The sequence below is a fragment of the Pseudomonas sp. T1.Ur genome, from assembly GCF_023516725.1.
GTDB lineage: Bacteria > Pseudomonadota > Gammaproteobacteria > Pseudomonadales > Pseudomonadaceae > Aquipseudomonas > Aquipseudomonas alvandae.
Genome location: NZ_JAMGSN010000001.1, coordinates 5425423 through 5653126, shown reverse-complemented (window position 1 = coordinate 5653126; position 227704 = coordinate 5425423). Strand labels below are relative to the sequence as shown.

General features: G+C 59.5%; 206 protein-coding genes, 3 tRNA genes, 4 rRNA genes and 1 pseudogene (2 of these 214 running past the window's edge). 114 read left to right on the top strand and 100 right to left on the bottom strand.

All coding sequences use genetic code 11. The annotated features are described in order from the left end of the window. The 18 genes from M8Q45_RS24965 to rpmH all read right to left on the bottom strand — a co-directional run. Positions 1 to 391 carry the 5' portion of a F0F1 ATP synthase subunit epsilon gene (locus tag M8Q45_RS24965; protein ID WP_030139035.1) on the bottom strand. 35 nt of this gene lie to the left of the window's left edge, so 391 of the gene's 426 nt are visible here — the first part of the coding sequence; the start codon lies at positions 389 to 391; its stop codon lies beyond the left edge, outside the window. A 45-nt stretch (positions 392 to 436) separates the two neighbouring features. Continuing rightward, positions 437 to 1813 (bottom strand): F0F1 ATP synthase subunit beta, encoded by a 1377-nt coding sequence (atpD, locus tag M8Q45_RS24960; protein ID WP_003187186.1) that lies wholly within the window; start codon positions 1811 to 1813, stop codon positions 437 to 439. Positions 1814 to 1840: 27 nt separating this feature from the next. Then, on the bottom strand, positions 1841 to 2701 hold the full coding sequence (gene atpG, locus M8Q45_RS24955; protein WP_030139034.1) for a F0F1 ATP synthase subunit gamma: 861 nt from the start codon (positions 2699 to 2701) through the stop codon (positions 1841 to 1843). A gap of 50 nt (positions 2702 to 2751) precedes the next feature. After that, on the bottom strand, positions 2752 to 4296 hold the full coding sequence (gene atpA, locus M8Q45_RS24950; RefSeq protein WP_024777788.1) for a F0F1 ATP synthase subunit alpha: 1545 nt from the start codon (positions 4294 to 4296) through the stop codon (positions 2752 to 2754). 21 nt (positions 4297 to 4317) lie between these two features. Continuing rightward, the gene (locus tag M8Q45_RS24945; RefSeq protein ID WP_003187192.1) at positions 4318 to 4854 is read right to left on the bottom strand and encodes a F0F1 ATP synthase subunit delta; all 537 of its coding nucleotides are present in this window, start codon (positions 4852 to 4854) and stop codon (positions 4318 to 4320) included. A 12-nt stretch (positions 4855 to 4866) separates the two neighbouring features. Next, positions 4867 to 5337, bottom strand: a complete 471-nt coding sequence (locus M8Q45_RS24940) for a F0F1 ATP synthase subunit B (protein WP_030139033.1) — start codon at positions 5335 to 5337, stop codon at positions 4867 to 4869. A gap of 58 nt (positions 5338 to 5395) precedes the next feature. After that, positions 5396 to 5653, bottom strand: a complete 258-nt coding sequence (gene atpE, locus M8Q45_RS24935) for a F0F1 ATP synthase subunit C (RefSeq protein ID WP_003097235.1) — start codon at positions 5651 to 5653, stop codon at positions 5396 to 5398. 133 nt (positions 5654 to 5786) lie between these two features. Continuing rightward, a complete protein-coding gene (atpB, locus tag M8Q45_RS24930; protein ID WP_030139032.1) occupies positions 5787 to 6656 on the bottom strand; it encodes a F0F1 ATP synthase subunit A in 870 nt (289 codons plus the stop codon). A 16-nt stretch (positions 6657 to 6672) separates the two neighbouring features. Beyond that, complete coding sequence (locus M8Q45_RS24925; RefSeq protein ID WP_030139031.1) at positions 6673 to 7080, bottom strand: F0F1 ATP synthase subunit I; 408 nt, start codon at positions 7078 to 7080, stop codon at positions 6673 to 6675. Between the two features lie 148 nt (positions 7081 to 7228). Then, positions 7229 to 8101 carry a ParB/RepB/Spo0J family partition protein gene (locus M8Q45_RS24920; RefSeq protein ID WP_249876798.1) on the bottom strand — a complete coding sequence of 291 codons (873 nt, stop codon included), beginning with the start codon at positions 8099 to 8101 and terminating at the stop codon, positions 7229 to 7231. A 9-nt stretch (positions 8102 to 8110) separates the two neighbouring features. After that, positions 8111 to 8908 carry a ParA family protein gene (locus M8Q45_RS24915; protein WP_030139029.1) on the bottom strand — a complete coding sequence of 266 codons (798 nt, stop codon included), beginning with the start codon at positions 8906 to 8908 and terminating at the stop codon, positions 8111 to 8113. Positions 8909 to 8926: 18 nt separating this feature from the next. Further along, positions 8927 to 9562, bottom strand: a complete 636-nt coding sequence (gene rsmG, locus M8Q45_RS24910) for a 16S rRNA (guanine(527)-N(7))-methyltransferase RsmG (protein WP_249877389.1) — start codon at positions 9560 to 9562, stop codon at positions 8927 to 8929. A gap of 5 nt (positions 9563 to 9567) precedes the next feature. After that, the gene (gene mnmG / locus M8Q45_RS24905; protein WP_249876797.1) at positions 9568 to 11466 is read right to left on the bottom strand and encodes a tRNA uridine-5-carboxymethylaminomethyl(34) synthesis enzyme MnmG; all 1899 of its coding nucleotides are present in this window, start codon (positions 11464 to 11466) and stop codon (positions 9568 to 9570) included. 692 nt (positions 11467 to 12158) lie between these two features. Further along, positions 12159 to 13529, bottom strand: coding sequence for a tRNA uridine-5-carboxymethylaminomethyl(34) synthesis GTPase MnmE (mnmE, locus tag M8Q45_RS24900; protein WP_249876796.1), 1371 nt, complete (start codon positions 13527 to 13529; stop codon positions 12159 to 12161). A 79-nt stretch (positions 13530 to 13608) separates the two neighbouring features. Then, positions 13609 to 15291: a membrane protein insertase YidC gene (gene yidC / locus M8Q45_RS24895; protein ID WP_249876795.1), complete on the bottom strand. Its 1683-nt coding sequence runs from the start codon at positions 15289 to 15291 to the stop codon at positions 13609 to 13611. Between the two features lie 2 nt (positions 15292 to 15293). Next, complete coding sequence (yidD, locus tag M8Q45_RS24890) at positions 15294 to 15539, bottom strand: membrane protein insertion efficiency factor YidD (protein WP_010465488.1); 246 nt, start codon at positions 15537 to 15539, stop codon at positions 15294 to 15296. Next, the gene (gene rnpA / locus M8Q45_RS24885) at positions 15532 to 15933 is read right to left on the bottom strand and encodes a ribonuclease P protein component (protein ID WP_030139024.1); all 402 of its coding nucleotides are present in this window, start codon (positions 15931 to 15933) and stop codon (positions 15532 to 15534) included. The genes yidD and rnpA overlap by 8 nt, the downstream gene beginning before the upstream one ends. A 16-nt stretch (positions 15934 to 15949) precedes the next feature. Then, a complete protein-coding gene (gene rpmH, locus M8Q45_RS24880; RefSeq protein ID WP_003213577.1) occupies positions 15950 to 16084 on the bottom strand; it encodes a 50S ribosomal protein L34 in 135 nt (44 codons plus the stop codon). A gap of 567 nt (positions 16085 to 16651) precedes the next feature. Here rpmH and dnaA point away from each other — a divergent pair. From dnaA to gabP, 5 genes are all read left to right on the top strand, one after another. After that, positions 16652 to 18178, top strand: a complete 1527-nt coding sequence (dnaA, locus tag M8Q45_RS24875) for a chromosomal replication initiator protein DnaA (protein ID WP_249876794.1) — start codon at positions 16652 to 16654, stop codon at positions 18176 to 18178. A 39-nt stretch (positions 18179 to 18217) separates the two neighbouring features. Then, positions 18218 to 19321, top strand: a complete 1104-nt coding sequence (dnaN, locus tag M8Q45_RS24870; protein ID WP_003196145.1) for a DNA polymerase III subunit beta — start codon at positions 18218 to 18220, stop codon at positions 19319 to 19321. Positions 19322 to 19329: 8 nt separating this feature from the next. After that, complete coding sequence (gene recF / locus M8Q45_RS24865; RefSeq protein WP_249876793.1) at positions 19330 to 20433, top strand: DNA replication/repair protein RecF; 1104 nt, start codon at positions 19330 to 19332, stop codon at positions 20431 to 20433. A 5-nt stretch (positions 20434 to 20438) separates the two neighbouring features. After that, a complete protein-coding gene (gene gyrB / locus M8Q45_RS24860; RefSeq protein ID WP_030139021.1) occupies positions 20439 to 22856 on the top strand; it encodes a DNA topoisomerase (ATP-hydrolyzing) subunit B in 2418 nt (805 codons plus the stop codon). 302 nt (positions 22857 to 23158) lie between these two features. Next, positions 23159 to 24553 carry a GABA permease gene (gene gabP, locus M8Q45_RS24855; RefSeq protein WP_249876792.1) on the top strand — a complete coding sequence of 465 codons (1395 nt, stop codon included), beginning with the start codon at positions 23159 to 23161 and terminating at the stop codon, positions 24551 to 24553. Between the two features lie 354 nt (positions 24554 to 24907). Here gabP and M8Q45_RS24850 read toward each other — a convergent pair whose 3' ends face one another. After that, positions 24908 to 25642: a response regulator transcription factor gene (locus M8Q45_RS24850; protein ID WP_249876791.1), complete on the bottom strand. Its 735-nt coding sequence runs from the start codon at positions 25640 to 25642 to the stop codon at positions 24908 to 24910. 237 nt (positions 25643 to 25879) lie between these two features. Between M8Q45_RS24850 and M8Q45_RS24845 the strand changes: the two genes are divergently transcribed. Further along, positions 25880 to 27394: a PAS domain-containing sensor histidine kinase gene (locus tag M8Q45_RS24845; protein ID WP_249876790.1), complete on the top strand. Its 1515-nt coding sequence runs from the start codon at positions 25880 to 25882 to the stop codon at positions 27392 to 27394. A 170-nt stretch (positions 27395 to 27564) separates the two neighbouring features. Here M8Q45_RS24845 and M8Q45_RS24840 read toward each other — a convergent pair whose 3' ends face one another. The 4 genes from M8Q45_RS24840 to glyQ all read right to left on the bottom strand — a co-directional run bounded on the left by M8Q45_RS24840 (position 27565) and on the right by glyQ (position 31966). After that, a complete protein-coding gene (locus M8Q45_RS24840) occupies positions 27565 to 28344 on the bottom strand; it encodes a lysophospholipid acyltransferase family protein (RefSeq protein ID WP_249877388.1) in 780 nt (259 codons plus the stop codon). A gap of 80 nt (positions 28345 to 28424) precedes the next feature. Beyond that, positions 28425 to 28958 (bottom strand): D-glycero-beta-D-manno-heptose 1,7-bisphosphate 7-phosphatase, encoded by a 534-nt coding sequence (gene gmhB / locus M8Q45_RS24835; RefSeq protein WP_249876789.1) that lies wholly within the window; start codon positions 28956 to 28958, stop codon positions 28425 to 28427. Between the two features lie 3 nt (positions 28959 to 28961). Then, a complete protein-coding gene (gene glyS, locus M8Q45_RS24830) occupies positions 28962 to 31016 on the bottom strand; it encodes a glycine--tRNA ligase subunit beta (RefSeq protein ID WP_249876788.1) in 2055 nt (684 codons plus the stop codon). Then, positions 31013 to 31966 carry a glycine--tRNA ligase subunit alpha gene (gene glyQ, locus M8Q45_RS24825; RefSeq protein WP_022641565.1) on the bottom strand — a complete coding sequence of 318 codons (954 nt, stop codon included), beginning with the start codon at positions 31964 to 31966 and terminating at the stop codon, positions 31013 to 31015. Before glyQ ends, glyS begins: the two co-directional genes overlap by 4 nt. A gap of 81 nt (positions 31967 to 32047) precedes the next feature. Here glyQ and M8Q45_RS24820 point away from each other — a divergent pair, with 81 nt between their 5' ends. From M8Q45_RS24820 to M8Q45_RS24810, 3 genes are all read left to right on the top strand, one after another. Beyond that, positions 32048 to 32605: a DNA-3-methyladenine glycosylase I gene (locus M8Q45_RS24820; protein ID WP_249876787.1), complete on the top strand. Its 558-nt coding sequence runs from the start codon at positions 32048 to 32050 to the stop codon at positions 32603 to 32605. Between the two features lie 43 nt (positions 32606 to 32648). Beyond that, the gene (locus M8Q45_RS24815) at positions 32649 to 33536 is read left to right on the top strand and encodes a lysophospholipid acyltransferase (protein ID WP_198796133.1); all 888 of its coding nucleotides are present in this window, start codon (positions 32649 to 32651) and stop codon (positions 33534 to 33536) included. Positions 33537 to 33931: 395 nt separating this feature from the next. After that, on the top strand, positions 33932 to 34720 hold the full coding sequence (locus M8Q45_RS24810; protein WP_030139011.1) for an SDR family NAD(P)-dependent oxidoreductase: 789 nt from the start codon (positions 33932 to 33934) through the stop codon (positions 34718 to 34720). 115 nt (positions 34721 to 34835) lie between these two features. Here the strand turns inward: M8Q45_RS24810 and M8Q45_RS24805 are convergent, their stop codons facing one another. Both M8Q45_RS24805 and M8Q45_RS24800 read right to left on the bottom strand, forming a co-directional pair. Next, on the bottom strand, positions 34836 to 35126 hold the full coding sequence (locus M8Q45_RS24805; RefSeq protein WP_249876786.1) for a hypothetical protein: 291 nt from the start codon (positions 35124 to 35126) through the stop codon (positions 34836 to 34838). A gap of 33 nt (positions 35127 to 35159) precedes the next feature. Then, positions 35160 to 35579, bottom strand: a complete 420-nt coding sequence (locus tag M8Q45_RS24800; protein ID WP_030139009.1) for an organic hydroperoxide resistance protein — start codon at positions 35577 to 35579, stop codon at positions 35160 to 35162. Between the two features lie 400 nt (positions 35580 to 35979). Between M8Q45_RS24800 and M8Q45_RS24795 the strand changes: the two genes are divergently transcribed. After that, entirely contained in the window at positions 35980 to 36345 is a 366-nt protein-coding gene (locus M8Q45_RS24795) for an NIPSNAP family protein (protein ID WP_249876785.1), read from the top strand. A 58-nt stretch (positions 36346 to 36403) separates the two neighbouring features. Here M8Q45_RS24795 and M8Q45_RS24790 read toward each other — a convergent pair whose 3' ends face one another. Together M8Q45_RS24790 and M8Q45_RS24785 are read right to left on the bottom strand one after the other, a co-directional pair. Continuing rightward, positions 36404 to 37528 carry a GGDEF domain-containing protein gene (locus M8Q45_RS24790; RefSeq protein ID WP_249876784.1) on the bottom strand — a complete coding sequence of 375 codons (1125 nt, stop codon included), beginning with the start codon at positions 37526 to 37528 and terminating at the stop codon, positions 36404 to 36406. Between the two features lie 381 nt (positions 37529 to 37909). Further along, entirely contained in the window at positions 37910 to 38284 is a 375-nt protein-coding gene (locus M8Q45_RS24785) for a lysozyme inhibitor LprI family protein (RefSeq protein WP_122567698.1), read from the bottom strand. Between the two features lie 685 nt (positions 38285 to 38969). Here M8Q45_RS24785 and M8Q45_RS24780 point away from each other — a divergent pair. Together M8Q45_RS24780 and M8Q45_RS24775 are read left to right on the top strand one after the other, a co-directional pair. Next, on the top strand, positions 38970 to 39329 hold the full coding sequence (locus tag M8Q45_RS24780) for a DUF6124 family protein (protein WP_249876783.1): 360 nt from the start codon (positions 38970 to 38972) through the stop codon (positions 39327 to 39329). A 267-nt stretch (positions 39330 to 39596) separates the two neighbouring features. Continuing rightward, positions 39597 to 40817, top strand: a complete 1221-nt coding sequence (locus M8Q45_RS24775) for a Fic family protein (RefSeq protein WP_249876782.1) — start codon at positions 39597 to 39599, stop codon at positions 40815 to 40817. A gap of 275 nt (positions 40818 to 41092) precedes the next feature. Here the strand turns inward: M8Q45_RS24775 and M8Q45_RS24770 are convergent, their stop codons facing one another. The 3 genes from M8Q45_RS24770 to M8Q45_RS24760 all read right to left on the bottom strand — a co-directional run bounded on the left by M8Q45_RS24770 (position 41093) and on the right by M8Q45_RS24760 (position 43625). Beyond that, complete coding sequence (locus M8Q45_RS24770; protein WP_249876781.1) at positions 41093 to 41866, bottom strand: MetQ/NlpA family ABC transporter substrate-binding protein; 774 nt, start codon at positions 41864 to 41866, stop codon at positions 41093 to 41095. Positions 41867 to 41955: 89 nt separating this feature from the next. Further along, positions 41956 to 42618, bottom strand: coding sequence for a methionine ABC transporter permease (locus tag M8Q45_RS24765; RefSeq protein WP_003177129.1), 663 nt, complete (start codon positions 42616 to 42618; stop codon positions 41956 to 41958). After that, positions 42618 to 43625, bottom strand: coding sequence for a methionine ABC transporter ATP-binding protein (locus tag M8Q45_RS24760; protein WP_249876780.1), 1008 nt, complete (start codon positions 43623 to 43625; stop codon positions 42618 to 42620). The genes M8Q45_RS24765 and M8Q45_RS24760 overlap by 1 nt, the downstream gene beginning before the upstream one ends. Positions 43626 to 43891: 266 nt before the next feature. Here M8Q45_RS24760 and katE point away from each other — a divergent pair, with 266 nt between their 5' ends. Next, the gene (katE, locus tag M8Q45_RS24755; protein ID WP_249876779.1) at positions 43892 to 46027 is read left to right on the top strand and encodes a catalase HPII; all 2136 of its coding nucleotides are present in this window, start codon (positions 43892 to 43894) and stop codon (positions 46025 to 46027) included. Between the two features lie 118 nt (positions 46028 to 46145). On the opposite strand, the gene M8Q45_RS24750 is transcribed toward katE, so the two are convergent. The 4 genes from M8Q45_RS24750 to zur are packed head-to-tail and all read right to left on the bottom strand — an operon-like array spanning position 46146 to position 48942. Continuing rightward, the gene (locus M8Q45_RS24750) at positions 46146 to 46859 is read right to left on the bottom strand and encodes a PA5502 family lipoprotein (protein ID WP_249876778.1); all 714 of its coding nucleotides are present in this window, start codon (positions 46857 to 46859) and stop codon (positions 46146 to 46148) included. A 37-nt stretch (positions 46860 to 46896) separates the two neighbouring features. Continuing rightward, positions 46897 to 47685 (bottom strand): zinc ABC transporter permease subunit ZnuB, encoded by a 789-nt coding sequence (znuB, locus tag M8Q45_RS24745; protein ID WP_249876777.1) that lies wholly within the window; start codon positions 47683 to 47685, stop codon positions 46897 to 46899. Beyond that, on the bottom strand, positions 47678 to 48460 hold the full coding sequence (znuC, locus tag M8Q45_RS24740) for a zinc ABC transporter ATP-binding protein ZnuC (protein ID WP_249876776.1): 783 nt from the start codon (positions 48458 to 48460) through the stop codon (positions 47678 to 47680). The genes znuB and znuC overlap by 8 nt, the downstream gene beginning before the upstream one ends. Beyond that, a complete protein-coding gene (gene zur / locus M8Q45_RS24735; RefSeq protein ID WP_198796126.1) occupies positions 48460 to 48942 on the bottom strand; it encodes a zinc uptake transcriptional repressor Zur in 483 nt (160 codons plus the stop codon). The genes znuC and zur overlap by 1 nt, the downstream gene beginning before the upstream one ends. A 66-nt stretch (positions 48943 to 49008) precedes the next feature. Between zur and M8Q45_RS24730 the strand changes: the two genes are divergently transcribed. Then, the gene (locus M8Q45_RS24730) at positions 49009 to 49938 is read left to right on the top strand and encodes a zinc ABC transporter substrate-binding protein (protein ID WP_249876775.1); all 930 of its coding nucleotides are present in this window, start codon (positions 49009 to 49011) and stop codon (positions 49936 to 49938) included. Positions 49939 to 50002: 64 nt separating this feature from the next. Here the strand turns inward: M8Q45_RS24730 and M8Q45_RS24725 are convergent, their stop codons facing one another. Further along, complete coding sequence (locus M8Q45_RS24725; protein WP_249876774.1) at positions 50003 to 50953, bottom strand: homoserine kinase; 951 nt, start codon at positions 50951 to 50953, stop codon at positions 50003 to 50005. 59 nt (positions 50954 to 51012) lie between these two features. Next, positions 51013 to 51300, bottom strand: a complete 288-nt coding sequence (locus tag M8Q45_RS24720) for a DUF2782 domain-containing protein (RefSeq protein ID WP_030138994.1) — start codon at positions 51298 to 51300, stop codon at positions 51013 to 51015. Positions 51301 to 51374: 74 nt separating this feature from the next. Here M8Q45_RS24720 and polA point away from each other — a divergent pair, with 74 nt between their 5' ends. Further along, positions 51375 to 54143 (top strand): DNA polymerase I, encoded by a 2769-nt coding sequence (polA, locus tag M8Q45_RS24715; RefSeq protein ID WP_249876773.1) that lies wholly within the window; start codon positions 51375 to 51377, stop codon positions 54141 to 54143. 444 nt (positions 54144 to 54587) lie between these two features. On the opposite strand, the gene yihA is transcribed toward polA, so the two are convergent. Then, the gene (gene yihA, locus M8Q45_RS24710; protein WP_030138992.1) at positions 54588 to 55229 is read right to left on the bottom strand and encodes a ribosome biogenesis GTP-binding protein YihA/YsxC; all 642 of its coding nucleotides are present in this window, start codon (positions 55227 to 55229) and stop codon (positions 54588 to 54590) included. A gap of 191 nt (positions 55230 to 55420) precedes the next feature. Here yihA and M8Q45_RS24705 point away from each other — a divergent pair, with 191 nt between their 5' ends. The 7 genes from M8Q45_RS24705 to M8Q45_RS24675 all read left to right on the top strand — a co-directional run bounded on the left by M8Q45_RS24705 (position 55421) and on the right by M8Q45_RS24675 (position 62687). Further along, a complete protein-coding gene (locus M8Q45_RS24705; RefSeq protein WP_030138991.1) occupies positions 55421 to 55711 on the top strand; it encodes a c-type cytochrome in 291 nt (96 codons plus the stop codon). 46 nt (positions 55712 to 55757) lie between these two features. Next, the gene (locus tag M8Q45_RS24700) at positions 55758 to 56369 is read left to right on the top strand and encodes a c-type cytochrome (RefSeq protein ID WP_030138990.1); all 612 of its coding nucleotides are present in this window, start codon (positions 55758 to 55760) and stop codon (positions 56367 to 56369) included. Positions 56370 to 56566: 197 nt separating this feature from the next. Continuing rightward, the gene (locus tag M8Q45_RS24695) at positions 56567 to 57211 is read left to right on the top strand and encodes a thiol:disulfide interchange protein DsbA/DsbL (protein WP_217860749.1); all 645 of its coding nucleotides are present in this window, start codon (positions 56567 to 56569) and stop codon (positions 57209 to 57211) included. Between the two features lie 14 nt (positions 57212 to 57225). Next, a complete protein-coding gene (locus tag M8Q45_RS24690; RefSeq protein ID WP_249876772.1) occupies positions 57226 to 58104 on the top strand; it encodes an endonuclease/exonuclease/phosphatase family protein in 879 nt (292 codons plus the stop codon). Continuing rightward, positions 58101 to 60116: a diguanylate cyclase gene (locus tag M8Q45_RS24685; protein WP_249876771.1), complete on the top strand. Its 2016-nt coding sequence runs from the start codon at positions 58101 to 58103 to the stop codon at positions 60114 to 60116. The genes M8Q45_RS24690 and M8Q45_RS24685 overlap by 4 nt, the downstream gene beginning before the upstream one ends. 102 nt (positions 60117 to 60218) lie before the next feature. Further along, positions 60219 to 60998: an N-acetylmuramoyl-L-alanine amidase gene (locus M8Q45_RS24680; protein WP_249876770.1), complete on the top strand. Its 780-nt coding sequence runs from the start codon at positions 60219 to 60221 to the stop codon at positions 60996 to 60998. Positions 60999 to 61073: 75 nt separating this feature from the next. After that, on the top strand, positions 61074 to 62687 hold the full coding sequence (locus M8Q45_RS24675) for an EAL domain-containing protein (protein ID WP_249876769.1): 1614 nt from the start codon (positions 61074 to 61076) through the stop codon (positions 62685 to 62687). Between the two features lie 7 nt (positions 62688 to 62694). On the opposite strand, the gene M8Q45_RS24670 is transcribed toward M8Q45_RS24675, so the two are convergent. Further along, on the bottom strand, positions 62695 to 64485 hold the full coding sequence (locus tag M8Q45_RS24670) for a KinB sensor domain-containing domain (protein ID WP_249876768.1): 1791 nt from the start codon (positions 64483 to 64485) through the stop codon (positions 62695 to 62697). Positions 64486 to 64495: 10 nt separating this feature from the next. Continuing rightward, on the bottom strand, positions 64496 to 65842 hold the full coding sequence (algB, locus tag M8Q45_RS24665; RefSeq protein WP_249876767.1) for a sigma-54-dependent response regulator transcription factor AlgB: 1347 nt from the start codon (positions 65840 to 65842) through the stop codon (positions 64496 to 64498). A 438-nt stretch (positions 65843 to 66280) separates the two neighbouring features. Here algB and M8Q45_RS24660 point away from each other — a divergent pair, with 438 nt between their 5' ends. The 6 genes from M8Q45_RS24660 to M8Q45_RS24635 all read left to right on the top strand — a co-directional run bounded on the left by M8Q45_RS24660 (position 66281) and on the right by M8Q45_RS24635 (position 70798). Next, on the top strand, positions 66281 to 66568 hold the full coding sequence (locus M8Q45_RS24660; RefSeq protein ID WP_249876766.1) for a hypothetical protein: 288 nt from the start codon (positions 66281 to 66283) through the stop codon (positions 66566 to 66568). A gap of 81 nt (positions 66569 to 66649) precedes the next feature. Further along, positions 66650 to 66814 (top strand): DUF1328 domain-containing protein, encoded by a 165-nt coding sequence (locus tag M8Q45_RS24655; protein ID WP_003177151.1) that lies wholly within the window; start codon positions 66650 to 66652, stop codon positions 66812 to 66814. A 2-nt stretch (positions 66815 to 66816) separates the two neighbouring features. Further along, positions 66817 to 67281, top strand: coding sequence for an inhibitor of vertebrate lysozyme family protein (locus M8Q45_RS24650; RefSeq protein ID WP_249876765.1), 465 nt, complete (start codon positions 66817 to 66819; stop codon positions 67279 to 67281). A gap of 205 nt (positions 67282 to 67486) precedes the next feature. Then, entirely contained in the window at positions 67487 to 67714 is a 228-nt protein-coding gene (locus tag M8Q45_RS24645; protein WP_249876764.1) for a hypothetical protein, read from the top strand. Between the two features lie 271 nt (positions 67715 to 67985). Beyond that, positions 67986 to 69317 carry a glutamate/aspartate:proton symporter GltP gene (gene gltP, locus M8Q45_RS24640; RefSeq protein WP_249876763.1) on the top strand — a complete coding sequence of 444 codons (1332 nt, stop codon included), beginning with the start codon at positions 67986 to 67988 and terminating at the stop codon, positions 69315 to 69317. Positions 69318 to 69568: 251 nt separating this feature from the next. Beyond that, complete coding sequence (locus M8Q45_RS24635; RefSeq protein ID WP_249876762.1) at positions 69569 to 70798, top strand: spore maturation protein; 1230 nt, start codon at positions 69569 to 69571, stop codon at positions 70796 to 70798. A gap of 103 nt (positions 70799 to 70901) precedes the next feature. Here the strand turns inward: M8Q45_RS24635 and M8Q45_RS24630 are convergent, their stop codons facing one another. The 6 genes from M8Q45_RS24630 to M8Q45_RS24605 all read right to left on the bottom strand — a co-directional run bounded on the left by M8Q45_RS24630 (position 70902) and on the right by M8Q45_RS24605 (position 78672). Continuing rightward, the gene (locus M8Q45_RS24630) at positions 70902 to 71921 is read right to left on the bottom strand and encodes a DUF5924 family protein (RefSeq protein ID WP_249876761.1); all 1020 of its coding nucleotides are present in this window, start codon (positions 71919 to 71921) and stop codon (positions 70902 to 70904) included. Between the two features lie 288 nt (positions 71922 to 72209). Then, on the bottom strand, positions 72210 to 73598 hold the full coding sequence (locus tag M8Q45_RS24625; RefSeq protein ID WP_249876760.1) for a M16 family metallopeptidase: 1389 nt from the start codon (positions 73596 to 73598) through the stop codon (positions 72210 to 72212). Positions 73599 to 73767: 169 nt separating this feature from the next. After that, a complete protein-coding gene (locus M8Q45_RS24620) occupies positions 73768 to 75426 on the bottom strand; it encodes a Na/Pi cotransporter family protein (protein ID WP_249876759.1) in 1659 nt (552 codons plus the stop codon). Between the two features lie 340 nt (positions 75427 to 75766). Next, positions 75767 to 76534: a TerC family protein gene (locus M8Q45_RS24615; RefSeq protein ID WP_003177162.1), complete on the bottom strand. Its 768-nt coding sequence runs from the start codon at positions 76532 to 76534 to the stop codon at positions 75767 to 75769. 77 nt (positions 76535 to 76611) lie between these two features. Next, the gene (locus M8Q45_RS24610) at positions 76612 to 77919 is read right to left on the bottom strand and encodes a CitMHS family transporter (protein ID WP_249876758.1); all 1308 of its coding nucleotides are present in this window, start codon (positions 77917 to 77919) and stop codon (positions 76612 to 76614) included. Between the two features lie 423 nt (positions 77920 to 78342). Further along, complete coding sequence (locus M8Q45_RS24605) at positions 78343 to 78672, bottom strand: DOPA 4,5-dioxygenase family protein (RefSeq protein ID WP_249876757.1); 330 nt, start codon at positions 78670 to 78672, stop codon at positions 78343 to 78345. An 85-nt stretch (positions 78673 to 78757) separates the two neighbouring features. Between M8Q45_RS24605 and M8Q45_RS24600 the strand changes: the two genes are divergently transcribed. Further along, a complete protein-coding gene (locus tag M8Q45_RS24600; RefSeq protein WP_249876756.1) occupies positions 78758 to 79417 on the top strand; it encodes an NAD(P)-dependent oxidoreductase in 660 nt (219 codons plus the stop codon). Between the two features lie 38 nt (positions 79418 to 79455). On the opposite strand, the gene M8Q45_RS24595 is transcribed toward M8Q45_RS24600, so the two are convergent. Continuing rightward, a complete protein-coding gene (locus tag M8Q45_RS24595; RefSeq protein WP_249876755.1) occupies positions 79456 to 80406 on the bottom strand; it encodes a choline sulfate utilization transcriptional regulator in 951 nt (316 codons plus the stop codon). Between the two features lie 114 nt (positions 80407 to 80520). Between M8Q45_RS24595 and betC the strand changes: the two genes are divergently transcribed. The 3 genes from betC (at position 80521) to M8Q45_RS24580 (ending at position 84825) form a co-directional block, all read left to right on the top strand. Beyond that, positions 80521 to 82029 (top strand): choline-sulfatase, encoded by a 1509-nt coding sequence (betC, locus tag M8Q45_RS24590; protein WP_249876754.1) that lies wholly within the window; start codon positions 80521 to 80523, stop codon positions 82027 to 82029. A 23-nt stretch (positions 82030 to 82052) separates the two neighbouring features. Then, positions 82053 to 82973 (top strand): choline ABC transporter substrate-binding protein, encoded by a 921-nt coding sequence (gene choX, locus M8Q45_RS24585; protein ID WP_249876753.1) that lies wholly within the window; start codon positions 82053 to 82055, stop codon positions 82971 to 82973. Positions 82974 to 83256: 283 nt separating this feature from the next. Further along, complete coding sequence (locus M8Q45_RS24580) at positions 83257 to 84825, top strand: SulP family inorganic anion transporter (protein WP_249876752.1); 1569 nt, start codon at positions 83257 to 83259, stop codon at positions 84823 to 84825. Positions 84826 to 84945: 120 nt separating this feature from the next. Here the strand turns inward: M8Q45_RS24580 and aroE are convergent, their stop codons facing one another. Further along, entirely contained in the window at positions 84946 to 85767 is an 822-nt protein-coding gene (aroE, locus tag M8Q45_RS24575) for a shikimate dehydrogenase (protein ID WP_249876751.1), read from the bottom strand. A 15-nt stretch (positions 85768 to 85782) separates the two neighbouring features. Beyond that, the gene (gene hemF / locus M8Q45_RS24570) at positions 85783 to 86697 is read right to left on the bottom strand and encodes an oxygen-dependent coproporphyrinogen oxidase (protein ID WP_249876750.1); all 915 of its coding nucleotides are present in this window, start codon (positions 86695 to 86697) and stop codon (positions 85783 to 85785) included. Between the two features lie 163 nt (positions 86698 to 86860). On the opposite strand from hemF, the gene M8Q45_RS24565 reads away from it, so the two are divergent. After that, positions 86861 to 87838, top strand: coding sequence for an NADPH:quinone reductase (locus M8Q45_RS24565; protein ID WP_249876749.1), 978 nt, complete (start codon positions 86861 to 86863; stop codon positions 87836 to 87838). Between the two features lie 279 nt (positions 87839 to 88117). Here the strand turns inward: M8Q45_RS24565 and tsaC are convergent, their stop codons facing one another. The 3 genes from tsaC to M8Q45_RS24550 form a co-directional block, all read right to left on the bottom strand. Next, on the bottom strand, positions 88118 to 88675 hold the full coding sequence (gene tsaC / locus M8Q45_RS24560) for an L-threonylcarbamoyladenylate synthase type 1 TsaC (protein WP_249876748.1): 558 nt from the start codon (positions 88673 to 88675) through the stop codon (positions 88118 to 88120). Positions 88676 to 88735: 60 nt separating this feature from the next. Further along, positions 88736 to 89830: a DNA-processing protein DprA gene (dprA, locus tag M8Q45_RS24555; RefSeq protein WP_249876747.1), complete on the bottom strand. Its 1095-nt coding sequence runs from the start codon at positions 89828 to 89830 to the stop codon at positions 88736 to 88738. Between the two features lie 80 nt (positions 89831 to 89910). Beyond that, complete coding sequence (locus M8Q45_RS24550) at positions 89911 to 90936, bottom strand: LysM peptidoglycan-binding domain-containing protein (RefSeq protein ID WP_249876746.1); 1026 nt, start codon at positions 90934 to 90936, stop codon at positions 89911 to 89913. A 155-nt stretch (positions 90937 to 91091) separates the two neighbouring features. Here M8Q45_RS24550 and def point away from each other — a divergent pair, with 155 nt between their 5' ends. From def to M8Q45_RS24520, 6 genes are all read left to right on the top strand, one after another. Next, positions 91092 to 91598, top strand: a complete 507-nt coding sequence (def, locus tag M8Q45_RS24545; protein WP_053126951.1) for a peptide deformylase — start codon at positions 91092 to 91094, stop codon at positions 91596 to 91598. Positions 91599 to 91669: 71 nt separating this feature from the next. Next, positions 91670 to 92629 carry a methionyl-tRNA formyltransferase gene (gene fmt / locus M8Q45_RS24540; RefSeq protein ID WP_249876745.1) on the top strand — a complete coding sequence of 320 codons (960 nt, stop codon included), beginning with the start codon at positions 91670 to 91672 and terminating at the stop codon, positions 92627 to 92629. Beyond that, positions 92626 to 93936, top strand: a complete 1311-nt coding sequence (gene rsmB, locus M8Q45_RS24535) for a 16S rRNA (cytosine(967)-C(5))-methyltransferase RsmB (RefSeq protein WP_249876744.1) — start codon at positions 92626 to 92628, stop codon at positions 93934 to 93936. Before fmt ends, rsmB begins: the two co-directional genes overlap by 4 nt. Positions 93937 to 93959: 23 nt before the next feature. Then, positions 93960 to 95333, top strand: coding sequence for a Trk system potassium transporter TrkA (gene trkA / locus M8Q45_RS24530; RefSeq protein ID WP_030138958.1), 1374 nt, complete (start codon positions 93960 to 93962; stop codon positions 95331 to 95333). A 175-nt stretch (positions 95334 to 95508) separates the two neighbouring features. Next, on the top strand, positions 95509 to 95820 hold the full coding sequence (locus M8Q45_RS24525; protein WP_249876743.1) for a tetratricopeptide repeat protein: 312 nt from the start codon (positions 95509 to 95511) through the stop codon (positions 95818 to 95820). Positions 95821 to 96013: 193 nt separating this feature from the next. Continuing rightward, positions 96014 to 97177, top strand: a complete 1164-nt coding sequence (locus M8Q45_RS24520; protein WP_249876742.1) for an ATP-binding protein — start codon at positions 96014 to 96016, stop codon at positions 97175 to 97177. Positions 97178 to 97293: 116 nt separating this feature from the next. Here the strand turns inward: M8Q45_RS24520 and M8Q45_RS24515 are convergent, their stop codons facing one another. Then, positions 97294 to 97989 (bottom strand): DUF1963 domain-containing protein, encoded by a 696-nt coding sequence (locus tag M8Q45_RS24515; protein ID WP_249876741.1) that lies wholly within the window; start codon positions 97987 to 97989, stop codon positions 97294 to 97296. A gap of 556 nt (positions 97990 to 98545) precedes the next feature. Here M8Q45_RS24515 and hxsA2 point away from each other — a divergent pair. The 5 genes from hxsA2 to M8Q45_RS24490 all read left to right on the top strand — a co-directional run bounded on the left by hxsA2 (position 98546) and on the right by M8Q45_RS24490 (position 103866). Then, the gene (hxsA2, locus tag M8Q45_RS24510; protein ID WP_249876740.1) at positions 98546 to 98851 is read left to right on the top strand and encodes a His-Xaa-Ser repeat protein HxsA2; all 306 of its coding nucleotides are present in this window, start codon (positions 98546 to 98548) and stop codon (positions 98849 to 98851) included. After that, a complete protein-coding gene (gene hxsD, locus M8Q45_RS24505) occupies positions 98851 to 99156 on the top strand; it encodes a His-Xaa-Ser system protein HxsD (protein WP_249876739.1) in 306 nt (101 codons plus the stop codon). Before hxsA2 ends, hxsD begins: the two co-directional genes overlap by 1 nt. Next, a complete protein-coding gene (gene hxsB / locus M8Q45_RS24500; RefSeq protein WP_249876738.1) occupies positions 99149 to 100606 on the top strand; it encodes a His-Xaa-Ser system radical SAM maturase HxsB in 1458 nt (485 codons plus the stop codon). The genes hxsD and hxsB overlap by 8 nt, the downstream gene beginning before the upstream one ends. Next, on the top strand, positions 100600 to 101763 hold the full coding sequence (gene hxsC, locus M8Q45_RS24495) for a His-Xaa-Ser system radical SAM maturase HxsC (RefSeq protein WP_249876737.1): 1164 nt from the start codon (positions 100600 to 100602) through the stop codon (positions 101761 to 101763). The genes hxsB and hxsC overlap by 7 nt, the downstream gene beginning before the upstream one ends. Positions 101764 to 102390: 627 nt before the next feature. Beyond that, positions 102391 to 103866, top strand: coding sequence for a PIN domain-containing protein (locus M8Q45_RS24490; RefSeq protein ID WP_249876736.1), 1476 nt, complete (start codon positions 102391 to 102393; stop codon positions 103864 to 103866). A 358-nt stretch (positions 103867 to 104224) separates the two neighbouring features. On the opposite strand, the gene M8Q45_RS24485 is transcribed toward M8Q45_RS24490, so the two are convergent. The 3 genes from M8Q45_RS24485 to M8Q45_RS24475 form a co-directional block, all read right to left on the bottom strand. Further along, complete coding sequence (locus M8Q45_RS24485) at positions 104225 to 105010, bottom strand: Abi-alpha family protein (RefSeq protein WP_249876735.1); 786 nt, start codon at positions 105008 to 105010, stop codon at positions 104225 to 104227. Between the two features lie 387 nt (positions 105011 to 105397). Continuing rightward, the gene (locus M8Q45_RS24480) at positions 105398 to 105760 is read right to left on the bottom strand and encodes a DUF6124 family protein (RefSeq protein WP_249876734.1); all 363 of its coding nucleotides are present in this window, start codon (positions 105758 to 105760) and stop codon (positions 105398 to 105400) included. A 665-nt stretch (positions 105761 to 106425) separates the two neighbouring features. Next, the gene (locus tag M8Q45_RS24475) at positions 106426 to 106692 is read right to left on the bottom strand and encodes a DUF2790 domain-containing protein (RefSeq protein ID WP_249876733.1); all 267 of its coding nucleotides are present in this window, start codon (positions 106690 to 106692) and stop codon (positions 106426 to 106428) included. Positions 106693 to 106936: 244 nt separating this feature from the next. On the opposite strand from M8Q45_RS24475, the gene M8Q45_RS24470 reads away from it, so the two are divergent. The 5 genes from M8Q45_RS24470 (at position 106937) to M8Q45_RS24450 (ending at position 113633) form a co-directional block, all read left to right on the top strand. Then, positions 106937 to 107677, top strand: coding sequence for a response regulator (locus tag M8Q45_RS24470; RefSeq protein ID WP_030138951.1), 741 nt, complete (start codon positions 106937 to 106939; stop codon positions 107675 to 107677). Further along, positions 107674 to 108987 (top strand): ATP-binding protein, encoded by a 1314-nt coding sequence (locus M8Q45_RS24465; RefSeq protein WP_249876732.1) that lies wholly within the window; start codon positions 107674 to 107676, stop codon positions 108985 to 108987. The genes M8Q45_RS24470 and M8Q45_RS24465 overlap by 4 nt, the downstream gene beginning before the upstream one ends. 185 nt (positions 108988 to 109172) lie before the next feature. Beyond that, the gene (locus M8Q45_RS24460; protein WP_249876731.1) at positions 109173 to 110033 is read left to right on the top strand and encodes an alpha/beta fold hydrolase; all 861 of its coding nucleotides are present in this window, start codon (positions 109173 to 109175) and stop codon (positions 110031 to 110033) included. A 31-nt stretch (positions 110034 to 110064) separates the two neighbouring features. After that, the gene (locus M8Q45_RS24455; RefSeq protein WP_249876730.1) at positions 110065 to 110877 is read left to right on the top strand and encodes an alpha/beta fold hydrolase; all 813 of its coding nucleotides are present in this window, start codon (positions 110065 to 110067) and stop codon (positions 110875 to 110877) included. Positions 110878 to 111440: 563 nt separating this feature from the next. Then, entirely contained in the window at positions 111441 to 113633 is a 2193-nt protein-coding gene (locus M8Q45_RS24450) for a TonB-dependent receptor (protein WP_249876729.1), read from the top strand. A gap of 197 nt (positions 113634 to 113830) precedes the next feature. On the opposite strand, the gene M8Q45_RS24445 is transcribed toward M8Q45_RS24450, so the two are convergent. Continuing rightward, positions 113831 to 114220 carry a MerR family transcriptional regulator gene (locus tag M8Q45_RS24445; RefSeq protein WP_249876728.1) on the bottom strand — a complete coding sequence of 130 codons (390 nt, stop codon included), beginning with the start codon at positions 114218 to 114220 and terminating at the stop codon, positions 113831 to 113833. 74 nt (positions 114221 to 114294) lie between these two features. On the opposite strand from M8Q45_RS24445, the gene M8Q45_RS24440 reads away from it, so the two are divergent. The 3 genes and pseudogenes from M8Q45_RS24440 (at position 114295) to M8Q45_RS24430 (ending at position 116776) form a co-directional block, all read left to right on the top strand. Further along, positions 114295 to 115374 (top strand): SDR family oxidoreductase, encoded by a 1080-nt coding sequence (locus tag M8Q45_RS24440; protein ID WP_249876727.1) that lies wholly within the window; start codon positions 114295 to 114297, stop codon positions 115372 to 115374. 205 nt (positions 115375 to 115579) lie between these two features. Continuing rightward, positions 115580 to 115966 (top strand): annotated as a pseudogene (locus tag M8Q45_RS24435) (EamA family transporter); the annotation flags it as partial. A 129-nt stretch (positions 115967 to 116095) separates the two neighbouring features. Further along, entirely contained in the window at positions 116096 to 116776 is a 681-nt protein-coding gene (locus M8Q45_RS24430; protein WP_249876726.1) for an EcsC family protein, read from the top strand. 694 nt (positions 116777 to 117470) lie between these two features. On the opposite strand, the gene M8Q45_RS24425 is transcribed toward M8Q45_RS24430, so the two are convergent. Genes M8Q45_RS24425 through M8Q45_RS24405 form a run of 5 tightly spaced genes read right to left on the bottom strand, consistent with a single transcriptional unit; the run spans position 117471 to position 121376 of the window. Beyond that, a complete protein-coding gene (locus M8Q45_RS24425) occupies positions 117471 to 118106 on the bottom strand; it encodes an SCO family protein (protein ID WP_198796087.1) in 636 nt (211 codons plus the stop codon). Further along, positions 118103 to 119002, bottom strand: a complete 900-nt coding sequence (gene cyoE, locus M8Q45_RS24420) for a heme o synthase (protein ID WP_030139141.1) — start codon at positions 119000 to 119002, stop codon at positions 118103 to 118105. The genes M8Q45_RS24425 and cyoE overlap by 4 nt, the downstream gene beginning before the upstream one ends. Continuing rightward, positions 118990 to 120069 (bottom strand): COX15/CtaA family protein, encoded by a 1080-nt coding sequence (locus M8Q45_RS24415; RefSeq protein WP_249876725.1) that lies wholly within the window; start codon positions 120067 to 120069, stop codon positions 118990 to 118992. The genes cyoE and M8Q45_RS24415 overlap by 13 nt, the downstream gene beginning before the upstream one ends. A gap of 10 nt (positions 120070 to 120079) precedes the next feature. Continuing rightward, the gene (locus M8Q45_RS24410; RefSeq protein WP_249876724.1) at positions 120080 to 120673 is read right to left on the bottom strand and encodes a PA_0111/PP_0108 family redox-active disulfide protein; all 594 of its coding nucleotides are present in this window, start codon (positions 120671 to 120673) and stop codon (positions 120080 to 120082) included. Beyond that, positions 120639 to 121376: an SURF1 family protein gene (locus M8Q45_RS24405; protein WP_249876723.1), complete on the bottom strand. Its 738-nt coding sequence runs from the start codon at positions 121374 to 121376 to the stop codon at positions 120639 to 120641. Before M8Q45_RS24405 ends, M8Q45_RS24410 begins: the two co-directional genes overlap by 35 nt. 70 nt (positions 121377 to 121446) lie before the next feature. Between M8Q45_RS24405 and M8Q45_RS24400 the strand changes: the two genes are divergently transcribed. Further along, complete coding sequence (locus tag M8Q45_RS24400; RefSeq protein ID WP_249876722.1) at positions 121447 to 121650, top strand: twin transmembrane helix small protein; 204 nt, start codon at positions 121447 to 121449, stop codon at positions 121648 to 121650. A gap of 8 nt (positions 121651 to 121658) precedes the next feature. On the opposite strand, the gene M8Q45_RS24395 is transcribed toward M8Q45_RS24400, so the two are convergent. The 4 genes from M8Q45_RS24395 to coxB form a co-directional block, all read right to left on the bottom strand. After that, positions 121659 to 122546 (bottom strand): cytochrome c oxidase subunit 3, encoded by an 888-nt coding sequence (locus M8Q45_RS24395; protein ID WP_249876721.1) that lies wholly within the window; start codon positions 122544 to 122546, stop codon positions 121659 to 121661. 24 nt (positions 122547 to 122570) lie between these two features. Then, positions 122571 to 123122: a cytochrome c oxidase assembly protein gene (locus M8Q45_RS24390; RefSeq protein WP_249876720.1), complete on the bottom strand. Its 552-nt coding sequence runs from the start codon at positions 123120 to 123122 to the stop codon at positions 122571 to 122573. 121 nt (positions 123123 to 123243) lie between these two features. Next, positions 123244 to 124836, bottom strand: coding sequence for a cytochrome c oxidase subunit I (ctaD, locus tag M8Q45_RS24385; protein ID WP_030139148.1), 1593 nt, complete (start codon positions 124834 to 124836; stop codon positions 123244 to 123246). A gap of 82 nt (positions 124837 to 124918) precedes the next feature. Beyond that, positions 124919 to 126046 carry a cytochrome c oxidase subunit II gene (gene coxB, locus M8Q45_RS24380; protein WP_249876719.1) on the bottom strand — a complete coding sequence of 376 codons (1128 nt, stop codon included), beginning with the start codon at positions 126044 to 126046 and terminating at the stop codon, positions 124919 to 124921. Positions 126047 to 126419: 373 nt separating this feature from the next. Between coxB and M8Q45_RS24375 the strand changes: the two genes are divergently transcribed. Then, the gene (locus M8Q45_RS24375; protein WP_249876718.1) at positions 126420 to 127070 is read left to right on the top strand and encodes a hypothetical protein; all 651 of its coding nucleotides are present in this window, start codon (positions 126420 to 126422) and stop codon (positions 127068 to 127070) included. 123 nt (positions 127071 to 127193) lie between these two features. On the opposite strand, the gene M8Q45_RS24370 is transcribed toward M8Q45_RS24375, so the two are convergent. From M8Q45_RS24370 to M8Q45_RS24360, 3 genes are all read right to left on the bottom strand, one after another. Continuing rightward, positions 127194 to 128723, bottom strand: coding sequence for a SulP family inorganic anion transporter (locus M8Q45_RS24370; RefSeq protein ID WP_249876717.1), 1530 nt, complete (start codon positions 128721 to 128723; stop codon positions 127194 to 127196). A 233-nt stretch (positions 128724 to 128956) separates the two neighbouring features. Further along, positions 128957 to 129688 (bottom strand): carbonic anhydrase, encoded by a 732-nt coding sequence (locus tag M8Q45_RS24365; RefSeq protein WP_249876716.1) that lies wholly within the window; start codon positions 129686 to 129688, stop codon positions 128957 to 128959. A gap of 209 nt (positions 129689 to 129897) precedes the next feature. Then, positions 129898 to 130956 (bottom strand): PA0069 family radical SAM protein, encoded by a 1059-nt coding sequence (locus M8Q45_RS24360; protein WP_249876715.1) that lies wholly within the window; start codon positions 130954 to 130956, stop codon positions 129898 to 129900. Positions 130957 to 131137: 181 nt separating this feature from the next. Here M8Q45_RS24360 and M8Q45_RS24355 point away from each other — a divergent pair, with 181 nt between their 5' ends. Continuing rightward, positions 131138 to 131815, top strand: a complete 678-nt coding sequence (locus M8Q45_RS24355; protein ID WP_249876714.1) for a phosphatase domain-containing protein — start codon at positions 131138 to 131140, stop codon at positions 131813 to 131815. On the opposite strand, the gene M8Q45_RS24350 is transcribed toward M8Q45_RS24355, so the two are convergent. The 3 genes from M8Q45_RS24350 to prlC all read right to left on the bottom strand — a co-directional run bounded on the left by M8Q45_RS24350 (position 131794) and on the right by prlC (position 136276). Beyond that, a complete protein-coding gene (locus M8Q45_RS24350; protein ID WP_249877387.1) occupies positions 131794 to 133626 on the bottom strand; it encodes a M3 family metallopeptidase in 1833 nt (610 codons plus the stop codon). The genes M8Q45_RS24355 and M8Q45_RS24350 overlap by 22 nt on opposite strands. Positions 133627 to 133922: 296 nt before the next feature. Next, positions 133923 to 134201, bottom strand: a complete 279-nt coding sequence (locus tag M8Q45_RS24345; protein WP_018600854.1) for a YheV family putative zinc ribbon protein — start codon at positions 134199 to 134201, stop codon at positions 133923 to 133925. Then, the gene (prlC, locus tag M8Q45_RS24340) at positions 134198 to 136276 is read right to left on the bottom strand and encodes an oligopeptidase A (RefSeq protein WP_187293309.1); all 2079 of its coding nucleotides are present in this window, start codon (positions 136274 to 136276) and stop codon (positions 134198 to 134200) included. Before prlC ends, M8Q45_RS24345 begins: the two co-directional genes overlap by 4 nt. A gap of 214 nt (positions 136277 to 136490) precedes the next feature. Between prlC and M8Q45_RS24335 the strand changes: the two genes are divergently transcribed. From M8Q45_RS24335 to M8Q45_RS24325, 3 genes are all read left to right on the top strand, one after another. Continuing rightward, complete coding sequence (locus M8Q45_RS24335; protein ID WP_249876713.1) at positions 136491 to 137036, top strand: gamma carbonic anhydrase family protein; 546 nt, start codon at positions 136491 to 136493, stop codon at positions 137034 to 137036. Between the two features lie 272 nt (positions 137037 to 137308). Then, positions 137309 to 137959: an HAD family hydrolase gene (locus M8Q45_RS24330; RefSeq protein WP_249876712.1), complete on the top strand. Its 651-nt coding sequence runs from the start codon at positions 137309 to 137311 to the stop codon at positions 137957 to 137959. Between the two features lie 188 nt (positions 137960 to 138147). After that, a complete protein-coding gene (locus M8Q45_RS24325; RefSeq protein WP_249877257.1) occupies positions 138148 to 139188 on the top strand; it encodes an IS110 family RNA-guided transposase in 1041 nt (346 codons plus the stop codon). Positions 139189 to 139603: 415 nt separating this feature from the next. On the opposite strand, the gene M8Q45_RS24320 is transcribed toward M8Q45_RS24325, so the two are convergent. Then, entirely contained in the window at positions 139604 to 139966 is a 363-nt protein-coding gene (locus M8Q45_RS24320; RefSeq protein ID WP_249876711.1) for a DUF6124 family protein, read from the bottom strand. A gap of 659 nt (positions 139967 to 140625) precedes the next feature. On the opposite strand from M8Q45_RS24320, the gene tssA reads away from it, so the two are divergent. From tssA to M8Q45_RS24240, 16 genes are read left to right on the top strand one after another with little or no spacing between them, the layout of a single operon-like run. Continuing rightward, positions 140626 to 142203 (top strand): type VI secretion system protein TssA, encoded by a 1578-nt coding sequence (tssA, locus tag M8Q45_RS24315; RefSeq protein WP_249876710.1) that lies wholly within the window; start codon positions 140626 to 140628, stop codon positions 142201 to 142203. A 12-nt stretch (positions 142204 to 142215) separates the two neighbouring features. Beyond that, a complete protein-coding gene (tssB, locus tag M8Q45_RS24310) occupies positions 142216 to 142719 on the top strand; it encodes a type VI secretion system contractile sheath small subunit (protein WP_249876709.1) in 504 nt (167 codons plus the stop codon). Between the two features lie 24 nt (positions 142720 to 142743). Beyond that, on the top strand, positions 142744 to 144219 hold the full coding sequence (tssC, locus tag M8Q45_RS24305; RefSeq protein WP_249876708.1) for a type VI secretion system contractile sheath large subunit: 1476 nt from the start codon (positions 142744 to 142746) through the stop codon (positions 144217 to 144219). Between the two features lie 14 nt (positions 144220 to 144233). Continuing rightward, entirely contained in the window at positions 144234 to 144647 is a 414-nt protein-coding gene (gene tssE, locus M8Q45_RS24300) for a type VI secretion system baseplate subunit TssE (protein WP_249876707.1), read from the top strand. Positions 144648 to 144650: 3 nt separating this feature from the next. Beyond that, the gene (gene tssF, locus M8Q45_RS24295; RefSeq protein ID WP_249876706.1) at positions 144651 to 146438 is read left to right on the top strand and encodes a type VI secretion system baseplate subunit TssF; all 1788 of its coding nucleotides are present in this window, start codon (positions 144651 to 144653) and stop codon (positions 146436 to 146438) included. Continuing rightward, a complete protein-coding gene (gene tssG, locus M8Q45_RS24290; protein ID WP_249876705.1) occupies positions 146402 to 147415 on the top strand; it encodes a type VI secretion system baseplate subunit TssG in 1014 nt (337 codons plus the stop codon). The genes tssF and tssG overlap by 37 nt, the downstream gene beginning before the upstream one ends. Then, positions 147412 to 149997: a type VI secretion system ATPase TssH gene (gene tssH / locus M8Q45_RS24285; protein WP_249876704.1), complete on the top strand. Its 2586-nt coding sequence runs from the start codon at positions 147412 to 147414 to the stop codon at positions 149995 to 149997. The genes tssG and tssH overlap by 4 nt, the downstream gene beginning before the upstream one ends. 8 nt (positions 149998 to 150005) lie before the next feature. Continuing rightward, on the top strand, positions 150006 to 151520 hold the full coding sequence (locus M8Q45_RS24280) for a sigma-54-dependent Fis family transcriptional regulator (RefSeq protein ID WP_249877386.1): 1515 nt from the start codon (positions 150006 to 150008) through the stop codon (positions 151518 to 151520). Positions 151521 to 151569: 49 nt separating this feature from the next. After that, a complete protein-coding gene (locus M8Q45_RS24275; protein WP_249876703.1) occupies positions 151570 to 151710 on the top strand; it encodes a type VI secretion protein in 141 nt (46 codons plus the stop codon). Between the two features lie 18 nt (positions 151711 to 151728). Beyond that, the gene (gene tagH / locus M8Q45_RS24270; RefSeq protein ID WP_249876702.1) at positions 151729 to 152907 is read left to right on the top strand and encodes a type VI secretion system-associated FHA domain protein TagH; all 1179 of its coding nucleotides are present in this window, start codon (positions 151729 to 151731) and stop codon (positions 152905 to 152907) included. A gap of 5 nt (positions 152908 to 152912) precedes the next feature. After that, complete coding sequence (tssJ, locus tag M8Q45_RS24265; RefSeq protein WP_249876701.1) at positions 152913 to 153413, top strand: type VI secretion system lipoprotein TssJ; 501 nt, start codon at positions 152913 to 152915, stop codon at positions 153411 to 153413. Next, positions 153410 to 154741 carry a type VI secretion system baseplate subunit TssK gene (gene tssK / locus M8Q45_RS24260; protein ID WP_249876700.1) on the top strand — a complete coding sequence of 444 codons (1332 nt, stop codon included), beginning with the start codon at positions 153410 to 153412 and terminating at the stop codon, positions 154739 to 154741. The genes tssJ and tssK overlap by 4 nt, the downstream gene beginning before the upstream one ends. Before the next feature lie 5 nt (positions 154742 to 154746). Beyond that, positions 154747 to 155610: a type IVB secretion system protein IcmH/DotU gene (gene icmH, locus M8Q45_RS24255; protein WP_249876699.1), complete on the top strand. Its 864-nt coding sequence runs from the start codon at positions 154747 to 154749 to the stop codon at positions 155608 to 155610. Between the two features lie 13 nt (positions 155611 to 155623). Next, entirely contained in the window at positions 155624 to 159082 is a 3459-nt protein-coding gene (tssM, locus tag M8Q45_RS24250) for a type VI secretion system membrane subunit TssM (protein WP_249876698.1), read from the top strand. After that, on the top strand, positions 159082 to 159810 hold the full coding sequence (locus M8Q45_RS24245) for a PP2C family protein-serine/threonine phosphatase (RefSeq protein ID WP_249876697.1): 729 nt from the start codon (positions 159082 to 159084) through the stop codon (positions 159808 to 159810). Before tssM ends, M8Q45_RS24245 begins: the two co-directional genes overlap by 1 nt. Before the next feature lie 26 nt (positions 159811 to 159836). Continuing rightward, positions 159837 to 160766 carry a serine/threonine-protein kinase gene (locus M8Q45_RS24240; RefSeq protein ID WP_502940581.1) on the top strand — a complete coding sequence of 310 codons (930 nt, stop codon included), beginning with the start codon at positions 159837 to 159839 and terminating at the stop codon, positions 160764 to 160766. Positions 160767 to 160899: 133 nt separating this feature from the next. Here M8Q45_RS24240 and M8Q45_RS24235 read toward each other — a convergent pair whose 3' ends face one another. Next, positions 160900 to 161991, bottom strand: a complete 1092-nt coding sequence (locus M8Q45_RS24235; RefSeq protein ID WP_249876696.1) for an aminopeptidase — start codon at positions 161989 to 161991, stop codon at positions 160900 to 160902. Between the two features lie 58 nt (positions 161992 to 162049). On the opposite strand from M8Q45_RS24235, the gene M8Q45_RS24230 reads away from it, so the two are divergent. After that, complete coding sequence (locus M8Q45_RS24230) at positions 162050 to 162463, top strand: PA0061/PA0062 family lipoprotein (RefSeq protein ID WP_030139177.1); 414 nt, start codon at positions 162050 to 162052, stop codon at positions 162461 to 162463. A 39-nt stretch (positions 162464 to 162502) separates the two neighbouring features. Beyond that, the gene (locus M8Q45_RS24225) at positions 162503 to 162931 is read left to right on the top strand and encodes a PA0061/PA0062 family lipoprotein (RefSeq protein ID WP_249876695.1); all 429 of its coding nucleotides are present in this window, start codon (positions 162503 to 162505) and stop codon (positions 162929 to 162931) included. A 6-nt stretch (positions 162932 to 162937) separates the two neighbouring features. Here the strand turns inward: M8Q45_RS24225 and M8Q45_RS24220 are convergent, their stop codons facing one another. Then, positions 162938 to 163171: a DUF1161 domain-containing protein gene (locus M8Q45_RS24220; protein WP_249876694.1), complete on the bottom strand. Its 234-nt coding sequence runs from the start codon at positions 163169 to 163171 to the stop codon at positions 162938 to 162940. 139 nt (positions 163172 to 163310) lie between these two features. Then, positions 163311 to 163742, bottom strand: a complete 432-nt coding sequence (locus M8Q45_RS24215) for an OsmC family protein (RefSeq protein ID WP_030139180.1) — start codon at positions 163740 to 163742, stop codon at positions 163311 to 163313. A gap of 235 nt (positions 163743 to 163977) precedes the next feature. Between M8Q45_RS24215 and M8Q45_RS24210 the strand changes: the two genes are divergently transcribed. Continuing rightward, on the top strand, positions 163978 to 164979 hold the full coding sequence (locus M8Q45_RS24210; protein ID WP_249876693.1) for an LLM class flavin-dependent oxidoreductase: 1002 nt from the start codon (positions 163978 to 163980) through the stop codon (positions 164977 to 164979). Positions 164980 to 165030: 51 nt separating this feature from the next. On the opposite strand, the gene M8Q45_RS24205 is transcribed toward M8Q45_RS24210, so the two are convergent. Together M8Q45_RS24205 and M8Q45_RS24200 are read right to left on the bottom strand one after the other, a co-directional pair. Further along, positions 165031 to 165252: a DUF1161 domain-containing protein gene (locus M8Q45_RS24205; RefSeq protein ID WP_030139181.1), complete on the bottom strand. Its 222-nt coding sequence runs from the start codon at positions 165250 to 165252 to the stop codon at positions 165031 to 165033. Positions 165253 to 165365: 113 nt separating this feature from the next. Continuing rightward, on the bottom strand, positions 165366 to 165581 hold the full coding sequence (locus M8Q45_RS24200) for a dodecin (RefSeq protein WP_003177209.1): 216 nt from the start codon (positions 165579 to 165581) through the stop codon (positions 165366 to 165368). 156 nt (positions 165582 to 165737) lie between these two features. On the opposite strand from M8Q45_RS24200, the gene M8Q45_RS24195 reads away from it, so the two are divergent. Continuing rightward, the gene (locus M8Q45_RS24195) at positions 165738 to 166064 is read left to right on the top strand and encodes an ElaB/YgaM/YqjD family protein (RefSeq protein ID WP_030139182.1); all 327 of its coding nucleotides are present in this window, start codon (positions 165738 to 165740) and stop codon (positions 166062 to 166064) included. Between the two features lie 3 nt (positions 166065 to 166067). Here the strand turns inward: M8Q45_RS24195 and M8Q45_RS24190 are convergent, their stop codons facing one another. After that, positions 166068 to 166961, bottom strand: a complete 894-nt coding sequence (locus M8Q45_RS24190; protein ID WP_249876692.1) for a LysR family transcriptional regulator — start codon at positions 166959 to 166961, stop codon at positions 166068 to 166070. 112 nt (positions 166962 to 167073) lie between these two features. Between M8Q45_RS24190 and trpB the strand changes: the two genes are divergently transcribed. Both trpB and trpA read left to right on the top strand, forming a co-directional pair. After that, positions 167074 to 168306, top strand: coding sequence for a tryptophan synthase subunit beta (trpB, locus tag M8Q45_RS24185; RefSeq protein ID WP_249876691.1), 1233 nt, complete (start codon positions 167074 to 167076; stop codon positions 168304 to 168306). Further along, complete coding sequence (gene trpA, locus M8Q45_RS24180; RefSeq protein WP_249876690.1) at positions 168306 to 169118, top strand: tryptophan synthase subunit alpha; 813 nt, start codon at positions 168306 to 168308, stop codon at positions 169116 to 169118. Before trpB ends, trpA begins: the two co-directional genes overlap by 1 nt. A gap of 174 nt (positions 169119 to 169292) precedes the next feature. Here trpA and M8Q45_RS24175 read toward each other — a convergent pair whose 3' ends face one another. The 10 genes from M8Q45_RS24175 to M8Q45_RS24130 all read right to left on the bottom strand — a co-directional run bounded on the left by M8Q45_RS24175 (position 169293) and on the right by M8Q45_RS24130 (position 179100). Next, complete coding sequence (locus tag M8Q45_RS24175) at positions 169293 to 171254, bottom strand: DUF7844 domain-containing protein (RefSeq protein WP_249876689.1); 1962 nt, start codon at positions 171252 to 171254, stop codon at positions 169293 to 169295. Next, positions 171251 to 171571: a DUF2388 domain-containing protein gene (locus tag M8Q45_RS24170; RefSeq protein WP_003187020.1), complete on the bottom strand. Its 321-nt coding sequence runs from the start codon at positions 171569 to 171571 to the stop codon at positions 171251 to 171253. The genes M8Q45_RS24175 and M8Q45_RS24170 overlap by 4 nt, the downstream gene beginning before the upstream one ends. 26 nt (positions 171572 to 171597) lie before the next feature. Further along, positions 171598 to 171903, bottom strand: coding sequence for a DUF2388 domain-containing protein (locus M8Q45_RS24165; RefSeq protein WP_249876688.1), 306 nt, complete (start codon positions 171901 to 171903; stop codon positions 171598 to 171600). A 105-nt stretch (positions 171904 to 172008) separates the two neighbouring features. Next, positions 172009 to 172326 carry a DUF2388 domain-containing protein gene (locus M8Q45_RS24160; protein WP_198798161.1) on the bottom strand — a complete coding sequence of 106 codons (318 nt, stop codon included), beginning with the start codon at positions 172324 to 172326 and terminating at the stop codon, positions 172009 to 172011. Between the two features lie 320 nt (positions 172327 to 172646). Further along, entirely contained in the window at positions 172647 to 172862 is a 216-nt protein-coding gene (locus M8Q45_RS24155; protein WP_003187014.1) for a DUF1127 domain-containing protein, read from the bottom strand. 319 nt (positions 172863 to 173181) lie between these two features. After that, positions 173182 to 174675: a succinyl-CoA:acetate CoA-transferase ScpC gene (gene scpC, locus M8Q45_RS24150; RefSeq protein WP_249876687.1), complete on the bottom strand. Its 1494-nt coding sequence runs from the start codon at positions 174673 to 174675 to the stop codon at positions 173182 to 173184. Between the two features lie 197 nt (positions 174676 to 174872). Further along, on the bottom strand, positions 174873 to 176309 hold the full coding sequence (locus tag M8Q45_RS24145) for an NAD(P)(+) transhydrogenase (Re/Si-specific) subunit beta (RefSeq protein ID WP_249876686.1): 1437 nt from the start codon (positions 176307 to 176309) through the stop codon (positions 174873 to 174875). Then, positions 176309 to 176632: an NAD(P) transhydrogenase subunit alpha part 2 gene (locus M8Q45_RS24140; protein WP_181288346.1), complete on the bottom strand. Its 324-nt coding sequence runs from the start codon at positions 176630 to 176632 to the stop codon at positions 176309 to 176311. The genes M8Q45_RS24145 and M8Q45_RS24140 overlap by 1 nt, the downstream gene beginning before the upstream one ends. 15 nt (positions 176633 to 176647) lie before the next feature. Then, positions 176648 to 177769 carry a Re/Si-specific NAD(P)(+) transhydrogenase subunit alpha gene (locus M8Q45_RS24135; protein ID WP_249876685.1) on the bottom strand — a complete coding sequence of 374 codons (1122 nt, stop codon included), beginning with the start codon at positions 177767 to 177769 and terminating at the stop codon, positions 176648 to 176650. 434 nt (positions 177770 to 178203) lie between these two features. Next, the gene (locus M8Q45_RS24130) at positions 178204 to 179100 is read right to left on the bottom strand and encodes a LysR family transcriptional regulator (protein WP_249876684.1); all 897 of its coding nucleotides are present in this window, start codon (positions 179098 to 179100) and stop codon (positions 178204 to 178206) included. Positions 179101 to 179257: 157 nt separating this feature from the next. Here M8Q45_RS24130 and M8Q45_RS24125 point away from each other — a divergent pair, with 157 nt between their 5' ends. From M8Q45_RS24125 to pgaD, 14 genes are all read left to right on the top strand, one after another. Then, positions 179258 to 180439 (top strand): acyl-CoA dehydrogenase, encoded by a 1182-nt coding sequence (locus M8Q45_RS24125; protein ID WP_249876683.1) that lies wholly within the window; start codon positions 179258 to 179260, stop codon positions 180437 to 180439. Positions 180440 to 180452: 13 nt separating this feature from the next. Then, a complete protein-coding gene (locus M8Q45_RS24120; protein WP_249876682.1) occupies positions 180453 to 181673 on the top strand; it encodes a CaiB/BaiF CoA transferase family protein in 1221 nt (406 codons plus the stop codon). Between the two features lie 640 nt (positions 181674 to 182313). Next, positions 182314 to 183850: ribosomal RNA gene (locus M8Q45_RS24115) — 16S ribosomal RNA — on the top strand. A 123-nt stretch (positions 183851 to 183973) separates the two neighbouring features. Further along, a tRNA-Ile gene (locus M8Q45_RS24110) sits at positions 183974 to 184050 on the top strand. A 10-nt stretch (positions 184051 to 184060) separates the two neighbouring features. Beyond that, positions 184061 to 184136 (top strand) — tRNA-Ala (locus tag M8Q45_RS24105). Between the two features lie 242 nt (positions 184137 to 184378). Continuing rightward, positions 184379 to 187270, top strand: a 23S ribosomal RNA gene (locus M8Q45_RS24100). A 149-nt stretch (positions 187271 to 187419) separates the two neighbouring features. Next, positions 187420 to 187535: ribosomal RNA gene (gene rrf / locus M8Q45_RS24095) — 5S ribosomal RNA — on the top strand. A 107-nt stretch (positions 187536 to 187642) separates the two neighbouring features. Then, positions 187643 to 187758: ribosomal RNA gene (gene rrf / locus M8Q45_RS24090) — 5S ribosomal RNA — on the top strand. Together the 16S, 23S and 5S rRNA genes with 2 tRNA genes alongside form the textbook arrangement of a ribosomal RNA operon. Positions 187759 to 187939: 181 nt before the next feature. Then, a complete protein-coding gene (locus M8Q45_RS24085) occupies positions 187940 to 188575 on the top strand; it encodes an NADH:ubiquinone oxidoreductase subunit N (RefSeq protein WP_249876681.1) in 636 nt (211 codons plus the stop codon). Between the two features lie 159 nt (positions 188576 to 188734). Next, positions 188735 to 190240 carry a YdgA family protein gene (locus tag M8Q45_RS24080; RefSeq protein WP_249876680.1) on the top strand — a complete coding sequence of 502 codons (1506 nt, stop codon included), beginning with the start codon at positions 188735 to 188737 and terminating at the stop codon, positions 190238 to 190240. 243 nt (positions 190241 to 190483) lie between these two features. After that, on the top strand, positions 190484 to 192967 hold the full coding sequence (gene pgaA, locus M8Q45_RS24075) for a poly-beta-1,6 N-acetyl-D-glucosamine export porin PgaA (RefSeq protein ID WP_249876679.1): 2484 nt from the start codon (positions 190484 to 190486) through the stop codon (positions 192965 to 192967). 12 nt (positions 192968 to 192979) lie between these two features. After that, positions 192980 to 194977 carry a poly-beta-1,6-N-acetyl-D-glucosamine N-deacetylase PgaB gene (gene pgaB, locus M8Q45_RS24070; protein ID WP_249876678.1) on the top strand — a complete coding sequence of 666 codons (1998 nt, stop codon included), beginning with the start codon at positions 192980 to 192982 and terminating at the stop codon, positions 194975 to 194977. 1 nt (position 194978) lies between these two features. Beyond that, on the top strand, positions 194979 to 196334 hold the full coding sequence (gene pgaC / locus M8Q45_RS24065; protein WP_198798007.1) for a poly-beta-1,6-N-acetyl-D-glucosamine synthase: 1356 nt from the start codon (positions 194979 to 194981) through the stop codon (positions 196332 to 196334). Beyond that, positions 196331 to 196834: a poly-beta-1,6-N-acetyl-D-glucosamine biosynthesis protein PgaD gene (gene pgaD, locus M8Q45_RS24060; protein ID WP_249876677.1), complete on the top strand. Its 504-nt coding sequence runs from the start codon at positions 196331 to 196333 to the stop codon at positions 196832 to 196834. The genes pgaC and pgaD overlap by 4 nt, the downstream gene beginning before the upstream one ends. A gap of 3 nt (positions 196835 to 196837) precedes the next feature. On the opposite strand, the gene M8Q45_RS24055 is transcribed toward pgaD, so the two are convergent. Beyond that, entirely contained in the window at positions 196838 to 198370 is a 1533-nt protein-coding gene (locus M8Q45_RS24055) for an FAD-dependent oxidoreductase (RefSeq protein ID WP_249876676.1), read from the bottom strand. A 140-nt stretch (positions 198371 to 198510) separates the two neighbouring features. Between M8Q45_RS24055 and M8Q45_RS24050 the strand changes: the two genes are divergently transcribed. From M8Q45_RS24050 to M8Q45_RS24040, 3 genes are all read left to right on the top strand, one after another. Further along, positions 198511 to 199068, top strand: coding sequence for a YbhB/YbcL family Raf kinase inhibitor-like protein (locus M8Q45_RS24050; RefSeq protein ID WP_249876675.1), 558 nt, complete (start codon positions 198511 to 198513; stop codon positions 199066 to 199068). A 133-nt stretch (positions 199069 to 199201) separates the two neighbouring features. Continuing rightward, positions 199202 to 199375 carry a hypothetical protein gene (locus M8Q45_RS24045; RefSeq protein ID WP_249876674.1) on the top strand — a complete coding sequence of 58 codons (174 nt, stop codon included), beginning with the start codon at positions 199202 to 199204 and terminating at the stop codon, positions 199373 to 199375. 37 nt (positions 199376 to 199412) lie between these two features. After that, positions 199413 to 200726 (top strand): MFS transporter, encoded by a 1314-nt coding sequence (locus tag M8Q45_RS24040; RefSeq protein ID WP_249876673.1) that lies wholly within the window; start codon positions 199413 to 199415, stop codon positions 200724 to 200726. A gap of 20 nt (positions 200727 to 200746) precedes the next feature. On the opposite strand, the gene M8Q45_RS24035 is transcribed toward M8Q45_RS24040, so the two are convergent. Next, positions 200747 to 201625 (bottom strand): LysR family transcriptional regulator, encoded by an 879-nt coding sequence (locus M8Q45_RS24035; RefSeq protein ID WP_249876672.1) that lies wholly within the window; start codon positions 201623 to 201625, stop codon positions 200747 to 200749. 106 nt (positions 201626 to 201731) lie between these two features. Here M8Q45_RS24035 and M8Q45_RS24030 point away from each other — a divergent pair, with 106 nt between their 5' ends. Next, positions 201732 to 202733: a zinc-dependent alcohol dehydrogenase family protein gene (locus M8Q45_RS24030; protein ID WP_249876671.1), complete on the top strand. Its 1002-nt coding sequence runs from the start codon at positions 201732 to 201734 to the stop codon at positions 202731 to 202733. Positions 202734 to 202793: 60 nt separating this feature from the next. Here M8Q45_RS24030 and M8Q45_RS24025 read toward each other — a convergent pair whose 3' ends face one another. Together M8Q45_RS24025 and M8Q45_RS24020 are read right to left on the bottom strand one after the other, a co-directional pair. Continuing rightward, positions 202794 to 203378 carry a hypothetical protein gene (locus tag M8Q45_RS24025; RefSeq protein ID WP_249876670.1) on the bottom strand — a complete coding sequence of 195 codons (585 nt, stop codon included), beginning with the start codon at positions 203376 to 203378 and terminating at the stop codon, positions 202794 to 202796. Between the two features lie 19 nt (positions 203379 to 203397). Beyond that, positions 203398 to 203961 carry a hypothetical protein gene (locus M8Q45_RS24020; protein ID WP_283939247.1) on the bottom strand — a complete coding sequence of 188 codons (564 nt, stop codon included), beginning with the start codon at positions 203959 to 203961 and terminating at the stop codon, positions 203398 to 203400. Positions 203962 to 204217: 256 nt separating this feature from the next. Here M8Q45_RS24020 and M8Q45_RS24015 point away from each other — a divergent pair, with 256 nt between their 5' ends. The 5 genes from M8Q45_RS24015 (at position 204218) to M8Q45_RS23995 (ending at position 208173) form a co-directional block, all read left to right on the top strand. Continuing rightward, positions 204218 to 205888, top strand: coding sequence for a vWA domain-containing protein (locus M8Q45_RS24015; RefSeq protein WP_249876668.1), 1671 nt, complete (start codon positions 204218 to 204220; stop codon positions 205886 to 205888). A gap of 25 nt (positions 205889 to 205913) precedes the next feature. Further along, a complete protein-coding gene (locus M8Q45_RS24010; protein ID WP_249876667.1) occupies positions 205914 to 206486 on the top strand; it encodes an RNA polymerase sigma factor in 573 nt (190 codons plus the stop codon). Beyond that, positions 206483 to 207100: a hypothetical protein gene (locus M8Q45_RS24005; protein ID WP_249876666.1), complete on the top strand. Its 618-nt coding sequence runs from the start codon at positions 206483 to 206485 to the stop codon at positions 207098 to 207100. Before M8Q45_RS24010 ends, M8Q45_RS24005 begins: the two co-directional genes overlap by 4 nt. 400 nt (positions 207101 to 207500) lie before the next feature. Continuing rightward, the gene (locus M8Q45_RS24000; RefSeq protein WP_063323512.1) at positions 207501 to 207773 is read left to right on the top strand and encodes a hypothetical protein; all 273 of its coding nucleotides are present in this window, start codon (positions 207501 to 207503) and stop codon (positions 207771 to 207773) included. Between the two features lie 145 nt (positions 207774 to 207918). After that, a complete protein-coding gene (locus tag M8Q45_RS23995) occupies positions 207919 to 208173 on the top strand; it encodes a hypothetical protein (RefSeq protein ID WP_249876665.1) in 255 nt (84 codons plus the stop codon). 416 nt (positions 208174 to 208589) lie between these two features. On the opposite strand, the gene M8Q45_RS28440 is transcribed toward M8Q45_RS23995, so the two are convergent. From M8Q45_RS28440 to M8Q45_RS23985, 3 genes are all read right to left on the bottom strand, one after another. Beyond that, positions 208590 to 209033, bottom strand: a complete 444-nt coding sequence (locus M8Q45_RS28440; protein ID WP_349654634.1) for an Abi family protein — start codon at positions 209031 to 209033, stop codon at positions 208590 to 208592. Further along, a complete protein-coding gene (locus M8Q45_RS28435; protein WP_283939246.1) occupies positions 208933 to 209319 on the bottom strand; it encodes an Abi family protein in 387 nt (128 codons plus the stop codon). The genes M8Q45_RS28440 and M8Q45_RS28435 overlap by 101 nt, the downstream gene beginning before the upstream one ends. 211 nt (positions 209320 to 209530) lie before the next feature. After that, positions 209531 to 209607, bottom strand: a tRNA-Arg gene (locus M8Q45_RS23985). Positions 209608 to 209957: 350 nt separating this feature from the next. On the opposite strand from M8Q45_RS23985, the gene gabD reads away from it, so the two are divergent. From gabD to M8Q45_RS23970, 3 genes are all read left to right on the top strand, one after another. Further along, the gene (gene gabD / locus M8Q45_RS23980; protein WP_249876664.1) at positions 209958 to 211400 is read left to right on the top strand and encodes an NADP-dependent succinate-semialdehyde dehydrogenase; all 1443 of its coding nucleotides are present in this window, start codon (positions 209958 to 209960) and stop codon (positions 211398 to 211400) included. 172 nt (positions 211401 to 211572) lie between these two features. Beyond that, a complete protein-coding gene (gene gabT / locus M8Q45_RS23975; protein WP_249876663.1) occupies positions 211573 to 212850 on the top strand; it encodes a 4-aminobutyrate--2-oxoglutarate transaminase in 1278 nt (425 codons plus the stop codon). Between the two features lie 148 nt (positions 212851 to 212998). Further along, complete coding sequence (locus M8Q45_RS23970) at positions 212999 to 214213, top strand: HDOD domain-containing protein (protein WP_249876662.1); 1215 nt, start codon at positions 212999 to 213001, stop codon at positions 214211 to 214213. A gap of 201 nt (positions 214214 to 214414) precedes the next feature. On the opposite strand, the gene M8Q45_RS23965 is transcribed toward M8Q45_RS23970, so the two are convergent. Beyond that, positions 214415 to 215404, bottom strand: a complete 990-nt coding sequence (locus M8Q45_RS23965; protein ID WP_030142191.1) for a GGDEF domain-containing protein — start codon at positions 215402 to 215404, stop codon at positions 214415 to 214417. A 325-nt stretch (positions 215405 to 215729) separates the two neighbouring features. After that, on the bottom strand, positions 215730 to 216914 hold the full coding sequence (gene desA, locus M8Q45_RS23960) for a delta-9 fatty acid desaturase DesA (protein ID WP_249876661.1): 1185 nt from the start codon (positions 216912 to 216914) through the stop codon (positions 215730 to 215732). A 145-nt stretch (positions 216915 to 217059) separates the two neighbouring features. Between desA and dibA the strand changes: the two genes are divergently transcribed. After that, positions 217060 to 218967, top strand: coding sequence for a phosphodiesterase DibA (dibA, locus tag M8Q45_RS23955; protein ID WP_249876660.1), 1908 nt, complete (start codon positions 217060 to 217062; stop codon positions 218965 to 218967). A 153-nt stretch (positions 218968 to 219120) separates the two neighbouring features. Here dibA and M8Q45_RS23950 read toward each other — a convergent pair whose 3' ends face one another. Further along, positions 219121 to 219504 (bottom strand): DUF6124 family protein, encoded by a 384-nt coding sequence (locus M8Q45_RS23950; RefSeq protein WP_249876659.1) that lies wholly within the window; start codon positions 219502 to 219504, stop codon positions 219121 to 219123. 489 nt (positions 219505 to 219993) lie between these two features. On the opposite strand from M8Q45_RS23950, the gene oscA reads away from it, so the two are divergent. From oscA to M8Q45_RS23925, 5 genes are all read left to right on the top strand, one after another. Beyond that, entirely contained in the window at positions 219994 to 220176 is a 183-nt protein-coding gene (gene oscA, locus M8Q45_RS23945) for a sulfur starvation response protein OscA (RefSeq protein WP_003186967.1), read from the top strand. A 133-nt stretch (positions 220177 to 220309) separates the two neighbouring features. After that, the gene (locus M8Q45_RS23940) at positions 220310 to 221323 is read left to right on the top strand and encodes a sulfate ABC transporter substrate-binding protein (protein ID WP_249876658.1); all 1014 of its coding nucleotides are present in this window, start codon (positions 220310 to 220312) and stop codon (positions 221321 to 221323) included. Between the two features lie 148 nt (positions 221324 to 221471). Then, entirely contained in the window at positions 221472 to 222290 is an 819-nt protein-coding gene (cysT, locus tag M8Q45_RS23935) for a sulfate ABC transporter permease subunit CysT (RefSeq protein WP_249876657.1), read from the top strand. A 13-nt stretch (positions 222291 to 222303) separates the two neighbouring features. Next, positions 222304 to 223173, top strand: a complete 870-nt coding sequence (gene cysW, locus M8Q45_RS23930) for a sulfate ABC transporter permease subunit CysW (protein ID WP_024618577.1) — start codon at positions 222304 to 222306, stop codon at positions 223171 to 223173. Positions 223174 to 223176: 3 nt separating this feature from the next. After that, positions 223177 to 224166, top strand: coding sequence for a sulfate/molybdate ABC transporter ATP-binding protein (locus M8Q45_RS23925; protein ID WP_249876656.1), 990 nt, complete (start codon positions 223177 to 223179; stop codon positions 224164 to 224166). Between the two features lie 212 nt (positions 224167 to 224378). On the opposite strand, the gene M8Q45_RS23920 is transcribed toward M8Q45_RS23925, so the two are convergent. After that, the gene (locus tag M8Q45_RS23920; RefSeq protein WP_249876655.1) at positions 224379 to 224903 is read right to left on the bottom strand and encodes an Mpo1 family 2-hydroxy fatty acid dioxygenase; all 525 of its coding nucleotides are present in this window, start codon (positions 224901 to 224903) and stop codon (positions 224379 to 224381) included. An 87-nt stretch (positions 224904 to 224990) separates the two neighbouring features. On the opposite strand from M8Q45_RS23920, the gene M8Q45_RS23915 reads away from it, so the two are divergent. Beyond that, the gene (locus tag M8Q45_RS23915; RefSeq protein WP_249876654.1) at positions 224991 to 225677 is read left to right on the top strand and encodes a Crp/Fnr family transcriptional regulator; all 687 of its coding nucleotides are present in this window, start codon (positions 224991 to 224993) and stop codon (positions 225675 to 225677) included. A 180-nt stretch (positions 225678 to 225857) separates the two neighbouring features. On the opposite strand, the gene M8Q45_RS23910 is transcribed toward M8Q45_RS23915, so the two are convergent. Continuing rightward, complete coding sequence (locus tag M8Q45_RS23910; protein WP_249876653.1) at positions 225858 to 226862, bottom strand: AraC family transcriptional regulator; 1005 nt, start codon at positions 226860 to 226862, stop codon at positions 225858 to 225860. Between the two features lie 99 nt (positions 226863 to 226961). Between M8Q45_RS23910 and M8Q45_RS23905 the strand changes: the two genes are divergently transcribed. Further along, positions 226962 to 227704, top strand: partial view of a fatty acid desaturase gene (locus tag M8Q45_RS23905; RefSeq protein WP_249876652.1) — the 5' portion only. 331 nt of this gene lie beyond the right edge of the window; the window shows 743 of its 1074 coding nt (coding positions 1-743); it begins with the start codon at positions 226962 to 226964; the stop codon falls past the right edge of the window.

Here is a 227704-nt window from a genome sequence, read left to right as displayed (position 1 = left end):
TACGCAGCTGGGCTGCGGCCTCGGCCAGACGTGCGGCAGCAGAACCGTAATCGAAGTCCGCGCCTTTTTCATGCAGAGCCTTCTCGGCGGCCTTGACGGCCTCCTGAGCAGAGGCTTCGTCCAGGTCGGCAGCACGTTGCACGGTGTCGGCAAGAACCTTGACCATGTTCGGCTGAACCTCGAGGAAACCACCGGAGATGTAGAACACCTCCCTGTCCCCGCCCTGCTTGGTCAGAGTAATCGGACCTGGCTTCAAGCTGGTGATCAGCGGTGCGTGACCCAGGGCGATACCAAGATCACCCAGCTCACCGTGCGCAACCACAAACTCGACCAGACCGGAGAAGATTTCCCCTTCCGCACTGACGATATCGCAATGGACTGTCATAGCCATCTGATTGCCTCAACCTAAATTAGCGCCCGTTGCCGGGCGCCGGGATTACAGTTTCTTGGCTTTCTCGATCGCTTCTTCGATGCCGCCGACCATGTAGAACGCTTGTTCTGGCAGGTGGTCGTAGTCACCGTTGAGGATGCCTTTGAAGCCAGCAATGGTGTCTTTCAGGGAAACGTATTTACCCGAGGCACCGGTGAAGACTTCAGCCACGAAGAACGGTTGCGACAAGAAGCGCTGGATCTTACGAGCACGGTTTACCAACTGCTTGTCGGCTTCCGACAGCTCGTCCATACCCAGGATCGCGATGATGTCCTTCAGCTCTTTGTAGCGCTGCAGCACGTACTGGACGCCGCGAGCGGTGTCGTAGTGCTCCTGGCCGATCACGTTCGGGTCCAGCTGGCGCGAAGTCGAGTCCAGTGGGTCTACCGCTGGGTAGATACCCAGGGAAGCGATGTCACGGGACAGAACGACGGTGGCGTCCAAGTGGGCGAAGGTGGTCGCTGGCGACGGGTCGGTCAAGTCGTCCGCTGGTACGTATACCGCCTGGATCGAAGTGATCGAACCTTGCTTGGTCGAAGTGATGCGCTCTTGCAGCACGCCCATCTCTTCAGCCAGGGTCGGCTGGTAACCTACTGCCGAAGGCATACGGCCCAGCAGTGCGGATACTTCGGTACCGGCCAGGGTGTAACGGTAGATGTTGTCGACGAACAGCAGAACGTCGTTACCTTCGTCACGGAACTTCTCGGCCATGGTCAGGCCGGTCAGGGCTACGCGCAGACGGTTTCCTGGCGGCTCGTTCATCTGGCCATAGACCAGTGCCACTTTGTCCAGAACGTTGGAATCCTTCATCTCGTGGTAGAAGTCGTTACCCTCACGAGTACGCTCACCCACGCCGGCGAACACGGAATAACCGCTGTGCTCGATGGCGATGTTACGGATCAGTTCCATCATGTTTACGGTCTTGCCAACACCGGCACCACCGAACAGACCGACTTTACCGCCCTTGGCGAACGGGCAAACCAGGTCGATAACCTTGATGCCGGTTTCCAGCAGCTCGTTGCCACCGGCCTGTTCAGCGAAGGTTGGCGCAGGACGGTGAATGCCCCATCGCTCTTCGGTGTCGATCGGGCCAGCTTCGTCGATCGGGTTGCCCAGTACGTCCATGATCCGGCCCAGGGTCGCTTTGCCGACCGGTACGGAGATGGCTGCGCCAGTGTTGTTGACGTCCAGACCGCGCTTCAAGCCTTCGGTGGAGCCCATCGCAATGGTACGAACCACGCCGTCGCCCAGCTGCTGCTGAACTTCCAGGGTGGTTTCGGCGCCTTGAACCTTCAAGGCGTCGTAGATGCTCGGTACGCTGTCGCGTGGGAATTCCACGTCGATAACGGCGCCGATGATTTGAACGATACGTCCGCTACTCATAGCTGGATCCTCTGAATATTTGAACCGTTAAACCGCGGCAGCGCCGCCGACGATTTCCGAGATCTCTTGGGTGATCGCAGCCTGACGCGCCTTGTTGTAGATCAGCTGCAAATCGCTGATCAAATCACCGGCGTTGTCGGTAGCGTTCTTCATCGCGATCATCCGCGCCGCTTGTTCAGCTGCGTTGTTCTCGACCACCGCCTGGTAGACCTGCGACTCCACGTAGCGGACCATCAAGCCGTCGAGCAGCTCCTTGGCATCCGGTTCGTAGAGATAGTCCCAGTGGTGCTTGAGTTCCTGTTCCGGGGTTGCCACCAGTGGAATCAACTGCTCCACGGTCGGCTGTTGCGTCATGGTGTTGATGAACTTGTTGGATACCACGGACAGGCGGTCGATCCGGCCTTCCAGGTAAGCATCCAGCATCACCTTGACGCTGCCGATCAGGTCATTAATCGACGGCTCTTCACCCAGGTGGCTGATAGCAGCGACGACGTTACCGCCGAAGTTGCGGAAGAAAGCCGCACCCTTGCTACCGACCACGCACAGATCGATCTCGACGCCTTGTTCGCGGTTTACCGCCATGTCCTTGACCAGGGCCTTGAACAGGTTGGTGTTCAAGCCACCGCACAGACCACGGTCACTGCTCACCACAACGTAACCGACGCGCTTGACGGCGCGGTCGATCATGAACGGGTGGCGGTATTCCGGGTTGGCGTTGGCCAGATGACCAATCACCTGGCGGATGCGCTCCGCATAAGGACGGCTAGCAGCCATGCGCATTTGTGCCTTGCGCATTTTGCTGACCGCCACTTTTTCCATGGCGCTGGTAATCTTTTGCGTGCTTTTGATGCTCGCAATCTTACTGCGAATCTCTTTTGCGCCTGCCATGTAACACCTATCAGGTTAGCAAGCGGGAGCCTTGCGGCTCCCGCTGCGGCTTACCAGGTTTGGGTGGCCTTGAACTTCTCGATACCGGCCTTGAGGCCAGCGTCGATTTCGTCATTGAAGTCACCTTTAACGTTGATCTTCGCCATCAAGTCGGCGTGATCGCGGTTGAAGAAAGCAATCAGCGCTTGTTCGAAGCTGCCGATCTTGGCGATTTCAATGTCAGTCAGGAACCCACGCTCAGCGGCATACAGCGACAGCGCCATGTCAGCGATCGACATTGGTGCGTATTGCTTCTGCTTCATCAGCTCGGTAACGCGCTGACCATGCTCAAGTTGCTTACGGGTCGCTTCGTCCAGGTCAGAAGCGAACTGGGCGAATGCCGCCAGTTCACGGTACTGGGCCAGGGCGGTACGGATACCACCGGACAGCTTCTTGATGATCTTGGTCTGAGCGGCACCACCCACACGGGATACCGAAACACCGGCGTTCACAGCAGGACGGATGCCCGAGTTGAACATGGCCGATTCCAGGAAGATCTGACCGTCGGTGATGGAAATCACGTTGGTCGGAACGAACGCGGAAACGTCGCCAGCCTGGGTTTCGATGATCGGCAGGGCGGTCAGGGAACCGGTCTTGCCAGTCACGGCGCCGTTGGTGAACTTCTCTACGTACTCTTCCGAAACGCGGGATGCGCGCTCCAGCAGGCGGGAGTGGAGATAGAACACGTCGCCTGGGTAGGCTTCACGGCCTGGTGGACGGCGCAGCAGCAGGGAAATCTGGCGGTAGGCCACTGCTTGCTTGGACAGATCGTCATAAACGATCAGCGCGTCTTCACCGCGGTCGCGGAAGTATTCGCCCATGGTGCAACCGGAGTACGGTGCCAGGAACTGCAGGGCAGCCGATTCGGAGGCGCTGGCGGCAACGATGATGGTGTTGGCCAGAGCACCGTTCTCTTCCAGCTTGCGAACCACGTTGGCGATGGTCGATTGCTTCTGACCGATGGCTACGTAGACGCAGAAGATACCGCTGTTCTTCTGGTTGATGATCGCGTCGATCGCCAGAGCGGTCTTACCGATCTGACGGTCACCGATGATCAGCTCACGCTGGCCACGACCGACTGGGATCATGGCATCGACAGCCTTGTAGCCAGTCTGTACAGGCTGGTCTACCGACTTACGCCAGATCACGCCTGGAGCAACTTTCTCGACCGCATCGGTCTCGGTGTTGTTCAGCGGACCTTTGCCGTCAACTGGGTTACCCAGTGCGTCGACTACGCGACCCAGCAGTTCCTTACCGACTGGAACCTCGAGGATGCGGCCGGTGCACTTGGCGCTCATGCCTTCAGCCAGCGTCGTGTACGCGCCCAATACCACGGCACCTACAGAGTCTTGCTCCAGGTTGAGGGCCATACCGTAGACGCCGCCCGGAAACTCGATCATCTCGCCGTACATGACGTCGGCCAGACCGTGAATCCGCACGATGCCGTCAGATACGCTGACGACAGTGCCTTCGTTACGGGCTTGGGAGGTCACATCGAGCTTTTCGATGCGGCCCTTGATAATTTCACTTATTTCGGAAGGATTGAGTTGCTGCATTGCTCTGCTGCCCCTTCAAACTCAAGATTTCAATGCTTCGGCAAGTTTCGCGATTTTGCCGCGAATCGAGCCATCGATAACCAGGTCGCCGGCGCGGATTACAACGCCCCCTATGAGGGACTTGTCTTCCTCGACTTGCAGGCGCACTTCCCGGTTGAGTCGTGCACTGAGAACCTTGGCGAGTTTGTCTTGCTGTTCTTGGTTCAATGCAAAAGCACTGGTCACTTCCACGTCTACCGACTTCTCTTGCTCGGCCTTGTACAGGTCGAACAGAGCGGCAATCTCCGGCAGAAGCGGGAGACGGTCGTTTTCGGCAACGACGTGAATGAAATTCTGTGCCTTGGCATCGAACTTGTCGCCGCACACGTCAATGAACGTGGCGGCCTTTTCTGCGCTCGTCAGTCGCGGGGCCTTGAGCACGCGCTGCATGGTGTCGTCTTGCGACACCGCTGCTGCCAGGCCGAGCATGGCTGACCAATTGGCCAGTTGCTGGTGGGCCTGAGCGTGCTCGAAGGCCGCCTTAGCGTAAGGTCGGGCCAACGTGGTCAGTTCTGCCATGATCGCCCTCGCTTAGATTTCAGCAGCCAGTTGGTTTACCAGCTCTGCGTGCGCGTTTTGATCGATTGTGGCACCCAGGATCTTCGAAGCACCGCCAACGGCCAGGCTACCCACTTGGGCACGCAGCGCGTCTTTGACACTGTTGAGTTCCTGTTCGATCTCGGCTTGAGCCTGAGCCTTCACACGGTCAGCTTCGACGCGAGCCTGTTCACGGGCTTCGTCGACAATCTGGGTACCGCGTTTCTTGGCTTGCTCGATGATTTCAGCTGCCTGAGCTTTCGCTTCGCGCAGTTGCTGACCCACTTTCTCATGGGCCAACTCCAGGTCGCGAGCTGCACGGCTGGCAGCGTCCAGACCATCAGCGATCTTCTTTTGACGTTCGTGCAATGCCGCAATGACCGGAGGCCATACGAACTTCATGCAGAACAGTACAAAAATCAGGAACGCAACGGACTGGCCAATCAGGGTCGCATTAATGTTCACGCCAACACCTCGCAGTTACGTTGTCCATCACACCAATCTACTCGAGACATCCGAGTAATTAGCCAGCGATTTGACCAACGAACGGGTTCGCAAAGGTGAAGAACAGAGCGATACCAACACCGATCATGGTTACGGCGTCGAGCAGACCGGCAACGATGAACATCTTGACTTGCAGCATTGGGACCATTTCTGGCTGACGCGCTGCGCCTTCCAGGAACTTGCCGCCCAGCAGGCCGAAACCAATTGCGGTACCCAGTGCGCCCAGGCCGATCAACAGTGCAACAGCGATAGCGGTTAGACCAACTACAGTTTCCATCTTTCCTCCCGACTTTTACGTCGTATGGTTTAGGTTTTTTAGATTTTAAAGCGGTAAAACAAATCGTTTCCCAGCCCGTACCGGGCTCCTTCCCGTGTGACCGGGAAGGACATCAGACTAGTCGAGACTGGCCTTAATGGTTTTCTTCGTGCGCCATCGACAGGTAGACAATGGTCAGCATCATGAAGATGAACGCCTGCAAGGTGATGATCAGGATGTGGAACACAGCCCACGCCCATTGCAGCACCACACCCAGGCCGCTGAGCCAGAGCAGGCCGCTGCCGAACATCACAGCGATCAGGATGAACACCAGCTCGCCGGCATACATGTTGCCGAACAGACGCAGTGCCAGAGAGATTGGCTTGGCGATCAGGGTCACGAATTCCAACAGGAAGTTCACCGGGATCAGCAGGGCCTGAACCAGGATGTTCTTGCTGCCGAACGGGTGCAGGGTCAGTTCGCCGATGAAACCGCCGATGCCCTTGACCTTGATGCTATAGAAAATGATCAGTGCGAAAACCGAGAACGCCATGCCCAGGGTCGCGTTCGGGTCGGTGGTCGACACGGCGCGGAACGGGATGTGGTGGTCGCCGGAGATCAGGATGGCCAGCTGAGGAATCCAGTCGACCGGTACCAGGTCGACGGCGTTCATCAGGAACACCCAGACGAAGATGGTCAGTGCCAACGGTGCAATCACCGGGCTACGGCCGTGGAAGCTGTCTTTCACGCTGCCATCGACGAATTCGACCAGGACTTCAACGAAGTTCTGCAGTGCACCTGGCTGACCGGAGGTCGCTTTCTTCGCCGCCATGCGGAAAAGGAAAACGAAGATCAGGCCCAGTGCGACCGACCAGCCGAGGGTATCGACGTGGAAAGCCCAGAAGCCCATTTCCTTGGCTTCTGCTGCGGAGTGGGCAAAACCCCAGCTGCCGTTAGGTAGCTGCCCGAAGGTCAGGTTCTGCAAGTGGTGCTGGATATAGCCCGAAGCGGTTGTTTCTGCCATGGTTGCCTCAAACGCCCTAAGGTCTCGAAAGTCTTGTTCTCATTAGCAGGGGAGCGAACCAGCTGACCATCTGGGTCAGCAGGAACACGCCGAATACCGCCAGCGGCGCCAGTGGCTTCACACCTGCGAACGTCAGTGCAAACAGCACTGCCGTCAAAATCAGTTTCCCCGCCTCGCCAGCATAAAAAGACCGGACGATGGCTTGGGCTGCTCGGGCGCCGGAAAACCGAAAGGCCCTGTGAGCAAAGTAAATATTGGGAAGCAAGGCTATCAGGCCTCCGCAAAGACCCGAGTATCCGGCGACGACTCCTTTCCATTGCCAGAGCGCCAACGTGGCGATCAGTACAACGACAAACTGGGCCATCAAAACCGGGAAAACTGCCAGACGATGGAACGGCAAGCGGTTTGGCGTGCGTGTTTCCATCGCTTTTGCTCTCCAATGGTCGGCTGCCTGAATTCACTAACTTGGCATAATTTGTGCCGACAAAATGCGCGCAGAGTATAGGGGCGGTTCTGCCCCTATTCAACCTTCAGGTAGTGATTTCCGACTGCGCGCTACAAGGGCAATTGTTTCAGCGAATGTGTGCAAGGACACCTTGCAGCTCGTCGAGAGAGTTATAGCCGATCACCAACTGCCCCTTGCCCTTCTTTCCGTGGCGAATCTGCACCGCAGAGCCCAGGCGCTCGGCCAGGCGCTGTTCCAGGCGGGCGATATCCGGATCGGTTTTGGGGGCCTCGACGGGTGCTGGTTTACCACTGAGCCACTGGCGAACCAATGCCTCGGTTTGGCGCACGGTCAGACCGCGTGCGACAACATGTCGCGCCCCTTCAACCTGTTGATTTTCCGGCAAACCGAGCAACGCCCGGGCATGACCCATTTCCAGATCGCCATGGGACAGCATGGTCTTGATGACTTCAGGCAAGGCAATCAACCGCAACAGGTTGGCCACCGTCACCCGGGACTTGCCCACCGCTTCCGCCACTTGCTGCTGGGTCAGCTGGAATTCCTGCTGCAAGCGCTGCAGGGCCACGGCCTCTTCGACCGGGTTGAGGTCCTCGCGCTGGATGTTTTCGATCAACGCCATGGCGATGGCGGCTTCGTCCGGCACATCACGGACCATCGCCGGGATGGTTTCCTGGCCGGCCTGCTGGCTGGCGCGCCAACGACGTTCGCCGGCGATGATCTCGAAGCGGCCATTGGCGATCGGCCGGACCACGATCGGCTGCATCACGCCCTGGCTCTTGATCGACTGTGCCAGTTCTTCCAAAGCTTGCGGGTCCATGTCCCGACGTGGCTGGTATTTGCCACGCTGAATCAAGTCCAGCGGCAAATGTTGCAGTTCGCGCTGATCGACCTGAACGGCCTGCTCTTCCAGCGAACTGACGGTCGGACCGCTGAGCAGCGCATCCAGTCCACGTCCGAGACCTCGTTTCTTGACGGCCATGGGGTTTCCTTAAGTTGGCTGGGCTGCAGCGATGCGTGGTTGGCGGCGCTGACGGCGAACCATCTCGCCCGCCAGGGCCAGGTAGGCCAGCGCACCACGGGATTGTTTATCGTAGGCCAACGCCGGCATGCCGTAGCTCGGCGCTTCAGCCAGGCGAATGTTCCGCGGAATGACCGTGTCGTAGAGCTGCTCGCCGAAATGTTCCTTGAGCTGGGCCGATACATCGTTCATCAGGCTGAGGCGCGGGTCATACATGGTCCGCAACAACCCTTCGACTTTCAGCTCCGGGTTCAGCAGCTCCGCAATGCGCTTGATGTTATCCACAAGGTCGCTCAGCCCTTCGAGGGCAAAGTACTCGCACTGCATGGGGATAATCACCCCATCGGCGGCCACCAACGCGTTGAGCGTCAGCATCGACAGCGACGGCGGGCAATCGATCAGGATGTAGTCGTAATTCTCGCGGACCGGCGCCAGCGCACTGCGCAGGCGGCTTTCCTTCATCTGCATTTCCAGCAGCACCACTTCGGCCGCCGTCAGGTCGCGGTTGGCCGGCAGCAGTTGATAACCGCCATGCTCGGAGAAATGCATGGCCTGGCCCAGATCGCACTCGCCGATCAGGACGTCGTAGATGGAGTTTTCCAGGCCATGTTTATCCACACCGCTACCCATGGTGGCGTTGCCCTGTGGATCGAGATCGATCAACAGCACCCGACGCTTGGTCGCGACCAGGGATGCTGCGAGGTTGATACAGGTGGTGGTCTTGCCCACGCCACCCTTCTGGTTCGCTATCGCGAATACCTTAGCCATTCTTGCTTGTGTTCCCAATCATGCCGTGCGGCGCAGTATCAGCAGATGGCGTTGGCCTTGGCAACCGGGTACGGCCAAGGCGTGTTCGCTATCGAGGTGGAAGTCTGCCGGCAATGCTACCAGCTCATCGGCCGGATGAACGCCCTTCATTGCCAGCCAGCGCGTATCGGCGTCGCCCAGGTGGCGAGTCCAGTTGCTGAAGTTCTCCATGCTGCTGAACGCCCGGGAGATGATGCCGTTGAAAGGCTCCGCTGGTTGGAACGCTTCGACGCGGCTGTGGATAACTTGCAGGTTATCCAGTTTGAGTTCGAGTTTGACCTGGGTCAGGAAGCGGGTTTTCTTGCCGTTGCTGTCCAGGCAGGTCACTTGCGAGTCGGGAAACAGGATCGCCAGCGGGATACCGGGCATGCCGCCGCCACTGCCGACGTCCAGCCAACGTCCGTTCTCGATGAAGGACATCACACTCAGGCTGTCGAGCAAATGCCGCGAAACCATTTCATCCGGATCGCGCACGGCGGTCAGGTTGTAGGCCTTGTTCCACTTGATCAGCAGCGCCAGATAACCCAGCAGTTGCGCGTGCTGGGCTTCGGTCAGATTGACGCCGAGCTGACGGGCACCTGTGGATAACTCTTCAGCGTGTTGCGAGGTGACCATCGAACTCAAGCGCTTTGCTCCAACTGGCGGCCCGCGCCGCGTTTTTTCAAATGAATCATCAACAGCGAAATCGCTGCCGGGGTTACGCCGGGGATGCGCGAAGCCTGGCCCAGGGTTTCTGGACGCGTTGCGCCGAGCTTGCCCTGGATTTCTTTCGACAACCCGGAAATACCGGTGTAATCGATATCCACAGGCAGCTTGGTGTCCTCGCTGGCGCGCAGGCGGGCGATTTCATCCTGCTGGCGGTCGATGTAGCCAGCGTATTTGGTCTTGATCTCGACCTGTTCGGCGACCTGCGGGTCTTCCGCGCCCTGACCGGTCACTTCCACCAGCCCGGCGTAATCGATTTCCGGACGACTCAACAGGTTGAGCAGGTTGTATTCGTGGGTCAGCGGCGTGCCGAATTTGGCCGCGATGGCATCGCCCTGCTCGGTACCTGGACGAACCCAGGTGCTTTTCAGGCGTTGCTCTTCCAGCTCGATACTCTCCCGTTTCTGGCAGAACGCCGCCCAGCGCGCGTCATCCACCAGACCCAGCTCGCGACCTTTCTCGGTCAGGCGCAGGTCGGCGTTGTCTTCCCGCAAGATCAGGCGGTATTCGGCGCGGGACGTGAACATCCGATACGGTTCCTGGGTTCCCAGGGTAATCAGATCGTCAACCAACACACCGATGTACGCCTCATCGCGGCGCGGGCACCAGGCTTCTTTGCCCTTGGCGAGCAGGGCCGCGTTGGCTCCGGCGAGCAAACCCTGGGCACCCGCTTCTTCGTAACCGGTGGTGCCGTTGATCTGCCCGGCGAAGAACAGACCGCCGATCGCTTTGGTTTCCAGACTGTACTTCAGATCGCGCGGATCGAAGTAGTCGTACTCGATCGCATAACCCGGCCGCACGATGTGCGCGTTCTCCATGCCACGGATCGATTGCACGATCTGCAATTGCACGTCGAACGGCAGGCTTGTGGATATCCCGTTCGGATACAGCTCATGGGTGGTCAAACCTTCCGGCTCGATGAACACCTGGTGGCTTTCCTTGTCGGCAAAGCGATGGATCTTGTCTTCGATCGACGGGCAATAGCGCGGGCCGACACCTTCGATTTCGCCGGCAGCGGAATACATCGGCGAACGATCGAGGTTCGCCGCGATGATTTCGTGGGTGCGGGCATTCGTATGAGTGATCCAGCAACTGACTTGTCGCGGATGCTGTTCCTTGTTGCCCATGAACGACATCACCGGGATCGGCGTATCGCCAGGTTGCTCGGTCATCACCGAGAAATCCACGGACTTGCCGTCGATGCGCGGTGGCGTACCGGTTTTCAAGCGCCCTACACGCAAGGGCAACTCACGCAGACGGTGAGCCAGAGCGATCGACGGCGGATCACCGGCGCGACCGCCGGAAAAATTCTGCAAACCAATGTGGATAAGTCCACCGAGGAAGGTCCCGGTGGTCAATACAACTGAATCGGCGAAGAAACGCAGGCCCATTTGAGTGACGACACCGCGCACTTGGTCCTGTTCGACGATCAAGTCATCAGCCGCTTGTTGAAATATCCACAGGTTCGGCTGGTTTTCCAGGATTTCGCGGACAGCGGCCTTGTACAGGACTCGGTCGGCCTGGGCGCGAGTGGCGCGCACGGCTGGACCTTTGCGGCTGTTCAACACGCGAAACTGGATACCACCTTTATCGGTAGCCATGGCCATCGCGCCGCCAAGGGCATCGATTTCCTTGACCAAGTGGCTTTTGCCGATCCCACCAATGGCGGGGTTGCAGCTCATGGCGCCGAGGGTTTCCACGTTATGCGTCAACAGCAGGGTTTTTGCTCCCATGCGTGCTGATGCAAGTGCTGCCTCGGTACCGGCATGACCGCCGCCGATGACGATCACTTCAAAACGGGAAGGGAAATCCACCACGCACCTCGTGCCTGCTTTATTCAGGTAATTCGGAAATAGGTATTGAGTCTGGTCCTGGGGCGTTTTTCGAGCCAGGTCGGCAAGTATAGGGACTTCGCTCTTCCTAAAGAACCCTTTGGACAAAATTTAACCAGCTGTGGAGAACTCGCGGTTAAAAAAATAAAAAAGAAAGAAATTTATAAAATCTTTGTTTTTATGTTTATTCTTACTGCCCTACCTATCTGTGGATAAGGTTCTGTAGGCCTTAATTTACCTTGTGTACAGCGATTCAAAACCCTGTGGCCATGTGGTCGTGAGGGGCTTGGATAACCGGTGTAAGCCTGTGGATGAATGAGGTGGTTATCCACAGAGGTGGTTATATTCAGTTTTGAAGACCGCTTATCAACCGACCTCAATGGCAGTTATTCACAGGGCTTAATCCACAGAAAACAGCCGGCAAGGGGTCGCCGAAGCGTCCACAGGCAAGCCGCCATTAAGGGCAATCGGTTAAAAAAAGAGAGGAGGTAGCGGGTTTGTGTTGCGCTCGATAGGCCTGTGGCGAGGGAGCTTGCTCTCGCTGGGTCGCGAAGTGGCCCCAAAACCCGCTGAATGCGCAGTACCTGACACACCGCACCCGCCGGTTTACGACTGCTTCGCAGCCGAGCGGGAGCAAGCTCCCTCGACACCGGTTCGTCGTCAGTCCGGCGGGGTTATTTACCGATGCAGAAGCTGGAGAAGATCCGGCCCAGCAAGTCATCGGAGCTGAAGGCGCCGGTGATTTCACCGAGGGAATGTTGTGCCTGGCGAAGGTCTTCGGCCAATAACTCACCCGCCCCCGCCAAGGTCAGCTGCGCACGACCGTGTTCCAGGGCCGCGCTGGCGTGGCGTAACGCTTCAAGGTGCCTGCGGCGGGCGCTGAAGCTGCTCTCCGACGTCTGTTCATAGCCCATGCAGGCCTTGAGATGCTCGCGCAGCAATTCCAGCCCCTCGCCCGCCGACTTTGCGCTGAGGCTGATGGTCACGTGGCCGTCGTCGCTGACTTCAAGGGCAATCGCTTCCCCGGTCAGGTCGGCCTTGTTGCGAATCAGGGTGACTTTCGCAGGATCCGGGCGGATTTCGAGGAACTCCGGCCACAAGGCAAAGGGATCGTCTGCTTCTGGCGCGGTGGCATCCACCACCAGCAACACTCGGTCGGCTTCGCTGATGGCCTTGAGTGCGCGCTCGACGCCGATTTTTTCCACCTGGTCATCGGTATCCCGCAGCCCCGCGGTATCCACCACATGCAGCGGCATGCCATCGATGTGGATATGTTCGCGCAATATATCCCGCGTAGTGCCGGCGATCTCCGTGACGATCGCTGCCTCTCGACCGGCCAGCGCGTTAAGCAAACTGGACTTGCCCGCGTTAGGGCGTCCGGCAATCACCACGGTCATTCCGTCACGCAACAAGGCACCCTGACCGGCTTCGCGCAGTACTGTGGATAACTCGTCGCGCACGTTATCGAGCATGCTCAGCACGTGGCCATCGGCGAGGAAGTCGATTTCCTCTTCGGGGAAGTCGATCGCAGCCTCGACGTAGATCCGCAGGCCGATCAATTGTTCGGTGAGGTTATGCACACGCTGGGAAAAAGCTCCCTGCAAGGAACGCAATGCGTTGCGGGCAGCCTGTGCAGAACTGGCTTCGATCAAATCGGCAATCGCCTCGGCCTGGGCCAGGTCGAGCTTGTCGTTGAGGAATGCCCGTTCGCTGAACTCCCCTGGCCGGGCCAGACGGCAGCCCAGTTCCAGGCAACGCTTGAGCAGCATGTCCAGCACGATAGGGCCGCCGTGTCCTTGCAGTTCCAGTACGTCTTCGCCGGTGAACGAATTTGGCCCCGGGAAATACAAGGCCAGCCCTTCGTCGAGCACCTGCTGGTCAGCACCGAAAAACGGGCCGTAATGGGCGAACCGCGGCTTGAGTTCACGACCGCTGATAGCCTTGGCCGCGACACTGGCCAACGGCCCGGAAATACGGACGATGCCTACACCACCGCGCCCTTGGGCGGTGGCAACGGCGGCGATAGTTTCACGCGGTGCACTCATAAACCGGTATCCAGACAAAAGTGACAGATAGCAAAACGCCCCACTAGGGGGCGTTTTGTGTGGTTATCCACAGAGCAAGTTACGCCTCGGCGTTTTTCGTAGCCGCTTCGATCTTACGCGTGATGTACCACTGCTGGGTGATCGACAGCACGTTGTTCACAACCCAGTACAGCACAAGACCCGCGGGGAACCAGAGGAAGAAGAAGGTGAAGATGATTGGCATCATTTTCATGACCTTCGCCTGCATCGGATCCGGAGGCGTTGGGTTCAGCCGCTGTTGGATGAACATGGTCGCGCCCATGATGATCGGCAGGATGAAGAACGGATCCTTGATCGACAGGTCGGTTATCCACAGCATGAACGGTGCCTGACGCATCTCCACGCTTTCCAGCAGAACCCAATACAGCGACAGGAACACCGGCATTTGCACAAGAATCGGCAAGCATCCACCCAGCGGGTTGATCTTCTCTTTCTTGTACAACTCCATCATGGCTTGGGACATTTTCTGCCGGTCATCGCCATGTTGTTCTTTCAGGGCGGCCAGTTTCGGTGCCACCGCGCGCATACGCGCCATGGATTTGTAGCTGGCGGCCGACAATGGGAAGAAGATCCCCTTGATCAGCATGGTCAGGAAAATGATCGACCAGCCCCAGTTACCCACGATGCTGTGGATATGTTGCAGCAGCCAGAAAATCGGCTGGGCGATGAACCACAGGAAACCGTAGTCCACGGTCAGTTCCAGGCCTGGGGACAACTCTTTCAGCACTGCCTGGCTTTTCGGGCCAGCATAGAGAATGGCGCTGGTTTCGGCCTTGGCACCTGGCGCAGCGGTCAATGCCGGGCCGGTGTAACCGATGATGTAGTTGCCTTTGCTGTCCTTACGCGTCTGGACGATATTGCTCTCGCCTTTCTGTGGGACCCAAGCAGTTACAAAATAATGCTGCAGCCAGGCAACCCAACCACCTTGGACGGTTTCTTTCAGCTGAGCCTTGTCCATGTCTTTCATGGACACTTTTTTGTACGGCTCCGAACTTGTCCACAGGGCAGCGCCCAGATAGGTCGCCGTGCCAGTAGCGGTGCTGGAAGATGGATCGGAGCTGGCGTCACGCTTGAGTTGGGCAAACATCGCGCCAGACCAGGTCTGGGCACTCTGGTTGTCGATCAGGTAGGACACGGTTACGTCATACAGGCCACGCTTGAGCGTGAAACGCTTGATGTAATTAACGCTGTCCTTGCTGAACTTCAGGTCTACGACCAGTTGATCCTGGCCATCAGCCAGTTGATAAACCTTCTTCTCGGCGGAATAAACCGGACGACCGGCCGGGCTTGCATCCGGACCGTTGGCCCCGATCAAGCCACTTTGTGCCAGGTAGGTACGTTCGTTGCCGTTATCGAACAACTGGAACGGGATTTCCGGATGATCCTGACGACGCGGATACAACGGCAGCTTCAATTGAGCGACGTCGCCGCCTTGTGGATCGATCGCCAGCTCGAGCACGTCGGTCTTGATCTGGATAAGATCCTTGCTCGTAGCCACAGGCGCTTCGGCTGGAGCGCTGGTATCGCTGGCCGCGCGCGGGACATCGTCATTGCTGGCGGTGTTATTGCCAGCCGTCGTGTCCGGCAGGCTCGGTGCGGTATTGCTGGCTGCAACATTCTGAGTCGGCAGGGCAGCCTGGCCATAGTCCTGGTTCCATTTAAGGACCATGACGTAGGACACGATTGCCAGGGCGACGATCAGGATCGTGCGTTTGATATCCATGATTACTCGGCCATCGAAGAAGAACGGGAGGTAGGGATAGGCGGAACCGGGTCATAACCGCCGGGATTCCACGGATGACAGCGACCTAAACGACGAAAGGTCAGCCAGCCACCGCGCAGGAGGCCATGATTTTCTATGGCTTCGTACGCGTAGCAGGAACAACTGGGGTAGAAACGACAGTGACTGGCCATCAAAGGACTAATGGCGTAGCGATAAAACTGGATCGGAACGAGTGCCAGTTTACGCATCGTGACTGTCTACCCCTACAGTTTCGGTGTTGACTGCTGGTACCGGCTTGTTACGGGCCAGTCGTTTCCAGAGCTTGCCGAAATGCTGAATCAATTCGGGGTTTTCTACGTCACCCAAACCTTTGCGCGCGACGATAACGATGTCCCAACCGACCAGTGAATCCTGGTTCAGGCGAAACGATTCGCGCATCAGACGTTTGAGGCGATTGCGCTGAACGGAGAGCTTGACGCTCTTTTTCCCGATAACCAGCCCGAGTCGGGGGTGATCGAGATCGTTGCTGCGCGCAAGGAGCAGGAGATTTTTCCCCGGAACCTTGCCGGTAGGGGAGTCAAAGACTGCCTTGAAATGCCGGGGAGTAAGCAGACGCTTTTCCCGACTGAAGTCCTGACTCACCTCCAGTGCCGGATTATCAAACTGCCAGACGCGCACGACCTTTGGCGCGACGACGCGACAGGACGGCACGACCGTTCTTGGTAGCCATGCGAGCACGGAAACCGTGGGTACGAGCGCGTTTGATAGTGCTTGGTTGGAAAGTACGTTTCATGTCGTGTTACCTGGTTCGTCCACAACGGGCCGGAATGGCCCCCGTTTTAAGAGACCGGGGATTCTAGAGAAAGCAAGCCTCTAGGTCAATTTCCAACCAGCGTTTCCTTTAAATAGATGTCCAGGTGCTTTCGGCTGATTCGTCAGGCAGCGCTAGATATAGAAATAAAGAAGGGAATTATTTAAAGCTTTTCTGTAAAGCTTATAAAAGCAAGGTAGCCACCTATCTGTGGATAACTACCCTTAGGCCTTGTAATCCGCCATGTACAGCGAATGACAACTACACGGGAAAGCAGTGGCCAGCCTGTGCTGCGGTGTCGGATAAGCTGTGGGTGGAATGGTCAGTTATCCACAGAGGGTTTATCCACTGAGTTGTCCCTTCGCTTATGCAACGACCTCAGGGCCGGTTATCCACAGGGCTTATCCACCGACCGCCCGTCGTCTTTCGTTCACTTAACGCATTGATAAATCATGGACGACCGACAAGCTGCATGTGGATAAGTGAGCGACTGATCGCTACAATGGCCGCTTGTTTTTGCCTCACCGGCTTTCAACTTAGGGGATGTCCGTGTCAGTGGAACTTTGGCAGCAGTGCGTGGAGCTTTTGCGCGATGAGCTGCCTGCCCAACAATTCAACACTTGGATCCGTCCGCTACAGGTCGAAGCCGAAGGCGACGAATTGCGCGTCTATGCGCCAAACCGTTTCGTCCTCGACTGGGTCAACGAAAAGTACCTGGGCCGGGTCATGGAACTGCTCGACGAGCATGGCAATGGCATGGCGCCCGCGCTGTCCTTATTAATAGGCAGCAAGCGCAGCTCGGCACCTCGCGCCGCGCCTAATGCACCGCTGGCTGCCGCCGCTTCCCAGGCTCAGCAGGCCGCCCCGGCGCCGGTCAACAACCATGCCGCCACGGCGCCCACGCCCGCCCCGAGCAAACGCAACGCGCAAAAGGTTGCCGAAGTCAGCGAAGAGCCCTCCCGGGACAGCTTCGACCCAATGGCCGGCGCCAGTTCCCAGCAGGCACCGGTGCGGGCCGAACAGCGCACTGTCCAAGTCGAAGGCGCTCTCAAGCACACCAGCTACCTGAACCGGACCTTTACCTTCGAGAATTTCGTCGAAGGTAAATCCAACCAGTTGGCTCGCGCGGCGGCCTGGCAGGTGGCGGACAACCCCAAGCACGGCTACAACCCGCTCTTCCTGTATGGCGGCGTTGGCTTGGGTAAGACTCACTTGATGCACGCAGTGGGCAACCATCTATTAAAGAAGAATCCGAATGCCAAGGTCGTCTACTTGCATTCCGAGCGTTTCGTCGCCGACATGGTCAAGGCGTTGCAACTGAACGCGATCAACGAGTTCAAGCGTTTCTACCGTTCGGTGGACGCCTTGCTGATCGATGACATTCAATTCTTCGCCCGCAAGGAACGTTCCCAGGAAGAGTTCTTCCACACCTTCAACGCGTTGCTTGAAGGCGGGCAGCAGGTCATTCTTACCAGTGACCGGTACCCGAAGGAGATCGAAGGCCTCGAGGAACGCCTCAAGTCACGCTTCGGTTGGGGCCTGACGGTGGCCGTCGAGCCGCCGGAGCTGGAAACCCGCGTCGCGATCCTGATGAAGAAGGCCGACCAGGCCAAGGTTGAGCTGCCTCACGACGCCGCTTTCTTTATTGCACAGCGTATCCGCTCGAACGTGCGTGAACTCGAAGGTGCCCTCAAGCGGGTGATCGCTCACTCGCACTTCATGGGGCGCGATATCACGATCGAGCTTATCCGTGAGTCCTTGAAGGACTTGTTGGCGCTGCAGGACAAGCTGGTGTCTGTGGATAACATTCAGCGTACTGTTGCTGAATACTACAAGATCAAGATTTCCGACCTGCTATCCAAACGCCGTTCGCGTTCGGTGGCACGTCCGCGCCAAGTGGCCATGGCCCTGTCCAAGGAACTGACCAACCACAGCCTGCCGGAAATCGGCGATGTGTTTGGCGGACGCGACCACACCACCGTGTTGCACGCCTGTCGCAAGATCAACGAACTTAAGGAATCCGACGCGGACATCCGCGAGGACTACAAGAACCTGCTGCGTACACTGACCACTTGATGACCACCAGCGCAGCTTATTAAGGCAAGGGACTAGACCATGCATTTCACCATTCAACGCGAAGCCCTGTTGAAACCCCTGCAACTGGTCGCAGGCGTCGTCGAACGCCGCCAGACCTTGCCGGTACTTTCCAACGTGCTGCTGGTTGTCGAAGGCCAGCAATTGTCGCTGACCGGTACCGACCTGGAAGTCGAACTGGTCGGTCGTGTGCAACTTGAGGAACCGGCCGATCCGGGCTCCATCACCGTGCCGGCGCGCAAGCTGATGGACATCTGCAAAAGCCTGCCCAACGATGCGCTGATCGACATCAAGGTCGATGAGCAGAAGCTCGTGGTCAAGGCCGGTCGCAGCCGCTTCACCCTGTCCACGTTGCCCGCCAACGATTTCCCAACTGTGGAAGAAGGCCCGGGTTCGCTGACCTGCAGCCTGGACCAGAGCAAATTGCGTCGCCTGATCGAACGCACCAGTTTCGCCATGGCCCAGCAGGACGTGCGTTACTACCTCAACGGCATGCTCCTGGAAGTGTCTGCCGGCGTTATCCGTGCTGTTGCCACCGATGGGCACCGCCTGGCCATGTGCTCGATGCAGGCCGATATCGGTCAGCCGGATCGTCACCAGGTGATCGTGCCGCGTAAGGGCATCCTGGAGCTGGCCCGTTTGCTGACCGAGCCGGACGGCAATGTCAGCATCGTGTTGGGCCAACACCACATCCGCGCTACCACTGGCGAGTTCACCTTCACGTCGAAACTGGTGGACGGCAAGTTCCCAGACTACGAACGCGTATTGCCAAAAGGCGGCGACAAGCTGGTGCTGGGCGATCGCCAAGCGCTGCGCGAAGCCTTCAGCCGTACTGCAATTCTGTCCAACGAGAAGTACCGCGGCATCCGCCTGCAACTGGCCAACGGTCAGCTGAAGATCCAGGCGAACAACCCGGAGCAGGAAGAAGCGGAAGAAGAAGTAGGCGTGGAGTACAACGGCGGCTCCCTGGAAATCGGCTTCAACGTCAGCTACCTGCTGGACGTGCTGGGGGTGATGACCACCGAGCAAGTGCGTCTGATCCTGTCCGACTCCAACAGCAGTGCGCTGGTGCAGGAGTCCGATAACGACGATTCGGCTTACGTTGTCATGCCGATGCGTCTGTAACCAGCTAGATGTCCTTAAGTCGCGTCTCGGTCACCGCGGTGCGCAATCTGCACCCGGTGACCTTCTCCCCTTCCCCCCGCATCAATATCCTTTACGGCGCCAACGGCAGCGGCAAAACCAGCGTCCTGGAAGCCGTGCACCTGCTCGGGCTTGCCCGTTCGTTTCGCAGCACCCGCCTGTTACCGGTCATCCAGTACGATCAACTGGCGTGCACGGTGTTCGGGCAGGTGGAACTGGCGGAAGGTGGTCACAGCGCCCTAGGTATTTCGCGGGATCGACAAGGCGAGTTCCAGATCCGCATCGACGGGCAAAACGCCCGCAGTGCTGCGCAGCTGGCAGAGATTCTGCCGTTGCAGCTGATAAACCCGGATAGCTTCCGGCTATTGGAAGGCGCACCGAAGATCCGCCGGCAGTTCCTGGATTGGGGCGTGTTCCACGTGGAACCGCGTTTCATGGCGACTTGGCAACGTCTGCAGAAGGCGCTGCGCCAGCGTAACTCTTGGCTGCGACATGGTACACTTGACGCCGTTTCGCAAGCGGTTTGGGACAGGGAACTGTGCCAGGCCAGCGCTGAAATCGATGAATACCGCCGCGCTTATATCAAAGCCTTGAAACCGGTCTTCGAGCAGACCTTGAGCGAACTGGTTGAGCTTGAGGGACTGACGCTCAGCTATTACCGAGGCTGGGACAAGGACCGGGAATTGAGTGCCGTGCTGGCTGGCTCGGTGCAGCGGGACCAGCAGATGGGACACACCCAGGCTGGACCACAACGCGCTGACTTGCGTCTTAGATTGGGCGCACATAACGCCGCAGACATTTTGTCCCGGGGTCAGCAGAAGTTGGTGGTGTGCGCCTTGCGTATCGCCCAAGGGCATCTGGTCAGCCAGGCCCGTCGCGGTCAGTGTATTTATCTGGTGGATGACTTGCCGTCCGAGCTGGACGAGGCCCACCGCCGCGCGCTGTGCCGCTTGCTGGAAGACTTACGCTGCCAGGTATTCATTACCTGTGTAGACCACGAATTATTGAGGGAAGGCTGGCAGACGGAAACGCCAGTCGCTCTGTTCCACGTGGAACAGGGCCGTATCACCCAGACCCACGACCATCGGGAGTGAAGGCATTGAGCGAAGAAAATACGTACGACTCAACGAGCATTAAAGTGCTGAAAGGCCTGGATGCCGTACGCAAACGTCCCGGTATGTACATTGGCGACACCGACGATGGTAGCGGCCTGCACCACATGGTGTTCGAGGTGGTCGACAACTCCATCGACGAAGCCCTCGCCGGTTATTGCGACGATATCAGCATCATTATCCACCCGGACGAATCCATCACTGTTCGCGACAACGGCCGCGGCATCCCGGTAGATGTGCATAAAGAGGAAGGTGTCTCCGCCGCCGAGGTCATCATGACCGTCCTCCACGCTGGCGGTAAGTTCGACGACAACTCCTACAAGGTTTCCGGCGGCTTGCACGGCGTAGGTGTCTCGGTGGTGAACGCGCTGTCCGAAGAGCTGGTTCTGACTGTTCGCCGCAGCGGCAAGATCTGGGAACAGACCTATGTCCATGGTGTGCCTCAGGCACCGATGGCGATTGTCGGCGATAGCGAGACCACCGGTACCCAGATCCACTTCAAGGCTTCCAGCGAAACCTTCAAGAACATCCACTTCAGCTGGGACATCCTGGCCAAGCGGATTCGTGAACTGTCCTTCCTCAACTCCGGTGTCGGCATCGTCCTCAAGGACGAGCGCAGCGGCAAGGAAGAGCTGTTCAAGTATGAAGGTGGCCTGCGTGCGTTCGTTGAGTACCTGAACACCAATAAGACCCCGGTCAACCAGGTGTTCCACTTCAACGTCCAGCGTGAAGACGGCATCGGCGTGGAAATCGCCCTGCAGTGGAATGACAGCTTCAACGAGAACCTGTTGTGCTTCACCAACAACATCCCGCAGCGCGACGGCGGTACTCACCTGGTGGGCTTCCGATCGGCGTTGACCCGCAACCTGAACAACTACATCGAACAGGAAGGCCTGGCGAAGAAGCACAAAGTCGCCACCACCGGTGACGATGCCCGTGAAGGCCTGACCGCGATCATTTCGGTGAAGGTGCCGGATCCGAAGTTCAGCTCCCAGACCAAGGACAAGCTGGTGTCTTCCGAAGTGAAGACCGCTGTCGAACAGGAAATGGGCAAGTACTTCTCCGACTTCCTGCTGGAGAACCCGAACGAAGCCAAGCTGGTGGTCGGCAAGATGATCGACGCCGCCCGTGCCCGCGAAGCGGCGCGCAAGGCTCGTGAGATGACCCGCCGCAAAGGCGCGCTGGACATCGCCGGCCTGCCAGGCAAATTGGCCGACTGCCAGGAAAAGGACCCTGCCCTGTCCGAGCTGTACCTCGTGGAAGGTGACTCCGCTGGCGGTTCCGCCAAGCAGGGTCGCAACCGCCGCACCCAGGCCATCCTGCCGCTCAAGGGCAAGATTCTCAACGTCGAGAAGGCGCGCTTCGACAAGATGATTTCCTCCCAGGAAGTCGGCACCTTGATCACCGCGTTGGGCTGCGGTATTGGCCGCGAAGAGTACAACATCGACAAGTTGCGCTATCACAACATCATCATCATGACCGATGCTGACGTCGACGGTTCGCACATCCGTACCCTGCTGCTGACGTTCTTCTTCCGTCAGTTGCCGGAGCTGATCGAGCGCGGTTACATCTACATCGCCCAACCGCCGCTGTACAAGGTCAAGAAAGGCAAGCAAGAGCAATACATCAAAGACGACGACGCCATGGAAGAGTACATGACGCAGTCGGCCCTGGAAGACGCGAGCCTGCACCTGAACGAAGATGCTCCTGGCATTTCCGGTGAAGCCCTCGAGCGCCTGGTGAATGACTTCCGCCTGGTGATGAAGACCCTCAAGCGCCTGTCGCGCCTGTACCCACAGGAACTGACCGAGCACTTCATCTATCTGCCGGCCGTCAGCCTGGAGCAATTGTCCGATCACGCTGCGATGCAGGATTGGCTGGCCCAGTACGAAGTCCGTCTGCGCACCGTGGAAAAATCCGGCCTGGTCTACAAAGCCAGCCTGCGCGAAGACCGTGAACGTAACGTCTGGCTGCCGGAGGTCGAACTGATCTCTCACGGTCTGTCGAACTACGTCACCTTCAACCGCGACTTCTTCGGCAGCAACGACTACAAGACTGTCGTTTCCCTCGGCGCGCAATTGAGCACGCTGTTGGACGAAGGGGCGTACATCCAACGTGGCGAGCGCAAGAAATCGGTAACCGAGTTCAAGGAAGCCCTTGAATGGCTGATGGCCGAAAGCACCAAGCGCCACACTATCCAGCGATACAAAGGGCTGGGTGAGATGAACCCGGATCAGCTCTGGGAAACCACCATGGACCCGGGCTCGCGTCGCATGCTGAAAGTCACCATCGAAGACGCCATTGGCGCGGACCAGATCTTCAACACCCTGATGGGTGATGCGGTCGAGCCACGTCGTGACTTCATCGAGAGCAACGCGTTGGCGGTGTCTAACCTGGATTTCTGATCCTTGCGCAGCACCGACTCCAACAAAAAGCCAACGCACATGCGTTGGCTTTTTTTTACGCCTGAAAACAGCTGCCCTCTTCCAAACCCCATTGCTCATAAAGGGGGTAACCAGGTAACACCCTGGCATAAAGCTTTCATTCTCAATGGGTTAGGAATCTCGTGGAAACCCCGGATCACGGGGACTTCAAATATCCTGGCGCAAAATTTGCGTGTTTAATAACTTACACATCGTTTTTTTAAATTTACAGAAAGCGATGGGACGAGGTGGTACGAACCAATTCAATACCAAGGGTAGTCTCAATGAGTGGTACGCAAACTTTCGATAATCTGGAGCAAGGGCTCAAGCCCCGTCATGTGACGATGCTCTCCATCGCCGGTGTGATTGGCGCGGGGCTGTTCGTCGGTTCCGGCCATGCGATTGCCGCGGCCGGGCCGGCCGTGTTGTTGGCCTACGCTGCTGCGGGTGCCTTGGTGGTGCTGGTGATGCGCATGCTGGGTGAGATGGCGGTGGCGTCGCCAGACACCGGTTCCTTCTCTACCTATGCGGACCGTGCGATTGGTCATTGGGCAGGTTTCACCATCGGCTGGCTCTATTGGTGGTTCTGGGTCCTGGTCATTCCGTTGGAGGCCAACGCTGCCGCAACGATCCTGCATGCCTGGTTCCCGAACGTGGCCATATGGGCCTTCACGTTGGTCATCACGTTGCTCCTGACCGTCACGAATCTGTTCAGCGTGAAGAACTACGGCGAATTCGAATTCTGGTTCGCCCTGGTCAAGGTGGTGGCGATCATTGGTTTCGTCGGTCTTGGCTTGCTGGCGATTTTTGGTTTTCTGCCCACTAGCCAAGTCAGTGGTGTTTCGCACCTGTTCGATACCCAAGGTTTCATGCCAAACGGCATGGGCGCGGTACTGGGGGCCATTCTTACCACCATGTTTTCATTCATGGGCACCGAGATCGTCACCATTGCCGCCGCCGAATCGAAGAACCCTGGCCAGCAAATCTCCAAGGCAACCAACTCGGTGATCTGGCGGATTGGCTTGTTCTATCTCGTGTCCATCTTCATCGTCGTGGCCTTGGTGCCGTGGAACGACCCGCTCCTGGCCAGTATTGGCTCGTATCAGACGGTGCTTGAGCGCATGGGTATCCCCGATGCCAAGCTGATCGTCGATATCGTCGTCCTGGTTGCGGTGACGAGTTGTCTGAACTCGGCACTGTATACGGCATCGCGGATGATGTTCTCGTTGGGCAAGCGTGGTGATGCGCCAGCTGTTTCCCAGCGCACCAACAGAAGCGGTACGCCTTATTGGGCCGTGATGCTGTCGACCGGTGCGGCTTTCCTGGCGGTGTTTGCCAATTATGTGGCTCCGGCCGCGGTGTTTGAATTCCTGCTGGCCAGCTCGGGCGCCATTGCTCTGCTGGTTTACTTGGTCATCGCGGTTTCGCAATTGCGCATGCGCAAGCAACGAATGGCTCGCGGTGAAAAAGTTGCCTTCAGCATGTGGCTATTTCCGGGGCTGACCTATGCGGTGATCGTCTTTATCGTCGGGGCCTTGACTATCATGTTGTTCCAGGAAGCCCATCGTGTAGAGATCCTGGCGACAGGACTGCTGAGTGTATTGGTGGTGCTGTTCGGCGTGCTGATGCAGCGTCGCCGGATCGCAAAGGCTGGAAGCCTGATGCAGACGATCGGGTGATATCCACTGTGGCGAGGGAGCTTGCTCCCGCTTGACTCTGTAGGAGCTGGCGAAGGCTCGGGCTGCGTTCGGACGATCTTTTGATCTTGATCTTGATCTTGATCTTGATCTTGATCTTGATCTTGATCTTGATCTTGATCTTGATCTTGATCTTGATCTTGATCTTGATCTTGATCTTGATCTTGATCTTGATCTTGATCTTTCGCTTGAGATTCAAGTGTCCTTGGAAAGATCGCAGCCTCGTTTCACTCGACAGCTCCTACAAGCTCCTACAAGCTCCTACAAGCTCCGACAAGCTCCTACGGGGCTGCAGCGCAGCGGGAGCTTGTTCCCTCGCCACGGGTCGACCTGTCCCTAACTCGCAACAGACGCCTCACTTCCCGCCGCCACACTCTCCAATCGATACCCATAGCCATAGATCGTCAGCAACTGCCAACCCCGATCCGCCGTCAGCCCGAGCTTGTTGCGCAGGCGATAGATATGGGTGTCGAGCGGACGGGACGAGGTCATTTCCTCGTGGGTCCAGAAGCGCTCATAAAAATATTCACGCGACAGCGGCCGGCCCAGGTTGGCGAACAGGCAGCGGGCCAGGCGGTACTCCCGCTCGGTGAGGCTGATGGGAATGCCTGCACGGGTGACGGTCAGTTCTGCATCGTCGAATTCCAGGTCATTGAACACCAGCACCTCGCTGGCCGGAGTGCGTTGCAAGTTGTGGCGGCGCAGCACGGCGGTGACCCGGGCCTTGAGTTCGTTGGGGCGGAACGGTTTGCTGACGTAGTCGTCGGCGCCGGTGTTGAGGGCCTGGACGATGTCGTGCTCGCCGTCGCGGCTGGTGAGCATGATGGCGGCCGGCGGCGAGTCCATGTGCTCGCGCGTCCAGCGCAGCAGGGCAAGTCCGCTGATATCAGGCAACTGCCAATCGAGGATCAACAGGTCGAACGTTTCGCGCCGCAGTTGGCGCAGCAGGTCTTCGGCGCGTTCGAAGCTGTGCAAGGTCCAGGCTTGTTCGCCCCTGCCGGGGATTTGCTGCAGTGTCTGTTCCACCCGGCGCAGCTCGGCCGGTTCGTCATCCAGTATGGCGACACGCATGACGCGATTCCTTGAACTCGAAAAATAACGGACATCTTCCAGGTGGACATGAAAGCCCAACCCGATAGCTGAGTCGTTCCATCCTCCCGTCGCTGGTTGAGACAATACCGGCTCGTAGCGCGCAGGGAAAGGCAGCCGCACGCCGACCATCGAGTCCGTTATAGTCTCGGTCCTCGGGCTTGCCTGCCAGGATCCGAGCGTTGGCAATTTTCTTCCTCATGTTCCGCCAGGGCCCTTATGAGCAATCCGCGTCGCCGTGAAAGCCGTGAACCGACTCAGGTACAACAATTGTTTCGACAATTGATGCGGGAGTGGTTTTGGATAAGCCTGCTTCTGTTACCGCTGACGGCGCTGATTTCGTTCAGCACGCAAACGGCCCCCAATGGACCAGAAGCCGCATTGCTGTCCATGTGTCTGGTTGGAGCCGTGCTCGGTTTGCTCTTGTTGCGCCCCCGCCTTGCACTCGGGGCCACCCTAGGGGGCATGAGCGTGGCCCTGCTGACCAGCGCACTGTTGGGCGCTCAGGGATGGTGGTGGTCGCCGGTGGCCAGTTTGATGGGAATGCTGTGTGGCTACCTGATCTGGAACTGGCGACGATTGAGCGTGGTGTTGGCTTATTTCGGTTGGGAGTTGGCCCGCCTGGATGCCGAGCCGAAAGTATTCCCCGAGCGACGTCGAGCCTCCTATTCCGGAAGTGACCGTTTGCAGGGGCAAATCATGGCACTGGAACAAGCCATGGGCCGGACGCGCGATACCCGTCGTTTTATCGCCGATGGCTTGGAGTACCTGCCGGTGGCCACCATGATCAGTGATCCGCAGGGCAAGATATTGCTAGGCAATCGCAAGGCCCGTGAGTTGTTCGGCCACACCTTGGTGGGCGGTGACGTGATCGAGGAACTGGCCCGCCTGGGGTATCCGCCACTGGACCACATCCCTGCGCATCGTCTGTCTACCTTGCCGTTGACTGAGTTTCGCGATATCCGAGAGCGCAGCCTGCGCCTCGAACGTGCGGCACTGCTGCCGGTCGAGGGCGACGTGCCCATTGGCTGGTTGCTGAGCCTGACTGACCTGAGTGCTGAGCGCGAGGCAGAAGAACAACGCGGGGTGATGCTCCGGTTTTTGTCGCATGACCTGCGCGCGCCACATTCGGCGATACTCGCGCTGCTCGACGTGCAGCGACATGAGGCCGGCGCGGACAATCCATTGTTCGATCAGATAGAGCACCAGGTGCGTCGTGCCTTGGATCTCACCGACGGTTTCGTGCAACTGGCGAAGGCGGAGTCAGAGGCCTACCAATTCCGACCGACCTTGTTTGCCATGCTAGTCCTGGACGTGATCGATCAGGCATTGCCCCTTGCCCGGGCAAGAAATATCCAGCTGGAACACGAACTGGAGAATGACGAAGCCATGGTCAGCGCCGATCAGCCGCTGCTGACCCGCGCGATATTCAACTTGCTGGAGAACGCGATCAAATACAGCCCGCGCGAAACGCGCGTTTCGCTAAACGTTCGCTGCGTGGAGGGATGGTTGATGTGTGACGTCGTTGATCAGGGCAAAGGCATTGGCGCTGAGGAACTGCCGGAGTTGTTCAACCAGTATCGACGCTTCTCGTCTGCCCACGGCGTAGACGGCATCGGCCTAGGACTGTCCATGGTCAAGGCGGTCGTGGATCGTCATGGTGGCCAGATCGGATGTCATAGTGTGGTCGGGAAGGGAACGACGTTCAGCTTGCGGTTTCAACTGCTGAGCTGAGCGAAAAATCGCAGTCTTCGACGCAATGGCGAAGCTGCGATTTGGCGGTATAAAAACTTATGCACCTTTTTGGCTGTTTTATGTGCTTAAGAAATATGCTTTAAAAACAAAGAATTAAAAAATAAAAGCAACGAAATCGGATAAAACGGTACACAGGTTATCCACAGTTCTCAAACAGCGAGCTGGTCCGGTGCTGCGGATGCGGCAGGCGCTGGCGGAAGTGAACCCAGTTCCCTTTGCGTCTGCTCATTCCAAGCCTGTACGCGATCGTTGAGCTCAGCGATCGCGCGGGGCCCAGTGCCCTCTGCGTACATGGGTTTGCCGATAACCACTGTGATGACACCCGGTTTTCTGATCCAGCCAGCCTTGGGCCAGAATTTGCCCGCATTGTGTGCAATCGGCAGCACCGGCAGGGACGCGTTTACCGCCAATGCGGAACCGCTGCGGGAAAACTTGCCGATCGTCCCATAAGGCACGCGAGTACCCTCAGGAAAGATCAGGACCCAAACGTTATCCTTGAGCAGCACGTCGCCTTTTTGTGCGACCTGCTTGAGTGCAACCTTGGGATTGTCGCGATCAATGGCAATCGGACGCAGCATCGCCATGGCCCAGCCGAAGAACGGCACGAACAACAATTCACGCTTGAGCACCTGGCTCAACGGCTCGAAGTAGGCCGAGAGAAAGAACGTCTCCCAGGTGCTCTGGTGGTTGGACTGAATGACGCAGGGCCGGTCCGGCACGTTCTCGGCGCCCTTCACTTCATAGCGAATGCCCAGGAAACCCTTGCTCAGCCACAGTGCGCAGCGGCACCAGTAAACGTTGATGAAGCGGTAGCGCGTCTTGAACGACATGAATGGCGCGACAAAAAAACTCAAGGTGCACCACAGCAAGGAGCTGGTGCCCAACAGCAGGTAAAAGAGAAAGGTTCTGATGGCCTGCAGTATCGACATAGCGGCGTTTACCATTGCGGGCAAGGCCCGCCTGCTTAAGCGCTTCCCGAACAATCCTTGATCAGGATGTCTAGGGAGCTCTAATTGTGGATAAGTTCAGCGGCAATCGCCGCCAGGTCGTCAAAAATCAAGGTGCCCACCGGTAGGGTCTTGCCCAGAGTCTTCTCGCCTTTCCCGGTCTTTACCAAAACTGGCTGACAATCGACGGCCTTGGCCGCCTCCAGGTCACCGAGGCTGTCACCGACAAACCAGACACCCGACAGCGCAACGCCGTAATGTGCGGCAATGGTTTTCAACATCCCAGGCTTGGGTTTGCGGCAATCGCAACCTTCGTCCGGCCCGTGTGGGCAATAGACGATCAAGCCGACCTCCCCGCCCTGCTCTGCCACCAAGTCGCGCAAGCGCTGATGCATGGCATCGAGGACGGCGAGCCCGTAGTAACCCCGAGCAATGCCCGACTGGTTGGTGGCCACCGCCACCGTCCAGCCGGCCTTGCTCAACTGCGCGATGGCCTCGATGGAACCGGGAATCGGCAGCCACTCCTCCACCGATTTGATGTAAGCGTCGGAGTCGTGATTGATCACTCCGTCCCGATCGAGAATCAGCAGTTTCAAGATTTACCCCAGCAGCGAAATATCGGCAACACCGAGGAACAACCCACGCAGGCGCGCCAACAGCGCATAGCGGTTGGCCCGAACGTTGGCATCTTCAGCGTTGACCATCACCGCTTCGAAAAACGCATCCACCGGCTCACGCAACGCCGCCAGGCGCGCCAGGGTTTCACTGTACTGACGCGCCGCCGCCATCGGCTGGACCGCCTGGTCCGCCTGCTGGATCGCCGAGTACAGCGAAAACTCGTTGGCATTGTCGAAGTACTTGGCTTCGACGGTGGCCGCGATGTTGCCTTCGGCCTTGCCCAGCAGGTTCGATACGCGCTTGTTCACCGCCGCCAGCGCTGCCGCTTCGGGCAATTTGCGGAAGGCTTGCACCGCTTGTACGCGCTGGTCGAAGTCCAGGGCCGAACCCGGTTTCAGGGCACGCACCGACAAGTAGGTCGCAACGTCGACACCTTCGTCTTCATAACGCGCACGCAGGCGGTCGAAGATGAATTCCAGCACCGCATCGGCCAGGCCGGCAGCCTTGACCTTGCTGCCAAACGCGTTGACGGCGAAGGCCACGGCGTCGTTCAGGTCCAGGTCCAACTGCTTGTCGATCAGGATCCGCAACACGCCCAGCGCCGCGCGACGCAAGGCATACGGGTCCTTGCTGCCGGTGGGCAGCATGCCGATGCCGAAAATGCCCACCAGGGTGTCGAGCTTGTCGGCGATCGCCACGGCCGCACCGGTCAGGGTGGTCGGCAGTTCCGCACCGGCACCGCGCGGCATGTACTGCTCGTTTAGGGCCAGGGCGACGTCTTGCGGCTCGCCGTCGTTGAGGGCGTAGTAGTAACCGGCGACGCCTTGCATCTCCGGGAACTCACCGACCATCTCGGTGGACAGGTCGCACTTGGACAGGATGCCGGCACGGGCCGCGCGCTGGGCGTCGCCGCCGATGCGTGGAGCGATGAATGCGGCCAGTTTCGAAACGCGCTCGGCCTTGTCGTAGACGCTGCCGAGTTTCTCCTGGAACACCACGTTGCGCAGGCGCTCGTTGAAGCTTTCCAGGGGTTGTTTCTTGTCTTGCTTGAAGAAGAACTCGGCATCGGTCAGGCGCGGGCGAACGACTTTTTCGTTACCGGCGACGATCTGCTGCGGATCCTTGCTTTCGATGTTGGCGACCGTGATGAAACGCGGCAGCAACTTGCCTTCGGCGTCCAGCAGGCAGAAATATTTCTGGTTGTCCTGCATGGTGGTGATCAGCGCTTCCTGCGGCACTTCAAGGAAACGTTCCTCGAACGAGCACACCAGCGGCACCGGCCATTCCACCAGGGCGGTCACTTCGTCCAGCAGGTTGACCGGCACGATGGCGGTGCCTTCCTGCAGGGTCGCCAGTTCTTCGGTGCGCTTGCTGATCAGTTCGCGGCGCTCGTTGGCGTCGGCCAGCACGTAGGCGGCGCGCAGGTCGGCCAGGTAATTGGCCGGCGAGGTAATGCGCACGCTTTGTGGATGATGGAAGCGGTGGCCGCGGGAATCGCGACCGGCCTTCTGGGCGAGGATCGTGCAGTCGATGACCTGGTCACCGAGCAACATCACCAGCCACTGGGTTGGACGCACGAACTCTTCCTTGCGCGCGGCCCAGCGCATGCGCTTGGGAATCGGCAGGTCGTTCAGGGAGTCTTCGACGATGGTCGGCAACAGGCTGGCGGTCGGCTTGCCCTTGATGCTCTGGCTGTAGCGCAGCTTCGGACCGCTCTGGTCGATTTCGCTCAGGTCCACGCCGCACTTCTTGGCGAAGCCCAGGGCAGCCTGGGTCGGGTTGCCGTCGGCATCGAACGCGGCCTGGCGTGGCGGGCCATCAAGGTTGATGCTGCGGTCGGGTTGCTGGGTTTCCAGGGCAGTAATCAGCACGGCCAGGCGGCGCGGCGCGGCATAGACGTGTTTGGTTTCGAAATTCAGGCCAGCGGCGTGCAGGCCTTTCTCGATGCCGGCCAGGAACGCGTCGGCCAGGGTGTTCAGGGCTTTGGGTGGCAGTTCTTCAGTGCCCAGTTCAACCAGAAAATCTTGAGCACTCATTGTGCAGCCTCCAGCTTAGCCAACACTTCATCACGCAGGTCCGGGGTCGCCATCGGGAAGCCCAACTTGGCACGGGCCAGCAGGTAGGCTTGCGCAACGGAACGCGCCAGGGTGCGCACACGCAGGATGTATTGCTGGCGCGCGGTCACGGAAATCGCCCGGCGTGCGTCCAGCAGGTTGAAGGTATGGGACGCCTTCAACACCATTTCATAGCTCGGCAACGGCAGCGGCTGGTCCAGCTCGATCAGGCGCTTGGCTTCACTTTCATAGAAGTCGAACAGTTCGAACAGCTTGTCGACGTTGGCGTGTTCGAAGTTATAGGTCGACTGCTCCACTTCGTTCTGGTGGAACACATCGCCGTAGGTCACTTTGCCGAACGGGCCGTCGGCCCACACCAGGTCGTAGACCGAATCCACGCCTTGCAGGTACATGGCCAGGCGCTCGAGGCCGTAGGTGATCTCGCCAGTGACGGGGTAGCACTCGATGCCGCCCGCCTGCTGGAAGTAGGTGAACTGGGTCACTTCCATGCCGTTGAGCCAGACTTCCCAGCCCAGGCCCCAGGCGCCCAGGGTTGGCGATTCCCAGTTGTCTTCGACGAAACGAATGTCGTGCACCAGCGGGTCGAGGCCGACGTGCTTGAGGGAGCCCAGGTACAGCTCCTGGAAATTCTCCGGGTTCGGCTTCAGCACAACCTGGAACTGGTAGTAATGCTGCAGACGGTTCGGGTTTTCGCCGTAGCGGCCGTCAGTCGGGCGGCGGCTGGGCTGCACATAGGCGGCGTTCCAGGTTTCCGGGCCGATGGCACGCAGAAACGTGGCAGTGTGGAAAGTGCCGGCGCCTACTTCCATATCGTAGGGCTGAAGTACCACGCAACCTTGCTCGGCCCAGTATTGCTGGAGGGCGAGGATCAAGTCTTGGAAGGTACGCACGGCTGGCGTAGGCTGGCTCACGAAATTCACCTGTTTCTTGGGCTGCGATTTAAAGAGCGGGAGTATACCCGATTCGTTCGTGCGCACGCCCCCTGGAGCCTTATGCCACGCTGCTTTTGGTGTTCTGACGATCCGTTGTACATGGCTTATCACGATCAGGAGTGGGGCACGCCGCTGCGCGATGCGCAGGGTTTGTTCGAGTTGCTTTTGCTCGAAGGGTTCCAGGCCGGGCTGTCCTGGATCACCGTTTTGCGCAAACGCGAGCGCTACCGGGAAGTGCTCTACGGCTTTGATGTGCAACGGGTGGCGCAAATGAGCGACGCGGAGATCGACGAGCTGATGCTCGACCCTGGCATCATCCGCAACCGTCTCAAGCTCAAGGCCGCCCGTCGCAATGCCCAGGCCTGGCTGGCGCTGGAAGACCCGGTGGCGTTCCTCTGGTCGTTCGTCGGCGATAAACCCATCATCAATCATTTCAAGGATCGCACCGAAGTGCCGGCCATTACGCCCGAGGCGCTGGCGATGAGCAAAGGCCTGAAGAAAGCCGGATTCACCTTCGTCGGGCCAACCATCTGCTACGCCTTGATGCAGGCCTGCGGCATGGTCATGGACCACACCCAGGACTGCGACCGCTACGCCGAGTTGGTAAACGGTGGTTAGAATAGCCGGCTCGCAACACGGCCCATACATTCAGGAGTGACCTGTGGATAAGTTGAAAGGCGCCTTGCTGGTCGGCGCTCTGCGGTTGTTTGCACTGCTGCCCTGGCGGGCGGTGCAAGCGGTGGGCTCGGCCATCGGCTGGCTCATGTGGAAATTGCCCAACCGCTCCCGCGACGTGGTGCGGATCAACCTCGCCAAGTGCTTTCCCGAGATGGACCCGGCCGAGCGCGAGCGCCTGGTGGGCCAGAGCCTCAAGGACATCGGCAAATCCCTGACCGAAAGCGCCTGCGCCTGGATCTGGCCGGCCCAGCGCTCCATCGAACTGGTGCGCGAAGTCGAAGGCCTGGAGGTGCTGAAAGAAGCCCTGGCCTCCGGCAAAGGCGTGGTCGGGATCACCAGCCACCTGGGCAACTGGGAAGTGCTCAACCACTTCTATTGCAGCCAGTGCAAACCGATCATTTTCTACCGTCCGCCCAAGCTCAAGGCGGTGGATGAGCTGCTGCAAAAGCAACGTGTGCAACTGGGCAACAAGGTCGCGGCATCCACGAAGGAAGGCATCCTCAGCGTCATCAAGGAAGTACGCAAGGGCGGCCAGGTGGGCATCCCCGCCGACCCGGAGCCGTCCGAATCCGCCGGCATCTTCGTGCCCTTCTTCGCCACCCAGGCCCTGACCAGCAAGTTCGTGCCGAACATGCTCGCTGGCGGTAAAGCCGTGGGTGTGTTCCTCCACGCCCTGCGCCTGCCGGACGGCTCGGGTTACAAAGTCATCCTCGAAGCCGCCCCGGACGAGATGTACAGCACCGACACCGAAACCGCCTGCGCCGCCATGAGCAAGGTGGTCGAGCGTTACGTACGCGCCTACCCGAGCCAGTACATGTGGAGCATGAAACGCTTCAAGAAACGCCCGCCGGGTGAGGCGCGGTGGTACTGAAGGCAGGGCATCCATTGCGGCAATGGCCTTACTTGCGGCAAGGATCCTGATTGTGGCGAGGGAGCTTGCTCCCGCTGGGCTGCGCAGCAGCCCCTCCCCATGACCAAGAACCCCCACCAACCCTGTGGGAGCGAGCTTGCTCGCGAAGAGGCCGGCAACTTCACATCGATGTCGGCTGATGCCCTAACCTTGTTTGTTCCCAACCTGCCAAGGAAGTAGCAACGGGCATCCGCGGAAAAGACCGTCACAAAGAGGCGCAAAGCCTCAATCGTGTCCATGATTAAGGGCCTGCGATATCGGCGACGTTGGACGGCAAAGCCTTTCTAGATCCGTCGGACGACCGTTCAGCCAGAAATATCGCACTTCCTCTGGTTCGTTAATCAAGGAGTCCCCTCATGAATATCGATTTCACCGGACGTCATGTCCTGGTCACCGGGTCCACCAGCGGTATCGGTTTCGCGACTGCCAAAGGCTTCCTTGAAGCTGGCGCTCAAGTGGTTATCAACGGTCGCAGCGAGAGCAGTGTGGAGGACGCTCTGCAGCGCTTGGGCGCCCTTGCTTCAAGGGCGACTGGCTTTGTCGGTGATCTCAGTCACGCGCCTGGCTGCCAGGCACTCATCGCCCAGCACCCCAGCTTCGATATCGTCATTAACAACCTGGGCATTTTCAAACAGGAAGACTTCTTCGAAACGCCGGACAGTGAGTGGCAACGCTTCTTCGAAACCAACGTCATGTCCGGCGTGCGTGTTTCCAGGGCCTATGCGCAGGGTATGGTCGAGCGCGGTTGGGGGCGGATTGTGTTTATCTCGTCGGAATCGGGCGTGAACATTCCTGCCGACATGATCCACTACGGCTTCACCAAAACCGCCCAACTTTCAATCGCTCGCGGCCTGGCCAAGCGCCTCGCTGGCACGGGCGTGACGGTGAACTCGGTGCTGCCCGGGCCGACCCTTTCCGAGGGCGTGGCCCAGATGCTCCAGGCCGACGTCGAGCGCAGTGGGGAAAGCCTGGAAAAAGTCGCGGCAGATTTCGTCAACGAGCACCGCAGCACCTCGATCATCCAGCGCGCGGCGCGCGTCGAGGAAGTCGCCAACATGATCATCTACGCCAGCTCGGAACAGGCCTCGGCCACCACCGGGGCGGCGCTGCGTGTTGATGGGGGTGTGGTGGACAGCATCGTTTAGGGCCCCATGACACCTTGCAAAACAACGCCGCTTCCTCGTGAGAGATAAGCGGCGCCTTTGTTTCGGAAGCAACATGGGTGGGTTCGACCGGCTTTCGGAGTGGTGAAGGGATCGTTCAGCTCACTCTGTTTTCCATCAGGCGATCCGAGCCACCTTCGGCCACGCGGTTTTCAATCAGACGATCCGAGCCGCCTTCAGCGACGCGGTTTTCGATCAGGCGATCCGAGCCGCCTTCAGCGACGCGGTTTTCGATCAGGCGATCCGAGCCGCCTTCGGCTACGCGGTTTTCGATCAGTCGATCGGAGCCGCCTTCGGCGAACGTAGGTTGAACATAAGAAGTCGCGAACGCATTGCCGAGGGACAGTGCCAGAAGCGAGCCAATGAGTGTTTTGCCGAGAGTGTTCATGTCCTGATCCTTTTTATTCGTAGATAGAGTGAGTTAGACGGTGACGTGCAAACGGACGTCGACGTTGCCGCGTGTCGCGTTGGAGTACGGGCAAACCTGGTGAGCCGCATCGACCAGCGCTTGGGCATCGGCTTGATCCAGGCCTGGCAGGCTGATGTGCAGGTCGATGTCCAGACCGAAACCACCAGGGATCTGGCCGATGCCGACGTGGGCCGTGATCGAGGCGTCAGCCGGAATGCTGCGTTTGCTCTGGCTGGCGACAAACTTCAACGCGCCGATGAAGCAGGCCGAGTAGCCGGCGGCGAACAACTGCTCAGGGTTGGTGGCTTCACCACCGGCGCCGCCCAGGGCTTTTGGAGTGGCCAGTTTCACATCGAGAATCTTGTCGCTGGAAACAGCACGGCCATCACGGCCACCGGTGGAGGTTGCGACTGCGGTGTAGAGAACGTTCATGGTGTTTCCTCTTTTGCTGATGGGTTTGAGTTGTTTTGGTTGCGCTAAATGTTTGCGCGCTAACCAGTTGCGATAAAGTTAACGGATCAATAATTAGCGCGCAAGATAAATTTTGAAAAATTTTTCGGCTTTGAATTAACCAGTTGATATGAAAGGAGATTTATTTTTTAGGCTTTGCAGTATCGCCAGCCCGCGCGGGCCGCGAGGTGAGGCCAGGGGAAGGACGCGCCTAGGGAATCAGCAGGGCCCGCGCAATTGCAGGCTCTCAAAGGGAGGGAAACTCACAGGCCGATGATGGGCTTCTCGATCGTCCAACGCGTGCCGTAACGCAGCTCGCCCTGATGGCGTAAGCTGAAATGCGCGGATGCTCCCGTGGAAAACGCCACATGGAAGATTTGGAATGACTCGAATTATTGAAATCCTGACGTACACCTTAAGGCCAGGATCGGGATTGGATTTTCACAAAATAATGCAGAATGTCAGTGTTCCGCTTCACCTGGAGGCGGGCATGGATGTCGTTTCTTATGGCTGCTCATTACATGATAGTGACAACTATCACCTGATTCGCTCCTATGAAAGCGAAAGCCATCGCCAGGTATCTCAAGCAGTTTTTTACGCAAGCGCTGCCTGGAAGCAGGGTCCGAGAGAAGACATCATCAGTCGGATTGAAACCAGTACAACGATCGTTATGGCGCTCGCTCAAGACGCAATTGATGCCATCAGAGCTTCCGTAGACCTGTCTAGAGCCGAAGCTCGATCCGCGTAGCCGACATCGACAAAGGCAGGCCCAGTCGAATTCCGACTGTTAATACAAATCAACCCGACTAAGCGACAGCCACTCGATTACGCCCCAACGCCTTCGCTCGATACAGGGCCTTATCCGCATCGTTCATCAAGCTGTGAAGATCCTTATTACAGGCCTCCGTCGATGCGACGCCGAGGCTGGCCGATATGCCGTGGACAGGCTCGATCATCAAACCCGCAATCGTATCGATGAGCTGTTCTGCAATCTGGGTAGCGACTTCGATGGACGTGTCCGGAAGCAGAATGGCGAACTCTTCCCCGCCGAGCCGCCCGTGGATATCGGTTGCCCGAAACGACGAACTGATCACCATCCCCATCTCACGCAAAACCTGATCCCCCACCTGATGGCCGTAGGTGTCGTTGATGTGCTTGAAGTGATCCATGTCCAACATGACTGCACACAACCCCAATCGGTTGCTCTTGCACTCGTTGTAGAGTTGCTGGGCATGCTCGAAAAAGGCCCGCCGACTCTTCAGGCCGGTCAGTTCATCGGTTTGTGCGGCACGGGTCGAAATGCTGTTCGCCTGTTCCATTTCGCGAGTAAGACGAAAGGCAATTTCCAGTGCCTCGGACATTTTGTGCGTGGCGCGGGCGGCAAAGGCCGCAAACACCAGGATCGAAAGGGCCATGCCGACTTGAATCGAGGACGGTTGAAACAGCAGCCAGGCGGTGCACGGAAACAGCACCAGGCCGATGGAGACCAGGGTCATATCGCGGTAAGCCGAATAGCAGGACACCGCGCTGACGGACATCCCGACCGTAAAGAGCATGACCAATGCCTGCGACAACAGATCGTCCGTCGGCATGACCACAAACGCGCCGACGCCCCAGATGCTGGCGGATAACACCAGTGTGATCCAGTACTTGCGCTCCCAGCGTTGGGGCGTGCGCTCACTGTCGTCGCTGCGGAAATAGGCAACGAACATTGCGATACGCAACAGCGTTGATGTGGTCAGGATGGCTAGCCACCAAAAAATAACGCTGTGCTCAAACCGATCCCAACACAGCCAGCTCAGCATGATGGCAGCCAGGTAACTGCCGAAAACCGCAGAAACGGATTGGCGAAACAGTTGTTGCAGTCGGTCAGTTCGCACTTGCCCGGCTATGAAGCAATCCTGGCCGTTCCGAGATCTTGGGCCATCCATTTGATCCACCTGATCGTGACGCAACGAAAACGGCGATTGTGGCACCCTGCCACCAATGCAAACAACTGAATACTGTGGCGAGGGGATTTAGCGAAACATCGCAACGCCCCGCTGGGCTTGTGTAGGAGCTGCCGAAGGCTGCGATCTTTTGATCTTTTGATCTTTCGCTTGAGATTCAAGTGTCTGGGGAAAGATCGCAGCCTCGTTGCACTCGACAGCTCCTACAGGGGCAGCCCCGCCATTCCAACAGACAAAACCCATTATGTGTATTACGAGGAATGAGCCATCAGGTCGGAATCAACCCCGCCCGCCAAAAGAAAAACCCGACGCTTTACGTCGGGTTTTCCGTGGGGATGGCTGCAAGTCCGACGTGCTTATCGGTTACTCGACTTGCGACAGCTTGGCGTCGTCGCAGCCAGCAGCACGGCACTCGCGCTCGACAGCCTTGAGTATGACGATACGCGCTTCGGTCTTCTCGTTGGCGCAGTCCAGGTAGAGCAGGCCATCGTTGGAACAGGCGCTGTCACGATTTTTGATCCACTGGATTTGAGCGGCTTTCACTTTCTTCTTTTGCTCGGGGTTCAGCGCACTCATCGTCTTTTTATATTGATCATTGATGTCCTGATCCGACTGAACCATTTTCAGCGACGCACAATAGGTCCTGTCATAGGCGTTTCTAGGATTGTCGCAACTCATCGCAGATGCCGATGCGGATGCCATTGCCAGCAATGCCCCAACCAACAAAGACTTGATCACTTACTTCTCTCCCTGAATGCCCTCTATTCATTAGAGGTCGCGGCGCGAATTTATCATGAGGGTCGTAGAACAATGAAGCAGATCCTAGGGTTCGGCCCTCCGCCCTTCGCCCCTCCTCTTTTGGACCGAAAGACAGATAGCCTCCGTATCGAGCGAGGGGCATCTCCACGCATCCTCAAGCCGGTCAACATTCGTGGCGAGGGAGCTTGCTCCCGCTGGGCTGCGTAGCAGCCCCAAAAAGACCGACACATTCCTACAGACAAACCGCATAGGTCGGTTGTGATGGCTGCGCCGCAGAGCAGGAGTAAGATCCCTCGCCACGGTATCCCGGGCTAATTGGACGATCTGTTTACTCTTGCGCTGTAACCCTTCCACCAAGCCACGCATCCTTGCGCCTTTGCCTACAACTACGCCAGAATCCGCCGGCTTGTGCACCTTACCCCCTGGGTTCTATTGTTTTCCTGCCACTGCCCATCAGTGGTCGGGTTTAGTAGCCCGAGGTATTTAGTAAGGTGCAAGGCTCCTATCAGTCAGGTATTTCCGTGCCTGTATTTGATGGCGGTTGTGCGCAGGGCGCCCTCGGGCGCGCCGGCTTTGCTGAGTCCCCGGTCTACTAACCTGCGTACAGCTGCCACCCCTTGTTTAGTAGCTAGAGGGTTGCGGCTTCACCTACAGGACTTAGCAAATGTTCAAACCTACACCGAATCCGCCAGAGGCGGACCAAGCTTCCCCGCGAACCAAATCCAAAGCCAAAAAACACGACGAAGTCACCAGTCGTGTCCTGGATCACTACCTGTTACCAAAACCGGAAAAGTCCGAAGATTTTTCCCAACCGGGCCAGCTCTTCACCGTCGCAAAAAACGCCGACAACGAATCCCTCCTCGCCAACCTCAGCGAAACCCTGGCGGCAGCTGATGCGATGGTTAGCAACCTTGCCTTCGACCTGGAAGGTCCTCGCCGACACATCCTGCTCGGCATTCAGCAGTTGATTGAATTGAGTTCATTGCTGGCGAATCGGGTGTTGGATAACGTTGATCCGCGATAACAGGTAAGCGTCCTTCTAATAAAACGAACCCGGCAGCTTATGCTGGGTTTGTTTCGCTTCATCCGACCATTGCGTCGTCAACCCTAGGATGAGCCGGACGAAGGAGCAGTGATCCGTGAAACCATATATGCAAAAGGCAGATTGCGGCTTAAATCGGATACTGATCTCCATAGGTTGCTTCAGTTTGAGTTGATGCGATAGATATAAAATCTGTTATATTGATTCGGCAAGCGAATCAACGTTACGTCACCAGTCTGCGAGAAAAAAATGATATCTATAACACCATACCTTGACGGACTTAAGCTAGGAGATTATCAAGATAAGCTTGTGCATTTATATCAAATTGACTCACACCTAAATCAAAGTGTACCGGCCTCTATTAGGGAATCCGTGGAGTGGCTCCTTCGGCAAGTAAATTGCTATTACAGCAATCGTATCGAAGGAAATCCTACGCATCCTAAAGAATTGTTGAAGATCCAATCGCCACAAACTGAATCACCCTATAATTTTCCAGTTACTCGGCCTAAAGCCTTGCAAGAGCTTCTTGCTCATCTAGAAGTACAGCTAAGGCTCAAGAACAGACAAACTACTGCAGACGAAATTACCACCCAGGAATTTATTAAAGAGTTGCATAAATCGTTCTATCAAGGCTTGCCAGAAGATCAGTTAATTGTAAAAAAGCAGGATGGCGAAACAGCTTTAGACGAGCAGGGTAATCCATTATTGATTGTTCCTGGTGAGTACCGAAAACATTTAGTGATAGTAGGAAGTCACGAACCACCACCAGCAAAAGAGTTAACCTCATATATGGATTGGCTGCAAAGAAGTTTTACTCTTTCGACAATTCATGGAACAAACCGTGTTATAGCTGCAGCTTCACTGCATCACCGGCTAGCTTGGATACATCCATTTCTTGACGGAAATGGCCGGGTAATTCGATTGCTGACGGATTGCTACATGAGACACTCTGGCTTCGGCGGCTACGGGCTATGGTCTATAACTCGCGGTTTCGCTAGAGACACAAAAGCCTATTATAATGCACTAGCTCAAGCAGACAAAGTTCGCCAAGGAATGACAGATGGACGAGGAACACTGTCTGACGGCGGGCTGGCTCATTTCACAAAATATTTTATTGATACTGCGCTAGATCAAATATCGTATTTTTCTGAACTGCTTGAGCCAAGGAAACTAAACTCGCGCATTGATATATATTTCGAGATGCGCGCAAAGGGGGCTCTACCGGCCGCGCCTGAAGAGGAACTCCCGCTTCTACAGTTGGCAGCTCGAGATATATATAAATATTTACTGGATAGAGGCCCTCAGACAAAATCAAATATATGTGCCTATTTGGGAAAAAGCGAGCAATCTCTTCGTGCAACTTTCAAGCAAATGGAATCCGAACGCCTAATCAATCTAAAAAAAGATAAACACTACAAGGCTTTTCTGTCGCCGCATGTGATTGAATACCTATTCCCTAACCTTTGGTAGTGGTGAATCTCTGCAGAAAAAGTGGTTATATTTTTTGAGAATAGAGCTAATCGGCCCTTCTTTCCAAAAAACGGCAGTCCCGGAAATTGGGCGCGGATTCTCGATGAGATAGAGAACGACAAGATCACCGTAGCTTGGCGCGGATGCGATTTGTGGCTGCTCTGGAGGACTCCGGGACATAAGGGTCTAAAATTCCACCCACCACCGGCTGAGCTAGGGAAAAAAAACGGGCCTGCATTCCCACGCAGCCCCGTTTTTTTCACCACCCGATCAGCTCAAAACGCCGGCAAAACCGCGCCTTTGTACTTCTCAAGAATAAAAGCCTTCACTTCCGGCGTATGCAACGCCGCCACCAGCTTCTTCATCGCCTCACTGTCCTTGTCATCCTCACGAGCCACCAGGATATTCACATAAGGCGAGTCGCTACCTTCAATCACCAACGCATCCTTGGAAGGATCAAGCTTGGCCTCCAACGCATAGTTGGTATTGATCAACGCCAGATCCACCTGGGTCAGCACTCGCGGAATGGTCGCCGCTTCCAGCTCACGGAATTTCAGGTCCTTCGGGTTCTCGGTGATGTCCTTGATGGTCGACAGGATGTTGTTCGAATCCTTGAGCTTGATCACCCCAGCCTTAGCCAGCAACAACAGCGCACGGCCGCCGTTGGTGGCGTCGTTCGGGATCACCACGTTAGCGCCGCCCGGCAACTCGGTCAGTGCCTTGTACTTGCTGGAGTACGCGCCCAAAGGTTCCAGGTGCACACCCGCCACGCTCACCAAGTGCGTGCCCTTGGCCTTGTTGAACTCATCCAGGTACGGCTGGTGCTGGAAGAAGTTGGCGTCCAGGCGCTTTTCCGCGACCTGCACGTTCGGCTGGATGTAGTCGGTGAAGACTTTGACCTTCAGATCCACGCCTTCCTTCGCCAACGCTGGTTTGACGAATTCGAGGATTTCCGCGTGGGGGACGGGCGTGGCCGCGACGGTCAGGGTGTCGGCGGCGTGGGCGGAAAACGCTGCGGCGGCAGCGAAGGCAACCAGTAGTTTTTTCATTCAGCTAACTCCTTTTGAGTGCCCGCTTGCGGCGCCTGTCCTCGGCGCCTGTCAGCGAATGGCCGGCTCATGTTTAATGGCGCGAGGCCTTATTTTCTAGAGAAATGCACAACCAGTTTGTCGCCCACGGTCTGTAGGACTTGCACCAGCACCAGCAGCAACACCACCGTGACCACCATAACGTCGGTCTGGAAACGCTGGTAGCCGAAGCGGATCGCCAGGTCGCCCAGGCCACCGGCGCCGACTACACCGGCCATGGCCGTGTAGGACACCAGCGTAATCGCTGTCACCGTAATCGCTGCAAAAATGCCCGGGCGGGCTTCCGGCAGCAAGGCGTTGACGATGATTTGCCGGGTAGTCGCGCCCATGGCTTGGGTGGCTTCGATGATGCCGCGGTCGACTTCGCGCAGGGCGGTTTCCACCAGGCGGGCGAAGAACGGCGTCGCGCCGACCACCAGCGGTGGGATCGCGCCGGCCACGCCCAGGGAGGTGCCGGTGATCAACACCGTGAACGGAATCATCACGATCAACAGGATGATGAACGGCAGCGAGCGCAGGATGTTGACCACCAGCGACAGCAGCGCATAAACGCCGCGGGCTTCGAGCAGTTGGCGCGGGCTGCAGAGAAACAGCAATACGCCCAGGGGCAAGCCGAGCAGCACGGTGAACAGCAGCGAGCCGAACAGCATCAGAAAGGTGTCGCCGGTGGCCAGCCAGATTTCCAGCCAGTCGATGTTTGCAAAAAATTCCATCAGCGCAGCACCTCCATGTGGACATCGGCCGCGGTGAAGCGGGCGAACGCCGCCTCCATGTCACCGCCGGTGATGGCGAGGGTCAGTTGCCCGTAGGGGGTGTCTTTGATGCGGTCGATGCGACCGGCCAGGATGCTGTAGTCCACACCGGTTTCCCGGGCGACGGTGCCGAGCAACGGCGCGTAGGTCGCTTCGCCCTGGAAGGTCAGACGCACGATACGCCCCGGCACGTGAGCGAAATCGTCGCGCTGTTCGCTTTCGTCGATCTGCTCGTCTTCCTGGACGAAACGCTTGGTGGTCGGATGCTTGGGGTGCAGGAACACCTCGGCCACCGGGCCTTGCTCGACGATCACGCCGGCGTCCATCACTGCCACTTGGTCGCAAACGCGGCGGATCACGTCCATTTCATGGGTGATGAGCACGATGGTCAGTTTCAGCTCGCGGTTGATCTCCGCCAGCAGCTGCAGCACCGAAGCGGTGGTCTGCGGGTCGAGGGCGCTGGTGGCCTCGTCGCACAGCAGGATCTTGGGTTTGGTCGCCAGGGCGCGGGCGATGCCGACGCGCTGCTTCTGGCCGCCGGACAGTTGCGCCGGGTATTTGCGGGCGTGGTCGGACAGCCCTACCCGCGCCAGCAGCTCGGCGACGCGGCGGTCGATTTCGCTGCGGGACAATTCACCAGCCAGCGTCAGCGGCAGCGCGACGTTGTCGGCCACGGTCTTGGACGCCAGCAGGTTGAAGTGCTGGAAAATCATTCCGACTTGCTGGCGGAAACGGCGCAGGCCGCTGGCGTCCAGGGCGGTGACTTCTTCACCGTCGACGATGATCTTTCCGCCAGTGGAATCTTCCAGGCGATTGATCAGGCGCAGCAGGGTACTTTTTCCTGCACCGGAATGGCCAATCAGGCCGAAGACCTGACCGTTCTCAATCGTCAGACTGGTCGGATGCAGGGCGGGGATATCCCTACCGGCGACCCGGTAGGTTTTATGGACATTTTGAAACTCGATCACGTAGCGAACCTTGTGGGGCGCGTTGAAAAAGGATCAGCGGTTAGCCGGGCGCGCATTTTAGCCTGTCCGTATAGAGGTTCTTAGCATTTATTTGAGAATGAACCAGTGATTTGGCAATAAGGCGATCAAAGGACAGATAAAAGGAACACAGCGAAACGCCGTCGGTCACTCATTAAGCAACTCAAAACATGCCCAGGTGCCGTGCCTGGCGCATCGAACTCATGGGTCCTGGCCATGGCGGGGATCGCAACGAGGAGTCATGCCTGATGAGCATTAACAAACCTGCCGCCCCCAGCCAATTGGCCGGGACCGATACCCTGGACCGCAGCAATACCAACGCCAAACTCGAAAGCCTGGAGCAGTTTCGCTCCGACGCCACCGAACAGGCGTTGCGTACCAACCAGGGCGTGAAAATCGCTGATAACCAGAACACGCTCCGGGCGGGTGCGCGTGGGCCGTCGCTGCTGGAAGATTTCATCATGCGTGAAAAAATCACGCACTTTGACCACGAACGTATTCCGGAGCGCATTGTTCACGCACGTGGCACCGGCGCCCACGGTTACTTCCAAGCCTATGAATCACATGCGGCCTTGACCAAGGCCGGTTTCCTACAGGACCCAAGTCAAAAGACGCCAGTGTTCGTGCGTTTTTCCACTGTGCAAGGTCCACGCGGTTCCGGTGACACCGTGCGGGACGTGCGTGGCTTTGCGGTGAAGTTCTTCACCGACGAAGGCAACTTCGACCTGGTGGGCAACAACATGCCGGTGTTTTTCATCCAGGACGCGGTGAAGTTCCCGGACTTTGTCCACGCGGTGAAACCCGAGCCCCACAACGAGATTCCTACAGGCGGCTCGGCCCACGACACGTTCTGGGATTTTGTCTCCCTGGTGCCGGAATCGGCTCACATGGTGATTTGGGCGATGTCTGACCGGGCCATTCCAAAAAGCTTACGCACCATGCAGGGTTTTGGCGTGCACACCTTCCGCATGATCAACGCCGAAGGCCAGAGCAGCTTCGTCAAATTCCACTGGCGACCCAAGGCCGGGACCTGTTCCTTGGTGTGGGACGAAGCCCAGAAGCTTGCAGGCAAGGATACCGACTACCACCGTCGCGACCTCTGGGAGTCCATCGAGATGGGCGACTACCCGGAATGGGAGTTCGGCGTGCAAGTTGTTGCCGAGGAAGACGAGCACAAGTTCGACTTCGACCTGCTCGACCCAACCAAGATCATCCCTGAAGAGCTGGTGCCCATAACGCCCCTGGGCAAGATGGTGCTGAACCGCAACCCGGATAATTTCTTCGCTGAAGTCGAGCAAGTTGCCTTCTGCCCCGGGCATATCGTGCCGGGCATTGATTTCAGTAACGACCCGTTGCTGCAAGGCCGGCTGTTTTCCTACACCGATACGCAAATCAGCCGACTCGGTGGACCGAATTTTCATGAGTTGCCGATCAACCGCGCCATCACGCCCGTGCACAACGGCCAGCGTGACGCCATGCACCGCACCACCCTCGACAAGGGGCGCGCGTCCTACGAACCGAACTCCATCGATGGCGGTTGGCCGAAAGAGACTCCGCCTGGTCCACAGGATGGCGGTTTTGAAAGCTACCCAGAGCGGATCGACGCCCACAAGATCCGTCAGCGCAGCGATTCGTTTGGCGATCATTTCTCCCAGGCGCGGCTGTTCTACAAGAGCATGAGTCCCCACGAAAAAGAACACATCATTGCGGCTTACAGCTTTGAACTGGGAAAAGTGGAGCGTGAATTCATCCGGGCGCGGCAGGTGAATGAAATCCTCGCCAACATCGACCTGGAACTGGCTGGGCGGGTAGCGAAAAACCTCGGCTTGCCGGCACCCACCGCAGGTACTGTCGATGTGCCGACTCCATCGCTGGAGCAATCCCCGGCCTTGAGCCAGGCGAACCTGCTCTCTGGCGACATCAAGACGCGCAAAGTGGCGGTATTGGTGGCCAACGGTGTCGATGGGGCGATCATCAATGCGCTCAAGCAAGCCCTGGAGGCCGAAGGCGCCCACGCCAAAGTGCTGGGGCCGACCTCGGCGCCGGTCACCACGGTGGATGGGCAGACGCTGGCGGTGGATGCGTCCATGGAAGGGTTGCCGTCGATTGCCTTTGACGCGGTGTTCGTGCCGGGTGGTGCGGAGTCGATCAAGGCCTTGAGTCGCGACGGCGTGGCGTTGCATTACGTGCTGGAGGCCTACAAGCATCTGAAAGCCATTGGGCTTCATGGTGAGGCCCGGCAGTTGTTGGTGGAGTTGAAGCTGGAGGTGGATGCGGGGTTGATCGAAGATGCGGATGCGAGCGGTTTTTCGCGGTTTTTTGCGGCGATTGCCCAGCATCGGGTTTGGGCGCGGGAGCCCAAGGCGAAGGCGGTTCCGGCTTGATGGCTGCCTGAAAGGGATTTGTTGTCTGGTAGGGCGCTATCGCGAGCAAGCTCGCCCCCACAGTGGTTTTGTGTCGATCACAAAATCTCATTTGGGAGCGAGCTTGCTCGCGATGCTTTTAGGGTTTACGCGGCGTCAGCACGACCTGCGCCGGCACGCTGCGCAAAATCTGCTTCTGCAGTTTCAGATCAAACCCCGGATCCAGCTTCTTGACCCGCTTGCTCAGCAACGTCGCCAGCCATGGATAATCATTGGTGCGTGGTGCCTGGATGCTGACGTCACATTGATAACTCACCACATCGGCGGCAATAGCGTCCAATTGACGACGCATTTGCTGTATATCAGCGAGGTTAAGCGCAACGGTGGTGCTCGGCGCGCTTGGGTCGATCACCTTGGCGACGGGTTTGGCTTCGGCAGCCTTGAGGTCGGCTTCGGCTTTATCCAGTTCGGCCTTACGTGCCTCGGCAATGGCGCTGTTGACCTCTCCGGTGAGTGCTGGCGCCTTTGGCATCAATGCCCGGGCACGGCTCAGGGCAGTGGCGGCGGCGTTTACATCGCCTTTTTGCAGATCGATCTGGCTACGGCGCAGGTACGCCTCGGCCAGTTGCCGCTGGTAGGGTTCCAGCGACCGGTCTTCGGGGGCCTGGCTTTGCAAAGCGGCCAATTGGTCTTCAGCGGTGGCCAACTCATTGCTGGCCAGACTCTGTTCGAGCTGCGCGATGGCCGGCCCCCTTGTATCCGGGGCTTCGACGACCGGCGGCGTGCTCTGACAGGCACCCAGCAGCAGGGAAAACGCGACAAGGAGCAGATAACGGGAGGCGAACGGCTTCATTCCTGCGACTCTCTATTTGCGCAAAAAGCGAGCAAGTCTACACCCCTCGACGGGGCAGGACAAAACTCAGCAGAAACAACGCAGCGGCGCTGACCACGATCGACGGTCCGGCCGGAGTGTCCTTGAACCACGACAGTGCCAGCCCGCCACACACCGCGAGCATGCCCAGCAGGCTTGCGCCCAAGGCCATCTGCTCGGGTGAGCGGGCGTGACGCTGTGCCGCAGCCGCAGGAATGATCAGCAATGAGGTAATCAGCAAGACACCGACGATTTTCATCGCCACGGCGATGACCACTGCGATCAACAGCATCAGGGCCAAGCGCAGGCCCACCACGGGCAAACCCTCGACTCGCGCCAGCTCTTCATGGACGGTGACTGCCAGCAACGGACGCCACAGCGCCACCAGCAACAGCAGCACCGCCGCGCTGCCGCCGAGGATCCAGGCAAGGTCCATCGGACTGATCGCCAGCAAGTCGCCGAACAGATAGGCCATCAGGTCGATCCGCACGTCCCGCATGAAGCTCAGCACTACCAGCCCGAGCGACAGCGTGCTCGGCGCCAGGATGCCCAGCAGCGTGTCGGACGCCAGCGGCTGGCGCTGTTGCAAGGTCACCAGCACCACCGCGAGCAGCAGGCAGCCAACCGTCACCGCGATGGCCGGGCTGACGTCCAGCAGAAAACCCATGGCCACGCCAAGCAGCGCCGCGTGGGACAAGGTGTCGCCAAAGTAGGCCATGCGCCGCCAGACCACGAACGACCCCAGTGGACCGGCCACCAGCGCGAGTGCCAAGCCTGCAAGCAGGGCGTACAACAGAAAATCAGCCATGCTTGCAGCCGTCTCCATGAACATGTTTTGAAGCAGAAGGGGCACTGACCACCGAACCGTGCAGGTCATGGGCATGGTCATGGTGGTGGTGATAAATCGCCAGGCTCTGTGCGTTCTTTCCGAACAACTCGACGAACGCTGGATCGCCGCTGACCTGTTCGGGGTGCCCGGAACAGCAGACGTGACGGTTCAGGCAGACCACCTGGTCGGTGGTGCTCATTACCAGGTGAAGGTCGTGGGACACCATCAACACGCCGCAGCCATGGCGGTCGCGCAAACGGGTAATCAAGCTGTACAGCTCGGCCTGCCCCGCTACATCGACCCCTTGCACCGGCTCGTCGAGCACCAGCAGTTCCGGCTCGCGCAACAGGGCGCGGGCCAGTAACACCCGCTGCATCTCGCCGCCGGAAACACTCTGGACGGGGCTGTCGATCACCTGTTCGGCGCCGACTTCCTTCAGCGCGGCCAAGGCGCGTTCACGATCGACGCCCGGTACCAGGCGCAGGAAGCGCAGGACCGACAGCGGCAACGTTGGATCGACATGGAGTTTTTGCGGCATGTAGCCGACGCGCAACCGAGGCTTGCGCCAGACGCTACCGCTGTCCGGCTTGAGCAGCCCCAGCACGGCGCGCACCAGGGTGGTCTTGCCGGCACCGTTGGGGCCGATCAACGTCACGATCTGCCCCGGTTCGACGCTTAAATGGATATTATCCAACACGTTCTGCCCGGCGAACGTCACGGCCACCTGTTCGAGGCGGATCAGCGCGTGGCTCATCAGGCCCCCTGGCAGCCGGAGCAGAGGCCGACCACTTCGACGGTCTGGGTGTCGACCACGAAGCCGACGTCCTTGGCGCTGGCGACGATCGCGTCGCTGATGGACTTCTGTTCCAGCTCGATGGCGGCGTGGCAATCGCGGCAGATCAGGAACTGACCTTGGTGGGCGTGCTCCGGATGGTTGCAGCCGACGAAGGCGTTCAGCGACGAAATGCGATGCACCAGGCCATTTTCCAGGAGGAAATCCAGGGCACGGTAGACGGTTGGCGGCGCGGCACGACGGCCATCCTGCTCGCTGAGCACGGCGAGGATGTCGTAGGCGCCCAGCGGTTTGTGGCTTTGCCAGACCAATTCCAGCACCCGCCGACGCAGGGCCGTCAGGCGCAACCCTTGGCGCGCGCAAATGGCATCGGCCTCGGACAGCGCGCTGTGCACGCAGTGGGAGTGATCGTGGGGACGGCTGGCGAGGGGGGTAATAGGCATGGGCAGCGACGAGTTCAGTGAGAGACGTTATTATGTTACCCGTTCTCGCCTCTTCGAGTGGTCATCGTGTCCCGATTTTTTTCGCTCTTTGTCGCTTTTGTCGCAAGTTTCCTGCTGATTGGCTCGGCCCAGGCCGACGTCAAGGTGCTCACCAGCATCAAGCCGTTGCAATTGATTGCCGCCGCCGTGCAGGACGGCGTGGCCGTTCCGGAAGTGCTGCTGCCGCCGGGCGCTTCGCCCCATCACTACGCGTTGCGGCCCTCCGATGTGCGCAAGGTGCAATCGGTGGACCTGCTGTACTGGATCGGGCCGGACATGGAAGGTTTCCTACCGCGTGTGTTGAACGGTCGTACGTTGCCATCGGTTGCGGTGCAGGACCTGCCGGGGCTCACGTTGCGTCATTTCGCCAAGGACAGCGCGTCCCACGAAGATCATGACGATGGCGGCGATGAGCACGATCATGACCATCGCCCCGGCACCGTGGATGCCCACCTGTGGCTGTCGCCGCACAATGCACGGGTGATCGCCGCCAGGATGGCGGCTGACCTGAGCGCAGCGGATCCGGCGAATGCTGCCCGTTATCAAAGCAACCTCAAGGGTTTCAACCAGCGCCTCGATGCCTTGGACGCGCGCCTCAAGTCGCGCTTGGCCGGGATCGCGGGCAAGCCGTATTTCGTCTTCCATGAAGCGTTCGACTATTTCGAAGACAACTATGGACTCAAGCACGCCGGGGTGTTCGCCGTGGCCGCCGAAGTCCAGCCCGGCGCCCAGCATGTGGCGGCCATGCGCACGCGCTTGCAGGCGGTGGGCAAGACCTGCGTTTTCAGCGAACCGCCGTTGCGCCCGCGCCTGGCCGAGACTCTGGTGGCCGGGTTGCCGGTGAAGCTGGCTGAGCTGGACGCGCTGGGTGGCTACACGCCGGCGACGGCGCAGGGGTATGAGCAGTTGTTGGAAAAGTTGGGCAATGATTTGGCGGGGTGTTTGGAGTCGTTGTAACCCACTGCTTTTGTGGCGAGGGAGCAAGCTCCCTCGCCACAAAGGCATCCAGATCCACTAGGTGTCAGAGGGCGAACGGCAACACCGTATGAACCGTCTGCCGCTGCGCCAACCGCTGCTGGAATTCCATCGGATCGTGAATCAACACATCCTGTCCGGCGAACGACTCGGCGGCGATCAACCGCGACAACCAGAACCGCACGCACGCCACGCGCAGCATGGTCGGCCACAACTGCGCCTCGGCGGCGGTGAACGGCCGTAGCGCCGCATAGGCCCCCAGCAATGCCCTCGCCCGTGGGCCATCGAGCACACCGTCGTCATTCGAACACCAGTCATTCAATGCGATGGCGACGTCGTACAGCATCGGCCCGGAGCAGGCGTTGTAAAAGTCGATCAGCCCGGTCAGGTGCGTGCCCTCGAACATCGCGTTGTCACGGAACAGGTCTGCATGGATGTTGGCCCGGGGCAGCGCCAGGATGCCGACCTTCTTCAGCGAAATTTCCTCCAGCGCAGCTTCCAGCAACTGACGTGGCTCGGTATCAAGGTGCGACAGCAGTTTGCCGCCCTCCTCCTCCATCCAGTCCAGGCCGCGATCGGTCTTGCGCCTGATCATGTTGTCGCGGGTCGCCAGGTGCAGATGCGCCAGCAACTCGCCGACCTGGGCGCAGTGCTGGGCGTTGGCCTGCTTGATGTGCTTGCCGGCCAGTCGCGGTTGCAGCAGCGCCGGTTTGCCGGCCAGCTCTCGCAGCGCGACGCCGTCGGTGGTGCGCAAGGCGTAAGGCACCGGCAGATCGGCGTCGTGCAGCACATCCAGCAGCTCGATGAAGAACGGCATTTCCTGCACTGGGCCGCGCTCGACCAGGGTCAGGACGAATTCGCCCTGCTCCAGGCTGATGAAGAAATTGGTGTTTTCGCTGCCGGCAGCAATCCCCTGGAAATCAAGTAGACGGCCAAGCCCATAAGGGGCGAGAAAGGTTTCCAGCTCGGGCCGAGCCAGGGGCGTGAACACAGACATGGTTAAAACTGCCAGTACGGGCGCCCTTCAGCGGGCGCCGGTTGAAGTCGGGAGCGGCATCACCACTCAAAGATTTTCCACGAAGGGATCAGCATATCCGGCTGGTCCGAGCGGATGAAGTTTGCATCAGTGCCGTCGGCGCGTACCAGGAAATAAGGCTTGCCGTTCTTGGGCGTGACCTTGATCGCGTACAGAAAGCCGTTTTGCCGATATTCCTGGATGGTTTTGTCGCCTTCGGTGCGGATGGTGACATCCGGGTCCGCCGAGGGTGCGTCGTCCGCCGCCATGACAGCTATCGGGGTGAATGCAAACAAGCCAGCGAGTAACAGGCGATTTAGTGTACGCATGATAACCTTGTCCCTTTGTCGTCAACGGTCCCGCTATTCTAGCCTTGGACCCGCCGAAAAGGTTGATCCTGCTCATGAGCCAAGCCCCCCTCGTCCTGGTGGACGGTTCTTCTTATCTGTACCGCGCCTTTCACGCGCTGCCACCGCTGACCACGTCCAAAGGCCTGCCGACCGGCGCGGTCAAGGGCGTGCTGAACATGCTCAAGAGTCTGCGCAAGCAGTACCCGGACAGTCCGTTCGCCGTGGTGTTCGACGCCAAGGGTGGGACGTTTCGCGATGCGCTGTACGCCGAATACAAGGCCAACCGGCCGAGCATGCCCGACGACATGCGGGTGCAGATCGAGCCGCTGCACGCCAGCGTCAAGGCCCTGGGCTTCCCGCTGCTGTGCGTGGACAACGTCGAAGCCGATGACGTGATCGGCACCCTGGCCCGCAGCAGCGCGGCGGCCGACCGTCCGGTGGTGATCTCCACCGGCGACAAGGACATGGCGCAGCTGGTCGATGGGCACATTACCTTGGTCAACACGATGACCGGTAGCGCCTTGGACGTGGCTGGCGTGAAGGAGAAGTTTGGCGTCGCTCCGGAGCAGATCATCGATTACCTGGCGTTGATGGGCGATTCGTCCGACAACATCCCGGGCGTCCCGGGCATCGGGCCGAAGACCGCTTCCGGCTTGCTGGTGGGCGTCAATGGCGGCCTGACCGAACTGTATTCACAGTTGGATATTGTCGCCACGCTGCCAATTCGCGGAGCCAAGACCCTGGCCGCCAAGCTCGAAGAGCACAAGGAAATGGCCTTCCTCTCCTACGAGCTGGCGACCATCAAGACCGATGTGCCGTTGGATGTGGGCCTCGACGACCTGCAGATGGGCGCGCCGGATCACGAGAAGCTCGCCGAGCTTTACACTCTGCTGGAGTTCAAGAGCTGGTTCGAAGAAAACCAGCGGGACGCCAAGCGTGCCGGCCAGGAGATCGTCGAAGTTGTCGAAGAACAGCCCGGCGCTGCCGAGGCCAAGTACGAAGTCATCCTTGACCAGGCGCGCTTCGACGCGTGGCTGGCGAAACTCGACAAGGCGCCGCTGTTTGCCTTCGTCACCGAAACCAACGGAGGTGATGCCCAGCATTCGCAACTCGTTGGGTTGTCGTTTGCCGTGGCCCCTTTCGAGGCGGCCTATATCCCGCTGACGCATTCCTACATGGGCGTGCCCGAGCAGTTGGACCGCGACACGGTGCTCAAGGCGCTCAAGCCTCTGCTGGAAGATCCGAACAAGCTCAAGGTCGGCCAGCACGCGAAATTCGAAACCAATATCCTGGCCAACTGCGCCATCGGTGGCGACCAAGACAACGGCATCCTGGTCCAAGGCATTGCCTTCGACACCATGCTTGAATCCTATGTGCTGGATTCCACCGCGACTCGCCACGACATGGACAGCCTGGCGCTCAAGTACCTGGGCCAAAGCAAGACCGACTTCCAGGACATCGCGGGCAAAGGGGTCAAGCAACTGACCTTCGACCAGATCTCCCTGGAACTGGCCGGTCCTTATGCCGCCGAAGACGCCGACGTGACCTTCCGCCTGCACCAGGCCTTGCAGGAAAAACTGGCCGCCACGCCGAGCCTGGGCAAGGTACTCAGCGAGATTGAAATGCCATTGATGCCGGTCCTGGCGCGGATCGAGCGTCAAGGGGCGCTGGTCGATGCCAACCTGCTGGGCGCGCAGAGTGTCGAGTTGGGCGAGAAACTGGTGGCTCTGGAGCGTGAGGCATTTGCCATCGCTGGCGAGGAATTCAACCTGGGCTCGCCGAAGCAACTGGGCGTCATCCTGTACGAAAAACTTGGCCTGCCGGTGCTCAGTAAAACCGCCAAGGGCCAGGCGTCCACCGCCGAAGCGGTGCTCGCCGAGCTGGCGGAGCAGGATTACCCGCTGCCCAAGGTGCTGATGCAGTACCGCTCGCTGAGCAAGCTCAAGAGCACCTACACCGATCGCCTGCCGGAGCAGATCAACAGCCGCACCGGGCGCGTCCATACCAATTACCAGCAAGCCGTCGCTGCGACCGGACGCCTGTCGTCCATCGACCCGAACCTGCAGAACATTCCGATTCGCACGGCCGAAGGTCGGCGCATCCGCCAGGCATTCGTTGCGCCGAAAGGCTACAAGCTGCTGGCGGCGGACTATTCGCAGATCGAGCTGCGGATCATGGCGCACCTGGCCAAGGATGAAGGCCTGCTCCATGCGTTCCGCAATGACCTGGATGTGCACCGTGCCACCGCCGCCGAAGTATTCGGCGTCGAACTGCAAGCCGTCACCCATGATCAGCGTCGCAGTGCCAAGGCGATCAACTTCGGCTTGATCTACGGCATGAGCGCGTTCGGCCTGGCCAAGCAGATTGGCGTCGATCGCAAGCAGTCCCAGGCCTACATCGACCGCTACTTCGCCCGTTACCCGGGTGTGCTGGAATACATGGAGCGCACCCGCACCCAGGCGGCCGAGCAAGGCTTCGTCGAAACCATCTTTGGTCGTCGCTTGTACCTGCCGGACATCAACGCGAAGAACCCGGCCCTGCGCAAAGGCGCCGAGCGCACCGCCATCAACGCGCCGATGCAAGGCACCGCCGCCGACATCATCAAGAAAGCCATGGTGGCCGTGGATCGCTGGCTGGCGACTTCAGGGCTGGATGCGAAGGTGATCCTGCAGGTTCACGACGAATTGGTCCTGGAAGTACGCGAAGACCTGGTCGATCAGGTGAACGGGGAAATCCGCCAGCACATGAGCGCCGCCGCCACGCTGGACGTGCCGCTGTTGGTGGAAGTAGGTGTGGGCAATAACTGGGATGAGGCGCACTGATTCCCACGTCCTGAGGCCTAGGGCTCTTGTGGCGAGGGCGCTTGCTCCCGCTCGGCTGCGCCCTGTAGGAGCTGCCGAAGGCTGCGATCTTTTGATCTTGATTTTTCACTTGAGATTCAAGCGTCAGGGGAAAGATCGCAGCCTCGTTTCACTCGACAGCTCCTACGGGCCTGCTTCGCAAGACCGTTGCCACATCGAATCGCCGAAAACACTGGCTTGGCTTCGTTAGCTCTGAAAATTCCTACAGTTATTTCCAAAAAAATCTGAACTAAACCCGTGAAATCCCACTCAGAGATTCTGAATGGCTGGTGAAGCCCTTCAATGCTCCTATGTTGTGTTAAGTGTTGGCAGATATCTGGACCCCGCCCTAGCGGTCCGGAACTTGGACCCCGAACTTCCCCCTCCCCATACGAAGTCCGGGGTTTTTTTTGCCTGCGATTTGGCTTATTCAGCCGCGTCGCTGCCCTTGTCCGCCAGCTCCATCCAGTCGGCCAGCACCGTGTAGGCTTCTTCCAGCCCCATGCGCTTGGGGGCCGAGAACAATTGGATGGTGATCGTATCGCCCCACCCCTTGCGAATCTCCGACTGCACCTTGAGCAGCGTGTTCTTCGCGGCGCCGTAGGTGAGTTTGTCGGCCTTGGTCAGCAGGATGTGCATCGGCATGCCGCTGGCGACTGCCCAATCGAGCATCAGCAAGTCGAAGTCAGTCATCGGATGGCGGATGTCCATCATCAGAATCAAACCCTTCAAGCTCTCGCGGCTGCCCAGGTAGGCTTCCAGGTGGCGTTGCCAGTGTTGCTTGAGTGGGATGGGTACCTTGGCGTAACCGTAGCCGGGCAGGTCGACCAAACGGCGTTCATCGTCTAGCTTGAAGAAGTTCAAGAGCTGCGTGCGACCCGGGGTTTTCGAGGTGCGGGCCAGGCTCGCATGAGTCAGGGTGTTCAGCGCGCTGGACTTACCGGCGTTGGAACGCCCGGCGAAAGCCACTTCGAAGCCTTCATCGTCAGGGCATTGATCGACTTTGGCAGCGCTGAGCATGAAGGTGGACTGTTGGCACAGGCCGAGGATAGGGTTCTTCAGTTGCATGGGATTTCCGATGTGGGCGGCGTCGGGAATGGACGCGGCAAGCTGTGTCGTTTCCGTTTCAGTGACGCCAGTATATAATGCCGCAGATTTTGTGTGCGCTTTGTCCCAGCGTAGGATGAGGCTCACGGGAGCGACCGACCGAAATTGCGCACTAGAACGCAGCTCGCTCTCAACCCTGAAAAGGTCGTTTTATGACGAAATGGCTGCTAGCTGCCGGTGTCTTGATGCCGCTTTACAGCGCTCAGGCTACACAGGATCCGGAAGCTGTGTACAACCGTGTTTGTGGTGCTTGTCATTCCGGCCAACTGCCCACGGCACCCCGCAAGGGTGACCGGGAAGCTTGGACGCCAAGATTGGCGAAAGGTATGGGGACGCTGGTGCAACACGTGACCCAGGGTTTCAAGGCGATGCCGCCGCGTGGTTTGTGCATGGACTGCAGTGCCGAGGATTACCAAGCCATCATCCAGTGGATGAGCGAGTAAACCCGGTCCATAACTCTTTAACCCTTAGCCGTAGTTGGATTAGCTGATGAACAAACTGATCGTGAGTCTGCTGTTGACCTTGGGGATGTCCGGCGTAGCCCACGCCGCAGGCGATGCCGCCGCCGGCCAGGCGAAAGCGGCCGTATGCGGGGCCTGCCACGGCCCGGATGGCAACAGCATGGCGCCCAACTTTCCGAAACTGGCGGGCCAGGGCGAGCGTTATCTGACCAAGCAATTGCATGACATCAAGGACGGCAAGCGTGTCGTCCTGGAAATGACCGGCCTGCTGACCAACCTGAGCGATCAGGACCTGTCGGACATCGCCGCTTATTTCGCCAGCCAGAAGGGCAGCGTCGGCGCCGCTGATCCAAAGCTCGTGGCTCGCGGTGAAGCGCTGTTCCGCGGCGGCGACCTGGACAAGGGCCTGCCCGCCTGCACCGGCTGCCACTCGCCGAATGGCAGCGGCAACGCCGCCGCAGGCTTCCCACACCTGGGCGGCCAGCACGCGCAATACGTCACCAAGCAATTGACCGATTTCCGCAAGGAAGAAGGTGGTCGTGCCAACGACGGCGATGCGATGACCATGCGCACCATCGCTCGCAAGCTGAGCGATGAAGACATCGCCGCTGTGTCGAGTTATATCCAGGGCCTGCATTAAGACCTTTGACCGGGCGTTGCGAGGTTTGTATTTCCCGCAACGTTAACCCTCGATTAATCTGTCGATGCAAGCATCAAAAGGGTGGCTTTGGCCGCCCTTTTTTGTGGCCGCTGCCGTTACACTAGCGAACTTGAACCCGCCACGATCTGTCATAGAAACAGGTCTCGCGAGGCCACCTCATTGTCCAGGAGTAAAGCATGCGTAATCTGATCATCAGCGCCGCGCTCGTCGCCGCCAGCCTGTTCGGCATGGCCGCTCAAGCCAACGCCGAGGAATCGAAGGCCCCTTACGTCGAGTTGACCAACCCCGTTCCGGTGGCTGTGCCTGGCAAGATCGAAGTGGTAGAGCTGTTCTGGTACGGTTGCCCGCATTGCTATGCATTCGAGCCGGTCATCAATCCATGGGTCGAGAAACTGCCTTCGGACGTGAACTTCGTGCGTATCCCTGCCATGTTCGGCGGCCCATGGGACGCCCACGGCCAGATGTTCCTGACCCTCGAAGCCATGGGCGTCGAGCATCAGGTCCACGCAGCGGTGTTCAATGCGATCCAGAAAGAAGGCAAGAAGCTGACCAAGAAAGAAGACATGGCCGAGTTCCTCGCGACCCAGGGCGTCGACAAGGACAAGTTCCTGGCCACGTTTGACTCCTTTGCTATCCAGGGGCAGATCAAAAAGGCCCGTGAGCTGGCGAAGAAATACGAAATCACGGGCGTGCCGACCATGATCGTCAATGGCAAATACCGCTTTGACATCGGCTCCGCTGGCGGCGCGAACGAAGCACTGCAACTGGCCGACAAGCTGATCGCCAAAGAGCGGGCGGCGACCAAGGCCGCTGCCAACTAAGCGTAGCGCCTGCCATGGCCCGCTGGAGCACCGAACGCGTCGTTGGCCTGCATGAAGCCCGGGTCAACGAGCATCATGTCGCGTCCACGGGCCTGCCTGCCGACAGTCGTTTGCGGCTGCTCAGCTTCAATATCCAGGTCGGCATCAGCACCGAACGCTACCGGCATTACCTGACCCGGGGTTGGCAACATGTGCTGCCCCATACGGGACGCGCCGGCAATCTGCAAAAGATCGGCGACCTGTTGAAGGATTTCGATCTGGTGGCCTTGCAGGAAGCCGACGGCGGAAGCCTGAGGTCCGGCTACGTCAACCAGGTCGAACACCTTGCCCAACTGGGCGCCTTTCCCTACTGGTACCAGCAACTCAATCGCAACCTCGGTCGCCTCGGCCAGCACAGCAATGGTGTGTTGAGCCGCTTGCGACCATGGGCGATCGAAGACCATCCGCTGCCGGGCCCCAAGGGCCGCGGCGCGATCCTCGCGCGTTTCGGCGAAGGTCCGGAGGCGCTGATCGTGGTCATGATGCACCTGGCGCTCGGGGCGCGTACCCGCACCATGCAACTGGCGTACATCCGGGAGCTGATTGGCGGCTACAAGCATCAAGTGCTGATGGGCGACATGAACACCCACGCCACCGACCTGTTGCAGACGTCCCCCCTGCGCGATCTTGGTCTGCTTGCCCCGCAACTTGAAGCGACATTCCCCAGCTGGCGTCCTCAACGCTGCCTGGACCATATCCTGCTGAGCCCGACCTTGACCCTCGAACGGGTCGAGGTGCTGGCACAGCCCATTTCCGATCACCTGCCCGTCGCGGTCGAAATACGTTTGCCCGGTTCGCTCACGGCTGATGCATTCCCCGCGCTGAGTCCTACCCCTCGCGGATCCGATGAATGAGCGACGACGCCGAACGCTGGAGAGAAAAATACCTCAAGAGCATCGAACAACAGGAAAAGCTCGAGCGCCGCTGGGACGCTCGGCTCGACTTGTTGCGTCGTGGCCTGGTGCGCAGCACCCTGGCCGCCGAGGGTACCGATCGGGCCGTGGACCAATGCATGAAGGAAATGCGCGAAGTGGTGCGTACCGACAACATGGACGCCGCCCTCGCCGCCCTGCTTCCGCGCCTGGAGAAAGCCGTACTTGATTCCGAACAGCGTCGCGAGACTCGCGCTGAACAGGTGAGCGCGGCGCTGACTGCCCTGGTCGCCCAGTTGCAGAGCCTGCCGTTGCCGAAGGACGTCAGTCGACCGTTGAAGAAGTTTTCCAAGCAGTTGGAAGCCCGGGTCGACCAGGCGCGGGAAATCCCGTTGTTGCTCAGTGAGCTGAGTCAATTGCAAGGGCAGGCGATCAGGGCACTGGACACGCCGGAGGAACCGAGCCGTCCCGGCCTGCTTCAACGACTGTTTGGCGGCCACGATCACTCGGAAGCGACACCCGCGTCGACGCCTGAAGCCGAAGCGGCCCCGCTGCCCTCCCCACCCCAGGCAATTGATACGGCAGCCGCCGCGTCGGCGCCGCCGGTGTCCACAGCGGAACAAGTCCACGTACCGGACATGACGCCCGAGCCGGTGGTATCCATTGAAACAGTAGACGAGCCTGATCCAGCACCAGCACCAGCACCAGCACCAGCACCAGCACCAGCACCCGTCGTGTCGCATGCCCAGCCGAGCATCGAGTCGGCGCCGACCGTCGATGAAACCACCGAGCCGGTGCCCGATGCCCAGAATCCCGACGAGCTGACGCCAGAGGAACCGCCCCAGCCCCTCCTGGAAGCTGCGTCCGCTCCGGAGGAACCGGCCGAGCTTCCCGCAGCGGTCGATCCGGACGAGTCTCCCTACAACCTGCCTGATTCTCCGGAGCCGTCCTACAGCTCGGTCGCTCGCCATATCGAAGACACCTTGCTGGGGCTGCTGGGTGACCTGACGTTGCCGGAGCGGCATCGTCCTCAAGCCGAGGCCATGCGAGAACGGCTGAAAAACGGCCTGAACTGGTACGAGCTACTGCCGGTTCTCGACGACCTGGCTGTGCTCATGCTGGCGATCACCGACAGCGGCCAGCACGAATTCGAAGCTTATCTTCAGCGGCTGAACGATCGGCTGGAGTCGTTTCAAAACACCCTGAGGGCGGCCAGCGAAGACCATGCCGATCATTCGTCGGCCTCCAGGGAGATGGACACCCAGATCCGCGAGCAGGTCGATGGCTTGCAAAACAGCGTGCAGCAGGCCGATGACCTGGAGAGCCTCAAGCACGTGCTGGAAAACCACCTTGAAGGTTTGCTCGGCACGATGGATCAGCACCAGAAACAACGGGATTTGCGCGAGCAGGAAGTGTCGGCTCGCCTGAAAAGCCTGGCCGAGCGCGTTGCATTGATGGAGCAGGACGCCCTGATCGTTCGGGAGAACCTGGAAGAGCAGCGGCAAAAAGCGTTGGTCGATCCGCTGACCGGCTTGCCCAACCGCGCCGCCTGGAGCGAACGTCTCGAACAGGAAGTCGAGCAATGGCAGCGGCATGGCAACAGCTTGCTGATTGCCATGCTCGATCTGGATCATTTCAAGCGGATCAATGACAACTATGGCCACCTGGCCGGCGACCGTGTGCTGAAGCTCATCGCCTCGGTGCTGCGCAAGCGTATACGCGGTGGCGATTTCATTGCCCGCTTCGGCGGCGAAGAATTCGTCCTGCTGGTCCCCGATACGCCTCTGGCCGCCGGTGCAAAACTGGCCGAGGCGTTGCGCGCGGCCATCGAAGCCTGTCCGTTTCACTTCAAAGGCGAACCGGTCACGGTCACGGTGTCCATGGGGATGACGGCGTTCAAGCCGGGAGAGCATAGCGATCTGGTGCTTAAAAGAGCCGATCAGGCGCTATATCGAGCTAAAAACGCAGGACGTAACCGCGTGGAACTGGGCTGAGGCTTCAATTGTTCCAAATTATTTAATGTTGCGGTCCAATCGGATCATTCGTGGACGATACGTTACACTGTTGCATTATTTTTCTGCATGCACGCTATCGCCATGAAATTCGCCCTGCTTCTTGTTTCGTTGCTTCTCCTGGCCGGTTGCGCGAGCGGCCCCCGACTCGACACCAGCCATCCCTCGGTCAACCACGACAGTCGAATCCAGTTCGTCGTGGTGCATTACACCTCGGCGTCCCTTGAACGCTCCCTCTCCCTGCTGACCCACGGCGAAGTCAGTGCCCACTACCTGATCGGCGATGACAAGAACGCAACCATCTACAAGCTGGTGGACGAAAGCCGCCGTGCCTGGCATGCCGGCGAAAGTGAATGGCAAGGCCGGACCTGGCTCAACTCCAACTCGATCGGTATCGAAATCGTCAACCCGGGCTATATCGATACACCCACCGGACGTCTCTGGTATCCCTACAGCGAAGCCCAAGTCCAGTCCCTGATCGTCCTGCTCAAGGACATCACCCGGCGTAACGCGATCAACCCGGTGAACATCATCGGTCACAGCGACATCGCGCCCATGCGCAAACTGGACCCCGGGCCGTTGTTCCCCTGGAAACGCCTGGCCGAGGCCGGCTTGGGGGTTTGGCCAGACGAACGGGCAGTCGCTCGCCAGCAGGCCGCCTATGTGGATCAGCTCCCCAGCGCCAGTTGGTTCCAGGCCGAGTTGGCGCGCCTTGGCTACCCCACGCCGCGCACCGGTGAATGGGACGTCACCACTCATCAGGTCCTGGCCGCGTTCCAGATGCGCTATCGACCGGCCCGGTTCGATGGCGCGCCAGACGCCCAAAGTGCGGCGATCCTGACGGTCCTCAACCAGACAAAATAATGACGCCCGTCCGACTGCGCGGGCCAATTCCAAAACAGAAGCTATAACTCATTGGTAACTTTCGGATTACCAACGATGACGGCTGCCCGAGAAACCCTGCAAAGCTGGCTCCATCGCCCTGTTTTCCTGGCGATGGTCGCGGCTGCCCTGAGTACCGTGCTGTTGCTGGCGGGGAGCCTGTTCGTGGTGATGCAACAGATCCAGCAGCGCGAAAGCGACCAGATGAATGCCCAGGGCGAGCGTTTTCTCCAGCGCCTGGAACAGCTTTTCGGCCAACTGCGCGAAAGCCTCGATGACCTTCAGGCACAACCTCTGCGCGGCTGTGACGACGACATGATCGCGACGCTGCAACAGGTGAGCTTCAATTACCGCTTTGTCTATGAAGCCGCTTATATCGATAGTCACGGCGTATGTTCCAATCGCCCGCGCCAGAGCGGCTTATCGTTGGCCCGCCCACCCGACTTGCGAGGCCCGGCCTACAGCTACTGGCTCAACACCACCACGGAGCCCGACGAAAATCGTGCCGCCCTGATGTTGGGGCGCGGCAATTTCCGGGTCGCTACGTCTCGCGGTCACCTGACCGATGTCGTCGATCTGCCCCCAGGCAGCAGCCTCCTTGTGGTCCTGGACGAGGGCGAGCGGGCCATTCCAGTCCTCGGCACCGAGCAACGCTGGCCGCCGACGGAACCGTGGCCGCCGAAAAGCCGGGATGCCTTGCAAGTGACTCAGACCCGGCTGATCTACCGGATGCCGACCGATAATCCGGAATATCAATTGGTGCTGATTGCGCCGCGCAACGGCCTTCGCATTCCCGCCAACGCCTGGTGGATGCTGCCGATCAGCTTGATGCTGGGCCTTGGTATCGGCTTCCAGGTCTTTTTGCTGGCGCGTCAGCGCCAATCCATGGACGCCGAACTGCACGGGGCCATCCGGCGCGGCGAGTTACAAGTGCTCTATCAGCCGATTTTCGACCTGCGCAGCCGCAACTGTGTCGGCGCCGAAGCGTTGCTGCGCTGGCGACGACCAGACGGTACGCTGACCAGCCCGGACCTGTTCATTCCCATGGCAGAGAACACCGGGCAGATTCGCCAGATTACCGACTTCGTCCTGCAGCGGCTGTTCGACCAGTTGGGCCAGTTGTTGCGCGCCAATCCGCACCTGTATATCTCGGTGAACCTCGCGGCCTGCGATGTGATGGTCCCGCGCATTGGGGAAGTGATTACCCGCCTGCTGGCGCGGCATCGAGTGTCGGCGCACCAGATTGCGTTCGAAGTTACCGAGCGTGGGTTGGTTGATGTGCTGGTGGCCCGGGATAACCTGCAATCGCTGCGCGACCTGGGGCATCAGGTCCTGATCGACGATTTTGGCACCGGTTATTGCAGCCTGGCTTACCTGCAGACGCTGCCGGTGGATTGCCTGAAAATCGACAAGGCCTTCATCGACGCCTTGGGTCATGATGCCGCCAGCAGTGGCGTGGCGCCGCACATCATCCGCATGGCCCATGCGTTGCAACTCAAGGTGATTGCCGAAGGCATCGAACATGAGGCCCAGGCGTCATACCTGAGCAGCGAGGGCGTGAAGTTCGGTCAGGGTTGGCTGTTCGCCCATGCGCTCAGTGCGGTGCAACTCATCGAATTGATCACCCGCGGTCGGCGCTTGCTCGGACGACGCCTGGACGACGAAGCGTGACGCGGTTTCAGACCGTCAGGGCCATATAAAACTGGGTGCCCTGCCCTGGCCTGGAATAGACGCCCATGCGTCCACCATGCAGCTGGACGATCTCCTTGCACAACGCCAGGCCGAGCCCCGCGCCGCCTTTTTTGCGCCCGACCTGGACGAAGGGTTCGAAGATCCGGCCCTGCTGGCCGTAGGCGATACCCTCGCCGTTGTCTTCAACGCTGATAATCATCCGTTCGCCGTGGCGCCGGGCCTGCAAACGGATCTGGCCGTCATCGTTGGTATGGCGCATCGCATTGTCGATCAAGTTGTCCAGGACCCGGTCCAACTGCGCGGCGTCGGCATGCAGGCGCGGCAACGGCCCCTGGATCTCGACCAACAGCTCGATGCCCTTCGCTTCGGCCTGCTCGGCAAACCGCAGCCGGGCCGCGTCCAGCATTTGCTCGATGGAGCAAGGCGCCAGGGTGAGTTTCTGCAAACCATTCTGATAGCGGGAAAAGTTGAGCAGGTCGTTGATGAGCTGCATCAGCCGCTGCATTTCTTCATTGACCGTATTGAGCAGATCCGCCTCCCGGGAATCATCCGGGAAATGCACGCGCTCCTGCAGCAGCCCGAACGCCATGTGCATACCGGTCACTGGGGTGCGCAGTTCATGGGATGCCCGCAATACGAACTCACTGCGCACCCGCTCGAAGGCGCGCTGTTCGGTGACGTCATGCAATACCATCACGGCCCCGAGAATCTGCCCCTGGGTATGGATGACCGGCGTCAGGCTGTAAGTCAGCACGCGGGATTCACCATCCACCTCGATGCTCAGGTCGTCTGGCGCGCGCTCTTGCGAGCCCCCGCGCAGCACCACTTGCAGCTCGTCATCCAGTTCGATACGCCCAAGCGCCTCGCCCAATCCTTGGCCCAGGCGTTCCTGGTCCCAGCCCAGTTGCCGTTGCGCCACCGGGTTGAGGTGCTCCAACCGGCCCTGGCGGTCGATCATCAGCAAGCCGTCGTCGATGCTGTCGAGCACCGCTTGCAGGCGTTGCTGGCCGGCGAGCAGTTCATCGACATTGGTGGCCTGATGTTCGCGCAACGCCTGGGCCATGATGCCGAAACGACGCGTCAGCAGGTTCAGTTCCGCCGCTGAGGAAATGGGCAGGGTCACCTCGAAATTGCCTTGGCCTATATTGTCTGCCGCAGCCGCCAAGGCCTCGATCGGCGTGCCGAAACGCCTGGCTATGCCGTGGGCGGTCACGAACCCGATGATCAATACCGCCAGGCCCACCAGGCCCAGCAAGCTGGCAATCAGAAGGGCCCGCTCACGGGCGCGGTCCTGTGTATCGCTGATTTGGTTCAGTGCGTGTCGATAGCCATCGATCAAGCCGCCGCGCAGCACGTTGAATTTTTCGGTGAGGTCCTGATTGCTGCTCAGTGGCGTCGATTTTTGGAGAGACGCGTCGAAAGCCTGGATGAAACTGATGTAATCGGCTTTGGCATGGCTGAAGCGGGCGGCTGAATCGTCCTGTTCCCGCTCATGGGCAATGCCTTCATCCAACAACTCGAAATATTGGCGCTTGGACGCTTCCAGCGCCGCCAGATCGGGTTTTTCATCGAGCATGATCATCAACTGATCGCCCAGCGTCTGGCGCAACTTGAGACCCAGGTCGAGCAGGATAAAGTTGTCGCGCACGGACTTTTCCTGGGTATTGGCCATCTGCATGACGCTGACGAGGCCCAGCAAAAGCCCCAGCAGCGCCACGGTAATCAGTGCCGAAATACTGAGGAACAGCCGTGTGCGCAGCTTCATCGCCAGTTTCATAAGGTGGCGCTCACAGGTTGTATTGCTTGCGTTTGCGGTACAGCGTAGACGCATCGATGCCCAGGGTCTTTGCCGCTTGGTCGAGGGTATCGGCGGTGGCCAACACCGCGCCGATGTGGGCCTTCTCCAGTTCATCGAGGCTCAGCGCGGCGCCGATTCGCGGGGCGTTGTTGACCGGTTGCTCGGCCATGCCCAGATGGCTGATTTCGACTTTTTCCTGCGGGCAAATGATGCTGGCCCGCTCGACCACGTTGCGCAGTTCGCGAATATTGCCCGGCCAGCGATAACCCAGCAGTGCCTCCCGCGCTTCATCGCTGAAACCCCGCGCTGGGCGGGCGTATTCCTTGACGAAGCGCGCCAGGAAGCGATCAGCGAGGGTCAGGATGTCCTCGGCGCGCTCGCGCAATGGTGGCAAGTGCAAGGTAATGACGTTCAAGCGATACAACAGGTCTTCGCGGAAACGTCCATCGCGCACCATGTCTTCGAGATTGAGATTGGTCGCGGCGAGGATCCGTACATCGGCGCGACGGGTGACTGGGTCGCCGACCCGCTCGTATTCCTTGTCTTGAATAAAACGCAGCAACTTGGGTTGCAACGCGAGGGGAAAATCGCCGATCTCGTCGAGGAAAAGCGTTCCGCCATCGGCTTGGTTGACCCGCCCCAATGTGCTCTCGCTGGCCCCGGTGAAGGCTCCGCGGCTGTGGCCGAACAATTCGCTTTCCATCAGTTCGGTGGTCAGGGATGGGCAGTTGATGGTGACGCAGGATTTCTTCGCGCGCTTGCTCCAGCCATGGATGGCCCGCGCCAGCTCACCCTTACCGGTGCCGGATTCCCCCAGGATAAGAATGTTGGCGTCGGTGCTGGCGACCTGGCGGGCGGTTTCAAGCACGACTTTCATGGCCGGACTGTGGGAGTCGAGGCCGTCCTTCGGCTTGCGGATCTCTCCTTCCAAGGCCTCGAGCCTGGCGGATAACTGACGTACCTCCAGTTGCTTGGCCGTCGCCAGGCGCAGTTGATCCGGGCTGCAAGGCTTGACCAGGTAGTCGGCGGCCCCGGCCTGGATCGCATCGACAGCGGTGTCAACGGCGGAATGGGCGGTGACGATCACGACCCGCATCCACGGTGCCTGGATCCGCATCTGCGCCAGCACATCGAGACCATTGTCCTCGCCCAGTCGCAGGTCGAGAAAGCACAAGTCGAACACCTGGCGTTGCAGCAGGGCTTCGGCCTGGGCGGCGCTGTTGGCGGTGGCGACGCAATAGCCTTCGTCTTCAAGGCAATAACGGAAGGTACGCAGGATGGCGGACTCATCGTCCACCAGCAGAATGCGGCCTTGATGCTCAGTGGCGGATTCCATTTTTCCTACGCTCCTTAATGAATGATGATGATTAGTGTCAGAAAAATCGGGCAAGTTGCATGGTCCATTCTGGTCGAATATTACTCACCGAGCAGGCTTCTGTGGACCTCTGGCGTCTAAAAGCCTGATTTTCATCTTTTTTTCCACCCCGCCCGTAGCCTTCGGTTCGGTTCGCTCATTCCGACAGCCGTTTCCCACCGGCAATTCAAAAAAAAAGAATCTTGCGCTTCGCTATCTCCGATTCGTGCATAACGCACGACTCCGGCCAGGCCCATCGTGCAGGATGCGCCACGGGTGCTTTGGCTTGTCTAAATAACTTATTGATTTTAAAAGGTTTTCAGATGGTTATGGTTCTGGCATGCGGACTGCAATATCCAGATCAACATGGCGTTAAGGCGCCTCAACCAGATCACCACAAGGGTGGGGAGGAATTCCAGGATGAATCGTCAACGTGCCGCCCAATTTCGCATCACCGCCCTGTCCGTCCAGCAAGGACTGTGGGCTGTCGTCGCACTGCTGATCACCCTCGTGGCGGGCCAGCAATTGCTGTTGTGGCATGAAAGCCAACAGCCGGAAGCGCCGCTGGTGTCGATTCAACGAGCTCCCCAAACGCATTTCAGCGCGGCCAGCAGTGTCGCCGAGGCGTCCGCCTCGATGCGAATGATGGAGGTCGACCAAACGCAGCCTCTTACCGACATGCCTCGTGAGGAGCGCTGGGTGTTCTAAACCCGATGGACCGGTCGTCCGTCGTGTCGGAACCAACACCGCTACACCCCAACTAAGTAGAAAAGCGTAAGGAGAATCATCATGTTGAGCTGGGCAATTACCTTCCTGATCATTGCCATCATCGCCGCGGTATTGGGCTTCGGTGGTATCGCAGGCACCGCCACGGGCATCGCCAAGATTCTCTTTGTCGTGTTCCTGGTGATGTTCATCGCTTCGTTCTTTTTTGGTCGTCGCGGCCGAGGCTGACCATGAACGCGTCATTAAAAGGACTGGCCGCCGCCCTGCTGTTGGGCGGCAGTGCCATGGCATTGGCTGCCAATGACGGACAGATGCGGGTCAATCAACTGCTTGAGGCCGACCCGCAGTACCGCCAGACCTGGCAACAAGTGGTCAAAAAGGAAGAGCGTCTGCCGGAATGGGTGATGAACCTGACGGGCGATGCCGAACAGATGAATACCGTCGAAGAAGATGGCGACAAATATCTGGTCGGGCCGCTGTGCGAAACCCAGGCAACTTGCCGGAGCAAACGCCTGTTTGTGGCTTTCAGTTTTGACAAGGACGAGGCCTATGCCTTGTTGGTCGAAGTGCCCGCGGGGCTGCCGGCAGACAAGTCGCCAACCCGCCATGCGGACTATCGCTTCCTCGGTAATCCCGACGAAGGTATGCAAGAACTGTTAATGGAACAGCTGAAAAAAGATCCGAATTGGTACTGAGACTTGAGAACGGGAAAGGCAGCCCTGCTTTTCTCTCTGCGAGGCCCGAGGAGGGCCGAAGCATGACCAGGGGGCTGGGACGCTCTGACCAAAAAAGGTCGGAGTGACCTACGGGCACAAGGGGTGCCTGCGAAAGGGCCGGGTCAGGTAAAAGCTGCGACGCAAGTTCGCGAAGTCTGGATGGCTTGGCGAACTTGCGGAGAGCTTGAAGCGGCTGATGCTCGCGCTAGAGCGGCTGGCCGTTTTTTTTGGCAGAACCCGCCAGGCGCTGCGGCATATTGTCCTGTTGGACAAATGTCACTGTCCCAACGCTGACCGTATATCGGAGAATGCGCCCGCCATTTCTCTTCCCGAGTGGACTCCAACGCTCGATCCTTTCATCGACGCCCCAGCAATCAAAGCAACGCCCGGCTACGCTGAAATGGCCGGCTGACGGCGTTTATGCCTGCTGAAGTGGCGCTTTCGAACCGATTGGGACGCACGTTTCACTTGTGAAATCTCATGCCGATTCGGCATGGGGTAGGCGGTTACGGCATTAGACGATCCCCCCTCGCGTGGCAATAGTTGCGCCTTTTTTCGCCTGCCAGTGAGCCGTCGTGGGCGCTCGGGTGACGTTATACGGGGGCAGCAGCACGACTTCGCATCGCCATTTTGGCCGTCCGTTGACGCTGCTGCCCGAGTCCAACTGAAGTAAGGGTAATGATATGAAGAAGGCAAAACTAAGCCTCGCCTGGCAGATCCTCATCGGTCTGGTGCTCGGGATTGCAATCGGTGCGTTGCTCAACCATTTCAGTGCCGAGAAGGCCTGGTGGATCAGCAATGTGCTGCAACCGGCTGGCGATATCTTTATCCGTCTGATCAAGATGATCGTGATCCCGATCGTGATCTCTTCGCTGATCGTCGGCATTGCCGGGGTCGGCGACGCCAAGAAACTCGGGCGGATCGGTTTCAAGACCATCATCTACTTTGAAATCGTCACGACCATCGCCATCGTCGTCGGCCTGCTGCTGGCGAACTTCTTCCAGCCGGGCAACGGCATCGACATGAGCACGCTGGGTACGGTGGATATCTCCAAGTACCAGGCCACGGCCGCCGAGGTCCAGCATGAGCATGCGTTCGTGCAGACGATCCTCAACCTGATCCCGTCGAACATCTTCGCCGCCGTCGCTCGCGGCGAGATGCTGCCGATCATTTTCTTCTCCGTGCTGTTCGGCCTTGGCTTGTCCAGCCTGCAATCGGACCTGCGTGATCCGCTGGTCAAGATGTTCCAGGGCGTGTCGGAGAGCATGTTCAAGGTTACCCACATGATCATGAGCTACGCGCCGATCGGCGTGTTCGCCCTGATCGCGGTGACCGTCGCCAACTTTGGTTTCGCTTCCCTGCTGCCGCTGGCGAAACTGGTCATCCTGGTTTATTTCGCCATCGCCTTCTTTGCCTTTGTGGTGCTGGGCCTGATCGCCCGCCTGTTCGGTTTCTCGGTGATCAAGCTGATGCGCATCTTCAAGGATGAGCTGGTGCTGGCCTACTCCACCGCCAGTTCCGAAACCGTGTTGCCGCGCGTTATCGAGAAGATGGAAGCCTACGGTGCGCCGAAAGCCATTTGCAGCTTCGTGGTGCCGACCGGTTATTCGTTCAACCTCGACGGTTCGACCCTGTACCAGAGCATCGCGGCGATCTTCATTGCCCAGCTGTATGGCATCGACTTGTCCATCGGCCAGCAACTGATGCTGGTATTGACCTTGATGGTCACGTCCAAGGGCATTGCTGGCGTGCCGGGCGTATCGTTCGTGGTGCTGCTGGCCACCTTGGGCAGCGTTGGCATTCCGCTGGAAGGCCTGGCCTTCATTGCCGGTGTCGACCGCATCATGGACATGGCCCGTACGGCGCTGAACGTGATCGGCAACGCCCTGGCCGTGCTGGTCATTTCCCGCTGGGAAGGCATGTACGACGATGCCAAGGGCCAGCGCTACTGGAATTCCCTGCCGCACTGGCGCAGCAAGGAGCCGCTGCCGGCGGGGGAAACTTCCAGCCGTTGATTCCTGAAGGGCGTTCGGGTCAGCAAAAAAGTGCCTGAACACCCCGGTCATTGTGGGAGCGAGCTTGCTCGCGATGGCGTCGGATCCGTCACCATTGTTGTTGACTGACACGCAGCCATCGCGAGCAAGCTCGCTTCCACAGGGCTCCATTGATCATCTATGCAGTGCCAACCAAACCCCGGAGAAATCCGGGGTTTGTCGTTTCTGCCAGCCCCGCTATCATTCGCGGCATCTTCCGGGGGATTTAACCGATGCTCAATGGCCTGTGGCTTGGCTTCTTTATCGTGGCAGCCGTGTCGGCGCTGGCGCAGTGGTTGATCGGCGGCAACGCCGGGATCTTCGCCGCCATGGTGGAAAGCATCTTTGCCATGGCCAAGCTGTCGGTGGAGGTGATGGTCCTGCTGTTCGGTACCTTGACCCTGTGGCTGGGATTCCTGCGTATCGCCGAAAAGGCCGGCATCGTCGACTGGCTGGCCAAGGCCCTTGGCCCGCTGTTCCTGCGCTTGATGCCGGAAGTGCCCGCCGGCCACCCGGCGATCGGCCTGATCACCCTGAACTTCGCGGCCAACGGCCTTGGGCTGGACAACGCCGCCACGCCCATTGGCCTCAAGGCCATGCGCGCCCTGCAAGACCTCAATCCCAGCCCGACCATCGCCAGCAACGCGCAGATCCTGTTCCTGGTGCTGAACGCGTCGTCGTTGACCCTGCTGCCCGTCACGATCTTCATGTACCGCGCCCAGCAAGGCGCGCCGGACCCGACCCTGGTGTTCCTGCCGATCCTGCTCGCCACCAGCGCTTCGACCTTGATGGGGCTGCTGTCGGTGGCGTTCGTGCAGCGCCTGCGCCTGTGGGATCCGGTGGTGCTCGCCTATCTGGTTCCAGGGGCGCTGGTACTGGGCGGCTTCATGGCGCTGTTGGCGACGCTCTCGGCCACCGCGTTGGCGGGGCTGTCGTCGATCCTGGGCAACCTGACGCTGTTCGGCTTGATCATCCTCTTCCTGGTGGTGGGCGCGCTGCGCAAGGTCAAGGTGTACGAAACGTTCGTCGAAGGCGCGAAGGAGGGCTTCGACGTTGCCAAGAGCCTGTTGCCCTACCTGGTGGCGATGCTTTGCGCGGTGGGTGTGTTGCGGGCCTCGGGAGCGCTGGATTTCGGCCTCGACGGCATTCGCCACCTGGTGCAATGGGCGGGCCTGGACACGCGTTTTGTCGACGCGCTGCCGACGGCCATGGTCAAGCCATTCTCCGGCAGCGCCGCCCGGGCGATGCTGATCGAAACCATGAAGACGTCCGGGGTGGACAGCTTCCCGGCCCTGGTGGCCGCGACCATCCAGGGCAGCACTGAAACCACCTTCTACGTGCTGGCGGTTTATTTCGGCGCCGTGGGGATCCAGCGCGCGCGCCACGCGGTGGGGTGCGCGCTGCTGGCTGAATTGGCCGGCGTGGTGGCGGCTATCGGGGTGTGCTACTGGTTCTTTGGCTGAGCCTGGGATCTGTAGGAGCTGCCGAAGGCTGCGATCTTGTCCAGCCGCTTGAGTCTCAAGCAAGGATCAAAAGATCGCAGCCTGCGGCAGCTCCTACCTGTCGTCATCCACCCGTCGAGTCCGTCACCTCGAAACGCAGCACGCCGATCATCTGGCCGTTTTCCGTCAGCACACGCACCTGCCACTTGCCCGTCGGGTTTTCCGGGAAATTCTGCTTGTGGGTCCATGCCCGATAGCCTTCCTTGCGTCCGCCATGGATGTCCAATGCGATGCGGTCCACTTCTTTGCCGTTGAATTTCCAGACGTGGTAAATGCGCTCGTCGAGCCCTCGCGGGGCATTGATGGCGGTGTAGGCATACAGGCCGTTGCTGCGGATCTGCGCCGCGCTGACTTGCTTGAGGCTGGCGCCCGGTGTGCGGTCTTCCACTTGGGTGCTGATCGCCACTTCGGTCATCCATAGTGTCGCCGGTGGCACCCAGGAGCGCAGCACCCAGCCGGCGGCGCCAATCCCCAAGGTAATGCACAGGATGGCCAACGCGTTGCGCACGGTTCGGATCGGAAAGATCGAGGCCAGGCTCGGGAACGACAACAGCATGGCGATACCCAGCGCCAGCTTGAAGCTTTGGTCGGTGGTCAGGTGCACGATCACCGGCAGCGCGGTGAGCAGGGCGGCAAACAGCGTCAGCGTGTGCAACGCCAGGAACGCCCAGCGCCTAGGGGCCAGCCATTTGTAATACAGCGGGTCGATGATCGAGATCAGCGCCGCGATCGTCAGCAGGCCGGTAAAGATCAGCTGGCTACTGTTCCAAGTGGTCGTGATGAAGAAAAACGGCAGGACAAAAAACAGGCTTTCCTGGTGGATCATCTGTGTGGCGTAGCGCAACAGCGGCTGGGGTATTTCCCGTTTGAAGACCTTGGTGAACAACCGCGTCAGGGTGTTTTCCAGCATCAACCAGAGCCAGCTCACCAACATGATGATGGTGATCCAGGTCGCCAGGCTCTGCTGGCGGTCCACCAGCATGAAACTGCCGACCCCGGACACAAAACCGCCGAGCGCGATGACCCCTGGATAGCGCTTCATCAGTTCGAGGATGCGCTGGATTAAATGAGTCAGGTTCGGCATTCGGCGGTTTCACAGTAAGTCGTAGGAAATATCCCTGACAGAGTATCGCCAGGGCGCTGACATGGCGAGGATCGCGACGCGTCCCTTTGTGATCATCTGTGGCCAAGTAGCTTGCTCCAGCTCGATCCGTAGGAGCTGCCGAGCGAAGCGAGGCTGCGATCTTTTCGCTACCCGTTGAGCCTGGAGCGAAAGATCAAAGGATCAAAAGATCAAAAGATCAAAAGATCAAAAGATCGCAGGCTTCGCCAGCTCCTACGGACCGGGTGGGGGCAGCTTGCTCGACGGGGATCAGTCGATCGCCGGTCTCGCCCTGCGGTGCACCAGCCAGCCCAGCAACACCAGCAACAACGCGACCAACCCACCCAGTCCCCAGACCAGTTGGTCATCACTGAGCAACGGCCTCTCGACGCGCAAATACCCCGGGTCCTTGAGCAGTTCGCGCAGGGCCTGGTTGGCCTGCTCCAGGCTGACGTCCTGCAGGCGCGCGGCGGGATTGGCAAAGCGGCCGTCTTCGTAGTCTCCGAGGGCGCTCCAGTAGTAATCCGCCAGGGCGCTGTTGCCTTGGACGGCCCAGGACTGGTGGGCAATGGCGGCGCGTTTTATCCGCACGAAACTCTCGGGATCCAGGCCGTCCTTGAGCAATGTGCTGCGCAGCTGTTCCAACGACTGTTCGGCCTGCGGCAGGTCCTCGCGGGCCAGGTCGGCGTTCAGGCTCATGAAACCCACGCCGCCCAGCACTTCTCGCTCCGTCCACGGGCCATAGGACAGGCCGTCGGCCAAGCGCAATTGGCGATAGAGCGCCCAATCCAGATATTCCTTGAGCAGGTCGAAGGTTTCGTCGTGTTGCTCTCCCAGCACCGGTTCCGGGAACAGCCAATGGAGCTTGGCGCCATTGCCGACCAGGCCTTGGATGAGGTTGCGCTTGGTGACCGCGCTGTAGCGGATCTGGGGCAGCGGTTCGTGGACGCTGGGTTCGACCGGCTCGAGCTCGCCGAAGGTGCGCTCCAGATAGGCCGGCAGCAATCGATCGAGGTCGCCGACCACGATCAAGGTCATATTGTTCGGCGCGTACCAGGCCTTGCGCACCTGCTCGAGTCGGGCGAGGGACAAATGCTCGACCTCGGCCCGCTCCTCGCATCGCAAGCCCAGCTCCACGGCCAGTTGATTGCTGGCCTTGTGGCCCAGGTCCTGATGGTCCAGCCAGCGTTGCAGATGGGTGTAATGACCGCCGTCCTCGCGTTCCACTACCCGCTTGGCCGCCGCCAGGGCCTCTTCATCGATGCGGGTCCGGGTCAACAGCGCCAGCAAAAGGTCGAGGACCTTGCGCTGGTTGCTCGCCGGCGCCTCGATGACAAACGTCGTATCGGCGTTGCTGGTAAAGGCGTTCCACTCGCCGCCGAGCGCCTGCATGCGTTCTTCCAGGCCGCCTTCGCCGCTGTCGTCGACGCCGCTGAACAGCAGATGTTCGAGCAGGTGCGGCAGCTCCTTGTCGGCGCAATTGAAATCATCCAGGCCTACGCCCACCACCAGTCGAATCGCCACATGCCCGCGTTCCGTGCCGGGCTTGAGGATGAGCTGCATGCCGTTGGGCAACGCGTAGCCTTCGACCTGGAATCGATCCACGGCGAACGCAGGCAAGGAACCGAACAAAAGCAAGGCGAGCAACAGACAACGCATAGCGGGCTTCCTGGCGGCTTATGAAGATCCATGGGGCCGGACTGGCTTCAACGCGAGCAGGCTCGCTCCCGCCTGGATCTACGCTGTGTTCAGGACAGTGGGAGTTGTCTGGCTCGTGGTTGGCTGGAGACCCGGACCCCTTTTAATGACTGACCAGGGCGCCAGTCGTTCACGGCGAATGGGTAATATCGGAAATTTCATCAGCGGGCAGTGCGCCAATTTCGGAGGTTTCCAGCACCACGTAGGCGCTGCCGCAGAACAGCGAGTTCAGGCGCCGCATGTCGGCGATCAGTTCCAGGTGCAAGGAGCTGGTCTCCAGGCTTTGCACGACCTTGCGCTGCAGTCGGCTGACGTGGGCATGGGCCATCCGCCGCTCCTGGGCGCGAAAACGCCGTTTCTCACGCAGCAGTTGCCGCGCGCTTTCCCGGTCGGCGCTGAGGAAAACCGACAGCCCCAACCGCAGGTTGGCGACCAGGTGGCTGTGCAGCCCCGCCAACTCTTCCAGGCCCACCTCGGAAAACGAGCGGCGTTGTGAGGTTTTCTGCTGCTGGACCTTGCGCAACATGCGTTCGATCAGGTCACTGGCCAGCTTGAGGTTGATGGCGAGTTCGATGATTTCCGCCCAGCGACGGCTGTCCTGCTCGCTGAGGTCTTCACGGGGCATTTGCGCCATGTAGAGCTTGATGGCGCTGCACAGCGCTTCGACGTCATCGCTCATGCCGCGCACTTGCTGGGTGATCGCCGTTTGCTCGCCCCGCAGCACGCCGAGCATGGCTTCGAGCATGTTTTCGATCAGGTCGCCGATGCGCAAGGTTTCCCGGGCGGCGTTCGCCAGCGCCAGGCTCGGGGTGGCGAGGGCGGTGGGGTCCAGGTGCCGGGACGTGGCCTTGCCATTGGTTTCGGGACGTTCCGGCAGCAACCAGGCACAAAGCCTGGCCATCGGCCCGACGCTGGGCAACAGCACCAGGCAGCGTACGGTGTTGTAGAGCAGGTGGAAACCGATGACGGTTTCCTGGGGGCTGAAATCCAGGCTGTCCAACCAGCCCACCAATGGATCGAGCACCGGAATGATCAGCAACAGGCCGATCAGCTTGTACAACAGGCTGCCCAGCGCCACCTGGCGGCCGGCGGCGTTCTGCATGCTGGTGCTGAGAAACGCCAGCACGCCGCTGCCGATGTTGGCGCCGATCACCAGGCCGATGGCCACCGGCAAACTGATCACCGCGGCGCCAGCCAGCGTCGCGGTCAGCAACACGGCCGCCAGGCTCGAATAGGAAATCATCGCGAACAGCGCACCGACCAACGCATCGAGCAGGACGTCGCCGGTCAGCGAGGCGAAGATCACCTTCACGCCTTGGGCCTGGGTGATGGGCGCGGCCGCTTCGACGATCAATTGCAGAGCCAGGATGATCAGGCCCAGGCCAATACCGACCCGGCCCATTTGCCCGATCCGGGTCTGTTTGCGCGACAGGAAGAAAATCACCCCGAGAAAAATCAGCAGCGGCGACAACCACGACAGGTCCAGGGTGAGCACCCGCGCCATCAACGCGGTGCCGACATCGGCGCCCAGCATGGTCGCCAGGGCAGGGGTCAGCGCCATCAGGCCTTGGCCGACGAAGGAGGTGACGAGCATGGCCGTGGCGTTGCTGCTCTGGACCATGGCGGTCACCAGGATGCCCGCGATGAACGCCAGCCAGCGGCGAGACATGTTCTGGCCAATGACATGGCGCAGGTTCGAGCCGTAGACCCGCAAGATGCCGGTACGGACGATATGCGTGCCCCAGATCAGCAGGGCCACGGCGGAGAGTAGATTCAGCAGGGTCAGCATGAGGAGCCCCCTGTTAGCGCCCCAAAGGGACAAATTGACGGTGCCACATCGTTTTACTTCTTGTACTTAAGCTGTAGTTGCCGAATGGTTCGGACGCCAGCATTGCACAGCTAAAGAAGCGTTTGAAACAAAACTGTCATAAAAACAGATTCCTCGAAAAACACCCCGAATCCCTGTGGGAGCGAGCTTGCTCGCGATGAGGCCATAACATCCAACATCCTCTTCGACTGTCAGGCCGCTATCGCGAGCAAGCCCGCTCCCACAGGTATTGCATCCGGCCGGTTTTCCATGGACATGAAAAAGGGGCTCGCAAGAGCCCCTTCGTTCATTGCCCTACACCTTACTGACCCGGAACATCCTTGCGCAGTTTCACCGGATCCTGCTGCTTGCGCTTGCGAGCAATGGCGGTGCGCATCTTGATGTTGATCGCTTCCACCGCCAGGGAGAACGCCATGGCGAAGTAAACGTAGCCTTTTGGCACGTGCACGTCGAACGACTCGGCGATCAGTACGGTACCGACCACCAGCAGGAACGACAGCGCCAGCATTTTCAGCGACGGGTGTTTGTCGATGAATTCGCTGATCGTGCCCGAGGCCAGCATCATCACCAGCACGGCGACGATGATCGCCGCGACCATGACCGGTACATGGGAGACCATGCCGACTGCGGTGATGACCGAGTCCAGGGAGAACACGATGTCGATGATCGCGATCTGGATGATGGTGTAGAGGAAGTTGCCGCCCTTGCCCGAAGGCTCGTCGCTGCTTTCATCTTCGCCTTCCAGCGCGTGGTACATCTCCTGGGAGCTTTTCCACAGCAGGAACAGGCCACCGAAGAACAGGATCAGGTCACGACCGGAAATGCCCTGGCCGAACACTTCGAACAAATCGGCGGTCAGGCGCATGACCCAGGTGATGGACAGCAGCAACAGGATCCGCGTGACCATGGCCAGGGCCAGGCCGAAAATCCGGGTGCGCGCCTGCATGTGCTTGGGCATGCGGCTGACCAGGATCGAGATCATGATGATGTTATCGATGCCCAGGACGATTTCCAGGGCGGTCAGGGTAAAGAAGGCAACCCAGATTTCCGGGTTGGTCAGCCATTCCATGTGAGTTCCTTTGAGCGAGTGTTAGGCCGCGCCGCGCCTCCGGTTACCCGAGAGGGGCGACGCAGCGGGCATTGCTTTTATAGAGTGCTGAACAGCGGAAAAATCCCCATCAGCAAGGCGGCGAACATTATGCACAGGCAAACCAGCACTGCCCACTTCAAGGTGAAGCGTTGGTGATCGCCGAACTCGATACCGGCCAGGGCCACCAGCAGATAAGTCGACGGAACCAGCGGGCTCAACAGGTGCACGGGCTGGCCGACGATCGAAGCACGGGCCATTTCGACCGCGGTGATGCCGTAGTGGCTGGCCGCTTCGGCCAAAACCGGTAACACCCCGTAATAAAATGCATCGTTCGACATGAAGAACGTGAACGGCATGCTCACCAGCGCGGTGATCACCGCCAGGTAAGGACCGAGGAAGTCCGGGATGACCGCGAGCAGGCTCTTGGACATGGCATCGACCATGCCGGTGCCCGACAGGATGCCGGTGAAGATCCCCGCCGCGAAAATCAGCCCGACCACCGCCAGGACGCTGCCCGCGTGAGCGGCGACGCGGTCTTTCTGCTGTTGCAGGCACGGGTAGTTGACGATCATCGCGATACTGAAGGCCACCATGAACAGCACCGGCAGCGGCAGCAGGCCGGCGATCAGCGTGCACATCAGGGCCAGGGTCAGCGCGCCGTTGAACCAGATCAGCTTCGGACGGCGAGCGTCCGGGAACTGGGAAACGCTGATTTCGCTGTGGTCGATTTCATCGCCAGCCAGGTGCAGTTCACCCAGGCGCGCACGCTCGCGTTTGCCGTACATATAGGCAATCACCAGGATCGCCACCACGCCGGCCAGCATCGCCGGAATCATTGGCACGAAGATGTCGGATGGATCGACATGCAGCGCACTGGCCGCCCGGGCGGTTGGCCCGCCCCAAGGGGTCATGTTCATCACGCCGCCGGCGAGGATGATCAAGCCGGCCATGATCCGTGGGCTCATGCCGATACGGCTGTAGAGCGGCAGCATGGCGGCCACGCAGATCATATAAGTGGTCGCGCCGTCACCATCAAGGGAAACGACGAGCGCCAGGACGGCGGTACCGACCGAAACTTTCAACGGGTCGCCCTTGACCAGCTTGAGGATCTTGCGCACGGCCGGGTCGAACAGGCCGGAGTCGATCATCAGGGCGAAATAGAGAATGGCGAACATCAGCATCACCCCGGTCGGGGCGAGCTTGGTGATGCCTTCGAGCATCATCGGGCCGATCTTCGGCGCAAAACCGCCGAACAGGGCGAACAGGATCGGGATGATGATCAGGGCGATCAGCGCGGACAGGCGCTTGGTCATGATCAGGAACATGAACGTGATGACCATGGCGAAGCCAAGGAAAGTCAGCATGGGAAATACTCCAGGCGTGGCGTGGCTATGAAATGCGAACCGGACAGGTCAGCGCAGGATGCAGAGCACGGGACGGACGGATGGAGTGGGTGCAGCGGGACAGGTAGCAGCGGACATCAGGATCACCATTGTTGTTGTTAAAAAGGCCGCACGAGCATCAGGAAAACTCGTTGTTGGCCACCGGTCTGTTGCCGGTAGGTGAGGCGATCCTAATCGCGCAAGCTTTCAGCAGGCTTTCGCGCAAACAATGGCTGATGATTGGCTCGCTGGGCTGCGGTGTAGGAGCTGTCGAAGGCTGCGATCTGTTGATCTTGATCTTCGCTTGGATTCTCCGTGTGGACAAAGATCGCAGCCTCGCTTTGCTCGGCAGCTCCTACAGGCCGAGCGGGAGCAAGATCCCTCGCCACAACAGCAGTCAGCGTTTCACTTCAATGCTGAAAGTTTCAACGGCCGCACCGCGCCCATCCAGATTGCATGGTCGGTGTGGTCCGCCAGGTCATCGCCGGTGTCGGGATGCAGAAAAACCACCAAGCCCTTGCGATTGAGGGCCAGCCACGGCAGGACCACGCCGATGTACTGCGGTTCGAATGCCAGTTGGCAACTCCAGTCCGGGTGTGGGCCGACTGGCCGTTGGTGCACCCGTCCCATTTCCAGCGGGAACAGTTGCGCGGCTTCCTCGCACAAGGCCCGCGCCTGGTCGAGTGTGTGGGCGTCGAAATAGACGTGGGCGTGATAGCCCTTGATCCGTTGCATCGGTCACTCCTTGCAAGACCCGCCGAACCCTCTCGGTTCACCGTGTGTCAGAGCCTTTACACGCGGGAAAAAAGGAAAACCAGCCATGAAAAACGCCGAAACCCCGGTCATCAAGGTGGTGCTCTATGGTGCCATGAGCAGCCTCGGCAGTGCGTTGATGGCTGAACTGCTGCGACGCCAGCATGAAATCATCGCCATCCTGGATGATCTCACGGCGTTGGCGCCGCGTCCGGGCCTGCGAGCCAAGACCGGCGACCTCTTCGACCCTGAGCGCGTGAAGCAGAGCGTCGCGGGTGCCAGCGCCGTGGTGTGCCTGTTGAATGCGCCGGGGCTGCCGATGAACAGCGAACAGGTGGAGCGCACGCTCATCCCCGGCCCGGTGGAACAGGTCCTGGCGGTGGATGCGCTGATTGCCGGCATGCAGGCGGTGAACATTCCGCGTTTATTCCTGGTTGGAAATTTCTCGGTGCTGGAGGAAGACTCGTCGGAAGACGACCTGCAGCGCCACGCCGCTGAAGAAATCCTCGATGCCCTGAAAAACAGCGCCTTGCAGTGGACCCTCGTCAACGCGCCCTATGCCGTGCAGGGGTTGAGCATCGAGCATTTCAGCCACGTCAGCACCAGTCTGGAACCAGGCATGGCCGAGTCGTTGGAGCGCCTGAATCGCGTGGCGGTTGGCATCGCTGACGAACTGCGCCTGAACCTGCACGTGGGCCAACACGTGAATTTCGTGCCCGCCGTGTAGGAGCTGCCGAAGGCTCGGGCCGCGTTCGGACGATCTTTTCAAACAGCAATCGACGGCAGCGGCAACCCAGTCAGCGACTCGGCACTATTGGCCTGTTCCTCCATCAGCCAATCCACGAACAACTTGATCAACACCCCACGACGTTTGCGCTGGGGCAACACCACGTAATACCCCAGCCGCGACAACACCGTTTCAGCGATCGGACGGCACAACAACCCCTGCGCCAATAAGTTATCCACAAGGTGTCGCCAGCCGATGGCGACGCCTTGGCCGCCGATCGCCGCCTGGATGAGCAGGGTGTAGTTGTCGAACCGCAGTTGCCCTGGCGCGGGTGGCGAGGTGATGCCCAGTTCTCGGAAAACCCCACTCCAGTCGAACCAGGCGCTGCTGTTGCCGCCACGCAAATGCAGCAAGGGAAATTCCGCAAGGCCATGGGCCGGCAAGGGCAGGGTACGTTCGCCGAGCAACAGCGGGCTGCACACCGGAAAGACCTCTTCGCTGAAAAGCCAATGACTTTCGCCTTGCTTGAAGCGACCGTCGCCGAACAACACCGCAACGTCGATATCCGTACGGAGCATGTTGTGGTTGCGCTCGCTGGTCACCAGGCTCACATCCACCTGCGGATTGGCCGCGTGAAACCGATGCAGCCGAGGCATCAGCCAATAGGCGGCAAAGGCGAAGTCCGTCGCCACTTGCAGCACCTCGTGCTGGTGCTGGGCGGTGATCGCATTAAGCCCTGCATCGATGGTCTGCAAACCGGCCTGGACCTGTTCGAACAGGATGGCACCGGCCTCGGTCAACTCGATGCCCCGATAGATGCGATCAAACAATCGCGTGCCCAGCTGTTCCTCCAACCGCTTGATCTGCTGGCTGATGGCCGGTTGGGTGGTGCCCAACTCAATCGCGGCCGCCGTAAAGCTTTGCTGGCGGGCCGCCGATTCGAAGGCGCGGAACAGGTCCAGTGACAAGTCACCCAGGGCGTCATACATAAGCTGTGCTTATCCTAGTCATTGTCTTGCATGGGCTTTACCCCAAAAGGCATGGGCTACATGCTCAATCGCAGCACTATCGCATAACTGCCCACTATGGAATGCCGCGAATACATGAAGCGCAAGAACATTCTTTTCATCATGGCCGATCAAATGGCCGCGCCAATGTTGCCGATCTATGGTCCGTCGCCGATCAAGTTGCCGAACCTGTCACGCCTGGCCGACCAGGGCGTGGTGTTCGACGCCGCCTATTGCAACAGCCCGCTCTGCGCGCCGTCGCGCTTTACGCTGGTGAGCGGGCAGTTGCCGAGCAAGATCGGCGCCTATGACAACGCGGCGGATTTCCCGGCGGACGTTCCAACCTACGCCCATTACCTGCGTCGCCTCGGTTATCGCACGGCGCTGTCCGGCAAGATGCATTTCTGCGGGCCGGACCAGTTGCACGGCTACGAAGAACGCCTGACCAGTGACATCTATCCCGCTGACTACGGCTGGGCCGTGAACTGGGACGAGCCGGATGTGCGGCCGAGCTGGTACCACAACATGTCGTCGGTCTTGCAGGCCGGACCGTGCGTGCGCACCAACCAGCTGGACTTCGATGAAGAAGTGGTCTTCAAGGCCCAGCAATATCTGTTCGACCACATCCGCGAGGACGGCGACCAGCCGTTTTGCCTGACGGTGTCGATGACTCACCCACACGACCCGTACACGATTCCCAAGGCGTTCTGGGATTTGTACGACGACAACGACATCCCATTGCCACAAACCCCAGCGCAAACCGAACTCGATCCACATTCCCAGCGCTTGCTCAAAGTCTATGATCTCTGGGACAAGCCGCTGCCTGTGGATAAGATTCGTGATGCCCGCCGCGCATACTTCGGGGCGTGCAGCTACATCGACAGTAACGTCGGCAAGCTGCTGCAAACCCTCGAGGACACTGGATTGATCGATGACACCATTATCGTGTTCTCCGGCGATCACGGCGACATGCTCGGCGAAAAGGGCCTCTGGTACAAAATGCACTGGTTCGAAATGGCCGCCCGGGTACCGCTGCTGATCAGCGCACCGGGGCAGTTCGCCAGTGGGCGGGTTGGCGCGGCGGTGTCCACCGCCGACCTGCTGCCGACCCTGGTGGAATTGGCCGGCGGTACGCTGGAGCCAGGTCTGCCGCTGGATGGCCGCTCGCTGGTGCCACATCTGCAAGGGCAGGGCGGCCATGACGAGGTCTTCGGCGAATACATGGCCGAAGGCACCATCAGTCCGCTGATGATGATCCGTCGCGGTCCGTGGAAATTCATCTACAGCGAGGATGATCCTTGCCTGCTGTTCGATGTACGCAACGATCCCAAGGAAATGGAAAACCTCAGCCAGTCGCCCGGACATCAATCCCTGATGGCCGACTTTCTCGCCGAAGCGCGGGCGAAATGGGACATTCCAACGATCCATCAACAAGTGCTTGCCAGCCAGCGCCGTCGCCGTTTCGTCGCCCATGCGCTGACCTTGGGCAAGCTCAAGAGCTGGGATCACCAGCCGTTCGTAGATGCCAGCCAGCAATACATGCGCAACCACATCGACCTGGACGATCTGGAGCGCAAGGCCCGTTATCCACAACCCTGCCAATAAACCAATAACGTAAGGGGAAGCACATGCAAAAGTTATCCACAGTACTGGCCGCCGGGCTGTTGGCGTTGAGCAGTGTTTCGGCGTGGGCCGAGCAAAGCTGCGAAACGGTGAAGATGGCTGACCCGGGCTGGAGCGACATCGCCGCGACCAACGCCATCACGGGTTTCCTGCTGGAAGGCATGGGTTACAAGCCCAAGGTCGATACGCTTGCAGTGCCGATCACGTTTGGCGGCTTGAAGGACGGCCAGGTCGACGTGTTCCTGGGTAACTGGATGCCGGCGCAGCAGGGTTTCTACGACAAGTTCGTGGCCAACGGCGATGTCACACAACTGGCCAAGAACCTGGACGGCACCGAATTTACCCTGGCCGTCCCCGACTATGTGTGGGACGCGGGTGTGCATAACTTCGCCGACCTGAACAAATTCGCCGACAAGTTCGATAAGAAGATCTACGGCATTGGCTCCGGCGCCCCGGCCAACCTTTCCCTGAAGGAAATCATCAAGACCAACGATTTCGGCATGGGCGACTGGAAACTGGTCGAATCGAGCGAGCAGGCGATGTTGGCGGAAGTCTCCCGCGCGGTGAAAAAACAGAAGTTCGTGACCTTCCTCGGCTGGACCCCGCACCCGATGAACGTGCAGCTGAAGATGCATTACCTCAAGGGCGGCGAGAAATATTTCGGCGACACCGGCAGCGTCTATACGCTGACGCGCAAAGGTTATGCACAGGCCTGCCCGAACGTGGGCAAGCTGCTGACCAACCTGAGCTTCACCCAGGAAATGGAAAACAGCATCATGGCTGAGGTGGTGAACAAGAAAGTCAGCAATGCCGAAGCGGCCAAGGCCTGGATCAAGGCCAACCCGGCGGTGCTGGATAAGTGGCTGGATGGCGTGAAAACGGCGGATGGCAAGGATGCGCTGGCGGCGGTGAAGGCCAAGCTCTAACAGCTGCGCCGGGCCCTTGTGGCGAGGAAGCCTGCCAGGCTCCCTGCTAGGCGCTGCGTAGGCGTTGCGTAAGCGCTGCGTAAACGCTACGTAGGAGCTGCGTAGGAGCTGCCGAGTGCAACGAGGCTGCGATCTTTCCCCAGACACTTGAATCTCAAGCGAAAGATCAAAAGATCAAAAGATCGCAGGCTTCGCCAGCTCCTACAGGGCCCAGCGGGAGCAAGCGCCCTCGCCACGTTGGCTGACCTGATACTCTTGCGCCAAATTCCATCCTTGAGGCCCCATGGCAATCCCCACGCGCCATTCACTCTTTCCCTTCTTGAGCTGGCTGCCCCGGCAGTCGCGGGCCAGTGTCGGTCGCGACCTGATTGTCGGCCTCAGCGGCGCAATCCTGGCGCTGCCGCAATCCATCGCCTACGCCCTGATCGCCGGATTGCCGCCGGAGTACGGCCTGTACGCGGCGATCGTGCCGGTGCTGATTGCCTGCCTGTGGGGATCGTCGTGGCATTTGATCTGCGGTCCTACGGCAGCGATCTCCATCGTCCTATACGCTACGGTCAGTCCCCTGGCCGTGCCTGCTTCCCAGGACTACATCACGCTGATCCTGTTGCTGACGGTCTTGGCGGGTATTTTCCAGTGGCTGCTCGGGTTGCTGCGGTTCGGAGCGCTGGTCAATTTCGTCTCGCATTCGGTGGTGCTGGGTTTCACCCTGGGCGCGGCGGTAGTCATCGCCTTGGGCCAACTGCCGAATCTGCTGGGCCTGGACCTGCCGAACGAAGCCACGGCGTTGAAAAGCCTGCTCATGTTGGTCAGCCACATCGGGGCTGTGGATAAACCTTCGCTGGTGCTGGGTTTAGGGACGCTGGTCCTGGGCATCGTCCTCAAACGCTTGCTGCCGCGCTGGCCGAGCCTGTTGATAACGTTGGTCATCAGCAGCCTGGTGGTCTGGGCCTGGCCGACGATGTTCGGGCATGTGGCGCTGGTCAGCGCCTTTACCGGACGCTTGCCGCCATTCACGCCGTTGCCACTGGATTTGGAGCTGATCTTGCGCCTGCTGCCCGGCGCCGTTGCGGTGGGCATGCTCGGGCTGGTGACCAGCCTGTCCATCGCCCGCTCGCTGTCGGTCCGCTCGGGGCAATTGCTCGATGCGAACCAGGAAGTCAGGGCGCAAGGCCTTTCGAATATCGTTGGAGGATTTTTCGCCGGGTCTTTGTCAGCCGGTTCCTTCACCCGTTCCGGTCTCAGTTATGAGGCTGGCGCCTGCTCGCCCTTGGCCGGAGTGTTCTCGGCGCTGTGGGTGGCGTTGTTTGCCGTGGCTGGCGCGAAGCTCATTGCGCACATTCCGATTCCCGCCATGGCCGGCAGCATCCTGCTGATTGCCTGGGGCCTGGTAGACCACCGGGGCATCCGGGCGCTACACCGGGTAAGCCGCTCCGAATTCCTGGTCATGGGCCTGACCTGCCTGGCCACGCTGCTGCTGGAACTGCAAACCGCCATCTATGCCGGCGTTCTCGCTTCGCTGTTTTTCTATCTCAAGCGCACCTCACAGCCCCGCGTGCACCATAGTCGCGAAGGCGAGGCGGACGTCCTGAGGGTGGGCGGCTCGATCTTTTTCGGCGCCAGTCATTACTTACAGGTGCGTTTGCAGCGTATGCAGGCGCAGCGGGTGGTGATCGATGCCCAGCAGATCAACTTCATCGATTATTCCGGCGTGGAAATGCTCCACCAAGAAGCCCGGCGGTTGCGCAGCCAGGGGCGCACCCTGACCTTGCGTGGGGCAAGGCCGCAGGTGGTGGAGGAGTTGTTGAAGTTGGAAGGACCGGACAAATGCCCGATCCACTTCGAAGGCTGAATTGTTTCCCTTGTAGGAGCTGCCGAAGGCTGCGATCTTTTTCACTTGTGACTCAATTGTCTGGGGAAAGATCGCAGCCTCGTTGCACTCGGCAGCTCCTACACCGCTCCTACATAGCTCCTACTGTGCGAGCTGGCGGCGTAACTCGGCCAGGACCGGCGCGGTGTCCGGGCGTACGCCGCGCCACAGGTAGAACGCTTCGCCCGCCTGCTCGGCCAGCATGCCCAGGCCATCCATCGCCACCGCCGCGCCGTGTTCGCGGGCCCAACGGCAGAACGAAGTCGGTTCCTTGCCGTACATCATGTCGTAGCAGAACGTTTTGCCCGGCTCGATCAGGCTGGCGGCAATCGGCGGCACCTCGCCCGACAGGCTGGCGGACGTGGCGTTGATGATCAGGTCCACCGGCTCCTTCAACCAATCGAAACCACTGGCCGAAACCGGCCCGAGGTCGGCGAACAGCTCCGCGAGCAATTCGGCTTTTTCCACCGTTCGATTGGCGATGATCACCGACGCCGGCGCTTCGGCCAGCAGCGGTTCCAAGGCGCCACGCACTGCGCCGCCGGCCCCCAGTAACAGGATGCGCTTGCCCTGGAGGCTGAAGCCGGCGTTGACGGTCAGGTCCCGCACCAGTCCGGCGCCGTCGGTGTTATCGCCCAACAAACGGCCATCGGCCAGCTTGCTCAAGGTGTTGACGGCACCGGCCCGTTGCGCCCGTTCGGTCAGTTGGTCAGCCAAGCGGAAAGCGTCTTCCTTGAAGGGCACGGTGACATTCGCCCCACGCCCTTCGCGGAAAAATTCCCGCGCGCAACCGGCGAAATCCTCCAGGGGCGCGAGCAAGGTGTTGTAGTCCAGCGCCTGGCCGGTCTGCTCGGCAAACAGGCGATGGATCAACGGCGACTTGCTGTGGCCGATCGGGTTACCCATTACAACGTAGCGGTCCATTGGATGTTTCCCCGTTCAGGCCGTCGCCAGCCAATCGCGATCCTGCAGGAAATAGTCGGTCAATCGCGCTTCGTCGCTGCCCGGCTCGGCTTTCCAGTCATAGCTCCAGCGGACCTGCGGCGGCAAAGACATCAGGATCGATTCGGTACGGCCGCCCGATTGCAGGCCGAACAGCGTGCCACGGTCATAGACCAGGTTGAATTCCACGTAGCGGCCACGGCGGAACTCCTGGAATTCCCGTTGCTTGGCCGTGAACTCGTCGTTCTTGCGGCGCTGCACGATAGGCAGGTAGGCATCGATGTAGGCGTCACCGATGGCGCGCATGAAGGCGAAGCTGGTGTCGAAATCCCACTCGTTCAGGTCGTCGAAAAACAGGCCGCCGATGCCCCGGGGCTCGTTGCGGTGCTTGATGTGGAAGTAGCTGTCGCACCAGGCCTTGTAGCGCGAATAGACATCCGGGCCGAATGGCTCGCAGGCTTGCTGGGCGATGCGGTGCCAATGCACGCAATCTTCTTCCACGCCGTAATAAGGCGTCAGGTCGAAGCCGCCGCCAAACCACCAGACCGGCTCTTCGCCTTCTTTTTCGGCGATGAAAAAGCGCACGTTGGCGTGGGATGTCGGCACGTGGGGGTTGTGCGGGTGGATCACCAGCGACACGCCCAGGGCTTCAAAGCCGCGTCCGGCCAGCTCAGGCCGATGGGCGCTGGCCGAGGGTGGGAGACCGCTGCCGAAGACGTGGGAAAAGTTGACGCCGCCCTTTTCGATCACCGTGCCGTTTTCGATCACTCGCGTGCGACCGCCACCGCCGGCGGGCCGGGTCCAGGCATCCTCGACGAAGCGAGTGCCGCCGTCCTCGGCTTCCAGGGCTGCGCAAATGCGGTCTTGCAGGTCCAGCAGATAGGCTTTCACGGCCTCGGTGCGAGTAGTCATGACATCACCTTGATCAGGGCTACGCTGCGCGGCGTACACAGGCCGCCGGCAAAATGGGCGCACAGGATAACACCGCATCCGCCCACACCACAGTTGACGAAGATCAAGCTTAGGAGTCCGATAGCAGGCTTGGTAAAAGTCCCACGATAAGGAGAAAGCGAAGATGGCCAAACGCATCCAGTTCAGCGCCCACGGCGGACCCGAAGTGCTCGAGTACGTGGACTACCAGCCGGCCGAGCCCGGTCCGCAACAGGTTCGCGTCAGCAACAAGGCGATCGGCCTGAACTTCATCGACACCTATTACCGCAGTGGTCTTTATCCGCCACCGGCCCTGCCGTCGGGGCTCGGCGCGGAGGGCGCGGGCGTGGTCGAGGCCGTTGGTTCGGACGTGACGCGCTTCAAGGTCGGCGATCGCGTGGCCTATGGCAGCGGCCCGTTGGGCGCCTACAGCGATGTGCACGTACTGCCCGAAGCCAACCTGGTTCACTTGCCCGAGGCCATCAGTTTCGAACAGGCCGCCGGGGTGATGCTCAAGGGTTTGACCGTGCAGTACCTGCTCCGCCAGACCTACGAGCTCAAGGGCGGCGAAACCATCCTGTTCCACGCCGCCGCAGGTGGCGTCGGCTCCCTCGCCTGCCAATGGGCCAAGGCCCTGGGCGTGAAACTGATCGGTACCGTCAGCTCGGCGGAAAAAGCCGCCATCGCCAAATCCCACGGCGCCTGGGAAGTCATCGACTACAGCAAGGAAAACGTCCCGCAGCGCGTGTTGGAATTGACCGGCGGCAAGAAAGTCCCGGTGGTGTATGACGGCGTCGGCAAGGACACCTGGCTGACCTCCCTGGACTGCACGGCGCCCCGTGGCCTGGTGGTGAGCTTCGGCAATGCCTCCGGTGCGGTGGATGGCGTGAACTTGGGGATTCTTTCGGCCAAGGGCTCGCTGTACGTCACCCGCCCGACCCTGGCGACCTACGCCAACAACGCCGAAAACCTGCAGCGCATGGCCGATGAACTGTTCGGGATGATCGCCAGTGGCAAGCTCACGGTGGACATCAACCAGCGATTCCCGCTGTCGGAAGCGGCCAAGGCGCATACCGAATTGTCGGCGCGGCGGACGACGGGGTCGACGGTTCTGCTGCCTTGATTCAAGGCTGCCAAAGAATTTGTGGGAGCGGCTCACTTAAGCCTGTCGACAAGCCCGTGGCGAGGGGCTTGTTCCCGCGGGGCTCTGTAGGAGCTGCCGAAGGCTGCGATCTTTTGATCTTTCGCTTGAAATTCAAGTGTCTGGAAAGATCGCAGCCTCGCTTCGCTCGACAGCTCCTACAGAGCCCCGCGGGAGCAAGCTCCCTCGCCACAGGTTCATGTTTTTCCCTAAGTGAGCCGTTTTTCATTCTCACAATAGTTTTGTATTGAACACGCGGGCTCAGTCCGGGCGAACGACCTTGCCGGTCGCCAGGTCGCGAATCACGCTCGGGTTCTTGCGCCCGCCCAGGTTGCCGCCCAGCACCAGGTCGATCTGCCCGCGGAAATACTGTTCGACACGAATGCGCGTGCGCGCTGCCGGCCGGCCTTGGGGGTTGGCCGAGGTGGAGACCAGCGGTCCGACCAACGAGCACAGATCGCGCACGATCGGGTGGTCGCTGACCCGCAGCGCGACGGTGTCGTGTATGCCGGTGATCCATTCCGGCAGCAAATCCTGGTGCGGCACCAGCCAGGTGTTGGGCCCTGGCCAAGTGCTGGCCATGCGGTCCATCCAGGTTTCGGGAAAGTCCTCGAACAGAAAGTCGAACTGGCGGATGTTGTCAGCCACCAGGATCAATCCCTTGTCGGGCAGCCGGGACTTGATCGCCAGCAGGCGCTCAACCGCTTCTTCGTTCCACGGGTCGCAACCCAGGCCCCAGACCGCTTCGGTTGGGTAGGCAATGACCGCCCCGGCGCGAATTTCTCGCGCGGCTTGTTGCACTCGCCAACTGTTGACCATGAAAAGACTCTCCGCAACGCAATAAGGCTGTGCGCAGTTTACCGATCTTCCCCATAAAACCTAGCGAGCAAACCAGCGTCCATGCTCGCAGGTGGCCCGTCCGTCCATTTCCAGCTCGGTCAGTGCCGCCAGGACCTTGGACAAGCCCCAGCCGCTGGCATCGGCCAAGGCTTCACTGGTCTGCGGCGCGGCATGGAGCAGGCGCAACAGCGGATGCGTCACCGGCACCGGCTCCGAGGCGAGGGGCAATCGCTGCCAACCGCGCAACGCTTCGAGGATGTGCTCGACCGTTTCCACCAGCGCCGCGCCGTCGCGGATCAACTGATGGCAACCCCGGGCGCCGGGATGATGGATCGACCCCGGAATGGCGTACACCTCGCGGCCCTGTTCCGCCGCCAGCCGTGCGGTGATCAGCGAACCGCTGGCGACACTGGCCTCGACCACCAGCACGCCGAGGGACAAACCGCTGATGATTCGGTTACGGCGCGGAAAGTTGCTGGCGTGGGGCGCTGCGTCCAGCGGGAACTCCGAGACCACCGCGCTGCCCTGGGCAATCATCGCTTCCGCCAATCGTCGATTGCGCTGTGGATAAAAATTTTCAAGGCCCGTGCCCAGCACGCCGACGGTTTGCCCACCGACATCCAGTGCGGCTTGATGCGCGGCGGCGTCGATGCCCAATGCCAAGCCACTGGTGATGACAAAACCAGCGCCGGCCAGGCTCCTGGAAAACGCCGCCGCCGTGTCCACGCCCGGGCGCGATGCCCGACGACTGCCGACCATGGCCAGCTGCGGTTTTTCCAGGATGAAGGGGTCGCCGGCGACGAACAGCAGCGGCGGTGGATCACTGATCTGTGCCAGCAGCGCAGGGTACTCAGGCTGGTCCCACATCAATAAATGCTGGGCCGGGCCGTCTAGCCAGGCCAATGCGTGGGCGGCGCCGTCGCGTATCTCCGGGGCGCGTCGGGCCTCGGCGCACGTGGCCGGCAGCCCCAGCGCTCGCCACGCACTGGCCGGTGCGCTGATGGCTTTGGAGGCCGAGCCAAAGGCTTCCATCAAGGTCATGAAACGTTTGGGTCCCAGTTCCGGCAAGCGATGCAAGCGCAGACGGGCCTCCAGTTCCGCAGGCGGAACCGACGCAGATTCAAGCAATGGCATGTGATCAATCCTTGATCGTTATAGCCCCGTTCAAACGGGAACAAGCTGTGGATAACTCTGTTGGTAACTTGTGAGACCCGTTATGGATTGCGCACCTTGTCGAGGATCGCCAGCGAGCGCGAGGCGTACAGCACCAAGCCATAACTGAGCTTGTCATACGTGCGGAACACCATCAGCAGGCCGGCGCGTTCGTCCGGGATCTTTACCGGCGCGCCAGTGATCCGGTCGCGCACCGTTTCGCCGGTCTTCATCACGGCCAGGACATTGCCTTCCACCAGACCGTCGCGCCGTCCCTTGTTCAGGGTGACCACGTCCAGCGCGCCGATCTGGGTCACGCCCCGAGGCACATCGAGAATCAAACCGTTGATGTCCGAGGTCGGCGCGCTGGGCATGAACGTCGAATTGATCGAGCGCTCCTCGCCGCTGAACAGGCGATCACCCAGGCGCACTTCCTGGGTGGTGCGTTGCAGGGCCAGGGTGGTCACGTCGCCTTCTGTGGCAACGATTTCGCCGCTGCCGATGTCATCGGCGTTGATACCGAGGAATTCCTTGGTCTGCGGGTCGGTGTAGACCTTGCCCTGGCGGAAGATGCCGTACGCCGACTGGCTCGCATCGAAGGCGCCGCGGGCGAAAATCCGATCGCCGGTGCCGCTGAGCACGCGCTCGGCGTCGCCAGCCACGATATAGGGCGCCTTGTTGAAATCTTCCGCCGTGTCGACGATGCGGTTGCTCAGCAGGAAGCTGTTGATGGCTTGCAGCGGAATGCTCGGAATGGCATCGGCCACGGGTGAACTGCGAATGCGCGGCGACAGCTTGATGGTGCCGCGCGAGGCGCCGCGATCAAGGGTCAGCCGTGGCTGGCCGTTGACGTAGACCAGTGACAGGGTGTCGCCGGGGTAGATCAGGTTCGGGTTCTGCACCTGCGGGTTGGCCTGCCAGAGTTCGGGCCATTTCCAGGGCTCGCGCAGGTATTTGCCGGAAATGTCCCACAGCGTGTCCCCCTGGACCACGGTGTATTGCTGCGGAAAACCTTCCCGAAGTTGCACTTGCCCGTGCGCGATACCGGCCGAGGCCAGGAGCAGCAGGGCGAGTAGTGATTTCCTCATGCGGTGAATCCCTTTATTATGTGCGTTCGCGTAAAACGCCAGAGCCCCCGTGGCTCGCTCTGTTTCAAGAGCAACGTTTTACAACGGTAGCCTGCATCCCGACACACGCCAGGCCAGCCACCCGACTTTACCTCACACGTGCATTTATCAAGCTTATGGCCATTTTGAACATTCTCGAATTCCCGGACCCGCGCCTGCGCACTATCGCCAAACCGGTGGCCGTAGTGGACGACGAAGTGCGTCAGTTGGTCGATGACATGTTTGAAACAATGTATGAGGCGCCAGGCATCGGCCTCGCCGCGACCCAGGTCAACGTGCACAAGCGTATCGTCGTCATGGACCTCTCCGAAGACCGCAGCGAGCCGCGGGTGTTCATCAACCCCGAGTTCGAAACCCTGACCGACGAGATGGAGCAATACCAGGAAGGCTGCCTCTCGGTGCCGGGTTTCTACGAGAACGTCGACCGTCCGCAGAAGGTCAAGATCAAGGCCCTGGACCGTGACGGCCAGCCCTACGAGCTGATCGCCGAAGGCCTGCTGGCGGTGTGCATCCAGCACGAATGCGACCACCTCAACGGCAAGTTGTTCGTTGATTACCTGTCTAATCTCAAGCGTGACCGGATCAAGAAGAAACTGGAAAAGATCCATCGCCAGAACGCTTGATGCCCCTCTTCAAAGGCTTGCCGCGGCAAGCCTTTTTCTTTTTGCGACTGCTTTGTAATTGAGAGTTTTCCATGACTGAGCCACTGCGCATCGTCTTTGCCGGCACTCCCGAGTTTGCCGCCGAACACCTCAAGGCCCTGCTGGCCAGCCCCCATGAAATCGTCGCGGTCTACACCCAGCCGGACCGTCCTGCCGGTCGCGGACAAAAACTGATGCCCAGCCCGGTCAAGCAATTGGCCCTGGAAAACGGCCTGCCAGTCCTGCAACCGCCGACCCTGCGCGACGCGCAAGCCCAAGCTGAACTGGCCGCGCTGAAGCCGGACTTGATGGTGGTCGTCGCCTACGGCCTGATCCTGCCGCAAGTGGTGCTCGATATCCCGCGCCTGGGTTGCATCAACAGCCACGCCTCGCTGCTGCCGCGCTGGCGCGGTGCCGCGCCGATCCAGCGTGCGGTGGAAGCGGGCGATGCCGAGAGCGGCGTGACCGTGATGCGCATGGAAGCCGGCCTGGACACCGGGCCGATGCTGTTCAAGGCCAGCACCCCCATCAGCGCCGAAGACACCGGCGGCAGCCTGCACGACCGCCTCGCGCTGATCGGCCCGCCAGCGGTGGTCCAAGCCATCGCTGGCCTGGCCGCTGGCACGCTGGAAGGCGAAGTGCAGGACGACAGCCTCGCCACCTACGCGCACAAACTGAACAAGGACGAAGCCCGCATCGACTGGAGCCGCCCAGCCGTTGAGCTGGAACGCCTGGTACGAGCCTTCAACCCTTGGCCGATCTGCCACAGCACCTTGAACGGCGAAGCCTTGAAGGTCTTGGCTGCCGACTTGGCCGAAGGGAAGGGCGCACCGGGAGAAATCCTCAGCGCCAGCAAGGACGGCCTCATCGTCGCCTGTGGCGAGCAGGCCTTGTGCCTGACGCGCCTGCAACTGCCCGGCGGCAAGGCGCTGAACTTCAGCGACCTGTTCAACAGCCGCCGTGAGAAGTTTGCCGTCGGCACCGTCCTCGGCCAAGCGGCGGACGCCTCATGAACCCGCGTCTGGCCGCCGCCAAGGCACTTGCCGCCGTCCTCAGCGGCAAAGCCTCGCTCAACAGTTCCCTGCCGACCCAACTGGACAAGGTTGAAGACCGCGATCGCGGCTTCACCCAAGACCTGGCGTTCGGCACCGCCCGTTGGCAACCACGCCTGTCGGCCCTCGCGGCCAAGCTGTTGCAGAAGCCGTTCAAGGCCGCCGATGCCGACGTCGAGGCGCTGCTGCTGGTGGGCCTCTATCAACTGCTCTACACCCGTGTCCCGGCCCACGCCGCCATCGGCGAAACCGTGGGCTGCGCCGACAAGCTGAAAAAGCCGTGGGCCAAGGCCCTGCTCAACGCCGTGTTGCGCCGCGCCCAACGGGAAAGCGAAACCCTGCTGGCCGAACTGGAACACGACCCGGTCGTGCGCACCGCCCACCCGCGCTGGCTGCAGAAGTCCCTCAAGGCCTTCTGGCCCGAGCAATGGGAAGCCATCTGCGCCGCCAACAACGCCCACCCGCCGATGATCCTGCGGGTCAATCGCCGCCACCACACCCGCGATGCCTACCTGGCGTTGCTGGGCGAGGCGGGCATCCCGGCCATCCCGTGCCCGTACAGCCGCGACGGCATCGTCCTGGAAACCCCGGGCGATGTGCGCGCACTGCCGGGCTTTGCCGAAGGCTGGATCAGCGTCCAGGACGAAGCCGCCCAACTGGCCGCCGACCTGCTGGAGCTGGCGCCGGGCCAACGGGTGCTGGACGCCTGCTGCGCCCCGGGAGGCAAGACCTGCCACATCCTCGAAGCCGAGCCGAAACTGGCCGGCGTGGTGGCGGTGGACCTGGAAGCCAAGCGCCTGGTGCGGGTGAAGGAAAACCTCGAACGCCTGGGCCTTGAAGCCCAACTGATCGCCGCCGATGGCCGCGACACCGCGACCTGGTGGGACGGCCAGCCGTTCCAGCGCATCCTCCTCGACGCGCCATGCTCGGCCACGGGCGTGATCCGCCGCCATCCGGACATCAAGCTCACCCGTCAGCCGGACGACATTGCCGCATTGGCCGTGTTGCAAGGCGAACTGCTCGATGCCATGTGGTCGACCCTGGACGTGGGCGGCATGCTGCTCTACGCCACCTGCTCGACCTTGCCGACCGAAAACACTGACGTGATCGAAGCGTTCCTCGCCCGCACCCCGGGCGCCCGTGAGCTGGACATCGCCACCCAGGCCGGCCTCAAGCAGCCTCACGGCCGCCAATTGCTGGCCCAGGAAGGCGGGCACGATGGGTTCTATTACGCCAAGCTGATCAAGATCGCCGCCGCACGCGGTTAAACCGATTCGATAGGAGTGACTGGATGAAAATCATCATCCTGGGGGCAGGGCAGGTAGGCGGTTCACTGGCGGAACACCTGGCCAGCGAGGCCAACGACATCACCGTGGTCGACACCGACGGCGAACGCCTGCGCGACCTCGGCGACCGCCTCGACATTCGCACCGTGCAAGGTCGCGGCTCGTTGCCCACCGTGCTGCGCCAGGCCGGCGCCGACGACGCCGACATGCTCGTGGCCGTGACCAACAGCGACGAAACCAACATGGTCGCCTGCCAGGTCGCCCACACGCTGTTCCACACCCCGACCAAGATCGCCCGGGTGCGCGAAGCGGCTTACCTGACCCGCGCTGACCTCTTCGACAACGAAGCGATCCCCGTGGACGTGCTGATCAGCCCCGAGCAGGTGGTGACCAACTACATCAAGCGCCTGATCGAACACCCCGGCGCCCTGCAGGTGATCGACTTTGCCGAGAGCAAGGCGCAACTGGTGGCGGTCAAGGCCTACTACGGCGGCCCGCTGGTGGGCCAACAACTGCGCCAATTGCGCGAGCACATGCCCAACGTGGAGACGCGGGTCGCCGCGATTTTCCGCCGCGACCGGCCGATCCTGCCCCAGGGCGACACGGTGATCGAAGCCGACGACGAAGTCTTCTTCATCGCCGCCAAGGCGAACATTCGCGCCGTCATGAGCGAAATGCGCCGCCTCGACGAGAACTACAAACGCATCGTCATCGCCGGCGGCGGCCAGATCGGCGAACGCCTGGCCGAAGCCATCGAAAGCCGCTACCAGGTCAAGATCATCGAGATGAACCCGGCACGCTGCCGCTACCTCTCCGACACCCTCGACAGCACCGTGGTCCTGCAAGGCAGCGCCTCGGACCGCGACCTGCTGCTGGAAGAAAACATCGCCGACGCCGACATCTTCCTGGCCCTGACCAACGACGACGAAGCCAACATCATGTCCTCGCTACTGGCCAAGCGCCTGGGCGCGAAAAAGGTCATGACCATCATCAACAACCCGGCCTACGTCGACCTCATCCAGGGCGGCGACATCGACATCGCCATCAGCCCGCAACTGGCCACCATCGGCACCTTGCTCGCCCACGTGCGCCGTGGCGACATCGTCAGCGTCCACTCCCTGCGCCGCGGCGCGGCCGAAGCCATCGAAGCCATCGCCCACGGCGACGCCAAGTCCAGCAAAGTGATCGGCAAAGCCATCCGCGACATCGGCCTACCGCCGGGCACCACCATCGGCGCGATCATCCGCGACGAAGAAGTCCTCATCGCCCACGACGACACCGTGATCCAGACCGGCGACCATGTGATCCTGTTCCTGGTGGACAAGAAGCACATTCGCGACGTCGAAAAGCTGTTCCACGTGGGGTTGAGTTTCTTCTGATCCAGGCTGTGCGGTGGCAGTCATGGCCTCATCGCGAGCAAGCTCGCTCCCACACAGGGTCTCCATTGCTCACAAATATCGTGAGCAACCCCCAACCCCTGTGGGAGCGAGCTTGCTCGCGATAGCTATCCAACAGCCACTGATCAACCCCTGACACACCGATAAGGACGCCCCCATGCTCGACTCCCTGGAAAAAATGCTCGCCAAGGGTGTGGATAACTCCCTCCTGCGCTTCGGCCTCGGCAAAGGCTACCTCGACCTAGGCGAATTCCCCCGCGCCGCCGAACACCTCCAACGCTGCGTCGAATTCGACCCCAAGTACTCAGCCGCCTGGAAACTCCTGGGCAAGGCCCACCAAGGCCAAGGCGACACCGTTGCAGCCCGCCAAGCCTGGGAACAAGGCCTCGAAGCCGCCCGCGCCCACGGCGACAAACAGGCGGAAAAAGAAATGACCGTGTTCCTCAAAAAGCTGGATCGCCACTCCTGAATCCACACAAAACTGCTTTTGTGGCGAGGGAGCTTGCTCCCGCTTGACCGGGCTGGCGCTCCAGTGCGAAGCACTCATAAAAAACATTAGAAACAAATCCGATTCTACTGAATGCTAGCGTTATATAGCTACAGATAGCAAAATCAACTAGCTTTAGCTATCTTTACGTAGAATTTGCTATTTTGAGGCCGACATGGATCCCTACCGTAATCCGTTTGCGCCCGGCGCGGGCAGCAGGCCCCCTGAATTGGCGGGACGCGACTTGATTCTTGAGGCAGCAAGAGTTGCCTGTGGACGAGCCCTCAATGGGCGAAGTGCTCGTTCCATCATGCTCCTTGGCTTAAGGGGCACGGGTAAGACGGTCCTGTTGAATGAGATAGGAAGAATTGCGAGGGAGGAAGGCCTTCTCGTTTCCAAGGTAGAGTCGCCAGAACGCGAAAGCCTTGCACGTCTTCTTTATCCTGAAATACGAAAGGTCATGCGCGTGCTTTCCAGCGTTGAGGCCGCCAAGCAAATTGCTAATCGTGGGCTGAAAGGACTCCGCAGCTTTGCTTCAATCTTCAAAATCGATGTTGGAGGTATTGAGATTGGTATTGAGCCTGAGCCTGGACTCGCGGATAGCGGCAATCTTCAATACGATCTTCCAGACCTTTTTACTGTAATAGGTGAAGCGGCACAGGCCGCCGGCAAAGGCTGGATTCTTCTCATTGATGAAGTCCAATACCTCACCGAAGCAGATCTATCGGCACTGATTGTCTCTATCCATCGCATGTCGCAAGAAGGGCTTCCGGTTCTGCTGGTCGGTGCAGGTCTTCCGCAAGTTGCTCGGTTGGCGGGTGAGGCGAAGTCATATGCCGAGCGGCTTTTCCTTTACCCAGAGGTGGGGGCGCTTGATCAACCATCTGCGACTCAAGCCGTTCAAAAGCCGATCTTGGAGGAGGAGGCTTCTATCGACGCTGCAGCGCTGGACAGCATTGTTGATCGGACGCAGGGCTATCCGTTCTTTCTTCAAGAGTGGGCATCCACGGCATGGAACATCGCCGAGGGGCCTGAAATTACGCTTGATGATGTCGACCATTCTTATTCCGAAACATTAGCTTCCCTGGATGCAGGTTTCTTCAGGGTCCGCATTGATCGGCTTACACCGTCTGAAGTGCAGTTTGTGAAGACCATGTCCGAGCTTGGCGACGGCCCTTATGCCATCGCTGATATTGCGAAGGCGATGGGACGTCCTCAATCATCGCTGGGACCGACTCGGGCCAACATCATTTCCAAGGGAATGATCTACAGCACAGATCACGGATATCTGAATTTTACAGTTCCCCTTTTTGCAGAATTCATGCGTCGCCAGGAATGAAGGCCAGCAGTGTGTGGTGAGGGGAGGGGGAAACCGGGAAGGGAAACCGGGGACAGACCACGACTTGGGCTCACCCGTAATCGGACTGCCTCACAATCGTATCTGTCCCTCGACTCCTAGTAAAAATCGTAATAAAGCGCCCACTCCCCAGTGTCACTGTGCTTCCAGAACATCAGGCTCCCACTGTCGACCACGTTCAGATTGATCTTCGAGTCCGACGAGATCTGGAACACAAACTCGAAGCCTTCACCCGGATCAACACCCGACTGGCAGAACGAGGGGTAACCGCCGATCTTGTGTTCGTAGGTGTGGGTGATCAAGTCGTAATAGCTCTGGATCTTGCCCGCGCGTTCCAGCGTGAGGATTGCTTGCTCAAGGTCTTCCGGGACACCACCGCCATCCCACAACGGAAAGTCCTCCGGCACCGCTTGCGCTGTCAGTGGGAAAGGTTTGAGGAATGAATCTGCCACCGACAGAGACTTGCGGACCAACACATCATCCGGCCCGTACTCGCGGATAACCCAATTATCCCCCATCGGCTCAAGGTGCTCGGGGAACGGGTTTGAAATGAACACCGTCAGCACACGAACCCCTGCTAGCAGAGGGCTGTTGACGGACAGGGCGGGCAGGTAAAACTGCGCATAGGGGAGCAACTGTTGCCCCGCCTGATTAGTGGGCACCTCTTCATCCGGTCGGAACAGGAAGACATTGCCCAGCCAGCTTTCTTCATCGGTGCCGGCAGGACGAAAGCCGCCGGCAATGAGCTTCACGGCGGGGCGAGCCAGGCGTTGCTTGATTTCCTGGATTTCCATGGCGATGTAAACCTCCTTTTTACTTCAGGTATTAAGACCACAGATGGCAGTGTACGAGAGTGGATAGCGGGGCTTCTCTGCCCGCGCTAGGCCACGTTAGCGTCCTTCACAGATAAGAGAGTGGACCTCCTCCCACTTCCCGGGCCAATGACTTTCGAGGGCTCCTAGCGTGCCTGAGTGTCATCGATACCGGCTCGGCCAGTGGAAGGAAACGATAGAGCGTGAGGGCAAGGCTGCAAAGCCGGCGGATTCTGGTGCGGTTGTAGGCAAAGGCGCTAGGAGACGTGGCTCGGAGGTGCGGTGGTCAGGTTCTGGCTTGGCCCGCAGCAGGTGGAGAAGCAGGAGCAAGCACCCATGTGAATGGTATTGAAGGGGAAAATCTACGGAAAAAATTTGCCCCTTTCTTGGGGGGATTGTTCATAAAGCAGCGACGGTTTGAGTCGATTGGTGAAGAGAAGAGGGGCAGATTGAGCCAAATCAATTAATGGCACTTTGCCCATTAGGAAATACCTACTATAGTCCTCGCATACCCACACCATTCACAAGGATGTTGAAAATGAAAAAGCGTGATTTTCTGCTGCCCCTTGCCACTCTGACTGCCGCCGTAACCGCCAACCAAGCATCGGCCTCCGTTGCGATGACCTACACCGATAAGGCAGTTGAAAGCACCACGATTGAGAACCAAGGTGCGGCCCTACCAATCGTCAATGTTGGCGAGCAGATGGTCACCGGTCGCCAAGGTGACAATCTCTTCAGTTTTATCCTAAAGCGTGGTGAGGACGGCCAAATGGTCGCTGCTCACTACTCGCATAGCTCACACGCGTCCCATAGTTCTCACAGCTCGCATTACTCGAGCCGTTGATGGCCGGCCTCGCGGAGCTGATCTTCGACAGTCAGCTGTACGGAGCCGAAGCAATTCAGAAGGCTGCCTACCGTGCTATGCACGCCTTCACACTCGACCTGAAAGTCGACGGCGATAACATGCTTTGTAAGCTGGTTGGCAACATCACAACTGAGCATGCGGCCTTTGAACGTGCGGTTGAAGAGTTCCGAAAGGATGTGCTCGATTACCAATTGCGTGCGCAGCTTCAGGCGGAAACCGCCCCCATCCGGAACCTCATCATAGGGTTAGCCTTCTCCAACGCCAGGCTGAACCAAAGTGAGTAAATTTCAGGGGCTGGATGCCTATACCCGGCGCGCTAAGTACGAATTGCTGCCGTTCAAGTTCGACCGTCTTGAAGGTGATAACTACATTATTACCAACATGACCGGCGAGTACCTGGAAGTGGCGATGCCAGAGTTGCACGGCCTCCTCGCCAAAGATCTTGCAACTGAGCATCCGCTCTTCGCGTCGCTGCGGGCCAAGCATTTCATCCGGTATGCCGACGAGCAGGCGCCCCTCGATCTACTCGCACTGAAGCTGCGTACGAGACTCTCGCGTCTGACGGGGTTCACCAGTTTGCATATCTTTGTGGTGACACTGCGCTGTGACCACAGCTGCCCTTATTGTCAGGTTTCGCGGCAAATGGATGGCGAAACTTCCTTCGACATGACGCCTGATATGGCGGACAAGGCTCTGGATTTCGTCTTCCGATCCCCCAACCCTGCGATCAAGATCGAATTCCAGGGCGGCGAGCCACTTTTGAATTTCCAAATGGTGCGCTACGTAGTTGAGTCCGCCAAACGACGGAACCTAGATGAAAAGCGTGATCTTGAGTTCGTTATCGCCACTACGTTGTCGTTGCTCACTGATGAAGTTCTCGCGTTCTGCTACGAGCACGACATCATTCTTTCGACGTCACTGGACGGTCCTGCGGACCTGCACAATGCAAATCGCCCACGCGTCGGTCGCGATAGCTTCGAACGCTTCGAAGCAGGTTTGGCCAAGGCTCGCAATGTCCTAGGTGTGGACAGAGTTAGCGCTCTAATGACAACCACTGACAAGAGCCTGCCTCGTGTCCGGGAAATCATCGACGAGTACGTTCGACTGGGCTTTAACGGTATTTTCCTGCGGGCTCTTTCTCCGTATGGCTTCGCCATAAAAACACGCAAATTCATGACCTACGATACGGAGCGTTGGCTGGAGTTCTACAAGGAAGGGCTCGCCTACATTCTTGAACTGAACAAGGCCGGCATCCCTTTCGTCGAGCACTACGCATCCTTGATTCTCAAGAAAATGCTGACCAGCAACGACCCGGGCTACGTTGACTTAATGAATCCCGCAGGCGCTGGCATCGCAGCGATCGTCTTCAACTATGACGGATCAGTCTATGCCTCTGACGAAAGTCGGATGCTCGCAGAGATGGGAGATCAGTCGTTCCGGTTGGGCAGTATCCTGACTGACAGCTACGAAGACATCATCCTCTCTGATGAACTGCTCGATGCCTTGGAACAGTCGTTCACTCTGAGCGCGCCAATGTGTTCCGACTGCGCTTTTGAACCCTATTGCGGCGCCGAACCGGTGTTCCATCACGCCATATTTAAAGATGTGTTGGGCAGGAAGGCTGAGTCTTCGTTCTGCAAGCGAAACATGTCGATTTTCAAACACCTTATCGGTCTGATGCAGTCAGACACATCTACTCGCCGCCTCTTCATGCAGTGGGCTAACGCATGCTGAAACTCGCTGGGAAAGTCGGACGAATCCAACTGATCGAAGTCCAGGATCGGCCTTTGTTACTGCAAGTCAGTACCAACCCGGCGATCCCAATGGTGCTTCGGGCGACGCGAGCGTTCTTGGTTTCTGAACAGGAATTGCCCGAAGGCTATCAGCACTATCTGATCCCCGAGTCCCTTGAACGGCGCGTGCCAGAGCTGGAAGGGAAGAGCTCATTTACCTTGCTTCCCAGCGACTATCACTATCTGGGGCATGGGGACATCATTCGCCTGGACGGCCAAGCGATTCGGGTGCTCTTCAGGGCCAATTCCGGTCACAACTCACTACTGGTGACTGAGCAGTGTAATCACTACTGCTTGATGTGTTCTCAGCCGCCCAAGAACATTGACGACAGCTGGATTCTCGATGAACTCGAAGCACTGATTCCCCTGATCCCCAGGGAAACGCCCGAGGTAGGGTTCTCAGGTGGAGAGCCAACGCTGGCGGGTGCTCGATTCATCAATCTCATCCGGATGATGAAATCCTACCTGCCGAGAACTGTCGTCCATGTGCTCTCAAACGGACGCACGTTTGCCGATGAGCGTTTTGCTCGTCAGTACGCAGAGATCAATCACCCCGACATCATGGTTGGGATCCCGCTTTACTCGGATGATCCAGACTTGCACGACTACATCGTTCAGGCGCCAGGAGCATTTCAGGAAACAGTGCAGGGGATCCCCAACCTCAAGCGTTTTAGCCAGAAGGTCGAAATTCGGATCGTGCTGCACAAACAGTCGATCAGTCGCCTGCCGCAACTGTGCGAATACATCGCACGAAATCTATTATTTGTCGATCACGTGACGCTGATGGGATTGGAAATGATCGGCTTCACGCGGGCCAATTTGGATGCCCTTTGGATTGACCCCGCAGACTACCGAGACGTTCTGAGCGAGGCTGTTGGCATTTTGGCTGCCTATCGAATGAACGTGTCCGTCTATAATCACCAGTTGTGCCTAGTGAACGACGACGTGCTCCCCTACTACCGCAAGTCCATCAGCGATTGGAAGAACGAGTACGTGCCAGAGTGCGAAAGCTGCGCACGCAAATCCCAATGCGGTGGCTTCTTTGCTTCTGGTGTGCGTAATGGATACAGCAGAGCCATTACCCCTTTTCTACTGTGACGTCCGTTCAATGAGGGGCTTAGTGCTCGTGCCCGCTTCGAGACCTCTAGCCGCCTATGGCTATGCCAGAGAAAAGGGGCCGACTTACTGTCCGAAAATAATCCTGTCCCTCTTTTTTCCTCTTTTTTTTATGTGATGCGTAAGTGGCTGGGGGTGGCGTTGGTGGCGGCGGGTGCGGTTGGCTGCGTTGTGGCAGGTCAGATCCGCTTGTTGGGGGTTGATTTGGGGTTGCTACCGGGCTTTGCTGTAGCTATGGGGATGGGACTGTTCATGAAGCGGCGGCGGTTTGGGTCGGTTGGCTGAGTGGAAAAGGGAAAGGAGGGAGAGATTCTTCTGTAAATAAATGTGTTCTCCTCCCATTTTCTCTGGTGCTTTTCTTTCTATTCGATCAGTTTCTCAAGCAGCATCTGCTGCGCAACTGGTCGGCGTTGGTGGCACAGGTGCGGTCGACTGCATTGTGTCAAGCCAGATCCACTTGTTTGGTCTGATCCGCGGTTGTTGTTGATCTTGCCGTGGCGTTAGAGAGGTCATGAAGCGACGGCGGTGTAAGCAGATTGGCGGGATAAGAAAAAAGGGAAGGGCCTTCTGAAAAAAAATCTCTCCTCTTTTCTGTTTAAAGGATATGACGTGAAGAAAATTATTTACTTGGTGCCTGATACAAACTTTTTTATTCAGTGTAAAGAGCCGCGTGAGTTGGATTGGTCGACATATGTAGACTTCGAAGAAGTTGAACTTCTAATCACTCGTCCGGTTCAGGCGGAGCTCGACAATCAAAAGGGCAAGGGCTCAGGTCGCGTAGCTAAAAGAGCCCGCAAAGCATCAGCCTTAATCCGGGATTTACTCGTCTCAGAATCCGATTACATCGAAATGAGAAGCAAAGCGCCAAGGGTATTGATTAGAATAAGACAAGACCTAAAACCTGATATTTTATTGAGTAATGATTTATGTTATGACGAGCGCGATGATCAGCTTGTTGGGGTGACATCAGCTTTAATGAAATCTAAACCTTTAGAATGTGTCGCGCTTCTAACTCATGACACAGGGCCGATGGCCAGCTCTAAATTGGTAGGGGTGCCCTTTAAGGTAATACCAGACGATTGGCTACTCCCCCCCGAAACTGACGAAACTGATAAGCGCACTAATAGCTTAATGGCAGAGCTGACGAAATATAAAAACGCTGAGCCTAAGTTTAAGATTTCGTTTATTCATGATCGGGTAGAAACTACGACCATCGATTGCGATGTTAAATGTTATAAAAAGCTGACTGATGCCGATATTGACGAATTACTTGAAAGTCTGAAGCTGATTTGTCCCGAGGAAGTTGACTTCGGAGACAGCAAAAGAACACAGCCTCCGCCACAAGAGAGTTATTCGCCCATATTTTCAGGATTTAATTCTAAAGATGTTTTTACGCCTGCAAGTGAAGAAGATGTGGCCGCTTATCAAGATACTATATATCCGGGTTGGCTTGAAAAATGCTCGATTTTTTTTGCGAGTCTGCATTCGCAGCTTAATTTCAGAACTAATTGGCCGGAGATCTGTGTATCTGTACTTAATATTGGTTCTAGACCAGCAATCGATGCTTTGACGACCTTTTCAACAAAGGGGCCTCTATTGATCTATCCGACGGATAGCTATGAAAGCCTAATGAAAGATTTAAAGGAAGACATACAGCTTCCGTCCGTACCCAAAGCACCCCAGGGTTATTGGAAAAAAGTTAATATATTCACAGCCATGGGGAATCTCCATGACCTGATACCTAAAAATACATTTGACAAGGAATATAGAGGGCCAAACCTCTCCAGACTGAATGCTTCGAAAGACCAGAATCGATTTTATTGGAAACCCGAGCGCCCCAATCTGCCGCAGTCAGTTATCGTATTGGAGTGCCAGCAGTGGCGACACCAAGTCGAAAAAGAAGACTTTAGTTTCTTTATTCGTACAGATAATGAAACCGGTGAATATCAGGGCGTATTAGAATTGCGGATAGATTCAGCTAATATGACGGAGTCAGTTGAGAAAAGAGTTAATGTTTCCATTCGCGTTACAACTGCTGAAACGATGGAAGTTGCCAGAAAGCTAGTTAAGAAGTTAGGCGGTTGACAAGTGGATGGAAGGCGTGCGCATGCTGGCTTACGCGTTGCCGCGTAGTAAGGGACAGATTTATTTTCAGCAAATAAATCTATCCCTTTTCTGCCATCCTCCCTTTTTCCGTGTAAATTTTTTGAAGACAATTGGCTCGTCGTCTAAGTTGTTCTGTACACCCGATTCCTGACGCAGCGGACGAAGAATGATTTCTCTTTGGCCCATACGTACGATACATCTTGGAAATGGAGAGCTAAACAGAGGCAGATTCCCAGAGCCTAGATCGACACTGAGCTTCGCCAGCTGTGAACAAAAGGTTGCGATCTATTTCCAATCAATTAAGCCAGTTACTTTTTTTGTTATCTTTTTTGAAATGTTAGATCCTATCTTGAGGTGTCACTGCAAAGCTTTCCAAAGGAACACCCTTGACACAAGCACGATGAAATAACGAGCCGAACTCAGAGAGTTTTATGGCCCAACACTCATTGCCATGATTTAATCCGCGCCCGGACAAGTATTTTAAGTCGTTATCATATTCAATCAGCCCAAGAGAGTGAAGATGCCCTACATACACTTGCAGATGCAGTGGCCATAAGAGCTCATCCGGGTTCACAACAAGGTTCCAATCAATTTCGACCGGCTCAAGGACGCTTTCATTAAGATGTTCGATGATGCTTTTGGAGGATTGAGTCCAATTTGAGGCCACACGCCCAAAATAATTCTTGGGGGCAGATCCCGCTAATGAATTAATCAGCCTAATCTCGTCAGGCGATAGCTGCGAAATGATAGTTAAGAACGCAGGATGGGCATCACCCATGCGGGACTTGTCGAAGCCGGCGGAAAGAAGCTCCACGTAAATATCAGTCAGTAGATCCCCATCCTCTTGGTAGCGGAGCTTTTCCAAAATAGGCAGGGCTAGGGACGGCGCAGGGCACACCCTGTTTTTAGGGGATGCTTTATCCGCGGCTTGCTTAAAATACATAGCCACGTTCTCTTGAAGCATCGCCGTGAATTGCAACGGGGCCAGGGCTAATCTCAATGTCTTTGCTGCGTCCACGCCGATTTTGGAAATTTCGCGAAAAATTTCTTTTACTCCATCCGAATAAACCTCCTTCGCCAGCTCACCGATTTCAGCTGGAAGTTGCACATTCACATCCATCATATTTCCTCCAGAGCAATACACAACGTCAACCCCCCGGTAGCCGAAGGTTCAGATAGCTAGCCCCTTCAAAAATAGCAGCAAAAATCGAAGACCTCACCTCATTGCATCTACAAATTCAGGTTTACTCGTATAGTCTTCGCGGGGGTCATAGTCGAATTAGCTGTTTGCCATAGGCCGCAAGAATAGAATCGTGTTCTGATCCTATTGTGAACTCCTTTCCGCGAAGGGCGGCTTCTGACCGTTACGGCCTATCGCTAGAAAGGAGGGTGGTGGGAAATACGGGAAGAAAAAAATTTGAGAATATTTACAGATTATTCGTTCGCTACTCTCGGATAGAAGAACCAAAACCCGACGCAAAACGTCGGGTTTTTCGTTGGCGGAAAAATCCTACCGCCCCGGCTCCACGTTATCCAACACCCGATTCGCCAACAACGAACTCAGCTCAATCAACTGCTGAATCCCCAGCGCCACATGACGCCTCGCCCCATCCAGATCAAACGCCAGATCATTCACCATGGCATCAGCCGAAGCCAACGTCTCAGTGAGGTTGGCGAGCAAACATTCGTTATCGAGGCCTTTCACGACGGCGTACAGCTGCCCCGGTTTGGGGGCGTCTTTGGATTTATCCGGTTTCGGTAGCAGGTAGTGATCGAGCACCCGTTGGGTGATTTCGTCTTGCTGCTTGGCTTTGGATTTTGCGGATTTGGAAGTGGAATCTGCCTCTGGCGGATTCGGAGTCGCTTTGAACATTGTCACGTTTCCTCGTTAGTAGGCCGCTACCGTCTCGCTACTAAACGAAAGGGAGGCAGCTGTGCGCAAGTTAGTAGACCGGTGAGGAAACGGAAACCCGGCGCGCCCGAAGGCGCCATGCGCACAGCCACCATCGAGTGCAGGCAATGCCCGACTGATGAGACTCATGCGACCGTATCCTTAACCGGGCTACTAAACCCGACCACTGATGGGCAGTGGCAGGGAGACAATAAAACCCAGGGACAAGGCGCACAAGCGGGCGGATTCTGGCGTAGTTGTAGGCAAAGGCGCAAGGTTACGTAGCTTGATGGACGGTGTAGGGGAGGGCTGTAGGAGAGAGGATTTTTGGCGATTTGGGTGGGGTGTTCTGTGCTGGGACCGAGTCGTTTTCTTCGCGAGCAGGCTCGCTCACACAGGGTTTTGTGTTGCACACAGTATTTGTGAACACCACCGAACAAGTGTGGGAGTGGGCTTGCTTGCGAAGGCGTTGTCACATTCAACATTGATGCAAGCTGACCCACCGTATTCGCGAGCAAGCTCGCTCCCACAGGGGGGGCGGGGTGGTTGCAGATATTGGGTTCACCACCGCCCGGTGTGGGAGCGAGCTTGCTCGCGATAGCTATCTGGCGGTCTGAACAAACTGGATCGCCACCCCGAGCCACCCCTCAACTCCCTTCACTGTTACAGCTGGCCCCGTGCTTGAGATACGTCAGCGCTTTCTCCTCACCCATCGAATCTAGGTAGGTGATCCGCGCATTCACCAACCCGCAGGTCTGGCCACTGTCTTCCGTCAGCGAGATCACTTTGTCGATGTCCAGGTGGGTGCCGTAGGAATAACTTTCGCTGGCTATTTTGTCTTGGGCCAAGGCGGGTAATGCGGCGGCGCTCAGGGCAGTGATCAGGCAAGCCGTTGCGATGGTTTTCAGGTTCATGGTCGTTTCCCTTCAATGAGTTGGATGGCACTCATTAAAGGCCCATGACGTATCTCGGCTGTGTCGAAAAAGCGCCGTGGTTGGATGCGTACGTATCTGAGGTGAATTGCGATACAGATCGATACAATCGCCCCTGTTTTTTGCTTATTTTGGGCTGGATAAGCTGAACGCGCGGTGCGTCGCCAACCGGCAACAGGGCATCGTCACACTGCGCAATCGATGCGCGCATTTCGGAGAGCAGGGCATGGAACATGTCGATCACGTATTGATCGTGGATGATGATCGGGAAATCAGGGAGCTGGTCGGCAACTACCTGATCAAGAATGGCCTGCGCACCACCGTGGTCGCCGATGGTCGTCAGATGCGGGCCTTTCTCGAAGCCAATCAGGTGGACCTGATCGTGCTCGACATCATGATGCCGGGGGATGACGGGCTGCTGTTGTGCCGAGAGCTGCGCGCCGGCAAGCATAAGGCGACGCCTGTGCTGATGCTGACGGCTCGCAGCGACGAGACCGACCGCATCATTGGCCTGGAAATGGGCGCTGACGATTACCTGGCGAAACCCTTCGCGGCCCGGGAGCTGCTGGCGCGCATCAACGCGGTGCTGCGGCGCACGCGCATGCTGCCGCCCAATTTTGTCGTCAGCGAAAGCGGTCGCATGCTCAAGTTCGGCCGGTGGCGCCTCGACACCACCGCCCGCCATCTGCTCGATGAAGACGACACGCTGGTCTCGCTGAGTGGCGCCGAATACAGGCTGCTGCGGGTCTTTCTCGATCATCCCCAGCGGGTGCTGAGTCGCGACCAGTTGCTCAACCTGACGCAGGGCCGTGACGCCGACATCTTCGACCGTTCCATCGATCTGCTGGTCAGCCGCGTGCGCCAGCGCTTGCTGGATGACGCCCGCGAACCGCTCTACTTGAAGACGGTGCGCAATGAGGGCTACGTCTTTACCTTTGCGGTGGAAATGCTTGAGGAGCAGGCATGAAACTCGCGTTGCAATGGCCTCGCACGCTGGCCTCGCGGCTGTGGTTGGTGTTCCTGGTCGGTCTGATTCTCGCCCAGGCCTTGACCTTCGCAGCCCAGTACTACGAGCGCTACGAAAGCACCAAGACGGCGATGTTGGGCAACTTCGAGCACGACACGGCGACCTCCATCGCCATCCTCGACCGCCTGCCCGCCGACGAGCGCCTGGCATGGACCAAACGCTTGCAGCGTCGCAACTATGATTATTTGCTGCGCGAGCACGATCCCGGCATTCCGCTCACCTCCAACGATCTCGCGGCGACGGCGGCGCAATCCCTGCAAGTCGCGCTGGGCAGCAATTATGACCTGACCTTTGTCGAGATCCCGGGGCCACGCCAGCATTTCCAAGCCCAGGTGCGACTGGCGGATGGCAGCCCGGTGACCATCGATGTGCGTCCCTCGGTCAGGCCGTTGTCGCCCTGGTTGCCCTTTGTCCTGGTCGGTCAGTTGCTGTTGATGATCGGCTGCACCTGGCTGGCCGTGCGGATCGCCATACGCCCCCTCAGTCGCCTGGCCGAGGCGGTGGAGAACCTGGACCCGAACGCCCATCCGGTGCCGTTGGATGAAACCGGTCCACGGGAAGTGGCCTACGCCGCCCGCGCCTTTAACAGCATGCAGGCGCGTATCGCCGCTTACCTGAAAGAGCGCATGCAGTTGCTCGCGGCGATTTCCCATGACTTGCAGACGCCCATCACGCGCATGAAGCTGCGCGCCGAGTTCATGGACGACTCGGTAGAGAAAGACAAACTGGGCAACGACCTGAACGAAATCGAGCACCTGGTGCGCGAGGGTGTCGCGTATGCGCGCAGTGTCCATGGTGCGACCGAGACCAGTTGCCGCATCAGCCTGGATTCTTTTCTCGACAGCCTGGTGTGCGACTACCAGGACACCGGCCGCGAGGTCAGCCTGCGCGGCCAGAACGGCGCGATCATCGAGACTAGGCCCCATGCCCTGCGGCGTATTCTGGTGAATCTGGTGGATAACGCGCTGAAGTACGCCGGCACCGCCGAGGTGGAAATCGGCGGCAATGCGAGCACTGGCGTTTCCATCAGCGTGCTTGACCGAGGGCCGGGCATTCCCGAGGAGATCCTGGCCGAGGTGGTCAAGCCGTTCTATCGGGTGGAAAGCTCCCGCAACCGCAGCTCTGGCGGCACCGGCCTGGGCCTTGCCATCGCCCAGCAGTTGACCGTCGCGATTGGTGGCTCACTGAGCCTGCGCAACCGCGACGGCGGCGGGCTTTGCGTGACCCTCGATTTCGGCGCCGATCAGTAGGCCGCTACTGCTGGATCAGTGGCATCCATTTGTAAGCCACTGTATCCAGCGCATCTACAGACTCAAAAGAACGTATAACGGCCGGGTGTCGAACATTTCCGGTACACATGCCGCTGCAAGAATGCTCCCCATCAACTCGCCATCGGATCCCCCGAATGGCGAGCCCTGACCCAAGGAGATCTTGCATGAATACCCAGTCCTCCCTCGCTCAAGCAGCCAGCTACATCACCACCCCGGATGGCGTACAGCTCTATTACAAGGACTGGGGTCCGAAAGATGGGCCAGTCGTCACCTTCAGCCATGGCTGGCCGCTGAATTCCGATAGCTGGGAATCACAGATGTTGTTCCTGGCTGAGCAAGGCTATCGGGTGATCGCCCACGACCGCCGCGGCCATGGCCGTTCCAGCCAGCCGTGGGAAGGCAACGACATGGATCACTACGCCGATGACCTGGCCACTGTGATCAACACCCTGGATCTCAACGACGTCACCCTGGTGGGTTTCTCCACCGGTGGCGGCGAAATCACCCGCTACATCGGCCGCCACGGCACCGACCGGGTGAAGAAGGCCGCCCTGATCAGCGCCGTTCCGCCGATGATGCTCCAGACCGAAGACTACCCAGGCGGCCTGCCGATCGAGGTGTTCGACGGCCTGCGCAAGGCCTCGCTGGATAACCGCTCGCAGCTGTATCGCGACATCGCGTCGGGCCCGTTCTTCGGCTTCAACCGCGACGGGGCGAACGTTTCCCAGGGGCTGATCGATTCGTTCTGGGTGCAAGGCATGCAAGCGGGCCACAAAAACACCTATGACTGCATCGCGGCGTTCTCGGCGACGGACTTCCGTGCCGACCTGGCCCGGTTCGACGTGCCGACGCTGATCGTGCATGGCGACGACGACCAGATCGTCCCCATCGACGCCTCCGCCCACGCCGCTGCCGAGCTTGTGCAGGACGCCGAGTTGATCGTCTATCCGGGCGCCCCGCACGGCCTGACCGACACCCACAAGGACCGCCTCAATCAGGATCTGTTGGATTTCCTGGCTAAGTAAGCCCATCGCATCCTCCGATAAATGAAAAGGAATGATCATGCTCAATCTCAAATCGCTCTTGGCCGTCACCATCACCGCTGCGTTGGCACTGACAACCCTTGATAGCGCAACCGCCGCACAATCCGACGCCACCAAGCCGACCATCGTGCTGGTCCATGGCGCCTTCGCCGAATCGTCCAGTTGGAATGGCGTTGCCGCCCAGTTGCTGACCCAGGGTTATCCGGTCGTTGCCGCGGCCAACCCGCTGCGCGGTGTGAAGCAGGACGCCGATTACGTCGCCGACATCGTCGAGCACACCGCCGGCCCGGTGATCCTGGTGGGTCATTCCTACGGCGGCGCCGTGATCACTAACGCCGTGCACGACAATCCCAAGGTCAAGGGGCTCGTCTACGTCGCAGCCTTCGCGCCGGACAAAGGCGAAACCGCCATCGAACTGTCCGGTCGCTACCCTGGCGGCACCCTCGGGCCGACCTTGGCCGCTCCGGTGCAACTGGATGACGGCAATAAGGACCTCTACATCCAGCAGGACAAATTCGGCCAACAGTTCGCCGCCGACGTCCCAGCGGCGGACTCCGCCCTGATGGCCGCCACACAACGCCCCATCAGCGAGGCTGCATTGAAGGAAGCGTCGGGCGACCCGGCCTGGAAAAAACTGCCGTCCTGGTTCATCTACGGCTCCGCGGACAAGAACATCCCCGAGGCGGCCCTGAAGTTCATGGCCGAACGTGCGGGCTCGAAAAAGACCGTCACCGTCCAAGGGGCTTCCCATGTGGTGATGACGTCTAATCCGCAGAAAGTTGCAGAGCTGATCGTTGAAGCGGCGCAGGCCAGTTCCAAAGAGTGATCAGCTAGAGCGGGGCGAGTGCCCCCATCTGTTTATCTTCGAGCAGAACCAAAAAACCCGGCGCAGTAGGCTGGGTTTTTCGTTGCGGCAACTGAAAATAAATCTGTCCCCGTTTCTGCTGCGCCCGTAGGAGCTGTCGAGTGCAACGAGGCTGCGATCTTTCCCCTGACACTTGAATCTCAAGCGAAAGATCGCAGGCTTCGCCAGCTCCTACAGAGCCGAGCGGGAGCAAGCTCCCTCGCCACGGGCGGTGTCTGGGCTGGCGTCATCGCGAGCAAGCTCGCTCCCACAGGGAATCGGGGCTGTTGCAGATACTGTGTTCACCGCCGCCCAGTGTGGGAGCGAGCTTGCTCGCGAAGAGGGGGGCACATTCAATACTGAAGCAAGCTGACCCGCCGCTTTCGCGAGCAAGCCCCCCACAGTGGGTGACGATTGAGGCACTCGACGCCGACCGAACCGCTTTAAAATCTTTTATGGCGGCGAGCCATTAGTATGGATAATCCATCTGCGAATCATTAGCATTCACGAAATTAGCTTTCCGTTTCCCCGCAGGTACTTCCCCCATGCTATTTCCATCTCGCCTTACCTTGCTTGCCGCGTGCTGCTCAGTCAGTTTTCTTGCCCAAGCGGCTGAACCTATCGAATTGGGCATGACCGACGTTACTGCCAATGCGATCAAACCCGATTCCAACACGCTGCCGGCGCCCTATGCGGGTGGTCAGGTGGCGAGGGGAGGCCAGATGGGCGTACTGGGCAATCAGGACAACATGGATGTCCCGTTCGTGATGACGAGCTACACCTCGCAGTTGATTGAAGATCAACAAGCCGAAGACGTCGGTGATGTGCTGCTCAATGATCCGTCGGTGCGCCAATCCTATGGGTTTGGCAACCAATCCCAGGTGTTCGTGATTCGAGGCCTGCCGCTTGCCAGCGACGACATTTCCTACAACGGGCTGTATGGCGTTTTACCCCGTCAAATCCTGTCGACGGATGCGATCGAGCGTGTCGAAGTGTTCAAGGGCCCCAACGCGTTTATCAACGGTGTCAGCCCGACGGGCTCGGGGCTTGGGGGCGGCGTCAACCTGCAGCCCAAACGCGCGGAGGATGTCCCGACGCGTCGCTATACCCAGGACATCAGCACCGATGGCCGCATTGGCGAGCATTTGGATATCGGGCAGCGATTCGGCGAGGACAATCGGTTTGGCGCCCGGTTGAACCTGAGCCAGCGGGAAGGTGAAACAGCGATCGACAACCAGGATCAGCGCACCAAGTTGTTCGTTGCGGGCTTGGATTATCGAGGGGATGATTTCCGCGTTTCCACCGATTTCGGGTACCAGAAACAGCGTATCAATGGACTGCGTAACTCAATAAACATCGGCAGCGCCACCCGCATCCCCACGGCTCCGCACGCGAGTCACAATTATGGACAGGACTGGACCTACTCCGAAACCGAAGACACCTTCGGCATGGTTCGTGGCGATTGGGACCTGAACGAAAACTGGACCGCCTACCTGGCTGGCGGTGTAAAGCACACCCGCGAAACCGGGGTGTACGCCACGCCCACACTGGTCGGCAATAACGGCGTAGCGACGATCGGTGGCTCGGAAATCCCTCACAACGAAGACAACACATCGTTCAGTGGCGGGTTGAACGGGCGCTTTGACACGGGCCCTGTTTCCCACCAGGTTGCGATCGGCGGCTCGACGATCTGGACCGAGCAGGAAAACGCCTACACCTTCTATCGTCCCGTTACCGGCAACACCAATATCTACGACACCCCGAAGCTTCCCAAACCGACGGCGGTGTCCAGCACCGGCGGTGAAATGGGCGATCCTGGGGTGACGGGCAAAACCCGCAACCGGAGCCTGGCGATTTCCGACACGTTGGGTTTGTTCGATGACAAGTTGCTGGTCACTTACGGTGTCCGTCGTCAGCAGTTGCGTGTCGAAAACTACAAGTACGATGGCACCACTTCAAACGGTGTCCCCAATCCCGCGAACGATGGCAGCCGTAGCACGCCCTACGAGGAAGCCATCACCACGCCTGTCTACGGCATCGTGTACAAGCCGGTGGAGAGCGTGTCGCTCTACGCCAACCGAATCGAAGGCCTTGCAAAAGGGCCGGTGGCGCCTGCTACAGGCGTCACGAACCTGGGCGAAGCCTTTCCACCTGGCCGCACAAAACAGTTGGAAGCGGGCATCAAGCTGGACATGCAGACCTTCGGTGCCAACGTGGGTGTTTTCCGCATCGAAAAACCGTCCGATGGTTACGTCGACAACGCGCAGAAGCTCTATGTCCGTGATGGTGAGCAGGTCAACAAAGGGCTGGAGGTCAGCGTTTTCGGCGAGCCCATCGAAGGCCTCCGGTTAATGGCCGGCGGTACCCGCATGACATCCGAACTCAAGAAAACCGCTGGCGGCCTCAACGATGGCAACCACGCCATTGGCGTGCCAACGTTCCAGCTCAATGCTAGCGTGGATTGGGATGTGCCGGGTATCGAAGGTGCCGCGCTCAGCGCAAGGATGTTGCGCACGGGCGGGCAGTACGCGGATCAGGCGAACAACCTGAGCTTGCCGACCTGGAACCGTTTCGACGCAGGCGCACGCTACAAAATGAAATTCGTGGAGAAAGACCTGACGTTGCGCGTCAACGTGGAAAACATTACCGATAAGAACTACTGGGCCTCGGCTAACGGCGGCTACCTTTCGCAGGGTGATCCGCGATTGGTGAAGTTTTCGGGGACTGTTGATTTCTAAATACTTGAGGAAGTTTCGAAATATCGAGCCTGAAGAGGGACACCCACCCCGTGGCGAGGGAGCTTGCTCCCGCTGGCCTGTGCAGCAGGCCCCTGCATTTCTCCAGGCAAACCGCATCGCCCGGTTTTGCGACGGCTGCGCCCGAGACGTCGGACCGGCCGAGCGGGAGCAAGCTCCCTCGCCACGGGGCTGGCCGTTCAGATGGAGGCGTTGTTCAGTTGCTGAAGCGCAAGTTGCCTGGCCGCGCTGGCTTCGAGGTTTGCGCGCTCTTCATCGAGGTATCGATAGATGCTTTTCAGGTTGCCGATCTTCTCTTTGATTTCCGCCATTTTCTTTTCAATCAACTTGGCGCCCTCAGCACAGTCGATCAGTTCGTTGCGCTGCGCATCCAGGATCTGACCTATTTCCCCCAGGGAAAACCCCATGCTTTGCGCGCGCTGGATAAAGTCCAGGTCCTGCAGCGTTTGCGCGGTGTAGACGCGATAGTTATTCGTTCGCCGCAGCGGTGAGATCAGGCCGATCTGCTCGTAATAACGCAGCGTATGACGGCTGGCGCCGCTGCGGGCCTCGAGTTCGCCGATTCTCATGAAAAACACCGCTTGACTGTAGAGTTGGGTCGATAGATTACGCTCGATTTTTCACCTTAACCAGGAGCAGGGAAATGAGCGTGGAGTGCTTTGTCACGGGGGGTACCGGCTTCATCGGCCAACATCTGGTGGCGTACCTGAGTGCAAAGGGACACACCGTTCGGGTGTTGATGCGTCGCCCGGAGCGACTGGCTGCACTGCGCGAGCAAGTCGACAATTTGGGAGGAAGCGGGACTCGGGTATTTGCCGTGGCGGGCGATCTGGAACGGGACAACCTCGGGCTGAGTCTTGCTGACCGAGAAGTGCTGGGGCACGCCCGCGTCATATTCCACCTGGGCGCCCACTTCGCTTGGGGGCTTTCGGTGGAGCAATCCCGTGCGGTGAACGTGGAAGGGGCCAAGCGCGTGGCGTTGTTGGCGGCCGGGCAAAAAAGCCGGTTGGTGATGATCGGCGGCTACATGCTGAAAAATCATGAGCATCTGCGACGCATCGGGATTGATCCTCGTTCTCCGGAGCTGACGAATTGGCCTGACGTCTACCGGCATGTCGGTGGATACGAGGGGAGCAAGCTGGAGGCGCATTTTGCGACCCTGGAGGTCATGTCCACCTTGGGCGGGGAGATCACCGTCGTCCACCCCGCGACGGTGTGCGGCCACAGCCGCACGGGGCATATCGTTGAGGGTCAGCCGCTGGTGGCGCTGATACGCAACCTGGCACAGGGAAAGTTGACCGCAGTGCCCGGGACCGCCGAGCACTGGCTACCCCTGGTTACCGTGGATTACCTGGTTGAACTGGTAGCGGCTTGTGCGTTTGATCCGGCCGTGGTGGGTCAGGAACTGCTGGCGCTTGATGACCAGGGGCCCAACTTGCGAGAACTCCTCGCAGAGGTCGCAAAACCCCTTGGCATAAAGTCGCCCAAGCATCACATTTCGCTGCGATTGCTGAAGTGGCTACTGAAGATTCCTCCCGTCGCGCGCTTTTTGAACAGCAAGCCCGAAGCCTTGGACTTTATCCAGACCACTCGTTTTGATACAGCGGCGCTCGAGCAGTTTGCCAACAGGCATGGAATCGCCAAGCCGGATATACGCCAGGCATTGCAGCACACCGCAACGTTCGTCAACTCGTATTGCCTGGCGCAGGATAGGGCCCGCTGAGGATTCATCAAGTTGGAATTGCAAAACCCTCGTGCTTGAAATCGGCCTGTGCGCCGTCGAGGCGGGGTGGCATGTTAACGACCGAAAAATCACCGACAGGGATCGTCCTCAATGCAATCCACTTTCAGCAAAGGCGTCATGTTTGCACTCTCCGCTGCGGCACTGAACGCAACGATCGGTGTGCTCAGCAAAGTCCTCATGAGTACGCATGGGGGTGTCGGGGGGGCTGCATTTCACCCGACAATTGTTGTTCTTCGGCAGCCTTTACCTGCTGATGCCGGCGGCGGCCGATGGTTTCGCGATCGGCGAGCTGACGCCGCTGGCGATCATCGCACTGCTGGCGCTGGCCGCGCTGCCAACCATCCTGGGCTTCTTCTGCACCACCAAGGCTATCGAGTACCTCAAGCCATCCCAAGTGCAGGCGCTGGAGCTGACCGAACCCCTGTTCGCCGCGCTGTTGGCGTTTGTGGCGCTCAATGAAGTGCCGCGCGATAGCCTGTATGCGGGGGCGGCATTGATCATCGTTGGCCTGTGTTTCTCCAATGAGCTCATCCGCTTGGGTCGCAAAATATCTGTTCCTTCGACTGAGTGAGCTGTTTCGATCCTGACGACTTCCACATAGCCAAGGGTGTAGTGTTATTTTGATATCAATTGTGCCACCCTCCGCGTTAGCGCTCAGGCTCGAAAACCGCTGATCAATATCACTCGAAAGGAATCCGGCATGACCACGGAAAAAGAAGAAGGCAGCTCCTCATTGATGAAGATGGTAGAAGCCATCGCCATTAGCCCGCAGGACGCCCGTGAGCTGGTCGCCCAGTATGAGAGTCAGGCACGCAGCTCGGTGCCGTCCGCCACGGATGAAAAAATTCAAGACGCCGTTGTCGACAAGATCATCAGCCGCTATTCAAAACTGGCCGCGACGTCTGGCGCAGCCACTGCTCTTCCGGGTGTCGTTCCGGGTATCGGCACTGTGGTGAGCGCTATTGGAGGAGGAGTGGCGGATATTTCGGTATGCATGAAGCTGCAGATCGATATGACCATGTGCCTGGCGGTCGCCATCAACGGCAAGATGTCCAATGAAGATGCCAAGCACATGTCGTACATCATTGCGCTATACGGCTCCCTGGAGCAGATGGGCTCTGCCACTGCAACCAAAATCGCCAGCAAGGCCGGTGTGCGTATGGTGCGTCAATATTTGAAGGGACCGACGCTTCAGATCATCAAGGAATTGTTTGCCAAGATCGGCATCTCGTTCACTCAGAAAGCCGCAGCAAAAGTGATTCCGTTCGGCATTGGAGTCATCGTTGGCGGAACGGCGAACTACGCGCTTACCACCTACGTGGGCAAAGCCGCTCGCGACACTTTCCGCCTGAATTTGAAAGAAGAGGCGACCGCGGAGTAACTACCATTGCGAAACTGGGACAGACCACGATATTGCGTTCACCTGTAATCTGACCGTCTCATAATCGTGGGCTGTCGCCATTTTCTCGCTGAAAAAAACGGGTTCGGTAGGAGCTGCCGAGTGGAGCGAGGCTGCGATCTTTTGATTTTGGTCGTTCGCTCATGACTTAATTGTCTGGGACAAGATCGCAGCCTCGTTGCACTCGGCAGCTCCTACACAGCTTCCTACACAGCTCCTACAGGTGCGAAACGGGGACAGACCACGATTTTTGGTCTGTCCTCGTTTTCACGCTGAAAAAAACGGGTTCGGTAGGAGCTGCCGAGTGGAGCGAGGCTGCGATCTTTTGATTTTGGTCGTTCGCTCATGACTTAATTGTCTGGGACAAGATCGCAGCCTCGTTGCACTCGGCAGCTCCTACACAGCTTCCTACACAGCTCCTACAGGTGCGAAACGGGGACAGACCACGATTTTTGGTCTGTCCTCGTTTTCACGCTGAAAAAAACGGGTTCGGTAGGAGCTGCCGAGTGGAGCGAGGCTGCGATCTTTTGATTTTGATCTTTTCACTCATGACTCAATTGTCTGGGACAAGATCGCAGCCTCGTTGCACTCGGCAGCTCCTACATAGCTCCTACACAGCTCCTACACAGCTTCCTACACGGCTCCTACAGGTGGAGCGAGTCTCCTTGCTACGCCGTTATTTCCGCTTAAGCATCTCCGGCAACTGCGCCACCAGCTTCTGGTTATTCAACGGCGCGCGAATAAACCCACGCTGGGTGCCGTCCGGTCCAATCACGGCGAGGTTGCCGCTGTGATCAACCGTGTAGTTGGGCTTGCTGGTGTCCGCCGGAATGAAGGGAATGCTCACCGCGTTGGCGAGTTTCTGCAGGTCTTCCACCGAGGCGGCGGTCAGGCCTTTGAATTGCGGATCGAAGTAGCCCAGGTATTGCTTGAGTTGCTTGGGCGTGTCGCGGTTCGGGTCGACGCTTACCAGCACGATCTGCAACTTGGCCACCGCCTCGGGCGGCAGTTCGCTCTTGATCTGGCGCAGTTGGGCGAGGGTGGTCGGGCAGATGTCCGGGCAGAAGGTGTAGCCGAAGAACAGCAGGCTCCACTTGTCTTTCAACCCGTCCATCGCCACGGGCTGGCCGTCCTGGTCGGTCATTTTCACGTCCGGCAGGTTACGGCTCTGGGGCAGCAGGATGATGCCGGCGTCGATCAACGCCGTCGGGTCACCCTGGCCTTTGCTGGACAGCACCTTGTTGATGGTCAGGCCGAGGATCAGTGCGATCACGGCCGCGAGGATGAAGACGGTTTTCTGGGTTCGAGTCATAGGCTCAACAGTAAGTAATGGTCTACGAGCAGGGCGATGAACAGCAGGAACAGGTACCAGATAGAGTACTTGAACGTGTTGATCGCCGCGTGCGGCCGGCTGCCACGGTACAACACCACGGCCCATTGCAGGAACCGTGCACCCAGTACCAGCGCGCAGACCAGGTAGATCAAGCCACTCATCTGGATCACGAACGGCATCAGGCTCACCGCCAGCAGCACCAAGGTGTACAGCAGGATATGGATCTTGGTGTAGTGCTCGCCGTGGGTCACCGGCAGCATCGGGATGTCGGCCTTGGCGTATTCCTCCTTGCGATGAATCGCCAGGGCCCAGAAGTGGGGTGGGGTCCAGGCGAAGATGATCAATACCAGCAGCAACGGTTCGGCGCTGACATGGCCGGTGGCCGCGACCCAGCCCAGCAGTGGCGGCGCAGCACCGGCGAGGCCGCCGATGACGATGTTCTGCGGCGTCGCCCGTTTGAGGAAGCCGGTATAGATCACGGCGTAACCGAGCAGCGAGGCGAGGGTCAGCCAGGCGGTCAGCGGGTTGGTAAAGACCAGCAGCATGGCTTGGCCAGCGACGGCCAGCGCCAGGGCGAAGGTCAGCGCGGCGGCCGGCGAGACCCGGCCCTCGGCCAATGGCCGCTTGTGGGTGCGGGCCATGACCGCGTCGATGCGCCGGTCCACCACGTGGTTGACCGCCGCCGCGCCGCCAGCGCACAAGGCGATACCCAGGTTGCCGAACACCAGGACCGTCCACGGTACTCCGGCGCGGGTGGCGAGGAACATGCCGACCAACGAGGTGATCAGCATCAGCACCACCACTTTCGGCTTGGTCAGCTCCAGGTAGTCGCGCCAGATCGCCTGGCTGTGGCGTTCACCGGTCAAGGTTGCCATGGCATCTCTCCTTTTATCGTGATGGGCCCGACGCCGTGTTTATGCGGATTGAAGCGCCAGCGCAGCGGGACCTGATGCTTGACCCGGACCAGGCTGGTGCGGGCGTGATAATTGACCAGCACCAGGGTCAGCAGCAGTGCGGCGCCCCCGGCGTTGTGGGCCACCGCCACCGGCAGCGGCAAGTGGAACACGACGTTGCTGATACCCAGGGTAATTTGCGTTCCCAGTGCGACGAGCACCAGCCCCGCCAGTCGGGTCATGCCCACCGTTTTCAACTGCCAGGCGAGCCCCAGCAGCACGACGGTCACCAGCAGCGCGCCGATGCGGTGAGTCAGGTGAATGGCGGTGCGGGCGTCGCTGTCCAGTTGCCCGCCCAGGTAGTTCGGGCCGATGTGTTGGGTCAGGTGGAAGCCATTGGCGAAATCGGCGGGCGGCATCCATTGGCCATGGCAGGTGGGGAAATCGATGCAGGCCACGGCGGCGTAATTGGAGCTGACCCAACCGCCCAGGGCGATCTGGCCGATCACCAACAGCAACCCGGCCGTGGCCCAATGCTGCAGGCGCTTGGGCACGGTCAGCGCGGGCAATACGCCGGACAATCTCAGCGTCAGCAAAAACAGCAGGCTCAACGTTGCGAAGCCGCCGAGCAGATGTCCGGTGACCACTTGCGGCCAGAGCTTGAGGGTCACGGTCCACATGCCGAATGCCGCCTGGGCGAACACCACGGCCAGCAGGAACAACGGCAGTTTCAATGGCAGGCCGGGGTGACGGCGGTTCATCCAGGCCCGGGCGGCGAGGGTGGTGATCAACAATCCCAGGGTCCCGGCAAAATACCGGTGGATCATTTCGTTCCAGCCTTTATGCGCTTCCACCGGCGTGTCGGGAAAATGCAGCTCGGCATGGGCCAGTTGGGCTTCGCCCTTGGGCACGCTGATGAAACCGTAGCAACCGGGCCAGTCGGGGCAACCCAGGCCGGCGTGGGTCAGCCGTGTGTAGGCGCCCAGCAGAACGACGATCAGTGCCAACAACGTGGCGAACAGCGCGAGGCGAAATCCTGGTTTGGCCATGTCGGTGCCCTCAGCCGATGTTCGACAGTTTCAGCAGGTGGCGCAGGTCGTTGAGCAGGTCCTTGCCCTTGACCCGGGCGTCGTAGCGCAGCACCAGGTTGCTGTGCGGGTCGATGATCCACAGCTGCGCGCCGCCGGAGCCCTGGGCGCCTTTCTGATAGGCCGGCAGGTCCAGCGGGTAGCGTTGCAACTGGGGATACTCGCGTTTCAACTGCGCGTCGTACTCGCTGTCCAACGGTTGCGCGATGGCCAGGGCATGGCTGGCGCGACCGGCTTCACGGCCCAGGCCGATCTGCACCTGCCGGGCCAGATAGACCAGTTGCCGGCAATCCACCGAACATTCCTGCGGCGCCGTCACCAGGATCTGCCAGCGCTGCTCATCGGCCTGCACACCGATCTCGGCGCGGGTCTGGCCGTTGCCGATCAGCTCGCCGTGGTAGCTGCGGCTGTCGGGTACCCAGAACTGGAATTTGTACATGCCGGTGGCGAGGATCATCGGGCCGATCACGCCGAGCACGATCAGCAACAGTTGCAGGCGTCCCTTGCGGCGGTTGTGCGCCACAGGCGCCTCAGACGTGTTGGTTGGATTCATGGTGTTCCCCATGGTGTCTCCCTGCGTTGTGCCATCCGAGATAAAGGAAAAGGCCAAACAGCGCCGCCGCCATGGCGAACCACTGCACGGCGTAGCCGAGGTGTTTTTCCGGACCCATGGAAACCACCGGCCAGTCAGTCCGGTAGGCGCCGGGGCCGCTTTGTTGCCTCAATTCGTGGGCGAAACCGCCGCGCCCCAATTCGGTCCAGAGCTTGTCCGGCTCGACGGCGGTGACCAGCCGCGGCCACGGTGCGCCAGCCGGGTCCGCGTGGAGCTGGAACGTCGCACCCGGTGCGACATAGACCCAGGCCTGCAGGCTCACGGCGTTTTGCGGTGTGTTGAAGACGGGCGGGGTACGACGGTCGGGCCAGGGCAGCCAGCCGCGATTGACCAGCAGCCACAGCCCGCTGGCCTGGTCGAGGAACGGTTGCAGCAACTCGACGCCGACCTTGCCGTCGTGCTGGCGGTTATCCAGCAGGATGCTGTGCTCGGCGTCGAACTGGCCGTGCAGCGTGACCGGTCGAAACGCGGGGTCGGTGGTCTGCGCCAGCTCGGCGCTGTCCATCGGCGGCGCCACGCGGCGCTCGGCGTAGGTGTCCATGAGCACCCGCTTCTGCTCGCCGCGGCTCAATTGCCAGAACCCCAGGCACACCATCACCGGCACCAGCACGGCCACCACCAACGACGGCACGATGCCCGGCCGGAAGCCTTTCATGGCGTCGCCCGAAAGCTGTTCAACGGGATAGCTATACTCACGTGCATCGCGTCCCCCCGGAGTGTCCTCAATGCTCAAAGCAGCCATCGTCCTGATGCTGATCGCCACGATTGTCAGCCTGTTCAGCGGCTTGTTTTTTCTGGTCAAGGACGAAAGCAATTCCAATCGCTTGGTCATTGCCCTGGCGATTCGTGTCTCCCTGGCCGCTGTCACCGTCGGCTTGATCGCCTGGGGTTTTTTCAGCGGCCAGTTGGTCTCCCATGCGCCTTGGTAAAAGCGGCCTCAGAGCACGTAGACGAAGATGAACAGGCCGATCCACACCACATCGACGAAGTGCCAGTACCAGCTCGCGGCCTCGAAGCCGAACTGATGCTCGTTGTCGAAATGCCCGCGCATGATGCGCATCAGCATCACGAACAAGATGATCGTGCCGATGGTGACGTGGGCGCCGTGGAAGCCGGTGAGCATGAAGAAGGTCGCGCCGTAGACGCCGGAACCCAAGGTCAGGCCCAGCTCTTTATAGGCGTGGATGTATTCCTCGGCCTGGAAGCCCAGGAAGGCGCAGCCCAGCAGCACGGTGATCGCCAGCCATAGCTTGAGCGCGCCGCGATGGCCTTTTTTCAGCGCGTGGTGGGCGATGGTGACGGTGACGCTGGAACTGACCAGCAGCACGGTATTGAGCAGCGGCAAGCCCCAGGGGCTGATCACATCCTTGGGCGCCGGGAAGAGTTTCGGGTCCGGGTTGTTCAGCAGGGGCCAGGCGTATTCGAAGCTGGGCCAGAGCATGTGGGCCAGCCCCTTGGAACCTTCGCCCGCCAGGGCCGGAACCGACACCATGCGCACGTAGAACAGCGCGCCAAAAAACGCGATGAAGAACATCACCTCGGAAAAGATGAACCAGCTCATGCCCCAGCGGAACGAGCGGTCGAGCTGCGCGCTGTACAAGCCGGCGCGACTTTCCTTGACCACCGCGCCGAACCAGCCGAACAGCATGTAGGCCACCAGCAGGCCGCCGACGAAGAAGATCAGCGGCCCGTGGGATTCGGGGCGCGCCGCCTTCAGGTCGTTGAACCAGGTCGCCAGGCCATACACCGTGACGAACATCCCGACCGTGGCGATGATCGGCCATTTGCTCTGGGCCGGGACGTAATAGTGCTCATGAGTTGCCATTTATTGTTCTCCTTATCGGGCACGCTATCGGTCAGTGTTTACAGCCACCGGAGGATGACGAGCAGTGATATCGAACAGCGTGTAGGACAGCGTCAGGTGCTTCACTTCCTTGGGCATGTCCCGGTCGACGATGAAGCGCATGGGCATTTCGATGCGTTCGCCGGGTTGCAGCACTTGCTGGGTAAAACAAAAACATTCGGTCTTGTGGAAATACGCCGCCGCGGTGCTCGGCGAGATACTCGGCACCGCCTGGGCACTCATCGGCCGGTCGGTGGGGTTGTGGGCGACGAACACCATCTCGTTGACCGCCCCTGGCTTGACCACCAATTGGTCGCCCTTGGGGTAGAAATCCCAGACCATGTCCACCGCGTTGGTCGACAGGAACTGCACGCGTACCTGCCGCGACTCATCGACGACCTGCTCGCCTTCGTACTGCCCGGCGGTCTTGCCGTTGATGCCGAACGCCTTGCACATCACGTCGTAGATCGGCACCAGGGCAAACCCGAAGATGAACATGGCCACCACCACCAGCAGCAGGCGGGTGACCAGTTTCTTCATCGAAATCGAATCAGCCATGGTTTTGAGCCTCTACCGAGAACCCTGTGGGAGCGAGCTTGCTCGCGATTGCAGCGACTCGGTGTGTCAGACACACCGCCATCGCGAGCAAGTTCGCTCCCACACAAGGCCCCGGTGTCATCTATTTCACTTCCGGCGGCGTGGTGAAGGTGTGATACGGCGCCGGCGACGGCACGCTCCACTCCAGCCCTTCGGCGCCATCCCACGGCTTGGCCGGCGCTGCGGGGCCGCCACGGATGGTCTTGATCACGATGAACAGGAAGAAGATCTGCGTGGTGCCGAACATGAACGCGCCGATGGACGAGACCATGTTGAAGTCGGCGAACTGCAGGTTGTAGTCGGGAATCCGCCGGGGCATGCCCGCCAGGCCGACGAAGTGCATCGGGAAGAACGCCATGTTCATGCCGATGAACGAGAGCCAGAAGTGCAGCTTGCCGAGGGTTTCGTCGTACATGTGGCCGGTCCATTTCGGCAGCCAGTAGTAGGCCGAGGCGAAGATCCCGAAGATCGCGCCGGGCACCAGCACGTAGTGGAAGTGCGCGACCACGAAATAGGTGTCCTGGTACTGGAAGTCCGCCGGGGCGATGGCCAGCATCAGCCCGGAGAAACCGCCGATGGAAAACAGGATCACGAACGCCACGGCAAACAGCATCGGCGTCTCGAAGGTCAGCGAGCCCTGCCACATGGTGCTGGCCCAGTTGAACACCTTCACCCCGGTGGGCACGGCGATCAGCAGGGTCGCGTACATGAAGAACAGCTCGCCCACCAGCGGGATGCCGACCACGAACATGTGGTGTGCCCAGACGATGAACGACAGGAACGCAATGGCGGCGGTGGCGTAGACCATCGAGGTGTAGCCGAACAACGGCTTGCGCGAGAACGCCGGGATGATCGAGCTGACGGCACCGAAGGCCGGCAGGATCATGATGTACACCTCGGGGTGGCCGAAGAACCAGAACACGTGCTGGAACAGCACCGGGTCACCACCGCCGGCGGCACTGAAGAAACTGGTGCCGAAGTGGATGTCCATCAGCATCATCGTCACGCAGCCGGCCAGCACCGGCATCACTGCGATCAGCAGGAACGCGGTGATCAGCCAGGTCCAGACGAACAGCGGCATTTTCATCAGCGTCATGCCGGGGGCACGCAGGTTGAGGATGGTGGCGATCACGTTGATCGCGCCCATGATCGAGCTGATGCCCATCAAGTGGATGGCGAAGATGAAGAACGTCACGCTTTCCGGCGCATAGGTGGTGGACAGCGGTGCATAGAAGGTCCAGCCGAAGTTCGGCCCGCCGCCCGGGGTGAACAGCGTCGAGACCAGCAGCAGGAACGCCGCCGGCAACAGCCAGAAGCTGAAGTTGTTCATGCGCGGCAGGGCCATGTCCGGCGCGCCGATCATCAGCGGGATCATCCAGTTGGCGAGGCCGACGAACGCCGGCATCACTGCGCCAAAGACCATCACCAGGCCGTGCATGGTGGTCATCTGGTTGAAGAATTCCGGCTGGACGATCTGCAGGCCGGGCTGGAACAGCTCGGCGCGGATCACCATGGCGAACGAGCCGCCGAGCAGGAACATGGAGAAGGCAAACCACAGGTACAGCGTGCCGATGTCCTTGTGGTTGGTGGTCAGTACCCAGCGCATCAGTCCCTTGGCGGGGCCGTGGGCGTGGTCGGCGCCGGCATGACCGTGGTCATCGATCACAGCACTCATGTCCTGTCTCCTTCGAACGAGTGGGCTGGACGGCCCGGGGCGCTGAGCCCCGACCGGTTGCGGGAACAAGCGTCAGGCCGGCTCATTGGCTTTGCGCCTGTTTGAGTTCCAGCACTTCTTTAGGCGTAACCATGTCGCCCTTGTTGTTGCCCCAGGCGTTGCGTTCATAGGTCACGACCGCGGCGATGTCGACTTCCGACAGCTGTTTGCCGAACGCTGCCATGGCGGTGCCGGGCTTGCCGTGGAAGACAATGCTCAGGTGATCAGCCTTGGGCCCGGTGGCGATCTTCGAGCCCTTGAGCGCCGGGAACATCGGCGGCAGGCCCTGGCCTTCGGCCTGGTGACAGGCCACGCAGGTGGTGTGATAGATCTTGTCGCCACGTTCCTTGAGTTCGTCCAGGGTCCATTCCTTGGTGGTCAGCTCCTTGAGCTGCGCGGCTTCGGCCTTGCGTTCGCCCAGCCATTTCTCGTAGTCGGGCTTGCTCTTGACCTCCACCACGATCGGCATGAAGCCATGGTCCTTGCCGCACAGTTCGGCGCATTGGCCGCGATAGATGCCGGGCTTGTCGACGCGGGTCCAGGCTTCGTTGACGAAACCAGGAATGGCGTCGCGCTTGACCGCGAAGGCCGGCACCCACCAGGAGTGGATCACGTCGGCGGAGGTCACCAGAAAGCGCACCTTGGCATCGACCGGCAGCACCAGCGGCTTGTCGACCTCCAGCAGGTAGTGCTCGCCCTTGGCGCTCTGGTTATGGATCTGTTCGGCGGGGGTCGCCAGGTTGCTGAAGAACTCGACGTCCTGGCCCAGGTACTTGTAATGCCACTTCCACTGGTAGCCGGTGACCTGGATATCAATGTCCGATTCGCTGGAGTCGTACATCTTGATCAGCGTGGCGGTGGCCGGAATCGCCATCAGCACGAGGATCAGGAAGGGCACGATGGTCCAGAGGATTTCGACGCGGGTGTTTTCGTGGAAGTGCGCGGCGTTCTGGCCGGTTGAGCGGCGGTGCATCATCATCGACCAGAACATGGCGCCGAAGACGATGATGCCGATGACCACACAGATCCAGAAGATGGTCATGTGCAGGTCGAAGACTGCGTTGCTGATCTGTGTGGCTCCAGGCGCCATATTCACAGTCCAGGCCGCTTGCGCCTGGCTGAAAATCGACCACAACAGGAGGCCCATCCATACGTGTGGATGTCGCGTCATTGCGGGTTCCCCTTATCGTTCTTGTTATCCCGTAGGCGTAAAGCCTGCGGCAAGGGATCGGCTTTTCAGACTGCTTAATTGACTCGCCGCGCCTTGCTGCACATGCAATCGGGTGTCATCAGCTAACTCCATTCCAACCCGAGTATAGACAGCACCTGCAACCTCGCAACGCGATGGCGTAAATCGTTTGAAACAGCCGGGGCTTGCGCTAGAGCCCACGAATGGAGAAGGATGCAACCTGAGTGATGGCAAACCGATATAACAGCGATGAATCAAGGAAGGGGCGGTTATGAAAAATAGGTCTTAGGAGTTTTTTTACGCCAGCTAAGTTATGTCATTCCTATTTCATTGCCTGTTGTTTCCTGGAGTTGTCATGAACACCGCCGCATTGCGCGAGCAGATCCAAAAAGCCCAACAACACGAGGCCGAGACCGGCCTGTTGAGCCGTCAGTTGGCGGACCAGTTACCCACGCTGCACCCTGCCATCCAGTTGCCGGATGCGAACGCCAATGACGTCCTGGCGCGGTTTGTCGCTGCCTACATCAACGAAGTGCCTGACCTGCTGGATGCGGCCAATGACGTCGCCAAGGAGGCGGGTATCGAGTCGCAGATCAAACCCGTACTGAAAATTGCCGAGCAATATTTTCTCCAGCCTCCGACGATCATGGCCGGGCATGTCGGGCTCAATAGCCTGCTGGACGAAGCCTACCTGGCGCACCGGTTTGTCGAAGAGGTGAACGACCTCTACATCAAGCATTTCGGCCAGCCACTGATCCCCTTGGACATGACGGTCGCCAACCTGATCGCCCACCAGTTGATCGGCGAGGCATTTGCCAACCAGCTCGACGAAGTGGTGCATCACACGTTCGATGAGATGCTCAACGACGAAACCTTTGCATTGGAGTCGGTGGAAGCCTATCGCGAGAAACTCAGCAGCCCGGAGACCGGCGCGGCCTGGAAGCGCTGGCCGTGCATGTCCCGCCGCTTGGGCGTGGGCCTGGAGCTGGATCAGCCGGCGGCTTGATCCCTCAGGAAAAAACAAAACCCCCTGTGGGAGCGAGCTTGCTCGCGATGGCATTGGGTCAGCCACCTCGCAGTCGACTGATCCACCGCCATCGCGAGCAAGCTCGCTCCCACAGGGGCGTGGTTAACCGGTCGTTGCACCAACCCCCACCGTCGTGCGCAACCGTCCTTCCAACCGACGCTTGAGCCCGCGGGATTCAATCAGCAATTTCGAACCCTTGCTGGCATTCGCCCGGCCCCATTCTTCGAGTAATTCCAGGCACGAGTGGTCGATGTAGCTCAGGTTATTGAGCGGCACATGCACCGTCGCGCCCTCGGGAATGGTGCCCAGCACCTGGGTCAGCGCCGGCACCTTGAGGAACGTTGCCGCCCCCACCAATCGCAGTTCCATTTCGCCTTCCTGCGGCAAGTCGATCAGGCTGATCTTCAGGCGCGAGGCTTTCCAGGCCAGTTTCACCAGGGTCAGGCCGAAGCCGATCAGCACGCCGGTCAACAGGTCGGTGAAGATGATCCCCAATGCCGTCGCGGCGTAGGTGAACATCGGCATCCGCCCATAACGGCCCAGGCTGCGGAATGCCTTGAGATCCACCAGTTTGAAACCGGTGTAGACCAGCACACCGGCCAGGCTCGCCACCGGAATGCTTTGCAGCACGCTGGACAGCAACAGCACGAACAGCAGCAGCCACAGGCCGTGGAAAATCGTCGACATCCGTGTGGTCGCACCGGCCTGGACGTTGGCCGAACTGCGCACGATCACCCCGGTCATTGGCAGCGCGCCGAGCAAGCCGCAGAGCATGTTACCGATGCCTTGGGCCGACAGTTCCCGGTCGAAGTCGGCCCGTTCGCCACTGTGCATGCGATCCACGGCGGCCGCCGACAGCAGGGTCTCGGCGCTGGCGATGAAGGCCACCGCGAACGCAGCGATGAGCAACGTGGGATCGGCCAAGTTCAGCAAATCCGCCGGACGCAGCCAGTCGATGGCTTCGGCCATGTTTTCTGGAACGTCCACGCGCTTGACCTGCAATGCCAGCACCAGGCTGGCTACCGTTGCCAGGCCTACGCCAAGCAGGGCCCCGGGGATGAAGCGCAGCGAGTGAGGGCGAAACTTTTCCCACAGCCACATCACCGCGATCGTCGACAAACCGAGCAAGCCGGCCTGCCAGCCAAAGGACGGCAAAGCCTGGGCAACTGCCGCAGGGAACGCGGCGAGGTTATCCAGGCCCGAAGGCTTGGGTGCCGCGTCGAGCATTACATGGACCTGGGACAAGATGATCAGCACACCGATACCGGCCAGCATCCCGTACACCACGGCGGGCGCGGTGACCCGGAACCAGCAGCCGAGGCGAAAACGCCCCGCCAGCAATTGCAGCAGACCGGCCAGCAACAGGATCGGCCCGAGCATCGCCACGCCATGCTGGCGCACCAGTTCGAAGACCAACACCGCCAACCCGGCGGCCGGACCGCTGACTTGCAGCTTCGAACCGGCCAGGAAACCCACCACCAGACCACCGACGATTCCGGTGATCAGGCCTTTGGCCGGTGGCAGGCCCGACGCAATGGCGATGCCCATGCACAAGGGCAGCGCCACCAGGAACACCACCACCGAAGCCAGGAGCTCCCGTGGCAGAACAGCTTTTAATTGAGCAGCACGCATGGCGACTCTCCCGAAGTTTCTTCAGGCATGGCGAGGCCCTACCGCTCAAAAAGCGGAGGCTTGGAACCATGCAAGGATGTTGGGCTTCGTAGGTAAAGTGCCTGCGCGACGATCATGCTGCGTTGAAAACAGGCTCGGAATGCTCATTTACAACCCGTAAACTCCGCTTCCTCGCCTGCTTTCGCCTTGCCTGATCGCCGCTCGGCGACTTTCCCTACGAACCCCAGGAGTGGTTAGAAGCGCGCTTTGGGCGTCGCCACCGGTATCGGATGGCTGCCATCGAGCGGCAGGAAACAGCCCCGGTCCGCGTCAAAGGCTTTGATCTCGCTGGTCTCGATGTTGTACACCCAGCCATGGATGAACAACTGGCCGCTGGCCATGCGCGAAGCCACCGACGGGTGCGTTCGCAGGTGATGCAACTGCGCGATCACGTTTTCTTCGGTGAGGATGGGCATGGTCTGCTTTTCATCACCGCACGGGCAGTTGTCATGGACCATGGTCTTGGCGACTTCGGCGTGGCGCAGCCAGGCCTTGACCGTCGGCATTTTTTCCAGGGTATCGGGGTTGAGCACGGCACGCATGGCGCCGCAATCGGAATGGCCGCAGACGATGATGTGCTGCACGCCGAGGGCCAGCACGGCGTATTCGATGGCGGTGGAAACGCCGCCATTCATCTGGCCGTAAGGCGGAACGACGTTGCCGACGTTACGGGTCACGAACAGGTCGCCAGGAGAGCTATGGGTGATCAACTCGGGCACGATGCGCGAATCGGCGCAGGTGATGAACATCGCCCGGGGTTTCTGGGCGGTGGCGAGTTTCTTGAAGAGTTCTTCCTGCTGGGGAAAGATCTCGTGATGGAAATGCAAAAAGCCGTCAACAATGTGCTGCAGCGCTGCATCGGCGGTTTCCGCCTCGGGTTGGGCTGAAGCCGACGCAGCCAACGGCTGTTTATCCTTGTCACTCATGATTCATCCTCTTTGAGACGCCAGTGGCTGGTTAAAAAACATCCAGGTCGAAGTGCTCGACCCGTCAGTCACTCGATGAACAAGGTAGCGGCCGAAACTTAACTCAAACTGAAATCGAAGGCTCTAGGACGCGTCCTACGAGGCGTAAACAAAGCGCCATGGACGTTTGCGCCTCGCAATGTTCAAGCTCAATTTAAAGCGAATTGTATTTAAATCAACGACATCTGCCGCCCCGGCGGACAGAAGGCTTCGCAATCGAGGTCGTAACCGTCGCGTCGCTCCATCCCCAAACGTTTAAGCGCCTTGGCGAAGCGCTGGGCCAGCAAGTCCGCAAAAGGGCCTTCGCCGCGCATCCGCACGCCAAACCGGCTGTCATAAAGTTCGCCACCGCGGCTCTGGCGCACCAGGCTCAACACATGGGCGGCCCGTTGCGGGTAGTGCGCCTGTAACCATTCTTCGAACAGCGGCGCCACCTCCAAGGGCAGTCGCAACATGACGTAGGCGGCATTCTGCGCCCCGGCGGCATGGGCTTCGGCCAGCAGGTTTTCGATTTCGCTGTCATTGATCATCGGGATCATCGGCGCGCACAGCACGCCCACCGTGATGCCCGCCTCGCGCATCACTTTTATGGCCCGCAACCGCGCCTTCGGTGCCGCCGCGCGGGGTTCGAGGATGCGCTTGAGCTCATCGTCCAGCGTGGTCAGGCTGATCATCACGTGCACCAGGCGTTGTTGCGCCAGTTCGGTCAACAGGTCCAGGTCGCGCAGGATCAGCGAGCCCTTGGTGACGATCGTGACGGGGTGTCGATAGCGCAGCAGCACCTCCAGGATCCGGCGGGTGATGCGCTGCTCGCGCTCGATAGGTTGATAAGGATCGGTGTTGGAACCCAGCGCGATCGGCGCGCATTGATAGCCGCGCCGGGACAACTGTTCTTCCAGCACATCGGCGGCATTGGTCTTGGCGATCAACTTGGTTTCGAAATCCAGCCCCGGCGACATGTCCCAATAGGCATGGCTGGGCCGCGCATAACAATAGATGCAACCGTGTTCGCAGCCTCGGTAGGGGTTGATCGAGCGGTCGAACGGGATGTCCGTGGAGGTGTTGCGGGTGATGATGGTCTTGGCCGTTTCGATGCGCACTTCGGTGCCCTGGGTCGGCGGGACTTCCTGGTACCAGCCGTCGTCCTCGGCCACCGAGCGGCTCGGGGCGAAGCGGTTGTGCGGGTTGGTCGCGGTGCCGCGCCCGCGCGGTGGAAGGGTGGCGGACATGGGGATACTCCGATAGCTGTATGCGCATACAGTATTCGCTGCATTCGATTAAGGCCAGTGCCATTCGGCAGCCAATAACCTGACGAACCTTCACAAGCCTTTGACGTTCCGCTCACAGGCTTTTAACCGGAACGAGCCGACACTGAGCAACTCGTACTCCTTCGTCTTCGGTCGCCCGTGCATGCTCAAGCTCTGTTTCCGTTCACTCCTCTGCCTGGCCTTGTTCGTCGGGCTGGCCGAGGCGTCCGCCCAAGCGGCCGATTCCACCGAGGCACGGCCCGCTGAATGGGCCCAGCCAGTGGAAAAGGACTACAACCTGTATCAGATGTCACCGACGCTCTACCGCAGCTCGCTGCCGGACGGCGGGGCTCTGCCGTTGCTGGGCAAGCTCAGGATCGGCACGGTCATCACCTTCCTGCCGGAGTCGGATAAGCGCTGGCTGTCCACGCCCGCCATCCAGCAAGTGCAGTTGCCCTACCGCACCAATCACGTCGATGACAGCGATATTCTCAGGGCCTTGCGTGCCATCCAGGCGGCCGAGGCCAAGGGCCCGGTGCTGATGCACTGCAAGCACGGCTCGGACCGCACCGGCCTGGTGGCCGCCATGTACCGGGTGGTTGTGCAAGGCTGGAGTAAAGAAGACGCCCTGAACGAAATGACCGAAGGTGGCTTCGGCGACAGCCATCACTTCAAGGACGGCGTGCGCTACATGATGCAGGCCGATGTCGACAAACTCCGCGTGGCGTTGGCGAACGGCGATTGCAGTACGAGCGTCTTTGCGCTTTGTTCGCTGGAAAGCTGGGTCAACTCAACCACCACGACGCAACACCTCGATCCTCAGGCGCTTTCGCCACGATGATCGGTCGCCTGCAGGAAGGCTTCGATGGGCTCGTGCAACGACCCTGAATCGCCCGGCCCGAGGACGTGTTGTCGAAGCGCCTTGCCGGTCGTCGCGTTGAAAACCCCGTCGCGCTTGAACCTTTGGAACACCCGCTCGGCCAGGGCTGTGCACCACGGATAGGCATACATTCTTGCCTCATAACCTGTCACAAGGTAGTCGAGCCCATTGGCCAGGCGCGAGTTGGCAATCACTGGCAAATGGCTTATCTGTTCACTGACCTGCTTGAATACCTGCTCGATGCTGCGTCCATCACCGTGAGTACGGTGCAACTCGAAATCAAACAGCGCATTTCGCAAGTTGTTCGCGGTTTCCCAACTGGCCTGGGTCGTGACGAGCGCTATCAGTTGATCCGCCATCTCATCAGGCAACGGTGCTCCGGTTTGGTGATGTGTCGATACGCGGACAAGGCATTCCTTGGAGAAGCACCACCGTTCAAACAGACATCCGGCGAATTCGGCCGAATCGCGGGAGAGTCGATTGATCGACGAGATGTCCCGATAGTCGGCTTGGCTCAGGACCTGATGCAAGCAATGACCTAGCTCATGGAAAAGAATGCGCAGCTGCAAATGGTCGAGCAGCGTCGGGTTCGCGGCTGTCCCCCTTGGCAACCAGCCATGCAGCACGGCGATGGGGCGTCGGAGTTGACCTTCGACGGTTACCTGGCGGTCGCGAATGGTCGTGGTCTGGGCGTAACCGTCCCGGCCATCGGCCACATAGGGGTCAAAATAGATATAACCGATGCACGTCCCTTCCTCCGAGACCTCAAACAGGCGGACGTCGGGATCCCACGTCGGCACATCCTTGCGTTCGATGAAATCCACTGCGAACAGATCCGTCGCGATTGCCAGCAGCTTGGGAAAGACAGCCTCCAATGGAAACCAGGCACTGAGCACTTGCTGTGAAGTGCCTGCCGCCTGGTGGCGAAGTTTTTCCGCGAAGTACGGGTAATCCCAGGGTTCGGGCTCGCTGAGGCCTTGTTCCCTGGCGAAGGCTTTCAGCTGTTCGGCATCCCGATTGAACGTGCTCTGCTGCGATTGGAGTTGCGCAGACAGGAATGTCATCACCTCTTCGGGGGTCTGGGCCTGTTCCGACGCGACGGTCATCCGAGCGAAATCCGAATACCCCATCAAGTTGGCGTATTCGTGGCGGTCGTCCAGCAGTTGCTTGAGGACCATCCCATTGTCGAACTGGCCGGCCTGCGGTCCTTGATCGGAAGCGCGCGTGCAGTAGGCCTCGTGGATTTGCTGGCGCAGCGCGCGATGGTCGGCGTAGAGGGTCACGATGCGATGTGATTCATCATCAAGGGTCAGCAACCACCCCGTTTGCCCGACCTTGTCTGCCTGGTGGGCCATGCGCTGTTTGAAGGCCGCCGGCAAACCGCTGAGCTGGCGCTCATCGACAATGGGCAGGGTCCAAGCCTTGTCTGCGCTTTGCAGTTGTTCCCAGAAAAGTTGCTCGGCGTTTTCAATGCGCAGCTTTACCCGGTTCTGGCCGGTCCCCGCGAAACAGGACTGGTTTTCGCAAAACTGCCGCAGGTTCTTCTCCAGGACTCTTTGGCGCGCTGGTTCGAAAAGGCTCGCTATTTTGCTATTCGCCAGGTGCCCGTAGAGCTGATAAAGCTCGGCGTTTTTTAGCAGCTCATTGCGAAAATCATTTAATCGGGTTCCACAATCAAGCGACGCCTGCTTCCAGGGTTCGCCGTCCCGGGTCTCACTCAGCAGGTTGAGCAGATAGCCGAAACCTTCCAGGCGAGTGTGGATTTCATCCATCGCCAAGACCAGGTCGTCCCAGGTTGGAAAAGGGGTTTGGCGGGCGACGATGTCAGCGACCTTGTCGCGACTTTCGGCCAATATTCGGTCGAGGGCGGGGGAGAAGTGTTCGGCCCGGATGTCCGCGAAGGGCGGTAGATCGTAGGCTTGCAGCAATGGGTTTTCTAGCGACGACACGGTAGATGCTTCCTTTCAGTTTGGACGTGTCGGGCCAGTCTGGAGAGGAAGCGATGGGAGCCTGCGGTATATATGTATAGCTTTCGGGCCGGGCGACCCGAAAGCTGATGCCGGAGATTTCAGTCGGTTTTTTTCTTCAACTTGGGGTTGGGGAAAAACTGCACTGCCTGGACTTTCGCGTCCGGCGCCTTGAGCGCCGAGGTGTTGACCCGGGTGCCCAATTCCTTGGGCACCGACAGGCCTTGCTCATTGAGCGTGTCGGAATAACCGCAGGCCACGCATTCGCGGTGCGGCACGCCGTCTTCGTTCCACATCATCAACTTGTCCGGCTCACTGCACGCCGGGCAGACCGCCCCGGCGATGAAGCGTCGTTTGGTAATCACAGGCCCCTCGCTCATGCTGCCGCGTCCTCGCTCAGGCCGCTATGGCGCAAGAGTGCGTCAATCGACGGCTCGCGGCCACGGAAGTCGACGAACAGCACCATCGGCTCCTGGGAACCACCGCGTGCCAGGATCGCCTCGCGGAAGGCGCGACCGGTGTCGGCGTTGAGCACACCGTCTTCTTCGAACTTGGAGAATGCATCGGCCGAGAGCACTTCCGCCCACTTATAGCTGTAGTAACCCGCTGCGTAGCCGCCGGCAAAGATGTGCGCAAAGCTGTTCGGAAAGCGGTTGTAGGCCGGCGGACGCATCACCGACACCTCGTCGCGCACGCCTTCGAGCACTTCCAGTACGCTGCGGCCGTCACCGTGGGTGGCGTGCAGCTCGAAGTCGAACAGCGAGAACTCCAACTGGCGAACCATCATCAGGCCGGACTGGAAATTCTTCGCCGCGAGCATTTTTTCCAGCAGGTCCTGGGGCAGCGGCTCGCCGGTTTCGTAGTGGCCGGAAATCAGCGCCAGGCCTTCAGGCTCCCAGCACCAGTTCTCCATGAACTGGCTCGGCAGCTCCACGGCATCCCAGGCCACACCGTTGATGCCCGACACGCCGGCGTGTTCGACGCGGGTCAGCAGGTGGTGCAGGCCGTGGCCGAATTCGTGGAACAGCGTGGTGACTTCGTCATGGGTCAGCAGCGCTGGCTTGCCGCTGTCGGCCGGCGTGAAGTTGCACACCAGGTTGGCGACCGGGCTTTGCAGTTCGCCGTCGAAGGTGCGACGACGATCACGGGCGCCGTCCATCCACGCGCCGCCACGCTTGTTGGCGCGGGCATAGAGGTCGAAGAAGAAGCGGCCGACGTGCTGGCCGTTTTCCTTGATCTCGAACAGGCGCACGTCCGGGTGCCAGCTGTCGAAACCTTTCAGTTCAGCGATTTCGATGCCGTACAGACGTTGCACGATGGTGAACAGGCCGCTCAGCACCTTGTCGATCGGGAAGTACGCACGCAGGGCTTCCTGGGCGACGCTGTAACGTTGCTGGCGGAGTTTTTCGCCATAGAAACCGCTGTCCCAGCTTTGCAGGTCGGGGCAGCCTTGTTCGGCGGCGAACGCCTTCAGCTGTTCCAGGTCCTGGGCGGCAAACGGTTTGCTGCGCTTGGCCAGGTCACGCAGGAAGCTGAGCACCTGGTCGCTGGATTCGGCCATCTTGGTCGCCAGGCTCAACTCGGCGAAATTGGCGAAGCCCAGCAGGTGGGCCAGTTCCTGGCGCAGGTCGAGGATCTGCTCCATCACCGGGCCGTTGTCGTTCTGGCCAGCGTTCGGGCCCTGGTCCGAGGCGCGGGTGCAGTAGGCCGCGTAGACCTCTTCGCGCAGGGCGCGGTCTTCGGCGTAGGTCATCACCGCGTAGTAGCTAGGGAATTCCAGGTTGATCAGCCAGCCATCCAACCCTTTGGCTTGGGCGGCGGCGGCCATTTGCGCCTTGGCCGAATCGGTCAGGCCGGCGAGGGCGGCCTCGTCGGTGACGTGCTTGGTCCAGGCCTGGGTTGCGTCGAGCAATTGATTGGAAAAGCGGCTGCCCAGCTCGGACAACTTGCTTTGAACTTCGGCGTAGCGCTTCTGCTGCTCGGGCGGCAGGTCGATGCCCGACAGGCGGAAATCGCGCAGGGAGTGTTCGAGAATGGTTTTCTGCGCCACATCGAAACCGGCCGCCTCGGGGCTGTTCGCCAGGGCTTCGAACGCCTGGAACAGCTCGCGGTTCTGGCCCAGTTCGGTGGAATAGGCACTCAGCGCCGGCAGGCACGCCTCATAGGCTTCGCGCAGTTCCGGGCTGTTGCGCACGGCGTTCAAGTGGCTCACCGGGCTCCAGGCCGCACCGAGGCGATCGTTGAGCTCGTCCATCGCCAACACCAGGCCGGCCCAGGTAGGCTGCTTGACTTGGGTCTTGAGGATTTCGGCGATGGCGGCACGGTTGTCAGCCAGGATCTGCTCGATGGCCGGTTGCACGTGCTCGGCACGGATCGCCGAGAATGGCGGCAGGTCGTAGGGCTGCAAAAGAGGGTTGTTCACGCTCACGGTTGACACCTTCGCTGGAAGAAACATGGGCCCATCTTAATTACAATCGACCTTCACCGCAGCTAGGGTCTGTATGAAATGTGTTCGCGCGAAGGCCAGACAAGGCGAAACGGGGCGAGGAAGCGGAGTGTACTGGAGTACATGAGCATTCCGAGCCCCGTTTCAACGCAGTATGGGTGAGTGCGGATACATTTCGTACAGAGCCTGGCAGCGCCTATCACCCGATAAGAGAGAGCCTATCGTGACCCTTCGCACGTACCAGAACCACAGCCCGCAGCTTGCCCGTGGGGCTTTTGTCGACAGCACCGCGGTGGTGATCGGCGACGTCGAAATCGGCGAAGACAGCTCCGTCTGGCCGCTGACGGTCATTCGCGGCGACATGCACCGCATCCGCATCGGCGCGCGCACCAGCATCCAGGACGGCTGCGTGCTGCACATCACCCACGCCGGCCCGTTCAACCCCGACGGCTTCCCGCTTTTGATTGGCGATGACGTGACCGTCGCCCACAAAGTCATGCTCCATGGCTGCGCCGTCGGCAGCCGGATCCTGATCGGCATGGGCAGCATCGTCATGGACGGCGCGGTGGTCGAAGACGACGTCATCATCGGCGCCGGCAGCCTCGTGCCGCCGGGCAAGCGCCTGGAGAGCGGCTTCCTCTACGTGGGCAGCCCGGTGAAACAGGCCCGCCCGCTGACCGACAAGGAGCGGGCGTTCTTCACCTACAGCGCGGCGAACTACGTAAAGCTCAAGGACCTGCACCTGGCCGAAGGCTACGACCAACGCTGATGAAGACCCTCATGGCGAGGGAGCCTGCTCCCGCTGGACTGCCCTGTAGGAGCTGGCGAAGCCTGCGATCTTTTGATCTTTTGATCTTTTGATCTTTCGCTTGAGACTCAAGCGCCGGGCGAAAGATCGCAGCCTCGCTTCGCTCGGCAGCTCCTACACAGCTCCTACACAGCTCCTACACAGCTCCTACAGGCCCAGCGGCAGCGAGCGCCTCGCCACGGGTTTGCCGAACGCCTTAAGCCAACAGCGTGACCCCATTGCCAGGACCCACCATGCACTACCAAACCATACTCTTCGACCTCGACGGCACCCTCACCGACCCACGGGAAGGCATCACCCGTTCGATCCAGTTCGCCCTGGGCAAGCTGGGCATCGACGAACCCGACCTCACCCGCCTCGAACACTTCATCGGCCCGCCGCTGTTGCAAGCCTTCATGCAGTTCTATGACTTCGACGAAGCGAAGGCCTGGGAGGCGGTGAATTTCTATCGTGAACGCTTCAAGGTCACCGGCCTTTATGAGAACCAGGTCTTCGACGGCGTGATGCCGCTGTTAGAAACCTTGGGCGGCCAAGGGCGCCAGCTGTACATCGCCACCTCCAAACCGTGGGTCTTCGCCCGGGAAATCGCCCGCCACTTTGACTTCGCCCGGCACTTCAAAGTGATCTACGGCAGCGAACTGGACGGCACCCGCACCAACAAAGTCGAGCTCATCGCCCACCTCCTGGCCGAAGAAAGCCTCGACCCGGCCAACACCCTGATGATCGGCGACCGCAAACACGACCTGATCGGCGCCCGCGACAACGGCCTCGACGCGGCGGCGGTGGGGTATGGGTTCGGCAGTTTCGAAGAACTGAACGCAGAAAACCCGGCGCACCACTTCCAGACGCTGGAAGAGCTGCACCGGGCGTTCCTGCGAAGCTGAAAAACTAAAGCCAAGCGAAAACGTGGCGAGGGCACTGGGCTCTGTAATTGGATGGACTCGCCCAAGCCGAGGCGTCTGTAGCGCCACGGTGGCATTCTTAAGAAGCCAACGACAGCGAGGGCGAGCCCGTGAAGAAGCATACGACCAAAACCAGTCTGTCTCCAGCCGATGTATCGGCCTGTTCGACCATGGCGGTGGACCTTGCCAAGAACGTGTTCCAGGTGGCCGGAGAAGACGCTCTCGGCCAGGTGATTTACGAACAACGAATCAAGTCGCGTGAAGCCTTTTTGAAGTTCCTGCACCAATTGCCCACAGGCCTGACAGTGTTGATGGAAACGGGACCAGGGGCGCAGGCCTGGGCGCGGCAGTTGCAGCAACAGGGCAATGCGGTGCGGATTCTGCCAGCGCAGCGTGTGGCCGAGCATCGCAGCGGCGCGAAGAATGATCGAAATGATGTGCTGGCGATATTGCGGGCAGGTCGGGACAAGGGCATTGCAGCCGTGCCGGTCAAAAGTACGGCACAGTTGGCCATGCAGGCACTGCATCGGGCCCGGCAGGGTTACGTGCGACGGCGTACCGCCCTGGGTAATCAGATGCGCGGTTTGCTGCTCGAGCATGGTATTGCCATTGCGCAAGGCGAAACCTCCCTTGGCCGCAATATTCCACGGCTACTGGAGGATGCCACCCAGCCATTACCGGACATGTTGCGCGAGCTGATCGCCGAGTTGCTGGGCGAGTGGAGCCAGATGAGCGAACGTATCCGTATGCTGACGGGGCGGCTGGAAGTCGCGGCTCGTGAAGATGAAACAGCGAAACGGCTGATGACGGTACGCGGCATCGGCCCCATCATCGCCACCGCCGTATTGGCCAAGCAGACCGAACCTGAGCGGTTCCAAAATGCCCGGCAATTTGCTGCCTATTTCGGCACAGTGCCCGAACAACACAGCAGCGGGCAGACGGTGAGACTGGGCAAGATGTGCAAGCGTGGTGATGCCTACCTGCGAAGCTTGACGATCCAAGGGGCGCACGCGGTGTTGAAACAGGTGCGGCCGGATTCGGATCATCCAGATGATCGGCGACTGCGGCGCTGGTTGAACCGTCATGGCCAAAAAGGCGCGGCTGTACGACTGGCCAACCGCAACCTACGAATCATCTGGGTATTGCTTCAAAACGAAGAAACCTATCGTCGCCAACCGGCGTCTAGTCCGGAGGCTGCGATGGACCATTAATTTACCGAGTTGTGCCACCGGGGCGCTGAGCCGCCTCAACCCTTGCTAAGGAACATTGACCCCAGGTCAGACCGTCGCGGATAGATGCCTGAGCTCCTACCGGCCCTTGAGGCCTCACTGTAATCGGCATACCGCGAGCTCACCCAATGTTGGCCAGAAGCTGATCATGCTTCCTCGAACAGGCCTTATACATAGATGCAACCGGGTATCGGTGTTCAAACGCAGGTTGACAGTGGGGACGAGTCCATACATAGGAGCTGGCGAAGCCTGCGATCTTTTGATCTTTTGACCTTTCGCTTAAGACTCAATTGGCCGTGAAAAGATCGCAGCCTCGCTTCGCTCGGCAGCTCCTACACAGCTCGTACAGACCGAACGGGAGCAAGCTCCCTCGCCACAGTGGCTTGCGGTGTGGCGGTTAGCGCGGATCGACGTTATCCAACACACGATTCGCCAGCAACGATCCCAGCTCGATCAACTGCTGGATCCCAAGCAGCACATGGCGGTTGGAGCCTTCCATATCGAAAGCCAGTTCACTGACCATCGCATCGGCTGACGCCAAGGTTTCGCTGAGGTTGGCCAGCAGGCATTCATTGTCGAGGTCTTTTACGACGGTGAATAACTGGCCGGGCTTGATGGTTTCTTTTGGTTTTGTTGGTTTGGGCTTTAGATAAAAGTCCAATGCGCGGGTAGCGGCTTCTTCGAGTTTTTTGGCGTTGAGGCCGTCCAGGTAAGGAGAGTTGGGATCTGCTTCTGGAGGGTTTGGCGTTATTTTGAACATCGGGACTTTACCTCTATCTAGTAGGGCCGCCACGATCTCGCTACTAACCGAAAGGAGGCAGCTGTGCGCAAGTTAGTAGACCGGTAAAGTCACCAAACCCGGCGCGCCCGAAGGCGCCTTGCGCACAGCCACCATCAAGTGCAGGCAACGCCTGACTGGATGACTCTCATGCAACCGAAGATGACTAACCGAGCTACTAAACCCGACCACTGATGGGCAGTGGCAGGGAAACGATAGAGCCCGGAAGCAAGGCGCACAAGCCGGCGGATTCTGGCGTAGTTGTAGGTAACGGCGCAAGGATACGTAGCCCGACGGAGTCGTAGCGATCAGCAATTAAACAGTGTCGAAAAACTTTTAAATAGTTTTACGCATAACGTGGCTTGTCTTTGTTTTCAAACAATAGTAGCGAGGCGCTTTTTGGGAGAACTTGATAACCCTCGTTGCTAATGACTTCCGTATTTACCGAAATGTCCTACATTTTTACCGTTCAAAACTTGGCATTCTTCGCGCCGGTCGAAAGGCTGTGAGCGGCGAATGCATTTCGCCCCATGTTGCCATTTAAAGTTCTGAAAATTCCTACAGGTTGCGCTGAACTTTATATCGCTGTCCTTTCCGTATTTTTCGCGCCGTCGCGTCTGAATAGTTATTAAAGGCTGTAGATGTCTTATCCCGAAAAACTGTCCGCGCATTACCTGGCACTTGCCAGCGCCCCCATTTCCAACGGGAATTTTCCGGGTGTGGACGTCCGTTTTTCAGATGAGTTCGAAGCCCTGGAGCGTGAGCTCGGCAAGGCCCAGTCGATGCATGGCAGCGGTCAAGTCGACTGGCTGAGAATCCAAGAACAAAGTGAAGCCTTGCTGCGTACCCAGTCGAAAGATTTGCGCGTGGCGATCTGGCTCACATGGGCGTTGTATCAGCGAGAGTCTTTTCAGGGACTGCTCGCCGGCCTCGGCCTCCTGCGGTACCTCTGTGACAATCATTGGCGGGTGCTTCACCCGGCCAAGGCCAAAACCCGCGCCGCCAGCTTCCATTGGCTGGTGACCCGCCTCGAAGGCGCGTTGAGCGATGACGTTGCGATCAAGAGCCAGTTGGCCTTGTTCGAACGCTTGGCGGAGCAGCTCGAAGCCCTCGATACCACCTGCGTCGCTCACTTTGGAGATGACGCGCCTCTATTGCTTCCACTGTACCGGCGCCTCCGGAGTCTGATCCTGCGTGCCGCCGACCTCCAGCCACCGCCCGGCGCTGTCGGGGCCATGGTCGCCCACGTCAAGCAAGCCGCCACCCAGCTGCTTGCCTCTGGCGCCCCGATTGAACATGAAAAGGACGCCCAGAAGGCGCTGCGGAGCCTGCAGGAAAGTGCGCGTCCATTGTGCGCCTGGTGGCTCAGGCAAAAGGCGACTGACGCTCGCGCGCTGCGTCTCAACCGTACGCTGCTCTGGCTGGGCATCGACACCGTGCCCGAGCGTAACGCCGAGCAGATCACTCAGTTGCGCAGGTTGCCTGCGGACAAGCTCAAGGCGTATCAGGAAAGTCTCCAGCGGGGCCATTACGCCGATCTGCTGGTGGACATCGAGGCCAGCCTGGCGAAGGCGCCTTTCTGGTTCGACGGCCAGAGGCTCGCATGGGAATGTCTCCAAGGGCTGGGCGCCGACTCGGCCATGCGCGAAGTGGAGATTTATTTCGCCTTGTTCATCCAGCGCCTGCCGAGCGTCCTCGAGCTGCGCTGGCATGACGGCGAGCCGTTCGCGGATGCATCCACCCGGGCGTGGATTGCCGCCCAAGTCATGCCTCGCCTGGACACATCGAGCGCTGCGCCCCGCGCGGAGGCCATCGAGCCCTCGGCGCCTTGGGAGCGCGCTCTGGAAGAAGCCCAGCTCATCGTGGGCTCGGAAGGCCTCAAGGCTGCCGTCCAGTTTTTCAAGCAGGAAATGCACACCATCGACGGCGAGCGCGCGCGTTTCCTTTGGCGGTTCGCGATGGCTCGCTTGTGCTTTTCGGCCAAGAAATACGAGCTCGCCAAAGTCCAGCTCGAGGCGCTGGACCAGACGCTACAAGACACGACTTTGCAGGCATGGGAGCCCGATCTCGCATTGCAGGTACTGCACCTGTTGCACCGCTGCTGCGAGTTGTTGCCTCAGAACCACCTCGTGCGCGAGCGCAAGGACGAAACCTACCGCCGGTTGTGTCACCTCGACCTGGAGCGGGTCATTGAACAGACCTGCGGGTCCCCATTGTAAGGAAGGAAAATCATGGCCAAAGAAGGCTCTGTCGCGCCAAAGGAACGTATCAATGTCACCTTCAAACCCGCTACAGGCGGTGCTCAGGAGGAGATTGAGCTGCCACTCAAGCTGATGGCGATTGGTGACTACATCCATCGCAAGGACGACCGCAAGGTCGAAGACCGCAAGCCGATCAGCATTGACAAAATGACCTTCGATGAAGTGTTGGCCAAGCAGGAATTGAGCTTGGTCCTGAGCGTGCCAAACCGTCTCCTGGAAGAGAGCAACACCGAGGAGCTGGCCGTGCAACTGCGCTTGAATACGATGAAGGACTTCAATCCCGCGAGCCTGGTAGAGCAAGTTCCCGAGCTCAAGAAGCTGATGGAACTGCGTGAGGCGTTGGTCGCGCTCAAAGGGCCTCTGGGCAACGCACCGGCGTTTCGCAAAGCCATCGAAAGCGTACTCGCCGATACCCAGTCCCGCGATCGCATATTGGATGAGCTGGGCCTGACTCTCTCAGCCCCGAGCGTTTGATCCCTAGCCAAGGAAAGCCGACACATGAATCCCAATACAGCGCCACAGCACAGCCAGGAAAATGGCGAGCACAGCATTCTTGAAAGCATCATCGCCCAAACGCGCCTGACACCCGAGGACGACGCCTACGACATTGCCAAGCGCGGCGTGTCGGCGTTCATTGAGGAGCTCCTCAAGCCCCAGAACAGTGGAGAGCCGGTCAAGAAGGCCATGGTCGATCGCATGATCGCCCAGATCGACGCCAAGCTCAGTCGCCAGGTCGACGAGATCCTCCACCATGCCGACTTCCAGGCATTGGAATCGGCGTGGCGTGGTTTGCAGTTGCTGGTGGACCGCACCGACTTTCGCGAGAACATCAAGATCGAGATGCTCAATATCTCCAAGAGCGACTTGCTGGATGACTTCGAGGACTCGCCAGAGATCATGCAGTCGGGCCTGTACAAGCATGTCTACACGGCTGAATACGGCCAGTTCGGCGGGCAGCCGGTCGGCGCGATCGTCGCCAACTACTTTTTTTCGCCAAGCTCACCCGATGTAAAACTGATGCAGTACGTGTCCAGCGTCGCGTGCATGTCCCACGCGCCGTTCGTTGCTGCGGCCGGCCCGGAATTCTTTGGCTTGGAAAGCTTCACCGGGCTGCCGGACCTCAAGGACTTGAGGGACCATTTCGAAGGCCCGCAATTCGCCAAATGGCAGAGCTTCCGTCAATCCGAAGACGCTCGCTACATCGGCCTGACCGTGCCGCGCTTCTTGTTGCGCAATCCCTATGACCCGCAGGAAAACCCGGTCAGGTCGTTCGTCTACAAGGAAACGGTTGCCAACAGCCATGAGCATTATTTGTGGGGCAACACGGCGTTCGCATTCGGCACAAGGCTCACCGACAGCTTCGCCAAGTTTCGCTGGTGCCCGAACATTGTCGGGCCGCAAAGCGGTGGCGCGGTAGACGATTTGCCGTTGCACCATTTTGAAAGCATGGGGGAAATCGAAACCAAGATTCCCACGGAAGTGCTGGTTTCCGATCGCCGCGAATACGAGCTGGCCGAAGAAGGCTTCATCTCGCTGACCATGCGCAAAGGCAGTGATAACGCCGCGTTCTTTTCCGCCAGCTCCGTGCAAAAGCCGAAGTTCTTTGGCTCCAGTGCCGAAGGCAAGGCGGCCGAGTTGAACTACAAGCTCGGCACGCAGTTGCCGTACATGATGATCGTCAATCGCCTGGCCCATTACCTGAAAGTGCTCCAGCGTGAGCAACTCGGCTCGTGGAAAGAACGCACCGACCTCGAACTCGAGTTGAACAAGTGGATCCGCCAGTACGTTGCCGACCAGGAAAACCCAAGCGCGGAAGTTCGTGGTCGCAGGCCGCTACGTGCCGCCCAGGTGTTGGTCACCGATGTGGAAGGTGAGCCGGGCTGGTATCGCGTGAGCTTGAATGTGCGCCCGCACTTCAAGTACATGGGGGCCGATTTCACCCTGTCGCTGGTTGGCAAGCTGGACAAAGCGTGAGCGGGACCTGACCGATGACTGGATATGGCAGCCTCTTCGAACGTTTGAATGGCGATTGTGATGTTCGCGCAGGCATGAGCCGGGAGGCTTGTGCCGTGGCGTCCGTGGCTGCCCATTTGTCGAAGATGCTAAGCACCCGCGCGGGGAGTGTGCAGGTCGCGCCCGATTACGGATTGCCTGACCTCAACGACATGCGCCTGAGCTTGCACGATGCTCGTCACCGGGCCTGTCGTGCGATCCAGGCAAGCATCGAGGCCTATGAGCCACGCCTGAGCCATGTCCATGTCACGACGGTGTCGACTCTCGCTGACCCGCTTCGCCTGTCCTTGCGCATCGATGCGCTGCTGGACATGGAAGGGCTCAAGGGGCCGGTGAGTTTTTCCGCAGGTCTGGACGGCAGCGGCCAACTCACGGTCAGCCAAGGATAGGTCATGTCGTTCAACCATTATTTCCAGAGTGAGCTGACTGCCCTTCGCCAGTCGGGCCGGCGTTTCGCCGAGCGCAACCCTGCCTTGGCACCTTACCTCGGCCAGGCCGGGCGGGACCCCGATGTGGAGCGATTGCTGGAGGGAGTTGCATTCCTGACCGGTCGTCTTCGCCAGAAGCTCGATGACCAACTGCCAGAGTTGAGCCATTCACTGATGCAACTGCTATGGCCGAACTACATGCGGCCGTTGCCGGCGTTCAGCATTTTGCAGTTCGATCCGTTGCAACGGTCGGGGCTTGCGTTGCGCGTGGAGCGTGACACGCCGGTCGAGAGCAAGCCGATCCAAGGGGTGCGTTGTCGTTTTCGCACGTGTTACCCGACCGAGGTGTTGGCACTTGATCTGACAGGGGTAAGTCACTCGGTAAAAGGCAACGGTTCTGTGCTGGGCCTGCGCCTGCAGATGCATTGCGAGGGCAATCTGGGTGAGTTGCAGCTGCGCAGCCTGCGCCTGCACCTGGCCGGTGAGCGCTACATCAGCCAGACCCTTTATCTCAATCTGTTACGCAATCTTGAACATTTCGATGTGGTCCTTCTGGACGGCGACGGCCAGCCCGTCAGCGCCACGGACGGAGTGCCTGTGACATTCAGGGTCCCAGCCAATCGGGTTCAGCCCGTGGGGTTTGCTGAAGAGCACGCACTGGTCCCGTATCCCCTGAATACCTTTCGCGGCTACCGCTATCTGCAAGAGTATTTCGCTTTCCAGGAGAAATTCCTGTTTGTCGACATCGACGGCTTGGACGTCATCAACGGGTTGCCGCAAGCGCTGCTGGAACAGGCGCGCGGGTTAGACCTTCGCTTCGATATTGGCAATACCGCTACTCAGCGGATACGGCCAACGCTGGACAACGTGAAGCTTTACTGCACGCCTGTCGTCAATCTATTCAAGCACGATGCCCAGCCGATTCGCCTGGACGGCAAGCAGGAAGATTATCTGCTGCTGCCGGCCCAATACGCCCCCGAGCACTGCGGTGTGTTTTCGGTTGAAAGCGTCACTGGCTGGAGCCCCGGCGGGCTGGGGTACCAGGCGTATGTGCCGTTCGAATCATTCGAACATGACGCCAGTTTCGATGGGCCCGGCAACCGCGCCTATTACAGCATTCGTCACCGCCCCTCGCTTCTTCATGGTGGCCTCGAGACCTGCTTGAGTTTTGATGTGCGGCACGACCCGGCCCATGAAACCCTTTCGATCGAGCTGATGTGCACCAACCAGAACCTGCCCCGCCAGCTCAAGCCAGGCGACATCAACCAGCCGGGCGAAAAAAGCCCTGAGTCGCTCGGCTTCCGCAATATCGGTGCGGTCACCCAGAGCTTTGCGCCTCCCCTGGAGCGTGATTTTCTGTGGAAACTCATCAGCAACATGTCGCTCAACTACCTGTCGTTGGCGGACGTCAACGCGCTGAAGGTGATACTCGAAACCTACGATTTCCCCCGCTACTACGACGAGCACTCGGAAAAAGTCAGCAAGTGCCTGCTGGATGGCCTCAAGTCGATCAAGCATCAGCCTGTCGATCGGCTTCATCGCGGTTTACCGGTCAGGGGTTTGTGCACAGAGCTGACGATCGACCCCCAGGGATACATCGGCGAGGGCGACATGTTTGTCTTTGCATCCGTGCTCAATGAGTTTTTCGCGCTTTATGCCAGCCTCAATTCGTATCACGAGTTGCGGGTAAACAGCACACAGGGAGAGGTGTACCGATGGACACCCCGCATGGGCCAGCAACCGCTTCTATAAGCGTGCTGACACGAGGCATACGCGAATACTCATTGTTTCAGGCGGTGTTGCTGGTGATCGATCGGCTGCGCGAAGCCCATCCTCACCTGGATGACGAGGCACTGTATGAGCACTTGGAATTCCAGGCCAACCCGAGCCTGGGATTCCCGGCCAGCGATATCGAATGCGTCGAATTCTTTGAAGAGCATGGGCAACTGCGGGCGCGTCTGTGCCTGAATCTGATCGGCCTGGTGGGCGCAGGTTCGCCTTTGCCGGCGTTCTATGGTGAGCAGGTGTCGGGCGACGACAAACCGACTCGGGCGTTTCTCGACGTGTTCAATGATCGCCTCCAGCGCCTGATGTTGCCTATCTGGCGCAAATACCGTTATCGGGCGAGTTTTCGCAATGGCGCCGAGGACCGGTTTTCCGAGCAGTTATTCGCCCTCGTCGGCCTCAGGGGCGAGGTCATTCGCAGCGATACCCAACTGAACTGGAAGCGCTTGCTGCCTTACCTGGGGCTGCTGAGCCTTCGTGCCCATTCGGCGGCCTTGATCGAAGCCGTGCTGCGTTATTACTTCAAGCACGCCGAATTGAACCTGGAGCAGTGCATCGAGCGACGAGTAGACATCCTCGACGAGCAGCGCAACCGCTTGGGAAGGGCCAACAGCCTGCTTGGCGAAGAGCTGGTGCTGGGCGAGCGGATTCGTGATCGCAGCGGAAAATTCCGCATTCATGTCCTGGAACTGGATTGGCAACGCTTCCACGAGTTCCTACCGATCGGTGTCGCTTACCAGCCGTTGTGCGCGTTGGTGCGGTTCACCCTGCGCGACCCCCTTGAATACGACATCCGCCTGGTCTTGCGGCGGGACGAAATACGCGAATTGCGCATCGGCGAACGGAACACCTGCCGATTGGGATGGGCCAGTTGGCTGGGGCACGAGCGAGCCGCTGGCGTAGTGACCCTCAGCAGTAGAATTCATCAGGAACCAACGAAATGATCAACGTAGACCTTCAGCAACTCATTCAGGCGCTGGACGCGGATACCCGCCGCGACCTGGAGCGCTCGGCCGAGCGATGCGTGGATCGGGGCGCAAGCAAGGTCCTGGTGGAAGATCTGCTGCAGAGTTTGCTGGAGCGAGGACAAGGGCTGCTCGGGCGCGCGTTGCAGGACGCCGGGATAAGCGCGAGTGAGCTGGACGCCACCTTGCAACCACGTGCGGAACACGGCGCTTCGCGTAATCCGGTCTTCGCGCCGGAGTTGATCCAATGGCTCCAGGACGCGTTGTTGATGGCCAGTCTCGAACTGGGCCAGAGCAACGTCACTGAAGCTGCGTTGATCCTGGCGTTGTTGCGCAACCCGGGTCGCCATGCCGGTACTCATTACCAGTCGTTGCTCGCCCGGTTGAACATCGACCGACTGAAAGCGTTCGCCTTGTCACAACAGGCTCAACGGGAGACTGGATACGCCGCTGCTCAAGGCGATTCGCTTCTGGAGCGCTTCACTCACAACCTGACCCAGCAGGCCCGTGACGGCAAGCTGGATCCCGTGCTTTGCCGGGACGGCGAAATCCGCCAGATGATCGATATCCTGTCTCGCCGACGTAAAAACAATCCGATCGTCGTCGGTGAGGCAGGCGTGGGCAAGACCGCCATTGTCGAAGGGCTGGCCCTGCGCATCGCTGCCGGGGCAGTGCCGTCCGGGCTTGAAGGCGTAGAGGTTCTGTCGCTGGACATGGGCCTGCTGCAGGCCGGTGCCAGTATGAAAGGCGAATTCGAGCGGCGGCTCAATGGGGTGATCGAGGGTGTAAAGACATCGCCCAGCCCCATCATTCTGTTCATCGACGAAGCTCATACATTAATCGGCTCGGGTGGAAATTCCGGTGGTTCCGATGCGGCCAACCTGCTCAAGCCGGCCCTGGCCCGAGGCGAGCTGCGCACCATAGCGGCGACGACCTGGACCGAATACAAAAAATATTTCGAGAAGGATCCAGCCCTTGCCCGTCGTTTCCAACCGGTGCAGTTGCACGAGCCGACCATCGGCGAGGCGGTGACCATCCTGCGGGGGCTGGCCGGGGTCTACGAGGCGAGCCACGGTATTTATCTGCGCGATGACGCGGTGGTCGCGGCGGCGCAATTGTCAGCACGCTACCTGGCGGGGCGTCAGTTGCCGGACAAGGCGGTCGATGTGCTGGATACCGCGTGCGCCCGTGTGCGCATCAGCCTTGCTGCCGCGCCGCAACGCCTTGAGCGCCTGCGTGGCGAACTAGCCGAAGGTGCGCGCCAGCGCCAGGCGTTGTGTCGCGATGCAGAGGCCGGCTTGTCAATCGATACCCAGGCATTGGAAGCGTTGCGGGTACGACTGGAGGCCATCGAAGAGCAATGCCAGTGCCTGGAAGTCCAATGGACAGAGCAGAGCGTTCTGGCCGAACGTTTGTTATCGCTGCGCCGGCAACTGGCTGGGCTGCGGGAAAACCGGGCGGACAAGGGCCTGGAGATCGAAACGCTGGAAGCGGCGTTGCACGAAACCCACAACGCGCTGGTGGATGCACAGGCCGAAGAACGCCTGGTCAGTTTTGAGGTGTGCCCGCGCTTGGTGGCGGAAGTGATCAACGCGTGGACGGGTGTCCCGCTGTCGCAGCTGGCCTGCGAGCACAACGTGAAAATCGCCCGTTTCGCGACGGATCTACGCAGCCGGATAAGGGGGCAGGAACCGGCAGTGCAGGCGCTTGATCGAGCGATGCGCGCAGCCGCCTCAGGCTTGAACAAACCCGACGCCCCAGCGGGAGTGTTTTTGCTGGTAGGGCCGAGTGGGGTCGGCAAGACCGAAACGGCATTGGCCTTGGCCGAGCTGCTGTACGGCGGCGACCGATTCATCACGACACTCAACATGGCCGAGTTTCAGGAAAAACACACGGTTTCAAGGCTCATCGGCGCGCCCCCGGGTTATGTCGGATTTGGCGAAGGCGGGATGCTCACCGAGGCTGTTCGACAGAAGCCATACTCGGTGGTGTTGCTCGATGAGGTCGAAAAAGCCGATCCGGACGTGCTGAATCTGTTCTATCAGATATTCGACAAAGGCCTGGCCAACGATGGCGAAGGGCGGGAGATCGATTTTCGCAATACGCTGATTCTGATGACATCAAACCTGGGCAGTGAACGTATCGGCGAGTTGTGCCAAAACGGGTTGGCGCCGAGTGCCGAGCAACTTGAAGAAGCGATTCGACCGCTGCTCAGCAGGCATTTCAAACCTGCATTACTGGCCCGTATGCGTGTGGTGCCGTATTACCCGATAGGCGGCTCGGTGCTACGCGAGTTGGTGGAGATAAAGCTGGGGCGCTTGGGCGCGCGGTTGCAGCGTCGTCAGTTGGGCTTCAGTTTCGGCACGCAGCTCGTTGATTACCTTGTCGAGCGCTGCACTCGCAGCGACAGCGGTGCGCGGCTCATCGACCATTTGCTCGATCTTCACCTGATGCCTGGGTTGGCCGACGGTTTGCTCGCGGCCATGGCCATCGGCGAACAACCGCGGCAGGTTCACGCCACGCTCGATGAACAAGCCCGCGTAACGTGTGAGTTCAAGTGATGGGGGCACTGCTGACTCATGTGCCTGAACCGCTGGCTTACGCCGAAGCGCTGCTGGGGCAGTTTTCCAGCCTCTTGCAATCGGCGGACGATGCGACCTTGCTCGGTGATTTCATCAGGGGGACGGCGCGGCTCAGTGGTTGTGAACTGGCGCAGTTGTATCTGTTGGATGCCGCGCACAATCGCCTGGAACTGAGCACCGAATGCCTGGAAGGCCGATTGCAGTTTCGTGACCCGGCCGGCTCGCCTGTCGATTACGACGGTGAGCAATTGTTGCAATTCGTCCTGCGCCAGAACCGCGTGGTGTGCCTTGGTGCGTTGAGCGCCAGCCTGCACGATACGCGTTTCCTGCCAGCCCGTGCTGCGCCGTGGCAGTCGCTGCTCGGTGTGCCATTAGCCGCCGGGGACGGGATCAAGGGGGTATTGGTTTGCGCCAGCACCCAGCGGATCGACCTGCAGGGATTCGCTGATTCCCTGGGTTATCTAGGGGCGTTCGCGTTGAAGCAGATCCACCTGTTGCAACGCCAACGGCGTCCTGCCGCTGAAGGTCGGCCTGTGGTGATCAACCTGCCGAGCGCCAACGGTTTCGGCCTCATCGGCAAGAGCGCGGCGATGCGCCAGAGCCGTCAACTGATCAGCAAAGTCGTGAACAGCCCGTACACGGTCCTGCTGTATGGCGAGACGGGAACCGGCAAGGAAGTCGTGGCCCGGGCGATCCACGATTGCGGGCCGCGTCGCACGCAGGCGTTCATCGTCCAGAACTGCGCGGCGCTTCCCGAGCATCTTTTGGAAAGCGAGTTGTTCGGTTATCGCAAGGGCGCGTTTACCGGCGCCGACCGTGACCGCATCGGCTTATTCGACGCGGCTGACAAGGGCACATTGTTGCTCGATGAAATTGGCGACATGCCCTTGTCCCTCCAGGCCAAGCTGTTGCGCGTTTTGCAGGAGGGCGAGGTTCGTCCGTTGGGGTCGAACCTCACCCACAAGATCGACGTCCGCATCATCGCCGCCACCCATCGCGACCTGAAATGCTTGATGGGCGAAGGCAAGTTCCGCGAAGACCTGTATTACCGCCTTGCACAGTTTCCCATCCAATTGCCGCCGCTGCGTCAGCGTGGCCCCGACATCATCGAACTGGCTCGGCACTTCGCCGACAAGGCTTGTGCGCTTCTGCAGCGCGATCTTGTGCATTGGTCCGACGCTGCGCTGGCCCATCTGGCTGCCTATGACTTCCCCGGAAACGTACGCGAGCTCAAAGGCATCGTCGAAAGGGCGGTGCTGTTGTGCGAGGGCGACGAATTACGGATAGAGCACTTTGCCCTGCACATTAAACACCGACCCGATGAAGGTCGCGTAAGCCTGCGCGAACGGATGGAACACATCGAACGCAGCCTGATGATTGATTGCCTGCGCAAGAATTCCGGTAACCAGACGCTGACGGCTCGCGAGCTCGGCTTGCCGCTGCGCACGCTGTTGTATCGGATGAGCCGGCTGAACATTCGCCGCAAGGACGCCGAAGTCTGATGCCCTACTTTCACTTCCATTCGACTCATTTATTTTCAGGACACTTTGAATGCCCACTCACCCTTGGCAAGTCTTCCTGCTGACTGCTGTCGTGTTGTTCGGCCTCGGTGGTTGCAACGCAAACTACAAATTCAATGACAGCACCTATCGCCCCTTGGGTGATCCGCAAGCGATAAATCGCGGTAAGTGACCGCAAGGAGGAGCATCGGTGGAAGTCATTTTCGAAAGGTTGGATGCCAGGCAGTTGGTCAGTCCGAACCCGTGCCGGAAGATTTTCGGGACGGCGGGCGGCGTCATTGGGCGAGGCGAGGAGTGTGACTGGGTCATTCCGGACAGCCAGCGCCTCTTGTCCAAGCGCCATGCGCGGGTGAGTTTCCAGGGAGGCGCGTTTTTTCTCATCGATATCAGCGGCAATGGCATATCCCACCGCAGAAACGGTGTGCGCCTGCCCAAAGGCGAGCCGGTGCCCATCAAGGACGGGGATATCTACGTCATGGGCGAATGCGAACTCCTGGCGCGGTTGGTGGCTCGTTCGGGTAACAGCATTCCCGATGGCGACCGTTCGGTATCCGGTGGCAATCTCATTCCGGACGACGCTTTCATGGGGCTCGATCCGCTGGAAGGCCTGGACCGACAGGCGCGTGTGTTTTCTGAGATAGATGAGTTGCTCAATCCGAGTGCGATGCCCGCTTACGGTTCGGACTCTGTGCGGGCCGATAGGGAAAGCCTGCGACTGCCAGAGCTGGTCGACGCGGATAATGAGCAGGCGCCTTTCCCGCCCCCCCAACGCTCCGAGCCCGTACAGGAAGACTTCTGGCAACGCTTCGGTCACTCGCTGGGCATGGACCTCGATGATATGGACAAGGAGGCCCGCGAGGCGTTGGCGGTCAACGTCGCGCAGTTGCTCAAGCAAAGTGTTCGAGGCTTGCAACAGAGTCTGCGTACTCGCTCGGAGTTGAAGGGCGAGCTGCGTCTGGCCCAGACCTTTTTCCACGGCCCTCGGAAAAATCCGTTGAAGTACACCGATGATGCCCTGCCGATGTTGTTGCAGCCAGGCGCGCCACTCCAGTGGTCGGCCAGCGAGGCTATCGCCCGCTCATTTAATGACCTCCAGGCCCACCAAGTGGCCTTGCTGGCCGCCAGCCGGTCCACCCTGCGTTCGGTGCTGGAGCATTTTTCGCCCCGCCAACTGGTCCTGCGGATGGAGCGCGAGCAGCGATCGTTGTTCAGTACGCCAGGCGGCCACTGGCGGGCATTCGGTCGTTATCACCAAGGGCTGTGCGACGACGATGACTGGGTGGAACGCCTGCTTGCCCGGGACTTCGCCAAGGCATACGAGGAACAGGTCCGCCTGGTGTCCACTCTGCAAAACGATCTTCATGGATGACGTATATGTCTCGCCGCACCCTGCTTTTTTTCAAGACGCTGACGCTAGCGGCTGCGACGCTGATGGCCGGTTGTACCAGCCTGTCGCCGTTTTCAACGATGACCAAACTCAATCTCACCCTCACTGCCAGTGATCAGCTCAACCCGGATCTCAACGGACGGCCATCTCCTGTCGTGGTGCGCCTGTTTGAACTCAAGCATCCGGTGGCTTTTGAGAATGCTGATTTCTTCAGTCTTTATGACCGTGCCAGGGAATCCTTGGCGCCTGACTTGATCACCGGCGAAGAACTGGAGTTGCGTCCCGGCGAAACGTTCACGCTCAGGCTCGCCGTCGCAGGGGGCGGTCGTTTTGTCGGGGTACTTGCCGCGTACCGTGACCTGCCTCGGACACAGTGGCGCTACACGGTGCCCATCGCTGCGGCACGAGTGACCGAAGCGCATCTGATGCTTGATCAGGACGGTATTACCAGTCATCTCGAAAGCTTTGCCAGGACGGACGACCAATGAATCACGATAAGGTCATCTGGCAGGAAGGAATGTTGCTGCGCCCGCAACATTTGCAGCACAACGATCGTTATTTCGATCATCAGCTAAAGCTTCGCACACGCTTGTTGGGTGGTTATGCCTGGGGCTTCCTGACACTGGAAATCGATCTGCAGTTTCTGAACATGGGCCGATTGATCGTCAGCGAGGCTTCGGGTGTCTTGCCAGACGGCAGCTTCTTCGAATTGGACGGCAACGCCGAGCCGCTGGTCCTGGAAGTGCCGTCCAACACCTGCAATACGCCGGTCTATCTTGCCCTGCCGCTCATCACCGGCAATCGGGTCGAGTCTCGTCGTCCCGAGCAAGCCGATGTGCTGGCGCGCTATATCACCTATGAAATGCAGGTGAATGATTCCAACGCCGCAGACGCTTTCAGCAGTCAGATCAGCTGTGGCCGCCCGGATGTACGCTTGCTGCTGGGCGAGCAGCACGGCGATCAGGCTTTCGTTAAGTTGAAAGTGTGCGAAGTCCTGGATACCACGCCTGATGGTGGGATCAGGCTCGACGCGGATTTTGTGCCCGCGTTCATCCAGACCAAGTCATCCGGCTACCTGCTGTCCTGCCTCAAGGAAGTCATTGGCATGCTTGGCCACCGGGGCGAAAGCCTCGCCGAGCGGATTCTCTCCAACGGCAAAACGGGTGCGGTTCAAGTCGGCGACTTCATGATGCTGCAATTGATCAATCGTACCGAATTGCTGCTGCGTCATTATCTGGAGCTGGAGCAGGTTCACCCTGAAATCCTCTATCGAACGCTGCTTTCTCTGCTCGGCGAGTTGGCGACTTATTCAACAGACAGCAAGCGCCCTTCATTCGATCACCGCTACCAACACAGCGATCTGGGTGCGTGCTTTCGAAGCCTCATGCAGGCAATCCGGCAGGTGCTGTCAATGGTGCTCGAACAGCATGCCATTGAGCTGCAACTGCAGGCTCGCCAGTACGGAATCAGCGTTTCGCCGATGCATGACCTTTCACTGCTGGACTCGGCTTCGTTTGTACTGGCAGCGAGTGCTCATTGTGACAGCGAGGAGTTGCGCCATCGCTTGCCGTCGCATCTCAAGATCGGTTCGGTGGAGCGCATTCGCCAGTTGGTCAATTTGCATTTGCCGGGCATCAAGATCAGGCCTTTGCCCGTGGCGCCGCGGCAGATTGCGTTCCATGCCAACAAGACCTATTTCCTCCTTGAACCCAGTGTCGAGGATCTTGCGCAGGTGAAGCGTTCAGCGGGCTTTGCCTTTCATGTGTCGGGTGAATTCGCGGAGCTGGAGCTGAATTTTTGGGCCATCAGGAATTGACTGACATGGATAAGGACACGCCTCAAGACGACATTACCGTCTTGCTCGATTTTCACGGACAGCGCCCGGCTTCGGGCCCTTTGACCGATGCTGCCGCGCCGCCGCGTATCGAACAGCTGGAAGATCGAATGATCTATGCCGCGCGCCAGCCACGGTCCCGAAGGTTCGTGACCAGTCTGAATCCCCTGGTGGCGGCAGCGTCAGGCTTGTTGGCCCAGATAATGGCGCTCAAGCAGGGCCGTGACCGCGCAGATCTGAATGACCTCAAGCAAGAGCTGACCTTGGAGTTGAAGCAGTTTGAAGCCTTGGCTTTGAACGCCAACATCGAGCAAAGCGAGCTGGTCGCTGCTCGCTACGTGCTATGCACGGTCCTGGATGAAGCCGTCGTCGTCACGTCGTGGGGATACGGGAGCGGTTGGTCGCAAATCAGCCTGCTCAGCACGTTTCACAATGAAACGTTTGGCGGCGAGAAGGTTTTCCAATTGCTTGATCGGCTGTCAAAAGATCCGGTGAAGCATTTGCACATGTTGGAGCTGCTGTATCTGTGCCTGTCTTTGGGCTTTGAGGGCAAATATCGGGTCCAGGCACGCGGGGGGCTCGAGCTCGTTGGCGTCCGCGACGCGCTGTATCGCTCGATCCGTCAGGTACGAGGCGATGCACCACGCCAACTTTCACCCCATTGGGAAGGGCTGGTTGCCCCACCTCGCCGTCCGGTGCGCGTTGTTCCTGCCTGGACCGTGGCGTTTTTCACCCTGGCTTGCCTGGGCGTGATGTACGCGGGCTTCGCGTGGGTGTTGGACGAGCAGCGCGAAAGCATCCTGCAACCCTATCAATTGCTAGAGCCGGCTGTGGTTCAAGCGCAGCCGTAAACAGGGACGTGTGATGAAATCGCTTTTCAGAAAAGTGGGGGCCTGCCTGCGCCAGACTTGGCTCTGGACGTTGTTATGTGCGCTCTGTATCGGGGGGCTGGTTTGGTTTTTCGGGCCGCTGCTGGCGATCGACGATCATAAATTCTGGGCATCCCCGACGGCACGCTTGTTGACGATCAGCCTGCTGTTCCTGGCGTGGGGCCTGGGTATGGTTTTCTTCAACGAGCGATCCGGGAGGATAAGGAATTCCAGCCAACCCGATGCTGACCCGTCTCGCACGCTTGGCCAGGCCAGGGTCGACGATGAACGGCGAGAAATTCGCTCGCGCTTCAAGAGGGCGCTGGGAACATGCCCAAGCGTCTATTCCGGTGGCGTAAAACGCAATCCCAAGGAATTGCCCTGGTATTTGCTGATTGGCCCGACCGCCAGCGGCAAGACCCGCCTGCTGGAGCGTTCAGGCCTCGAATTTGCGTTCGATGGCGTTGAACGAAAGCCCTTGCTCGACATGACCGGTACCCGTGATTGCGACTGGTATTGTTCCGATCAAGCGGTGTTGATGGATACCGCCGGTCGCTATCTGACCCAGACGGATAAAGAGGTGGATGGTAGCGCCTGGAACGTCTTGCTCGACCTGCTGCGTCGAGGTCGCCGCGGTCGGCCCCTCAATGGTGTGCTGGTGGCCGTGCCGGTTGAAATCCTGTTGTGGGGTCGTGAAGAGGAGGTCATCGAGCTGGCCGGCAAAGTTCGTAGCCGCATGCAAGAGATCCAACGACAACTGCGCGCCAACGTGCCGATCTATCTGGTGCTCAGCAAGGCGGACACCATCCCTGGCTTCAATGAGTTCTTCGATTCGCTGACCCGCGAGGAAGCCGACCAGGTGTTGGGGGCGAGCTTCAGCGACGCTTCGCACGGTTGCGACATGGCCATGTTGCGTGGTGAGTTCGAGGCGCTCTTGCAGAGACTCAATAGTCAGTTGCTCCTGCGTTTGCATCAGGAGCGCGACAGTGGTTGCCGTGGCCTCATCCTGGATTTCCCACAACAACTGGCGCAGCTCGGGCCTCACCTGTGCCTGCTGTTCGAGCTGGCTTTCAGGGGCGAGGCGTGTCCGCTGCGGGGGTTCTATCTGACGAGCGCTGCCGCGTCATCTCGCCTGGCAGGCGGACAGACAGCGCAGCCAAGTGAAAGGGGCAACGGACGATTCATTCATCACCTGTTCACCCGAGTCATGTTCCCGGAGGCCGATTTGGCGGGCCCCGATCAGCGCGAGCGAAGCCGCACTGATTGGAGGCGGCACGCTATCTACCTCGGCGCGCTCACCACCCTTGGGTTGTTCGGATGGCTGTGGGCAAATGGTTACAAGGCAAATCATGAGCGTCTGGAACATCTGCGAACGTTGGCACAACGTTGGGACTTGCATCGTCCGGCGCTGGGGGCGAATGATAATCCCATGGGGGGCCTCGAATCGCTTGATATCCGTTTCAAGGCAACAGAGGTTTTTCCACCTGCCAAGGCTCTGCCGCTGTACGAGCGCATCGGTCTCTACCAAGGAGACGCGACCCGTCCCGCAGTGCTCGGTGCTTATGAGCGCGAATTGGAGACGCAGCTCCTACCCCACGTTGCGCAAATGTTGGAAGAGCAGATCCATGGCCGCTTGAGTGAGCGTGAAAATCTACTCAACAGCCTGCGCGCGTACTTGATGCTGGCCCAGCCAGAACGTCGCGATCACGCTTGGCTCATGAACTGGGTCACTCGAGAATGGTCGCTGCGCTATCCCGGTAACGAGGCGGTGCAAAACGGCTTGAGGGACCATTTCGAGCGTTTGTTGGAACAGCCTTTTGTCTTGGAAATCAACCAGCCGCTGGTGGCCCAGGCACGGGACGCGTTGCGCAGTGAGTCCCTGGCTACAGTCGTTTATCGGATGCTGCGGGAGCAGGCCAGCCAGTTGCCGAAATACAGCCTCGACCAATACCTTGGCCCCCAAGGGACGTTGCTGGTCGGCACCGACCATGTCATTCCAGGTTTTTATACCCGCCAAGGCTACGAGCAATATTTTTCAACTCAAGGCACTCGGCTGATCAGCGGGTTGCTACGGGACAATTGGGTCCTGGGCGAAGGCGCAAGCCTCAGCGGCAAAGACATGCGCCAGCTTCTGATCGAGCTCGAACAGTTCTATTTCCGCGATTATGCCGACCGCTGGAGCGAAGCGATCGGACAGGTCACCCTGCAAACGACGCACAACGCAGGCGAGATGGCCGATCAACTGGCGGGGCTGACATCAGCCCATTCGCCGGTTCTGCAATTGCTGGTGCAGGTACGTGAACACACACGCATCCAAGGCCTTGTCGAACCGGTCGGCAAGCCGGTGCAAACGCCCGGAAACAGCGACAACACCGTTACGCAACTTGTCTCTGCGGCCGTACAAACCGCCGATTCGCTGGCAACCTCACTGCCGGATACCGGGCAAAAATCCCTTCGACGGCGTTTCGAGCCGTTGCACCGCCTGCTTGAGCCTGACAATAACCCCTCCGTAGATCTGACCTTGGCCTTGCGAGCGCTCGAAGACACCCATGCGCAGTTGGCGCCCCTGGCCCGGGCCAGTGATCCGGAGCAAGCCGCATTCGAATTGGCGAAGCGCCGCATGGGTGGCCAGCGAGACGCACTGGGTAGCCTGCGTAGCGCATCGGCTCGTTTGCCGCGCCCATTCGACGGTTGGTTCAACGGGCTGGCCGACGATAGCTGGCGCATCGTACTCAGTGATTCCTACCGTCATCTCAACCAGCGCTACCAGGGCGAGCTGTACGGTTTTTACCGCAAGGCAATCAGCAAGCGGTATCCGTTCAGTGCACACAGTACCAGTGACGTCGCGATCAACGATTTTCGCGAGTTCTTCAAGGACCAGGGCATCGTCGACCGATTCTTTGAAAGTTATATGCGTCCATTCGTCAGCGGTACCCCTGGGAACTACCGTCTACGTAGCCTCGACGGCCAGAGCTTGCCGATGTCCAGAACCTATCTGGATCAAATGGCGGCGGCCCATACGATCCGCCAGGGTTTTTTCATCGACAATCCAGCCGAGCCACAGATTCAATTCAAGCTTGAGCCCTACACACTCGACCCGGCCGTGAGCCGATCCGAATTTCGTTTCGGCGATAAGACGCTGGAGTACCGTCACGGGCCTATACAACCGCTGGCCTTCACTTGGCCCACGGACGCGCAGGGCGGCCGGACCTCCCTCCTATTGGAGCGAATGGCCGGTGGGCGGGGAATCGGTATCGAAAAGAATACCGGGCCGTGGTCACTGTTTCGTCTGTTCGACTTGATGCAGGCCGAGTACCTGACCGGTCGTGATGTGCGTGTGCTCAAGGCCGATCTCGGCGGGCTGCGGGTTAATTTCCTGTTGACGAGCCAGCGCACACCGAACCCGTTCGATATGACGGTACTGCGCACTTTCAGAATGCCGGCGCAGCTCTGATGCATCATGCCTGCGACTGGCGTAGTGCCGCGCGAACGGACACTGGCAAGGTTCGTCAACGGAACGAGGATGCTTTTCTGGAATGCCCGAAACGGGGGTTATGGGCAGTGGCGGACGGAATGGGCGGTCACTCGGGGGGCGATATCGCCAGCCAATTGATTGTTGCCAATCTGGCGGATCTGCCCACGTACCGAGACTTCGACACGCGCTTGAACGCCGTGCGTCAATGCCTGCGTTGGACCAATCGGCGATTGAGCCAGGAGCTGACCGTCACCGCGGCAAATCCGCTCGGCATCTTGGGCAGCACGGTGGTGGCGTTATTGCTGGAAGGTCGCCGTGCGGCGTGTGTCTGGGCGGGCGACAGCCGCTGTTATCTCTGGCGCGGTGGACATTTATACCAACTGTCCAGGGACCACTCACTGCGCGAGCAACTGGTCGCTGAATGCCGCTTCAGTCGCGACGAGGCAAATGCCCATCCCGCCGCGAAAGCATTGACGAGAGCAATAGGCGCTTCGCAAGAATTGAGGCTGGGCATACTGGAACTGGATGTTCAGCGTGGCGATAAATTCTTGTTGTGCACCGATGGCGTTTATCAGGATCTCGGTAGCCAAACCCTTGGCGACGCCATGAGCCTGTCGTCCCCAGCCACGGTGCTCGAATGTCTTTTCGAAGGCGTTTTGAAGGGCGCTGCGCGGGATAACCTGACGGCTGTGGTGATTGGCGCGTGAGCAGCCCCGAATCGACACTAGCGACCCTGCGTGACGGCGAACGTCATCGGACCTGCTTCGCCCCCACCGATGCATCGCCTGCGCTGGAACCGAGCCAACCTGGTACCGGCGAAACGCCGAAGATACTCGCGGGACGCTATTGCCTGGAACGCTTGCTTGGAGCCGGTGGCATGGGCGTCGTATATCGCGCCCGAGACCTGCTTCTTGAACAATACGGTGATCCGGATCCGTACATTGCACTGAAGATGCTCAGCGAGGCGTTTGACGGGTCACCTGACGCGAGCACGCTGCTTTACTGCGAGTTCGCCCTGACTCGACGCTTGCTGCATCCAAACGTATTGCGTCCGTTCACCTTCGAAGTGGACGCCGCCCACCGGCTTGCCTTTATCACCATGGAACTCATGCGCGGCATGACGCTGGACAAGTTACTTTGCGAGCGGCCCCTCGGTCTGTCTTGGCCCGAGCTGAAAATGATAGCCGTCCCGCTGCTCGATGCCATTGCCCATGCCCATGCCCGAGGCGTGCTGCACGGTGACATCAAGCCAAGCAACATCATGGTGTGTGAAGACGGTGTGCGCTTGTTTGATTTCGGCTTGGGCCTGGCTGAAAAAGGCCCGTTGGAAGGCTTGCCCTCATTGGATCGCCACCGCCTCAACGCTTGGACCCCAGGCTACGCCGCTCCCGAATTGCTCGAAGGCGCACGACTCTGCGCACGCGCCGACGTCTACAGCCTGGCTTGCGTGCTCTACGAACTGGCGTGCGGCAAACATCCGTTTCAACGTTTACCTTCGAACCAGGCGCGCGATACCGGGTTGGAGCGCCAGCTCAAGGCCCCGAGAACGCTGCCGCGGCGCTGCTGGGTGGCGTTGCGCGAGGCGTTGGCGTTTGATCCGGCGCGCCGTATCAGTGCGGCGCGGTTGCGGGACGCATGGGCGGGTGGAGCTTTTTGGTGGTGAAGGGCTGTTGGGTTTGTCTTTCAGTTGGACATGCGTCGCTCGATGGGCCGCTATCGCGAGCAAGCTCGCTCCCACAGGGGGAGCTGCGGTGCTTTGAAGGTTGGTGCGGGGGCTTGCTCGCGATGGGATCTGTTCAATCGTCAGCAATTTTGGGGGCAGTCAATGCCTCCAAGGCTGCCTTGCGCTCATCAGCCGGCAATCGGCCAAGCTTCTCAACTGCGGTATAAAACGCAACCCAATCCCCATCCTCCCGCTTGAACAACGCCGCAAACGCCGGCACCCATTGGTCATACAGGCCGAACGGCAATAGGCGGGCGTTGTTCAGTGGCGCATAGACCCAGGCGTCGTAGCGTTTGTCCCCGTTCCATTGGCCGTCGCGCATTCGTTCGTAGTCGCCACGCAGGCGTTCGAATTCAGCGGCCTTGCGCTGGCGCATCTGCTCGGCCGGCAGGGGTTGGGCGTAGAGGGTTTCCAGGCGTTGGCGGGTATCGAGGATTAGTTGGATGAACTGGTCGCGTTGGCGCAGCGGGTTGCCATTGTCTGGCGCCAGCCCGCGATGGGCGCGCCATTGGCGGGTGCCTTCCTGTTCGACGAAGGTGGCGAAGGATTCGTTGAACGCCGTGTCGTCCTTCACGTAGAACCGCTGGTGCGCCAGTTCATGAAAGATCAGCGTCGCCAGGCGTTCGTCGCCCAAGTGCAGCATGGAACTCAGGATCGGGTCGTTGAACCAGCCCAGTGTCGAGTAGGCCTCCACGCCGCCAATCGACACGTCCATGCCCTGCAATTGCTGCAACGCGGCCTCGCCTCGGGCGGCGCCCTGGCTGTAATAACCGCGATACGCCACGCAACCGGCGATGGGGAAGCAGTGGTTTTGCGGGGCCAGGGAGAATTCCGGGGTGGCGAAGACGTTCCAGACGACGTAGGGGCGGCCGATGTCGGCGTACAGGCGATAACTGTTGTTATCAGGCAGGTGCAGGTGTGCGCTGGCAAACGCCCGGGCCTCAAGTGCCTGGCTCAGGTGTGCGCGCAGTTTCGGATCGCGGGCGGGGTCGGCGATGACGCGGTCGATCGGCTCCCGGGCGTGCAGCAGCCGCAGTTGTCCACTGGCGAGCTGGCCGTAATAGCCAACGCTTGCACAACCGTTGAGTAACAAAAGCAGGAGGGCTGGAAACAAAATCCGGAAAACACGGTCGAGTAACCGATGGCGTGAACGCTGCCTGATCAATTTGGAATCACCCTGGGAAGTCTGCCTCCAGACTATCTCGCCTGCCCGGAGCTTCGCTATGCGCGTGTTGATGCTGACGAGTGGCCTGTTGCTGCTGACCGGCTGTGCCGGTTTGCCCGATCCTGATCCCTCCCAAGCGTGGATTGACCTGGGAAACCATCAGGACACGGCGTTGCAAGCGCTGGAAGTCGATGACAAGCAGTCCATCGATCGACGGTACTTCGAAGTTCAACCGGGTAGCCACGAGCTGACGGTGCGTTATCAATTTGCCGTGGAGCCCGGCAACATTGGTCCGAATGCCGAACCGCTGTGGCGTGATTGCCGGTTGAATGTGAAGTTCAAGGACTTCAACGCGGGCCAGCGTTACCAATTGCAGGCCGGCAGCATCGGTTTCCGTCCGTGGGCCAAGCTTTACGACCAGCAGCGCAAAGTGGTGGGCCAGGGCACGCCGGCGGGCTGCCAGCAAAGCTGATCGGCGCTATGCTCGGCGCCTGACTTCAGGATATTCGCCATGCGCCTACCGACCCTGTTATTGGCTCTTGTGACGTTGAGCGGATGTACAACGAGCCCACTGCCCCCAATGGACCCGAACATGGCTTGGGTCGATTTCGCCACCCCCATACCGGGCGGCAAGTTGCTGATGGCTGAACGGCTGGATGGCAAGCGCCTGCAGGATGGGCGTTTCTTCCAGGTCTCGCCGGGTAGCCACGAATTGGAGGTGCGCTTCGACTTCGAGGTCCCTGGCGGGGGCGGCGGGCTGGGCATGATGAGCGAACCGAAAGAGCGGCTCTGCTACTTGGTCATTCGCTACGAGCACTTCGAGGCCGGCCAGCGTTATCGCCTGGAAGCTCGCAACCTGGCGTATTCCCCAAGCGCCCGGCTCTATAACGCCAAGCGTGAAATCGTGGCCGAGGATCGACAGGCCAATTGCCTGATGTAGCGCTGCCTAGCGGTCGTTCTTCTGGTAGATGATTTTCTTGGTGCCGTTCTCACAGGTGCCCACCACCATGTTCTGGTCATGGACTTCGTCGTTGGTGACGATTTCCAGGGTGTAGGACGTGACGCCCTGGGCCTGGATCTTGGCTTCGATCTCGGTCTTGAGTTCTTCGCAGGGTTTGGGAGCCGCGAGGCTCGAAGTGGCCAATGCGCAACCGATGACTGCCAGGGCAAACCGTTTCATGCTCGAACTCCTCGATACAGCGCGCACTGCCGGTGCGCTGGAACTGCAGACTTGCATTCGATCACAATTGCCTTCGGGTAAATAGATCGCAAATCAAAGAAGACCGCAGCCTTCCAGAGGCTGCGGTCTTCTCAGTCCATCAACTCACCAGCGTCGCATCCAGGGTGATCTTGGCGTTGAGCACCTTGGAAACCGGGCAACCTTCCTTGGCCTTGTTGCTCAGTTCTTCGAATTGCGCCTGGGTGGCGCCGGGGATCTTGGCCTTGAGGATCAGCTTGATTGCGGTGATCGCAAAGCCGCCATCGACCTGGTCCAGGGTCACTTCGGCGTTGGTATCGATGCTGTCAGCCTTGAGCCCGGCGTCACCGAGGATCATCGAAAACGCCATGGAGAAGCAGCCCGCATGGGCCGCGCCGATCAATTCTTCCGGGTTGGTGCCCTTGCCGCCTTCAAAACGGGCCTTGAAACCATAGGGCGCTTCGCGCAACACGCCGGTTTCCGTGGAGATGGAGCCGATGCCGGTCTTCAGGTCACCTTCCCAGTGAGCCGATGCTTTCTTGACGATAGCCATGTTTGCCTCCTCATGATCCGGCGCGAGGGTTCGCGCCTGGGTATTTTTCAGTGCCAGGATTGTGAGGATAGACCGGTCGATAAAGTTCACCCGGCCGATTAGTCGACTAATTTAGTAGGAAAATTCTTCGCTACTATTGAAACTCGGGTATATGCCCACATTCATAGGACACACCTAGAGAAACGGCAGGCTTTCGCCCATAGGAAAGTTCGTACGCCGTTGGAGATGCCGGCCCATGAAACAGCTGTCCGAAGTGAAATTTTCAACCCTCGACCTCGTGCCCGTCCGCGCTGATGGCAATGCCGCCCAGTCCTTGCGCAACTCCCTGGATCTGGCGCAGCACGTGGAAAAGTATGGCTACACCCGTTTCTGGGTGGCCGAGCACCACAACATGGACGGCATCGCCAGCTCCGCGACGGCGGTTTTGCTCGGCTATCTGGCGGGAGGCACGTCGACCATCCGCGTCGGCTCCGGCGGGGTCATGCTGCCAAACCACGCGCCGTTGGTGATCGCCGAGCAGTTCGGCACGCTGGAAAGCCTGTTTCCGGGCCGGATCGACCTCGGGTTGGGCAGAGCGCCTGGTTCGGACCAGATGACTGCCCGTGCATTGCGTCGCGAGCGCTCCGGCAGCGCTGATGATTTCCCTGAGGATGTGGCTGAACTGATGCGTTATCTCGGCCCGCGAACCCCGGACCAACGCATCATCGCCATGCCCGGCACGGGAACGAATGTACCGGTGTGGCTGTTGGGTTCCAGTCTGTTCAGTGCACAACTGGCGGGAGAACGCGGTTTGCCCTACGCATTCGCCTCCCATTTCGCACCGCGCTTCCTGCATGAGGCGATTCGTGTCTATCGCAACCACTTCAAGCCGTCGGCGGTACTGGACAAGCCTTACGTCATGCTTGGTGTACCGCTGGTCGCGGCGGACACCGACGAGCGAGCCGATTACCTGGCGACGTCGGTGTACCAGCGGATCCTGGCGTTGATGCGCGGCCAGAGCCTGGTGCAGCGCCCGCCAGTGGAAACCATGAATGGCCTGTGGTTGCCCCATGAAAAGGAAGCGGTAGGCGACTTCCTTGGCCTGGCCATGATTGGCAGCCCGCAAAAAATCCGCGCCAAGCTGGAGGTGTTGATCGAGCAGACTCAGGCCGATGAGTTGATTTTCACCAGCGACCTGTATGAACACGCTGACCGCCTGCACTCGTATGAATTGCTGGCGCAGGTCATGAAAGGCTGAATCGCGGCCGTAAAAAAGCCGACGCGGTGCGTCGGCTTTGATATTCAGCGGTTATTTCTTGTAGACGATTTCCTTCGAACCGCCCTCACAGGTGCCGACGACTTTTCCGTCCGCCGCTGCGCCTTTCTCAACAATTTCCAGCGTATAACCCGACACACCTTTGGCATCAAGCTTCGCCGCGATTTCGCTTTTCAGCTCTTCGCACGGTTTGCCGGCCGCAAAGGCAGTGCCCGCAAGGCTCAGCAAACCCAGGGCCACCATCCACTTCTTCATCGCTCGCACTCCTTGGTCGGATCAAATAGAGAGGTATCGCAAAGGCGCGACGCACCAACCATAGCGCATCGCCATTCCCTATGGCACTCCGCCAGTGTGCAAGTTCAAAGCGCTCAGCTATTGGCGATCCGGAACCCGACCTTGATGGTGACCTGGAAGTGCGCGGCCCGGCCATTTTCGATGTGGCCGCGGGTCTCGGTGACTTCAAACCATTCCAGGTGCTTGAGGCTTTTGCTGGCCTCGGCCAAGGCATTGTTGATGGCGTCTTCAATGCTGGTGGGAGAGGAGCCGACCAGCTCGACTTTCTTGTACGTGTGGTGATCACTCATGACGTTCTCCTTGGTTGTCTGTAACAGCCTAGCAGCGATTTTTCGCCTTACATGTGGCGCCGTTTACGCTCGGAAAGTTCAGATTTACTGCACTTTCCCAAACGGTCGCAGTCCCAATCCACACACGCTACTCAACCACTGCAGGAGAGAGCCACCATGGCCAGCACTTCGTTACGTAAAGCCTCGTTGCAAAGCATGGAAGCGGAGATCGAGAGTCTGCTCAAGTCGTTGGAAAGCCTGAAGGACGACGCGTCGGACGAGTCGCGTAGGACCCTCAAGTCGCTCAAGGCAAACGCCGAAAATGCGCTGAAACATTCCCGGCATCTGCTCAGCGATGCGTATGAAGAGGTCAAGGTGAAAACCCGCGAAACCGGGATCGCCACGCGCGACTACGCCCAGGAGCACCCTTGGACCACGGCGGGCGTTGCCGTTGGCGCGCTGGGTCTGCTGGCCGCTTACTTGTTGTGCAAGCGCGGTGACTAGGGCCTAGTTCGATGGGTTCAGCTCTTGCCTGAGCCACTGCGCCAATTGCCGGGCGCGCCCATCCGCGGCGCGCTTGGGCAGCCACAACGCCAGCCGCGCCGAGGTTTCACTGAAACCCCACGGCGCGACCAGGCGACCGGCACGAAGGTCCTCTGCCACTAGCGGCTCGGGGGCGATTGCCACGCCGAGCCCGGCCACGGCCGCTTCCAGCAGATAATACAAATGCTCGAAACCTTGCCCGAACTTCAATGCCTGGGGTTCAAGGGCGTTTTGTTGTGCCCAGGTCGGCCAGGCCTGGGGGCGGGACGTTGTATGCAAGAGCGGCTCGCCCAGCAATTCGCTGGCAGGTGCGTTGCATAAACGGGTGAATTCGGCGTAACGCGGGCTGATCACCGGGCCGATTCGCTCGCTGGTCAGTTCATATACTTGCATGTCGGCCGGCCAGGGCGGTTCGGCGAATACCAGCAGGGCATCCAGCCCCGGACGCCTCGGGTCCAGGTCGCCTTCGCCGGCTGAGAGGTGCAGGCGCAGGTCCGGCAGATCGGCATTCAACCTCCCGAGTCGAGGAATGAACCACCGCGCCAACAAGCTTCCCGAACAGCCCAGCACGAACGGGGCATCCGCCGTGCTTTGCGTCAGTTCCGCGCAAACGGTGCGCAGGCGCTCGAAGGCCTCGGTGCTGGCATCGCGCAGGCGCAGCCCGGCATCTGTGAGTTTCAGGCCTCGTCCATCCTTACTGAACAAACTGACACCCAAGTGTTCTTCCAGCGCCTTCAATTGTCGGCTGACGGCACCGTGGGTGACGTGCAGCTGTTCTGCCGCCTGGCTTACGCTGTTCAGGCGGGCGGTGGCTTCGAAGGCACGCAAGGCGTTGAGGGGGGGCAGGTCGCGGCTCATGGTATCTGTGAGTTTTCCTGACAGGTTGCGGCGATCTTATCGGTTTTCAGGACGGGATGTCAGGGGTAGAGTGAACCTCATTGTCTTTCTACGCATTTGCCTGGAGCGCCCGATGACCCAGTCTACGACCCCCTTCAACCTGCGCAGCGGCCCTGATGCCAACGGCCTGTTTGGCGCGTTCGGCGGCCGCTATGTCGCGGAAACGCTGATGCCGCTGATCCTTGATCTGGCCCGTGAATACGAAGTGGCGAAGGAAGATCCTGCGTTCATCGAGGAATTGGCCTACTTCCAACGAGACTATGTCGGTCGTCCCAGCCCGCTGTATTTCGCCGAACGCCTGACGGAATACTGTGGTGGCGCAAAAATCTATCTCAAGCGCGAAGAGCTGAACCATACCGGCGCGCACAAGATCAACAACTGCATCGGCCAGATCCTGCTGGCGCGGCGCATGGGCAAGAAACGCATCATCGCCGAGACTGGCGCTGGCATGCACGGCGTGGCGACTGCCACCGTCGCCGCGCGTTTTGGCCTGGATTGTGTGATCTACATGGGCACCACCGACATCGAACGCCAGCAGGCCAACGTGTTTCGCATGAAGCTGCTCGGTGCTGAAGTCATCCCGGTGGTCGCCGGTACCGGCACCCTCAAAGATGCGATGAACGAAGCGCTGCGCGACTGGGTGACGAACGTCGACAGCACGTTCTACCTGATCGGCACCGTCGCCGGCCCGCACCCTTATCCAGCGATGGTCCGCGATTTCCAAGCCGTGATCGGCAAAGAAACCCGCGATCAGTTGCAAGCCCAGGAAGGTCGCCTGCCGGACAGCCTGGTGGCGTGTATTGGTGGCGGCTCCAACGCCATGGGCCTGTTCCATCCGTTCCTGGATGACAAGAGCGTCGAAATCATCGGCGTCGAAGCGGCGGGCTACGGCATCGAGACCGGCAAGCACGCGGCGAGCTTGAATGGCGGTGTCCCAGGCGTATTGCACGGTAACCGTACCTTCCTGTTGCAGGACGAAGACGGCCAGATCATCGACGCCCATTCGATCTCCGCCGGCCTCGATTACCCCGGCATCGGCCCTGAACACGCGTGGTTGCATGACATTGGCCGCGTCCAATACACCTCGGTCACCGACGCGGAGGCGTTGGAAGCGTTCCATAAATGCTGCCGCCTGGAAGGGATTATTCCTGCCCTGGAAAGCGCCCATGCCTTGGCCGAAGTGTTCAAGCGCGCGCCAAACCTGCCCAAGGATCACCTGATGGTGGTCAACCTGTCCGGTCGTGGCGACAAAGACATGCAAACCGTGATGCACCACATGGAACAGTCCCAGCAGGAGAAACACTGATGAGCCGCCTGCAAACCCGTTTTGCTGAACTCAAGGAACACAACCGCGCCGCCCTGGTGACGTTTGTCACGGCTGGCGATCCGGACTACGACACCTCGCTGGCGATCCTCAAGGGCTTGCCTGGCGCTGGCGCCGACGTCATCGAGTTGGGCATGCCGTTCACTGACCCAATGGCCGACGGCCCCGCGATCCAGTTGGCGAACATCCGCGCCCTGGGTGCCCAGCAGAACCTGGCGAAAACCTTGCAGATGGTTCGTGAGTTCCGCAAAGACAACACTGAGACACCGCTGGTGTTGATGGGCTATTTCAACCCGATCCACCGTTATGGTGTGCAGCGTTTCATTGGTGAAGCGTTGGATTGCGGCGTGGATGGCCTGATCGTCGTGGACATGCCCCCCGAGCACAACAGCGAACTGTGCGAGCCGGCCCAGGCCGCGGGCCTGGACTTTATCCGCCTGACCACGCCAACCACGGATGACGTGCGTTTGCCCACTGTGCTCAATGGCAGTTCCGGTTTTGTGTACTACGTGTCGGTAGCCGGCGTGACCGGTGCTGGCGCTGCGACGCTGGAGCATGTGGAAGAAGCTGTTGCTCGCTTGCGTCGACATACCGATTTGCCAATCAGCATTGGTTTCGGTATTCGCACGCCGGAGCAGGCGGCGGCCATTGCGCGGTTGGCTGACGGGGTGGTGGTCGGCTCGGCGCTGATCGACCATATCGCCAGTGCCGATACGTCGGAACAGGCGATCGATGGGGTGCTGAGCCTATGTGCCGCTCTGGCTGATGGCGTTCGCAAGGCGCGTCTCGGCTGATACCTGATTCGGCTCTGTAGGAGCTGGCGAAGGCTCGGGCCGCGTTCGGACGATCTTTTGATCTTCCGCTCAAGACTCAATTGGCCGTGAAAAGATCGCAGCCTCGCTTCGCTCGGCAGCTCCTACACAGCGCCTACAGACCCGGCGGGAGCAAGCGCCCTCGCCACAAAGGGATCAGGGCAACTCCAAGCCGCCTCCGGCCTTGTGCAGCTTGCGCAAATGCTCGCCGATTTCTTTCACATTGGCCTCGCTCGCGGCGATTTCAGCGGCTCGGCTCGGCTCAAGCAGTGCCCTGACTTCCTTGTCCAGATCGCCGGTCAGCGTTTGAAGCTGTTTCTGGCGCAGGCTGCTTTCCGATTCCAGCCGCTGCCATTCGCTGGGCTGTGGCAAGCCATAGCCAGTGCTGCCCAGCAGTTCGGCCGGACGGCTCAGGAAGCCGCTGTTGGCGAGGATCTGTTGCAATGTCGCGTTTGCTCTCTCCATGCCGCCGTTCTGAAGCTCGCGGGCACCGAGGTAGCGCTGCTTGACTTCATCCTGGGCCAGCAGCAACTGACGACGGAAGCTGGCCTGTTCCAGCAGAAGCAGCGCCGCACTGGTGCGCAGATCGGCTTGCTCAAACCAGGCGCGGCGTTCAGCGGCGTCCAGCGCCAGCCAGTCTTCGACGGTTTGTTGCTGGATGGGCAGGTGTTTTTTCAATACGTCGAACATGGCCTGGTAGCGCTCGCGGAACGAGTCGAAACGGTAGCCCAGGCGCAAGGCCTCCTTGGGATCGTCCAGCACACTGGTGTCGGCCAGGCCGCGGCCCTTGAGCACTTCCAGCAAGCCGTTGGGCATGATGCTGTCCAAGCCCTTGAGTTGGTCATTATTACTGCCGCTGCGCAGCAACTTCAGGCTTTCCACCGCGCAATTATTGGACAGGAAGTAATAGTTGCCGTCATAGCTCCAGTGCATTTCGGCAGCGTGCTCGACCGTTTCCTCAATCTCGGTGCGCGACAATTTGAGGGGCACCGACGCCAGGCTGCGCAGTTCGGTCTTGGTGTACTCGTCGATCACCTGGGCCAACGGCAACACGAACAGGCGCGACGGGTATTTGCCTACCAGTCCATCCCAACTCGACAGTTGCACATCGCCTACGAAGGCACGGTACGACAGCACCAGATGTTGGTCGAGATCCAATCGGCAGTCTGGCCCACGTGGACGGCCCGGCGCGCAGATCACCAGCCGGAGCATGCTGTGGCCCCAACGGCTGACCCAGTTCTGGTTGGCTTCGGCCAACAGGTAGTCGATGGCATAGACGCGTTCCGGATCCACCTTGCCGAGAGGCGTCTTGGCGAAATCATTACCGGCGTTGAGAAACGCAAACGACTTGGCGCAGCTGTCCTTGGCGACGGGCGCCCAACCGAAGTGTTCCTGGTAGTAGCGATACAGGGCGGGGCGCCGGCAGGCATAGCTCGGGTCCAGGAGAAAGTACTCCATGTTGACCGCGACAAATTCCTTGGGGCTGCTCGTCTCGTAGAGGTCCGGACTGCGGGCGACCTGGCGGTTGTGCTGTTCCCGTTCACCGCGACGGCCGACATATTGCGGCCAGCCCGCCAGATCAAGCAGGCGCGGATCGTCGCTGAGCGTGAAGCGACGGCCATTCTGGCCCCGGCATTCATCCGGCAGGCCGATCAATCCGGCACTGTCGTTGCGTCGGGTACAGCGTTGGATCAGCGCACGCTCGGCACTTGGCCATAGGCGCGATCGGTCATAGATGTGGGTCAATTCGTGCAGGACGGTGGCCAGCATTTCTCGCCGTACCGTGCCGTGGGGACGCTGGGTCTTTTGCGTGGCAGCGCTGCCGTCGGTGAGGCTGTCCAGCAGGTTTCGGTTGAGGTCCAGTTGCGACACCAGCGAAGCCTGGCCGTAGGCGTTGGCGGGCATCTGGTCGGTCCAGCCGACGTCAATGCGCCGGTCCAGTCGCTCGATGAAGCGCGGCGGCAACGCCTGCATGGCTTCATCGAGCAGCGCCTGGCTGGCCTGCTGTTGCGCCGGACTCAGTCCGTCGCCATTGAGGTGTAGCTGCAGGCCGGCCTGGGCAGTGCTGCCCATGAGCAGCATTACCCCGGCCGTCAGCCAGGCGGCGAGTCGCCTCACAATGCGAGGATGGCTTCGGCGAGAACCTGGTCGCTGGCGTCACGGGCTTCCGGTACCCGGGTACGCAAAGTGTCGAAAGCGGCTTCGAGATGGGCACCACGAATTTCGCCGTTGCTGGCGACGAAGCTGGCCGCGTCGTCGTGGGCTTCGCGGACGATTTTCGAATCACGGATGGAAGTAGTGGTGTCGGATGTGAAATCGATCGTGCGCTGGGAGGCGCGAACAATGATGTTACTGGTGGCTACCAGGGTATGTGCCTGGGCCACATCGGCCAACACCAGCAGGCCTAGGGCGGCAGCAATCAGCGGGCTACGCATGGAACGACTCCGGAAAATGAAGATAACTATTGGACGAGAATTGCTTGTGCCAGTTCAAGGTCGCTGACGTGAAGTTTTGGTTGGGTCCGGCGCAGGTAATCCAGGGCCGACTCCAACTGCGCACCTCGCAACTGTCCGTCACTGGCCACAAATGCCGCAGCGTCATCGCGAGCGGCAGCGACCAGTTTATTGTCGAAGGGCGCGGAGGTCACCAGGCTCGTGGCATAACCGCTGGCGACCAATTGCTGTGTGGACACGTCGAAAGCATGGACCGGGATAGTCCAGCAAGAAGCGACACAGAACGAGACGAACAGATGTTGGTAAAAACGCATGGGACTCGACGGTTGATGGCGAGCCTGAAGGCTAGCGCAAACCGGCGGGCCAGAGCCAGCGTTGAAACATCGGAACACCTTTCGGCGCCCGATGTTTCATATTCATCAGATCACCAGGATGGCCTGGGCCAGCTGTGCATCGGTTGCGTTGAGCTGCGGTGCCTGCTGGCGGATGTAATCAAGGGCGCTCTCCAACTTCACGCCGCGAATCGCGCCGTTGCTAGCGACGAAGCTTGCCGCGTCGTCTCGGGCTGCCTGGACGATCTTGTTGTCTCGCAGCGATGAGGTTGCATCGGAGGTTACGTCGGATGTGGCCTTGAGTGCGCCTACGATGGAGTCAGTGGTGACAATAAAGCTGCTGGCATTGGAATGGGCGGCTACGGCCAACAGGGCAACTGCGCTGAGCAGGCGAAGACGGATCATGATGAGACTCCTTGGGTATGAGGGTGATGCGGTGCATGTAGCTGAAAGGAGGGACTGGCTCGCTTCGCCACGGTCGCCTCGATATTAGGACAGAACACGGCTCGCTGGCAGCTTTGCAAATGTCCTTTGGCGCGCGGCGCTTCAACGCCAAGCGCTTTCTTATAACTGTACTGGTCTATTCATGAAATCTAGAAACTGTTGTTGTCCTGCAAATCAGGACTCTGAAACGACAAGACCCGTCGTGGTTTCCCACGACGGGTCTTGTTTGTTCAATTCAGTGCTGGCGGTGGACCCGGTGGGTCAGGGCCAGCGACGCTGAGTTAGCGCCAGAACGGCTTGCTCAGCTCTTCGTAGCGTTGTGCTTCGCTGATACCGGCATCAGCCAGCAGGCGCGAATCCAAACGGGCCAGTTGGTGACGGCTGGCAATGCGGCGCTGCCACAACATCAGGTTGGCAATGACGCGAAGAGGCAGGGAAGCCTGGTTTTTTTCAGCTTTGTCTTCGAAAAACAGCTCGGAACTGAGTGTACGTTCCATGGTTGACATCCTTCCGCTTGTGGCGGGATTAGGTAGTGGTTTAACTGGTGCCCATGATCCTCTCGTTTGGCCAGTCTCTCTAGATACAGTTCACCTGTATTGTGAGAGACCAGTTAACTGTTAAAGAGCGGTGTACTGGTCGATATTGAGGCAACTGTACCTATAAGCACTGTATTGGTGCATTTTTGCGCTTGAGCGAGTGTTTTGTAGGAAAAGACTGTAAGAAAACACCGGTACAGCAGTACAGTTTTTTCCGGTTATGGCTCGGATGACAGGCAGCAACCAAAACTGTATTCACGACTGCACTGACCCAGCTGTATCAGACAGCCAGCATGCGCCCCGTTTCCTCGAGGTTCAGGTGCCAGCTCAGTGCATCACGCAGGATATGCGGCGTATGCCCACCCAAGGCACACGCGGCTTCGAAATAGTCATTCAACGCTTGGCGGTAGGATGGGTGCACGCAGTTGTCGATGACCACTCGGGCCCGCTCCCTTGGCGCCAACCCCCGCAGGTCGGCCAGGCCGATTTCGGTCACCAGAATGTCGACGTCGTGCTCGGTATGGTCGACGTGGCTGACCATCGGCACGACACTGGAAATGGCGCCGCCCTTGGCAATCGACTTGGTGACGAAAATGGCCAGGTGAGCATTACGGGCGAAATCTCCCGAGCCGCCGATGCCGTTCATCATCCGTGTGCCGCACACATGGGTAGAGTTGACGTTCCCATACAGGTCGAACTCCAAGGCGGTGTTGATGCCAATGATGCCCAGGCGGCGCACGACCTCAGGATGGTTGGATATTTCCTGCGGTCGCAGGACCAATTTGTCCTTGTACCTTTCCAGATTTCCGAACACGTCCGCGTTGCGTCGAGCCGACAGGGTGATGGAGCTGCCAGAAGCGAAACTCAGTTTGCCGGCATCGATCAGGTCGAACGTGGAGTCCTGCAATACCTCGGAGTACATGGTCAATTCTTCGAACGGGGAGTCGATCAACCCGCACATCACGGCGTTGGCGATATTACCGATACCTGCCTGCAGGGGGCCGAGCTTGTTGGTCATGCGTCCGGCCGCGACTTCCTGTTTGAAGAAGTCGATCAGGTGGTTGGCAATCGCCTGGGTATCATCGTCCGGCGGCAATACGGTCGAAGGGGAATCTGCCTGCTGGGTTATGACAATTGCTGCGATTTTTTCCGGAGGAATCGGGATGGCAGTGCTGCCGATTCGGTCGTCGACCTTTACCAGGGGAATCGGCAAGCGAGTCGGACGGTAGCTCGGAATATAGATGTCGTGCAGGCCTTCCAGGTTAGGGTTGTGGGCCAGGTTGATCTCGACAATTACTTGTCGGGCGAAAATCGCGAAGCTCGCTGAATTGCCTACCGATGTGGTTGGCACAATGTGGCCTTGTTCAGTGATGGCCACGGCTTCGATCACGGCGATGTCCGGCAGCTTGAGCTGGGCGTTGCGCATCTGTTCAACGGTTTCTGAAAGATGCTGGTCAATGAACATCACCTCGCCGGCATTGATGGCCTTGCGCAGGGTGCTGTCCACCTGGAAGGGCATGCGCCGCGCCAACACACCCGCTTCGGTGAGCTCCTTGTCGAGGTCGTTACCGAGGCTTGCGCCGGTCATCAGGCTGATTTTCAGCGGGGTAACCTTGGCGCGTTCAGCCAGTGCGTGGGGCACTGCCTTGGCTTCTCCGGCGCGGGTAAAGCCACTCATGCCGACGGTCATGCCGTCTTCAATCAACAAGGCTGCTTCGGCAGCGCTCATCACTTTATTCAACAACGAAGGCAGGCGGATGCGATCACGGTACATGGATGGTTATCTCGGGCAAGAAGCTGGATGCGCAGTCTAGAGAATTCGCGTCGAGCCCGACCCGCTACAAAAGTCGCATTTAAGGCGTCTATTACGGGCGTTTCAGGCAAAACATTGTTACCGGATCGGTAATGTTTTGCCTTGATACAAATCAAAACGCCCCGACAAGTCGGGGCGTTTTGATAAACCGCAGTAATTTATTCCACGGCTTTGACCATGTCTTCGATGACCTTCTTGGCGTCGCCGAACACCATCATGGTCTTGTCGAGGTAGAACAGCTCGTTGTCCAGGCCGGCATAGCCGCTGGCCATCGAGCGCTTGTTGACGATGATGGTCTTGGCCTTGAAGGCTTCGAGGATCGGCATGCCGGCAATCGGCGACTTCGGATCGTTCTTCGCCGCCGGGTTGACCACGTCGTTGGCGCCCAGCACCAGCACCACGTCGGCCTGGCCGAACTCGGAGTTGATGTCTTCCATCTCGAACACCTGGTCGTAAGGCACTTCCGCCTCGGCCAGCAGGACGTTCATGTGCCCGGGCATGCGACCGGCCACCGGGTGGATCGCATATTTAACGGTCACGCCGTGGTGGGTCAGCTTCTCGGTCAGCTCTTTCAACGCGTGCTGCGCCCGAGCCACCGCCAAGCCGTAGCCCGGAACGATGATCACCGTGTCGGCGTTGGTCAGCAGGAAGGTCGCGTCGTCAGCCGAACCGGATTTCACCGGGCGGGCTTCCTTCGAGCCTGCCGGGCCAGCTGCATCTGCCGTGTTGCCGAAGCCGCCGAGCAGCACGTTGAAGAACGAACGGTTCATCGCCTTGCACATGATGTACGACAGGATCGCGCCGCTCGAACCCACCAACGAACCAGCAATGATCAGCATCGAGTTGTTCAGCGAGAAGCCGATACCCGCCGCGGCCCAGCCGGAGTAGCTGTTGAGCATCGAGACCACCACCGGCATGTCCGCGCCCCCGATCGGGATGATGATCAGCACGCCCAAGACAAACGCCAGGGCCAGCATCAAGGCGAACGCGCCGAGGTTGCCGGTGAACATGAAGGCCAGGCCAAGGCCCAGCGTTGCCAGGCCCAGGATCAGGTTGAGCTTGTGTTGGCCGCCAAACTGTACCGGTGCGCCTTGGAACAGGCGGAACTTGTACTTGCCCGACAGCTTGCCAAAGGCGATCACCGAACCTGAGAAGGTAATTGCACCAATGGCGGCGCCAAGGAACAGTTCCAAGCGGTTACCCGCCGGAATCGAGTCGCCGAGTTGTTTGACGATACCCAGGGATTGCGGCTCGACAACAGCCGCGATGGCAATGAAGACGGCAGCCAGGCCGATCATGCTGTGCATGAAGGCGACCAGTTCCGGCATCTTGGTCATCTCGACACGCTTGGCCATGATCGAGCCGGCGGTGCCACCGACCAGCAGGCCGACGATGACGTAGCCGATGCCCGCAGTGGCGAGCTCTGCGCCCAGCTTATAAATGAGACCCACGGTCGTGAGCACCGCCAACGCCATGCCGAGCATGCCGAACAGATTGCCGCGGCGGGAGGTGGTCGGGTGCGAAAGGCCTTTGAGGGCCTGGATGAAGCAGATGGACGCGATCAGGTAGAGCGTCGTTACCAGGTTCATGCTCATTACTTGGGCGCCTCTTCTTTTACGGCTTTCGGGGCTTTTTTCTTGAACATCTCAAGCATGCGGCGCGTTACCAGGAAGCCACCAAACACGTTCACTGCGGCCAGGGCCACGGCGAGGGTGCCCATGGTCTTGCCCAGAGGCGTTATGGTCAGCGCGGCGGCGAGCATGGCGCCGACGATCACGATCGCCGAAATGGCGTTGGTCACCGCCATCAACGGCGTGTGCAGTGCGGGTGTTACGTTCCAGACCACGTGGTAGCCGACATAAATCGCCAGCACGAAGATGATCAGGTTGTAGATACCGGGGGAGATAAGCTCTTCCATTGTCTGAATCCCTGCTTAGGCGTTTTTGCGGATGACTTGGCCGTCGCGGCACATCAAGCACGCGGCGACGATGTCGTCTTCCAGGTTCACGTCGAACTGACCTTCCTTGGTGAAGACCAGCTTCAGGAAGTCCAGCAGGTTACGGGCGTACAGCGCCGAAGCATCGGCCGCGACTTCGCCGGCGAGGTTGGTCGGGCCGACGATGGTCACGCCGTTCTCGACGACCACTTGATCAGCCACGGTCAACGGGCAGTTGCCACCCTGGGCCGCTGCGAGGTCGATGACCACGGAGCCGGGTTTCATCTGCGCGACGGTTTCAGCACTTAGCAGCGTCGGTGCCTTGCGGCCCGGAATCAATGCGGTGGTGATAACAATGTCAGCTTGCTTGGCGCGCTCGTGCACGGCCTGGGCCTGGCGCTGCATCCAACTGGCAGGCATGGGCCGGGCGTAGCCACCGACACCGACAGCGCATTCACGCTCTTCGTCGGTCTCGTAAGGCACGTCGACGAATTTGGCGCCGAGGGATTCGATCTGTTCCTTCACCGCAGGACGCACATCCGAAGCCTCGATCACCGCACCCAGGCGCTTGGCCGTGGCAATCGCCTGCAGCCCCGCCACACCCGCGCCGAGGATCAGCACGCGCGCCGCTTTCACGGTGCCCGCAGCGGTCATCAGCATCGGCATGAAGCGCGGATAGTGGTGAGCGGCCAGCAGCACGGCTTTGTAACCGGCAATGTTCGCTTGAGACGACAGCACGTCCAGGCTTTGGGCTCGGGAAGTCCGTGGCGCGGCCTCAAGGGCAAAAGCGGTGATGCCGCGTTCGGCCAGCTTGGCGATGGTTTCGTTGTTGAACGGATTGAGCATGCCCACCAGCACGGTACCGCTCTTGATCAGAGTCAGCTCGCTATCGTTGGGTGCAACCACCTTGAGGATCAGTTCGGCGCCGAACGCATCACTGGCGCTGCCAATGGTTGCACCCACCGCCTCGTAGGCACTGTCGATAACGCTGGCCCTGATACCGGCGCCGCTTTGGACAGTGACTTGATGGCCTTGGCCAATCAACTTCTTGATGGTTTCCGGGGTAGCAGCAACCCGTGTTTCACCCGTTTGGGTTTCGAGGGGAACACCAATGTGCACGTCAAATCTCCTGCGTGATCTTATTAAGTAAACCCAGGCACTTCGGATGGCGCGGCTGGGGCGGCCGATCAGCACGATCCCGCCAAACCAGGCGGGGCGCGGCATTTTGCAGGCGAAAATTCAGCCCTTCAAGGGATTATGACGGGTGACGGAAAATTAACTACAAGTCACCCTGTGACCGAATGTCGCAATTATCCGGCTTAACCCCTTGCAGGCCTTGCTTTCCAAGGATTTCGGTTCAATTTTGTAATTTTTCCCATCGGCCAGATGAATAAGCCCTGATGCGCTGGGTGATATGGCTCAAAGCCATGTATTTCCACGCTTTGGAGACTACTGCACGCTCCCTGTAACAGATTGACTGAATGCGACATAAACTTATATCTGTAGCGATCTCTGTTAGTTGACTACCTAAATCAGATTTCAACTTTTCATTATTAATCAATGAGATAGTCGCTTGCTTGTTTCACCAGCCAATCACGAAAAGCTCGAAGAGAGGCGGATTCGACCTTTCGCTCCGGAATCATCAGGTAGTAGGCCTTGATGCTCGACAGCGCGTTACGGTTGGCCACGACCAGCCGTTTCTCTGCCAGCTCGCGCTGAATCAGGAAGGGTGGAATCAGCGCGATGCCCATGTCATGCATGGCTGCCTGGGCGAGCATGGAGAATAGTTCATAACGCGGACCTGTCAGGTCCCGCGCAATGTTCAGATTCTGAGCGTTGAACCATTGGCGCCACGCATACGGGCGCGTGGTCTGCTGGAGCAGGGGCAGTTCGGCAATGGCCTCGGGTGTCAGGTTTTTCCTCCCGGCCAGTAAGGCGGGGCTGCATACCGGCATCGGATTTTCCCCCATCAGCTTATGGGATTCGGTGCCGGACCAGTCCGCATCGCCAAAATAGATAGCGGCGTCAAACTCCGTGTCGGCAAACAGAAAGGGGCGCGTGCGGTTGGTCAGGTTGACGGTGGCTTCCGGATGCTGCTGTTGGAAGTCCTTGAGGCGTGGCAGCAACCATTGGGTACCAAACGTTGGCACAACGGCCAGTTCGATGACGTTCGCACCGGTGTGCCCCATGACCGAAAGCGTGTCGCGCTCGACGGCGTCCAGTTGCGTGGCAACGCGACGACTGTAGGAAAGACCTGCTTCGGTCAACTTGACGCCGCGGCGCGACCGCCTGAAAAGCTCCACATTGAGAAAGTCTTCCAGGCTAGCGATCTGTCGGCAGATAGCGCCTTGGGTAAGGGAAAGTTCTTGCGCCGCCTTGGTGAAGCTTTCATGGCGCGCGGCAGATTCGAAACTGACCAAGGCGACGGTGCTGGGAATTTTACGACGCATGTACGTAAGCCTCACTCGATAGGTGAGTAAACGGGGGTTTTGGCGTTTACGGAGTGAGAAATTAGCACAACAGAGTGCGTAATCCTCGTTTGCCCTTGTAGGAAACCGCGCCTAGGATCAATCCACGGTTTTCAATTCAATTGGCGAGGACTCTTTCATGGCTGGCAAAGCGAGCTTCAACTGGATCGATCCACTGTTGCTGGATCAACAACTCACCGAAGAAGAGCGCATGATCCGCGACACTGCCGAGCAGTTCGCCCAGCAGAAACTGGCGCCGCGGGTATTGGAAGCGTTCCGTCATGAGAAGACCGATCCGGCGATTTTTCGCGAGATGGGGGAGGTTGGCCTGCTGGGAGCAACCATTCCCGAACATTACGGCGGTAGTGGGCTGAATTATGTGAGCTACGGTCTGATCGCCCGCGAAGTGGAGCGCGTCGACTCCGGCTATCGCTCGATGATGAGCGTGCAGTCCTCGCTGGTCATGGTTCCGATCAATGAATTCGGGACCGAGGCGCAAAAGCAGAAGTATTTGCCGAAGCTGGCATCGGGTGAATGGATCGGCTGCTTTGGTCTGACCGAGCCAAACCATGGTTCGGACCCAGGTGCGATGATTACTCGTGCACGCAAAGTGGAAGGTGGCTACAGCCTGACGGGCAGCAAAATGTGGATCACCAACAGTCCTATCGCTGATGTATTCGTGGTCTGGGGCAAAGACGACGCTGGTGATATTCGCGGTTTCGTTCTTGAGAAAGGCTGGAAGGGCCTGAGCGCGCCGGCTATTCATGGCAAGGTCGGGCTGCGCGCCTCGATCACCGGCGAAATCGTCATGGACAATGTATTCGTTCCAGAAGAAAACATTTTTCCTGATGTCCGTGGCCTGAAGGGTCCGTTTACCTGCCTGAACTCGGCCCGCTACGGCATCTCTTGGGGGGCTTTGGGAGCCGCTGAGTTCTGCTGGCATACCGCTCGCCAGTACACGCTGGACCGCCAACAGTTCGGTCGACCGCTCGCTGCGAATCAGTTGATCCAGAAAAAACTGGCCGATATGCAAACTGAAATCACGCTTGCCTTGCAGGGTTGCCTGCGCCTGGGTCGCATGAAGGATGAAGGCAGCGCGGCGGTAGAGATCACCTCGATCATGAAGCGCAACTCCTGTGGCAAGTCGTTGGATATCGCGCGCATGGCGCGGGACATGCTGGGCGGTAACGGTATCTCCGATGAGTTCGGCATTGCCCGTCATCTGGTGAATCTGGAAGTCGTGAACACCTACGAAGGCACGCATGACGTGCATGCGCTGATCCTCGGGCGTGCGCAAACCGGTATCCAGGCGTTCTATTAATAGGAGAACGGTCATGGGCGCGCTTTCGCATCTGCGGGTATTGGATTTATCGAGGGTTTTGGCCGGACCGTGGGCTGGACAGATCCTGGCGGACCTGGGGGCTGATGTCATCAAGGTCGAGCGTCCCGGCAATGGTGACGATACGCGCGCATGGGGGCCGCCTTTCCTGAAGGATGCTCAAGGCGAGAACACGACCGAAGCCGCTTATTATTTATCGGCCAACCGCAACAAGCAGTCGGTGACCATTGATTTCACGCGTCCCGAGGGTCAGCAGCTGGTGCGAGAGCTGACGGCCAAGTCCGACATTCTGATCGAGAACTTCAAGGTAGGTGGTCTGGCTGCGTATGGTCTGGACTATGAATCGCTAAAGGTGATCAATCCGCAATTGATTTATTGCTCGATCACCGGTTTTGGGCAGACCGGGCCTTATGCCAAGCGCGCCGGGTATGACTTCATGATTCAAGGGCTGGGAGGCTTGATGAGCCTGACTGGTCGGCCAGAGGGGGATGAGGGCGCGGGGCCGGTGAAGGTTGGGGTCGCGCTGACAGATATCCTCACGGGTCTGTATTCGACCGCTGCCATTCTCGCGGCGCTGGCTCACCGCGATCATGCCGGCGGCGGACAGCACATCGACATGGCCTTGCTGGATGTTCAAGTGGCTTGTCTGGCCAACCAGGCTATGAATTACCTGACCACGGGAAATGCGCCGAAGCGGTTGGGCAATGCTCACCCGAACATCGTGCCTTATCAGGATTTTCCTACGGCGGATGGTGATTTCATCCTTACCGTGGGTAATGACGGTCAATTCCGAAAGTTTGCTGAGGTTGCCGGTCAACCTCAGTGGGCGGATGACCCGCGCTTTGCTACCAACAAGCTGCGGGTGGCGAATCGAGCGGTGTTGATTCCATTGATTCGCCAGGCGACGGTGTTCAAGACCACGGCCGAATGGGTGGCTCAGCTGGAGCAGGCGGGCGTGCCGTGTGGGCCAATCAACGACCTTGCCCAGGTATTTGCCGACCCTCAGGTGCAGGCGCGTGGATTGGCGATGGAATTGCCACACCTGCTAGCCGGTAAAGTGCCGCAAGTGGCCAGCCCCATCAGGCTGTCCGATACGCCTGTGGAATATCGCAATGCGCCGCCTTTATTAGGGGAGCATACGCTTGAGGTGTTACAGCGGGTGTTGGGGCTGGATGAGGCCGCAGTGACGGCGCTGAGGGAAGCTAAGGTCCTTTGAACCTTCCCTCTATATAGAGAAGGGATGTAAGGGGCGAAAGCGACGGGTTTGCCAGTGCTGCGCAACTTATTGATAGAAAAGCGAAATAAAGGGTTGACGGCAGATTCCAGGTGTCTATAATTCGCCCCACTTCCGGCGCAGTCGAAACGGAAAACTCCTTGAGTTTCAATGAGTTAAGTAGGTTTCGATAGGCCAGGCGCTTCAGTTCATCGAAGCGCTGAAGGAGTTGATGGGGCGGTGTTGTTTGGCCCTATCGGCGATTCGATCTTCTCGGTCGAAAGCGGTGAAAAAGAGGTGTTGACAGCAGCGAGTAACGCTGTAGAATTCGCCTCCCGCTAACGAGAGATCGAAAGCGCAAGTGGTTGAAGTTGTTAAGGATTTCCAAGCGAAACTTTGAAAACTTCTTAAAATAACCGCTTGACAGATACACGGGGCGCTGTAGAATGCGCGCCTCGGTTGAGACGAAAGGCTCAACCCACCGCTCTTTAACAACTGAATCAAGCAATTCGTGTGGGTGCTTGTGGAGTCAGACTGCTAGTCAACAGATTATCAGCATCACAAGTTACTCCGCGAGAAATCAAAGATGTAACCAACGATTGCTGAGCCAAGTTTAGGGTTTTCTCAAAACCCAAAGATGTTTGAACTGAAGAGTTTGATCATGGCTCAGATTGAACGCTGGCGGCAGGCCTAACACATGCAAGTCGAGCGGTAGAGAGGTGCTTGCACCTCTTGAGAGCGGCGGACGGGTGAGTAATGCCTAGGAATCTGCCTGGTAGTGGGGGATAACGCTCGGAAACGGACGCTAATACCGCATACGTCCTACGGGAGAAAGCAGGGGACCTTCGGGCCTTGCGCTATCAGATGAGCCTAGGTCGGATTAGCTAGTTGGTGAGGTAATGGCTCACCAAGGCGACGATCCGTAACTGGTCTGAGAGGATGATCAGTCACACTGGAACTGAGACACGGTCCAGACTCCTACGGGAGGCAGCAGTGGGGAATATTGGACAATGGGCGAAAGCCTGATCCAGCCATGCCGCGTGTGTGAAGAAGGTCTTCGGATTGTAAAGCACTTTAAGTTGGGAGGAAGGGCATTAACCTAATACGTTAGTGTTTTGACGTTACCGACAGAATAAGCACCGGCTAACTCTGTGCCAGCAGCCGCGGTAATACAGAGGGTGCAAGCGTTAATCGGAATTACTGGGCGTAAAGCGCGCGTAGGTGGTTCGTTAAGTTGGATGTGAAATCCCCGGGCTCAACCTGGGAACTGCATTCAAAACTGTCGAGCTAGAGTATGGTAGAGGGTGGTGGAATTTCCTGTGTAGCGGTGAAATGCGTAGATATAGGAAGGAACACCAGTGGCGAAGGCGACCACCTGGACTGATACTGACACTGAGGTGCGAAAGCGTGGGGAGCAAACAGGATTAGATACCCTGGTAGTCCACGCCGTAAACGATGTCAACTAGCCGTTGGGAGCCTTGAGCTCTTAGTGGCGCAGCTAACGCATTAAGTTGACCGCCTGGGGAGTACGGCCGCAAGGTTAAAACTCAAATGAATTGACGGGGGCCCGCACAAGCGGTGGAGCATGTGGTTTAATTCGAAGCAACGCGAAGAACCTTACCAGGCCTTGACATCCAATGAACTTTCCAGAGATGGATTGGTGCCTTCGGGAGCATTGAGACAGGTGCTGCATGGCTGTCGTCAGCTCGTGTCGTGAGATGTTGGGTTAAGTCCCGTAACGAGCGCAACCCTTGTCCTTAGTTACCAGCACGTTATGGTGGGCACTCTAAGGAGACTGCCGGTGACAAACCGGAGGAAGGTGGGGATGACGTCAAGTCATCATGGCCCTTACGGCCTGGGCTACACACGTGCTACAATGGTCGGTACAGAGGGTTGCCAAGCCGCGAGGTGGAGCTAATCCCACAAAACCGATCGTAGTCCGGATCGCAGTCTGCAACTCGACTGCGTGAAGTCGGAATCGCTAGTAATCGCGAATCAGAATGTCGCGGTGAATACGTTCCCGGGCCTTGTACACACCGCCCGTCACACCATGGGAGTGGGTTGCACCAGAAGTAGCTAGTCTAACCTTCGGGGGGACGGTTACCACGGTGTGATTCATGACTGGGGTGAAGTCGTAACAAGGTAGCCGTAGGGGAACCTGCGGCTGGATCACCTCCTTAATCGACGACCGCAGCTGCTCCATGAGCTCCCACACGAATTGCTTGATTCATTGAAGAAGACGATAGAAGCAGCTTTAAGCTCCAAGCTGATAGCTCACAGCTAACAGTTACAAGCTCGAAATTGGGTCTGTAGCTCAGTTGGTTAGAGCGCACCCCTGATAAGGGTGAGGTCGGCAGTTCGAATCTGCCCAGACCCACCAATTTTGTAATGGGGCCATAGCTCAGCTGGGAGAGCGCCTGCCTTGCACGCAGGAGGTCAGCGGTTCGATCCCGCTTGGCTCCACCATAAACTGCTTCTGAAAGCTTAGAAATGAGCATTCCATCAAGGTGATGGTGAATGTTGATTTCTAGTCTTTTGATTAGATCGTTCTTTAAAAATTTGGGTATGTGATAGAAAGATAGACTGAACGTTACTTTCACTGGTAACGGATCAGGCTAAGGTAAAATTTGTGAGTTCTCTTAGTTGAGAAATTCGAATTTTCGGCGAATGTCGTCTTCACAGTATAACCAGATTGCTTGGGGTTATATGGTCAAGTGAAGAAGCGCATACGGTGGATGCCTTGGCAGTCAGAGGCGATGAAAGACGTGGTAGCCTGCGAAAAGCTTCGGGGAGTCGGCAAACAGACTTTGATCCGGAGATGTCTGAATGGGGGAACCCAGCCATCATAAGATGGTTATCTTGTACTGAATACATAGGTGCAAGAGGCGAACCAGGGGAACTGAAACATCTAAGTACCCTGAGGAAAAGAAATCAACCGAGATTCCCTTAGTAGTGGCGAGCGAACGGGGACTAGCCCTTAAGCTTCTTTGATTTTAGCGGAACGCTCTGGAAAGTGCGGCCATAGTGGGTGATAGCCCTGTACGCGAAAGGATCTTAGAAGTGAAATCGAGTAGGACGGAGCACGAGAAACTTTGTCTGAATATGGGGGGACCATCCTCCAAGGCTAAATACTACTGACTGACCGATAGTGAACTAGTACCGTGAGGGAAAGGCGAAAAGAACCCCGGAGAGGGGAGTGAAATAGATCCTGAAACCGTATGCGTACAAGCAGTGGGAGCCCACTTTGTTGGGTGACTGCGTACCTTTTGTATAATGGGTCAGCGACTTATTTTCAGTGGCGAGCTTAACCGAATAGGGGAGGCGTAGCGAAAGCGAGTCTTAATAGGGCGTCTAGTCGCTGGGAATAGACCCGAAACCGGGCGATCTATCCATGGGCAGGTTGAAGGTTAGGTAACACTGACTGGAGGACCGAACCGACTACCGTTGAAAAGTTAGCGGATGACCTGTGGATCGGAGTGAAAGGCTAATCAAGCTCGGAGATAGCTGGTTCTCCTCGAAAGCTATTTAGGTAGCGCCTCATGTATCACTGTAGGGGGTAGAGCACTGTTTCGGCTAGGGGGTCATCCCGACTTACCAAACCGATGCAAACTCCGAATACCTACAAGTGCCGAGCATGGGAGACACACGGCGGGTGCTAACGTCCGTCGTGAAAAGGGAAACAACCCAGACCGTCAGCTAAGGTCCCAAAGTTATGGTTAAGTGGGAAACGATGTGGGAAGGCTTAGACAGCTAGGAGGTTGGCTTAGAAGCAGCCACCCTTTAAAGAAAGCGTAATAGCTCACTAGTCGAGTCGGCCTGCGCGGAAGATGTAACGGGGCTCAAACCATACACCGAAGCTACGGGTATCACGCAAGTGATGCGGTAGAGGAGCGTTCTGTAAGCCTGTGAAGGTGAGTTGAGAAGCTTGCTGGAGGTATCAGAAGTGCGAATGCTGACATGAGTAACGACAATGGGTGTGAAAAACACCCACGCCGAAAGACCAAGGTTTCCTGCGCAACGTTAATCGACGCAGGGTTAGTCGGTCCCTAAGGCGAGGCTGAAAAGCGTAGTCGATGGAAAACAGGTTAATATTCCTGTACTTCTGGTTATTGCGATGGAGGGACGGAGAAGGCTAGGCCAGCTTGGCGTTGGTTGTCCAAGTTTAAGGTGGTAGGCTGGGATCTTAGGTAAATCCGGGATCTCAAGGCCGAGAGCTGATGACGAGTTACCCTTTGGGTGACGAAGTGGTTGATGCCATGCTTCCAAGAAAAGCTTCTAAGCTTCAGGTAACCAGGAACCGTACCCCAAACCGACACAGGTGGTTGGGTAGAGAATACCAAGGCGCTTGAGAGAACTCGGGTGAAGGAACTAGGCAAAATGGCACCGTAACTTCGGGAGAAGGTGCGCCGGTGAGGGTGAAGCACTTGCTGCGTAAGCCCACGCCGGTCGAAGATACCAGGCCGCTGCGACTGTTTATTAAAAACACAGCACTCTGCAAACACGAAAGTGGACGTATAGGGTGTGACGCCTGCCCGGTGCCGGAAGGTTAATTGATGGGGTTAGCTAACGCGAAGCTCTTGATCGAAGCCCCGGTAAACGGCGGCCGTAACTATAACGGTCCTAAGGTAGCGAAATTCCTTGTCGGGTAAGTTCCGACCTGCACGAATGGCGTAACGATGGCGGCGCTGTCTCCACCCGAGACTCAGTGAAATTGAAATCGCTGTGAAGATGCAGTGTATCCGCGGCTAGACGGAAAGACCCCGTGAACCTTTACTATAGCTTTGCACTGGACTTTGAATTTGCTTGTGTAGGATAGGTGGGAGGCTTTGAAGCGTGGACGCCAGTCTGCGTGGAGCCATCCTTGAAATACCACCCTGGCAACTTTGAGGTTCTAACTCAGGTCCGTTATCCGGATCGAGGACAGTGTATGGTGGGTAGTTTGACTGGGGCGGTCTCCTCCTAAAGAGTAACGGAGGAGTACGAAGGTGCGCTCAGACCGGTCGGAAATCGGTCGTAGAGTATAAAGGCAAAAGCGCGCTTGACTGCGAGACAGACACGTCGAGCAGGTACGAAAGTAGGTCTTAGTGATCCGGTGGTTCTGTATGGAAGGGCCATCGCTCAACGGATAAAAGGTACTCCGGGGATAACAGGCTGATACCGCCCAAGAGTTCATATCGACGGCGGTGTTTGGCACCTCGATGTCGGCTCATCACATCCTGGGGCTGAAGCCGGTCCCAAGGGTATGGCTGTTCGCCATTTAAAGTGGTACGCGAGCTGGGTTTAGAACGTCGTGAGACAGTTCGGTCCCTATCTGCCGTGGACGTTTGAGATTTGAGAGGGGCTGCTCCTAGTACGAGAGGACCGGAGTGGACGAACCTCTGGTGTTCCGGTTGTCACGCCAGTGGCATTGCCGGGTAGCTATGTTCGGAAAAGATAACCGCTGAAAGCATCTAAGCGGGAAACTTGCCTCAAGATGAGATCTCACTGGGACCTTGAGTCCCCTGAAGGGCCGTCGAAGACTACGACGTTGATAGGCAGGGTGTGTAAGCGCTGTGAGGCGTTGAGCTAACCTGTACTAATTGCCCGTGAGGCTTGACCATATAACACCCAAGCAATCTGTAGACTCGAAAGAGGCCAGATTGCGGTGTGTGAAGACGAGATGAACCGAAAGTTCGAGTCAAAACCCACAAACTATCGCATACCCATTCGCTGGAACGTGACCGTAAGGCACGCGCTGGCTACCGAATTTCTTGACGACCATAGAGCATTGGAACCACCTGATCCCATCCCGAACTCAGAAGTGAAACGATGCATCGCCGATGGTAGTGTGGGGTTTCCCCATGTGAGAGTAGGTCATCGTCAAGATTAAATTCCGAAACCCCTATCTGCTGACGCAGGTAGGGGTTTTGTTTTAGTAGAAGTCTTCGATTTTCACTGATTCGTTGTTGTCGAACGGGTCGGTTACAGAATTTCTTGACGACCATAGAGCATTGGAACCACCTGATCCCATCCCGAACTCAGCAGTGAAACGATGCATCGCCGATGGTAGTGTGGGGTTTCCCCATGTGAGAGTAGGTCATCGTCAAGATTGAATTCCCGAAACCCCTGTCTGCCAGCGCAGACAGGGGTTTTGTCGTTTTGGGCCGGTAATCGGATCGCCCCCTAATTTACTGTCCCGGTCCAGCAAACCCCGAGGCCGTTGCTATGCTTTGATTGTTGGGCGTAGGCAAAGGGCGCCCGCGATGTGACTGGTCATGGGGATTCCAATAATGAAAAACCCTTATGCTCCTGGCTTCTGGTGCGCTATTGCAGCGTTGTTGCTGCTCTCAGGTACCTATTTCTATGGCGTCATGCTGACCCATCAGATAGATAAGGCATTGATCTTTCTTGATAGCGTGTCTGCGCTGATCGGCGTCATATCTATAGCTGTTGTCGCTTGGGCTTCACTGCAAGGCCAGCGCATCAAGAAAAAACAGCTGGAACAAGGCAAGACCCTGGTGTTGATCTGGGACACCAAGGTCGCGCTGCGTCGGGTGGAAACGGTGTTCGACCGTTATTTCTGGGGCAGCTATTGGCAACCAGGGCGCACCTTTCAGGAGGTTATGGGAGAGCTCACCGGGACTCCTTTGGAAAAAAGTCTTGAAGCCCTGAAAGTCCAATGCGCGGCCCTGGACGAGCAAGTCGCGCAAGACGACTGGCATTGGCTCAACAATGCGCGAGAGCTGTGCGATGTTGCCAACGCCATGGCTCGGGAGCGCTACCAATTGGATTTTTGCGATGGGCGCGCAGATTCGTCGGGCACGGCAGTGATCAATCGTGATTTCGAAGTACTGGTATATACCTGGACCGCAAGACTCAAGACTTTTGATCATCAGCTCGACGAGATCGAAGTCCAATATTCGTAGACCATTTCTCAAGAACACGCTTTCCCCCCTTTAAACATTGGGCTAGCGTGCCTGCCTGATGCTAATCTCCCCACCACTTTTACAGCGTCGAGCCATAGCCCTTTGCGGGTCAAGGAAGACGACGATTTTCTCAACCATGGAATAACGATCGGGTCACTCATGAATAAATCAGCAAGCGTACTTCTCGGAATCGTTGTGGTTATCGGTGCCGTCAGCGCAGGTGGCGCCTGGTATACCGGCACGAAGCTTGAAGGAGTGCTGAATACCGCCATTGCCGACAGCAACAAGCAAATGCAAACAGCTCTGGCCGGCTCCAATGGCACTGCATCGATCGAACTGGTCTCCCTGGATCGCGGAACATTCAGCAGTACCGCGCATTATCGTCTCAAGGGCGAAGGCGAGATGTTTGGTAGCGAACCGGTCGAACTGCTGTTCGTCGATAACATCGAACATGGCCCGCTGCCCTTTTCCCGCCTGATGACGCTCAAATGGTTGCCAGTCATGGCCACCAGTCACACTGAGCTTGAGCGCACTCCGCTGACTGAAAAGTGGTTCGTTGCCGCCAAGGACAAATCGCCCCTCAAAGGCGTATTCAACCTGGGCTACGATCAATCCACCAACGGCACATTCGAATTGCTGCCTCTGGATACCAAGCTGGATGAACAATCCCAGCTCATCTTTTCAGGCCTGAAGATCGATGTAGCGGCCAGCGCCCAAGCCCAAAAGATCAAGGCCGATGGCTATATGGACAGTTTCAAACTGACCACCGTCGCCGAAGATCAGACGCCGGTGCAAGTTGAGTTCAGCGGCCTGACATTGGCCAGTAACCTGACCAAGAGCACCTATGGCTACTACATGGGTGATAACACCCTGTTGCTGAGCAATAGCAAGACCAGCTTCGGCGAGCAGAAATCGGTGTTGGGCCTGAAGAACTTCGAAATGAAGAACAACAGCTCCGAAAACGGCACCAGCGCTTCGGGGCGTGCCGATTACAAGATCGGTGAATTGTCGTTCAACGACAAAGTCATCGGTTCGGCGCAAATGGCGGTAAGCCTCAAGAACCTGGACATCCCGGCAACCATGTCGCTGATGCAGGTCTACCAGGCCAAACTGCAGCCTTACGAAAAAGCCGCTGCCGAAGCGGCTGAAGCGGGCGAGCCAGCGCCAGAGCTGAACCTGACCGAGGCGGAAGAGGCCCAGGTCAAGGCTGATCTGGAGAAACTCCTGGCAGGCGCTCCACAAGTCGCCCTGGAGAACCTCTCGTTCAATACCGCTAATGGTGAAAGCCGCGCGAGCCTGGTCGTCGACTTGGCGAAGCCACAATCCATGGACTTGCCGCCTGATGAATTGGGCCGTCAACTGCTCGCCCTGCTGGAGTTCAAGGTCAAAGTCTCCAAGCCGATGCTGGTGGACTTGCTGACCGTGCAGGCGCAGATGGAAGGTCAGACCGACGCCAAGCTGATTGCTGACCAGGCCACCGCCACCAGTGATATGTTCAGTGCCATGGCAGTCGGTACAGAGCTGGCGAAGCTGGAAGGCAACGATGTTGTCACCAACCTGCATTACGCCAACAATCAAGTCGATTTCAACGGCCAGAAAATGACCGTTGAACAGTTTTCGGCATTTGTGATGAGCAAGCTGGGCGGCGGCGTCGCCATTCAGTAATCCCGCTTCAACAGTACCCCAAGCCGGCCTGTGCATTGAGCACGGCCGGTTTTTTTTGCCTGTGAAAAAGTACCACGCTGAAATCTGCATGGATTCTGAAGAATTATGGCGTTCCGAAAGATGACCCTGCGCGCAGTGCCAGACTTGGCCCGTTAGAGCTTGGCTGGGTTCCTTTGACCTGGCCTCCTGTTTGATGGGCAAGGGGGCACTGCGACCCGGCTGGCCATGTAAGGATGCTGACGAATGCCGCGTACTGTGGGTCCTTTTATTCAATTCGGTTTGCGCCCGTTGTTTCGCGTCGCGCTGTGCAGCCAATTGTGCTGGCCGCTTGTGGCGTTGGCCGATTCTGCCTATGACCAGAAGGTGCTTGACGCACGTGCAGGCCATTACACGCCCGCATTGACCGTGTTGCGCCAGCTCTCGGTCGGCCAAGCCAGCACCGCGCAGATCAGTGACCACCTGCAGATTGCCAGTTGGGCTGGCCTCGATGCCGAGGTGGTGACGGTCTATGAAACCCAGGGCCGCTATCACGACCTGCCGGTCCAGGCGCTGACGGCCGTGGCGCGGTCCTATCGCAACCTCAAGCGTTGGGATTCGGCGACCGATCTGTATCGTCGTGCACTGGCGATCGATCCGAAAAATCCCGATCTGCAACTGGGCCTGGCCCTGACCCAGGCCGATGCTGGAAAGCCTGATGAAGCCGTCAGCCGCGCCAAGGCATTGGTCGCCGCCAAACCTGATGATGCGATGCGCCGTCTGGCTTTGGGTTATGCGCTGACTCGCGCCAACAATCCCCACGAAGCGCTATTTGAATACGACCAGGCGTTCACCCGTGCGGGTAGTCACAAGCCTGAAGTGGCGCGCGAATATATCTACGCCTTGCAACGCGCCCGGTTGCCGGAGCCGGCCCTGCGCCTCGCCCGTCTCCAACCCGGGCTGATCGACCGTGGCGTGCAGCGCCGGCTTGAAGGCGATGTGGCGGCCGAACGGGTGCGCTTGGCGGACATGGCCAGCCGCAGCGAAAAGGATCGCTTCGTCATCGCTGATCGTGCCTTGGCTGATTACGACAAACTGCTCGCCACCTGGACCCCGGTGGCCGAGGCCCATGAGGACGTTCTGCGCTGGCGGATCGACCGCATGGGTGCCCTCAATGCCCGGGCTCGCCGGGCAGAGGTGATTGCCGAATACCAGAAGCTGATCGCTGAAGGCGCCGACATTCCTACGTATGCCTTGCGCTGGGTGGCCTCTTCCTACTTGGAGCAACGGGAGCCGGAGATTGCCATCGATCTGTATCGCCGCGTACTGACCGCGCCCGATGCCGACCCCGCAGATCGCTTCGAAGACAGCACTGCGCTCTATTACGCTTTGCTGGAAAGCGAAAAATCCGAAGAAGCCCGTGCGCTTGCCGAGGACCTGGCGAAATCACAGCCGTCACGCGTGGAGCTAAAAGGGCTGCCAATCGGCAACCCTAACGATGAATGGATGGACGCCCAGCAACTCGCCGCCCAGGCGGGCACTTATGGCGCTGACTTGCCTTCAGCCGAAGCGCGCCTGAACGATCTCGTCTATCAAGGCCCCGGCAACATCGGTTTGCGCCTGGCCCAGGCCGATCTGTATCAGGCCCGAGACTGGCCGCGGCGTTCGGAGAACCTGCTCAAGGAAGTCGAGGCGACGACACCGCGCAGTCGCGATCTGGAAATCGCCCAGGCGCGCGCCGCGATGGATCTGCAGGAATGGCGGCAGATGGATGCGCTCACCGACGATGTGGTTGCCCGCTATCCGGAGAACGCTCACGTCAAGCGCCTGCAACGCCAGCGCGAAGTTCACGACATGGCCGAATTGCGCATCGAAGCCTACACCGGCAAGAGCTATGGCGGTGGCAATGGCGATGCCGGCGCGGTGACCGGTAGCCGGGATTTTGGGGTTGAGACATTGCTCTACAGCCCGCCCATTGACGAAGACTGGCGGCTGTTCGGGGGGGCCGGCTACGCCACCGGCGATTTCGAGGAAGGCACCGGCCATCATCGCTGGCAGCGCTTGGGCGTCGAGCGGCGCACCCGCGACATGACCCTGGAAGCGGAAGTCTCCAATCACTCGTATGGCTCGGGTGACAAGCAGGGCGCACGTGTGGCTGTGGCTCGGGACATCAACGACCACTGGCAGTACGGCGGCAGCCTGGATTACCTCTCGGCCAACACGCCATTACGGGCTCTCAACAGCGGTATCCGCGCCAATGGCGGAAGCGGTTTCGTCCGCTGGCGGGCCAATGAGAGCCGCGAATGGCGACTGGCTGTCAGCCCGTCGCACTTCAGCGACGGCAACAACCGCCTCGAGACCTTGCTGACCGGCCGCGAAGGCCTCTACAGCGCCCCGAGGTTGCAAGTGGAAATGGGTCTGGAAGTCGGGGCCAGCCGCAACAGCGGTTCCAACGAAGTGCCGTACTTCAATCCGAAATCGGACTTCAGCGTGATGCCGACCGTGACCGCCAACCATGTGTTGTACCGCCGTTACGAGACCACCTGGAGCCAGCAATTCCAGGCCGGCGCTGGTACCTACAGCCAGCGTGACTACAACACCGGCGCCATGGGATTGCTCAGCTACGGCCAGCGTTTGCTCTGGAACGACGTGCTCGAAGCCGGGGCCGCGCTGAGCTGGCTCAACCGCCCTTACGACGGCGATCGTGAAAGCGATCTGCGCCTGCTTGTCGACCTCACCTACCGCTTCTAGAAGAGTTTGAAAATGCCCGTCATTTCGCGATTCATCCTTCTGCTGGGAGTCTTGCTGATCAGCGCTTGTGCCCAGCAAGCCCCGGCGTTCGCGCCACCTTCGCAACGGCCGGTGGCGGCCAACGACGCGCCGTGGCCGAAAAACCACGTGCTCGGCATTGCCTACCACGATGTCGAGGATCTCGACCCCGACCAGGCTCTCGTGGCCGTGCGTACCGAACGCCTGATCGAGCAGTTGGCCTGGCTGCGGGAAAATAATTACCAGCCGGTCACGGTCGACCAGATCATCGCCGCCCGCAATGGCGGCCCGGAGCTGCCGCCGCGTGCGGTGCTGCTGAGTTTCGACGACGGCTACTCGAGCTTCTACACCCGCGTCATGCCGATCCTGCGCGCCTATAACTGGCCGGCCATCCTGGCGCCGGTCGGCAGTTGGGTGGACACGCCGCCGGACCAGTCGGTGGATTTTGCCGGTGTGCCGCGCAAGCGTTCCGAGTTCCTGACGTGGGAGCAGGTTCGTGAGGTTTCGAAGTCGGGCCTGGTGGAAATTGCCGCCCACACCGACGCCAATCACAAAGGTATCCTCGCCAACCCGCAAGGCAACCAGCAACCCGCTGCGACCACCCGGCATTACGATCCTGCGACGGGTCGCTATGAAAACGAGGCCGATTTCCAGGCTCGCATGCGCAAGGATGTGGCGGCCATTTCCGAAAAGATCCGCAAGGTCGCCGGCTATAGCCCGCGCGTCTGGGTCTGGCCTTATGGCGAAGCCGACGGCACGGCGTTGCAGGTGATCGGCAGCGAAGGCTACCAGATGGCGTTGACCCTGGAGGATGGTCTCGACGGCCTCGATAACCTGATGGATGGCCCGCGTTTCCTGGTGTCGTCTGATCCGGACGGCGCTCACTTCGCCGAAAGCATCACTTCCGTGCAGACGATCGACCCGATGCGGGTGGTCCACGTCGATCTGGATTACGTCTACGATTCGGACCCGGCGCAGCAGGAAGCCAACGTTGGCCAACTGGTCCAGCGCATCTATGACCTGGGCGCCAACACGGTGTTCCTGCAGGCGTTCGCCGACCCGAAAGGTGATGGCCTGGTCCATTCGCTGTACTTCCCCAACCGTCATCTGCCGGTGCGCGCCGATCTGTTCGACCGGGTTGCGTGGCAATTGCGTACCCGGGCCAACGTCAAGGTCTATGCCTGGATGCCGGTGCTTAGCTTTGCCCTCGATCCGAAACTGCCCCGCGTGCTGCGCTGGGATCCGAAGACCGGCAAGACCGGTGTCGCCCCGGACCAGTACGTGCGCCTGTCGCCGTTCGACCCGAACGTGCGCAAGGTCATCGGCGAAATCTACGAAGACTTGGCGCGGATGAGCTCGGTGGATGGCGTCCTTTACCATGACGACGCGGTGTTTTCAGATTTCGAGGACGCCAGCCCCGCCGCGATGAAAGTCTATGCCGCCCACGGCTTGCCGCAATCCATCGCCGCCCTGCGCGATGACCCGGCCGCGATGCAGCGCTGGACTCGGTTCAAGAGCCGCTACTTGATCGACTTCACCGCCGAGCTCACCGCCAAGGTCCGGGCGATACGTGGCCCGCAGGTGCGCACAGCGCGCAATATTTTCGCCGAGCCGATGCTCAACCCGGAAAGCGAAGCCTGGTTCGCCCAGAACCTCGATGATTTTCTCGTCGCTTATGACTGGACTGCGCCGATGGCCATGCCATTGATGGAGGGGCAGACCCGCGCGCAATCGGGCCCCTGGCTCGATCGATTGGTGGAAACCATCAAGGCCCGCCCGGGTGCGCTCAAGCGTACGGTGTTCGAGCTGCAAGCCCGCGACTGGCACAGCAAGCCGGTGGCCGACATCGAAGGCGAACAGCTGGCCGACTGGATGGGGCGCCTCAAGCGTCAGGGCGTGACCAGTTTCGGTTACTACCCGGACAACTTCATCGAAGACCAGCCCGCCGTGAAAGCCGTGCGGCCTGCGCTCTCCAACAAGTGGAATCCTTGACATGTTCGACAGACTGCTCGCCGTCCTGGTGCTGGCGATCGTCCTTGGGGTGCCCCTGGGCCTGATCTTCCTGGTCACCGGGCAATTCCTGATGGACTTCGTGTTCTTTTACCCGCTGTTCATGTCCGGCCTGTGGATCGCCGGCGGCCTGTATTTCTGGCTGCACTGGGAGCGCCACTGGCCATGGAAGGACGACACGTTGCCGCCGCCGCTGGCCGGCGAGCCGCTGATCAGCATCCTGGTCCCGTGCTTCAACGAAGGCGACAACGTTGCCGATACGATTCACGCCGCGCTGGGCCAGCATTACCCGAACATCGAAGTCATCGCCATCAACGACGGCTCCAAGGACAACACCGCCGAAGTGCTCGACCGGCTGGCCGCCGAGGATCCACGCTTGCGCGTGCTGCACCTGGCGGAAAACCAGGGCAAGGCCGTGGCCCTGCGCATGGGCGCCATTGCCGCGCGCAGCGAATACCTGGTGTGCATCGACGGGGATGCACTGTTGGCGCCTAACACTTGCGCCTACCTGGTCGCCCCGATGCTGGATAACGCCCGCCTCGGCGCCGTGACGGGCAACCCGCGCATCCGCACTCGTTCAACCTTGGTGGGCCGGGTCCAGGTCGGCGAGTTCTCCTCGATCATCGGTTTGATCAAGCGCACCCAGCGGGTCTTCGGGCGGATCTTTACCGTGTCCGGCGTAATTGTCGCGTTCCGTCGCACGGCCCTGCACCGGGTCGGCTATTGGAGCCCGGACATGATCACCGAAGACATCGACATCAGTTGGAAGCTGCAACTGGACCACTGGAGCATCTTCTACGAACCCCGCGCCCTGTGCTGGATCCTCATGCCTGAAACCCTGCGCGGCCTCTGGCGGCAACGCCTGCGCTGGGCCCAGGGCGGTGCCGAAGTGCTGTTCAAGAATATCCGTGGCATCTGGCAATACCGCCACCGCTACCTGTGGCCGCTGCTGTTCGAATACTGCCTGTCCACCGGCTGGGCGTTCACCTTCCTGCTGTCGGTGATCTTCTGGGGCGCCGGCAAATTCGTCGAGATGCCTGCGGCTATCGCAGTGGACCACCTCATGCCGCCGGCCTTCACCGGGCTGCTGCTGGCAGTGGTGTGCCTGATGCAATTCGCGGTGAGCATCCTGATCGACCGGCGCTACGAAAAAGGCCTGTGGCACATCATGTTCTGGGTGGTCTGGTACCCGCTGGTGTTCTGGCTGATCAGCCTGTTCACCACCCTGGTGAGCTTCCCCAAGGTGCTGTTCGGCCAGCATCAGAAGCGTGCGCGCTGGGTCAGCCCGGATCGCGGGATCAAACCGTTCGATGACGAAGAAGAGGAAGTGATCCGATGAAAATTATCAGGACCCGGCAGCGACCCTTTCTGGTGGTCATCGATGTGCTCTTTACGGTGCTGGCGTGGGTCGGGCTGTTGTATCTACTGGTAAATGGGCTGTGGCCGCTGTTCGACAGTCACGCCGGCCCGCGCCTGGGCGGTTCGTTGTTCGACACCCTGGGGACGTTGCAGGTTTACGGCTGGATCGCGTTGGTCAACGCAATCATCCTGATCACCTGGGCGCGTTATCAACAGCGCAAGAGCCGCAGCTTTGCCCAGCGTCGGCTGCCGAGGCCGGCGGTGGACGACCAGGGCCTGAGCGCCAGTTTCAAGTTGACCGACGAACGTCTGGAAACGCTGCGCCAGCCGGGTTCGAAGATTATCCATAACAACCAGGACGGCGACATCAGTCATGTCGTGCCGCATTTCCATCTGCTGAGCCCGGACTTGCAGCCGCCGCCCCTGGCCCCGTTGGAACGACCACGGGTGATCCATTTGCCGGCGGATCACTCCGCCTAAGGCCTACATCGAGAAATCCCGAACCAGCCGCCAAGCCTCGTCCACGGGCAGCGGTTGTTTCATGCGCTGGGCCAGCGCCGCCATGGCCCGGCCTTCATCGCAGGCCACGACCGCCGCGACGAGGCCGCCCTTGCCGAGCAGCGCGATAAAGGGCGGATGCTCGGGCGTGCCCTTGAATTGCACTTCGTCCCATTCCTCGGCATGGCCCAGATAGTCGTAGCGCTTGCCGAAGTGATACGTCCAGAAGAACGGCACGTCCAGGTAATGTTCTTCACCACCGAGCATGTTCGTCGCGGCGATCCGGGCCTGCTGCTGGGCCAGGCGCCAATGTTCGATGCGCCGGGGTTGGCCGTTGAGGGGAAAGGTCGCGATGTCGCCCACGGCCCAGACGCCATCGATCACGCGCATGCCGTCGTCGACGATCAATGACTCATCTTTCTCTCGTGGCAGGTTGGCGAACCGCTCCGTGGCCGGGCGCACGCCGACGCCGATGATGACCAGGTCTGCCGCGAAGCGTTGGCCATTATCCAGTACCACGGCTTCGACTTTGCCCGTGCCTTCGATTCGCGCTGCTTCGCCTTCGCTGTGATACACCACCCCATTGGCCCGGTGCCTTGCCAGGATCGCCTTGCCGATGCTGTCGCCGAACTGCTTCGCGAACGGCACCGGATGACGGGCCAGGACGGTGACGCTCAGTTCGCGTTTGCGCAGGGAGGCGGCGACCTCCATGGCGATGAAGCTGTCGCCGATGATCACCGCCCGTTGTCCCGGCTGGGTACTGTCGAGGATCCGTTGGCTGTCGGCCAGAGAGCGCAGGGTGAAAACATCAGGCAATTCGAGTCCCGGCAAGCCGGGCGTCTTGGGTACACCGCCGGTGGCGAGAAGCACCGCGTCGTAGCTCAACGTTTCGCCGCTGGCGAGGCGGATCTGGCGTGCATCCACATCAAGGTCGGTGACTTCGCCATGGCGCCGTTCGATGCGTTGCTGGGTGAAATAAGTTTCATCGCGCAGGGGCGGGGTTTCATCCACCGCCATGTCGCCAGCCAGGACATATTTGCTTAAAACGGTGCGGTCATAACCGGCTTCGGCTTCCCGGTCGATCATCAGGATCCGACCACCGAAACCCTTCTCGCGCAACGCCGCTGCGCACGCCGTGCCGGCGGCTCCGGCGCCAATGATGACGAAGGTACGCGGGTCATCGGCCGGCGGGATTTTCTCGGCCGGCAGTGGTTGGTCATCGACCCAGACTTCCTCGCCGCGTACCTCGACGTGATAACGCTCCAGGCTGTCGAGGGCCGGCGGCTCGCACAGGGCGCCGTCTTCGGCGCGAAATGCCGCTTTGTGCCACGGGCAGATCAGCCGGCCGTGGCACACCGCCCCCTTGGCCAGGGGCGCACCGGCGTGAGGGCATTTGCCTTGGAATGCCCGTACCTGCCCGCCAGCCCGCAGCAGCAGGATGGGCGATTCATTGAGGGTGACTTCGAGGCCGCGGTCTTCTCGCACATCAGCGAGGCGGGCGACTTGATGCATGGGCATGGTCGTTCTCCGGCAGGCGTTTCCCGTTGGAGTCGGACACTTGGAGTGAGGTTCAGCGTAATTGTCACTGCAACCGGGCCGGCGCTGCGGCTATAGTTCGCAGGCCGTCCATGGCCTGAACCGCATTCAAGGTGCCCGGTATGACCCGATTGACTTCCCTTTCCTCCTGGCTCGCGGCCGCTACCCTCGTGCTGTGCGCACAAGGGGTCCAGGCTGAAGAGCGTTTTACCCTGAGCATTCCCGGTGTGTCGGACGACCGCCTCTTCACCGCAGCGGCCGCCAGTGACGCCAACCAATGCGGCGGCAAGAATATTTCCCCGGCCTTGAGCTGGAACGCTGGTCCTCCGGGCACCCTCAGCTATGCCATCGTCATGCTCGACCCCGACGGTCAGCGGGGGCAGGGTGTCGATCATTGGATTCATTATGGAATCAAGGCCAGCACCCGGCAGATTCCAGCGGGCGCGGGCACTAAGTCCTCGCTGGAAGGCATGAGCGGACTCAATAGCAAGAACACCCCTGGCTACATCGGCCCATGCCCGCCCATTGGCGACAGTGCCCACCATTATCTGATCCAGATTTTCGCCCTGGACCTGCCGCCCGAAGCCTTGCCCGCCGGCCTGACTCGCACCCAACTGATGGAAAAACTCAACGGCCATGTACTGCGCAACAGCAGCGTGGTGCGCCGCTATCACCGTTGATCGCGCATAAAACCCGTGGCGAGGGCGCTCGCTCCCGCAGGGCTGCACAGCAGCCCCAATCGTCACGGAAGTTGGCATCAAGCGCCAAAAGCGAGCACTATCGGCCCGTGTTCACTCATGCCGGAGGATGGCGATGACGCAGAAAACCGACGGCATCGCCCGCCTCAAGAACTGCCCCACCAAGGGCGACGAGATACGCCGGGCCATCGCCCAGAGCCGCAAGGATTTCCTGCCTGCTGACGAGGCCGAAGACGCCGAGCCAGGCCAATCGCCGGCGCAGCCCGTGGACAAAGATCCCGCTGCCTGAGCCGTTGCCTTCTTTCCACTCACTTTCAAACTTGCCTATGACTGCCTCGACTCATCTGCCAGACGCGCGGTTCAGCCGATCCGACTACAAGACCCTGGGCCTGGCCGCCCTCGGCGGTGCGCTGGAAATCTATGATTTCATCATTTTTGTCTTCTTTGCCCTGACCCTCAGCCAGCTGTTCTTCCCGCCAGAAATGCCCGAGTGGCTGCGTCTACTGCAAAGCTTCGGGATTTTCGCCACCGGCTACCTGGCCCGGCCCTTGGGCGGGATTCTGATGGCGCACTTCGCTGATCGCCTGGGGCGCAAGCGGGTGTTCAGCTTGAGCATCCTCATGATGGCCTTGCCGTGCCTGCTTATCGGCGTGATGCCGACCTACGCCCAGATCGGTTATTTCGCCCCGTTGCTGTTGCTGGCGTTGCGCATCCTGCAAGGCGCGGCGGTAGGCGGCGAAGTGCCCAGTGCCTGGGTCTTTGTCGCTGAACATGCGCCGCTGCGGCATCGCGGCTATGCCTTGGGCTTTCTCCAGGCGGGCCTGACCTTTGGCTATTTGCTCGGCGCCCTGACTGCCACGGCGCTGGCGCGGATTTATACCCCGACGGAAATCCTCGACTACGCCTGGCGCCTGCCGTTCCTGTTGGGCGGAGTCTTCGGCGTTATTGGGGTATGGCTGCGTCGCTGGCTCAGCGAAACGCCGATCTTCATGGCGCTGCAAGCCAATCGAGAAGGCGCGGCGGAACTGCCGCTGCGCACGGTCCTGCGCGACCATCGCCACGCCTTGCTGCCCGCCGCGATTCTCACCTGCGTGCTGACCTCCGCCGTGGTCGTGTTCGTCGTCATCACCCCAACCGTGATGCAAAAAAGCTTCGGCCTGACCCCCAGCCACACCTTCGCCCTGAGCAGCCTTGGCATCGTTTTCCTGAACATCGGCTGCGTCCTGGCCGGCCTCATCGTCGACCGCATCGGCGCCTGGCGCACCGTCATGCTCTACAGCCTGCTGCTGCCCCTGGGGATCGGCGTGCTCTATGCCAGCCTGATCAGTGGCAGTGCCTGGTTGGGCCTGGCCTACGCGGTGGCCGGACTGGGCTGCGGCGTGGTCGGCGCGGTGCCATCGGTGATGGTCAGCCTGTTCCCGCCGAAGATTCGCGTGTCCGGCATCTCGTTCACCTACAACATCGCCTATGCGCTGTGGGCCAGCATGACGCCGTTGGTGCTGATTGCACTGGTGCCGTGGAGCCCGTGGGTGTGCGTGGTGTATTGCGTGGTAATGGGCGCGGTGGGAGTCGGGGCGGCGGCGTATTTCCCCGGACGGCATACGAAGGCCGCCCAGCCCTCCCTGGTGTGTGAATCTTGAGCCGGCGACGGTGGGCTGTCTCAAAGACTCTCGCGTAAAAAGTCCACGGAGGCCCGGGTGCGCGCCGAGCGGCGTCGGTCGTGGCTGAACACGGCGTTGATGGGGAGCGTCAGTGGCTGGTAATCGGCAAGCAGCGGGACTACCGTTCCCTGGCGAATATCAGCGGCATACAACCATTGCGGGGAAAGCGAAACACCGAGACCGGACAGCACCATTTCCCGGATCGCTTCGCTGCTGTTGCTGGTGACGTTGCCCTTGATCGTCACCTGGTATTGCTCGGCTCCGCGCTCGAATCGCCAGACGTCGTAGTGCTCCAGCAGCGTGAAAGCCAGACAGTTGTGGTGGGCCAGATCGGCCGGCTCCAGGGGGCTTCCGTACTGCTGCAGATAGACGGGGGCGGCGTACACCTGTCGAGGACTGCCCCCCAGGGACACCGCCACCAGCCCTTCGTTTTTCACCGCGCCGATGCGAATGGCAACGTCAATGTTCTCCTTCAACACATCTTCGTTCTGATCGCTCAGCCGCAGGTCGAGCCGGACCCGTGGGTGACGCGCCAGAAACCGGCCCACCAGGGGCGCGATGCACAATCGTCCGAAACTGACCGGGGCCGTTACGCGCAGGGGGCCGGCGATCTGTTCCTGACCGTTGGCGAAACCGAGGCGAGCCGCGTCCAGGCTAGCGAGTATGTCCTTGCTCTCGGCGTAGAAATGCTGCCCCTGGTCGGTCAGCGCGAGATGGCGGGTACTGCGGGCGAACAGCGCGCCGCCAAGGTGTTGTTCCAGCGCGCGGATCTGTTTGCTCACCGCCGGTTGGCCCAGGTTCAGCTCCCTGGCCACCGCGGAGAATGAGCCGCGCTCCACCACCCTGACGAATACCTGCATTGCCTCGAACAGATCCATGGGATTTAGCCTTTTGCTGGAATAAATCCTATCCATTATTGCTGACTTATCGGAATGCATCGGCGCGCCGATGATGAACCTGCCCACTCACTGGAGGTTTACCGTCATGAACAACACCATGTTTGCCGCCGTCGCTGAAACCGCTCAGGCCCCGTTGATCGTCCGCCACATTGCCCGGCCCACTCCTGGCAAGGGACAGCTCCTGATCCGAGTGCACGCTGCCGGGATCAATCCGCTGGATACCAAAATCGCGGCGGGAGCGGGGGGCCATGCCCGGCAACCGCTTCCCGCCGTCCTGGGCATCGACCTGGCGGGCGTTGTCGTTGCGTTGGGCGAAGCCGTTGTCGATTTCGCTATCGGCGATGAAGTGTTCGGCATGGCCGGTGGGATCGGTGGCGCTCAAGGTGCATTGGCCGAATACATCGTCGTCGATGCACAACTGGTCGCGCCAAAGCCCCGCGCATTGAGCATGCGCGAAGCGGCAGCCTTGCCCTTGGCGTTCATCACGGCCTGGGAAGGACTGGTCGATCGAGCCAATGTCCGTCCCGGCCAACAGGTATTGATCCATGGCGGCGCAGGCGGCGTCGGACAAATCGCCGTGCAGATCGCCAAGGCCCGGGGCGCCGACGTTTATGCCACCGGCTCGGCCAGCAGCCTGGATTTCATCCGCGAGCTGGGCGCAACGCCCATCGATTACCGGGCCCAGGACACCGACAGCTACGTCCGCCTGCACACGGACGGCGAAGGTTTCGACATCGTCTACGACACCGTGGGCGGCGCGACGCTTGATGCTTCGTTCAACGCAGTGAAGACCTACACCGGTCATGTGCTCAGTTGCCTGGGCTGGGGCCAGCACAGCCTCGCGCCCTTGTCGTTCCGGGGGGCCAGTTACTCCGGGGTGTTTACCTTGATGCCGCTGCTGACCGGAAAGGGCCGTGCGCATCACGGTCATATCTTGCGGGAGGCGGCGGCGCTGGTTGAGGCTGGGGCGCTGCGGATCAAGGTGGATCAGACCCGGTTTGGCCTTGGAGACGTCAACGAAGCCTTCGCTCAGGTCGCGGAGGGGCGGGGGCAAGGGAAAACAGTGGTGGAACTCGGGGCTGAGTGAGCCAATCCGTCAGGGCGGCTTCTGCTGGCGAGGGAAACATCCCTCGCCAATCATGCTTGGTTACAGCAACCGCCGCTGCACTGCCTCTTCCAAGGTGCTGCGTGTCAGCGCCTGCACGACGTCACGAGTGTCCTGCTGGAACGGAATACCGAAGATCAGCACCAAGTGCATCCAGGTGCGCACCGATTCGCTCTTCTGCACGCGTCCCAGTTCCTTGCCGTCCTTGTCCTTGAACACGGTTTCGAGCGTAAAAGTATTCTCGGCGGTGGACGGGATGACGAAGAAGGTCGCGCCGGTGATGATGGCCGAAGCCATGCTGAACTGTTCATTGTTTCGCAAGGTGGCTTCGGCGTAGATATCTGATTCGACCTTGTCGGTGCTGACCCGTGCAAAACGTCCGGAGTCCCGGAAAGTCTCGGCCACCGAGCTTTCCCACGTGGTGGCCTGGGCGCCCGAGGCAGCGACGGCCGGGCCACCGTTGACCTGGTTCTGCGCAGTGGTGCGCACGAAGGCGGTTGGCTTGGAGGCTGGGGTGGCCGCGGCAGGCGGCCAGGTTTTAACGTCCGGCAACTCGTGTTGCGAGTAAGACACGCAACCCGTCAGCAGCACGGCGGCCAATATGAAACTGTGTTTGATGAAGTCCATGGTGTCCTGCTCCTAGAAATTATTGCTTGGCCAGGCGCGCCGTGGCGTTGTCCATCAGCTGCGCTACCAGCTGATTCAATTGCTGTGCCCCCATGGTCGGTGCCCAGTATTCGCGGCCATACAGGCCTACGTTGCGTTCAAGCTTGATCTCTTCCTTGGCGGTCGCCAGTTCCTTGCCGTCGCGATCGACAATGGTCAGGTTCCCAGCGACGTCGAAACTGTCGACGTAGATAGGACCGTTCACCCAGATCCAGATGGTCAGGGTCAGCAACGCGCCGGGGAAATAGCCCGGATGCGGAGCGCGATGGCCTTTGAGGGAGGTCATGTCGAACTTGAGCAACACGTCATTCTCGCCCAGGCGTGTCGGGTATTCGGTGACCTGCTTGAAGTAGCCGCCGGTCTGCACGTACTGATTGAGCTGGGCGGTGAGCGAGCGGCTGATGGCCGTGCGGGTGGCATCGTTGACATCGGGGGCGGTCACGGCGACATCGGCAATTTGTGCGATACGTGGGCTGCTGACAGGGGCAGGGTGCTGTGGCGCGCCCACCGGGCCGGTGACGGTGTATGACACGCAGCCGGTCATCGACAGGGTGGCGACCAGGGCGGTGGCCTTGAGGAACGTTTTGAACACGGAATGTCCTTATAAGGTTGATGGCACTTTAGTGTCTCGACTCGGGGGGCGGTAACTTGAGGGAAAAGCGGAACGGTATCAAGAGGCTGGAGAGCAAAATGGCGAAGGTTGTCAGTCGCCGGAAAAATAATGTCCACCGGTTAACCCGAACCGCAGCTGCCCTGCGTCTGACCTTGCGTACGGATCATCCATTCACGAGGTTCAGCCCATGTCCCGTCCACTTTCTTTCATGCGTCCCGCCGCCCAAGGCTTTGCTGTCACGATGCTGGTGACGTTGGCCGGTTGTGGGATGTCTTCGTCCCGGGAAACTGCCACGCCGTCCGAACCGGCGGCCGTGGCACCCAGCGTCGTGCCGCAAGGCGAGATCGCCGAAGTGCGTCAGTCGACGGTCAAGCGCATGCTCATGAAACCGGCATCGATGCCTGCCCCAAGCGTGGCGAACGATTCCATTGCCGCGGGTTACCGTGCCGAGCCCCGCGAACAGTACGAAAAGCTGCCGGACAACCCCGTCCACAGCGTCGCCGAAACGCCAGTCTCAACCTTCAGCGTGGACGTCGACACCGGCAGCTACGCCAATGTGCGACGCCTCCTCAACCAGGGCAGCCTGCCGCCCGAGGGCGCCGTGCGCTTGGAGGAGATGGTCAATTACTTCCCTTATCACTACGCCTTGCCCACCGATGGCTCGCCGTTTGGTGTCACCACTGAAGTCGCACCCTCGCCGTGGAATCCTCATACCCGTTTATTGCGCATCGGCATCAAGGCATCCGACCGCGCCGCGGCGGAGCTAGCCCCGGCCAACCTGGTGTTCCTGGTGGATGTGTCCGGTTCCATGGACCGGCGTGAAGGCCTGCCGCTGGTCAAGAGCACGCTGAAACTGCTGGTGGATCAATTGCGCGACCAGGACCGCGTGTCCCTGGTGGTCTATGCCGGCGAATCCCGGGTGGTCCTCACGCCGACCTCGGGTCGAGACAAGGTGAAGATCCGTAATGCCATCGACCAGTTGAACGCCGGCGGCTCAACCGCAGGTGCATCGGGCATCGAGCTGGCCTACCAGATGGCCCGAGAGAGCTTCATCGACAAGGGCATCAACCGCATCCTGCTGGCCACCGATGGCGACTTCAACGTCGGCATCAGCGACTTCGACAGCCTCAAGCAGATGGCGACGGATCAGCGCAAGAGCGGCGTTTCCCTGACGACGCTGGGCTTCGGGGTGGATAACTACAACGAACACTTGATGGAGCAATTGGCCGACGCTGGCGATGGTAACTACGCCTACATCGATAACCTGCTCGAAGCGCGCAAGGTCCTGGTGGACCAACTCAGCTCCACCTTGGCCGTGGTGGCGCGGGACGTGAAGTTGCAAGTGGAATTCAACCCGGCCCAGGTCAGCGAATATCGCTTGTTGGGCTATGAAAACCGCGCACTCAAGCGTGAGGATTTCAACAACGACAAGGTCGACGCGGGTGAGATCGGTGCAGGACACACGGTGACGGCGTTGTATGAAATTGTGCCGAAGGGCGAGCCGGGCTGGTTGGAGCCTCTGCGTTATGGCAACGCGCCGAAGTCTGAAGGCAAGTCCGGTGAACTGGCGATGCTGCGTGTACGCTACAAACCGGTCGAGGGCGGCAGCAGTCGCTTGATCGAGCATCCCATTGCCAGTGCGCAGAGCGAAAAACAACCCAGTGATGACCTGCGCTTCGCGGCATCCGTGGCGGCCTTCGCCCAGCAGCTCAAGGGCGATGGACGCTACACTGGGACGATGAGCCTGAAGGACACCGCCCAACTGGCGCGCTCGGCTCGTGGCGATGACCCATTCGGCTTGCGCGCCGAGTTTGTGCAGTTGGTGGAACTTGCGCAGAGCTTCAAGCCTGCACCTTGATCAGCGAAAGGAGTTCGACACGGATATGTCCGCAGCGCTTGATTCACCTAGCGACGAATCGCTGCTGGCCCGCTACCGCAATGGCGACGGGGCTGCTTTCGAAGCCCTGTACGCCCGCCATCGGCAGGGGCTTTATCGTTTTCTCGTGTCCTTGAGCAACAAGGCCGAACTGGCCGAGGAAGTCTTCCAGGAGACCTGGCTCAGCCTGATCCGCAGCACCACCCAGCCACAAGGCCGGGCGAGTTTTCGTACCTGGTTGTTCCAGATTGCCCGCAACCGGTTGATTGACCACTGGCGCAAACACGGTGTCCACAACCCGTTGCACGACAGCTATGACGAACAGCTGCACGTCCAGCCCGACGACGCCAGCAGCCCCGAGCAGCAGTTGAGCTTGAGCCGCGACCAGGCGCGTCTCGATGCCGCGTTGCAGGCCTTGCCCGAGGATCAGCGAGAAGTTTTCCTGCTGCGCCTGCACGGCGACCTGGCGTTGCCGCAGATCGCCTTGCTGATCGGCGTCCCGCTGGAAACGGTGAAAAGCCGCTTGCGTTACGCCCAACAGAAATTGCATCGACTGTTGGCCGAGGAGGTACCCGCATGATCGACCGCAAACATACCCCGGATGCCGACGACGAAATGTTGATCGAGCATTTTCGGCAACACGCCGGCGGCGAACCGCCGGCCTCCCTGGACGCCTTTATCCTGGCCGCCGCTCGCCGTGAAGCCCCGACGCCTGCGCCGAGCCTGTGGCAGCGCTGGTTGCACGCCTGTCAGCGACCGCGCTGGCAGATGGCATTCGCCACGGTCGCCGGTGTGGCGCTGATGATCGGGCTGGTGCTGCGCTCGCCCGTGCCCCACGACGAGTTGGCCGCACCCGCGTCGATGGAATTTTCCGCCGACCAACAAGAGCCCGCTGTCGCCGCCGCACCACCACCAGCCATGCCCGCGCCCGCGCCGATCGTCCGCATGGCGCCCCAGGGCGAGTTGGCCCGAGCTCCGGCAAGCGCTGACCAGGCCCTGCTGGAAAAGCCCGCCGCGAAAATGAGCAAGGCCGCACCGGCTGCGCAGCCGTCGCTGGAACAAGGCTTGATAGAAATCCTGCGTTTGCGCGAGGCGGGTGACAGCAAGGTCGCCGATGAGAAGCTGCTGGCGCTGCACAAGCGTTTCCCCGAGGAAGACCTGCCGGCGCGGTTGGAGGCGTTGCGTCAGCGTTGAAATCGGCGGCCACCAAAAGCTGGCACGACGTCTGTGGCGAGGGCGCTTGCTCCCGCTGGGCTGCGCTGTAGGAGCTGCCGAAGGCTCGGGCCGCGCTCGGACGATCTTTTGATCTTTCGCTTGAGATTCAAGCGTCAGGGGAAAGATCGCAGCCTCGCTCCGCTCGGCAGCTCCTACAGGCCGAGCGACAATGTCTCCTCCAAACCTTAAGTGGGCAGATGGAGGTCTGTGGATCGCTTCGGCCATGGTGGTATCCATGGGGCGCGCCCTAAACGCTATATCTGTTTTTCGGATATCTGCTTCTCAATGATCTACTGAATCGACGGATGGAGCAGCGCGCAGTTTTGGTGCCGTTGCCGGCTCTATCAATTCATCGGTTCGCCTGACAAGGAGTCAGCACATGTCGCATTACATCCCATTGCAAACCAACAATCCCGATTGTCCCGTCCTATTGATCGACAGCCAGATGCCCACCGCGATGCTGATTGACAGTGCGCTCAGCCGCATCAAGGCCGGGACCGACCTTTTGGAAAGCATCACTTCTGTCACGATCAAGGGCATCGACGATGGGGATTTGTATCGATTTACCAACGCGGCGTATTTACTGCTGCGAGAAGGCTCGGATTTGCTGGAAGTGGTGAGTCGTAATGTCGATGGTGCTGGCAGATTGTAACTGTAGTCAGTAGGCGCTCGTGCATGGGGCTGCATGCAAGACGTGTCTGCTGCATGTCGTCTTGATGGAGCCGGATTGAGTGAATGGTATCTTGCACACAAGGTAGCGTCCGCTACTTAACCCCCAAACGTAAAGGCCCTCGCCCATGGTTATCATCAAGCAAGGTAGCGTCCAGGGACGTCTGTATTCTGTTGGTGGCGAGGGCGAGACGGTTCCTGTTCTGCTTGAGGGCAGCGGTGGCGAAAATTTTCTTTGTGAAGCCGATGCGGTATTGGCAGAACACTTGGGCAAGCTGTTGTTCATCTCCACCCGTGTCCATGGTGCAGGGGAGTGGGAAAGTCGGCCACAGGGGTGGCTGGCGCCTGCGAAGAATGTTCATTCAATCCTACGAGAGGCTTGAGAGAGTCTCTTTGCGCTGTGCGGTTACTCAGCTCAAAGAACTCGATGGTACTGCCTGGAGCGAGATAGACGATCCTCATGGAGTGATTCAGGGCTTAAGGAAATGAGGGGCATGTGGGGCATCTGATTGGAGACCATTTTCGTGATGTCACGAAAATGGTCAGCCTCGGTTCTGGCTCGCAGCGGTAGGCTGTCGACGATACTGCCCTGACCCGCTACGCCTGTTTCCTGACAGCGCGAAACGGCGACCTGAAATATCCAGTCTTAGAACGGCGATTGCTGGTGAGGCCGTCATGGCTGGCGGGTGGTTGACGGGAGACTTCTGATCTCTATAATTGCTCGCAACACGGCCCCTGTCGGTTGATGCGCTTCGGCGCTGATACTGCTCAGGGGTTTTTTATTGTCTGAATTTTTTCCTCACCAGTCACGCTTCTGCCAATCATTATCGACGCCCATGCCCTCCAAATTAAGACCGAGGCGGGACAAATCTGGAAAATCATCCTCCAGCAGAGCCTTCAACCTCTGCCCCCAACTTGATGAGGGATTGATGGTTTTCATCAGATGCTGGGTGATGCACAAAAGCAGGAACGGGCGTGCACGTGCGTGCGTGTCGTCATGGAACGCGCTTAATGAAGGCGCCTGCTCTACAGGGGGCAGCTTCGGTTGATCGGCTATGTTCCGGTTCCACAGGCGACTATGATGGGCACATACGTTTCGCAGGTAATTCAGGCTGCGGAGCCACGTGGCGAAGATCCGGCCATTACTGATGCCGTACTCTCGAGATATGGCATCTTGATCGATTTCGGTCATGCCCGCATAAAGGGTCGATAACGCACCGAAGTCCCAAACTTCGCACGCCACCCAGACGGCGAGGGGAAGGCCGTATTTTTTCTTTATTGTGCCGAATAAAATCTTCCTTCGAGCGATTGATTAACGCGGCGTGTTTACCTATCCACGCATGATGTTTGGTTAATCCAGTCTGACCGTCCAACTGCGTAGAGAAACTTTCGTGGAACAGCTCAGGCTTTAGATAGGCGAATTTCTCGTGCCTCCCCAAGCCATGAGAGATGTCCACCCGCAGGGCGATTTCGATGCGTTCCAGAGCATCCAGGGTCAAGAGGCGGAGTTTCTTGTCGAAAACATACAGGTCAACGGCATTTTGAAATGTTGTGCCGGGCTTGAAATTGTCGAGAAGCGGGAGATGACTTTGCCATTCTCACCACACTCAGATGAGGAGCGTTTTGTAACAAGACTCGTCGTGGGTCGTGATCGATATCAACGACGTTCGATACGGAAAATTTCGCGCCCACAAAAAAGCCCCAATCCGCGAGGACTGGGGCTTTTCGATTTTCCATGTATGGTGCACCAGGCGGGATTCGAACCCACGACCCCTGCCTTCGGAGGGCAGTACTCTATCCAGCTGAGCTACTGGTGCAACGCGGGCGCCATGATACTCATAAGCATGGCAGGCGTCCATGCTGCTGATTTGCCGTTTGTTTCTGCCTCGCTCGGCGGCTGTTGACTACGCTGATCAGAAAAAACAGGCAAATGCGGCTTTTTCGTTCTTTTTTTCGAACAGACTATTGTCCTCGAACCCCATCGGCCCTAGGATTCGTTTGAGATTTCAAACGCTCTTGTCTGGGTGCTGAACCGCACGTCTGTGCTTATGTGCGTTATTTCTGTGCTTCAGCCCGGTGAATGATTTCCCTGACGGCAGCCCATAAGGCGCCTTTCTACAACTCTAATTCGCTCCGCGCGCGCGCGGTGCTGTTAAGGAAAGCCGACATGCAGCTTAAAGACACCCAGTTGTTCCGCCAGCAAGCCTTTATCGATGGCGCTTGGGTCGATGCGGACAATGGTCAGACGATCAAGGTCACCAACCCGGCAACGGGCGAAGTGCTGGGCACGGTGCCGAAGATGGGCGCTGCCGAAACCCGTCGTGCGATTGAAGCCGCCGACAAGGCGCTGCCGGCCTGGCGTGCGTTGACCGCCAAGGAGCGCGCCAACAAGCTGCGCCGTTGGTACGAATTGCTGATCGAGAACCAGGACGACCTGGGTCGCCTGATGACGCTGGAGCAGGGCAAGCCATTGGCCGAAGCCAAGGGCGAAATCGTCTACGCCGCTTCGTTTATCGAATGGTTCGCCGAAGAAGCCAAGCGCATCTACGGTGATGTGATTCCTGGCCACCAGCCCGACAAGCGCCTGATCGTGATCAAGCAGCCGATCGGCGTGACCGCGGCCATTACCCCGTGGAACTTCCCGGCGGCGATGATCACCCGCAAGGCCGGCCCGGCCCTGGCTGCCGGTTGCACCATGGTCATCAAGCCCGCTTCGCAAACCCCGTTCTCGGCCCTGGCCCTGGTTGAACTGGCGCACCGTGCGGGCATTCCGCAAGGCGTGCTGAGCGTGGTCACCGGCAGCGCCGGCGACATCGGCGGCGAGCTGACCAGCAACCCGATCGTGCGCAAGCTGTCCTTCACCGGCTCGACCGAGATCGGTCGCCAGTTGATGGCCGAATGCGCCAAGGACATCAAGAAGGTTTCCCTGGAACTGGGCGGCAACGCGCCGTTCATCGTGTTCGACGACGCCGACCTGGATAAGGCCGTCGAAGGCGCGATCATTTCCAAATACCGCAACAACGGCCAGACCTGCGTCTGCGCCAACCGCTTGTACATCCAGGATTCGGTGTACGACGCGTTCGCCGAAAAACTCAAGGTCGCAGTGGCCAAGCTCAAGATCGGCAACGGTCTGGAAGATGGCACCACCACCGGCCCGCTGATCGATGAAAAAGCCGTCGCCAAGGTCCAGGAACACATCGCCGATGCCGTCGGCAAAGGTGCGACCGTGCTGGCGGGCGGCAAGCAGATGGAAGGCAACTTCTTCGAGCCGACCATCCTGACCAACGTACCGAAAAACGCCGCCGTGGCGAAGGAAGAAACCTTCGGCCCGCTGGCGCCGTTGTTCCGCTTCAAAGACGAAGCCGAAGTGATCGCGATGTCCAACGACACCGAGTTCGGCCTGGCTTCGTACTTCTATGCCCGTGACCTGGGCCGTGTGTTCCGTGTGGCCGAGGCCCTGGAATACGGCATGGTCGGCGTCAATACCGGGTTGATTTCCAACGAGGTCGCGCCGTTCGGCGGCATCAAGGCTTCGGGCCTGGGCCGTGAAGGTTCCAAGTACGGCATCGAGGACTACCTGGAAATCAAATACCTCTGCCTGGGTATCTGATCCCGCTTCAAGCGCAAGGGGCACGAGAGCGCTGTCCCTTTGCGCGTTTCACCCGTTCTGTTTCTTGTGGCCGGAACGCTGCGGCAGTCGATCATCGCATGCTGTCGCAGTTGCCTCCCCGCCATGTATTCCTTGAGCCACGCCGACCGATGAGCGGCGAATGAGGACTGTAATGAGCAAGACTAACGCTGACTTGATGGCCCGCCGTACCGCCGCTGTTCCACGTGGCGTCGGCCAGATTCACCCGATCTTCGCCGAATCGGCGAAGAACGCTACGGTAACTGACGTTGAAGGCCGTGAATTCATCGACTTCGCCGGTGGTATCGCCGTGCTGAACACCGGCCACGTGCACCCGAAAATCATCGCCGCCGTGACCGAACAGCTGAACAAGTTGACTCACACCTGCTTCCAGGTCCTGGCCTACGAGCCGTACGTGGAACTGTGCGAAAAAATCAACGCCAAGGTGCCTGGTGATTTCGCCAAGAAGACCCTGCTGGTCACCACCGGTTCCGAAGCGGTGGAAAACGCGGTGAAAATCGCCCGCGCCGCCACTGGCCGCGCCGGTGTGATTGCCTTTACCGGCGCCTACCACGGTCGCACCATGATGACCCTGGGCCTGACCGGTAAAGTCGTGCCGTACTCGGCCGGCATGGGCCTGATGCCCGGCGGCATCTTCCGCGCGCTGTACCCGAACGAACTGCACGGTGTGAGCATCGATGATTCCATCGCCAGCATCGAGCGGATCTTCAAGAACGACGCCGAGCCACGCGACATCGCCGCCATCATCATCGAGCCCGTCCAGGGCGAGGGTGGTTTCTATGTAGCGCCGAAGGAATTCATGAAGCGCCTGCGCGCCCTGTGCGACCAGCACGGCATCCTGCTGATCGCTGACGAAGTGCAGACCGGTGCCGGCCGTACCGGCACCTTCTTCGCCATGGAACAGATGGGCGTTGCCGCCGACCTGACCACCTTCGCCAAGTCCATCGCTGGCGGCTTCCCGCTGGCCGGTGTGTGCGGCAAGGCCGAGTACATGGATGCCATCGCGCCAGGTGGCCTGGGCGGGACCTATGCGGGTAGCCCGATCGCTTGCGCCGCAGCGCTGGCGGTGATGGAAGTGTTCGAAGAAGAACACCTGCTGGATCGCTGCAAGGCCGTGGGCGAGCGCCTGGTGACTGGCCTCAAGGCTATCCAGAAGAAATACCCGGTGATCGGTGAAGTACGTGCCCTGGGCGCGATGATCGCCGTGGAACTGTTCGAAAATGGCGACAGCCACAAGCCGAACGCTGCCGCGGTGGCGCAAGTCGTCGCCAAGGCCCGTGACAAGGGCTTGATCCTGCTGTCCTGCGGCACTTACGGCAACGTCCTGCGGGTGCTGGTGCCGCTGACTTCGCCAGACGAGCAACTGGACAAAGGCCTGGCGATCATCGAAGAGTGCTTCTCCGAGCTCTGATATTCAAGAGCCTTAAGCTGTGCGTTGATCCACAAAAAACCCGCTTCGGCGGGTTTTTTCATGCCCGAGGAAAGGGGGCGGTGTTTTTGGACTGTCTGGAACGGCCGCAATTGTCTAAGGTGCATGTATTGCAAGGGAGCGATGCGGCATGACTGCTGTGGATTTACCTGCTGTACCGCGTGTGCTGATCGCCGAGGCCGATCCAGCGTCCAGGGAGCTGCTTGAACAGGTCTTGTCGGGGGTGCGTTGCGATGCCCGGGTGGACACCTGCGACGAGGGACGGCAGGCCCTGGAATTGCTGGCGCATCACCCCTATGACCTGGTGATCGCCGACTGGGAGTTGCCAGGTGTCGATGGCCTGAGCATTTTGCGCAGCTTGCGCCAGCAGCACCGTACACCGGCGTTGCCGTTCATCCTGGTGAGCCGCCGCAACGACAGCGCCAGCGTGCGCGAGGTCTTGCCACTGGCGCCGACGGCGTACCTGACCAAGCCCTTGAACCGCGAGAACCTGACCCAGCGTTTGCAGGGCCTGCTATTGAGCGGCGAAGACACTTCCAATCCCGCGCCAACCCCGGGACCGGGGCTGACGTTGGCAACGTTCCTTGAGCGCCGACGGGACCTGGCCGAAGGCGCGCCGTTGATGACCGATGTGCAAGTGGCGATCAAGCGCAGCCTCAATCCCGGTGGGCTGGATCTGAAGCTGCTGGAAGAAGAAATCCGCACCGACCCGCAGATCACCGCCGTGCTGATCGCCGCAGCCAACAGCGCTGCCCAGCACCAGGGCGGCGGCCCGGTGCAGACCGTGGCCCAGGCGTTGCACCAGCTCGGTACCGGGCAGAGCATGAACCTGATCCTTGGCCTGACCATCAAGCGCTGTGCCAGGCTGAGTGTTCCGTGCCTGGCGGACTATGCCGAACGTTATTGGGAGTTATCGCTGCACACTGCCGAATACGCCCGGACGATCGCCCGGATGCTGGACCTGGAGCAGGAGCGCTGTTACTGCGCGGGCCTGCTGCACCGCTTGGGCGACCTGGCGCTGCTGCGCTGCCTGGAAGAGTGGACGCAGGCCGGTGGCGATTTGGATGAGCCCGAGGAAGTCGGGGATTCCCTTGAACAGTTCGGCGCCGGTTTCGGCTCCGCGCTGCGCACCCGCTGGCGGCTGCCGCTGGAGCTGCGAGAATTGATTGCGGCAGTGTATGGTCTCGGCGGCGGGGTTTATTCCCGCGAGGCGCTGGTGATGAACATGGCTGCGCAGATGGCCCATTTACCATCCCATGAGGGCCTTGAAGAGCTGGCTCGGGGGCGCACGGCGCGTCTGCTGAAGATCGGGCTGCCGGAATTGATGCGGTTGCGCCGCCAGTAAGACCACCACCTGACTCTGTGGGAACAAGCCCGCTGCCGCTGGCCGCGTGTAGGAGCTGTGTAGGAGCTGTGTAGGAGCTGTCGAGTGCAACGAGGCTGCGATCTTTCTCCAGACACTTGAGTCTCAAGTGAAAGATCAAAAGATCAAAAGATCGCAGCCTTCGGCAGCTCCTACAGGGCGCAGCCGAGCACGAGCAAGCTCTCAAGCCGCGATAATGCGGTTCTTGCCCTGGCGCTTGGCCTCGTACATCGCCGCATCGGCACGGGCGAACAGGCTGTCGAGGGTCTGGTCCTCGGCGGTGATCCCGGTCAGGCCCTGGCTGACGGTGATTCCGAAATTCTGCTCCCCGCAGCGGAACGCCAGGCGTTGGATTTCCCGTTGCAGGCGCTCGGCCACCTGCAACGCCATGTCCGGTGGGCAGCCTGGAAACACGGCGGCAAATTCCTCGCCGCCGATCCGCCCGAACAGGTCGCCACGCCTGAGCACGGTCCTTCCGCTTTCAGCGATTTTCTGCAATACCGTATCGCCTTCCTGATGGCCGTAGGTGTCGTTGATCAACTTGAAATCATCGATGTCCAGCAACAGGAACGCCATGGGCGTGCCTTGCAGCCGAGCCTGCTCGAACTCGCGATGGGCACACTCGAAGAAGTGCCGGCGGTTGCTGCTCTGGGTCAGCACATCGGTGGTCGCTAGCCGCTGCAGTTCGCTTTCGAGCAGTTTTTTCTCGGTAATGTCTTCGGCGATACCGACAACGATCACCGGCTGTCCCGGGTCGGCTTGGCGGTTGATGAAGCATTTGTCGCTTAGCCAGCGAATCTGCCCATCGGCGGCGATGATTCGATATTCGCGGTCTTCGACGGCACCTTTGACTAACACTTCGGCGAGGCTGCGTTCGGCGTAATCCAGGTCGTCCGGGTAGATGGCGTCACGCCATTCGTTGTAATCCGCCAGTACCAGGCCTGCGGGCCGACCGAAAATCCGTTCGTAGGCGGGGCTGACATACAGCACCTGCCGGGTTTCCCAATTGAACGCCCACAACACCGCATTGACGCTGACGAGCAACGAACTGAACAACTGCTCCCGCTCGCTCAGGCGTGCCACTTCGCCTTGGGCGTGCATCAGCGCCATGAGTGTCTGGGCCGCTTCGGGCCAATGAGGCTGGGATGAATCCTGTAGGTTCTTGTCGACCATCGGCACAAATCTCAAAGAACGTGCATTGCTATGGATTTGCACGCGCTTACTCCAAAGCCCGCCAGGATGGCGAAGTGCTCTTGAGATAGGGGATTGTGGGCGAAGTTCCTTTTCAGGCGACGAAGGGCGGGGAATGACGACGCTGAACCTGTGGCGAGGGGATTCAGCGAAACGTCGCACCGCCCCGTTGGGCTGCGCAGCCCCGTAGGAGCTGCCGAGTGCAACGAGGCTGCGATCTTGTCGCAGACACTTGCATCGCAAGTGAAAGATCAAAAGATCGCAGCCTTCGGCCGCTCCTACAGGTCCTTGCCGTGGCGTTGCGGTGTCAGGCCGTGGCAGGCCGCAGCGAGTAGGTCTTGAGCTGGTCGGCGAAATCCCGCAGGGACTGGATGCCACTGGCCTCGGCCTCGTGGACCCATTCCTTGATGGCGGCGAGCATGTCATGGCCGTTGCTGCTGGTCTTGGCCCAGATCTGCTGCAAGGCCAGGCGTTTTTCGTAGATCACCTTCAGCGCCTGGCTGTGCTCCAGCATGTTCTGGATGCGCAGGTGATGGCGATCGTCCAGCAGGCTGGTTTCCCGTGACAGCAGGCGTTTGGCCCGATGAAACTGGTGGCGCACCGAGTGATCGACTTTATCCAGCTCCTGCTTGACCAGCGGCGCGATGACCAGCCGACGGTACTGGGCCATGATCTGGAAACGGTTGTTGAGGATCGCCATGGCGGTGTCCATGTCCAGGTGGCCCTTGCCTTCGACACGGTGGGCGATTGGCGCGACCCGCTGGACCTTCGCCAGGCGCAGGAAGCTGAAGACCTTGATCCAGGCCCAGCCCAGGTCGAATTCCCATTTGCGCACCGACAATTTGGCGGAGTTGGGGTAGGTGTGGTGGTTATTGTGCAGCTCTTCGCCACCGATCAGGATGCCCCAGGGCACCAGGTTGGTCGCCGCGTCGCGACATTCGAAGTTGCGGTAACCCACGGCATGCCCCAGGCCGTTGACCACGCCGGCGGCCCAGACGGGGATCCACATCATCTGGATGGCCCAGATGGTAATGCCGATGGTGCCGAACAGCAGCAGGTCGATGACGCCCATGATCGCCACGCCCAGCAAAGGGAAGCGGCTATAGAGGTTGCGCTCGATCCAGTCTTCCGGGCAGTTCTTGCCATAGATGCGCAGGGTTTCGGGGTTTTCCGCCTCGGCGCGATACAGCTCGGCGCCTTTGCGCAGTACCGTGGACAAGCCTTTGATGACCGGGCTGTGGGGGTCATCCTCGGTTTCGCATTTGGCGTGGTGCTTGCGGTGAATGGCCGTCCACTCGCGGGTGTTCTGTGCCGTGGTCAGCCACAGCCAGAAGCGGAAGAAATGTTTGAGGCCGGCGTTGAGTTCCAGGGAACGGTGGGCCGAATAACGGTGCAGGTAGACCGTGACGCTGATGATCGTCACGTGGGTCATCAGCAGGGTGACTGCCACCAGCGACCAGGGCGACAAGCCAAGAAAACCTTCGTACCACATAGGCTGTAGGGCCCTCGATAAAAATAGAAACTGCCGTTGCATTATCACCAGCTCAAGGGATAAAACCAGTCGGCCTTTCAGATAAGAGTGGCAGGATGTTTCTTCCACTATAATCCCCTCAAATTACAGGGACATGGACGACCGCATGACCATCTCTCACCGCGCTGCCGTGCGTGGGGCACTGCTCTACCTCGTGTTATCCATTGCCTGGCTGCAGCTGGTTGGTTATTTATTGAGCAGTTTCTTCGATCATTCCGCCGACCGGCTTCGCTGGCAACTGATCAACGGTTATGCCTGGGTACTGGTCAGCGCCGGGCTGATGTTCATGGCTCGGGTGCGGATCGCGCGTTGTTTCGAGAAGGGCGAGGGCAGCGTCGACCGCGAACGATTGCGCCAGGCCGCCGCCGTCTTCGATTGCACCCGCGAAGGGGTCCTGGTCACGGACCGCCAGGGCCTGATCGTCCACGTTAACCGGGCGTTCATGGCGATCACCGGTTATGGTCGGGACGAAGTGCTGGGGCGCCAACCCAATCTGTTCAAATCCGGCCGGCACGGCCCGGCGTTCTACCGGGAAATGTTTGCCTCCCTGTCCAGCCGTGGCGAATGGAGCGGTGAAATCTGGAATCGCCGTAAAAGTGGCGAAATCTATCCGCAATGGCAAACCATCCGTGCCGTTGTCGATGACAACGGTGAGGTCAGCCAATACGTCGCGGTGTTTTCCGACATCAGCGCGATCAAGGACTCGGAACATGAACTGGCGCACCTGGCCCATCATGATCCGCTGACCGGCCTGCCCAATCGCCTGCTGTTTTCCGATCGCACCGAGCAAGCCGTGGCCTCGGCGCAGCTCCACAAGCGTGGGTGCGCGCTCCTGTTGTTGGACCTGGACCATTTCAAGAACATCAACGACAGCCTGGGCCATACGGTGGGTGACGAGCTGCTCAAAGGCGTGGCCAAGCGCTTCCTCGACCTGTTCGCGCCGGGCATCACCCTGGCTCGGCTGGGCGGCGACGAGTTCGCGGTGCTGGTGGAAAACTGCTCGCAGCCCGGGCAGGCAGCGGCGCTGGCCCGGCGCATCCTCGACGCCCTGAAAGAGCCGTTGCAACTCGGCGAGCAATCCTTGTTTGTCAACGCCAGCATCGGTATCAGCCTGTTTCCCGGTGACGCTCTCAGCGCCGGGCAATTGCTGCGCAACGCCGATTCGGCGCTGTTCAAGGCCAAGAGCAGCGGGCGCGATGGCTATGCCTTGTACACCGAAGAACTCACCGCTCACGCCCAGCAAGGGGTCGAGGTCGCTTTCGAACTTCGGCGCGCCCTGCAGCAAGAGGAATTGCGCGTGCATTACCAACCGGTGCACGACCTGGCGACCAGCCGCCTGGTCGGGGTCGAGGCGTTGGTGCGCTGGGAGCATCCCACGCGTGGGCTGGTCTCTCCGGCTGAGTTCATTCCGATTGCCGAGCGTACGGGGCTGATCGCCCAGATCGATGCCTGGGTCATGGAGCAGGCCTGCCGGCAGATGTGCCAGTGGCAGCAGGCCGGCGTGGTCTTGTCGTTCGTGGCGGTCAACGTCTCCAGCCGCTTGTTCGCCCGTCGCGAATTGTACGAGCAAGTCGCCCGCGTACTGCACGAGACGGGCCTGGATCCGGCCCTCCTGGAACTGGAAGTGACCGAAAGTGCGGTCATGGAGGATCCGGAAGTGGCGCTGGAACAGATGCACCGCTTGCGCGAATTGGGCGTGCGCTTGGCTATCGATGACTTCGGCACGGGGTATTCATCGCTGCTGCGGCTCAAGCGTTTGCCGGTGCAAAAGCTCAAGATCGACCAGGGTTTTGTCGCCGGGTTGCCGTGGGACGAGGACGACGTGGCGATTGTCCGCGTGATCATCGCCCTGGCTCATAGCATGGGCATGCAGGTGCATGCCGAGGGCATAGAACAGCAGGAGCAAGCGGCGTTTCTGCTGGGCCAGGCTTGTGAGTTGGGGCAGGGGTATTGGTTTGGCCGGCCGGTGGCGGCGGTGCAGTTGGATTGGGGGCGGGCGCCGGTGATTGCGTGATCCCCCGGCATTGATGTCGACTGATGCACCGCCATCGCGAGCAGGCTCGCTCCCACAGTAGATTGGCGTTGAACTGGAGATTCGGTTCGACACAGAACCTTGTGGGAGCGAGCCTGCTCGCGAAGGCGTCGGTTCAGCTTGCCTCTATATCCGTTATCCCTTGGCTGCAGACGCCGCCGCCCCCTTCGTTTCCAAATGATCCAACGCTCGTTCAACCAACAACTGAACCCCATCGGCCATGCGACTGATCGCCAGGGCGACGCAACGGCGTGATTCGTCGATGTCGTCGGCCAGGTCGGCGGCGATGGTGCTGATGGAGAGCAGGTCTTCGGAGGCGTTGGCGAGCAGGGTTTCGGTGTCGATGTGCGGGGAGACGATGAAGAGCTGGTCTTTGTCGGGTTCCGGTGGTGAGGCGGGATGGGGCTTGAGGTAGTAGTCGAGGGCGCGGTTGGTGGCGTCTTCGAGGCGTTTTTCTTCGAGTTTTTCGACGCGGGATTTGTGACCGCCTTTTGGCGGATTAGGCGTTACTTTGAACATGATTGTATTTCCGATATGTAATTGAGTGATTGCTGGCACCTTTCGTTGCACCGAAGAGGTGGCAGCTGTGCGCGGGTGTGCAAGACCGGGCATATCGGACCCCGGCAGACCTCGAGAGTCTCCCGCGCGCAGCCGCCATAAATACGCCAATACGAGCATGAGCCGTTGGCGTAGCAGTTGCGCGCCGATATGTACCGGACTTGCACGTCCGTGTCACCGTTTTTTGCGATGACGATCAGAGGTTAGCGGTGCTCGGCAGTGCTGCCTAGTTCATCAAAGGCACCACGTATTGAAGGAAATCTCCGACGATATGGCAGGGGAAAAGACCCGCCATATCGCCCGTTGTAGGACGCCCAAATCCAAGCATCATTTTGGTTATATAAAAATTCTTAAATAGTCTTTTTAAGAATATCTCGCTTTATCTAGTATTGCTCCCACGCCGCAAGCAGTGCCGCCCACTGCCAGGCAATCATTCAAAGGAGCAGCAGCATGAGCGCATCCCTACGTAGCGTTGACGGCCAGGACGAAGCAACCATCTTGCGCGAGATCCAGAGCGCGTTGCGCGATCTACGCTTTGGGGCGGTGGAAATCACCGTGCACAACGCCCAGGTGGTCCAGATTGAACGCAAGGAAAAATTCCGTTTGCAGCAGCCGAGTCATAAGCCGTCTTGAAACGCCAAAAAGATCGCAGCCTTCGGCAGCTCCTACAGGGGGGGCTTGGCGTAGGAGCTGCCGAAGGCTGCGATCTTTTCAGGTCCACAACGATTTCGAAGCCATAAAAACCAGAATTCCAGGAGCTTTCACCATGTCGTCGATTCGCCGTTATGCCTTGGCCGCCCTGGCCAGCGCTGTTTTTGCAGGTTCCGCGGTTGCCAAGGATTACGAGTTGCTCAACGTGTCCTACGACCCGACCCGCGAGCTGTACCAGGACTACAACGCCGAATTCGCCAGTTTCTGGAAGAAAGCACACCCGGACGACACGGTGAAAATCCAACAGTCCCACGGCGGCTCGGGCAAGCAAGGCCGGGCGGTGATCGATGGCCTGCGCGCCGACGTCGTGACGCTGGCCCTGGCCGGTGACATCGACGAAATCGCCAAGCTGGGCAAATCCCTGCCAGCGGACTGGCAAACCCGCCTGCCGGACGCCAGCACGCCTTATACTTCGACCATCGTATTCCTGGTGCGCAAGGGCAATCCCAAGGGCATCAAGGATTGGGGCGACCTGATCAAGAATGACGTGTCGGTCATCACGCCGAACCCGAAAACCTCCGGCGGCGCTCGCTGGAATTTCCTCGCCGCCTGGGCCTACGGCCTGAAAGCCAACGGCGGCGACGAGGCCAAGGCCAAGGAATACGTGCAAGCGCTGTTCAAGCACGTGCCGGTCCTCGACACCGGGGCCCGAGGTTCGACCATCACCTTCGTCAACAACGGCCAGGGTGACGTGTTGCTGGCCTGGGAAAACGAAGCCTTCCTGGCGTTGAAAGAAGAGGGGGGCGCCGACAAGTTCGACATCGTCGTGCCGTCGCTGTCGATCCTCGCCGAACCGCCGGTGGCGGTGGTGGACAAGAACGCCGAGAAAAAGGGCAATGCCGAGATCGCCGAAGCGTACCTCAAGCACCTGTACAGCCCGGCCGGCCAGGAAATCGCCGCGAAGAACTTCTATCGCCCACGTGACAAGGACGTGGCCGCCAAGTATTCCCGGCAGTTCCCGAAAGTGGAGCTGGTGACCATCGACAAGGACTTCGGCGGCTGGAAGACTGCCCAGCCGAAATTCTTCAACGATGGCGGCGTGTTCGACCAGATCTATCAGGCGCAGTAAGCTGGAATAGAGCGCAATTCATGTGGGAGCGAGCTTGCTCGCGAAGGCGGTTGCACAGTCAATATCCATGTTGCCTGATACACCGCTTTCGCGAGCAGGCTCGCTCCCACAGGTTCCGCACCCTGCGAGTTCTCAACCAAGGACCTTTATGTCGCGTCGCATATCCCCCGTCATACCCGGCTTCGGGCTGACGCTGGGCTACACCCTGGTGTACCTCAGTCTGATTGTGCTCATACCGCTGGCGGCAATGTTCGTACACGCCGCCCAACTCACCTGGGAACAATTCTGGGCGATCGTTTCGGCGCCGCGGGTGCTGGCTGCCCTGAAGCTCAGTTTCGGCACCGCGCTGTACGCCGCGATCATCAACGGTGTAATCGGCACGTTGCTGGCCTGGGTGCTGGTGCGCTACACCTTCCCCGGCCGCAAGATTATCGATGCGATGATCGACCTGCCATTCGCCCTGCCCACTGCCGTGGCCGGTATTGCCCTGACGGCGTTGTATGCGCCGACCGGCCTGGTCGGCCAGTTCGCCACTGACCTGGGCTTCAAGATCGCTTACACCCCGCTGGGTATCACCCTGGCGCTGACCTTCGTGACGCTGCCGTTCGTGGTGCGCACGGTGCAGCCGGTGCTGGCCGACATTCCCCGTGAAGTCGAAGAAGCCGCCGCTTGCCTCGGTGCCAAGCCGTGGCAGGTGTTCCGCCACATCCTCGTGCCGGCGCTGTTGCCGGCCTGGTTGACCGGCTTCGCCCTGGCCTTTGCCCGGGGTGTGGGCGAGTACGGTTCGGTGATTTTCATCGCCGGCAACATGCCGATGAAAACCGAGATCCTGCCGCTGCTGATCATGGTCAAGCTCGACCAATACGACTACACCGGCGCCACTTCCATCGGCGTGCTGATGCTGGTGGTTTCCTTCGTCCTGTTGCTGCTGATCAACTTGCTGCAGCGGCGCATCGAAACCCCATAAGGAGGCGCGAACCATGTCCCAATCGTCTATTTCCGCTGCCTCCACCAACGCGGCTCGTCGCGGCAGTGCAACGTCGCGGCGCGTCTTGATCGGCCTCGGCTGGCTGATTTTTGCGCTGTTCCTGCTGTTGCCGTTGTTCATAGTCGTGTCCCAAGGCCTGAAGCTCGGGCTGGGGGCGTTCTTCACCGCGATCTTCGAACCCGACGCGCTGTCGGCGCTGAAGCTCACGGTGATCGCCGTGCTGATCTCGGTGCCGCTGAACCTGGTGTTCGGCGTCAGTGCCGCGTGGTGCGTGAGCAAGTATTCATTCCGCGGCAAGAGCATGCTGGTGACGCTGATCGACCTGCCATTCTCGGTGTCGCCGGTCATCGCGGGCCTGGTCTACGTGCTGATGTTCGGCGCCCAGGGCCTGTTCGGGCCTTGGCTGTCGGATCACGACATCCAGATCGTGTTCGCGCTGCCGGGCATCGTCCTGGCGACGATCTTCGTCACGGTGCCGTTCGTGGCCCGTGAGTTGATCCCGCTGATGCAGGAACAAGGCACCCAGGAAGAAGAGGCCGCGCGCCTGCTGGGCGCCAATGGCTGGCAGATGTTCTGGCATGTCACCGTGCCGAACATCAAGTGGGGCCTGATCTATGGCGTGGTGCTGTGTACCGCCCGGGCCATGGGTGAGTTCGGCGCGGTGTCGGTGGTCTCCGGGCACATTCGCGGGGTGACCAATACCCTGCCGCTGCACGTCGAGATCCTCTACAACGAATACAACCACGTGGCCGCGTTCGCCGTGGCGAGCCTGTTGCTGATCCTGGCGCTCTTCATCCTGCTGCTCAAGCAGTGGAGCGAAAACCGAATCAACCGCCTGCGCGCCAGCGCCGCGGAGGAATAAGTCATGTCGATCGAAGTCCGTAACGTCAGCAAGAATTTCAACGCCTTCCGGGCCCTGGACGACATCAGCCTGGACATCCAGAGCGGCGAGTTGGTAGCGCTGCTCGGGCCATCCGGTTGCGGCAAGACCACCTTGCTGCGGATCATCGCCGGCCTCGAGACTCCGGACCAAGGCAGCATCGTGTTCCATGGCGAGGACGTGTCCGGCCACGACGTGCGTGATCGCAACGTCGGTTTTGTGTTCCAGCACTACGCCTTGTTCCGTCACATGACGGTGTTCGACAACGTCGCTTTCGGCCTGCGCATGAAGCCCAAGGGCCAGCGTCCGAACGAAAGCCAGATCGCGACCAAGGTCCACGAACTGCTGAACATGGTGCAACTGGATTGGCTCGCCGACCGTTACCCGGAGCAACTGTCCGGCGGCCAGCGCCAGCGTATTGCCCTGGCCCGCGCCTTGGCGGTGGAGCCCAAGGTATTGCTGCTGGACGAACCGTTCGGCGCCCTCGACGCCAAGGTTCGCAAGGAACTGCGCCGCTGGCTGGCGCGCCTGCACGAGGACATCAACCTGACCTCGGTGTTCGTGACCCACGACCAGGAAGAAGCCATGGAAGTCGCCGACCGCATCGTGGTGATGAACAAAGGCGTGATCGAGCAGATCGGCTCGCCGGGGGATGTCTACGAGAATCCGGCCAGCGACTTTGTGTATCACTTCCTTGGCGACTCGAACCGGCTGCATTTGGGTGAGGATCGGCATGTGCTGTTCCGCCCTCACGAAGTGTCACTGTCGCGTTCGGAGTTGGAAGACCATCATGCCGCCGAAGTGCGGGACATTCGTCCGTTGGGCGCGACCACTCGGGTGACCTTAAAGGTCGAGGGCCAGAGCGAGTTGATCGAAGCCGAAGTGGTGAAGGACCACGACAGCCTGGTGGGGTTGGCGAAGGGCGAGACGCTGTTCTTCAAGCCGAAGGTCTGGCAGAAAGTCTCAAACCTCTAAGAGCAAAAGAACAAGCAAAAGCATCGCGAGCACGCTCGCTCTTACAGTAGAACTTTAGTGAACACAATATGGGTGCGCATATGGAGATCCACTGTGGGAGCTTGCTCGCGATGGCGGTGGAGCAGTCGACACATCGGTGACTGGCCGAGCGCAATCGCGAGCAAGCTCGCTCCCACAGGGGTAGCCTCACCGCTACCTGCATTACGTAGCTTTCAGGCCGTCGAGCGCTGGTTGCGCAACGCCACCGGCCCGGCGCGCTCCTCGATGGCGCGTTTCAGGTCACCGCGAAGCCCCAGCAGGAAGCCCGCTTCCACCACCACGAACAGTGGCCCGACAATCAACCCGGTCAGGTCATCGACAAACGCCGGTTTGCGTCCTTCCCAGTAATGACCGACAAACTGGATCACCCAGCCCACCACGAACATGCCCAGGCCGCTGCCCAGCCACACCGTTGTGCTTTGCGCCGCGAGCACCTGGCCCAGCCAGACGGCGAGCCCCAGCAGCAGGGTCATCAGCACACCCAGGCGCAGTTCCAGGCGCAGATAGAACCAGGCACTCGCGACGGCCACCAGCAGCGCCGGGGAAACCAGGAACGCGCCGACCGGCCATCCCGGCCGTGACAGCAGCACGGCGACGGCGACGAAGATCAGCGGGATACCGATGAAGTGGCTGGCGATGTTGCGCGGGTCGCGGTGGTAGGCCGCGTATTGACTGAGGTGATCGACGAGGCTTTTCATTGTTGTTCCTCCTGGGGTGATGCCTGCATGATGATCGGGTTTCACCAGGCGCTCTGTCAGCTAGCCGACACTTGTTCCGGAGTTTCCATGAATTCGCACCCCTGGCACACGCATCTGCTGACCGGACATTGGTACAGCCATTTGCCCGCCGAGTTTCAGGATAGCCTGCTGGGCATGTCGCGGGTGCGCCGACTGGCACCGGGGCAACGGCTGTTCCAGCGCGGCGATCCGCCGTGTGGCTTGTACGCGGTGCTCGAAGGGGCGGTGCGCATCGGTGCGGTCAGCGAGCAGGGCAAGGAAGCGCTGCTGAGCGTGGTGGAGCCACCCCACTGGTTCGGTGAGATCTGCCTGTTCGACGGCCAGCCGCGCACCCATGATGCGGTGGGTGTCGGGCAATGTGCGTTGCTGCATTTGCCGCAGGCTGCGCTATTGGCCTTTCTGGAAGAACAACCCGTGCATTGGCGCCATCTCGCCCTGTTGATGAGCCACAAGCTGCGCCTGACCTTCATCAACCTCGAACACCTGAGCCTGATGCCCGCCCCGGCCCGCCTGGCCCACCGCCTGCTGATGATCGCCGAAGGCTACGGCGAAATCGAACCGGCGCGCCGGGTCTTGCAGTTGCCCCAGGAACAACTGGCATTGATGCTTTCCCTGTCGCGCCAGACCACCAACCAGATCCTCAAAGATTTGCAGGGGCAGGGCATTGTTCACCTGAGTTATGGCGAAATCGAAATCCTCGACATCGAACGGTTGCGGGCCTTGACCACCCTGTAAAGTCCGACCCGGAGTTGCTCCCGCTGGGGCCCGTAGGAGCTGGCGAAGCCTGCGATCTTTTGATCCTCAAATGTCTTGGAAAAGATCGCAGTCTCGCTTCGCTCGGCAGCTCCTACAACGCAGCCGAGCGGGAGCAAGCTCCCTCGCCACGGGGGCTGCGTTGCTCGTTGCATGCAGACCCTACCGCAACCCATCCCGAAACTGCCCCGGCGTCAGGCCCGTCCAGCGCTTGAACGCGCGGCTGAAGCTGCTGGTGTCGGCGAAGCCCAGCAGATAGCTGACTTCGCTCAGCGAGCATTGCGGATCGCGCAAATGCAGTAGCGCGAGGTTTTCACGGCATTCGTTGAGCAGCGCGTCGAAGCGGCAGCCTTCGTCGGCCAGGTGTCGCTGCAGGCTGCGCAGGCTCAGGTGCATGGCCTGGGCGATGCGCTCGGCGCTGGGTTCGCCTTCGGGCAATTGGGCTTCGATGGCGGCGCGGACCTTGCGCTCCCAGGTCAGCGGCTGGAGTTGGGCGAGGGTGCGCTTGAGTACGGTTTCGTTGTGTTCGGCCAGCTCCGGGTTGGCATCGTCCAGGTGACTGTCGAAATCGACGAGACTGAATTCCAGGCAATCCTGGTTGGCGGCGAAATGCACGGGCGCCCGAAAGACCTTGTGCCATGGGCTGGGGTCCAGCGGTTCCGGCCGGCGCAGGTAGACCGCCAGCGGTGCGTAGTCGCGGCCCAGCCGGTTGCGGCAGGTGCGCACGTAGATCGCGGCAAACGCGTCGATGGCTTCGAAGGCGGGGGCGGGGCGTCCCGCCGGCACATCGAGACTGAAACGATAGCGGTCTTCGCCGCGGCTCAGTTGCAAGGCCAGCGCATCGCTGACCACCGGGTGATACCGCACGATCCGCTCGAACACCTCCCGCAGGCTGCCGCTGGCCACCAAGGCGTAGCCCAACGCATGGAACGTGGTGGGGCTGACGAAGCGCGACACCCGCAGGCCGATCGCCGGGTCGCCGCTGGCCTGCACCGCCAATGCCCACAGGCGCGTGGTGGCCGAGAGCGGGTAGCGGGCGTTCGGGTCGTCCATCAGCGCTGGGTCCAGGCCCGCTTCCACGCATAAGGCTTGGCTGTCCAAGCCCAAGGCATCGAGCTGCTTGCGCAGGGCACGGGTCCAGCTGGCGAGGGAGGTGGGTTCGGTCATGACATTGGCGCTTGTGGTCAACAGGTTGGCGTTTACGGCTACCACCCGATGGGACAACGCCCGGCAGGATGAGCACATCGTTAACAGAGGATGTAAGCCATGCACGGCACTTGCGCAAGCTCGGAGCGATTGAATGCACAACAGCGAGCCGCCCACATTCGCCAGGTTGTTTTGGCCCGAGGCGATGAACTGCGCCGGCGCTACCCGATCCTGCGGCACCAGGACGCGTTGGGCGCGTGCATCCTGGCGTTTGCCCTGGCGGGGATGATCGGTTCGGCGCTGCTCTATATCGACGGTTACCTGGCCGGTTGGGCCTGCCTGTTGCTCAACGCGTTTTTCGCCTCGCTGACCCACGAGCTGGAGCATGACCTGATCCACAGCATGTATTTGCGCAAGCAGCGCGTGCCCCACAACCTGATGATGGGCCTGGTGTGGCTGGCGCGGCCGAGCACCATCAATCCGTGGATTCGTCGCCATCTTCACCTCAACCACCACAAGGTGTCCGGCAGCGAAGCGGACATCGAAGAACGGGCTATCACTAACGGCGAACCTTGGGCGTTGGCGCGTTTGCTGATGGTGGGTGACAACGTGATGTCGGCGTTCATCCGCCTGCTGCGAGCCAAGACCTGGGCGCACAAGCGCAGCATCCTCAAGCGCACGCTGAAGGTGTATTTCCCGCTGGCGCTGTTGCACTGGGGCGCCTGGTACGTGTTCCTCGGTTTCCATGGGATCAACGCGGTGGCCGGGCTGTTGGGCGCTTCCATTGATTGGTCAACGAGTACCCTGGCGACGATGCACGTCATCGACATCGCCGCCGTGGTGATCATCGGCCCGAATGTGCT

Bases quoted from the DNA above. Each gene is read 5' to 3' on its own strand.
- atpD (WP_003187186.1), bottom strand. From the start codon at position 1,813: ATGAGTAGCGGACGTATCGTTCAAATCATCGGCGCCGTTATCGACGTG.
- atpG (WP_030139034.1), bottom strand. From the start codon at position 2,701: ATGGCAGGCGCAAAAGAGATTCGCAGTAAGATTGCGAGCATCAAAAGC.
- atpA (WP_024777788.1), bottom strand. From the start codon at position 4,296: ATGCAGCAACTCAATCCTTCCGAAATAAGTGAAATTATCAAGGGCCGC.
- M8Q45_RS24945 (WP_003187192.1), bottom strand. From the start codon at position 4,854: ATGGCAGAACTGACCACGTTGGCCCGACCTTACGCTAAGGCGGCCTTC.
- atpE (WP_003097235.1), bottom strand. From the start codon at position 5,653: ATGGAAACTGTAGTTGGTCTAACCGCTATCGCTGTTGCACTGTTGATC.
- atpB (WP_030139032.1), bottom strand. From the start codon at position 6,656: ATGGCAGAAACAACCGCTTCGGGCTATATCCAGCACCACTTGCAGAAC.
- M8Q45_RS24925 (WP_030139031.1), bottom strand. From the start codon at position 7,080: ATGGAAACACGCACGCCAAACCGCTTGCCGTTCCATCGTCTGGCAGTT.
- M8Q45_RS24920 (WP_249876798.1), bottom strand. From the start codon at position 8,101: ATGGCCGTCAAGAAACGAGGTCTCGGACGTGGACTGGATGCGCTGCTC.
- M8Q45_RS24915 (WP_030139029.1), bottom strand. From the start codon at position 8,908: ATGGCTAAGGTATTCGCGATAGCGAACCAGAAGGGTGGCGTGGGCAAG.
- rsmG (WP_249877389.1), bottom strand. From the start codon at position 9,562: ATGGTCACCTCGCAACACGCTGAAGAGTTATCCACAGGTGCCCGTCAG.
- mnmE (WP_249876796.1), bottom strand. From the start codon at position 13,529: ATGAGTGCACCGCGTGAAACTATCGCCGCCGTTGCCACCGCCCAAGGG.
- yidC (WP_249876795.1), bottom strand. From the start codon at position 15,291: ATGGATATCAAACGCACGATCCTGATCGTCGCCCTGGCAATCGTGTCC.
- yidD (WP_010465488.1), bottom strand. From the start codon at position 15,539: ATGCGTAAACTGGCACTCGTTCCGATCCAGTTTTATCGCTACGCCATT.
- rpmH (WP_003213577.1), bottom strand. From the start codon at position 16,084: ATGAAACGTACTTTCCAACCAAGCACTATCAAACGCGCTCGTACCCAC.
- dnaN (WP_003196145.1), top strand. From the start codon at position 18,218: ATGCATTTCACCATTCAACGCGAAGCCCTGTTGAAACCCCTGCAACTG.
- recF (WP_249876793.1), top strand. From the start codon at position 19,330: ATGTCCTTAAGTCGCGTCTCGGTCACCGCGGTGCGCAATCTGCACCCG.
- gabP (WP_249876792.1), top strand. From the start codon at position 23,159: ATGAGTGGTACGCAAACTTTCGATAATCTGGAGCAAGGGCTCAAGCCC.
- M8Q45_RS24850 (WP_249876791.1), bottom strand. From the start codon at position 25,642: ATGCGTGTCGCCATACTGGATGACGAACCGGCCGAGCTGCGCCGGGTG.
- M8Q45_RS24845 (WP_249876790.1), top strand. From the start codon at position 25,880: ATGAGCAATCCGCGTCGCCGTGAAAGCCGTGAACCGACTCAGGTACAA.
- M8Q45_RS24840 (WP_249877388.1), bottom strand. From the start codon at position 28,344: ATGTCGATACTGCAGGCCATCAGAACCTTTCTCTTTTACCTGCTGTTG.
- glyS (WP_249876788.1), bottom strand. From the start codon at position 31,016: ATGAGTGCTCAAGATTTTCTGGTTGAACTGGGCACTGAAGAACTGCCA.
- M8Q45_RS24820 (WP_249876787.1), top strand. From the start codon at position 32,048: ATGCCACGCTGCTTTTGGTGTTCTGACGATCCGTTGTACATGGCTTAT.
- M8Q45_RS24810 (WP_030139011.1), top strand. From the start codon at position 33,932: ATGAATATCGATTTCACCGGACGTCATGTCCTGGTCACCGGGTCCACC.
- M8Q45_RS24805 (WP_249876786.1), bottom strand. From the start codon at position 35,126: ATGAACACTCTCGGCAAAACACTCATTGGCTCGCTTCTGGCACTGTCC.
- M8Q45_RS24800 (WP_030139009.1), bottom strand. From the start codon at position 35,579: ATGAACGTTCTCTACACCGCAGTCGCAACCTCCACCGGTGGCCGTGAT.
- M8Q45_RS24795 (WP_249876785.1), top strand. From the start codon at position 35,980: ATGACTCGAATTATTGAAATCCTGACGTACACCTTAAGGCCAGGATCG.
- M8Q45_RS24790 (WP_249876784.1), bottom strand. From the start codon at position 37,528: ATGGATGGCCCAAGATCTCGGAACGGCCAGGATTGCTTCATAGCCGGG.
- M8Q45_RS24780 (WP_249876783.1), top strand. From the start codon at position 38,970: ATGTTCAAACCTACACCGAATCCGCCAGAGGCGGACCAAGCTTCCCCG.
- M8Q45_RS24775 (WP_249876782.1), top strand. From the start codon at position 39,597: ATGATATCTATAACACCATACCTTGACGGACTTAAGCTAGGAGATTAT.
- M8Q45_RS24770 (WP_249876781.1), bottom strand. From the start codon at position 41,866: ATGAAAAAACTACTGGTTGCCTTCGCTGCCGCCGCAGCGTTTTCCGCC.
- M8Q45_RS24765 (WP_003177129.1), bottom strand. From the start codon at position 42,618: ATGGAATTTTTTGCAAACATCGACTGGCTGGAAATCTGGCTGGCCACC.
- katE (WP_249876779.1), top strand. From the start codon at position 43,892: ATGAGCATTAACAAACCTGCCGCCCCCAGCCAATTGGCCGGGACCGAT.
- M8Q45_RS24750 (WP_249876778.1), bottom strand. From the start codon at position 46,859: ATGAAGCCGTTCGCCTCCCGTTATCTGCTCCTTGTCGCGTTTTCCCTG.
- znuB (WP_249876777.1), bottom strand. From the start codon at position 47,685: ATGGCTGATTTTCTGTTGTACGCCCTGCTTGCAGGCTTGGCACTCGCG.
- znuC (WP_249876776.1), bottom strand. From the start codon at position 48,460: ATGAGCCACGCGCTGATCCGCCTCGAACAGGTGGCCGTGACGTTCGCC.
- zur (WP_198796126.1), bottom strand. From the start codon at position 48,942: ATGCCTATTACCCCCCTCGCCAGCCGTCCCCACGATCACTCCCACTGC.
- M8Q45_RS24725 (WP_249876774.1), bottom strand. From the start codon at position 50,953: ATGTCTGTGTTCACGCCCCTGGCTCGGCCCGAGCTGGAAACCTTTCTC.
- M8Q45_RS24720 (WP_030138994.1), bottom strand. From the start codon at position 51,300: ATGCGTACACTAAATCGCCTGTTACTCGCTGGCTTGTTTGCATTCACC.
- polA (WP_249876773.1), top strand. From the start codon at position 51,375: ATGAGCCAAGCCCCCCTCGTCCTGGTGGACGGTTCTTCTTATCTGTAC.
- yihA (WP_030138992.1), bottom strand. From the start codon at position 55,229: ATGCAACTGAAGAACCCTATCCTCGGCCTGTGCCAACAGTCCACCTTC.
- M8Q45_RS24705 (WP_030138991.1), top strand. From the start codon at position 55,421: ATGACGAAATGGCTGCTAGCTGCCGGTGTCTTGATGCCGCTTTACAGC.
- M8Q45_RS24700 (WP_030138990.1), top strand. From the start codon at position 55,758: ATGAACAAACTGATCGTGAGTCTGCTGTTGACCTTGGGGATGTCCGGC.
- M8Q45_RS24695 (WP_217860749.1), top strand. From the start codon at position 56,567: ATGCGTAATCTGATCATCAGCGCCGCGCTCGTCGCCGCCAGCCTGTTC.
- M8Q45_RS24690 (WP_249876772.1), top strand. From the start codon at position 57,226: ATGGCCCGCTGGAGCACCGAACGCGTCGTTGGCCTGCATGAAGCCCGG.
- M8Q45_RS24685 (WP_249876771.1), top strand. From the start codon at position 58,101: ATGAGCGACGACGCCGAACGCTGGAGAGAAAAATACCTCAAGAGCATC.
- M8Q45_RS24680 (WP_249876770.1), top strand. From the start codon at position 60,219: ATGAAATTCGCCCTGCTTCTTGTTTCGTTGCTTCTCCTGGCCGGTTGC.
- M8Q45_RS24675 (WP_249876769.1), top strand. From the start codon at position 61,074: ATGACGGCTGCCCGAGAAACCCTGCAAAGCTGGCTCCATCGCCCTGTT.
- M8Q45_RS24670 (WP_249876768.1), bottom strand. From the start codon at position 64,485: ATGAAACTGGCGATGAAGCTGCGCACACGGCTGTTCCTCAGTATTTCG.
- algB (WP_249876767.1), bottom strand. From the start codon at position 65,842: ATGGAATCCGCCACTGAGCATCAAGGCCGCATTCTGCTGGTGGACGAT.
- M8Q45_RS24660 (WP_249876766.1), top strand. From the start codon at position 66,281: ATGAATCGTCAACGTGCCGCCCAATTTCGCATCACCGCCCTGTCCGTC.
- M8Q45_RS24655 (WP_003177151.1), top strand. From the start codon at position 66,650: ATGTTGAGCTGGGCAATTACCTTCCTGATCATTGCCATCATCGCCGCG.
- M8Q45_RS24650 (WP_249876765.1), top strand. From the start codon at position 66,817: ATGAACGCGTCATTAAAAGGACTGGCCGCCGCCCTGCTGTTGGGCGGC.
- gltP (WP_249876763.1), top strand. From the start codon at position 67,986: ATGAAGAAGGCAAAACTAAGCCTCGCCTGGCAGATCCTCATCGGTCTG.
- M8Q45_RS24635 (WP_249876762.1), top strand. From the start codon at position 69,569: ATGCTCAATGGCCTGTGGCTTGGCTTCTTTATCGTGGCAGCCGTGTCG.
- M8Q45_RS24630 (WP_249876761.1), bottom strand. From the start codon at position 71,921: ATGCCGAACCTGACTCATTTAATCCAGCGCATCCTCGAACTGATGAAG.
- M8Q45_RS24625 (WP_249876760.1), bottom strand. From the start codon at position 73,598: ATGCGTTGTCTGTTGCTCGCCTTGCTTTTGTTCGGTTCCTTGCCTGCG.
- M8Q45_RS24620 (WP_249876759.1), bottom strand. From the start codon at position 75,426: ATGCTGACCCTGCTGAATCTACTCTCCGCCGTGGCCCTGCTGATCTGG.
- M8Q45_RS24615 (WP_003177162.1), bottom strand. From the start codon at position 76,534: ATGGAATGGCTGACCAACCCGGAAATCTGGGTTGCCTTCTTTACCCTG.
- M8Q45_RS24610 (WP_249876758.1), bottom strand. From the start codon at position 77,919: ATGCTGACTTTCCTTGGCTTCGCCATGGTCATCACGTTCATGTTCCTG.
- M8Q45_RS24605 (WP_249876757.1), bottom strand. From the start codon at position 78,672: ATGCAACGGATCAAGGGCTATCACGCCCACGTCTATTTCGACGCCCAC.
- M8Q45_RS24600 (WP_249876756.1), top strand. From the start codon at position 78,758: ATGAAAAACGCCGAAACCCCGGTCATCAAGGTGGTGCTCTATGGTGCC.
- M8Q45_RS24595 (WP_249876755.1), bottom strand. From the start codon at position 80,406: ATGTATGACGCCCTGGGTGACTTGTCACTGGACCTGTTCCGCGCCTTC.
- betC (WP_249876754.1), top strand. From the start codon at position 80,521: ATGAAGCGCAAGAACATTCTTTTCATCATGGCCGATCAAATGGCCGCG.
- choX (WP_249876753.1), top strand. From the start codon at position 82,053: ATGCAAAAGTTATCCACAGTACTGGCCGCCGGGCTGTTGGCGTTGAGC.
- M8Q45_RS24580 (WP_249876752.1), top strand. From the start codon at position 83,257: ATGGCAATCCCCACGCGCCATTCACTCTTTCCCTTCTTGAGCTGGCTG.
- aroE (WP_249876751.1), bottom strand. From the start codon at position 85,767: ATGGACCGCTACGTTGTAATGGGTAACCCGATCGGCCACAGCAAGTCG.
- hemF (WP_249876750.1), bottom strand. From the start codon at position 86,697: ATGACTACTCGCACCGAGGCCGTGAAAGCCTATCTGCTGGACCTGCAA.
- M8Q45_RS24565 (WP_249876749.1), top strand. From the start codon at position 86,861: ATGGCCAAACGCATCCAGTTCAGCGCCCACGGCGGACCCGAAGTGCTC.
- tsaC (WP_249876748.1), bottom strand. From the start codon at position 88,675: ATGGTCAACAGTTGGCGAGTGCAACAAGCCGCGCGAGAAATTCGCGCC.
- dprA (WP_249876747.1), bottom strand. From the start codon at position 89,830: ATGCCATTGCTTGAATCTGCGTCGGTTCCGCCTGCGGAACTGGAGGCC.
- M8Q45_RS24550 (WP_249876746.1), bottom strand. From the start codon at position 90,936: ATGAGGAAATCACTACTCGCCCTGCTGCTCCTGGCCTCGGCCGGTATC.
- def (WP_053126951.1), top strand. From the start codon at position 91,092: ATGGCCATTTTGAACATTCTCGAATTCCCGGACCCGCGCCTGCGCACT.
- fmt (WP_249876745.1), top strand. From the start codon at position 91,670: ATGACTGAGCCACTGCGCATCGTCTTTGCCGGCACTCCCGAGTTTGCC.
- rsmB (WP_249876744.1), top strand. From the start codon at position 92,626: ATGAACCCGCGTCTGGCCGCCGCCAAGGCACTTGCCGCCGTCCTCAGC.
- trkA (WP_030138958.1), top strand. From the start codon at position 93,960: ATGAAAATCATCATCCTGGGGGCAGGGCAGGTAGGCGGTTCACTGGCG.
- M8Q45_RS24525 (WP_249876743.1), top strand. From the start codon at position 95,509: ATGCTCGACTCCCTGGAAAAAATGCTCGCCAAGGGTGTGGATAACTCC.
- M8Q45_RS24520 (WP_249876742.1), top strand. From the start codon at position 96,014: ATGGATCCCTACCGTAATCCGTTTGCGCCCGGCGCGGGCAGCAGGCCC.
- M8Q45_RS24515 (WP_249876741.1), bottom strand. From the start codon at position 97,989: ATGGAAATCCAGGAAATCAAGCAACGCCTGGCTCGCCCCGCCGTGAAG.
- hxsA2 (WP_249876740.1), top strand. From the start codon at position 98,546: ATGAAAAAGCGTGATTTTCTGCTGCCCCTTGCCACTCTGACTGCCGCC.
- hxsD (WP_249876739.1), top strand. From the start codon at position 98,851: ATGGCCGGCCTCGCGGAGCTGATCTTCGACAGTCAGCTGTACGGAGCC.
- hxsC (WP_249876737.1), top strand. From the start codon at position 100,600: ATGCTGAAACTCGCTGGGAAAGTCGGACGAATCCAACTGATCGAAGTC.
- M8Q45_RS24485 (WP_249876735.1), bottom strand. From the start codon at position 105,010: ATGATGGATGTGAATGTGCAACTTCCAGCTGAAATCGGTGAGCTGGCG.
- M8Q45_RS24480 (WP_249876734.1), bottom strand. From the start codon at position 105,760: ATGTTCAAAGCGACTCCGAATCCGCCAGAGGCAGATTCCACTTCCAAA.
- M8Q45_RS24475 (WP_249876733.1), bottom strand. From the start codon at position 106,692: ATGAACCTGAAAACCATCGCAACGGCTTGCCTGATCACTGCCCTGAGC.
- M8Q45_RS24470 (WP_030138951.1), top strand. From the start codon at position 106,937: ATGGAACATGTCGATCACGTATTGATCGTGGATGATGATCGGGAAATC.
- M8Q45_RS24465 (WP_249876732.1), top strand. From the start codon at position 107,674: ATGAAACTCGCGTTGCAATGGCCTCGCACGCTGGCCTCGCGGCTGTGG.
- M8Q45_RS24460 (WP_249876731.1), top strand. From the start codon at position 109,173: ATGAATACCCAGTCCTCCCTCGCTCAAGCAGCCAGCTACATCACCACC.
- M8Q45_RS24455 (WP_249876730.1), top strand. From the start codon at position 110,065: ATGATCATGCTCAATCTCAAATCGCTCTTGGCCGTCACCATCACCGCT.
- M8Q45_RS24450 (WP_249876729.1), top strand. From the start codon at position 111,441: ATGCTATTTCCATCTCGCCTTACCTTGCTTGCCGCGTGCTGCTCAGTC.
- M8Q45_RS24445 (WP_249876728.1), bottom strand. From the start codon at position 114,220: ATGAGAATCGGCGAACTCGAGGCCCGCAGCGGCGCCAGCCGTCATACG.
- M8Q45_RS24440 (WP_249876727.1), top strand. From the start codon at position 114,295: ATGAGCGTGGAGTGCTTTGTCACGGGGGGTACCGGCTTCATCGGCCAA.
- M8Q45_RS24430 (WP_249876726.1), top strand. From the start codon at position 116,096: ATGACCACGGAAAAAGAAGAAGGCAGCTCCTCATTGATGAAGATGGTA.
- M8Q45_RS24425 (WP_198796087.1), bottom strand. From the start codon at position 118,106: ATGACTCGAACCCAGAAAACCGTCTTCATCCTCGCGGCCGTGATCGCA.
- cyoE (WP_030139141.1), bottom strand. From the start codon at position 119,002: ATGGCAACCTTGACCGGTGAACGCCACAGCCAGGCGATCTGGCGCGAC.
- M8Q45_RS24415 (WP_249876725.1), bottom strand. From the start codon at position 120,069: ATGGCCAAACCAGGATTTCGCCTCGCGCTGTTCGCCACGTTGTTGGCA.
- M8Q45_RS24410 (WP_249876724.1), bottom strand. From the start codon at position 120,673: ATGGGGAACACCATGAATCCAACCAACACGTCTGAGGCGCCTGTGGCG.
- M8Q45_RS24405 (WP_249876723.1), bottom strand. From the start codon at position 121,376: ATGAAAGGCTTCCGGCCGGGCATCGTGCCGTCGTTGGTGGTGGCCGTG.
- M8Q45_RS24400 (WP_249876722.1), top strand. From the start codon at position 121,447: ATGCTCAAAGCAGCCATCGTCCTGATGCTGATCGCCACGATTGTCAGC.
- M8Q45_RS24395 (WP_249876721.1), bottom strand. From the start codon at position 122,546: ATGGCAACTCATGAGCACTATTACGTCCCGGCCCAGAGCAAATGGCCG.
- M8Q45_RS24390 (WP_249876720.1), bottom strand. From the start codon at position 123,122: ATGGCTGATTCGATTTCGATGAAGAAACTGGTCACCCGCCTGCTGCTG.
- ctaD (WP_030139148.1), bottom strand. From the start codon at position 124,836: ATGAGTGCTGTGATCGATGACCACGGTCATGCCGGCGCCGACCACGCC.
- coxB (WP_249876719.1), bottom strand. From the start codon at position 126,046: ATGACGCGACATCCACACGTATGGATGGGCCTCCTGTTGTGGTCGATT.
- M8Q45_RS24375 (WP_249876718.1), top strand. From the start codon at position 126,420: ATGAACACCGCCGCATTGCGCGAGCAGATCCAAAAAGCCCAACAACAC.
- M8Q45_RS24370 (WP_249876717.1), bottom strand. From the start codon at position 128,723: ATGCGTGCTGCTCAATTAAAAGCTGTTCTGCCACGGGAGCTCCTGGCT.
- M8Q45_RS24365 (WP_249876716.1), bottom strand. From the start codon at position 129,688: ATGAGTGACAAGGATAAACAGCCGTTGGCTGCGTCGGCTTCAGCCCAA.
- M8Q45_RS24360 (WP_249876715.1), bottom strand. From the start codon at position 130,956: ATGTCCGCCACCCTTCCACCGCGCGGGCGCGGCACCGCGACCAACCCG.
- M8Q45_RS24355 (WP_249876714.1), top strand. From the start codon at position 131,138: ATGCTCAAGCTCTGTTTCCGTTCACTCCTCTGCCTGGCCTTGTTCGTC.
- M8Q45_RS24350 (WP_249877387.1), bottom strand. From the start codon at position 133,626: ATGGATGAAATCCACACTCGCCTGGAAGGTTTCGGCTATCTGCTCAAC.
- M8Q45_RS24345 (WP_018600854.1), bottom strand. From the start codon at position 134,201: ATGAGCGAGGGGCCTGTGATTACCAAACGACGCTTCATCGCCGGGGCG.
- prlC (WP_187293309.1), bottom strand. From the start codon at position 136,276: ATGTTTCTTCCAGCGAAGGTGTCAACCGTGAGCGTGAACAACCCTCTT.
- M8Q45_RS24330 (WP_249876712.1), top strand. From the start codon at position 137,309: ATGCACTACCAAACCATACTCTTCGACCTCGACGGCACCCTCACCGAC.
- M8Q45_RS24325 (WP_249877257.1), top strand. From the start codon at position 138,148: ATGGCGGTGGACCTTGCCAAGAACGTGTTCCAGGTGGCCGGAGAAGAC.
- M8Q45_RS24320 (WP_249876711.1), bottom strand. From the start codon at position 139,966: ATGTTCAAAATAACGCCAAACCCTCCAGAAGCAGATCCCAACTCTCCT.
- tssA (WP_249876710.1), top strand. From the start codon at position 140,626: ATGTCTTATCCCGAAAAACTGTCCGCGCATTACCTGGCACTTGCCAGC.
- tssB (WP_249876709.1), top strand. From the start codon at position 142,216: ATGGCCAAAGAAGGCTCTGTCGCGCCAAAGGAACGTATCAATGTCACC.
- tssC (WP_249876708.1), top strand. From the start codon at position 142,744: ATGAATCCCAATACAGCGCCACAGCACAGCCAGGAAAATGGCGAGCAC.
- tssE (WP_249876707.1), top strand. From the start codon at position 144,234: ATGACTGGATATGGCAGCCTCTTCGAACGTTTGAATGGCGATTGTGAT.
- tssF (WP_249876706.1), top strand. From the start codon at position 144,651: ATGTCGTTCAACCATTATTTCCAGAGTGAGCTGACTGCCCTTCGCCAG.
- tssG (WP_249876705.1), top strand. From the start codon at position 146,402: ATGGACACCCCGCATGGGCCAGCAACCGCTTCTATAAGCGTGCTGACA.
- tssH (WP_249876704.1), top strand. From the start codon at position 147,412: ATGATCAACGTAGACCTTCAGCAACTCATTCAGGCGCTGGACGCGGAT.
- M8Q45_RS24275 (WP_249876703.1), top strand. From the start codon at position 151,570: ATGCCCACTCACCCTTGGCAAGTCTTCCTGCTGACTGCTGTCGTGTTG.
- tssJ (WP_249876701.1), top strand. From the start codon at position 152,913: ATGTCTCGCCGCACCCTGCTTTTTTTCAAGACGCTGACGCTAGCGGCT.
- tssK (WP_249876700.1), top strand. From the start codon at position 153,410: ATGAATCACGATAAGGTCATCTGGCAGGAAGGAATGTTGCTGCGCCCG.
- icmH (WP_249876699.1), top strand. From the start codon at position 154,747: ATGGATAAGGACACGCCTCAAGACGACATTACCGTCTTGCTCGATTTT.
- tssM (WP_249876698.1), top strand. From the start codon at position 155,624: ATGAAATCGCTTTTCAGAAAAGTGGGGGCCTGCCTGCGCCAGACTTGG.
- M8Q45_RS24245 (WP_249876697.1), top strand. From the start codon at position 159,082: ATGCATCATGCCTGCGACTGGCGTAGTGCCGCGCGAACGGACACTGGC.
- M8Q45_RS24230 (WP_030139177.1), top strand. From the start codon at position 162,050: ATGCGCGTGTTGATGCTGACGAGTGGCCTGTTGCTGCTGACCGGCTGT.
- M8Q45_RS24225 (WP_249876695.1), top strand. From the start codon at position 162,503: ATGCGCCTACCGACCCTGTTATTGGCTCTTGTGACGTTGAGCGGATGT.
- M8Q45_RS24220 (WP_249876694.1), bottom strand. From the start codon at position 163,171: ATGAAACGGTTTGCCCTGGCAGTCATCGGTTGCGCATTGGCCACTTCG.
- M8Q45_RS24215 (WP_030139180.1), bottom strand. From the start codon at position 163,742: ATGGCTATCGTCAAGAAAGCATCGGCTCACTGGGAAGGTGACCTGAAG.
- M8Q45_RS24210 (WP_249876693.1), top strand. From the start codon at position 163,978: ATGAAACAGCTGTCCGAAGTGAAATTTTCAACCCTCGACCTCGTGCCC.
- M8Q45_RS24205 (WP_030139181.1), bottom strand. From the start codon at position 165,252: ATGAAGAAGTGGATGGTGGCCCTGGGTTTGCTGAGCCTTGCGGGCACT.
- M8Q45_RS24200 (WP_003177209.1), bottom strand. From the start codon at position 165,581: ATGAGTGATCACCACACGTACAAGAAAGTCGAGCTGGTCGGCTCCTCT.
- M8Q45_RS24195 (WP_030139182.1), top strand. From the start codon at position 165,738: ATGGCCAGCACTTCGTTACGTAAAGCCTCGTTGCAAAGCATGGAAGCG.
- M8Q45_RS24190 (WP_249876692.1), bottom strand. From the start codon at position 166,961: ATGAGCCGCGACCTGCCCCCCCTCAACGCCTTGCGTGCCTTCGAAGCC.
- trpB (WP_249876691.1), top strand. From the start codon at position 167,074: ATGACCCAGTCTACGACCCCCTTCAACCTGCGCAGCGGCCCTGATGCC.
- trpA (WP_249876690.1), top strand. From the start codon at position 168,306: ATGAGCCGCCTGCAAACCCGTTTTGCTGAACTCAAGGAACACAACCGC.
- M8Q45_RS24170 (WP_003187020.1), bottom strand. From the start codon at position 171,571: ATGCGTAGCCCGCTGATTGCTGCCGCCCTAGGCCTGCTGGTGTTGGCC.
- M8Q45_RS24165 (WP_249876688.1), bottom strand. From the start codon at position 171,903: ATGCGTTTTTACCAACATCTGTTCGTCTCGTTCTGTGTCGCTTCTTGC.
- M8Q45_RS24160 (WP_198798161.1), bottom strand. From the start codon at position 172,326: ATGATCCGTCTTCGCCTGCTCAGCGCAGTTGCCCTGTTGGCCGTAGCC.
- M8Q45_RS24155 (WP_003187014.1), bottom strand. From the start codon at position 172,862: ATGGAACGTACACTCAGTTCCGAGCTGTTTTTCGAAGACAAAGCTGAA.
- scpC (WP_249876687.1), bottom strand. From the start codon at position 174,675: ATGTACCGTGATCGCATCCGCCTGCCTTCGTTGTTGAATAAAGTGATG.
- M8Q45_RS24145 (WP_249876686.1), bottom strand. From the start codon at position 176,309: ATGAGCATGAACCTGGTAACGACGCTCTACCTGATCGCGTCCATCTGC.
- M8Q45_RS24140 (WP_181288346.1), bottom strand. From the start codon at position 176,632: ATGGAAGAGCTTATCTCCCCCGGTATCTACAACCTGATCATCTTCGTG.
- M8Q45_RS24130 (WP_249876684.1), bottom strand. From the start codon at position 179,100: ATGCGTCGTAAAATTCCCAGCACCGTCGCCTTGGTCAGTTTCGAATCT.
- M8Q45_RS24125 (WP_249876683.1), top strand. From the start codon at position 179,258: ATGGCTGGCAAAGCGAGCTTCAACTGGATCGATCCACTGTTGCTGGAT.
- M8Q45_RS24120 (WP_249876682.1), top strand. From the start codon at position 180,453: ATGGGCGCGCTTTCGCATCTGCGGGTATTGGATTTATCGAGGGTTTTG.
- M8Q45_RS24085 (WP_249876681.1), top strand. From the start codon at position 187,940: ATGAAAAACCCTTATGCTCCTGGCTTCTGGTGCGCTATTGCAGCGTTG.
- M8Q45_RS24080 (WP_249876680.1), top strand. From the start codon at position 188,735: ATGAATAAATCAGCAAGCGTACTTCTCGGAATCGTTGTGGTTATCGGT.
- pgaA (WP_249876679.1), top strand. From the start codon at position 190,484: ATGCCGCGTACTGTGGGTCCTTTTATTCAATTCGGTTTGCGCCCGTTG.
- pgaB (WP_249876678.1), top strand. From the start codon at position 192,980: ATGCCCGTCATTTCGCGATTCATCCTTCTGCTGGGAGTCTTGCTGATC.
- pgaC (WP_198798007.1), top strand. From the start codon at position 194,979: ATGTTCGACAGACTGCTCGCCGTCCTGGTGCTGGCGATCGTCCTTGGG.
- pgaD (WP_249876677.1), top strand. From the start codon at position 196,331: ATGAAAATTATCAGGACCCGGCAGCGACCCTTTCTGGTGGTCATCGAT.
- M8Q45_RS24055 (WP_249876676.1), bottom strand. From the start codon at position 198,370: ATGCCCATGCATCAAGTCGCCCGCCTCGCTGATGTGCGAGAAGACCGC.
- M8Q45_RS24050 (WP_249876675.1), top strand. From the start codon at position 198,511: ATGACCCGATTGACTTCCCTTTCCTCCTGGCTCGCGGCCGCTACCCTC.
- M8Q45_RS24045 (WP_249876674.1), top strand. From the start codon at position 199,202: ATGACGCAGAAAACCGACGGCATCGCCCGCCTCAAGAACTGCCCCACC.
- M8Q45_RS24040 (WP_249876673.1), top strand. From the start codon at position 199,413: ATGACTGCCTCGACTCATCTGCCAGACGCGCGGTTCAGCCGATCCGAC.
- M8Q45_RS24035 (WP_249876672.1), bottom strand. From the start codon at position 201,625: ATGGATCTGTTCGAGGCAATGCAGGTATTCGTCAGGGTGGTGGAGCGC.
- M8Q45_RS24030 (WP_249876671.1), top strand. From the start codon at position 201,732: ATGAACAACACCATGTTTGCCGCCGTCGCTGAAACCGCTCAGGCCCCG.
- M8Q45_RS24025 (WP_249876670.1), bottom strand. From the start codon at position 203,378: ATGGACTTCATCAAACACAGTTTCATATTGGCCGCCGTGCTGCTGACG.
- M8Q45_RS24020 (WP_283939247.1), bottom strand. From the start codon at position 203,961: ATGACCGGCTGCGTGTCATACACCGTCACCGGCCCGGTGGGCGCGCCA.
- M8Q45_RS24015 (WP_249876668.1), top strand. From the start codon at position 204,218: ATGTCCCGTCCACTTTCTTTCATGCGTCCCGCCGCCCAAGGCTTTGCT.
- M8Q45_RS24010 (WP_249876667.1), top strand. From the start codon at position 205,914: ATGTCCGCAGCGCTTGATTCACCTAGCGACGAATCGCTGCTGGCCCGC.
- M8Q45_RS24005 (WP_249876666.1), top strand. From the start codon at position 206,483: ATGATCGACCGCAAACATACCCCGGATGCCGACGACGAAATGTTGATC.
- M8Q45_RS24000 (WP_063323512.1), top strand. From the start codon at position 207,501: ATGTCGCATTACATCCCATTGCAAACCAACAATCCCGATTGTCCCGTC.
- M8Q45_RS23995 (WP_249876665.1), top strand. From the start codon at position 207,919: ATGGTTATCATCAAGCAAGGTAGCGTCCAGGGACGTCTGTATTCTGTT.
- gabD (WP_249876664.1), top strand. From the start codon at position 209,958: ATGCAGCTTAAAGACACCCAGTTGTTCCGCCAGCAAGCCTTTATCGAT.
- gabT (WP_249876663.1), top strand. From the start codon at position 211,573: ATGAGCAAGACTAACGCTGACTTGATGGCCCGCCGTACCGCCGCTGTT.
- M8Q45_RS23970 (WP_249876662.1), top strand. From the start codon at position 212,999: ATGACTGCTGTGGATTTACCTGCTGTACCGCGTGTGCTGATCGCCGAG.
- M8Q45_RS23965 (WP_030142191.1), bottom strand. From the start codon at position 215,404: ATGGTCGACAAGAACCTACAGGATTCATCCCAGCCTCATTGGCCCGAA.
- desA (WP_249876661.1), bottom strand. From the start codon at position 216,914: ATGTGGTACGAAGGTTTTCTTGGCTTGTCGCCCTGGTCGCTGGTGGCA.
- dibA (WP_249876660.1), top strand. From the start codon at position 217,060: ATGACCATCTCTCACCGCGCTGCCGTGCGTGGGGCACTGCTCTACCTC.
- M8Q45_RS23950 (WP_249876659.1), bottom strand. From the start codon at position 219,504: ATGTTCAAAGTAACGCCTAATCCGCCAAAAGGCGGTCACAAATCCCGC.
- oscA (WP_003186967.1), top strand. From the start codon at position 219,994: ATGAGCGCATCCCTACGTAGCGTTGACGGCCAGGACGAAGCAACCATC.
- M8Q45_RS23940 (WP_249876658.1), top strand. From the start codon at position 220,310: ATGTCGTCGATTCGCCGTTATGCCTTGGCCGCCCTGGCCAGCGCTGTT.
- cysT (WP_249876657.1), top strand. From the start codon at position 221,472: ATGTCGCGTCGCATATCCCCCGTCATACCCGGCTTCGGGCTGACGCTG.
- cysW (WP_024618577.1), top strand. From the start codon at position 222,304: ATGTCCCAATCGTCTATTTCCGCTGCCTCCACCAACGCGGCTCGTCGC.
- M8Q45_RS23925 (WP_249876656.1), top strand. From the start codon at position 223,177: ATGTCGATCGAAGTCCGTAACGTCAGCAAGAATTTCAACGCCTTCCGG.
- M8Q45_RS23920 (WP_249876655.1), bottom strand. From the start codon at position 224,903: ATGAAAAGCCTCGTCGATCACCTCAGTCAATACGCGGCCTACCACCGC.
- M8Q45_RS23915 (WP_249876654.1), top strand. From the start codon at position 224,991: ATGAATTCGCACCCCTGGCACACGCATCTGCTGACCGGACATTGGTAC.
- M8Q45_RS23910 (WP_249876653.1), bottom strand. From the start codon at position 226,862: ATGACCGAACCCACCTCCCTCGCCAGCTGGACCCGTGCCCTGCGCAAG.